The 222673-nt window shown below is 40.3% G+C and carries 251 protein-coding genes, 1 tRNA gene, 1 rRNA gene, 5 pseudogenes and 4 riboswitches (1 of these 262 cut by a window edge); of the genes and pseudogenes, 83 read left to right on the forward strand and 175 right to left on the reverse strand.

Features of this window, described 5'->3' with window-relative positions:
- The 5 genes from ACOT8F_RS09430 to ACOT8F_RS09450 all read right to left on the reverse strand — a co-directional run.
- Nucleotides 1-398: ribosomal RNA gene (locus ACOT8F_RS09430) — 16S ribosomal RNA — on the reverse strand; the annotation flags it as partial.
- A gap of 751 nt (nt 399-1149) precedes the next feature.
- Entirely contained in the window at nt 1150-1893 is a 744-nt protein-coding gene (locus tag ACOT8F_RS09435; RefSeq protein WP_421651510.1) for an ABC transporter ATP-binding protein, read from the reverse strand.
- A gap of 3 nt (nt 1894-1896) precedes the next feature.
- Nucleotides 1897-2895 (reverse strand): ABC transporter substrate-binding protein, encoded by a 999-nt coding sequence (locus ACOT8F_RS09440; protein ID WP_421651926.1) that lies wholly within the window; start codon nt 2893-2895, stop codon nt 1897-1899.
- 18 nt (nt 2896-2913) lie between these two features.
- Nucleotides 2914-3735, reverse strand: coding sequence for an ABC transporter permease (locus ACOT8F_RS09445; protein ID WP_421651512.1), 822 nt, complete (start codon nt 3733-3735; stop codon nt 2914-2916).
- Entirely contained in the window at nt 3707-4000 is a 294-nt protein-coding gene (locus ACOT8F_RS09450) for a thiamine-binding protein (protein WP_421651514.1), read from the reverse strand. The genes ACOT8F_RS09445 and ACOT8F_RS09450 overlap by 29 nt, the downstream gene beginning before the upstream one ends.
- Before the next feature lie 131 nt (nt 4001-4131).
- Nucleotides 4132-4240, reverse strand: a riboswitch (TPP riboswitch).
- 205 nt (nt 4241-4445) lie between these two features.
- Nucleotides 4446-4544: riboswitch (TPP riboswitch) on the forward strand.
- 97 nt (nt 4545-4641) lie between these two features.
- On the opposite strand from ACOT8F_RS09450, the gene thiT reads away from it, so the two are divergent.
- Nucleotides 4642-5211 (forward strand): energy-coupled thiamine transporter ThiT, encoded by a 570-nt coding sequence (thiT, locus tag ACOT8F_RS09455; RefSeq protein WP_421651515.1) that lies wholly within the window; start codon nt 4642-4644, stop codon nt 5209-5211.
- An 11-nt stretch (nt 5212-5222) separates the two neighbouring features.
- On the opposite strand, the gene ACOT8F_RS09460 is transcribed toward thiT, so the two are convergent.
- Together ACOT8F_RS09460 and ACOT8F_RS09465 are read right to left on the reverse strand one after the other, a co-directional pair.
- Entirely contained in the window at nt 5223-5837 is a 615-nt protein-coding gene (locus ACOT8F_RS09460; protein WP_421651517.1) for a class D sortase, read from the reverse strand.
- A 23-nt stretch (nt 5838-5860) separates the two neighbouring features.
- Entirely contained in the window at nt 5861-7036 is a 1176-nt protein-coding gene (locus tag ACOT8F_RS09465) for a processed acidic surface protein (protein ID WP_421651518.1), read from the reverse strand.
- Between the two features lie 289 nt (nt 7037-7325).
- Between ACOT8F_RS09465 and ACOT8F_RS09470 the strand changes: the two genes are divergently transcribed.
- Nucleotides 7326-7517: a hypothetical protein gene (locus ACOT8F_RS09470; RefSeq protein WP_421651519.1), complete on the forward strand. Its 192-nt coding sequence runs from the start codon at nt 7326-7328 to the stop codon at nt 7515-7517.
- Nucleotides 7518-7790: 273 nt separating this feature from the next.
- Here the strand turns inward: ACOT8F_RS09470 and ACOT8F_RS09475 are convergent, their stop codons facing one another.
- The 3 genes from ACOT8F_RS09475 to ACOT8F_RS09485 are packed head-to-tail and all read right to left on the reverse strand — an operon-like array spanning nt 7791 to nt 10154.
- Nucleotides 7791-8681, reverse strand: coding sequence for an NAD-dependent epimerase/dehydratase family protein (locus tag ACOT8F_RS09475; RefSeq protein ID WP_421651520.1), 891 nt, complete (start codon nt 8679-8681; stop codon nt 7791-7793).
- On the reverse strand, nt 8678-9211 hold the full coding sequence (locus ACOT8F_RS09480) for a GNAT family N-acetyltransferase (protein WP_421651521.1): 534 nt from the start codon (nt 9209-9211) through the stop codon (nt 8678-8680). Before ACOT8F_RS09480 ends, ACOT8F_RS09475 begins: the two co-directional genes overlap by 4 nt.
- Nucleotides 9212-9239: 28 nt before the next feature.
- Nucleotides 9240-10154, reverse strand: a complete 915-nt coding sequence (locus ACOT8F_RS09485) for a DMT family transporter (RefSeq protein ID WP_421651522.1) — start codon at nt 10152-10154, stop codon at nt 9240-9242.
- A gap of 168 nt (nt 10155-10322) precedes the next feature.
- On the opposite strand from ACOT8F_RS09485, the gene ACOT8F_RS09490 reads away from it, so the two are divergent.
- Nucleotides 10323-11948, forward strand: a complete 1626-nt coding sequence (locus tag ACOT8F_RS09490; protein WP_421651523.1) for an AMP-binding protein — start codon at nt 10323-10325, stop codon at nt 11946-11948.
- 71 nt (nt 11949-12019) lie between these two features.
- On the forward strand, nt 12020-12508 hold the full coding sequence (locus tag ACOT8F_RS09495) for a DinB family protein (RefSeq protein ID WP_421651524.1): 489 nt from the start codon (nt 12020-12022) through the stop codon (nt 12506-12508).
- A 151-nt stretch (nt 12509-12659) separates the two neighbouring features.
- On the opposite strand, the gene ACOT8F_RS09500 is transcribed toward ACOT8F_RS09495, so the two are convergent.
- A complete protein-coding gene (locus tag ACOT8F_RS09500) occupies nt 12660-13004 on the reverse strand; it encodes a hypothetical protein (protein WP_421651525.1) in 345 nt (114 codons plus the stop codon).
- A 529-nt stretch (nt 13005-13533) separates the two neighbouring features.
- Here ACOT8F_RS09500 and ACOT8F_RS09505 point away from each other — a divergent pair.
- Both ACOT8F_RS09505 and ACOT8F_RS09510 read left to right on the forward strand, forming a co-directional pair.
- A tRNA-Ala gene (locus tag ACOT8F_RS09505) sits at nt 13534-13604 on the forward strand.
- A gap of 569 nt (nt 13605-14173) precedes the next feature.
- Nucleotides 14174-15505, forward strand: coding sequence for a TIGR00366 family protein (locus ACOT8F_RS09510; protein ID WP_421651526.1), 1332 nt, complete (start codon nt 14174-14176; stop codon nt 15503-15505).
- 519 nt (nt 15506-16024) lie between these two features.
- On the opposite strand, the gene ACOT8F_RS09515 is transcribed toward ACOT8F_RS09510, so the two are convergent.
- The 7 genes and pseudogenes from ACOT8F_RS09515 to phaQ form a co-directional block, all read right to left on the reverse strand.
- The gene (locus ACOT8F_RS09515; protein ID WP_421651528.1) at nt 16025-17359 is read right to left on the reverse strand and encodes an MFS transporter; all 1335 of its coding nucleotides are present in this window, start codon (nt 17357-17359) and stop codon (nt 16025-16027) included.
- Between the two features lie 316 nt (nt 17360-17675).
- Nucleotides 17676-18987: pseudogene (locus tag ACOT8F_RS09520) on the reverse strand (IS91 family transposase).
- 350 nt (nt 18988-19337) lie between these two features.
- On the reverse strand, nt 19338-20846 hold the full coding sequence (scpC, locus tag ACOT8F_RS09525) for a succinyl-CoA:acetate CoA-transferase ScpC (protein WP_421651529.1): 1509 nt from the start codon (nt 20844-20846) through the stop codon (nt 19338-19340).
- A gap of 130 nt (nt 20847-20976) precedes the next feature.
- A complete protein-coding gene (locus tag ACOT8F_RS09530) occupies nt 20977-21621 on the reverse strand; it encodes a LytTR family DNA-binding domain-containing protein (protein WP_421651531.1) in 645 nt (214 codons plus the stop codon).
- Between the two features lie 322 nt (nt 21622-21943).
- The gene (gene fabG / locus ACOT8F_RS09535) at nt 21944-22678 is read right to left on the reverse strand and encodes a 3-oxoacyl-ACP reductase FabG (protein ID WP_421651532.1); all 735 of its coding nucleotides are present in this window, start codon (nt 22676-22678) and stop codon (nt 21944-21946) included.
- 92 nt (nt 22679-22770) lie between these two features.
- Nucleotides 22771-23277 (reverse strand): hypothetical protein, encoded by a 507-nt coding sequence (locus ACOT8F_RS09540; protein ID WP_421651533.1) that lies wholly within the window; start codon nt 23275-23277, stop codon nt 22771-22773.
- A gap of 67 nt (nt 23278-23344) precedes the next feature.
- The gene (gene phaQ, locus ACOT8F_RS09545) at nt 23345-23803 is read right to left on the reverse strand and encodes a poly-beta-hydroxybutyrate-responsive repressor (RefSeq protein WP_421651535.1); all 459 of its coding nucleotides are present in this window, start codon (nt 23801-23803) and stop codon (nt 23345-23347) included.
- Between the two features lie 187 nt (nt 23804-23990).
- On the opposite strand from phaQ, the gene ACOT8F_RS09550 reads away from it, so the two are divergent.
- The 5 genes from ACOT8F_RS09550 to phaC all read left to right on the forward strand — a co-directional run bounded on the left by ACOT8F_RS09550 (nt 23991) and on the right by phaC (nt 28773).
- A complete protein-coding gene (locus ACOT8F_RS09550) occupies nt 23991-24455 on the forward strand; it encodes a hypothetical protein (protein WP_421651536.1) in 465 nt (154 codons plus the stop codon).
- Nucleotides 24456-24515: 60 nt separating this feature from the next.
- A complete protein-coding gene (locus ACOT8F_RS09555) occupies nt 24516-25259 on the forward strand; it encodes a 3-oxoacyl-ACP reductase (protein ID WP_421651537.1) in 744 nt (247 codons plus the stop codon).
- A gap of 321 nt (nt 25260-25580) precedes the next feature.
- Nucleotides 25581-26768, forward strand: coding sequence for an acetyl-CoA C-acetyltransferase (locus ACOT8F_RS09560; RefSeq protein WP_421651538.1), 1188 nt, complete (start codon nt 25581-25583; stop codon nt 26766-26768).
- Between the two features lie 109 nt (nt 26769-26877).
- Nucleotides 26878-27621 (forward strand): 3-oxoacyl-ACP reductase, encoded by a 744-nt coding sequence (locus tag ACOT8F_RS09565; protein ID WP_421651540.1) that lies wholly within the window; start codon nt 26878-26880, stop codon nt 27619-27621.
- Nucleotides 27622-27726: 105 nt separating this feature from the next.
- Nucleotides 27727-28773: a class III poly(R)-hydroxyalkanoic acid synthase subunit PhaC gene (gene phaC, locus ACOT8F_RS09570; protein WP_421651928.1), complete on the forward strand. Its 1047-nt coding sequence runs from the start codon at nt 27727-27729 to the stop codon at nt 28771-28773.
- Nucleotides 28774-29150: 377 nt separating this feature from the next.
- On the opposite strand, the gene ACOT8F_RS09575 is transcribed toward phaC, so the two are convergent.
- The 3 genes and pseudogenes from ACOT8F_RS09575 to ACOT8F_RS09585 all read right to left on the reverse strand — a co-directional run bounded on the left by ACOT8F_RS09575 (nt 29151) and on the right by ACOT8F_RS09585 (nt 31818).
- Nucleotides 29151-29882, reverse strand: a complete 732-nt coding sequence (locus tag ACOT8F_RS09575) for an alpha/beta fold hydrolase (protein ID WP_421651541.1) — start codon at nt 29880-29882, stop codon at nt 29151-29153.
- A gap of 498 nt (nt 29883-30380) precedes the next feature.
- Nucleotides 30381-30503 (reverse strand): annotated as a pseudogene (locus ACOT8F_RS09580) (peptidoglycan-binding domain-containing protein); the annotation flags it as partial.
- 325 nt (nt 30504-30828) lie between these two features.
- On the reverse strand, nt 30829-31818 hold the full coding sequence (locus tag ACOT8F_RS09585) for a L,D-transpeptidase family protein (RefSeq protein ID WP_421651543.1): 990 nt from the start codon (nt 31816-31818) through the stop codon (nt 30829-30831).
- Nucleotides 31819-32099: 281 nt separating this feature from the next.
- Between ACOT8F_RS09585 and ACOT8F_RS09590 the strand changes: the two genes are divergently transcribed.
- Nucleotides 32100-32285, forward strand: a complete 186-nt coding sequence (locus tag ACOT8F_RS09590) for a hypothetical protein (protein WP_421651544.1) — start codon at nt 32100-32102, stop codon at nt 32283-32285.
- Nucleotides 32286-32494: 209 nt separating this feature from the next.
- Nucleotides 32495-33025 carry a YceI family protein gene (locus tag ACOT8F_RS09595; protein ID WP_421651546.1) on the forward strand — a complete coding sequence of 177 codons (531 nt, stop codon included), beginning with the start codon at nt 32495-32497 and terminating at the stop codon, nt 33023-33025.
- A 60-nt stretch (nt 33026-33085) separates the two neighbouring features.
- Here the strand turns inward: ACOT8F_RS09595 and ACOT8F_RS09600 are convergent, their stop codons facing one another.
- A complete protein-coding gene (locus ACOT8F_RS09600; protein ID WP_421651548.1) occupies nt 33086-33523 on the reverse strand; it encodes a DMT family transporter in 438 nt (145 codons plus the stop codon).
- Between the two features lie 227 nt (nt 33524-33750).
- On the opposite strand from ACOT8F_RS09600, the gene ACOT8F_RS09605 reads away from it, so the two are divergent.
- Entirely contained in the window at nt 33751-35097 is a 1347-nt protein-coding gene (locus ACOT8F_RS09605) for an amino acid permease (protein WP_421651549.1), read from the forward strand.
- Between the two features lie 38 nt (nt 35098-35135).
- Here the strand turns inward: ACOT8F_RS09605 and ACOT8F_RS09610 are convergent, their stop codons facing one another.
- From ACOT8F_RS09610 to ACOT8F_RS09625, 4 genes are all read right to left on the reverse strand, one after another.
- Entirely contained in the window at nt 35136-35720 is a 585-nt protein-coding gene (locus ACOT8F_RS09610; RefSeq protein WP_421651551.1) for a hypothetical protein, read from the reverse strand.
- 246 nt (nt 35721-35966) lie between these two features.
- Complete coding sequence (locus ACOT8F_RS09615) at nt 35967-36425, reverse strand: NAD(P)H-dependent oxidoreductase (RefSeq protein WP_421651552.1); 459 nt, start codon at nt 36423-36425, stop codon at nt 35967-35969.
- Between the two features lie 143 nt (nt 36426-36568).
- Nucleotides 36569-36913, reverse strand: coding sequence for a hypothetical protein (locus tag ACOT8F_RS09620; RefSeq protein WP_421651553.1), 345 nt, complete (start codon nt 36911-36913; stop codon nt 36569-36571).
- Between the two features lie 71 nt (nt 36914-36984).
- Nucleotides 36985-37092, reverse strand: a riboswitch (SAM riboswitch).
- Nucleotides 37093-37152: 60 nt separating this feature from the next.
- On the reverse strand, nt 37153-37368 hold the full coding sequence (locus ACOT8F_RS09625; protein WP_421651555.1) for a hypothetical protein: 216 nt from the start codon (nt 37366-37368) through the stop codon (nt 37153-37155).
- Nucleotides 37369-37991: 623 nt separating this feature from the next.
- On the opposite strand from ACOT8F_RS09625, the gene ACOT8F_RS09630 reads away from it, so the two are divergent.
- Both ACOT8F_RS09630 and ACOT8F_RS09635 read left to right on the forward strand, forming a co-directional pair.
- Nucleotides 37992-38213, forward strand: a complete 222-nt coding sequence (locus ACOT8F_RS09630) for a hypothetical protein (RefSeq protein WP_421651557.1) — start codon at nt 37992-37994, stop codon at nt 38211-38213.
- Between the two features lie 298 nt (nt 38214-38511).
- Nucleotides 38512-38730 carry a hypothetical protein gene (locus ACOT8F_RS09635; RefSeq protein ID WP_421651559.1) on the forward strand — a complete coding sequence of 73 codons (219 nt, stop codon included), beginning with the start codon at nt 38512-38514 and terminating at the stop codon, nt 38728-38730.
- Between the two features lie 5 nt (nt 38731-38735).
- Here the strand turns inward: ACOT8F_RS09635 and ACOT8F_RS09640 are convergent, their stop codons facing one another.
- From ACOT8F_RS09640 to ACOT8F_RS09665, 6 genes are all read right to left on the reverse strand, one after another.
- Complete coding sequence (locus tag ACOT8F_RS09640) at nt 38736-39350, reverse strand: FMN-binding negative transcriptional regulator (protein ID WP_421651560.1); 615 nt, start codon at nt 39348-39350, stop codon at nt 38736-38738.
- A gap of 20 nt (nt 39351-39370) precedes the next feature.
- Nucleotides 39371-40276 carry a GNAT family N-acetyltransferase gene (locus ACOT8F_RS09645; protein WP_421651562.1) on the reverse strand — a complete coding sequence of 302 codons (906 nt, stop codon included), beginning with the start codon at nt 40274-40276 and terminating at the stop codon, nt 39371-39373.
- A 252-nt stretch (nt 40277-40528) separates the two neighbouring features.
- Nucleotides 40529-41689, reverse strand: coding sequence for an MFS transporter (locus ACOT8F_RS09650; protein ID WP_421651564.1), 1161 nt, complete (start codon nt 41687-41689; stop codon nt 40529-40531).
- Between the two features lie 39 nt (nt 41690-41728).
- Nucleotides 41729-42631 carry an AEC family transporter gene (locus ACOT8F_RS09655; RefSeq protein WP_421651565.1) on the reverse strand — a complete coding sequence of 301 codons (903 nt, stop codon included), beginning with the start codon at nt 42629-42631 and terminating at the stop codon, nt 41729-41731.
- Nucleotides 42632-43002: 371 nt separating this feature from the next.
- Complete coding sequence (locus ACOT8F_RS09660; protein ID WP_421651566.1) at nt 43003-43269, reverse strand: hypothetical protein; 267 nt, start codon at nt 43267-43269, stop codon at nt 43003-43005.
- A gap of 82 nt (nt 43270-43351) precedes the next feature.
- Nucleotides 43352-44362, reverse strand: a complete 1011-nt coding sequence (locus tag ACOT8F_RS09665) for an LLM class flavin-dependent oxidoreductase (RefSeq protein WP_421651567.1) — start codon at nt 44360-44362, stop codon at nt 43352-43354.
- A 601-nt stretch (nt 44363-44963) separates the two neighbouring features.
- Here ACOT8F_RS09665 and ACOT8F_RS09670 point away from each other — a divergent pair.
- A complete protein-coding gene (locus tag ACOT8F_RS09670; RefSeq protein WP_421651568.1) occupies nt 44964-46526 on the forward strand; it encodes an APC family permease in 1563 nt (520 codons plus the stop codon).
- 117 nt (nt 46527-46643) lie between these two features.
- On the opposite strand, the pseudogene ACOT8F_RS09675 reads toward ACOT8F_RS09670, so the two are convergent.
- Nucleotides 46644-47140: pseudogene (locus tag ACOT8F_RS09675) on the reverse strand (oligopeptide/dipeptide ABC transporter ATP-binding protein); the annotation flags it as partial.
- A gap of 129 nt (nt 47141-47269) precedes the next feature.
- Between ACOT8F_RS09675 and ACOT8F_RS09680 the strand changes: the two are divergent.
- Nucleotides 47270-48112 carry an STAS domain-containing protein gene (locus ACOT8F_RS09680; protein ID WP_421651569.1) on the forward strand — a complete coding sequence of 281 codons (843 nt, stop codon included), beginning with the start codon at nt 47270-47272 and terminating at the stop codon, nt 48110-48112.
- A gap of 50 nt (nt 48113-48162) precedes the next feature.
- On the opposite strand, the gene ACOT8F_RS09685 is transcribed toward ACOT8F_RS09680, so the two are convergent.
- The 6 genes from ACOT8F_RS09685 to ACOT8F_RS09710 all read right to left on the reverse strand — a co-directional run bounded on the left by ACOT8F_RS09685 (nt 48163) and on the right by ACOT8F_RS09710 (nt 53960).
- Nucleotides 48163-48915 (reverse strand): sugar phosphate isomerase/epimerase family protein, encoded by a 753-nt coding sequence (locus ACOT8F_RS09685; protein WP_421651570.1) that lies wholly within the window; start codon nt 48913-48915, stop codon nt 48163-48165.
- Nucleotides 48912-49841 carry an SMP-30/gluconolactonase/LRE family protein gene (locus ACOT8F_RS09690; RefSeq protein WP_421651571.1) on the reverse strand — a complete coding sequence of 310 codons (930 nt, stop codon included), beginning with the start codon at nt 49839-49841 and terminating at the stop codon, nt 48912-48914. Before ACOT8F_RS09690 ends, ACOT8F_RS09685 begins: the two co-directional genes overlap by 4 nt.
- A 275-nt stretch (nt 49842-50116) precedes the next feature.
- The gene (locus tag ACOT8F_RS09695; protein ID WP_421651572.1) at nt 50117-51046 is read right to left on the reverse strand and encodes an alpha/beta hydrolase; all 930 of its coding nucleotides are present in this window, start codon (nt 51044-51046) and stop codon (nt 50117-50119) included.
- Between the two features lie 538 nt (nt 51047-51584).
- Nucleotides 51585-52628, reverse strand: a complete 1044-nt coding sequence (gene cobT / locus ACOT8F_RS09700) for a nicotinate-nucleotide--dimethylbenzimidazole phosphoribosyltransferase (protein ID WP_421651573.1) — start codon at nt 52626-52628, stop codon at nt 51585-51587.
- Between the two features lie 115 nt (nt 52629-52743).
- On the reverse strand, nt 52744-53409 hold the full coding sequence (locus tag ACOT8F_RS09705) for an SOS response-associated peptidase (RefSeq protein WP_421651575.1): 666 nt from the start codon (nt 53407-53409) through the stop codon (nt 52744-52746).
- 26 nt (nt 53410-53435) lie between these two features.
- Nucleotides 53436-53960, reverse strand: a complete 525-nt coding sequence (locus ACOT8F_RS09710) for a dihydrofolate reductase family protein (protein WP_421651576.1) — start codon at nt 53958-53960, stop codon at nt 53436-53438.
- A 418-nt stretch (nt 53961-54378) separates the two neighbouring features.
- Here ACOT8F_RS09710 and ACOT8F_RS09715 point away from each other — a divergent pair, with 418 nt between their 5' ends.
- Complete coding sequence (locus tag ACOT8F_RS09715) at nt 54379-54579, forward strand: cold-shock protein (RefSeq protein ID WP_421651577.1); 201 nt, start codon at nt 54379-54381, stop codon at nt 54577-54579.
- Nucleotides 54580-54712: 133 nt separating this feature from the next.
- Here ACOT8F_RS09715 and ACOT8F_RS09720 read toward each other — a convergent pair whose 3' ends face one another.
- The 4 genes from ACOT8F_RS09720 to ACOT8F_RS09735 form a co-directional block, all read right to left on the reverse strand.
- Complete coding sequence (locus ACOT8F_RS09720) at nt 54713-55234, reverse strand: hypothetical protein (RefSeq protein ID WP_421651579.1); 522 nt, start codon at nt 55232-55234, stop codon at nt 54713-54715.
- The gene (locus ACOT8F_RS09725; protein ID WP_421651580.1) at nt 55221-55787 is read right to left on the reverse strand and encodes a sigma-70 family RNA polymerase sigma factor; all 567 of its coding nucleotides are present in this window, start codon (nt 55785-55787) and stop codon (nt 55221-55223) included. The genes ACOT8F_RS09720 and ACOT8F_RS09725 overlap by 14 nt, the downstream gene beginning before the upstream one ends.
- A gap of 137 nt (nt 55788-55924) precedes the next feature.
- On the reverse strand, nt 55925-56242 hold the full coding sequence (locus tag ACOT8F_RS09730) for a hypothetical protein (protein WP_421651581.1): 318 nt from the start codon (nt 56240-56242) through the stop codon (nt 55925-55927).
- Between the two features lie 516 nt (nt 56243-56758).
- On the reverse strand, nt 56759-57913 hold the full coding sequence (locus ACOT8F_RS09735) for an FtsW/RodA/SpoVE family cell cycle protein (protein WP_421651583.1): 1155 nt from the start codon (nt 57911-57913) through the stop codon (nt 56759-56761).
- A gap of 358 nt (nt 57914-58271) precedes the next feature.
- On the opposite strand from ACOT8F_RS09735, the gene ACOT8F_RS09740 reads away from it, so the two are divergent.
- Complete coding sequence (locus ACOT8F_RS09740; RefSeq protein WP_421651584.1) at nt 58272-58700, forward strand: cell wall hydrolase; 429 nt, start codon at nt 58272-58274, stop codon at nt 58698-58700.
- A gap of 44 nt (nt 58701-58744) precedes the next feature.
- Here ACOT8F_RS09740 and nadE read toward each other — a convergent pair whose 3' ends face one another.
- The 7 genes from nadE to ACOT8F_RS09775 all read right to left on the reverse strand — a co-directional run bounded on the left by nadE (nt 58745) and on the right by ACOT8F_RS09775 (nt 65129).
- Entirely contained in the window at nt 58745-59566 is an 822-nt protein-coding gene (nadE, locus tag ACOT8F_RS09745; protein ID WP_421651586.1) for an NAD(+) synthase, read from the reverse strand.
- A 220-nt stretch (nt 59567-59786) separates the two neighbouring features.
- Entirely contained in the window at nt 59787-60401 is a 615-nt protein-coding gene (nadD, locus tag ACOT8F_RS09750) for a nicotinate (nicotinamide) nucleotide adenylyltransferase (protein ID WP_421651588.1), read from the reverse strand.
- 28 nt (nt 60402-60429) lie between these two features.
- Complete coding sequence (locus ACOT8F_RS09755; RefSeq protein ID WP_421651589.1) at nt 60430-61896, reverse strand: nicotinate phosphoribosyltransferase; 1467 nt, start codon at nt 61894-61896, stop codon at nt 60430-60432.
- A 29-nt stretch (nt 61897-61925) separates the two neighbouring features.
- Nucleotides 61926-62474: a cysteine hydrolase family protein gene (locus ACOT8F_RS09760; protein ID WP_421651590.1), complete on the reverse strand. Its 549-nt coding sequence runs from the start codon at nt 62472-62474 to the stop codon at nt 61926-61928.
- Nucleotides 62475-62509: 35 nt separating this feature from the next.
- The gene (locus ACOT8F_RS09765) at nt 62510-63283 is read right to left on the reverse strand and encodes an NUDIX domain-containing protein (RefSeq protein WP_421651591.1); all 774 of its coding nucleotides are present in this window, start codon (nt 63281-63283) and stop codon (nt 62510-62512) included.
- 166 nt (nt 63284-63449) lie between these two features.
- Nucleotides 63450-63881 (reverse strand): universal stress protein, encoded by a 432-nt coding sequence (locus tag ACOT8F_RS09770; RefSeq protein WP_421651592.1) that lies wholly within the window; start codon nt 63879-63881, stop codon nt 63450-63452.
- Between the two features lie 297 nt (nt 63882-64178).
- The gene (locus tag ACOT8F_RS09775; protein ID WP_421651593.1) at nt 64179-65129 is read right to left on the reverse strand and encodes a ring-cleaving dioxygenase; all 951 of its coding nucleotides are present in this window, start codon (nt 65127-65129) and stop codon (nt 64179-64181) included.
- Between the two features lie 216 nt (nt 65130-65345).
- Between ACOT8F_RS09775 and ACOT8F_RS09780 the strand changes: the two genes are divergently transcribed.
- Entirely contained in the window at nt 65346-66683 is a 1338-nt protein-coding gene (locus ACOT8F_RS09780; protein ID WP_421651595.1) for a sugar porter family MFS transporter, read from the forward strand.
- Nucleotides 66684-66744: 61 nt separating this feature from the next.
- Here the strand turns inward: ACOT8F_RS09780 and ACOT8F_RS09785 are convergent, their stop codons facing one another.
- From ACOT8F_RS09785 to ACOT8F_RS09805, 5 genes are all read right to left on the reverse strand, one after another.
- Nucleotides 66745-67380, reverse strand: a complete 636-nt coding sequence (locus tag ACOT8F_RS09785) for a GDSL-type esterase/lipase family protein (RefSeq protein ID WP_421651596.1) — start codon at nt 67378-67380, stop codon at nt 66745-66747.
- Nucleotides 67381-67683: 303 nt separating this feature from the next.
- Nucleotides 67684-67938, reverse strand: a complete 255-nt coding sequence (locus ACOT8F_RS09790) for a GlsB/YeaQ/YmgE family stress response membrane protein (RefSeq protein WP_421651929.1) — start codon at nt 67936-67938, stop codon at nt 67684-67686.
- A 19-nt stretch (nt 67939-67957) separates the two neighbouring features.
- Nucleotides 67958-68221, reverse strand: a complete 264-nt coding sequence (locus ACOT8F_RS09795; protein WP_421651597.1) for a GlsB/YeaQ/YmgE family stress response membrane protein — start codon at nt 68219-68221, stop codon at nt 67958-67960.
- Nucleotides 68222-68240: 19 nt separating this feature from the next.
- Nucleotides 68241-68504, reverse strand: a complete 264-nt coding sequence (locus ACOT8F_RS09800) for a GlsB/YeaQ/YmgE family stress response membrane protein (RefSeq protein WP_421651599.1) — start codon at nt 68502-68504, stop codon at nt 68241-68243.
- Between the two features lie 509 nt (nt 68505-69013).
- Nucleotides 69014-69649, reverse strand: coding sequence for an FMN-dependent NADH-azoreductase (locus tag ACOT8F_RS09805; protein WP_421651601.1), 636 nt, complete (start codon nt 69647-69649; stop codon nt 69014-69016).
- A gap of 328 nt (nt 69650-69977) precedes the next feature.
- Between ACOT8F_RS09805 and ACOT8F_RS09810 the strand changes: the two genes are divergently transcribed.
- Entirely contained in the window at nt 69978-70286 is a 309-nt protein-coding gene (locus tag ACOT8F_RS09810; protein ID WP_421651602.1) for a winged helix-turn-helix transcriptional regulator, read from the forward strand.
- Nucleotides 70287-70580: 294 nt separating this feature from the next.
- On the opposite strand, the gene ACOT8F_RS09815 is transcribed toward ACOT8F_RS09810, so the two are convergent.
- The 9 genes from ACOT8F_RS09815 to ACOT8F_RS09855 all read right to left on the reverse strand — a co-directional run bounded on the left by ACOT8F_RS09815 (nt 70581) and on the right by ACOT8F_RS09855 (nt 78065).
- Entirely contained in the window at nt 70581-71120 is a 540-nt protein-coding gene (locus ACOT8F_RS09815) for a GNAT family N-acetyltransferase (protein WP_421651603.1), read from the reverse strand.
- A 41-nt stretch (nt 71121-71161) separates the two neighbouring features.
- Nucleotides 71162-72352, reverse strand: a complete 1191-nt coding sequence (locus ACOT8F_RS09820) for a heparinase II/III domain-containing protein (RefSeq protein WP_421651604.1) — start codon at nt 72350-72352, stop codon at nt 71162-71164.
- Nucleotides 72330-73214, reverse strand: coding sequence for a heparinase II/III family protein (locus ACOT8F_RS09825; RefSeq protein WP_421651606.1), 885 nt, complete (start codon nt 73212-73214; stop codon nt 72330-72332). The genes ACOT8F_RS09820 and ACOT8F_RS09825 overlap by 23 nt, the downstream gene beginning before the upstream one ends.
- The gene (locus ACOT8F_RS09830) at nt 73207-73614 is read right to left on the reverse strand and encodes a PTS sugar transporter subunit IIA (protein WP_421651607.1); all 408 of its coding nucleotides are present in this window, start codon (nt 73612-73614) and stop codon (nt 73207-73209) included. Before ACOT8F_RS09830 ends, ACOT8F_RS09825 begins: the two co-directional genes overlap by 8 nt.
- Before the next feature lie 153 nt (nt 73615-73767).
- Nucleotides 73768-74367 carry a lysophospholipid acyltransferase family protein gene (locus ACOT8F_RS09835; RefSeq protein ID WP_421651608.1) on the reverse strand — a complete coding sequence of 200 codons (600 nt, stop codon included), beginning with the start codon at nt 74365-74367 and terminating at the stop codon, nt 73768-73770.
- Between the two features lie 467 nt (nt 74368-74834).
- Nucleotides 74835-75200: a hypothetical protein gene (locus tag ACOT8F_RS09840; protein WP_421651610.1), complete on the reverse strand. Its 366-nt coding sequence runs from the start codon at nt 75198-75200 to the stop codon at nt 74835-74837.
- A gap of 15 nt (nt 75201-75215) precedes the next feature.
- Nucleotides 75216-75743 (reverse strand): NAD(P)H-dependent oxidoreductase, encoded by a 528-nt coding sequence (locus tag ACOT8F_RS09845; protein ID WP_421651611.1) that lies wholly within the window; start codon nt 75741-75743, stop codon nt 75216-75218.
- A 32-nt stretch (nt 75744-75775) separates the two neighbouring features.
- Complete coding sequence (locus ACOT8F_RS09850) at nt 75776-77389, reverse strand: DHA2 family efflux MFS transporter permease subunit (protein WP_421651612.1); 1614 nt, start codon at nt 77387-77389, stop codon at nt 75776-75778.
- A 40-nt stretch (nt 77390-77429) separates the two neighbouring features.
- Nucleotides 77430-78065: an HlyD family secretion protein gene (locus ACOT8F_RS09855; protein WP_421651613.1), complete on the reverse strand. Its 636-nt coding sequence runs from the start codon at nt 78063-78065 to the stop codon at nt 77430-77432.
- 480 nt (nt 78066-78545) lie between these two features.
- Between ACOT8F_RS09855 and ACOT8F_RS09860 the strand changes: the two genes are divergently transcribed.
- From ACOT8F_RS09860 to ACOT8F_RS09870, 4 genes are all read left to right on the forward strand, one after another.
- Complete coding sequence (locus tag ACOT8F_RS09860) at nt 78546-78998, forward strand: MarR family winged helix-turn-helix transcriptional regulator (RefSeq protein WP_421651614.1); 453 nt, start codon at nt 78546-78548, stop codon at nt 78996-78998.
- 112 nt (nt 78999-79110) lie between these two features.
- On the forward strand, nt 79111-79977 hold the full coding sequence (locus ACOT8F_RS09865; protein WP_421651616.1) for an SPFH domain-containing protein: 867 nt from the start codon (nt 79111-79113) through the stop codon (nt 79975-79977).
- A gap of 12 nt (nt 79978-79989) precedes the next feature.
- Nucleotides 79990-80154: a type II toxin-antitoxin system antitoxin gene (locus ACOT8F_RS20965; RefSeq protein ID WP_489672227.1), complete on the forward strand. Its 165-nt coding sequence runs from the start codon at nt 79990-79992 to the stop codon at nt 80152-80154.
- Nucleotides 80135-80440, forward strand: a complete 306-nt coding sequence (locus tag ACOT8F_RS09870) for a hypothetical protein (protein ID WP_421651617.1) — start codon at nt 80135-80137, stop codon at nt 80438-80440. Before ACOT8F_RS20965 ends, ACOT8F_RS09870 begins: the two co-directional genes overlap by 20 nt.
- Nucleotides 80441-80969: 529 nt before the next feature.
- Here the strand turns inward: ACOT8F_RS09870 and ACOT8F_RS09875 are convergent.
- Nucleotides 80970-81554: a nuclease-related domain-containing protein gene (locus tag ACOT8F_RS09875; RefSeq protein WP_421651618.1), complete on the reverse strand. Its 585-nt coding sequence runs from the start codon at nt 81552-81554 to the stop codon at nt 80970-80972.
- Between the two features lie 254 nt (nt 81555-81808).
- Between ACOT8F_RS09875 and ACOT8F_RS09880 the strand changes: the two genes are divergently transcribed.
- The gene (locus ACOT8F_RS09880) at nt 81809-82258 is read left to right on the forward strand and encodes an OsmC family protein (RefSeq protein WP_421651619.1); all 450 of its coding nucleotides are present in this window, start codon (nt 81809-81811) and stop codon (nt 82256-82258) included.
- A 49-nt stretch (nt 82259-82307) separates the two neighbouring features.
- On the opposite strand, the gene ACOT8F_RS09885 is transcribed toward ACOT8F_RS09880, so the two are convergent.
- The 7 genes from ACOT8F_RS09885 to ACOT8F_RS09915 all read right to left on the reverse strand — a co-directional run bounded on the left by ACOT8F_RS09885 (nt 82308) and on the right by ACOT8F_RS09915 (nt 89085).
- Nucleotides 82308-82910, reverse strand: coding sequence for a response regulator transcription factor (locus ACOT8F_RS09885; RefSeq protein WP_421651620.1), 603 nt, complete (start codon nt 82908-82910; stop codon nt 82308-82310).
- The gene (locus ACOT8F_RS09890; protein ID WP_421651622.1) at nt 82907-84043 is read right to left on the reverse strand and encodes a sensor histidine kinase; all 1137 of its coding nucleotides are present in this window, start codon (nt 84041-84043) and stop codon (nt 82907-82909) included. Before ACOT8F_RS09890 ends, ACOT8F_RS09885 begins: the two co-directional genes overlap by 4 nt.
- Before the next feature lie 9 nt (nt 84044-84052).
- Nucleotides 84053-84790, reverse strand: coding sequence for an ABC transporter permease (locus ACOT8F_RS09895; protein ID WP_421651624.1), 738 nt, complete (start codon nt 84788-84790; stop codon nt 84053-84055).
- Nucleotides 84759-85688: an ABC transporter ATP-binding protein gene (locus tag ACOT8F_RS09900; protein ID WP_421651625.1), complete on the reverse strand. Its 930-nt coding sequence runs from the start codon at nt 85686-85688 to the stop codon at nt 84759-84761. Before ACOT8F_RS09900 ends, ACOT8F_RS09895 begins: the two co-directional genes overlap by 32 nt.
- A gap of 369 nt (nt 85689-86057) precedes the next feature.
- Entirely contained in the window at nt 86058-87575 is a 1518-nt protein-coding gene (locus ACOT8F_RS09905) for an MDR family MFS transporter (protein ID WP_421651626.1), read from the reverse strand.
- Between the two features lie 127 nt (nt 87576-87702).
- Complete coding sequence (locus tag ACOT8F_RS09910; RefSeq protein WP_421651628.1) at nt 87703-88449, reverse strand: hypothetical protein; 747 nt, start codon at nt 88447-88449, stop codon at nt 87703-87705.
- A 12-nt stretch (nt 88450-88461) separates the two neighbouring features.
- Nucleotides 88462-89085, reverse strand: a complete 624-nt coding sequence (locus ACOT8F_RS09915; RefSeq protein WP_421651629.1) for a YhbD family protein — start codon at nt 89083-89085, stop codon at nt 88462-88464.
- 184 nt (nt 89086-89269) lie between these two features.
- Between ACOT8F_RS09915 and ACOT8F_RS09920 the strand changes: the two genes are divergently transcribed.
- From ACOT8F_RS09920 to ACOT8F_RS09930, 3 genes are read left to right on the forward strand one after another with little or no spacing between them, the layout of a single operon-like run.
- Nucleotides 89270-89794: a DUF420 domain-containing protein gene (locus ACOT8F_RS09920; RefSeq protein ID WP_421651631.1), complete on the forward strand. Its 525-nt coding sequence runs from the start codon at nt 89270-89272 to the stop codon at nt 89792-89794.
- Nucleotides 89795-89813: 19 nt separating this feature from the next.
- Nucleotides 89814-90038 (forward strand): hypothetical protein, encoded by a 225-nt coding sequence (locus tag ACOT8F_RS09925; RefSeq protein WP_421651632.1) that lies wholly within the window; start codon nt 89814-89816, stop codon nt 90036-90038.
- Nucleotides 90014-90493 (forward strand): zinc-binding dehydrogenase, encoded by a 480-nt coding sequence (locus ACOT8F_RS09930; protein ID WP_421651930.1) that lies wholly within the window; start codon nt 90014-90016, stop codon nt 90491-90493. Before ACOT8F_RS09925 ends, ACOT8F_RS09930 begins: the two co-directional genes overlap by 25 nt.
- Here ACOT8F_RS09930 and ACOT8F_RS09935 read toward each other — a convergent pair.
- Nucleotides 90470-92014 (reverse strand): N-acetylmuramoyl-L-alanine amidase family protein, encoded by a 1545-nt coding sequence (locus tag ACOT8F_RS09935; protein WP_421651634.1) that lies wholly within the window; start codon nt 92012-92014, stop codon nt 90470-90472. The two genes, ACOT8F_RS09930 and ACOT8F_RS09935, sit on opposite strands and share 24 nt — an antisense overlap.
- 382 nt (nt 92015-92396) lie before the next feature.
- Complete coding sequence (locus ACOT8F_RS09940; RefSeq protein ID WP_421651635.1) at nt 92397-93302, reverse strand: SDR family oxidoreductase; 906 nt, start codon at nt 93300-93302, stop codon at nt 92397-92399.
- A gap of 121 nt (nt 93303-93423) precedes the next feature.
- Here ACOT8F_RS09940 and ACOT8F_RS09945 point away from each other — a divergent pair, with 121 nt between their 5' ends.
- Nucleotides 93424-94620, forward strand: coding sequence for an AI-2E family transporter (locus ACOT8F_RS09945; RefSeq protein ID WP_421651636.1), 1197 nt, complete (start codon nt 93424-93426; stop codon nt 94618-94620).
- A 28-nt stretch (nt 94621-94648) separates the two neighbouring features.
- On the opposite strand, the gene opuFB is transcribed toward ACOT8F_RS09945, so the two are convergent.
- The 3 genes from opuFB to ACOT8F_RS09960 all read right to left on the reverse strand — a co-directional run bounded on the left by opuFB (nt 94649) and on the right by ACOT8F_RS09960 (nt 97728).
- The gene (gene opuFB, locus ACOT8F_RS09950) at nt 94649-96166 is read right to left on the reverse strand and encodes an osmoprotectant update ABC transporter permease/substrate-binding subunit OpuFB (RefSeq protein WP_421651637.1); all 1518 of its coding nucleotides are present in this window, start codon (nt 96164-96166) and stop codon (nt 94649-94651) included.
- On the reverse strand, nt 96163-97131 hold the full coding sequence (locus ACOT8F_RS09955; RefSeq protein ID WP_421651638.1) for an ABC transporter ATP-binding protein: 969 nt from the start codon (nt 97129-97131) through the stop codon (nt 96163-96165). The genes opuFB and ACOT8F_RS09955 overlap by 4 nt, the downstream gene beginning before the upstream one ends.
- A gap of 162 nt (nt 97132-97293) precedes the next feature.
- Complete coding sequence (locus ACOT8F_RS09960) at nt 97294-97728, reverse strand: MarR family winged helix-turn-helix transcriptional regulator (protein WP_421651639.1); 435 nt, start codon at nt 97726-97728, stop codon at nt 97294-97296.
- Nucleotides 97729-97830: 102 nt separating this feature from the next.
- On the opposite strand from ACOT8F_RS09960, the gene ACOT8F_RS09965 reads away from it, so the two are divergent.
- A complete protein-coding gene (locus tag ACOT8F_RS09965) occupies nt 97831-98244 on the forward strand; it encodes an organic hydroperoxide resistance protein (protein ID WP_421651640.1) in 414 nt (137 codons plus the stop codon).
- A 62-nt stretch (nt 98245-98306) separates the two neighbouring features.
- Here the strand turns inward: ACOT8F_RS09965 and ACOT8F_RS09970 are convergent, their stop codons facing one another.
- Nucleotides 98307-98459, reverse strand: coding sequence for a lmo0937 family membrane protein (locus ACOT8F_RS09970; protein WP_421651641.1), 153 nt, complete (start codon nt 98457-98459; stop codon nt 98307-98309).
- 123 nt (nt 98460-98582) lie between these two features.
- Entirely contained in the window at nt 98583-98936 is a 354-nt protein-coding gene (locus ACOT8F_RS09975; protein WP_421651642.1) for a hypothetical protein, read from the reverse strand.
- Between the two features lie 401 nt (nt 98937-99337).
- On the opposite strand from ACOT8F_RS09975, the gene ACOT8F_RS09980 reads away from it, so the two are divergent.
- Nucleotides 99338-100519, forward strand: a complete 1182-nt coding sequence (locus tag ACOT8F_RS09980) for a glycosyl hydrolase family 18 protein (RefSeq protein WP_421651644.1) — start codon at nt 99338-99340, stop codon at nt 100517-100519.
- Nucleotides 100520-100858: 339 nt separating this feature from the next.
- On the opposite strand, the gene ACOT8F_RS09985 is transcribed toward ACOT8F_RS09980, so the two are convergent.
- On the reverse strand, nt 100859-102013 hold the full coding sequence (locus ACOT8F_RS09985; protein WP_421651646.1) for a glucosaminidase domain-containing protein: 1155 nt from the start codon (nt 102011-102013) through the stop codon (nt 100859-100861).
- Nucleotides 102014-102384: 371 nt separating this feature from the next.
- Here ACOT8F_RS09985 and ACOT8F_RS09990 point away from each other — a divergent pair, with 371 nt between their 5' ends.
- Nucleotides 102385-102678 carry a DUF3817 domain-containing protein gene (locus ACOT8F_RS09990; RefSeq protein WP_421651648.1) on the forward strand — a complete coding sequence of 98 codons (294 nt, stop codon included), beginning with the start codon at nt 102385-102387 and terminating at the stop codon, nt 102676-102678.
- A gap of 48 nt (nt 102679-102726) precedes the next feature.
- Here the strand turns inward: ACOT8F_RS09990 and sspJ are convergent, their stop codons facing one another.
- A complete protein-coding gene (gene sspJ / locus ACOT8F_RS09995; protein ID WP_421651649.1) occupies nt 102727-102891 on the reverse strand; it encodes a small acid-soluble spore protein SspJ in 165 nt (54 codons plus the stop codon).
- A 187-nt stretch (nt 102892-103078) separates the two neighbouring features.
- On the opposite strand from sspJ, the gene ACOT8F_RS10000 reads away from it, so the two are divergent.
- The 3 genes from ACOT8F_RS10000 (at nt 103079) to metE (ending at nt 107823) form a co-directional block, all read left to right on the forward strand.
- A complete protein-coding gene (locus tag ACOT8F_RS10000; RefSeq protein WP_421651651.1) occupies nt 103079-103510 on the forward strand; it encodes a MerR family transcriptional regulator in 432 nt (143 codons plus the stop codon).
- Nucleotide 103511: 1 nt separating this feature from the next.
- The gene (locus ACOT8F_RS10005) at nt 103512-104669 is read left to right on the forward strand and encodes an MFS transporter (RefSeq protein WP_421651653.1); all 1158 of its coding nucleotides are present in this window, start codon (nt 103512-103514) and stop codon (nt 104667-104669) included.
- A 193-nt stretch (nt 104670-104862) separates the two neighbouring features.
- A riboswitch (cobalamin riboswitch) is annotated at nt 104863-105090 on the forward strand.
- A 486-nt stretch (nt 105091-105576) separates the two neighbouring features.
- Entirely contained in the window at nt 105577-107823 is a 2247-nt protein-coding gene (gene metE / locus ACOT8F_RS10010; RefSeq protein WP_421651654.1) for a 5-methyltetrahydropteroyltriglutamate--homocysteine S-methyltransferase, read from the forward strand.
- Between the two features lie 26 nt (nt 107824-107849).
- Here the strand turns inward: metE and ACOT8F_RS10015 are convergent, their stop codons facing one another.
- Entirely contained in the window at nt 107850-108539 is a 690-nt protein-coding gene (locus ACOT8F_RS10015; protein WP_421651655.1) for a YetF domain-containing protein, read from the reverse strand.
- Nucleotides 108540-108708: 169 nt separating this feature from the next.
- Between ACOT8F_RS10015 and ACOT8F_RS10020 the strand changes: the two genes are divergently transcribed.
- A complete protein-coding gene (locus ACOT8F_RS10020; RefSeq protein ID WP_421651656.1) occupies nt 108709-109368 on the forward strand; it encodes a type 1 glutamine amidotransferase domain-containing protein in 660 nt (219 codons plus the stop codon).
- A 303-nt stretch (nt 109369-109671) separates the two neighbouring features.
- Here the strand turns inward: ACOT8F_RS10020 and ACOT8F_RS10025 are convergent, their stop codons facing one another.
- Nucleotides 109672-110013, reverse strand: coding sequence for a DUF3243 domain-containing protein (locus tag ACOT8F_RS10025; RefSeq protein ID WP_421651657.1), 342 nt, complete (start codon nt 110011-110013; stop codon nt 109672-109674).
- Nucleotides 110014-110263: 250 nt separating this feature from the next.
- Between ACOT8F_RS10025 and ACOT8F_RS10030 the strand changes: the two genes are divergently transcribed.
- Nucleotides 110264-111076, forward strand: coding sequence for a protein-glutamine gamma-glutamyltransferase (locus tag ACOT8F_RS10030; RefSeq protein WP_421651658.1), 813 nt, complete (start codon nt 110264-110266; stop codon nt 111074-111076).
- Between the two features lie 41 nt (nt 111077-111117).
- On the opposite strand, the gene ACOT8F_RS10035 is transcribed toward ACOT8F_RS10030, so the two are convergent.
- The 3 genes from ACOT8F_RS10035 to ACOT8F_RS10045 all read right to left on the reverse strand — a co-directional run bounded on the left by ACOT8F_RS10035 (nt 111118) and on the right by ACOT8F_RS10045 (nt 113302).
- Entirely contained in the window at nt 111118-111363 is a 246-nt protein-coding gene (locus ACOT8F_RS10035; RefSeq protein WP_421651660.1) for a hypothetical protein, read from the reverse strand.
- A 74-nt stretch (nt 111364-111437) separates the two neighbouring features.
- Nucleotides 111438-111827: a response regulator gene (locus tag ACOT8F_RS10040; RefSeq protein ID WP_421651662.1), complete on the reverse strand. Its 390-nt coding sequence runs from the start codon at nt 111825-111827 to the stop codon at nt 111438-111440.
- 140 nt (nt 111828-111967) lie between these two features.
- Nucleotides 111968-113302, reverse strand: coding sequence for a hemolysin family protein (locus tag ACOT8F_RS10045; protein ID WP_421651932.1), 1335 nt, complete (start codon nt 113300-113302; stop codon nt 111968-111970).
- Between the two features lie 383 nt (nt 113303-113685).
- Here ACOT8F_RS10045 and ACOT8F_RS10050 point away from each other — a divergent pair, with 383 nt between their 5' ends.
- Together ACOT8F_RS10050 and ACOT8F_RS10055 are read left to right on the forward strand one after the other, a co-directional pair.
- A complete protein-coding gene (locus ACOT8F_RS10050; RefSeq protein ID WP_421651663.1) occupies nt 113686-113931 on the forward strand; it encodes a protein mistic in 246 nt (81 codons plus the stop codon).
- Between the two features lie 7 nt (nt 113932-113938).
- Complete coding sequence (locus ACOT8F_RS10055) at nt 113939-114928, forward strand: potassium channel family protein (protein WP_421651665.1); 990 nt, start codon at nt 113939-113941, stop codon at nt 114926-114928.
- A gap of 47 nt (nt 114929-114975) precedes the next feature.
- On the opposite strand, the gene ACOT8F_RS10060 is transcribed toward ACOT8F_RS10055, so the two are convergent.
- Both ACOT8F_RS10060 and ACOT8F_RS10065 read right to left on the reverse strand, forming a co-directional pair.
- Complete coding sequence (locus ACOT8F_RS10060) at nt 114976-115383, reverse strand: YugN-like family protein (RefSeq protein ID WP_421651666.1); 408 nt, start codon at nt 115381-115383, stop codon at nt 114976-114978.
- A 355-nt stretch (nt 115384-115738) separates the two neighbouring features.
- Nucleotides 115739-117091, reverse strand: a complete 1353-nt coding sequence (locus ACOT8F_RS10065) for a glucose-6-phosphate isomerase (RefSeq protein WP_421651667.1) — start codon at nt 117089-117091, stop codon at nt 115739-115741.
- A gap of 218 nt (nt 117092-117309) precedes the next feature.
- Here ACOT8F_RS10065 and ACOT8F_RS10070 point away from each other — a divergent pair, with 218 nt between their 5' ends.
- Nucleotides 117310-117825, forward strand: coding sequence for a GNAT family N-acetyltransferase (locus ACOT8F_RS10070; RefSeq protein WP_421651668.1), 516 nt, complete (start codon nt 117310-117312; stop codon nt 117823-117825).
- Between the two features lie 222 nt (nt 117826-118047).
- On the opposite strand, the gene ACOT8F_RS10075 is transcribed toward ACOT8F_RS10070, so the two are convergent.
- Nucleotides 118048-119211: an iron-containing alcohol dehydrogenase gene (locus ACOT8F_RS10075; RefSeq protein ID WP_421651669.1), complete on the reverse strand. Its 1164-nt coding sequence runs from the start codon at nt 119209-119211 to the stop codon at nt 118048-118050.
- Between the two features lie 193 nt (nt 119212-119404).
- On the opposite strand from ACOT8F_RS10075, the gene ACOT8F_RS10080 reads away from it, so the two are divergent.
- A complete protein-coding gene (locus ACOT8F_RS10080) occupies nt 119405-119638 on the forward strand; it encodes a DUF378 domain-containing protein (RefSeq protein WP_421651670.1) in 234 nt (77 codons plus the stop codon).
- A 52-nt stretch (nt 119639-119690) separates the two neighbouring features.
- Here the strand turns inward: ACOT8F_RS10080 and yugI are convergent, their stop codons facing one another.
- The 4 genes from yugI to ACOT8F_RS10100 all read right to left on the reverse strand — a co-directional run bounded on the left by yugI (nt 119691) and on the right by ACOT8F_RS10100 (nt 122451).
- A complete protein-coding gene (yugI, locus tag ACOT8F_RS10085) occupies nt 119691-120074 on the reverse strand; it encodes a S1 domain-containing post-transcriptional regulator GSP13 (protein ID WP_421651672.1) in 384 nt (127 codons plus the stop codon).
- A 265-nt stretch (nt 120075-120339) separates the two neighbouring features.
- Entirely contained in the window at nt 120340-120582 is a 243-nt protein-coding gene (locus tag ACOT8F_RS10090) for a hypothetical protein (protein WP_421651673.1), read from the reverse strand.
- Between the two features lie 175 nt (nt 120583-120757).
- The gene (locus tag ACOT8F_RS10095) at nt 120758-121951 is read right to left on the reverse strand and encodes an aminotransferase (protein ID WP_421651675.1); all 1194 of its coding nucleotides are present in this window, start codon (nt 121949-121951) and stop codon (nt 120758-120760) included.
- Nucleotides 121951-122451 (reverse strand): Lrp/AsnC family transcriptional regulator, encoded by a 501-nt coding sequence (locus tag ACOT8F_RS10100; protein WP_421651677.1) that lies wholly within the window; start codon nt 122449-122451, stop codon nt 121951-121953. The genes ACOT8F_RS10095 and ACOT8F_RS10100 overlap by 1 nt, the downstream gene beginning before the upstream one ends.
- Before the next feature lie 376 nt (nt 122452-122827).
- Here ACOT8F_RS10100 and ACOT8F_RS10105 point away from each other — a divergent pair, with 376 nt between their 5' ends.
- Nucleotides 122828-123655 (forward strand): alpha/beta fold hydrolase, encoded by an 828-nt coding sequence (locus ACOT8F_RS10105; protein ID WP_421651678.1) that lies wholly within the window; start codon nt 122828-122830, stop codon nt 123653-123655.
- Nucleotides 123656-123720: 65 nt separating this feature from the next.
- On the opposite strand, the gene ACOT8F_RS10110 is transcribed toward ACOT8F_RS10105, so the two are convergent.
- Entirely contained in the window at nt 123721-123999 is a 279-nt protein-coding gene (locus ACOT8F_RS10110; RefSeq protein WP_421651679.1) for a DUF1871 family protein, read from the reverse strand.
- A gap of 229 nt (nt 124000-124228) precedes the next feature.
- On the opposite strand from ACOT8F_RS10110, the gene ACOT8F_RS10115 reads away from it, so the two are divergent.
- The 3 genes from ACOT8F_RS10115 to ACOT8F_RS10125 all read left to right on the forward strand — a co-directional run bounded on the left by ACOT8F_RS10115 (nt 124229) and on the right by ACOT8F_RS10125 (nt 127450).
- Nucleotides 124229-125401, forward strand: a complete 1173-nt coding sequence (locus ACOT8F_RS10115; RefSeq protein ID WP_421651680.1) for a MalY/PatB family protein — start codon at nt 124229-124231, stop codon at nt 125399-125401.
- A gap of 218 nt (nt 125402-125619) precedes the next feature.
- A complete protein-coding gene (locus ACOT8F_RS10120) occupies nt 125620-126915 on the forward strand; it encodes an ATP-binding protein (RefSeq protein WP_421651681.1) in 1296 nt (431 codons plus the stop codon).
- 205 nt (nt 126916-127120) lie between these two features.
- Nucleotides 127121-127450 carry a hypothetical protein gene (locus ACOT8F_RS10125; RefSeq protein ID WP_421651682.1) on the forward strand — a complete coding sequence of 110 codons (330 nt, stop codon included), beginning with the start codon at nt 127121-127123 and terminating at the stop codon, nt 127448-127450.
- 65 nt (nt 127451-127515) lie between these two features.
- On the opposite strand, the gene ACOT8F_RS10130 is transcribed toward ACOT8F_RS10125, so the two are convergent.
- A complete protein-coding gene (locus ACOT8F_RS10130) occupies nt 127516-128082 on the reverse strand; it encodes a superoxide dismutase family protein (RefSeq protein ID WP_421651683.1) in 567 nt (188 codons plus the stop codon).
- A gap of 103 nt (nt 128083-128185) precedes the next feature.
- Nucleotides 128186-128455, reverse strand: a complete 270-nt coding sequence (locus ACOT8F_RS10135) for a hypothetical protein (RefSeq protein ID WP_421651685.1) — start codon at nt 128453-128455, stop codon at nt 128186-128188.
- Between the two features lie 55 nt (nt 128456-128510).
- Between ACOT8F_RS10135 and kapB the strand changes: the two genes are divergently transcribed.
- On the forward strand, nt 128511-128906 hold the full coding sequence (kapB, locus tag ACOT8F_RS10140; protein ID WP_421651686.1) for a kinase-associated lipoprotein KapB: 396 nt from the start codon (nt 128511-128513) through the stop codon (nt 128904-128906).
- Nucleotides 128907-129121: 215 nt separating this feature from the next.
- On the opposite strand, the gene kapD is transcribed toward kapB, so the two are convergent.
- A complete protein-coding gene (gene kapD / locus ACOT8F_RS10145) occupies nt 129122-129745 on the reverse strand; it encodes a 3'-5' exonuclease KapD (RefSeq protein ID WP_421651687.1) in 624 nt (207 codons plus the stop codon).
- Between the two features lie 234 nt (nt 129746-129979).
- On the opposite strand from kapD, the gene ACOT8F_RS10150 reads away from it, so the two are divergent.
- A complete protein-coding gene (locus ACOT8F_RS10150) occupies nt 129980-131911 on the forward strand; it encodes a transglycosylase domain-containing protein (protein WP_421651688.1) in 1932 nt (643 codons plus the stop codon).
- A gap of 149 nt (nt 131912-132060) precedes the next feature.
- Nucleotides 132061-132468, forward strand: coding sequence for a thiol-disulfide oxidoreductase DCC family protein (locus tag ACOT8F_RS10155; protein WP_421651689.1), 408 nt, complete (start codon nt 132061-132063; stop codon nt 132466-132468).
- A gap of 217 nt (nt 132469-132685) precedes the next feature.
- Here the strand turns inward: ACOT8F_RS10155 and ACOT8F_RS10160 are convergent, their stop codons facing one another.
- On the reverse strand, nt 132686-133243 hold the full coding sequence (locus ACOT8F_RS10160) for a DUF5366 family protein (protein ID WP_421651690.1): 558 nt from the start codon (nt 133241-133243) through the stop codon (nt 132686-132688).
- Between the two features lie 268 nt (nt 133244-133511).
- On the opposite strand from ACOT8F_RS10160, the gene ACOT8F_RS10165 reads away from it, so the two are divergent.
- From ACOT8F_RS10165 to mnhG, 7 genes are read left to right on the forward strand one after another with little or no spacing between them, the layout of a single operon-like run.
- Nucleotides 133512-135917 (forward strand): Na+/H+ antiporter subunit A, encoded by a 2406-nt coding sequence (locus ACOT8F_RS10165; RefSeq protein ID WP_421651691.1) that lies wholly within the window; start codon nt 133512-133514, stop codon nt 135915-135917.
- A 5-nt stretch (nt 135918-135922) separates the two neighbouring features.
- Complete coding sequence (locus tag ACOT8F_RS10170; protein ID WP_421651934.1) at nt 135923-136351, forward strand: Na(+)/H(+) antiporter subunit B; 429 nt, start codon at nt 135923-135925, stop codon at nt 136349-136351.
- Complete coding sequence (locus ACOT8F_RS10175) at nt 136351-136692, forward strand: Na(+)/H(+) antiporter subunit C (RefSeq protein ID WP_421651692.1); 342 nt, start codon at nt 136351-136353, stop codon at nt 136690-136692. Before ACOT8F_RS10170 ends, ACOT8F_RS10175 begins: the two co-directional genes overlap by 1 nt.
- Entirely contained in the window at nt 136676-138163 is a 1488-nt protein-coding gene (locus ACOT8F_RS10180; RefSeq protein ID WP_421651693.1) for a Na+/H+ antiporter subunit D, read from the forward strand. Before ACOT8F_RS10175 ends, ACOT8F_RS10180 begins: the two co-directional genes overlap by 17 nt.
- Before the next feature lie 5 nt (nt 138164-138168).
- Complete coding sequence (locus ACOT8F_RS10185; RefSeq protein WP_421651694.1) at nt 138169-138645, forward strand: Na+/H+ antiporter subunit E; 477 nt, start codon at nt 138169-138171, stop codon at nt 138643-138645.
- Entirely contained in the window at nt 138646-138930 is a 285-nt protein-coding gene (locus tag ACOT8F_RS10190; protein ID WP_421651695.1) for a Na(+)/H(+) antiporter subunit F1, read from the forward strand.
- The gene (gene mnhG, locus ACOT8F_RS10195) at nt 138914-139270 is read left to right on the forward strand and encodes a monovalent cation/H(+) antiporter subunit G (protein ID WP_421651696.1); all 357 of its coding nucleotides are present in this window, start codon (nt 138914-138916) and stop codon (nt 139268-139270) included. The genes ACOT8F_RS10190 and mnhG overlap by 17 nt, the downstream gene beginning before the upstream one ends.
- A gap of 11 nt (nt 139271-139281) precedes the next feature.
- Here mnhG and ACOT8F_RS10200 read toward each other — a convergent pair whose 3' ends face one another.
- The 7 genes from ACOT8F_RS10200 to ACOT8F_RS10230 all read right to left on the reverse strand — a co-directional run bounded on the left by ACOT8F_RS10200 (nt 139282) and on the right by ACOT8F_RS10230 (nt 144918).
- Entirely contained in the window at nt 139282-139665 is a 384-nt protein-coding gene (locus ACOT8F_RS10200) for a hotdog fold thioesterase (RefSeq protein WP_421651697.1), read from the reverse strand.
- 301 nt (nt 139666-139966) lie between these two features.
- The gene (locus tag ACOT8F_RS10205) at nt 139967-140608 is read right to left on the reverse strand and encodes a response regulator transcription factor (RefSeq protein WP_421651698.1); all 642 of its coding nucleotides are present in this window, start codon (nt 140606-140608) and stop codon (nt 139967-139969) included.
- 80 nt (nt 140609-140688) lie between these two features.
- Nucleotides 140689-142947: a histidine kinase gene (locus ACOT8F_RS10210; protein WP_421651935.1), complete on the reverse strand. Its 2259-nt coding sequence runs from the start codon at nt 142945-142947 to the stop codon at nt 140689-140691.
- Nucleotides 142948-143024: 77 nt separating this feature from the next.
- Nucleotides 143025-143186: a competence pheromone ComX gene (comX, locus tag ACOT8F_RS10215; protein ID WP_421651699.1), complete on the reverse strand. Its 162-nt coding sequence runs from the start codon at nt 143184-143186 to the stop codon at nt 143025-143027.
- Nucleotides 143171-144088 (reverse strand): polyprenyl synthetase family protein, encoded by a 918-nt coding sequence (locus ACOT8F_RS10220; protein ID WP_421651701.1) that lies wholly within the window; start codon nt 144086-144088, stop codon nt 143171-143173. Before ACOT8F_RS10220 ends, comX begins: the two co-directional genes overlap by 16 nt.
- A gap of 217 nt (nt 144089-144305) precedes the next feature.
- On the reverse strand, nt 144306-144443 hold the full coding sequence (locus tag ACOT8F_RS10225) for a DegQ family regulator (RefSeq protein WP_421651702.1): 138 nt from the start codon (nt 144441-144443) through the stop codon (nt 144306-144308).
- Between the two features lie 241 nt (nt 144444-144684).
- Entirely contained in the window at nt 144685-144918 is a 234-nt protein-coding gene (locus ACOT8F_RS10230) for a hypothetical protein (protein WP_421651703.1), read from the reverse strand.
- Between the two features lie 188 nt (nt 144919-145106).
- On the opposite strand from ACOT8F_RS10230, the gene ACOT8F_RS10235 reads away from it, so the two are divergent.
- The gene (locus ACOT8F_RS10235) at nt 145107-145466 is read left to right on the forward strand and encodes a YuzC family spore coat inner layer protein (RefSeq protein ID WP_421651704.1); all 360 of its coding nucleotides are present in this window, start codon (nt 145107-145109) and stop codon (nt 145464-145466) included.
- Between the two features lie 75 nt (nt 145467-145541).
- Nucleotides 145542-146213 carry a TerC family protein gene (locus tag ACOT8F_RS10240; protein ID WP_421651706.1) on the forward strand — a complete coding sequence of 224 codons (672 nt, stop codon included), beginning with the start codon at nt 145542-145544 and terminating at the stop codon, nt 146211-146213.
- A 37-nt stretch (nt 146214-146250) separates the two neighbouring features.
- On the opposite strand, the pseudogene ACOT8F_RS10245 reads toward ACOT8F_RS10240, so the two are convergent.
- A pseudogene (locus tag ACOT8F_RS10245) lies at nt 146251-146580 on the reverse strand (nicotinate phosphoribosyltransferase); the annotation flags it as partial.
- Nucleotides 146581-147275: 695 nt separating this feature from the next.
- Here ACOT8F_RS10245 and hpaB point away from each other — a divergent pair.
- Nucleotides 147276-148727 carry a 4-hydroxyphenylacetate 3-monooxygenase, oxygenase component gene (hpaB, locus tag ACOT8F_RS10250; RefSeq protein WP_421651708.1) on the forward strand — a complete coding sequence of 484 codons (1452 nt, stop codon included), beginning with the start codon at nt 147276-147278 and terminating at the stop codon, nt 148725-148727.
- A 20-nt stretch (nt 148728-148747) separates the two neighbouring features.
- On the opposite strand, the gene ACOT8F_RS10255 is transcribed toward hpaB, so the two are convergent.
- Complete coding sequence (locus ACOT8F_RS10255; RefSeq protein ID WP_421651709.1) at nt 148748-148996, reverse strand: YueH family protein; 249 nt, start codon at nt 148994-148996, stop codon at nt 148748-148750.
- A 195-nt stretch (nt 148997-149191) separates the two neighbouring features.
- On the opposite strand from ACOT8F_RS10255, the gene ACOT8F_RS10260 reads away from it, so the two are divergent.
- Nucleotides 149192-149434 (forward strand): spore germination protein, encoded by a 243-nt coding sequence (locus ACOT8F_RS10260; protein WP_421651710.1) that lies wholly within the window; start codon nt 149192-149194, stop codon nt 149432-149434.
- A 39-nt stretch (nt 149435-149473) separates the two neighbouring features.
- Here the strand turns inward: ACOT8F_RS10260 and ACOT8F_RS10265 are convergent, their stop codons facing one another.
- Nucleotides 149474-149692, reverse strand: a complete 219-nt coding sequence (locus ACOT8F_RS10265) for a spore germination protein (RefSeq protein ID WP_421651711.1) — start codon at nt 149690-149692, stop codon at nt 149474-149476.
- 605 nt (nt 149693-150297) lie between these two features.
- On the opposite strand from ACOT8F_RS10265, the gene ACOT8F_RS10270 reads away from it, so the two are divergent.
- Genes ACOT8F_RS10270 through ACOT8F_RS10285 form a run of 4 tightly spaced genes read left to right on the forward strand, consistent with a single transcriptional unit; the run spans nt 150298 to nt 151808 of the window.
- The gene (locus ACOT8F_RS10270) at nt 150298-150540 is read left to right on the forward strand and encodes a spore germination protein (protein WP_421651712.1); all 243 of its coding nucleotides are present in this window, start codon (nt 150298-150300) and stop codon (nt 150538-150540) included.
- A 14-nt stretch (nt 150541-150554) separates the two neighbouring features.
- Complete coding sequence (locus ACOT8F_RS10275) at nt 150555-150797, forward strand: spore germination protein (RefSeq protein WP_421651713.1); 243 nt, start codon at nt 150555-150557, stop codon at nt 150795-150797.
- Nucleotides 150798-150821: 24 nt separating this feature from the next.
- Entirely contained in the window at nt 150822-151298 is a 477-nt protein-coding gene (locus ACOT8F_RS10280) for an Hsp20/alpha crystallin family protein (protein ID WP_421651715.1), read from the forward strand.
- A 54-nt stretch (nt 151299-151352) separates the two neighbouring features.
- Nucleotides 151353-151808, forward strand: a complete 456-nt coding sequence (locus ACOT8F_RS10285; protein ID WP_421651716.1) for a hypothetical protein — start codon at nt 151353-151355, stop codon at nt 151806-151808.
- A gap of 199 nt (nt 151809-152007) precedes the next feature.
- Here ACOT8F_RS10285 and ACOT8F_RS10290 read toward each other — a convergent pair whose 3' ends face one another.
- The 9 genes from ACOT8F_RS10290 to ACOT8F_RS10330 form a co-directional block, all read right to left on the reverse strand.
- Entirely contained in the window at nt 152008-153114 is a 1107-nt protein-coding gene (locus ACOT8F_RS10290; RefSeq protein WP_421651717.1) for an AI-2E family transporter, read from the reverse strand.
- Between the two features lie 140 nt (nt 153115-153254).
- Nucleotides 153255-154598, reverse strand: coding sequence for a hemolysin family protein (locus ACOT8F_RS10295; protein ID WP_421651719.1), 1344 nt, complete (start codon nt 154596-154598; stop codon nt 153255-153257).
- Between the two features lie 66 nt (nt 154599-154664).
- Nucleotides 154665-155348 carry a zinc metallopeptidase gene (locus ACOT8F_RS10300; RefSeq protein ID WP_421651720.1) on the reverse strand — a complete coding sequence of 228 codons (684 nt, stop codon included), beginning with the start codon at nt 155346-155348 and terminating at the stop codon, nt 154665-154667.
- A gap of 18 nt (nt 155349-155366) precedes the next feature.
- Nucleotides 155367-155789 (reverse strand): MerR family transcriptional regulator, encoded by a 423-nt coding sequence (locus ACOT8F_RS10305; protein ID WP_421651722.1) that lies wholly within the window; start codon nt 155787-155789, stop codon nt 155367-155369.
- A gap of 217 nt (nt 155790-156006) precedes the next feature.
- Nucleotides 156007-156240, reverse strand: a complete 234-nt coding sequence (locus ACOT8F_RS10310; RefSeq protein WP_421651724.1) for a YuzF family protein — start codon at nt 156238-156240, stop codon at nt 156007-156009.
- 400 nt (nt 156241-156640) lie between these two features.
- Nucleotides 156641-157171: an HD domain-containing protein gene (locus tag ACOT8F_RS10315; RefSeq protein WP_421651725.1), complete on the reverse strand. Its 531-nt coding sequence runs from the start codon at nt 157169-157171 to the stop codon at nt 156641-156643.
- A gap of 149 nt (nt 157172-157320) precedes the next feature.
- The gene (locus tag ACOT8F_RS10320; RefSeq protein ID WP_421651726.1) at nt 157321-158667 is read right to left on the reverse strand and encodes a sensor histidine kinase; all 1347 of its coding nucleotides are present in this window, start codon (nt 158665-158667) and stop codon (nt 157321-157323) included.
- Entirely contained in the window at nt 158657-159337 is a 681-nt protein-coding gene (locus ACOT8F_RS10325; RefSeq protein WP_421651727.1) for a response regulator transcription factor, read from the reverse strand. Before ACOT8F_RS10325 ends, ACOT8F_RS10320 begins: the two co-directional genes overlap by 11 nt.
- A 67-nt stretch (nt 159338-159404) precedes the next feature.
- Nucleotides 159405-159989, reverse strand: coding sequence for a hypothetical protein (locus ACOT8F_RS10330; RefSeq protein ID WP_421651729.1), 585 nt, complete (start codon nt 159987-159989; stop codon nt 159405-159407).
- 175 nt (nt 159990-160164) lie between these two features.
- Between ACOT8F_RS10330 and ACOT8F_RS10335 the strand changes: the two genes are divergently transcribed.
- Together ACOT8F_RS10335 and ald are read left to right on the forward strand one after the other, a co-directional pair.
- Nucleotides 160165-161433, forward strand: a complete 1269-nt coding sequence (locus ACOT8F_RS10335; RefSeq protein WP_421651936.1) for a PucR family transcriptional regulator — start codon at nt 160165-160167, stop codon at nt 161431-161433.
- 200 nt (nt 161434-161633) lie between these two features.
- Entirely contained in the window at nt 161634-162767 is a 1134-nt protein-coding gene (gene ald / locus ACOT8F_RS10340; RefSeq protein ID WP_421651731.1) for an alanine dehydrogenase, read from the forward strand.
- A gap of 44 nt (nt 162768-162811) precedes the next feature.
- Here the strand turns inward: ald and ACOT8F_RS10345 are convergent, their stop codons facing one another.
- The gene (locus ACOT8F_RS10345; protein ID WP_421651732.1) at nt 162812-163408 is read right to left on the reverse strand and encodes a sulfite oxidase-like oxidoreductase; all 597 of its coding nucleotides are present in this window, start codon (nt 163406-163408) and stop codon (nt 162812-162814) included.
- A gap of 108 nt (nt 163409-163516) precedes the next feature.
- Between ACOT8F_RS10345 and ACOT8F_RS10350 the strand changes: the two genes are divergently transcribed.
- Nucleotides 163517-164107: a biotin transporter BioY gene (locus ACOT8F_RS10350; RefSeq protein ID WP_421651733.1), complete on the forward strand. Its 591-nt coding sequence runs from the start codon at nt 163517-163519 to the stop codon at nt 164105-164107.
- Between the two features lie 238 nt (nt 164108-164345).
- On the forward strand, nt 164346-164501 hold the full coding sequence (locus ACOT8F_RS10355) for a hypothetical protein (protein WP_421651735.1): 156 nt from the start codon (nt 164346-164348) through the stop codon (nt 164499-164501).
- 490 nt (nt 164502-164991) lie between these two features.
- Here ACOT8F_RS10355 and ACOT8F_RS10360 read toward each other — a convergent pair whose 3' ends face one another.
- Together ACOT8F_RS10360 and ACOT8F_RS10365 are read right to left on the reverse strand one after the other, a co-directional pair.
- A complete protein-coding gene (locus ACOT8F_RS10360) occupies nt 164992-166491 on the reverse strand; it encodes a leucyl aminopeptidase (RefSeq protein ID WP_421651736.1) in 1500 nt (499 codons plus the stop codon).
- A gap of 11 nt (nt 166492-166502) precedes the next feature.
- Nucleotides 166503-166895: a DUF309 domain-containing protein gene (locus tag ACOT8F_RS10365; protein ID WP_421651738.1), complete on the reverse strand. Its 393-nt coding sequence runs from the start codon at nt 166893-166895 to the stop codon at nt 166503-166505.
- Nucleotides 166896-167258: 363 nt separating this feature from the next.
- Between ACOT8F_RS10365 and ACOT8F_RS10370 the strand changes: the two genes are divergently transcribed.
- The gene (locus tag ACOT8F_RS10370) at nt 167259-167738 is read left to right on the forward strand and encodes a divergent PAP2 family protein (protein ID WP_421651739.1); all 480 of its coding nucleotides are present in this window, start codon (nt 167259-167261) and stop codon (nt 167736-167738) included.
- A gap of 9 nt (nt 167739-167747) precedes the next feature.
- Nucleotides 167748-168512: a cobalamin-binding protein gene (locus ACOT8F_RS10375; protein ID WP_421651741.1), complete on the forward strand. Its 765-nt coding sequence runs from the start codon at nt 167748-167750 to the stop codon at nt 168510-168512.
- 49 nt (nt 168513-168561) lie between these two features.
- Here the strand turns inward: ACOT8F_RS10375 and ACOT8F_RS10380 are convergent, their stop codons facing one another.
- From ACOT8F_RS10380 to ACOT8F_RS10400, 5 genes are all read right to left on the reverse strand, one after another.
- Nucleotides 168562-169257 carry a 3D domain-containing protein gene (locus ACOT8F_RS10380; protein WP_421651743.1) on the reverse strand — a complete coding sequence of 232 codons (696 nt, stop codon included), beginning with the start codon at nt 169255-169257 and terminating at the stop codon, nt 168562-168564.
- 128 nt (nt 169258-169385) lie between these two features.
- Nucleotides 169386-169703 carry a YuiB family protein gene (locus ACOT8F_RS10385; protein ID WP_421651744.1) on the reverse strand — a complete coding sequence of 106 codons (318 nt, stop codon included), beginning with the start codon at nt 169701-169703 and terminating at the stop codon, nt 169386-169388.
- A 76-nt stretch (nt 169704-169779) separates the two neighbouring features.
- The gene (locus ACOT8F_RS10390) at nt 169780-169902 is read right to left on the reverse strand and encodes a YuiA family protein (protein WP_421651746.1); all 123 of its coding nucleotides are present in this window, start codon (nt 169900-169902) and stop codon (nt 169780-169782) included.
- Between the two features lie 148 nt (nt 169903-170050).
- On the reverse strand, nt 170051-170536 hold the full coding sequence (locus ACOT8F_RS10395; protein ID WP_421651747.1) for an NUDIX domain-containing protein: 486 nt from the start codon (nt 170534-170536) through the stop codon (nt 170051-170053).
- 114 nt (nt 170537-170650) lie between these two features.
- On the reverse strand, nt 170651-171880 hold the full coding sequence (locus tag ACOT8F_RS10400; protein ID WP_421651749.1) for an NAD(P)/FAD-dependent oxidoreductase: 1230 nt from the start codon (nt 171878-171880) through the stop codon (nt 170651-170653).
- Nucleotides 171881-172281: 401 nt separating this feature from the next.
- Between ACOT8F_RS10400 and yumC the strand changes: the two genes are divergently transcribed.
- A complete protein-coding gene (gene yumC, locus ACOT8F_RS10405; protein WP_421651750.1) occupies nt 172282-173280 on the forward strand; it encodes a ferredoxin--NADP reductase 2 in 999 nt (332 codons plus the stop codon).
- Nucleotides 173281-173637: 357 nt separating this feature from the next.
- Here yumC and ACOT8F_RS10410 read toward each other — a convergent pair.
- The 17 genes and pseudogenes from ACOT8F_RS10410 to ACOT8F_RS10490 all read right to left on the reverse strand — a co-directional run.
- Nucleotides 173638-173742, reverse strand: a pseudogene (locus tag ACOT8F_RS10410) (iron-sulfur cluster assembly accessory protein); the annotation flags it as partial.
- Between the two features lie 159 nt (nt 173743-173901).
- Nucleotides 173902-174099, reverse strand: coding sequence for a hypothetical protein (locus tag ACOT8F_RS10415; protein WP_421651751.1), 198 nt, complete (start codon nt 174097-174099; stop codon nt 173902-173904).
- A 109-nt stretch (nt 174100-174208) separates the two neighbouring features.
- Entirely contained in the window at nt 174209-174412 is a 204-nt protein-coding gene (locus tag ACOT8F_RS10420; protein ID WP_421651752.1) for a hypothetical protein, read from the reverse strand.
- 101 nt (nt 174413-174513) lie between these two features.
- Nucleotides 174514-174903: a phBC6A51 family helix-turn-helix protein gene (locus ACOT8F_RS10425; RefSeq protein ID WP_421651753.1), complete on the reverse strand. Its 390-nt coding sequence runs from the start codon at nt 174901-174903 to the stop codon at nt 174514-174516.
- A gap of 87 nt (nt 174904-174990) precedes the next feature.
- Nucleotides 174991-175623 carry a hypothetical protein gene (locus ACOT8F_RS10430; RefSeq protein ID WP_421651754.1) on the reverse strand — a complete coding sequence of 211 codons (633 nt, stop codon included), beginning with the start codon at nt 175621-175623 and terminating at the stop codon, nt 174991-174993.
- A gap of 61 nt (nt 175624-175684) precedes the next feature.
- Nucleotides 175685-176422, reverse strand: coding sequence for a hypothetical protein (locus tag ACOT8F_RS10435; RefSeq protein ID WP_421651755.1), 738 nt, complete (start codon nt 176420-176422; stop codon nt 175685-175687).
- A 29-nt stretch (nt 176423-176451) separates the two neighbouring features.
- A complete protein-coding gene (locus tag ACOT8F_RS10440) occupies nt 176452-176835 on the reverse strand; it encodes a hypothetical protein (protein WP_421651756.1) in 384 nt (127 codons plus the stop codon).
- Between the two features lie 129 nt (nt 176836-176964).
- Nucleotides 176965-177114, reverse strand: coding sequence for a hypothetical protein (locus tag ACOT8F_RS10445; protein WP_421651757.1), 150 nt, complete (start codon nt 177112-177114; stop codon nt 176965-176967).
- The gene (locus tag ACOT8F_RS10450) at nt 177111-177635 is read right to left on the reverse strand and encodes an HNH endonuclease (RefSeq protein ID WP_421651758.1); all 525 of its coding nucleotides are present in this window, start codon (nt 177633-177635) and stop codon (nt 177111-177113) included. The genes ACOT8F_RS10445 and ACOT8F_RS10450 overlap by 4 nt, the downstream gene beginning before the upstream one ends.
- Nucleotides 177636-178021: 386 nt before the next feature.
- Nucleotides 178022-178219 carry a helix-turn-helix transcriptional regulator gene (locus ACOT8F_RS10455; RefSeq protein ID WP_421651759.1) on the reverse strand — a complete coding sequence of 66 codons (198 nt, stop codon included), beginning with the start codon at nt 178217-178219 and terminating at the stop codon, nt 178022-178024.
- A 71-nt stretch (nt 178220-178290) separates the two neighbouring features.
- A complete protein-coding gene (locus tag ACOT8F_RS10460) occupies nt 178291-178851 on the reverse strand; it encodes a hypothetical protein (protein WP_421651760.1) in 561 nt (186 codons plus the stop codon).
- Nucleotides 178852-179370: 519 nt separating this feature from the next.
- Nucleotides 179371-179817: a hypothetical protein gene (locus ACOT8F_RS10465; protein WP_421651761.1), complete on the reverse strand. Its 447-nt coding sequence runs from the start codon at nt 179815-179817 to the stop codon at nt 179371-179373.
- Between the two features lie 432 nt (nt 179818-180249).
- Nucleotides 180250-180804, reverse strand: coding sequence for a hypothetical protein (locus ACOT8F_RS10470; protein WP_421651762.1), 555 nt, complete (start codon nt 180802-180804; stop codon nt 180250-180252).
- A 445-nt stretch (nt 180805-181249) separates the two neighbouring features.
- Complete coding sequence (locus ACOT8F_RS10475) at nt 181250-181537, reverse strand: heterocycloanthracin/sonorensin family bacteriocin (RefSeq protein ID WP_421651763.1); 288 nt, start codon at nt 181535-181537, stop codon at nt 181250-181252.
- Between the two features lie 395 nt (nt 181538-181932).
- Complete coding sequence (locus ACOT8F_RS10480; protein ID WP_421651764.1) at nt 181933-182604, reverse strand: replication-relaxation family protein; 672 nt, start codon at nt 182602-182604, stop codon at nt 181933-181935.
- Nucleotides 182588-183751 (reverse strand): FtsK/SpoIIIE domain-containing protein, encoded by a 1164-nt coding sequence (locus ACOT8F_RS10485; RefSeq protein WP_421651938.1) that lies wholly within the window; start codon nt 183749-183751, stop codon nt 182588-182590. Before ACOT8F_RS10485 ends, ACOT8F_RS10480 begins: the two co-directional genes overlap by 17 nt.
- 536 nt (nt 183752-184287) lie before the next feature.
- Nucleotides 184288-184488, reverse strand: a complete 201-nt coding sequence (locus tag ACOT8F_RS10490) for a helix-turn-helix transcriptional regulator (protein WP_421651765.1) — start codon at nt 184486-184488, stop codon at nt 184288-184290.
- A gap of 307 nt (nt 184489-184795) precedes the next feature.
- Between ACOT8F_RS10490 and ACOT8F_RS10495 the strand changes: the two genes are divergently transcribed.
- Together ACOT8F_RS10495 and ACOT8F_RS10500 are read left to right on the forward strand one after the other, a co-directional pair.
- Nucleotides 184796-185125, forward strand: coding sequence for a CotD family spore coat protein (locus ACOT8F_RS10495; protein WP_421651766.1), 330 nt, complete (start codon nt 184796-184798; stop codon nt 185123-185125).
- Between the two features lie 600 nt (nt 185126-185725).
- A complete protein-coding gene (locus ACOT8F_RS10500) occupies nt 185726-185893 on the forward strand; it encodes a hypothetical protein (RefSeq protein WP_421651767.1) in 168 nt (55 codons plus the stop codon).
- A 40-nt stretch (nt 185894-185933) separates the two neighbouring features.
- On the opposite strand, the gene ACOT8F_RS10505 is transcribed toward ACOT8F_RS10500, so the two are convergent.
- From ACOT8F_RS10505 to dapF, 6 genes are all read right to left on the reverse strand, one after another.
- The gene (locus ACOT8F_RS10505; RefSeq protein ID WP_421651768.1) at nt 185934-186119 is read right to left on the reverse strand and encodes a TM2 domain-containing protein; all 186 of its coding nucleotides are present in this window, start codon (nt 186117-186119) and stop codon (nt 185934-185936) included.
- Nucleotides 186120-186163: 44 nt separating this feature from the next.
- Complete coding sequence (locus ACOT8F_RS10510; RefSeq protein ID WP_421651769.1) at nt 186164-186802, reverse strand: hypothetical protein; 639 nt, start codon at nt 186800-186802, stop codon at nt 186164-186166.
- Nucleotides 186803-187419: 617 nt separating this feature from the next.
- A complete protein-coding gene (locus ACOT8F_RS10515; RefSeq protein WP_421651770.1) occupies nt 187420-188190 on the reverse strand; it encodes a helix-turn-helix domain-containing protein in 771 nt (256 codons plus the stop codon).
- A 141-nt stretch (nt 188191-188331) separates the two neighbouring features.
- Nucleotides 188332-189360: a tyrosine-type recombinase/integrase gene (locus ACOT8F_RS10520; RefSeq protein ID WP_421651771.1), complete on the reverse strand. Its 1029-nt coding sequence runs from the start codon at nt 189358-189360 to the stop codon at nt 188332-188334.
- A gap of 218 nt (nt 189361-189578) precedes the next feature.
- Complete coding sequence (locus ACOT8F_RS10525; protein WP_421651773.1) at nt 189579-189941, reverse strand: HesB/IscA family protein; 363 nt, start codon at nt 189939-189941, stop codon at nt 189579-189581.
- A 98-nt stretch (nt 189942-190039) separates the two neighbouring features.
- A complete protein-coding gene (dapF, locus tag ACOT8F_RS10530) occupies nt 190040-190900 on the reverse strand; it encodes a diaminopimelate epimerase (RefSeq protein WP_421651774.1) in 861 nt (286 codons plus the stop codon).
- A gap of 263 nt (nt 190901-191163) precedes the next feature.
- On the opposite strand from dapF, the gene ACOT8F_RS10535 reads away from it, so the two are divergent.
- The gene (locus ACOT8F_RS10535) at nt 191164-191853 is read left to right on the forward strand and encodes a DUF2225 domain-containing protein (protein ID WP_421651939.1); all 690 of its coding nucleotides are present in this window, start codon (nt 191164-191166) and stop codon (nt 191851-191853) included.
- A gap of 475 nt (nt 191854-192328) precedes the next feature.
- Here the strand turns inward: ACOT8F_RS10535 and ACOT8F_RS10540 are convergent, their stop codons facing one another.
- Complete coding sequence (locus ACOT8F_RS10540) at nt 192329-192565, reverse strand: YuzB family protein (protein ID WP_421651776.1); 237 nt, start codon at nt 192563-192565, stop codon at nt 192329-192331.
- A 295-nt stretch (nt 192566-192860) separates the two neighbouring features.
- Here ACOT8F_RS10540 and ACOT8F_RS10545 point away from each other — a divergent pair, with 295 nt between their 5' ends.
- On the forward strand, nt 192861-193928 hold the full coding sequence (locus ACOT8F_RS10545; RefSeq protein ID WP_421651778.1) for an NAD(P)/FAD-dependent oxidoreductase: 1068 nt from the start codon (nt 192861-192863) through the stop codon (nt 193926-193928).
- Nucleotides 193929-194207: 279 nt separating this feature from the next.
- Here ACOT8F_RS10545 and ACOT8F_RS10550 read toward each other — a convergent pair whose 3' ends face one another.
- On the reverse strand, nt 194208-194537 hold the full coding sequence (locus ACOT8F_RS10550; protein ID WP_421651779.1) for a YuzD family protein: 330 nt from the start codon (nt 194535-194537) through the stop codon (nt 194208-194210).
- A 225-nt stretch (nt 194538-194762) separates the two neighbouring features.
- Here ACOT8F_RS10550 and ACOT8F_RS10555 point away from each other — a divergent pair, with 225 nt between their 5' ends.
- A complete protein-coding gene (locus ACOT8F_RS10555; RefSeq protein WP_421651940.1) occupies nt 194763-194984 on the forward strand; it encodes a NifU family protein in 222 nt (73 codons plus the stop codon).
- Nucleotides 194985-195045: 61 nt separating this feature from the next.
- Here ACOT8F_RS10555 and ACOT8F_RS10560 read toward each other — a convergent pair whose 3' ends face one another.
- The 6 genes from ACOT8F_RS10560 to yutH form a co-directional block, all read right to left on the reverse strand.
- Nucleotides 195046-197037 carry a S9 family peptidase gene (locus tag ACOT8F_RS10560; protein WP_421651780.1) on the reverse strand — a complete coding sequence of 664 codons (1992 nt, stop codon included), beginning with the start codon at nt 197035-197037 and terminating at the stop codon, nt 195046-195048.
- A 113-nt stretch (nt 197038-197150) separates the two neighbouring features.
- Entirely contained in the window at nt 197151-198071 is a 921-nt protein-coding gene (gene thrB / locus ACOT8F_RS10565) for a homoserine kinase (protein WP_421651781.1), read from the reverse strand.
- Nucleotides 198068-199129, reverse strand: coding sequence for a threonine synthase (gene thrC, locus ACOT8F_RS10570; protein ID WP_421651782.1), 1062 nt, complete (start codon nt 199127-199129; stop codon nt 198068-198070). The genes thrB and thrC overlap by 4 nt, the downstream gene beginning before the upstream one ends.
- On the reverse strand, nt 199130-200425 hold the full coding sequence (locus tag ACOT8F_RS10575) for a homoserine dehydrogenase (protein WP_421651783.1): 1296 nt from the start codon (nt 200423-200425) through the stop codon (nt 199130-199132). It lies immediately after the preceding gene.
- A 267-nt stretch (nt 200426-200692) separates the two neighbouring features.
- The gene (locus tag ACOT8F_RS10580; protein ID WP_421651784.1) at nt 200693-201676 is read right to left on the reverse strand and encodes a 2-hydroxyacid dehydrogenase; all 984 of its coding nucleotides are present in this window, start codon (nt 201674-201676) and stop codon (nt 200693-200695) included.
- 56 nt (nt 201677-201732) lie between these two features.
- A complete protein-coding gene (gene yutH / locus ACOT8F_RS10585; protein WP_421651786.1) occupies nt 201733-202728 on the reverse strand; it encodes a spore coat putative kinase YutH in 996 nt (331 codons plus the stop codon).
- 147 nt (nt 202729-202875) lie between these two features.
- On the opposite strand from yutH, the gene ACOT8F_RS10590 reads away from it, so the two are divergent.
- Complete coding sequence (locus ACOT8F_RS10590; protein WP_421651788.1) at nt 202876-203376, forward strand: phosphatidylglycerophosphatase A family protein; 501 nt, start codon at nt 202876-202878, stop codon at nt 203374-203376.
- Between the two features lie 66 nt (nt 203377-203442).
- Here ACOT8F_RS10590 and ACOT8F_RS10595 read toward each other — a convergent pair whose 3' ends face one another.
- The 4 genes from ACOT8F_RS10595 to ACOT8F_RS10610 form a co-directional block, all read right to left on the reverse strand.
- Nucleotides 203443-204213 (reverse strand): TIGR01457 family HAD-type hydrolase, encoded by a 771-nt coding sequence (locus ACOT8F_RS10595; RefSeq protein WP_421651789.1) that lies wholly within the window; start codon nt 204211-204213, stop codon nt 203443-203445.
- 80 nt (nt 204214-204293) lie between these two features.
- Complete coding sequence (locus ACOT8F_RS10600; RefSeq protein ID WP_421651790.1) at nt 204294-204731, reverse strand: DUF86 domain-containing protein; 438 nt, start codon at nt 204729-204731, stop codon at nt 204294-204296.
- Nucleotides 204732-204750: 19 nt separating this feature from the next.
- Entirely contained in the window at nt 204751-205521 is a 771-nt protein-coding gene (locus tag ACOT8F_RS10605; RefSeq protein ID WP_421651792.1) for an EAL domain-containing protein, read from the reverse strand.
- A 194-nt stretch (nt 205522-205715) separates the two neighbouring features.
- A complete protein-coding gene (locus tag ACOT8F_RS10610) occupies nt 205716-206057 on the reverse strand; it encodes a hypothetical protein (protein ID WP_421651793.1) in 342 nt (113 codons plus the stop codon).
- 314 nt (nt 206058-206371) lie between these two features.
- On the opposite strand from ACOT8F_RS10610, the gene ACOT8F_RS10615 reads away from it, so the two are divergent.
- Together ACOT8F_RS10615 and ACOT8F_RS10620 are read left to right on the forward strand one after the other, a co-directional pair.
- Complete coding sequence (locus tag ACOT8F_RS10615) at nt 206372-206635, forward strand: DUF3055 domain-containing protein (RefSeq protein ID WP_421651795.1); 264 nt, start codon at nt 206372-206374, stop codon at nt 206633-206635.
- A 184-nt stretch (nt 206636-206819) separates the two neighbouring features.
- Nucleotides 206820-207062: a cytosolic protein gene (locus ACOT8F_RS10620; protein WP_421651941.1), complete on the forward strand. Its 243-nt coding sequence runs from the start codon at nt 206820-206822 to the stop codon at nt 207060-207062.
- A gap of 32 nt (nt 207063-207094) precedes the next feature.
- Here ACOT8F_RS10620 and ACOT8F_RS10625 read toward each other — a convergent pair whose 3' ends face one another.
- Nucleotides 207095-207382, reverse strand: a complete 288-nt coding sequence (locus ACOT8F_RS10625; RefSeq protein WP_421651796.1) for a YutD family protein — start codon at nt 207380-207382, stop codon at nt 207095-207097.
- A gap of 116 nt (nt 207383-207498) precedes the next feature.
- Between ACOT8F_RS10625 and ACOT8F_RS10630 the strand changes: the two genes are divergently transcribed.
- Nucleotides 207499-208179, forward strand: coding sequence for a YhcN/YlaJ family sporulation lipoprotein (locus ACOT8F_RS10630; protein WP_421651797.1), 681 nt, complete (start codon nt 207499-207501; stop codon nt 208177-208179).
- A 44-nt stretch (nt 208180-208223) separates the two neighbouring features.
- Here ACOT8F_RS10630 and lipA read toward each other — a convergent pair whose 3' ends face one another.
- Entirely contained in the window at nt 208224-209120 is an 897-nt protein-coding gene (gene lipA, locus ACOT8F_RS10635) for a lipoyl synthase (protein ID WP_421651798.1), read from the reverse strand.
- 237 nt (nt 209121-209357) lie between these two features.
- On the opposite strand from lipA, the gene ACOT8F_RS10640 reads away from it, so the two are divergent.
- Nucleotides 209358-210353: a M23 family metallopeptidase gene (locus ACOT8F_RS10640; protein ID WP_421651800.1), complete on the forward strand. Its 996-nt coding sequence runs from the start codon at nt 209358-209360 to the stop codon at nt 210351-210353.
- 17 nt (nt 210354-210370) lie between these two features.
- On the opposite strand, the gene yunB is transcribed toward ACOT8F_RS10640, so the two are convergent.
- From yunB to ACOT8F_RS10665, 5 genes are all read right to left on the reverse strand, one after another.
- Entirely contained in the window at nt 210371-211126 is a 756-nt protein-coding gene (yunB, locus tag ACOT8F_RS10645) for a sporulation protein YunB (RefSeq protein ID WP_421651801.1), read from the reverse strand.
- 77 nt (nt 211127-211203) lie between these two features.
- Complete coding sequence (locus ACOT8F_RS10650) at nt 211204-211506, reverse strand: YunC family protein (protein ID WP_421651802.1); 303 nt, start codon at nt 211504-211506, stop codon at nt 211204-211206.
- A 78-nt stretch (nt 211507-211584) separates the two neighbouring features.
- Nucleotides 211585-212985: a bifunctional metallophosphatase/5'-nucleotidase gene (locus tag ACOT8F_RS10655; RefSeq protein ID WP_421651804.1), complete on the reverse strand. Its 1401-nt coding sequence runs from the start codon at nt 212983-212985 to the stop codon at nt 211585-211587.
- Nucleotides 212986-213025: 40 nt separating this feature from the next.
- Nucleotides 213026-213847 carry a sulfite exporter TauE/SafE family protein gene (locus tag ACOT8F_RS10660; RefSeq protein ID WP_421651806.1) on the reverse strand — a complete coding sequence of 274 codons (822 nt, stop codon included), beginning with the start codon at nt 213845-213847 and terminating at the stop codon, nt 213026-213028.
- Between the two features lie 19 nt (nt 213848-213866).
- Complete coding sequence (locus ACOT8F_RS10665) at nt 213867-214718, reverse strand: DUF72 domain-containing protein (protein ID WP_421651807.1); 852 nt, start codon at nt 214716-214718, stop codon at nt 213867-213869.
- A 490-nt stretch (nt 214719-215208) separates the two neighbouring features.
- Between ACOT8F_RS10665 and ACOT8F_RS10670 the strand changes: the two genes are divergently transcribed.
- A complete protein-coding gene (locus ACOT8F_RS10670; RefSeq protein WP_421651809.1) occupies nt 215209-215877 on the forward strand; it encodes a VC0807 family protein in 669 nt (222 codons plus the stop codon).
- Nucleotides 215878-216291: 414 nt separating this feature from the next.
- Here the strand turns inward: ACOT8F_RS10670 and sufB are convergent, their stop codons facing one another.
- The 8 genes from sufB to ACOT8F_RS10710 all read right to left on the reverse strand — a co-directional run.
- Complete coding sequence (sufB, locus tag ACOT8F_RS10675; RefSeq protein WP_421651810.1) at nt 216292-217689, reverse strand: Fe-S cluster assembly protein SufB; 1398 nt, start codon at nt 217687-217689, stop codon at nt 216292-216294.
- A gap of 14 nt (nt 217690-217703) precedes the next feature.
- Nucleotides 217704-218147, reverse strand: a complete 444-nt coding sequence (sufU, locus tag ACOT8F_RS10680) for a Fe-S cluster assembly sulfur transfer protein SufU (RefSeq protein ID WP_421651811.1) — start codon at nt 218145-218147, stop codon at nt 217704-217706.
- Nucleotides 218137-219357: a cysteine desulfurase gene (locus ACOT8F_RS10685; RefSeq protein WP_421651813.1), complete on the reverse strand. Its 1221-nt coding sequence runs from the start codon at nt 219355-219357 to the stop codon at nt 218137-218139. Before ACOT8F_RS10685 ends, sufU begins: the two co-directional genes overlap by 11 nt.
- Complete coding sequence (gene sufD / locus ACOT8F_RS10690; RefSeq protein ID WP_421651815.1) at nt 219357-220661, reverse strand: Fe-S cluster assembly protein SufD; 1305 nt, start codon at nt 220659-220661, stop codon at nt 219357-219359. The genes ACOT8F_RS10685 and sufD overlap by 1 nt, the downstream gene beginning before the upstream one ends.
- 18 nt (nt 220662-220679) lie before the next feature.
- Nucleotides 220680-221465, reverse strand: a complete 786-nt coding sequence (sufC, locus tag ACOT8F_RS10695; protein WP_421651816.1) for a Fe-S cluster assembly ATPase SufC — start codon at nt 221463-221465, stop codon at nt 220680-220682.
- Between the two features lie 221 nt (nt 221466-221686).
- Nucleotides 221687-221827 carry a YuzK family famiily protein gene (locus ACOT8F_RS10700; protein ID WP_421651817.1) on the reverse strand — a complete coding sequence of 47 codons (141 nt, stop codon included), beginning with the start codon at nt 221825-221827 and terminating at the stop codon, nt 221687-221689.
- Between the two features lie 246 nt (nt 221828-222073).
- Entirely contained in the window at nt 222074-222433 is a 360-nt protein-coding gene (locus ACOT8F_RS10705; protein WP_421651942.1) for a carboxymuconolactone decarboxylase family protein, read from the reverse strand.
- 108 nt (nt 222434-222541) lie between these two features.
- A protein-coding gene (locus tag ACOT8F_RS10710) for an HPr family phosphocarrier protein (RefSeq protein WP_421651819.1) crosses the window boundary here: on the reverse strand, nt 222542-222673 show its 3' portion. It continues 162 nt past the right edge of the window; the window shows 132 of its 294 coding nt (coding positions 163-294); the start codon falls outside the window, past its right edge; its stop codon occupies nt 222542-222544.

A 222673-nucleotide genomic window follows, 5' to 3' on the forward strand; every position in this document is an offset into this window, starting at 1 on the left:
ACGCGGCGTTGCTCCGTCAGACTTTCGTCCATTGCGGAAGATTCCCTACTGCTGCCTCCCGTAGGAGTCTGGGCCGTGTCTCAGTCCCAGTGTGGCCGATCACCCTCTCAGGTCGGCTACGCATCGTCGCCTTGGTGAGCCGTTACCTCACCAACTAGCTAATGCGCCGCGGGCCCATCTGTAAGTGACAGCATAACCGTCTTTCAGCTCCGGACCATGAGGTCCGAAGGGTTATCCGGTATTAGCCCCGGTTTCCCGGAGTTATCCCAGTCTTACAGGCAGGTTGCCCACGTGTTACTCACCCGTCCGCCGCTGATCTCCGAAGAGATCCGCTCGACTTGCATGTATTAGGCACGCCGCCAGCGTTCGTCCTGAGCCAGGATCAAACTCTCCAATAAAGTGTTTGATTAGCTCTTAAAATAAAACTTGAATTAACGTTGGCATTTCGTTCTGTTTAGTTTTCAAAGATCATTTTCTTGCATTTAACTTCGCGTCTTTTTTGTGACAATCGCTCAAAAGCGACCTCTTTAATATATCAAGTTTCCAAATGCTTGTCAACACTATTTTTTTCGATATTTTGAGGTGCTGTTTATCAGCGACGAACATTAATATATCATGCATTATTAATCTTTACAAGTGGTTTTGTTAAGAAAAAATTTAAAACTTTACTTCTATTTCAATTCATTTACAATCTGAAACATTTAAATATTAATCACTGGCTGCAAGAAGACAACATCGAATGCTAACTATTGTATATCACATGCTTGAACTGTTAACAGCGCTGTTTGGACAGCAAGAGGCGGGATGCGCTCGGTAGAACCCGAGTTGCGCCAGCAGAACCTGTTATTTGGACAGTAAGCAGCTTTTCCCTGTCATTTTAGTCTTATCAGCACTATAAATCTTACCTTTTAAAATAGAGTTTTCAAATCGGGATGCACTTTCAAAAACATGAACAAATTCTCTAATGCAACTTAAATCACGTCCCTAATTAGACTGGAAGTATTTTCGTCCTATGCTTTGTGCCCCGAAAAATACATTCACTAAACGATAAAAAAGCCGGCTCCCCATCTTCATAGAAGGAACCGGCCTGATCATGGTTATCATCTTCAGTCGGGTTTTTAAAAGGAGGACTGCTGCAAAGAAAGTCTTTCATTTTAGAATCTTAATCATATCTCTCTTAAGTTCAGCAAATTCCGCTTCACCCGTTATTTCCACACTTCTTGGCCTTGAAAAGGGAACCGTCAGTTCCTTCATCACTTTCCCGGGTCTTGCTGACATAATATATACTCTGTCAGATAGAAAGATCGCTTCATCAATATCATGCGTAATAAACAAAACGGTAAGCTTTAGAGATGAGCAAATATCCATAAGCCACTGCTGAAGCTCAAGTCTAGTAATAGCATCAAGCTTTCCGAAGGGCTCATCTAATAAGAGCAGATCCTTTTTATTAAGCAAGGTTCTTAAAAAACTGGCTCTTTGCCTCATACCGCCTGAGAGCATAAACGGATAGTGGTTTTCAAATCCTTTAAGCCCAAATGTTTTAAAAAGAGGAATAGCCTGCTTTTTGGCTTGTTTCTTGCTCTCTCCTTTTATCTCAAGCGGGAGTGCCGCATTTTCCAATACAGTTCTCCAGGGAAGCAAGACATCTGATTGAGGCATGTAGGCAGAATATCCAATTTCACCGATTATTTCTCTTCCTCCATACATCACTCTGCCTTTAGAAGGCTTCTTAATGCCTGCAATAATATCAAGGAGCGTGCTTTTTCCGCATCCGCTGGGGCCTAAAATACTGATAAACTCTCCTTTTTCAATCGTTAAGCTAATATTATCAAGTGTTAAAAGAGGGTCTTTCTGATTATGAAATGTCTTTGACAGCTCTTCAACTTTCAGCATTTTTTACTCATTCCTTTTTGGAAGAAAGTCATTCGTATACGCTTCAGATGGTATGATATTTTTATTAATTAATTTGCGCGCATACATCCAATCAGCATAACGCTTCCAAACCTCTTCCTTCTGATAACCCCATTGATCTGCTTTTCCCTGGTACTGCTTACTTATCCATCCCTGGCTCTTTTTAACTAAATCGGCGTTAATGTCCGGTACCTGTTTAATTAAAATATCAGCAGCACCTTTTGGGTCTTTAATAGCATCTTCATATCCAAGGGAAGTCGCTTTCATAAATTTCGATACAGTATCCTTATTCTGCTTGATTTCCTTTTCGCTCGTTGAAATCACCGGAGTGTAATAATTTAATGCAGGATCCAGATCTTTCAAATAAATATAATTCAGCTTGATTCCTTGTCTTTCTGCCTCTACTCCATCCCAGCCATAATAAATCCATTCAATATCAGCATCTCTTCCAATGGACTTAAAGAAATCAGTTGCACCAAGGGTAACATTTTTCACTTTTGAAAAATCACCATTGTTTTTCTGCATTACAGCTTTTAGAACGGCCTCTTCTGTAGGAGCTCCCCATCCCCCGTAACGTTTTCCTTCAAAATCTTTAGGTGACAGAATATGATCTTTTTTTAATGAAGCAAAAGCAGATGTATTTTCCTGAATGATAGCTCCTAATGAAACAAGCGGTATACCATTTGATCTTGCTTGTGTTATGTTTTCCTGATAACTGATCCCGAAATCTGCTTTACCGGAGGCTACTACTTGATCTGCACTGACCCCTTCCCCCGGTTCTGCAATTTCAACATCAAGCCCTTCATTTTTATAATAGCCTTTTTCTTTCGCTACATAGATACCCGTATGATTCGTATTCGGAAACCAATCGAGCATAATTTTCACTTTCTTAAGCGGCTTTTGATCTGTCTTCTCTGCCCCGCTGCATCCTGCTGATAGTAACAGAATTAGAGCACTTAACATTAAATAAAGTCCTTTTTTCATCATGTTTCTCCTCATATATTATTTTTCGAATTTCTGCTGCTCATATCGCCATGGCATACAAATGCGGGCAAGGATTTCAATCAGTGCAAATACCGCCAGACTTAACAAGACAATGATTAGGATTGTTGCAAATACTTTTTCAGTCAGAAAAGATTGGCTCGATCTTGTAAGTACTATACCAAGTCCTCTATCTGAACCAAGCCATTCTCCAATAACAGCTCCCATGACACTGTACGTGCCAGCAATTTTCAATCCGGAAAAAAAGAATGGCAATGCAGATGGGAACTTCACTTTTAAGAAGGTTTGCCGCTTTGTTGCTCCGAAGGTTTTCATAAGCTTAAGCATATCTCTGTCCACAAGGCGGTACCCATCTGCGAGATTAATAGCTATCGGAAAAAAGCAAACGAGAGCAACAACCAATACTTTGGGTAAAAGCCCAAATCCAAACCAGATAATAAAGAGCGGTGCCAAAGCAATGATAGGAATGGTCTGAGAAATGATCAGCAAAGGATAGATGGCTTTTCTGATCCAGTCTGAAAGATCAATGATTGTACCGAATAAGACCCCCGCAACAATAGAGATAACCAGCCCTAAAATGGCTTCTGATACGGTCTGAATAATATGAGAAGGCAGTGTTGAACTCATTGTGAACAGCGCCTTTATTACCTCTGTTGGCGCTGGCAAGATCCATTTATCAATCCCGCTGAATCTCACTGCAAGCTCCCAGAATAAAAGCAGAAGCAATATAGCGATACCAGGAAGTGCTGTTTCAATTAATCTTTTCAAAACATCCGCTATAGAGGCAGAAGGTTTAAGCGCGGTATTTTTTAAGCTTTTCATCAATCGTCACTCCTTCAACAGGACGATAGTGGATCTTCATGTGTGTCATGACTTCAAAAGCCCCTGCTTTAATACAAGCATCCTGTGCTCTTTTAACGATATCGAGCAATTCATCCAGCTCACCCTCCATCACTGTTTCCATTGCGCCAACCTCATATTTCACACCTGATTGCTGAACGATCTCAATAGCTTTGTCTACAATTTCGTAAGTATTGCCGCCATCTGATTTTGGCAGCACCTGAAAAGCCAAATTTACTGAAGCCATGTAACTTCCCCCTATACTCTTAAAATGTGATCAATAAACAGATAAAAGCTTAGAATGCAAAAATGAAAATGCAAACACAAAAAAGACTGCCACTAGGGCAGCCTTATGCTCGTCTAAAGTATAAAGGAAAGAATCCTTCCTCTTGGCTCCCTACGCTGGCATTATCCAGATCAGGTTTAACGGGTCGACGCTAAAAATCGTCCTCTCAGCCAAGTTTACTCAGCTCCCCGAGACATTTTCAATTTTCATATTGGCTCTTTCCATAGAATTCTTTGCCATTTAGGTCTTTGAAGCTAAGAAAGCAGCCAATAATTTATTAAATATAAGATCAATCAAAACATATCAGCAATTCAGCATTTTGTAAAGAAAGAATTAATTTCCTTTACAAATAGGGTTGTCGAAATTTGTTTTATATTGTATTATTACTTTATTCATAATTTAATGAATCGACCACAAGGGGAGCCATTCGGCTGAGATTGAACGCAGTTCTGACCCTTTGAACCTGTTAGTTAACGCTTTTGTAGGGATGTGGCACTGAACTTATTTTACCTCTCATTAAAGCAGTGCGTGGAAACGAACGACAGAGTTCCCCGCATTGCTTTTTTCATTTCCTTTTTGGTCGGTCTATAAGAGGTGTTTTAATGAATCAGCGGCTTGTTTTTTTGGTTGAAACAGCTATTTTTGCAGCAATTGCCCTGCTGCTTGATTATGTATCAAATATATTCGGGAGACTTCCTCAAGGCGGATCCCTTTCACTTGCTATGATTCCGATTTTTATTATGGCTTTTAGATGGGGACTTAAAGGGGGACTGCTTACAGGGTTCTTAACAGGGCTTCTTCAGATAGTCCTTGGCCTTGCGGTGATTGTCCACTGGGCACAATATTTGCTCGATTATCCTTTAGCATACGCACTTCTTGGCGCAAGCGGCCTTTTTTCCCGTTGGGTGCTTCGTGCTTCTGGCAGCAGACAAAAAGGAGCGGTTATTCTTTCGGTTTTAGCAGCAACTTTTATAGGAAGTTTACTTAGGCTTGCTTCCCATGTTCTTTCGGGAATTATTTTCTTCGCTTCAAGCACTCCTAAAGGAACGCCTGTATTTCTATATTCGGTCGTCTATAACAGCTCCTACATGATTCCATCATGGATTGTCAGCAGCATTGTGATCATTATGGTTTTGATCTCTGCGCCAACCTTATTAAACAGAAAAAAGTGAATCCTTATGATTCACTTTTTAATTTGGCTTTTTATTAAATCAGCTACAAGCACATAGCGTTTTGGCGCAGAGCCCACAAAACGAAATGGGTAGCATGTAGAGACTGTGAGAGTTGCTCGAGGCTTTGGAACAATAACTGTCCGGTCATCAGCATCGACAATCCTTACTTTTCGGATTTTGTAAGTGAACTTGCCTGCACTCGTTTCCACAACCAGCAGATCCTTTTTGCCTACCTCTCCCAGCCTTCTAAACACAGTATCTCTGTGTCCTGCCAGAACAGAATTATCCTTTTCACCCGGAAGTACGGAGCCCGCATAATGCCCGACTCCTCTTTCAAGCTCATCTTCATCTGTTCCATGATAGATTGGAAGGGAAGCATTAAGCTTAGGAATCTGCAAGACGCCCATGTTTTCACCCATTTTGGGCCGGACGCTGTATAGTACATTTTCTGGTTTTTTGGATGGAGCAGGCTTCGGTTTTTCTATTGCTGTGGCTGAGATTGGCTTCTCTGTTTTAAATAAAAAATACCCATAGGCAAGTTTAAATCCATTGGTTGTTGTCAAATAGATTCCGCCAACAAGCAGTACAGCGATGGCAAAAAGAAGAAGCATCGGCTTCTTCTTCATTTTTTGCTTACCCGCTCTAGCTCTCATTGGTATTTCGCTTTGACTCTTCTTGCAAGCAGGAATGCGCCGGCAAGCAGAAGAATACCTGCTCCCATCATTTCAGCATAGTTTCCTGCTGTTTTAGGAAGCTTTGCGCCTTTAACTGTTTTGGCAACTGGTTTAGATAATACTGGTTTTTTCTCTTCTTTTTTAGCAATCACTGCCGTTTTTTCAAGGCCTTTACCGGTTTCTTTAACAATCTTTGAGCCGGCCATTTCTGGTGTAATCACAAGATCCATCAGCAATTCGCCTTTATCGCTATACAATTCAACCAAAAGGTTTGCTCCATTTAGATCTTTTACATTCATTAATGATTGCAGAGAAAGTTCATTCTTTTCTCCATTTTTCGTTAAATAAAACTTTGGTTTAAGTTTAAACAGGTCAAGACCTTCGCTGTAGATCGAAAGCAGTTCTGCAATATCTTTAGCAGAAAGCTGATCAACACTCGTAAAGTTTGAAAAATGCATCATTCTTTCCCCAAGGCTTTTTAGCTTATCAGAAGCAGAAGGATCATTCTTGATCACTGAGCTCATATACTCAGACAATCTTTCGGCTTCTTTTTGAGTAATGCCGAGACTAGCAAGGGCATTCTCCATTTCTTTCTGCATTTTTGCAGAACGCTGTGTATAATAATCAAGTGTCTGATCCAAGTCTTCTATATATTTATAGTTTTTAATAGAATCTTTATGTGCAGTCATCAATTTATCGAATTCCGCTTTCGTCAACTCATAGCCAGCAAGCAAGTCATTTAGATTGCTGCTTGTGATCGGTGTTAATTCATTATCAAGATAATAAGATAGATCTGAATCTAAGTCATTGATAAAGGTATAAACATCCTGAATTTTTTCGCCCTTCTCAAGCTCTCCGTTTTCAACAAGCAAATCAATTGCTTTTTGTTCTGTTAGATCATAATCCTTTAAAAGTGCTGCAAGTGTCTCATCTGTAACTGGTTCACCCAGTTCATCTTTTAGCTCCTGAATACTGTTAAAATCATTAAGCGTCAGGTCGCTGTAACTGAGGTAATCCTCCAAGTCAGATTTGCTCATCCCTATTTCAGTAAGGTATGCTGTCAAATCTGTCTCTTTGACTGCTGCAAATGCAGGCGTAGAAGCAAAAACCATAAATAGTAATGCTAAACATGCTGTGAAAAGCTTTTTCAAATCAATTAACCCCCATTAATTTCAAATCTAGACAATTATACCGATTAAATCCTCGTAAATATAGCATTGTAATTCATCTTTTTTTTCTATATAATTATCCAATTTTTTAAAAATTACTATTTTCGCAGACTAACTGGCAGGTAAATTCAATAAAAAAGATGGAAAGCAACAAAGTTTATGAAAAGAGCCTTAAAAATTTTACTCATATTAGTAGAGTAAGCTGAATCTAATAGAATATGGCCGCACTGCTCTAAGTATAAAAAGATCTTTACTAATGGAGGAAAAATAGATGCACCTGACTGTAATCATGATGCTCGGAAGCTATATACTCTCTCTTTTTCACTTTTTGTATAGCTACAAAGAGGCGATCCGCATCAGCCAGGAAGAAGGCAAGGTTAATGGGTGGCCACTTGTATTTTGTCTGCCTCTTGCTGTCATTTTTGCATACTTTGCCGGGGTTTATTATGAAAAGCTTTTTTAATAGATTTATAAAATGAAGAATATTGCATTATAAATTCAGCAGTAATTTCTATAAAGGAAAAGAGAGGCTGCGGATTTATGAGGACATTTGTAAGGGCTGGATAAAAACTGTTTTCAATAGTACACATTCCTGTTTTCAATCTTATTTGACCCGAGCGGCACATTTAATCAAACGAGTAATAGAAAAAGCAGAAGTAACTAAAAGAAAGAGAACGGATCGATCATTAGGCGGATCCATTCTTTTACTCCTTTCTGAAGCTGATCTTTTGTTCTATTATTCCTTATGAGCATAATAGTCTGAGAGGTTTTCTAAAAAAGGATAAAGCTTTTTAAACATATAGCCTGTATTTTGTGCTTTTTCAGGAGAAATAGCAAGAGAGTCTCCCATACTGTATGGAGAGAGATTTTCAGAAGAAATTTCTGTCGTCAAATTGGCTTTCTTTCCGGTTGCTTTTTCCATGAGCTGTATTAGCTCTTTTAAAGAAATACTTTCCTCAAACGCTGCATTATAACTACCTTCCAATTTGTTAGCTCCAGCGTGATAAAGCATGCCGGCTGCATCATCTGAAGAGATAAAGCTGTATCTTAGGTCCGGGTTATGTATCCCTATCGTTTCTTCATTTTTCAGCTTTTTGATATGCCCCTGAAATCGTCTGGTATAATCATCCTCACCTATTACAAGTGAAAAGCGGAGAGCTGCAACTGGAATATCTGCATACTGAAAAAGATACGCTTCCGCTAATCGTTTTGCTTCTTGATAGCCTTTAAGACCAAAATACTGTTCTCTAGGTTTTATTAAATGAATGGAATACGCCTCCGGCTGAAAGGATAATTCTTTTAATTCTGTTCCAAAATCGTAAACAGCCATTGTGGAAGTAAAAACATACTGGCCAATTTTTCCTTTCAGCGCTTCAAATGCTGCTTTTGCTTCTAGCGGTGAATAGCAGGTCTGATCAAAAACGACATCATAATACCCACTTTCAAACACCTTTTTATAAGAGGCTAAGTCACTTCTGTCAAGTTCGATTCTTTCCACATTGCTGCCAAAAGGATCCGCTGTCTTTCCTCTAGTTGAAATGGTTACATCGATATTATTCTCTAATAAACGGTTTACAAGCTTTTTTCCAAAAAATTGTGTTCCGCCAAGTACCAGCACCTTTTTCATTGTTTCCCGCCTTCTTTTATTTTTTCTTTTATATGGCTGAGATTTTTCCATCCGTAAGCAAGCTCTGCATGGATATTGCCGCTGATTTCATAGTTGTCTTTTGCGACAAGCTCGGGACTGAAAGCCTCATAGAACTTCCTCGAAGGATTCTCCTCAAGGACCCAAAGCATGATGGAAGAAACACCTTTTTGTTCAAGATCCTCTATCATTCTCTGAAACAGTTCTCTTCCTATACCCTGCCGCTGTACATGCTTCAGCAAATAGATGGCATAAAGCTCGCTATCATAACCAAATTCCCCTGTCTTTTCTTTTCCATAACTAGCAAACCCGACTATATTATGCGAAGAATCGGCTGCTACCAAAAGCTGATCATGATCAGCCTGCTCCCATAAGCGTTCGCGATCCTCATATTTCAAAGCATTTAAATATCCTTGATCAACAATTCCTTCATATGTAGTTCTCCAGCTGTCCACATGTGCTTTTGCAACTTGTTTAATATCATGGGTGGTTGCCTTCCGAATTTTATACATGAAGTTCCTCCCTCATTTCGTATGAGATTTAGTCAATTAAACTGGCTTCCTGAGCAGTTTCTCTTTGCTTATTTGGCCTATTGCCCAGCAAAAACCATAGAATACCTGTCATTATGATGGAACCGCCTATTATTTGAGTCAGGGTGATTATTTCCTGAAGAAAAATACAAGCCAGGATAACAGCACCAACCGGTTCAAATAAAATGGCGACAGAGATTGTATTCGTGCTGATCCACTTCAGTGCCCAGTTAAAAAGAGAATGGCCTAAAAGATTCGGGAATACCGCGAGCAGAACAAAGTAAAACCAGTCTGTCCTTTCAGCAGGAACAAGCGGGTAAGAAAACAGCAGGCAATAAATAAGAAGAGTTGCTGCACTTATGCCATATACCAATCCTGAATAGAGAGTTAGATTATGACGCTTTCTGACCTCCTGTCCAAAAAGGAGATAGGCAGTAACCATGAGGCACGCTGCGAGAGCGAGCATATCTCCAAAAAGGGCTTCACCGCTAACTTTCAAATCGCCCCAGCTGATGATCATACTTCCAATGATCGTAAGGATCGAACTAAGAATACCTCCTGCTGAAAGCTTTTCTTTAAAAAAGAAATATGTCCCGATAAAAGCAAACAGAGGCTGAAGTGTGACGAGAACGACAGAGCTTGCAACGGATGTGTATTGCAAAGACTCAAACCAGAGAATAAAATGAACGGCTAATAAAACGCCGGCTAAAATTGTGAACAGCCAATCCTTTTTCGTTAAAAGCTTGATTTCTTTTATACTTTTCAATAGAAAGAGGGGCATCAAAATAAGAACAGAAAGAAACATACGGTAAAAAGCGGTAACAGGTGCTGGAGATGATGATAGCTTTACAAAAATAGCGGAAGCTGACACAGATAAAACTCCGATAATAAGTGCGGCATATGGATAGAAATGATTGCGGTTCAAAAAATCAGCTCCTTTTCTGAGATGCTATTTCTTTTAGAATAGGGTTTCTAGCTTGTTTCATTTAAAGATAATTCCATTTTTCAAAGTTTTGTCGATAAAAAATTTTTATAATTTTCTGTCAATATAGTATGATGAAAGCGTATTCTTTAATGGGACAAGGAGGACTTTATGAAGCCACTCATTCAATTACCTATTGGCGAGCTGTTAAAAAATTCTGCGGAAAAGTTTACAAAACGCGAAGCAATGGTTTATTCAAAAGAAAACATCCGTTATACCTACGAAGAATTTTACGAGGAAACGGGCAGGATTGCAAAGGCTCTGATGGCACTTGGAATAAAAAAAGGTGAACATGTTGCCATTTGGGCAACCAATATTCCCGAATGGCCCCTTCTTCAATTTGCAACTGCCAGAATCGGAGCGGTCCTGGTTACAGTCAATACAAGTTATCAAAGCTCAGAGCTTCACTATTTGCTTCAGCAATCAGACGCGACCACACTTTTTTTAATTGATGGTTTCAAAGAATCTTCCTATACAAGAATTGTTCAGTCCATTTTATGTGATTCAGAACAGCGTAAGGCATTACCGATGCTTAAAACAATTATTTACATAGGAGAAAACACCGTTCCAGAGGGAATGACCAGCTGGAAGGAAATGATGATGGGAGCTGGAACAGCAACGGATGAAGAGCTTAAAAACCGTGAAAGCGATCTGAACCAGCATGAAGTGATCAATATGCAATACACTTCAGGGACAACCGGTTTTCCTAAAGGCGTTATGCTCTCTCATCATAATATCATCAATAACGCTTATCTTGTAGCACAAGCAATGAACATAACACATGAAGACAAACTTGTTATTCCCGTTCCGTTCTTCCATTGCTTCGGTTGTGTGATGGGATCTCTTGCCTGCGTAACTGTCGGAGCAACTATGCTCCCAATAGTAGAATTTCAGCCCAAAACTGTTCTCCAAACAATTGAAAAGGAAAAAGCAACAGCATTGCATGGTGTTCCGACCATGTATATAGCTGAATTAATGGAGGAAAACTTCTCATCTTATGACCTGTCTTCTCTCAGAAGAGGCATTATGTCCGGATCTCCGTGTCCGACAGAGGTCATGAAGAAGGTCATGCATCAGATGGGAATGGAGGAAATAACCATTGCTTACGGCCAAACAGAAGCCTCACCGGTCATCACACAAACACGGATCAATGATTCTATTGAACGGCGGGTTGGTACAGTCGGGAAAGCGCAGCCACATGCAGAGGTAAAAATCATTGATCCTGTAACCGGTAAAGAAGTTTCAGCAAACGAACAGGGAGAATTATGCGCCAGAGGATTTTTAGTAATGAAAGGGTATTATAAAATGCCCGAAGCAACAAAGGGAGCAATTGATTCGGATGGCTGGCTGCATACTGGAGATTTAGCTTCTATGGATAAAGATGGTTATATCCGTATTACCGGACGCCTTAAAGATATGATCATTCGCGGCGGGGAAAATGTCTATCCAAGAGAAATTGAAGAATTTTTATATTCTCATGACGATATCATTGACGTGCAAGTTATTGGTATTCCTGATGCAAAATACGGCGAACGGGTTGCAGCCTGCATCAAAGTGAAGGAAGGGAAACAACTCACCTTGGAAAATGTGCGGGAATTTTGCAAGGATAAAATTGCTTTTCATAAAATTCCGGATTACTGTTTCTTTATGAAAGAGTATCCGATGACGGCTTCTGGAAAAATCCAGAAATATAAGCTCCGCCAGCAAGCAGAAAGATGGGTGTCCGAAAAAGTGTAAGAAGGTAAGCGGTTGCGGAAAGCGACTTATAAAACTTGGTTTGCTATGATAGCTCTAAAGGAGTGATAAACATGTTTGAACATATGAAAGAAGTTCGAGGGGAACTATTAAATGAAGTAGAGAGTGTCTCAGAAGAAGAATTTCACCAAAAACCTGAAGAGGGTCAATGGAGCATTGGACAACTAGTCGATCACCTTCAAAAAATTGAAAATGTAATGACAGAAACATTTAAAAGAATCGCACCTTCTGCAGAGGACAAAAAAGTGGAAGAAAAAAATCTTGTGGCTGTAACAGATCGATCATATAAAAAGGATGCTCCCGATAGTGTCGCGCCAGGAGAAGAACCTATTAATCGCGAAGAGGTTATCATGGCTTTAACGGAAGCCCGCAGAGATCTTATGGCATACGTGGATATGCTGGATTATGATTTATCCGCTAAATCTCTTAAACATCCAGTAATGGGTGAGCTATCTGTCAAACAATGGGTAGAGTTTATCGGTTACCATGAAGAACGTCATCTTAATCAATTGAGAGAAATTAAACAAGCAGTGCTAAGCTAAGAGGCTCAGGCCTCTTTTTTTTCTTTCTCGTTCATCTGTAAAATCATTGCCATCTCATTTATCCAAGAAGCCTTTATTAGGTTTTATCTAAGGCTGTTTAACGTCAGGATTCACGCTAAAAAATATTGAAAACCCGTTCCAAGAAATACATTTAATGAATTAACTCTACTGTTCCGGAAAATCTGTTCACTGAAAAGATAGCTTTGTCATCATCAGCTGACTTTGTTTCATCACTGCTCTCAAGCCACTTGGCAATGCAGACATATTTTTCTTTAACCTGAGCTTGAAATGATACACCAACTCCATCTTTCCCCTCATTTTTGAGTTTCTCTGCAACAAGGAGTAAAGCTTCTTCTCTGGAAACCGCTTTATCCGCCAAAACTTCCTTTTGAAGCTGGGACGGGATAACACTAGCCTTGATGACATGTTCTACATACCCATTGTATAAAAGTAAACAGCCTATCCCTGTCAGCACTGCTCTTTTTGCCCACTTCACGCTGTCATCCTCCTGTGATTTTCCTACTGGTAATATCGTCATATTCCCTTTAGTTTTTATAGATTTTCAAAAATTATCCTTTATTTTTGGCTGGAATTTTCATCATTGAACTTTTACAAAGTGCAGTTTCCGCAAAGATTGTTGCTATTCGTATGGTCTTAGAATATAAAGATGAACCTCATGGCATCTTTTCTTAAAATTCGAAGATGTATTCTTGCTCTATTTTCACTTAAACGGATGAAAAAACAACAAAGTTTAAGAAAGACTGTTTTCGCAGAGATTGTTGTTTTTCGTACATGCTTTTACCAGCATCTTTTCTCATACCAATGGTTTCGAGTACTAAATATAGGGTCATGAGCAACATATTTTAAGAAAAGAGTCTTTAAAAAAGGGCTTTCAAAAAACTCACTTGAATGTATTGACTTTATTCTAAAATTATATATTATATTAAATATGTCTTATAAATGGGGGCTTAGCTCAGTTTGGAGAGCGTTTGGCTGGCAGTTTTGAGCTGGTCAGTATAACTCGTGGGGCTATGGTATAATGGGATTACGCTTGACTGGCAGTCAAGTAATGCGAGTTCGATTCTCGCTAGCTCCATACCAAATTTCAAATAAAATGCACAAGGCTCAGTTCGTGAGCTTTAACAACCTCTTGAGAGAACTTTGTACAGGGTTATTTCTGTAAAAGTTATCTTAGGAGGTTTTTTAATTGTTAATCGAGATGGTACAGAAGGATTTTCTGGCAGAGAAAAAGTTTGAGGGGCTTACACTCAAATAAGTATTGATGGTTACGTCAATTTATTCAAACAGTGGAATGAGCGGCTCTCTCAAGAGGAAATTGAACGTACTCAGGAGCTGATCCTAGAGTTATGAAAAGCTTTTATGAATTACAAAAAAAGGCTTCTTAAAAGTTTGCAGAACTTATGAGAGACCTCTAATATTTAAAATCAGCACCAAATGGGTATTGTGAAAACCCTCACTCCAATCTTAAGGAAATCCATGATTTAAATGGTTAAAAAACAGGGAAATATGATTATTCCTGTTTTTTTATTTATTTAAGTGAAACGCTTAATATTCACAATTTCACAAAAAATATGTATAATTTTGTTATAAAAGAATGCTAGATTATTTAAGAGGGTTAACCAAACACAATTATAGGAGGGAAAAATGAAAGCGATTTCTAGATTTTTTACGGCTCTTGTACAACGGTTCTTACCGGATCCCTTTGTATTCGCTTTAATACTTACTCTTTTTTTATTTGTTTCAGGCATTCTATTTACGTCCCATGGACCGGTTGACATGATGCAATATTGGGGACAAGGATTTTGGAATCTTTTGGCATTTGCCATGCAGATGAGCCTAGTCTTAGTAACAGGGCATGCCCTTGCCAGCTCCCCGCTTGTAAAAGGATGGCTCGTTAAACTTGCGGGTGTTGCCAAAACGCCTGCGCAAGGAGTCATACTTGTAACTGTAGGTTCAGGAATTGCGTGCTTTATTAACTGGGGTTTTGGATTAATCGTTGGTGCATTGTTTGCTAAAGAAGTAGCTAAGAAAATAACAGGGTCTGATTATCGATTCTTGATTGCATGCGCTTATATCGGCTTTCTTACATGGCATGGAGGACTTTCTGGCTCTATCCCGCTTGTCGCAGCTACACCTGGTAACCCGATGGAAAAAACAGCTGGTTTGATTCCGCTGACACAAACCATTTTTACTGGTTATAACCTTTTCATTACACTTGCTTTGCTGATTGTCCTCCCAATTATGACAAGACTTATGATGCCGACAGGAAAAGATGTCATTGGTATTGATCCAAATGTTTTAGCTGAAGATGAAACAGCCGCAGCAATCATAGTGGCACCAGCAACTGTAAAAAAAACATTTGCAATTCATATGGAAAACAGCCGGCTCCTTAGTATTGCTATTTCTTTGCTTGGTTACGCATATTTAGCCTATTTTATAGCAACAAATGGTTTTAAAATCGACATTAATACGGTAAACTTATTTTTCTTTACAACAGGTCTCCTTCTTCATGGTACACCACTATCCTATATGAACGCTGTTGCGAATGCAGCGAAAGGAACGGCGGGCATTTTAATTCAATTCCCGTTTTATGCCGGCATACAAGGCATGATGGAAATGTCGGGACTTGGAGGCGCTATTACAAATGCATTTATCTCGATCTCGACACCCGAAACCTTTCCATTCCTTGCATTTTTGAGCTCAGGTATCGTGAATTTCTTTGTTCCTTCGGGAGGAGGACATTGGGTTGTACAGGGACCCTTTATTATGCCTGCCGCTCACCAACTTGGAGTTGACCAGGGTATTGCTGCTATGGCCATTGCCTATGGGGAGGCCTGGATGAACATGGCACAGCCGTTTTGGGCTTTACCTGCTTTGGCTATTGCTGGACTGGGGGTGCGTGATATTATGGGATACTGTGTCACAACATTATTGGTCTCTGGTGTAATCTTTGCGATAGGTTTGTCATTTTTTTAATGGCAATTCTAATTTTAAAAAGGAACAAATCATTTTAATTCCGTGCTGTATTGGATATCGAATGCTATTATTCTGGCTGGTTTACTAGAAGCCTCAGGTGCTCTCCTTAGGGGGAATGAATGCTTTTTAGGCAGCCTCACTGGTGAGAATCCTTGAAAAAGAATGTTTTAAGGAAAAAAAGAGTTCCGTTTGATATTCCGAGTCCTAAATAAAGACCAACCCGCATTTTTAAAAATGCGGGGTTTTTTGCATGAGCAAATTAACTTTGGATCTTAGATTGAGTGATAATTTTCCCGATTTCATTCCATATATCTCTGATTTTACTGGTATGGTATTTTCTAAATATTGTCGATAAGAAAAGCGCAAGCGCCTTGAACAGCCCCGACACCTCGAGGGGCTAGGCGCTGGAGCTGGATCCGAACTGCCCCTCAGCAGTCGAGCTGACTAGGTAAAGATTTATACTTTCTTATACAGTGAAAAAAACCCCTGCTTTGCCGGCAGGGGTTTTACTTTTCAAATTTACATGGCATTTCCTGAGATATCTTTCCCTTTCTGCAGAAGCTCTCCTTCAATCTTGGATGACTTTGATGATTCTCCCATTCGCCAGTAAGTAATAAAACTAATGGCGATGCAAAGGGCAACATACACATAAAAAAGCCATTCTAATTTTATGCTTTTGAGCCATAAAGCAATAAATTCAGCCGTGCCCCCAAAAATAGCAACGGTGACGCCATAAGGAAATCCGACACCCAGTGCCCTGATTTCTGTTGGGAAGAGCTCTGCTTTAACGATGGCATTTATGGAAGTGTAGCCTGTGACGATCACAAGGCCTGCCATCATGAGAAGAAACGCTCCTACAGGGTTCGGTGTTTTCTCCATCATGAAAAATAAAGGCACCGTGAGCACTGTACCAAGAATTCCGAATCCGATCAGCAGAGGACGCCGGCCAATTCGGTCAGACAGCATGCCGGCGAGGGGCTGAAGCACAATAAAAACAAGCAGTGCAGCAAAGTTAATCCAGGTTACAGTACCTTTAGGGATCCCAACCGTGTTAATCATAAACTTCTGCAGATAGGTCGTATACGTATAAAATGCGACTGTTCCTCCAAGCGTTAGTCCGACTACTGTCATAACGGCTTTTGGGTGTTTCATTAAAGCGCGGAATGTCCCGGCGCTGGCACGGTTTTCTGCTGCCACTTTTTTAAATTGATCAGACTCGTCCATCGTGCGGCGCAGCCATAGGACAGCTAATGCCCCCAATGCCCCGATGATAAAGGGAATCCGCCATCCCCATGAACTCATCTCAGCATCACTCAAGGACTGCTGCAGAATAATCTGCACTCCCAGTGCAACGAGCTGCCCCGCTACAAGAGTTACATACTGAAAACTGGAGTAAAAACCTCTTCGGCCGCTTATGGCCATCTCGGATAAATAGGTTGCTGATGTTCCATATTCCCCTCCTAATGAAATACCTTGAAGCAGGCGGGCAATAACAAGAATAATAGGAGCCATAATGCCGATTGTTTCAAAGCCTGGCGTACAGGCTATAATCAGAGAACCTCCTGCCATAATGCTGATCGAAAGGGTTAACGCAGCCCTTCGTCCATAGCGGTCAGCATATCTGCCCAACAAAAGACTTCCAATCGGGCGCATTAAAAAGCCCACTGCAAAAATGGCTGCTGTATTTAGCAGCTGGCTTGTTGAGTCGCCTTCTGGAAAGAATTCTGCGGAGAAATAGACAGCAAAGGCGGAATAAACATACCAGTCATACCACTCAATCAAATTGCCTACTGATCCTTTAAATATGTTTCCTGTGATCCGGCGCGTGCCTGCCCGATCTTTCGAAAGGTCCATCTCTTCTCCCCCTTATACGTTTGTGTTATGCGCTTTCATAATACCATACCAAGAATGGAAAAGGATTTTGAAAGTTTTACATCCCAATATGTATTTAAATTTATACTGAAACAAAAAAGGACCGGGCGGTTTTTGCCCGGTTTTTCTTAATCAGAGTACATCCGAAATTTTGTACTCCTTGCCATGTACTCCTTTATAATATTCAGGATACATTTGTCCACCACATTTTTCGCATGAAAACATCGGCGGTGTCATAGGATCCCCATCATCCATTAAATCAAAGTCTCTAACCACACTAAATGGAATATCCTCTTTCTCATGACACGCCAAACAAACAAAGCTGACGCTCTGTTTGCTTAACAGGTAGTTGGACGGAGTTGGAGATGCCATCTTCTTTTTCTTCCCTTTTTTCTTCTTTTTTGGTACTGGTGAAATGGTGAATCACCCTTTCTAAATAAGCTCTGCTCGTTTGACAGAGAGCTGCCTTGACTTCAAGTTTCCCATCCTCAAGGCAGACTTCTCCCTTGTACTCATAATAACACTCACACTTCTGGCAAACGAAAGGGTCTTTCTCTCCACTAGATATCATCCGTTCCCTCCACGTCTGCCGACGCAGTGTTTTCTTTACTTTCACGATCCAGCGCTTCGCTTTCTTTTGCCATTCGCACAATACTTTTTTACTAAAGTTCTTTGATCTTCTTGAATACATCCCATAGTGGCGGATGGTCTTGAACTGTTCATCTGGTATATGGCGAATAAGCCTGGAGATAAATTCTTCGACGCTTACCGTTTCCCATTTTTCTTTCCCGTCTGTTTTATCCAGATAGGTAAAGGTCACGTTTTGACCGTCATATGCCTCGATCCGGTTCAGTCCAATGGCGGGTCGACGAATATAACGTCCAATATAACGCAGCTGTTCTTTCACATTCCCTTTTTGTTTCGGGGCATGCACATAGAAGCCTTCCCCATTATTTTGAAAAGCCCTCTGTAAACGTGCCTGGATCCTCTTCTTTTCTTTCCCGGATACACCCTTGCGAATCAATTTTAATACCACCGTCTGCCATTGCTTCCTGAGCATTTCAAACGGCAGGAAGTCATATTGTTTCCACTCGCCTTTCTTCGTCAGGCTGCCCATTGTGAGCAGCATATGTACATGAGGATTAAAATTCACCCTGGAACCAAAAGTGTGAAGACCTGAGATGATACCCGGGGTGACCTTTGCTTTTTTCTCAAAGAATCCGCTAATCAGCCGGGCTGCCTCGTCCATCAGATCCTTTAGCAAGTGCCGATGAAGCAGGAACACATCACGCAGCCCTTCATCAATTGTGAAGATGACATGACGATGATTCCTGCAGGACATCCTCTGTAAGCAGACGGCTCCATTCTTCACTTTCTCCTACAGAACAAGTTGTACAAAATCGCCCTTTGCATCGATAAGGCACTCGGCGAACGTCATGGCAGCCTTCACAAACAAATAGCTTGAACCCATTTGCAGGATTTCCGCAGCCTTGGAATTTTTCGACTTCCTTTAAAACAATGGGACGGATTTTTCCTCGGTGTTTTTGAACGAATTGATCCCAATGACGTTTTTCATCAAAAAAGATACGTTTTAAAATATTTGTCTCCATAAATTAAAAATACCACAGTACCAAGTACTGTGGAACGACGTAAATTTTATACTTTCTTATCTTTCAAGAAAAGCGCAAGCGCCTTGAACAGCCTAAGGCAAGCATAAGCCGTTCATCCGGAGAAAGGTGGTCTTTCCTTTCTCTAGATGAACGGCTTATGACCTAAAGACTCGGGCTAGGCTGCTTGCGCTGGACATATTAACCCCTAGAAACCGAGCTCATTCAGTAGAGATTTATACTTTCTTATCCAGTAAGAAAAGGCAACGCCCAGAGGGCTAGTTGCCTTTGTTTAAAAGAGTTCAAGTACACTTACATTTGAGGTAAAGCTTTATTTCCTTTGTTAGATTCATTTACACCAGGACAGCTTCAAGCATCGTTCCATTTTTCGAAAAATTCGTATGCCATGAAAAAGCTTTTTCCAAAACATGAGGGGTTTGTCCGCCTCTAGTAAGAGCTTCCCGATAATATTCGCGAAGTTGACCGCGATAGGTTGGATGAGCACATCGTTCGATAATCAGTTCCACGCGCTGCCTTGGTGCCAGACCGCGCAAATCTGCATATCCTTGTTCTGTTACAATGACATCTACATCATGTTCTGTGTGGTCTACGTGAGAAACAAAAGGAACAATGCTTGATATATTACCGTCTTTCGCGATTGATTTTGTTACAAAAATCGCTAGACGGGCATTCCGTGCAAAATCACCGGATCCCCCAATTCCGTTCATCATTTTCGTGCCTAGTACATGGGTTGAATTTACATTCCCATAAATATCTAATTCCAATGCTGTGTTAATTGAAATCAACCCAAGCCGGCGGATGATTTCAGGGTGATTTGAAATTTCCTGCGGCCTCATAATCAAGCGGTCGCGGTATTTATCAAAATTTGCGAAAACTTCCTTCATTTTTGAATCTGAAAGAGTAATAGAACAGCATGAGGCGAATCGAACCTTTTCCGCATCCATTAGATCAAAAACCGCATCCTGCAATACTTCCGAATATACCTCTAAATCCTTAAACTCCGAAGCTAACATGCCATGAAGAACGGCATTTGCAACAGAACCGATTCCTGACTGCAGCGGGGCAAGACGTTCTGTTAGCCGTCCAGCTTCTACTTCTTTACGCAGAAACTCGATTAAATGCTCTGCCATAATGACCGTTTCCTGATCTGGCGGTATTATAGTTGACGGTGAATCCAGCTGGTTGGTGAACACGATGCCTTTTACCTTTTCAACATCAATTGGTATTCCTAAAGTACCGATTCGATCATCCGTATTTTTAAGGGGAATGGGATCCCTCTCTCCCTGTTTCCCTGGATCATATAAATCATGCAATCCTTCTAACTCTAAGGACTGGGCTGTATTGATTTCAATAATAATGGACTTTGCATGCTTGGCAAAGGTTAACGAATTGCCGATAGAAGTTGTCGGGATAATCATTCCATCTCCTGTTATTGCAACCGCTTCCAATATTGCCATATCAATAGGCTCCAAAACATTTGCTCTCACTAATTCAGCAGTGTGGGACAAATGTTGATCCACGAATAAAAAATCCCCTTGGTTTATACCCTTTCGCATAGTAGGATCTGCTTGGAAAGGAAGCCTCTTACCGAGAATACCAGCTTCAGCAAACAATTTATCAATATCAGAACCTAATGAGGCTCCTGTATAGACATTTACCTTGAATGATTCTTGCTGGGCACGTTGGACCAGAGCACATGGTACCGCTTTTACATCCCCTGCACGTGTAAATCCGCTTAACCCCAAAGTCATTCCATCTTGAATCCAAGATGCTGCTTCCTCAGGAGTAACGACCCGGTTATGCAGACGAGGGTCTCTAATCCGTTCAAAGCTATTCTCCATAAACTCATCCCCCACTTCATTATAATGAGTTTATTGTACCTTTTATTAGGAATAGGATAGGAGCTATCGGAGTAAATCACGAAAAATTCAGACTAAGCAGCAAATTCACAGCTTTAAACAGAATATTTTTTCAAAATCCTAGCAGTTTTCGAAAATAGCTAGAGTAGGATTGGCTGACGGGTACTCTGTCACCATTATCCATCGAAAGTAAAAACGTTGAATGTGTATCAGGGTAAATCTCTTTAATATGATTAACATTCACAATAAAAGAGCGATGACAACGTATAAAATTTTCCTTTGGAAGAAGGTACTCAAATTCTTGGAGCGAGTATTTATGGGTGCCAGAGTATCCTTCGGTATATACACTGGTTTTTTTATCTTTTGCTTCTAAATACACCACTTGTGAAAAAGGAATAGGAATCCATCCATCATAGGTTTTCATAGTCACGACTGATTTTCCATCCGTTAAAGCAGGAAAAATAGCGGTAACGCATCCCTCAAGTCTTCCTTTGTGAAGAAATGGCACTGCCATCCCATGATAAGGAATTCCAAACACGTCACGGTTAATAAATTCAGAGACTTTTTGTTTGGTGCTTAAGGCTTTATACGCTATTGTTCCTTCCTTTAAAGAATCTCCCGGACGGATTTTTAAATCAATTCGTTTACTCGGCCGATAATAGATATATTCCTTTTTATTTGAAACAGCGATCGAAATTTCATCCGAAAACAATTCACTTATAACGTCTAAAAGGGAAACTACTGTTATACTTTCCATCTTTCGCACCTTTCATGATGTAAAGTCTTGTAATCCAGTATTATTTTACATCCTTTTCGGTGCAGTTTCTATGGTTGGAAATGTTTTTTATAGGCTCTTTTCTTAAACTTTGTTGCTAATAACTCTTAATTTAAGTTCTGAAATCTTCATTTCATCAAAAATTTTAAGAAAAGATGCCCCGAAGCCAGTCTATAAACGTGATTTGCGCTCGTACGAATAACAACAATCTTTGCGAAAACAGCCTTTATAAAAAATGAGCCTAAATCAAACATTCACCCTAAACGCAAAAAGCAGGAATCATTTACATGGTTCCTGCAATTTTCTAAATAACTAATCCGCCATCAACACTCAAAATTGCTCCATTTATGTAATTCGCATCATCTGAAGCAAGAAACAAATAGGCCGATGCTATATCTTCTGGTTGGCCAATTTTTTTAAGCGGTGTCTTTTCTTTCATCATATCAAGGATCTTTTTTGGTACTTCCGATATCATCCCTGTTTCAATAAAACCGGGGGCTACTGCATTGACCCGAATTCCTTTCGGTCCCAGCTCTTTTGCCCAACTCTTAGTAAGGCCAATCACTCCTGCTTTAGTAGCAGCATAATTGGTTTGACCAATATTTCCATATAAACCGACGATAGAAGAAGCGTTGAGAATCACTCCAGATCCCTGATCTAACATAACTGGGATCACAGCCTTCGTACATTTAAAGACACCTGATAAGTTTACAGAAATCACCTTTTCCCAAGCGGTTTCATCCATTTTTGATAGTAACCCGTCAATCGTAATGCCTGCATTGTTAATCAATATATCTATTCTGCCAAAAGTATCTAGCGTTGAATTGATCATCTCTTCTATCTGGGCAGTATCTGTGACATCGACTTTAAAAAAGGTGGCCCTATCTTCACCAAACTCTTCTAGTATAGCCAGACCAGCAGACTGGTCGTAATCACATATGACCACCTTGGCACCTTCTTGAAGGAATTTTTTTGCCGTTTCTTTCCCGATCCCCTTTGCTCCACCCGTAATTAAAGCTACTTTGTCGGCTAATTTCAAAAATCTCACCTCTTATTTTTCTATTTACTAATCTTATATTTATGTTTTTCAAAAAAAAGAACAGCGAAAATTCGCTGTTCTGCTTATACAAATTAAAATGACATTTTTGTGCTGGATCCAACTAAATCAAAAAATCCTTTTTGTGTTGTTTTCATTAGGTTTAAAAAATCTTCACGAACTTTTTGTTGCTGTTCAATTCCCTTTTTGATCGATTCTTGGAAGTACTCCTGTGAATCATTTAAGGTATTTAAACCTTCTTTATATGGTGTTACTGTTAGTTGTTGAATGCGGTTTGTTACTTCATCAAAGTGCTCGTTCCACTGTTCAAAAAATTGGCTTGCCTCTTCGCCATAAACTGTTTGTATGTTTTTCTTACCAACTTCGCGCAGTTCTTCAACTAATTTTTTCTGTTCTTGTTCAATTCGACTCATATCTTCAGATATTTTTACCAATGATTCTTTTTGACGTCCAAATGCTTGAACAGTAAGACTTTCTACTTCTTTTTGAGAAGCATAGATCCTATTCAAACTGTTTGCCCAACTGTTAAAAAGAGAGTCACCCAAATTTTTAGCAGCCTGCATGTTGTTGTTTTCTTCCATTGAAAAAACCTCCTAATAAAACTTTATTATGATTGCAGTAATACTGCAGAATCACTGTTATTGAACATTACTTTTCTTCTTTATCATCATTCTGTGTGAAGGATTTAGGCAGGAACATATCCATATACATCGTAAAAAAGCGATTAATGATTGATTGGTACTGTTCTAACGAATCTGAGCAGGTTTTTAAGTAGGCCTCGCCAACTTCGGTTAAGGAATAAATCCGCTTTGCAGGTCCTCCTGTTGAGATATCCCATTCAGACTTTACCATGTTGTCTTTTTCTAATTGTCTTAGTGTTCGATATACATTTCCTTGGTCAACAGATGAGAAACCAAATCGAGTCAATTCTTGAATCAATTTATAACCATGTAAATTCCAGCCGCGGAGACTTAACAGAAGCACGGGTATCATTAAGTTTTTCGGCATATTGGTCATCACTTTCTCATCTTTGGCAGTTGAGACTTTAGGATCCTTCTCATCTTTGGAGGCAGGGACTTTAGGAGCTTTTTCGTTATTTATTGTCATTGTATCACCCATTCACTCTTTTAAATAGTCTCTATGTGTAATTTACACCTATTTAATAAAATTGTCAAACGTCTCTTTTAAAATTTGAAATATTTCCTCTTTACTTTATTTGATATTAATTAGTATCATAAAGTTGTAGTTTAGATCACTACAAAAAATAAGCGTCATGAGAGGAGAGAACAAACAAATGAATCAGCAAAAAAACCTTAATCCATTTGAAATTTGGAAGGACTTTTATAACCAGTCCAGTACTCTAATTGATGAAAACATGAAAGATGAGTCGGTTTCTAAAGTGATGGGACAAGTCTTGGAGATGAATCTTCTATTCAAGAAAATGTTAAATGAAACAACAGATCGTTATTTGGAACATATGAATATCCCCACTCGAAATGACCTGTCAAACATCTCTTCTCTAATCGTTAATGTTGACTCAAAAGTGGATGATTTAGAAGAGTTAATGGAAGACACCAAATCCAATCAAGTCAACCAAGTAGAACTGAAACGAGAAATGACCGATATAAAAAACAAAATGAAGAATCTAGACACTAAACTGAGAGAAATCCTTACCCTTTTAAAAACAGAAAAAATAGAAAAAATAGAAAAAATAGAAAAAATAGAAAACAATAAAGAAACAGCAGGAAAATCTAAATAGTCGGTAAAGCTTGTCTAACATTTATTTTTCACATACAAACATAGTGGGGAGCAAGCCAAAATGACAGATTTAAACAACAAAGTAGCCATCGTCACAGGGGGCGGAAAAGGAATCGGCGCAGCGATTTCAATGGAGTTAGCAAGGAATGGTGTAAAAGTTGTTATTAATTATAACACCAGCATAGGATCGGCAGAAAAGCTTATCATGGATATTAAAGAAATCGGCGGAGATGCTTATGCCGTGCAGGCAGATGTTTCAAATTTAGAGGAGTCTAAAAAATTAGTAGAAGAAGCGATTGATCATTTCGGCAGAATAGATATCCTAGTAAATAATGCAGGAATTACAAGAGACAGCACCTTCAAAAAACTCAGTGAAGAAGACTGGAGAACCGTCATTGACGTGAATTTAACCAGCGTTTACAATACGACATCCGCTGCCTTGTCTTACCTTCTTGAATCAGATGCAGGACGAATCATCAACATTTCCTCTATTATCGGACAGGCTGGAGGCTTTGGGCAAACAAACTATGCTGCAGCAAAAGCAGGAATGATTGGTTACACAAAATCGCTTGCACTTGAGCTTGCCAAAAGCAATGTAACCGTAAACGCGATTTGCCCTGGATTTATTGACACAGAGATGGTTCAAGAAATTCCGGAAAATGTCCGGGAAAAAATTGTTGCCAAGATTCCACAGCGACGTTTTGGCCAGCCGGATGAAATTGCACGCGGAATCATTTATCTATGCAAAGATGGTGAATATATCACAGGTCAGCAGTTAAATATTAACGGCGGATTATACATGTAGTCTAATCGTTCCCATCGATTTCAAATGATGCCAGAAGAGTTCTAAACTTACTATTCCCTCTTAATAAGGCAACAAAACCAAATTTTTAATATGTTAACCATATAACCTTTACAATTTTTTAAAATAAAAAATATCTTTATATATCCTGATAAGGTTGGTTTATGACTGCTGAGATTTTACTTCGGTGAAGAATTGATTAGATTACTAAATTGTATTTTAAATACATACTTTCTAAGTCATTTGCAAGTCTCATTGACTTAGAGTTTTCAAGCAATGTAATTAAAACGACAGCCACAAAATGGTTAAGGGAGAGATTTGGATATGAATCAAACAGAAGTTGTTATTATTAGTGCTGTGAGAACTGCAATTGGAAGCTTTGGAGGCGGTTTGCAAAATGTCTCTGCTCCTGCGTTAGGTGGAATCGTTATCAAAGGAGCACTTGAAAAAGCAGGGATAGAAGCAAATCAAGTAGATGAAGTCATTATGGGAAATGTCTTACAAGCCGGACTTGGACAAAATCCAGCAAGACAAGCTGCCCTTGCTGCTGGCTTGCCTCAAGAGGTATCTGCTATGACTATTAATAAGGTATGCGGGTCAGGGCTGAAAGCGGTTCATTTGGCAGCACAAGCTATTCTTGCTGGGGATGCAGAAGTGGTGGTTGCAGGTGGAATGGAAAATATGAGCCAGGCTCCTTACTTGTTAAAAGAAGCTCGTAATGGATTTAAGATGGGAGATAAAAAATTAGTAGATAGCATGATTCAAGATGGATTATGGTGTGCCTTCAATGATTATCACATGGGAGTAACGGCTGAAAATCTAAGTGAAAAATATAGCGTTTCACGTGAAGAACAAGATGAGTTCTCTGCTTGGAGTCAGCAAAAGGCTCAAACAGCAATTGAATCGAATCGCTTTTCTGATGAAATTGTCCCTGTTGAAGTCCCAGGCCGAAAAGGACAAGTAACAGTATTCGCTCAAGACGAGTTTCCTCGGTTTGGTACTACGGCAGAAGGATTAGGAAAACTTCGCCCGGCATTTAAAAAGGATGGATCTGTAACAGCTGGTAATGCTTCAGGAATTAACGATGGTGCTGCAGCATTTGTCGTAATGAGCCGTAAAAAGGCAGTTGAATTAGGAATAAAACCATTAGTAACAATAAAAGCGAATGCGAGTGCAGGTGTAGATCCTAGTATTATGGGAATCGGCCCTGTCCGAGCAGTAAAAAAAGCTCTTGAAAAAGCATCTATACAATTAGAAGATATTGATTTAATTGAAGCGAACGAAGCATTTGCTGCTCAATCTATTGCTGTAGATCGTGAACTCCATTTTAATAAAGAAAAATTAAATGTAAATGGCGGTGCTATTGCGTTAGGACATCCAATTGGTGCCAGCGGTGCTCGCATTTTAGTAACTCTTATTCACGAAATGCAAAAACGTAATAGCCAAACAGGATTAGCAACACTTTGTATTGGCGGAGGACAAGGGGTAGCAACAATCGTAGAGCGCGGCTAAACTAACCTGAGAAAGATGTGTCGAACACAGCCTAGAAATAACTAAGCAGTCGGTAAAGCTTGTCTAACATTTATTTTTCACATACAAACATAGTGGGGAGCAAGCCAAAATGACAGATTTAAACAACAAAGTAGCCATCGTCACAGGGGGCGGAAAAGGAATCGGCGCAGCGATTTCAATGGAGTTAGCAAGGAATGGGGTAAAAGTTGTTATTAATTATAACACCAGCATAGGATCGGCAGAAAAGCTTATCATGGATATTAAAGAAATCGGCGGAGATGCTTATGCCGTGCAGGCAGATGTTTCAAATTTAGAGGAGTCTAAAAAATTAACAGAAGAAGCGATTGATCATTTCGGCAGAATAGATATCCTAGTAAATAATGCAGGAATTACAAGAGACAGCACCTTCAAAAAACTCAGTGAAGAAGACTGGAGAACCGTCATTGACGTGAATTTAACCAGCGTTTACAATACGACATCCGCTGCCCTGTCTTACCTTCTTGAATCAGATGCAGGACGAATCATCAACATTTCCTCTATTATCGGACAGGCTGGAGGCTTTGGGCAAACAAACTATTCTGCAGCAAAAGCAGGAATGATTGGTTACACAAAATCGCTTGCACTTGAGCTTGCCAAAAGCAATGTAACCGTTAATGCGATTTGCCCTGGATTTATTGACACAGAGATGGTTCAAGAAATTCCGGAAAATGTCCGGGAAAAAATTGTTGCTAAAATTCCACAGCGACGTTTTGGCCAGCCGGATGAAATTGCACGCGGAATCATTTATCTATGCAAAGATGGTGAATATATCACAGGTCAGCAGTTAAATATTAACGGCGGATTATACATGTAGTCTATCTTTTTATCAATTGAATATACTTTACAATTCTGACTGCTATGAAAGGTGTGAGTCACAATGATCAGCACGGCTTCAAAAGAATGGAAACAGTTTTCAGAAATGATGCCAGATGAGTTCAAACATTATTATTCCCGCTTAAAAAGAGCAACCGAAGTGTTAACAAAAGATTCCGAGCCTGAAGTGGGCCCAACACCAAAAGAAGTCATTTGGACAAAAAACAAAGCAACGTTATACCGATACACATCCGATCAGCCGAAAAAGCATAAAGTTCCTCTCCTTTTGGTTTATGCTCTTATTAATAAACCCTATATCTTAGATTTAACAAGAGGAAACAGTTTTGTTGAATATATGGTTAATCGCGGTTTTGACGTGTATCTCCTTGACTGGGGTACACCAGGTTACGAAGATAAAAATATGAAACTGGATGACTACATTATGGACTACATTCCGCGTGCCGTTCGTAAAGTATTGCGTTCATCTAAGGCGGCTGAAGTTTCAATCCTTGGTTACTGCATGGGCGGAACAATGACATCCGTTTTTGCTGCTCTTCATCCTGAATTGCCGGTTCGCAACTTTGTTTTTATGACAAGCCCATTTGATTTTAAAGAAACAGGCTTATATGGTTCTTTCCTTGATGGTCGATATTTCGACATCGACAAAGTCGTCGATACATTGGGTCTTATTCCACCCGAGATGATCGATTTCGGAAACAAAATGTTAAAACCTGCAACCAATTTTTATGGACCTTATGTTAGTCTTGTTGATCGCGCAGACAACGAAGATTTTATAAAAAACTGGAAACTTATGCAAAAATGGGTAGGAGATGGCGTTCCCTTCCCCGGTGAAGCCTATCGTCAGTGGATCAGGGATTTCTACCAACAAAACAAGCTTATTAAAGGGGAACTCGTCATTCGCGGCCGTAAGGTTAATTTAAAAAACATTACCGCAAATGTTCTCAACTTATCAGGTGAAAGAGACCATATTGCACAACCGCATCAAGTAGAAGCGTTAATGAACGCCATATCCAGCAAAGATAAAAGGTACGTTACTCTGCCTACAGGTCATGTGTCTATCACATTTGGACCTAAAGCCGTAAAACAAACCTATCCAACCATTGGCGACTGGTTGGAAGAACGTTCAAATTAAACTGTTAGCTCAGAAGAAAGAGTAGCCGTCGCTTCTTTCTACTGTTCTCGGAAACGCCCTCTCTTGGGCGTTTTTTTTATTTCTGGATATGAAAGTACTATGGGGTGATTTGTCCAGCTCCAGTGCCTAGCCCGAGTCTTTAGGTCATAAGCCGTTCATCCAGAGAAAGGAAAGACCGCCTTTCTCCGGATGACCGTCTTGCCTTAGGCTGTTCAAGGCGCTTGCGCTTTTCTTATTTGTCATTTTTATATTTTAAATTGTTTGTTAGCGCTTTCAATATCAGGTAACAGATATCCTTGTAACATGCAGCGAGTCGAGATATTAGAAAAGTGCTCACTTTAGAATTGTCGTTTGTTTTTAAATAAAAGAACTTCATTTCATGCACAGGTATCTATAAAATCCGTAACATGCCGGTTGAAAAGATCCTTCTTTTCGATGTTACTTAAGTGTCCAGTGTTTTTCAATAGGACGGTTTTTGAGTGCCTTATAAAAGGCTTCATAAGATATAAGTTATAGGAAGGCGTGACTTTGTCATGTGTACTTCCGATTAGAAGAACAGGTTTTCTTATGGTAGGAAGGACGGAAAAATAATTGAGCCCGACTGGAGCTTTCGCTGATTCAATGTATGTGTCTCGAATATAAAATGCATTTCTTGCTTCCTCTTTATAGACTTTATCATATAGACCCCTCATCACAATATGTTCAACCAGCTCTTGGTTGCCTTTCCGAAGAAGCTCATATGATTGATTGATAATATTATTGGCGAATATAGATGGTATATACGAGGTTGTGTTAGCCAGGATTAACCCCTTTACCATATCTGGACGCTGCTTGTATAGTTCCTGAGCCACAATTCCACCCAATGACAATCCACAAATGAAAGCTGATGGGATATTTAGGTTTTCCAACAGCTTTATGATGTCCAATGCGAAATTCTTAACAGTAAGGTCCTCATTGATTACCGTTTCCCCATGACCTCTCATGTCTGGGATAATTAACCTATACCTATTTGCTAAATCATGTTGTGGCAGCCAAGCTTCCTTCTTACTGCCAAGTCCGTGTATGAGAACAACTGGAGTCCCTGTACCAAGATCGTTGTATGATAACATGATCAACTACCTCTCTATTATTCCCCCATTGATCAAACCCCATAAAATTATTAATTACATACCTTTTTTCAATGCTGGACGTTGTAATATTGACAGTATGAACAAAAGTAAGTGCTATTAAACATTCCGATTGTTCAAGACATTTTTGCCAACATTAACTCGTTTGTTTTTAGAGGGAACTTAAAAATCAAAATGCAAACCAAATGTTTTCAGGGGTGGCAGGAGTTTATTAAAAAGATTCAAAGAGAAGCAACAATTAGATTTTTATTATTATATGCTTCCATTTTATTTATGAGACAAAATGAGATGATGAAAGATACTCTCCTTTTGCCTTTTTTAGAATGCAAAAATGGATCAAATTGTTGATCTGTTGAAAAAGGTATCTATTCTTAGGGTCAATTAGGAAAAACTTCAGCTCTCAAAACGAACTTTTATTCAAAAAGGGCAGAAAAATTATTGCTGTCAACAAAGGATCCTGGAGATTATTTTTTAAACAAACTATTTCAACAGTACATTTTTCACTGCTGGCCCCACAATTCCATCAACAGCCAGACCCTTTGCTTTTTGAATTTGTTTCACTGCTTCTTCTGTTGCCGGTCCAAAAATTCCATCTGTCCCTTTTGTGGAAAAACCTTAGCGGTCAGTTTCTGCTACTGCCTTCCCCCTTTCAAGTCCTTCCTCATAATTGCATGAATATACATAATCCTTTCATGTATTAAAATACATTAATTCGCATTAGTATACACTATTAAGAACACTTAGATTGCCTTCTAAGCGGTTTTTATAGAAAATCCAGTGGAGCCCATTGGCAAAAAAATTATGTATGACCGAGGGGTTAAAGGAGTCGGCAAAATAATTTAAATCCTTCGAGTAAACTTGGGCAATTTTTGTAAGGAGTTCTTCTTTTCACACGAAGACCCCTGCCTTGAGCGGGGGTCTTCATCATTTATTTTAAGATAGCTTTTTTTGTTTCAGGGCCAACTGCTCCATCAACTGTAAGATGCTTTGCTTTCTGAAAGCTTTTTACTGCTTTTTCAGTTTTTGCCCCGAATATTCCATCAGTGCCCTTCGTATCATACCCTAGAGCTGTAAGCTTTTGCTGAAGCTCTTTTACTGCAGGGCCTTTGCTGCCCTTTTTCAGTGTTCCGCTGCTTGCAAGTGAAGATCCTCCAGGGGATGGCTTTTCAGGACTTGCTGCGTTAAGTGCCTTCCATGTTGCAGAACTGACAATTCCATCCGAAACCAGACCGCGGCTTTTTTGAAAATTGCGGACGGCTTTTTCTGTCGCGGAACCGAAAATACCATCAATTTTGCCAGTGCTAAATCCAAGACTTGTTAATTTCCGCTGTAAATCCGCGACTGAATTGCCTCTGCTGCCCCTTTTCAACATTTCACCGCTTGAACTTGAGTCTCCGCCCGTTTTTACATTATATCCATTAGACTTTGCAATCGAATCAAACGATTTGGAAGAAGTCGTTATGATAACTGGCGTGTTGAGGGGAACTTGATTATAGAGCCACTCCACTTCGTTATCATACATTCTCACACATCCGCTGCTTACATATCCGCCAATTGAACTTGGATTATTGTTTCCATGGATGCCATAGGTTGTACCCCATGTACCTCGGGCATTCAGCCCCATCCATCTGTTCCCGAGAGGATTACGGGGATCACCGCCTGGAATGTGCTCCTTGTAATAAGGTCTGTTTACGATTTTTTGTACAATTTTAAATTTACCTTCCGGTGTCAGTGACTGGTTTCTTCCTGTACCAACCTTGAAGACTCTTTTTTGCTGGCTGTTTTCGTAATAAGCAAGCTTGTTTACTGCCTTATTAATAACGATAAACTTGCCGGATGCTGCTGACGCCCCGTGTACTCCTGTCCAGAAGAGCAGAAGGAAAATACTGCTGAAAAGGATAAGACATTTCTTTAACAAAAACCTCAACCCCCGTTTAGATGTTTTTCAAACATTTATATGTATGCAATTACCGAAGAAACGATTTCCATTTGCACCAAATAATTAGATGGAATTGGTTAAAAATGATTTTCTTTAAAATTTACCGTCGTTATTTGTTAAAAAAGGAAGTTTCAAAAGAAATTTGCTGATAAAAGAGGATAAATTTTGGAGTGGTTTTAGCAGGAAAATAGCATGCTTTCTAAAATAATAAGCACAAAGGCACGTTTTCCTGAAAAAAATGAAAAAGGTGGTTGAGGAATATGAGTACAGAGTTCACTTTACAGCAAATTGCCGAAGGTATCCCAAAATCAGTTTTAAATGCTTCCGATAGAGATCTAGAAGGGTTTCAAAAGATTATCGAAGAAACAATCAAACTAAGAGAAGGCCATAAAAATTTGCAAAAAATGATTAAAAGCTATTCTACTTCTGTGATTCAGCGTTCTTAATAGACTATTAGCTGTAAACCTGTTTTTTACAGACTTCCACTTTGCTTGTGCATTCTTCTCCTTCATTTAAAACGCAGACCTAAATTCTTAATGCCTATCTTTTCACAAAAATCAAACTATTTGTTATGATCAAACTGCAAGACAGATTAATTTTTAGGTTCAGTTAAAACTAAAATAACCGGTTTGCTTACTTAAAAGGAGGAGAAGAAATGACTGCACTTAAATTGGATAAGGTACATAGCGATGTCAACTTCCAGATCAAACATATGATGGTTTCAAAATCAAAAGGTTCTTTTACAAACTTTGATGTTGAGTTTAATGGCGATTTAAACAATCTTGAGGCATCTGATGTAAAAGTAACCATTGATGCAGCCTCTATTAACACAGGCAATGCAGACCGTGACGGTCATTTGAAATCTGGAGATTTCTTTGAAACTGAGAAATATCCTAATATGACATTTGTGAGCAAATCCATTAGAAAATTAACAGATGAGGAATACGAAGTTACAGGTGACTTTACAATAAAAGACGTCACAAAAACAGAAACACTTAAAGCGGAATACAACGGAACATCCAAAAACCCTATGGATGGCAGCACGGTTACCGGCTTTGATGTAGAAGGAAAAATAAATCGTGAAGATTACAACCTGACATGGAACGCAGCTCTGGAAACAGGTGGTGTTCTAGTAGGGAAGGAAGTTAAATTTACTTGTAACTTTGAGTTTGTTGTAGAGGAATAGAATTCAATATATAAAGAAGCGCTTCCCTTTGAAGGGAGCGCTTCTTTTAAATTATATTCGCTATCTTTTGTTGAATAAATAGAGAGCCACTGCGATCAGTAAAAGTGCGGTAATCCGCTTCCAGTCAATTAAAATCTGCTTGCCCCCAAAAACGTTAAAGTGATCAATCAGGGTGCTTGCTACCATCTGTCCTGCTATAGAAGCCAATAAAGCAGAACCGACACCAATTTTCGGAACAACAAGTACCATCGTAAAGACATAAACAGCCCCAAGCAAACCGCCCAGCAGCTGCCATTTCGGCACAGTCAGAACCGACATAATGCTATTTCCTTTGCCCATAAAAATAGTGGATAAAAGCAGAACCAAAGTGCCAATAGCAAAAGAAACAAAAGCCCCTTCGACAGAACCTATTTTTTTCCCAAGAGCACCATTAACCCCAGCCTGAAGGGACATCAATACTCCCGCAACAACCGTTAACACTACAAATAACCAGTTCATTTTGTTCCTCCCGCTATTAAACTATCAATAATAACCTGAATTATATTTTACAACTATTTTGGATTTAAATGGACGAATTTGCTTCAAGCATAAACTTCCATTGACTGTATAAGATAGAACTATTATACTATCAAAGTATTGATCACTTAACTGCACAAAAGCATAAAAGCGTTCAAGTAAAAAAGACTCAGCAATTATTTTCTTTTATTCAGGAAGGCAGGAAAAGCATGGAACAAGAACAAAAGCTAAAAAAAGGGCTTTTACCGAGGCATGTCCAATTTATTGCCCTCGCAGGTATGATAGGAACAGGAATTTTCAAAGGCAGTTCTGATACACTTAGTCTTGCTGGACCAAGTGTGATCTTTGCATACTTAATGGGAGGGCTGCTTCTCTTTATCGTAATGGCCGCTCTTGCAGAAATGGCTATTGTTTACCCGAATATCAACGTGCAGAATCTGATTTCGAAGGCATTCGGCACGCAGGTTTCCTTTATTGTCGGATGGCTCTATTGGATTAATTGGCTGATTGTAACCATCGTAGAACTGCTTGCAGCAGGAAGCTTTCTTCAATTTTGGTTTAACGGAGCTCCGCTTTGGCTCTTAACGTTAATTTGTACTATTTTTATCATTGGTATTAATTTGATTCAAGTAAAATATTATGGTGAATTTGAGTTCTATTTTGCGGGCATTAAAATTATTACGCTGACTGTCTTTATCATTTTAGGCTTGTGCATTCTTTTCGGCATAATTCCAAGTCCAATCCATGAACCTTTTTCCAACTATACAGCCCATGGAGGATTCTTTCCTAATGGAGCTGGAGGTATGCTCAGTGCTTTTCTGGTTGTTACGTTCTCCTACGGGGGAGCAGAACTGATCGGAGTTGCTGTAACGGAGACGAAGGATGCAAAAAAAGTCTTGCCGAAAGTCATTAAAGGCACAGTGATCAGAGTTATTCTTTTCTATATACTGCCTATCTTCATCATTTGCGGCCTTATTCCATGGGATAAAGTTTCAGGACAGGATAGCCCCTTTGTTCAGGTTTTTACCATTACAGGACTGCCAGGTGCTGCCCAAATTATGAACTTTGTATTATTAACAGCCGTTTTGTCAGCTGCTAATTCAGGAATCTTTGCAACTTCCAGAACACTTTATTCAATGGCAAACAATGCGGAAGCTCCTAAAAAACTTGCTAAAGTGACAAAACTAGGAATTCCTGTCAACGGAATTTTATTAACAGCTGTTTGTCTGACAATTGGCGTTTTTCTTGCTTATAAAACACCAGGCGAAGTCATCAGCTATTTAATGACAATTCCAGGTTTTACCATTATTTTATTATGGATAAGCATTTGTCTTGCCCAGCTTAAGCTTAGAAAAAACTATTCGGAAGAACCTTTTTTTAAAGTAAAATGGGCACCCTACACAACAATTGCTGCAAGCCTCGCACTCTTCATTATCTTTATTTCTTTTGTTTTTAATAAAGATAATCTCATTGGAACAACCGTATGTCTGATTATTTTGGCTGTGCTGATTTCCTTTTCTTTCTTGTACCGGAAAAAGAATAACAGCCTTTCATAGAAAAAAGGAGCTGACTCTGATCAGCTCCTTTTTTGCGTTTATATTTTAAAATAAGGACTGTTCAGTCCTCTTATAAACATGCCGTAATCAATCACTACTATGTCATTTTCTTCTGATAAGGCGACGTTTGCCAGCCGCAAATCGATCGGGATAATTCCGTTCATTAAGAATTTTACTTCCAGCTCAACTAATGTCCTTACATGCAAAAGTGTAAGCGGGACTTTGCGGCACATCTTTTTCATGATAATCCAGCCATGACCTGATTCTATAACCTTACAGAGATTCGGCTTAACATGCCTATTGCAGCTTTTATATATTTGAGCTTCTGTTTCATTACTTTTATAACCCCACTCAGAAAGCGCTACTTTCAGGACAGTCCCATTATTCAAGTCATATACAATACGGTTGAAACCATTTCCAATAACAGGATATTCCAGTTTCAATACTTGTTTGGAAACTTGAAGCTTTTGATGAATAAGCCGATGCTGTCCCATTTGTGCAATCCAGGCGTGAATCGAGCTGATTTGTTTAGTCGTAAGAATCCTGCTCTGATCATTTTGCTGCTTCGGGCTGTTTTGCTGAATTCGTCTTCTGTATTCCTCTTCTTCATTCACAGGGTACATTCCAGACGTCCCTCGCCTTCTGCCATTAAATACTATAGTATATTTTTGTTTTGGGAAGTTGGCAGGGCTGATCCTAGACCATACTGGAGGCTTGCTTGCCAGGTAGATACAAGTATCAGTGAAAAAAATCGATTTCAATAAAATTTCCTTGTCTCTATAACGAAATAAAGCTGACTCGCAAATACGGCTAAAGAACGGAATATCGCAAGTCAGCCGCTTCAAAAAGCTGATATCATTACTTCCCCTTTATTCAGGAATGCTCTTCAGCTTCTTGGCAATCTCAATAAATTGTTTCAGCTGGTTGCTGATTCTTTCTTCAAGGTCTGCTTCATTGATCGGCTCAAGCGGGCTGGTTTTATCAATCTGTGGATCTGTCAGGTATACGCCTCTCAAAATGGTTTGGGCATGCAGTGCTGCAAGCAATGGCTTAAAGGAATAGTCAATTGCAAGCAAGTGTGCCTGGCTGCCTCCGATCATTAATGGTTTTTCTTTAAGGGCATCCCGGGGCAAGAGATCAAGCAAGGTTTTTAATACGCCGGAATAGGCCGCTTTGTAGACTGGTGAAGCAATGATTACACCATCTGCCTTTTGGATGCTTTCAGCAATTTCCCTTACAGTTGGATGATCGTATTCTGCCTGAACCAGCACCTTCGGATCCACATCAAGAACTGAAATTCCTCTCACTGTATGGCCATCGCGTTCCAATTTATTCTTTAAATGATTTAATACAATTGTTGACCTGGATTCAAAATAGAAGGGCTTCCTGAAATAGTAACAATTTCACTCATCTGCCTCTTCCCCTTTTGCGAAATTAGCATTTCTTGGTATAGCTGCCTTATGACAGTAAGCTAATTGGTGAACGATCCTTTGGCTGAAGTAATCTTCTGAGAAATGTCTATGCGCTGATTTTTCAATTCAATTGCTTTTTCTTGAAGCTTTTCTTTTTCATAACGGTCAAGCTGCTGTCTTAATTGACCATAAATAGCCAGCAATTGTTCATTAATCTGATCAAATCTCTTCCATAATTTCTGTTCATGTTGCTCTTCCAATTCTTTGATGACGAACTGATCTGCCAGATAAAGCTTTTCTAAAATCTCTTCCTGCCACTTTTCATCCCCTGTATTTTTAGCATGTAAGTACAGATCCAGATAATCATTTGTCCAAGCTTCTTTCGTTTGTCTGAAGTTTTTCACTGTATTGACCTCCTATGAATATAAGAAAAAACCTCTTCATAAGAAGAGGTTTTCTATTCAGAAAGGTCCTCCCCTTATCTTCCAGAGCATGCGCTCTGATGGATTTAGCACCATTCAGTCTTAAGACTGTGGTTGCTGAGGCTTCATAGGGCCAGTCCCTCCGCCTCTCTGGATAAGAGATTTTAACGTTTTTAAGTTATATGAAATTTTACGCAGTTTATTCCAAGATGTCAATACATTTATGCCATTTTTTCTTTCATTTCCCTCATCATGTTCATCATCATCGTTGTCATTTCATCTGATTCCTGCATTTTTTTCATCATCATGTCCATGTCCATTTCACTCATCATGTCCATTTCTTTCATCTTTTCCATCATCATGCTCATCGTTCTCATTTTGCCGAGCATGTCTTCCATCATTGTCATCATCATCATATTCATCATCATTTTGTCCATGTTCATCTTCCTCTCAAAAAGTGATCAGAATCGTCCATTTACAAGGTTCCCTTAATAGGGAATTTTAAACATATGAGGTGAGCAGCTTCTTCATTCAATGCTTGCTGAAAGGGAAGAAATGAAGACTTTATAAACGGAGATTTTTTCATCTGCAATGGTGATGCTGTTCCTTACTGTTCAACGAAGTTCAATGCAAGTTCTTTTATAGAAGGTCCTTCTCATGAACTGAAAGTGAATGGGCTGGCAATGCAAGCAAAGGTCTTAGCTCCTGCTGCCACTGAAACAAAGATTGCCCAGCATTCAATTTTAGATATGGATGATTTTTAATACGGGGTTGCTGAAGTACCATACTGCAAAAGAAATGCTTAAGTCATGCTTGATCTTCATGATAGTGAAAAGGTTGTTGGGATTGTCGACGTGGAAACCTATGAATTCCAATTGAAAAATCCTATTTATCCTAATGTAACAAGGTCAGTTACAAGAGAGTAGGACAAACAGACCTGTAGCATAGATAGTTAGCTGCAGGAATTTTCTTTTTAAAAAAATTTCCCGTTTCCGGTATATTTCTCCTAAAAGAGGGTATTAATCCATGGAAGAATTAAACGTTGAGGGAGAATAGGAAAATGAGTATAGCGATTATTCAAGTGAAAGAACCGCTTACGGAAGAAAAGATTAATATGATAGAGTCCAGGCTTTCTCAGACAAATGGAATTGAAAGAGCGTTAATAGATGTGAAAACAGGCAGTATCCGAGTTGAATATGACGGGCTGAAAATTGTACCTGAACTCATGATGGAAGCATTAAGCAAGCACGGGCTGGAATCGGAGGAACTTCAAAACGTTTAAGGCTCTACACTTAAATTTTGTTGCATTTTTCTCTATATAAGACAATTCCGAACAAGTAGCGAGCCGCGAATTGTAAGAAAAGATGCCGCGAAACTAATTTTATACTTTTTATAATCACATATGAATAGCAGCAATATTTTGTGAAAACAAGCCATGTATAACCAAAGTGCCGCCTTTAAAAGGCGGCCGTTTTTATTTGAAAGATCTTCCCTTTAGCTGCTCTAATTCTGGTTTTTCAGTATATCTTTCCTTAAATGATTCATACTAGAAACCAGAATAGGAAAGGAGTGTTCCTCCAATGAATTTTCAGGAAGATGAAGTTCAGTTAGACGAACATGGTAATTACATTGTTCCTCCAGCTAAAATGAAAGAAGTACTTGATTATGTTACCCAGTTAAATAACAAAGTAGATGAAATGCGAGTCAGCATGGAGGAAAAAATTTCTTATTTGGAAAATGGTACTGACTGGCAGACGATAAGCAGAAAAGCTTTAATGAAAAGGAATTACCGGAAATAAGGAGGTCAAACACCTTTCGCATTTTTTTCCATCAATTCAGCAATTGCTCTGCTGTTCTCGCTTCCGATCTCTTTCAAATGCCTGGCCACTGCCAATTGACGATCAGCAGAATGATTTTGACTCAGCTTCCACTTGCCTTCCATCCGGTCAATTTTAAGAATAAAACCTGTTATTCCCTTCATCATACCATCTAAATAATGAGAAGGAAGATTTTCCATTTTATACGGACTGCTGGCATCTTCGTATTTTGACACGAGCATTGTTAAGCTTTTTTTGAGTTCTTCAGGATCTGTTATAAGCACTATTTTTCCATACACGTGAATACTGACATAATTCCAAGTGGGCACTGCTTTATGCGTTTCATACCAGGATGGGGAAATGTAGGAATGCGGTCCTTGAAAAAGAGCCAGAACCGTTTTATCCAGAATCCCTCTCCACTGGTCATTCGCTTTAGCAAAGTGACCATATAGACACCCGTTTTCTCTATCCAGAATGAGAGGGAGATGAGTCGCCACAGGTTCATCTTCAAAATTAGAAATAAGTGCTGCAAATCCATTTTGTTCCATAAATTCGTAAATAACATCTGCCTTCTCTATTTCAAAATCCTTCGGTATATACACTGTTATCCCCCATTTATCACTTATTCAAATACCATGAACGCTTGTTTCAACGGTGTCCCATTTGGCGCTGCAGCTTCTTTAAACTCAGCTTTTTCCAGCAAATGGATCAGGAGTTCGTTTGAACTCGGCAAATTATAGGTTGTTTTATGATAGGATATTCCAGGCGGAAAAACCTCATTCAGCAAGTTCAATAGGATTTCCTGTTTATTATCCTCTGTTTCACTTACTTTGCATTGGTATAATACCACTGCCGAAAGCTTCCCATCTTCATTAAACCTTCTTTGATAAATGGCATATCCAATTTCCTTCTGTAAATCATTCTTCACGATAACCGATTCTCCGCTGCACAAAAAATTCCAGCGTGTTTGCCATGGAACCTCTGAATCATAAAAGGACAGCTGTCCCGCTTCATGTGGTATGCCATAGTGTTTAGAGAAGACTTTAGAGGCCTTGAACACATTATCCGGCATAGCACCTTTATGTTCAAAAAATAAAAGTGTATCTTGAAATTTATAACCGCAGCGCTCATAAAGGCGGATGGCCTTTTTATTAACACTGAATGCTTCAAGACTTGCTGAATCCACCCCTTCTTTTTTATAAAGCTCGAGGGTTTTGTTAACGAGCACTCTTCCTACTCCAAGGCTGCGGTAATTCACCGCTACACTTGTTCCTCCATTCCATGCTCTCTTTTTTCCATTTATCCTCTTTATTGCATTTAAAATAATTCCCACTGGTTCGCCTTGATCAAAGGCCACAAAGGAATAATCAGGAGATAATCCCATTTGACCCATCCTGCTGATCAGCTGATCTGCACTTAATTCGATGGGTGTGTAATAATCTCTAAATCCCTTATTCCAAGCTTCTAATGCTTCTGCAATCGTACAATGGCTGAATGGCTTTATTTCAACTGTTTGAAGTGTTTCCATCGTTCTTCCCCCATGGTTATGACAGATTTTCATTACCTATTCGACAAGGCTCTTTTCTTAAACTTTGTTGTTTTTTCATGCAATTAAGTGAATATAGATCATGAATACACCTGCGTATTTTAAGAAAAGATGACACAAAGCTAATCTTTATACGTGTTTTAAGACCATACGTTCAGCAACAATGTTTGGCACAGCCTTCGACAAAGAACAGAGAAAATCCTTACACATACAAGATGCTTTTAAAAAATTTCTTTACATTCCTTCTTTCACTTCCTTCTTCGTAAACAGAATAAAGAAGAACATATAAAGAGAAACAATGGCGAGGAAAATGGTAACCAGCTCAATAGCTAAATGATCCATAATTCCCCCTGTAATGAGCGGAAGAATGATACCTCCTATTCCCCCTGCTGCAATAAGGATACTCGTATTACGATCTGTACTGCCTTTTAACATCTCAGTTGCATAGACAAGGGAAATTCCAAAAATACCTGCCATTAAAAGACCCGTTAACCCAATGATCAAATAACCCGCCCATAAATTGGTAACAAACGATAAACTAGCCATAAATATGGCGGCACCGATGCAGCAGACAGCCAAATACACGGAATAAGTAAACCTTTCAGCGAGATGACCGGAAAACAGCCGGCCTATAACCATAGCCGTCCAGAAAAATGTCACACTGAAGGTTGCCAGAAAAGGAGCTGAGCCGAGCTTTTGGATAAGAATAGAAGGCAGAAAGTTCATAATACTGACTTCCATACCGACATAAAAAAGAAAAAAAAGTACGAAACCTGGCAAATAGGCTGTTTTTCCGTAGTGAATAGGCTGTCTTTCTGGCTGTTCTTTCTTTTCTTCTGCATTCTCTGAAACAACACCTTGTAAAGAAAGCTTCAGCCAGAATATCACGAGCAGTAACGAATAGATGAATAAAATCATAAAGGAGTATCTCCAGTAGCCGGTTGCCGCAAGCCAGCCAGAGCAGAGCGGCATCACAAGGGCTCCTATTCCAAAAAAGACCTCAAGTCTGCTGAATACGACTGCCTTTTTGGATTTCACGGCATCGATAATATAGGATCCTATAAGAGGTTCTGTAAATCCCGCTCCCATCCCTGTCAGCATGGCAAGAACAAGGCATATTTCCCAAGGCAGCAATAGGCTGAATCCAAGCTGAGAAATGCCTATAGCAAGCAGAGCCAATAGAATCAGCTTTTTTCGTTCCACTTTTTTAACAAGTATTGATGCTGACATGACCCCAATAAAAAAGCCAAACGACTGCACCGCGATGATTAATCCTCCCGCAGAATAACTTTTCTTATAATAATGAAGAAATTCTGTCAGCACGGAACCAAGAATAATATTGGCAAGTCCTATAAGAAGATAAGTAAAACAACTGATCCAGATTAAACGCTTCAAATTCAAAATCCCCTTTATGGTATGTATTCCTTTTCCCATCTACAAAATCAGCGAGATTACAATTGGGAGTGCGATCAGGCTAAGCAACGTGCTTAACAAGGTTGCACTTGATACAAAATCAGGCTTGGTATTAAATTGGAGAGCATACATCGTTGTATTAGCCGCTGTCGGCATTGCTGCGGTAATGACCATAATTTGTTTAATCATGTGATCTACAGGCAGAAACAAAGCAATAACAAAGGCGATCATCGGTGAAATAGCCAGTTTAATCACAAGTGAATAAGCAATCCGTTCTTTTTCAAGCTTCTTCAGAGAAATATCAGCCAGCTGCATACCAAGGATGATCATAACGGTTGGAATTGTGGCATCTGCAACCATACTGATCGCCGTATAAAAATCAGTTCCAATTTTCACAGAAAAAAGCTGACACAAGAGGCCGAGAATTGCCCCATAAACAATTGGCATTTTCAGTACCTCTTTCAAAGGAGATATTCTATTATCCTCATCAAGACTGCCTTTTGCAGCAAAGTACAAACCAACTGTGCACATGATCAGCTGCTGAATGACCATTAATATAACGGCATAATTCAAGCCAGCCTTGCCGAAAACAAACAGAACGACAGGAGTTCCATAGTTTCCGTTATTCATAAATGACGAGGAAAGGATCGAGCTGCAAATGCTGGAGGAGTCCCATCCCCTAAAAAATCCGATCCCGTAATTGATCAGAATCAGGAAGAAGCAAAGAAGAATCAAAAACACTCCAAAATAAACATAATTCCATGAAAGGCTGTTCTGATTAAAGGTCCGGAAAGCGAGAACGGGTGTCATTAAAAAAAGCGCCATTTTTGAAAGACTCTTAATATCAAAGTCCATCAATTTTTTACCAGCGAAACCTAAAAGAAAGATACAGAAAATTGGTAGAACAACAAGGACAAATTGCATAAAACCGGGTCACCTTCAAAGTATAGAGTAAACACCATAACAAATCTGGCATTTCCATTTAAGTATATAGAAAAAATCTCCATTTGTTCATTGTTGCGGTCTTAAATTCAGTCTTTTGGAAATGAAAGGATATTTCCTGGTTCTTGTCGAAGGTTCTTTTAATGAAGGCTGTTTTCGCAAATATTGCCGCTATTCGTATGGACTAAAGAACACGCATAAAGATTAGCTTCGTGGCATCTTTTCTTAAAATTTGCAGGCCGGGTTTATAAAAATGGATGGACGACTATGGTCTCCAAGAAATATCTGAATACAGGTGAATAATGAAAGAAGAAGGTGAATCATGGGATTCATCTACTTCTTTCATTCGTTTTTCATTCCCCGGAGCTATTTAGCCATGATCTCTTTTTGTAATAGACAATAGAATATGCAGAATGATGAAAATGAATCAGCTTGAAAACACCATTCGGTTCTTCATTTAAAATAGTATAATCTTTCCCATTGTAAGAGACTGTATCTCCGTATTGAGGCCGCTGTTCTTTTTCCTCTCGTTTAAAAATAGGAGTAATAGGTGTTTTAGCATAGGCATACCTTCTTACCTTTCGTGATTTTATGCCTGCTAAATACCCTTTTTGATCCATCTTCACACTTTTCCCTGTAAATAGGTGAAAAAACAGGCCATCCAATTGGACGGCCTGTTTTTGCGCTGCTTCTTTTCTTTTATTACTGAATAAACTCTCCTACTATTTCATATGAACGGAGGCGGGCTTTGTGATCAAATATTTGAGCATTGACCATCATTTCATTAGCCTGTGTATCGTTTAAAAATAATTGGAGCTTCTCTTTTATCGTTTCAGGACTTCCAACAATGGAAGATCCGATTCGCTGCTCAAGAAGGCTTTTTTCATATTCGCTTGCCATATCGTTAATATTGTCAACTGGCGGCTGAAGCGGTCCTGGATTATTGCGAAGCAATTGCAGGAATTGCTGCTGCATGGATGTTGCAAGTCTGCCTGCTTCTTCATCCGTTTCAGCTGCAATAACGTTTACTCCTACCATAGCATATGGCTCGTCAAGAACTTGTGAAGGACGGAAATGCTGATGATACAGCTGCAGGGCAGGAATCGTATTTTCAGGAGAAAAATGGCTTGCAAAAGCAAATGGCAGTCCCAGTTTTCCAGCCAATTGAGCACTGTAGCCGCTTGAACCGAGCAGCCAGATCGGAATGTTCAGCCCTTCTCCTGGAATGGCTCTGACATGCCGTTCAACAGATGGTTTAAAATATGTCCGGAGTTCTTCCAGCTGATCAGGAAAATCTTCCCCGTCACTTCTGCGTTCCCTGCGCAATGCATAAGCTGTCAGCTGATCAGTACCTGGTGCCCTGCCAAGTCCAAGATCAATTCTTCCAGGAAATAATGACTCAAGTGTTCCGAATTGTTCTGCAATAACGAGCGGTGCATGGTTTGGCAGCATGATGCCTCCAGAACCAACCCTGATTGTTGATGTACCAGCAGCAACATGGCCAATAACCACAGACGTTGCTGAGCTTGCTATTCCAGGCATATTATGATGCTCTGCCAGCCAATAACGGTTATATCCCCATTTTTCAGCGTGCTGAGCAAGATCTAATGTATTTTTCAAACTTTCTGAAGCTGTCCCGTTTTCAACAATCGGAGACAAATCGAGTACGGAAAAAGCAATATCCTTCAGTTGTTTTCCTGATTGATTAGCCATTCTTTCAACTTCTTTCTGCTTAAATGTATATACAACTATAGTTTATCAATTGTTCTTGCTTACCCAAAATATTATGATTCAAAAACAAATTGAAGATTCTTATAAGTGTCTGCCAAGATTATTGAATTGGACTAATATATAGAGAAAAGGTGAGTCTTTATGAATGGCGTCCCAACAGTAACTGGGCTTAATCTTATTAGCCCAGCGAAGGATGACCCTGCTTTCTTGAACTTTACATCCCTAAGCAGGTTATGTTAACATGGAAAACGTTTTTGACAAGAATGCCCTCTTCCAAAATTAATAAAACAGACATTGGAACTTGTCAAAAAACTTAAATTTTATCAAAAGATATATTTTTTTGGAAAAGGATATATATCTTTTGATAGAAACGGATAAGTTAAGTGGGAATGCTGCCATTATTCTAATTGAACGATTTCTTTTAGAAAACAAGCGGGAATTCCCATACATAATTTTACTCAACAAACAATAATAATTCATGCGAAACCAAGAGCTTGAAAATTTCCATTAGGAGGAGGATGCAGGCTTAACCCTCTTCATGTGAGGAGTACACATTGTTGGGTTACATTTAAGGAGGAACTACATGTCTAATAATCAAGGCAAGTTTAAGAAAACCATTTCGCTTTTGGATTTAACACTGATTGGACTTGGGGCCATTTTTGGATCAGCCTGGCTCTTTGCGGTGAGTAATGTTGCATCACAAGCTGGTCCAGCAGGAAGCTTTTCATGGATTATCGGCGGGGTTATTATTCTTTTAATCGGGCTGGTTTATGCTGAGTTGGGGGCTGCTCTTCCAAGAACAGGCGGAATCATCCGTTATCCGGTCTATTCCCATGGGCCATTGGTTGGTTATTTGATTTCATTTATCACGATCGTAGCATACACGAGTTTGATCTCTATTGAGGTAACTGCGGTTCGACAATATGTTGCGTTCTGGATCCCGGGCTTAACTATTAAAGGATCTGAATCTCCCACAATTTTGGGCTGGATGCTCCAATTTATTATGCTGGCGCTTTTCTTCCTTTTAAACTACTGGAGTGTAAAGGCATTTGCCAAATCGAACATCATTATCTCCATCTTTAAATATGTTGTACCGGTCATTGTTATCGTTGTACTAGCATTTCATTTCAAAGCACCAAATTTCTCTGTGGCTGGATTTGCCCCTTCAGGATTTGATGGAATTCAGGCAGCCATATCAACTGGCGGAGTCATGTTTGCTTATCTTGGACTTCATCCTATCGTATCGGTAGCGAGCGAGGTTAAAAATCCGCAGCGGAACATTCCGATCGCGCTGATTTTATGTATTGTTCTATCAGCTTTGATTTATACAGCTTTGCAGGTATTGTTCATCGGGGCCATCCCAACGGATATGCTTAGTGGAGGCTGGGGAGGAATTCAAGATAAGTTTCCATTGCCGTTTAAGGATATTGCTGTTCTGCTCGGTCTTGGCTGGCTTGCAACCTTTGTTGTTTTCGATGCCATCGTTTCCCCAGGAGGAAACGGAAATATCTTCATGAACACGACTGCACGTCTTGTGTATGCATGGTCCAGAAATGGCACATTGTTCAATATTTTTTCGAAGGTTGATAAAAAAACCGGTATCCCCCGTTCCTCTTTATGGCTATCCTTTGGATTGTCTGTATTTTGGACACTGCCGTTTCCCTCATGGAACGCTTTAGTGCAGGTTTGTTCTGTAGCACTAATTCTGTCCTATGCTATTGCGCCGATTTCGTCCGCAGCATTCAGGGTCAATGCGAAGCATTTGGAAAAACCGTTTAAGCTTAAAGGAATGAGCATTATTGCCCCGCTTTCCTTTATCTTTGCATCTTACATTGTTTACTGGTCAGGCTGGAAAACCATTTCATGGCTGCTTGGCTCTCAGCTCATTATGTTCTTGATTTATTTAGCATTTGCTAAATTTGTACCTAAAAAAGATGTAAGTCTTGCCCAGCAGCTAAAAAGCGCCTGGTGGCTTGTTGCTTACTATATCATCTTGCTTGTCATTTCGTATCTTGGTGCCTTTGGAGGAGGATTAAAAATTTTGGATACTCCGGTTGATCTAATTGTAATCGCCGTTGCATCCATTGCCATCTTCTACTGGGCGAAGCATACAGGCTTGCCGAAGGCTATGATTGATAATGACTGAACATGATCACGAGGAAGAGCCTGCAGGTAAAGGCACTGCAGCTGCTGAAATTCAATAAATTCATATAAAAAAGGGGCTGACTCATCGCAAGTGAACTTTTGGCGTCGGCCCCTTTTTTCAAATCGAACGAATCAAACAATGACAGGCAGCAAAATGGCCATTGCCAATATCCCTGAACTCATGTGTTTTCTCTGCACATAAATCAGTCGCTGCCGGACAGCGTGTCCGGAATTTACAGCCTGATGGGGGATCTACAGGACTTGGAATGTCACCTTTTAGAATAATGCGCTCTCTTTTCACTCTTGGATCTGGAATCGGCACCGCTGTAGAAGCGCTTTTGTATAGGATAGCGAATTATCAAATAGTTCTTCCTTTTCTGCCACTTCAACGATATTTCCAAGATACATAATAGCGATTTTCGTGCATAGATGCTCTACAACGCTAAAATCATGAGAAATAAATAGGTAGGACAAACCGTGCTTTTTCCTAAGATCACTGAAAAGATTGATAATCTGTGCTTGGATTGAAACATCCAATGCGGCTACCGGTTCATCCATGACAATAAACTCTGGATTTAATGCCATTGCACGGGCAATAACAATTCTTTGGCGCTGACGTCTTATTTTCGAAATATAAACATATTTTAGTCAAATCTAACTGCTAAGAATCTGGTAAAATAAAAATAATTAGTTGTAATATTAATATGTGCAAATAGTTAGGATTTTTCCGAGGAGGAAAAGAAAGTGGAGATTAATCTTGTCTTGCGCAATTTTTTAGTAGATAATGCAGACCGCCTTACAGAAGAATGGTACGCTACATTAGAAGAAAAAGACCCTTCATCTGTATACGCTTCAACTGATCTGGAAGCCGTTGCAGCATTAAAGGCTCAAAATAATGAGTTTCATTTATTTGCAGCTGATATATTAGTAGAAGATGAAGAAACGTTTATGGACCGCTTTAATGTGTGGGTTAACAAAATCGCCCATGACAGTGCTCATCTTAAGACACCAACCCACCAAATCATCAGAGAATTTACAAGAACGCGGAGTCAGTATTTTGATTACATACACAAATTTTACGAACTTCATAAAGATAAAGTTGCTCCAATGCAGCTAATAGACTGGAAAAATAAATTTATTCAGGTCATTGATGCAGCCATTCTGAATTTCGTAGAAGAAGCTCATAAAAATTCAGCCATTCAATTAAAGGCCCAGCAGGAAATGATTTATGAATTGAGCTCACCTGTTATTACATTAGCTAATAATCAGGCTCTGCTTCCTCTAGTAGGAGATATCGATACATCAAGAGCAAAAATCATTCTTGAAAATACACTTGAGCAGTGCGCTGCCAAAAAAGTGCATCACCTTTATATCGATCTTTCAGGAGTCGTTATCATTGATACAATGGTCGCCCACCAAATTTTCCAATTGATCAGCACATTGAACCTTATCGGTGTCAAATCAACCCTATCAGGTATCAGGCCTGAAATAGCGATGACAGCACTTCAGCTTGGCCTTTCATTTGATAAAACCCATGTAGTTTCGACCCTTTCACAGGCTTTGGAGAAAAATAAATCCATACATTAATACAAGGTGTCCGGAGAAATGGACACCTTTTTATTAGGAACTAGTTTTCTTTATCGCACGAGCTGATTTTTCAAGTACTCAATACTTGCTTGAATACTTTCCAAAGGAGATCCGTCACATTCATCCTGCTCAATGACCCACCATTCAACGCCCGCTTCCTCTTCAAGGTCAATAACAGGCTTAAATTCAATTGACCCTTTGCCAAGGGGTGCAAAGGTTCTTGCGCTATCTTTCGTCATATCCTTCAGATGAATGAGAGGCGTTCTCCCCTTATAGCTTTGTATCCATTCTACCGGATCCTTCCCTGCATAAGTAATCCAATACACATCTGGTTCCGCCTTCACATATTCCTGACTTGTTTCCTGAAGGAGAATATCAAATCCTGTCCTGTTTCCAAATAACTTCAGTTCAAAGTCATGATTATGGTAGCAAAGCGTAATCCCCTCTTCTCTGCATCTTTTTCCCATTTTATTCAGCTTCTCTGCAAGTTCCGTATATTCTTCCTCCCGTTCCATCCGATCCAACGGATAAGCAACGATTAAATAACGACTGCCAAGTGTTTTTTGAGCTTTCAGATTTTCTTCAAAATTCTCCTCTAGCGGCCTAAGCGGAAAATGACTGCCTGAAGCCCGCAGTCCAAGCCGGTCCAATTCTTTTTTCAGCACTGCCGGATCCATTCCGTAAAACCCTGCAAATTCTACGCCTTCAAATCCGAGCCCTGCTACTTTTTCAAGTGTGCCGATAAAGTCTTTTTCGCACTCTTCTCTCAGGGTATACATTTGAACAGAAATAGGCTTTTTCATTTTAAGTCAGCTCCTTGAAAATCAGATTTTTTTGATTGCTCATTTTGATCTCCCAGCTTGAAAAAGTTTGCTTTTAGCCCTCTCGTTTCTGTTTTAATCTTGAACACACTTCCAGCAAGCGGCTGTGAGACAAGAGCTTCCTCATCCAGGTTTTCGCGCCCGGTTGTAATATACAATTCATCCAGGTCTTTGCCTCCAAACGTACAACAAGTGACCTGTGACACAGGGAGCGGAAAAGATTCAATCATTTTTCCGGTTTCAGGATTCCAGCGGCCTACCTGATTCCCGTTATAATGTGCGATCCAAAGCATCCCTTCCTCATCAATCGTCATCCCATCAGGGAATCCCTCTTCGTCCGGTACATGGATCACTGTCCGCTTATTGGAAACTTCTCCAGCCTCCAAGTCAAAGTCATAAGCTGCAACCGACTGAGTCGGTGTATCAATAAAGTAAAAAGTTGTATTTTCTTTATTCCAGGCAAGGCCGTTTGAAATACCTAAATTAGTTTCGATTTTTCTTATTTTCAGATTGTGATCAAGGCAATAAAGGGATCCGGTATTGCCTTCGCCATCTTTATCCATCGTTCCAGCCCAGAATCTTCCCATTGCATCACACTTACCATCATTAAAGCGGTTTTCTTTTATATGCTCTTCTGGATCCTTCAAGAAAGTAAGCTCTTCCGTATCCAGGTTAAGCAAGTGAAAACCATTTTCCATAGCTAATGCAACCTCCTTCTCACCTGCAGGTGCAACAGTTCCGACAAACTGGCCAATATGTATTGTCCTGTCACTATTTTTTTCAGGATCATATACATGAAGATCTTTTCCTTTGATATCGACCCAATAAAGGACTTTGTTAATGTGATCCCAGCACGGGCCTTCAGCTAGGACAGCGTTTGCATGAATAACTAATTCAGGTTTTTTCATATTTCTTCCCCTCTCACGTTCAGCAATAGAGTACTATTCCCTTTTTGGCAAAAATTCAAATCTATTAAATTACCTTACTAGCCGCCATAATAATTCATACTTCTTGTCTATTAATGATATTCTCTTAAAATTCTCTTATTCCTTTTCACTCTTACATAAAACTTCGAACAGAAAACAGAGATTTGCAGTCGTTTTTTGTTACTTTTAGGGATTTCCTATGGTCACAGCACATTTACAGTTAAGATCCAGCAAAAAAGCCCGATTAAGGGGATTCCTCAATCCAGGCTTTTCAAAAACGCAATAACTCTTGCTTCGTATTCGTCTTTATTTAACCGATATGCTTCGATATGCCCGCCTGTTTCAGGCTGCCAAAGATCAATATCATCACAGATTTCTTTCATTCTTTCACTCTCTCTGCAGGAAATAGCAGGATCATTTAACGCATGGATAATGAGAATTTTTTTATCTTTAACTGTTCTCATCACTTCAATTGGCTTTACCTTATGAGGCTGAAAACCGAGGAAATTCAATTTTGTTATATATGTAGACAGCTGACCGACAATTCTCGGAAGCTTTGTCCAATATTCAAAGGAATCCAGCACATACGTATCAAGACTGGCAAATGGGCTGTCAGCGATAATGCCCTTAATATCCTTGCTTGCTCCTCCAACCAGCAGTGAGGTGCTTGCCCCCATTGACCAGCCAATGAGCACAAGATCCTTCATCTTCTTTGATGTTTTAACAAAATCAATGGCCCCAAGCAAGTCCAATTGTTCCTTAAGAGCCATTGTGGTCACATTGCCTTCAGACTCTCCAGCATTGCGAAAATCATAAAGCAGCACATTGTAACCCTGGCTTTGAAACACCTTAACCAAATCAAAAACCGGAAATGGCATATTGTAGCGGTTAAGCCCGTAGGCATGTGAAAAGATGATCACCTTATCACTGTTTACTGCAGGCATCCACCAGCCCTTTAATGTTAATCCATCCGTACTCTTAAATTGAACCTCTTCACTTTTAATCCCGTAATCCGCAGGGTTTTTAAATAATGCAATTTTAGGAGGATGCATGGCCCTCCAAATAATATAAGAACTTAAACCATAAAAAGCATTTGCAGCAACAATACCAAGACCCGACCAAACAAAAGCAGCTTTTCTCCAGCGATTAGGCTTTTGTTTATTCGAAAGTAAAATATTTGTTTCCAAAACTCTAAATCCTTTCTGCATGCATGAAGCATCACTTGTTGTTAATTGGTATGGCTCGAATGTACAGTGTGATCTCTAGAAAAATAAGAAAAGAGCGATACATGCTGTATCGGCTCGTAAGCTTGGTGACTTTAGTTGGACGTTTGTTAATTCGTGAGAGTGCTCTTAAACTTACATGTGCACTCTTAAATTTCTGTGAGCGCTCTTAAACTTCCGTGGGCGCTCTTAAATTTACATGAACGCTCTTATATTTCTGTGAGAGCTCTTAAATTTCCGCGGGCGCTCTTTAACTTTCGTGGGCGCTCTTAAACTTCCGTGGGCGCTCTTAAACTTCCATGGGCGCTCTTAAACTTCCGTGGGCGCTCTTAAACTTTCAATTCACGTTTATAAAACAGCTAATCAGCCATAAAATATTGCTTTAGGATCAATATTATACCATTATCCCCAGTTCTTTTTAACCTTTTTTTGTCTTAATAGAGAGTTTTTTAGCGAAATACGGCAGATTAGTGAATAAAAAAATCCGCTTAAAAAGCGGATTTTAGTTCTTTCCTGATATGCCTGCATTTTCAAAAGTAGCCATTTCCGCGATCATCAACGATGCTGCATGTAAAATAGGATATGCCAGTGCCGCCCCGCTTCCTTCACCGAGTCTTAAATTCAGATCGAGTATAGGAGCTTTCCCCAATTCCTCCACTGCATGAGCATGTCCAAGTTCAGCTGATTGATGGCCGACAATCATATAATCCGAAGCATTCGGTTCAATTCTTTGTGCGATAAGGGCAGCAGTTGTGCTGATAAATCCATCTACAAGAATTGGAATTTTGTATGCTGCAGCGGCCAGCATAGCCCCTGCCATCCCTGCAATCTCAAATCCGCCAAGCTTGGCTAAAATATCAAGCGGATCATTTCGGTCAGGATTTCTTGCTTCGATGGCCATTTTGACTACTTTTTGTTTATGAATCATCTGGTCTGTTTGGATACCTGTTCCCTTGCCAACAAGCGCTTCTATTTCTTTTCCGCTTAAAACAGCAAGGATTGCACTGCTTGAAGTAGTATTGCCGATTCCCATTTCTCCTGGAATCAGGCATTTGGTTCCTTGATGGATCATTTTTTCTGCTTCTTCGTATCCAGAGAGCAATGCCTCTTCCGCCTCGCTTTTAGACATCGCATCCTCTTTTAGAAAATTTCTTGTTCCTTTACGGACTTTGCGATTAATCAGAGATTCTGAAGGTATATCGGATACAGATCCTACATCGACAATGTTAAATAACGCACCTATTTGCCTGCTGAAAACATTGATAGCTGCTCCTCCGTTTAGAAAGTTAAGAATCATCTGTCCTGTGACCTCTTGTGGAAAAGCGGACACCCCTTCTTCTACGATTCCGTGATCACCAGCGAAAACAAGGACGCCTGGAGGAGTCACTGAAGGAAAAGTTTCAGATGTTATTTCTGCCAGCTGAATTGCAAGCTCTTCAAGTCTACCCAGACTTCCCGGCGGTTTGGTCAAAGTATCAATATAAGCTGCTGCTTTTTTTCCTGCCACTTTGTCAGCAGAGCTGATTTCTTTAAATTCAAGCTTCATCAAAATCTCTCCAATTTCTCTTTAGATACTTCCACTTTCTCATATTCCAATACATTTCATCAATTCTTTTTTAAACAAAAATTGAAATGATAAACTTCAAAAAGACGTTTTTTCCTTACTTGCTATTCAAAGGGGAAAGAACCTCTGCCGTTTCATTTTTCGGCGAATTGATAAGAGTAGACACTGCCATCATATCCATTTGATCTGCAGAATAAGGACTCATTAAATCTTTTAAGCTGGAAAGGTCCGTATCATGACTTAACCACTTATCCTGATCTTCATCAGATAAAATAACTGGCATTCTATCATGCACCTTTTCAGCGATCGTATTAGGTTCACATGTCAAGATAGTGCAGGAGTAGATAACCGCTTCTTCCGATTGCCACCTGTCATATAAACCGGCAAACACAAAGGGTTCATGATTCTTCATAAAGAAATGATAGGGCTGTTTTTTTGTTCCTTCATGCTTCCATTCATAATAACCTGAGCATGGAATAAGACAGCGCTTGGACTGAAGCGGTTTTTTAAAGCTTGCTTTTTCATGGGCTGTTTCTGATCTCGCATTGATCATTTTATAACCAATTTTCATGTCCTTGCTCCATGGAGGAATAAGTCCCCAGCGGAACTGCTTTCCTGTTCTCTTTTCATCTTCTAAAGTGATAGCAAGTATTTGCTGTGATGGAGCAATATTGTATCTTGGCAGTATTTCTCCATCATATTTAAAGTGGAATGTTTCCTGAAGTACTGCTAAATCATCAAATAGCGAATATCTCCCGCACATACTTGTGACTCCTTTCAAGTGTCTATTTATTCTTTCACTTTATAACGAACCTCTGCAAATTGTCCAAACTGCCGAATCCCCTGCAGAATCAAATTAAATTGAGGATTGTTTTCTTTAAACAAAGGAATACCTGACCCTAATATGTGTGGAGTAATCGTAATGATAAATTCATCAATTAGCTTTTCCTTCATAAAAGAATCAAGCAAATCCGAACCGCCCACCATCCATATTTTCGAACCTTCCTGCTCTTTCAATTTCGTTACAAATGCTAAAACGTCATCATTGACAAATTCCGCATGTTCATCAGAACCTTGTGTTGAAGAAGAGAAAACATAACACTTTCTGTCCGAATGCGGAAAAGTTTCTGTCACTGACCTTACATAATCATACGTTTTCTTTCCCATAATCATTGTATCAATAGCCTGGTACATATCAGAATAGCCATTGTCCCCTTCTCCTTCAGTTTCAAACAGCCAGTTTAAATCCCCATCTTCCTTTGCAATAAACCCATCTAAACTTACAGCGATAAATAAGACAATTTCTCGAGCCATCGTGCATCTCCTTTTCTTCATTAAGCACTTTTTTAATAGCAGTATGGTAACTCCAGTATAACTCCCTGCCTTCCTTATTCGGAATAGATCAGCACCATGCCCTTTTTGTCCTTTCACTAGAAGAAGGAAACCATAATAACGATTGAAAAAAAAGACGAATATCGTGAGGAGTATGACATATAGCACCTGTTTAACCTCTCAAATTTCCCGTTTTTTCTGACTATTTATAGTTAATATTAACTGTTTATTGGATAAAACATCCCTTTTTTTGAGGATGGCTTGCAATCCCTGCCTATTTCTGTTATCTTTAATAAGAATTATTTTTGTTCGTGTTAAGAGGGATTTATACGTCTCTACTTTAATGATTGAGCAAGGATAGTAATACAATGTGTGGTAAGCGCACAAGGAGGCAACACAAATGGAACAAGGTAAAGTAAAATGGTTTAACGCAGAAAAAGGTTTTGGTTTCATCGAACGCGAAGATGGAGACGACGTTTTCGTTCATTTCTCCGCTATTCAAGGCGAAGGCTTCAAATCTCTTGACGAAGGTCAAGAAGTATCTTTTGAAGTTGAACAAGGTCAACGCGGACCTCAAGCAACTAACGTACAAAAATTATAATTCTTAACTGACTAGAACCACCATATATATTTCAGACTCTGCTTCTTTAGAGTCTGTTTTTTTTGTGAAGGGAAAGAATTACATTGCATGATGAAATTCTTTCCCTTTTTACTTAGAATCACCGAAAACAGCCTTACTTCGTTTCCTTTATTAAATAAAATTCATCCGTTAAATAGATTAGCCTCATCTCCTGCTTTCCTTTACGAAAAATAGATTGTGCTCCCATCCGGTCCTTTTTGGACTCCTTCCAGCCCTTTGCGTTTAGTTCCTTTAAGTAATCTTTCGGTATTCCTTGCTCTTCCCTGATTCCAGGGAGTTCATATTTCAAGACGTTTTTTTTGTATGATATTTCTTTTGCTGCAGAAGGAACTGGAAATGTTTCATCAATGAGAGAGCTGTGAAATTGACCTGCCCTTGAAAAACCAGCAGGTAAATGAACTGACAATGGCGTTTGTATAAGAAGCAAAAACATGAACGCTAAAAGCACTACAGGTGTTAAGATGACTGCGGCAGTCTTGCCAAAACGATTTTTCTTTTTTTTTCGATTGCCTGTTCTCACTTCTTCTAAAACGTTTCTTTGGCTGCTTTTAGTGAATTCCAGTCTACCAATTTTTGTCTCAGACAATAAAGCCTTAAACTGGTTATGATCCTTCATGGTCAAAAACCTCCTTTGCAAGCATGTTTCCTAAACGTTTTTTCGCTCTCGACAGGCGCGATTGAAGTGTACTCCGGGGAATATTTAAAATGCGGGATATTTCATCTGTTTTCATATCCTGAAAATAAAACATGATCAAAACTTCCCGGTACTTAACGGGCAGCCGATAAACTGCCTCTCTTAGGCATATGGCAGCCTCTGATTCAAGCAAACTGCTCTCCACAGCCCCGCTCTTACTCTCCCGCTCTATGCAATAATCGATAAGGAAAATTCGTTTCACATATGCGCTTTTCAAGTAGTCCTTGCACTTATTAATCGCAATACGGTAAAGCCATGTCTTAATGGATGACTGTTTTTTAAAGGAGGAAATTTCTTCGTAAACGGCGATAAACACATCCTGCACTATGTCATTCGCTGCCTCCTCATTCTTCACATAACTGTAGGAAAGCCGCAGCAGCTCTGTTCCATATGTATCCATCAATTCTTCAAGAATGAATTCTTCCTTCGATTGAAATTCCTCATGAAGCACATTCTTAAGCACTTTGTCTGGCATCACTTTTCTCCCCCCCATTTCATATTAGACGACTTCTAGAGGAAGATTCACTCATTTTTTTCCATTGTTTCTTAAACTAAAAAAAAACCCGCTTTTTTTAACGGGGTTCCTTGTATTCGTTGTCCAGAGCGTACCGGCTATCCTGCTGAAGCTTGGCATCCAAGCGCTTGCTTCTGTATCAACCAGCTGAGATTATATTCCTTTAAGCTTTCAAGCAGCGCTATTTCTACGTCAGAAGCCATTTGGCTCCCATCACCGCAAATATATAGATGAGCTCCATTGTGAAGAAGCAATTGAGATGCATCCTGCTTCATCAGATGCTGAACATGGGTTTTCGGCTTGTCTTTTATTCTTGAAAAAGCTGTGTGAAGGGTCACATGCCCTTCCTTTTCGGCTTGCTCCAGCTCTTCCCGGTACAAAAAGTCTGTGTCTGGCGTCCTGCAGCCAAAATACAAAATTCAAAAAGGCTCTTTTCTTAAACTTTGTTGTTTTTTTCATTCATTTAAGTGAATATAGAGCGAGAATACAGTTGCAAATTTTAAGAAAAGATGCCACGAAGCTAATCTTTATGCGGTTCTAAGACTAGCAACAATCTTTCCGAAAACAGCCTTCAAAAAAAGGATGCCTCCAATTGTAAAATAGAGGTTATAATTAAAGGGGATTAACACTACAACGTTGGAGATATCATTTTTCAAATTATCGTTTTTTTTCTTGTTTATTATGGTGATTTTTTTGATTGTGAATTGCATCAGGACCCAAAGTGTACGGAAAAAGCAGCTTAAGACGATTGAAGACAAGGTGGATCAATTAAATAGAAAGCTGGATGGCAAAGATAGGACCTGATACGGTCCTATTTTTTAACAAATAAATAAGAAAAGCTTGAAAATAAGAAGGGTGAACAGCACACAAGCTGCTGCTATCAGTCCTCTTAATCTGGATTTTAAGGTTTTTGTCTGATTTCTTGTATACATTTAGCCCTCCCTGGAGAACATGTAATCCCGTTTTTTTAGTGATGCGTTCAGCACTAAGCCCAATCCAATCAATGTAGCCATGACTGAACTGCCGCCATAACTCATTAGAGGAAGCGGAATTCCGGTGATGGGAATCAGCCCGCTGACCATCCCAATATTTTGGAATGAATGAAACGTAATAAGACTCATCATTCCAATACAGTTAAAGTATTCAAAGTTGCCTCTTTTATTAAGCAGAGCAATGGTTCCAATGCGATAAACGATCAAAAAGTAAAGAGATACAATAATGCTTGATCCTAAAAATCCGAAATCTTCTCCAACAATCGTAAAGATAAAATCTGATTGTGCTTCAGGAAGATAAACGCTCGTATGCCCAAATCCTGCTCCATACATATTCCCTGAGCCAATACCTAAAATGGATTGGCTCAGCTGATAGCCGATCCCCTGACCATTTCCAAATGGGTCAAGCCAGGAATAGATCCGATCCAATTGGTATTGCCCCATTATCTTTAAGAGGATTTGAGGGTCAAAAATAAAAAGACCAACAATTGTTCCAAGTCCCATTACACCGATTAAGGCAATCCCAGAAATAATTTTCCAGTTAACCCCTGATACAAAAAGAATACCAAGTGTAATGACCATCATAACCACGGATGTTCCGAAATCCTGTTTAAGAGTTAGCCCAATCGGTACGATCGCAACCAAAGCGATTTTAAAGAATAACCGAACGTCATTCCTCATTATCCCAGCCTCGAACTTTTCCAAATGCTCTGAGACCACTTTAGACAGCATCATAATCATAAATATTTTCATATATTCAGAGGGCTGCACGGAGCCGATCCCAGGCAAAACAAACCATGATTTCGCTCCATTACGAATAGGAGCGATGGACTCAGGAGCCACCAGCACTCCAATAAGCAGCAAAATGCCAAATCCATAAAGAGGAATACTCAGTCTCTTTAACTGGTCAAAATCAAAGAGAAAAATAACGAGTACAATGAATGTACCTAACACAAACCATAATATTTGCTTTGCGAAAAAATCCTCATGGTACTGCCCGAATTTTTGGGCACTATTAATGCAAATACAGCTTGAGATCATTAATAAAAAGATAAAAAACGCTAAAGGGCTGTCAAAATAATTTTTCTTCTGCATACTCATCACCTTGCTATATTTAAGTGCGGATCGCCAGTTTGATCATAATCCTTTTTTTCCATCTCTTTATTATAGTCCTATTCAACTATAATAAAAGATTATTAAAAACAAATGAGAAAAAAGATTTTTTTAATTGGCTGTGTCCTGAAAGATTGCTGGTATTCGTAACAGTATAGTACACGCATAGAGACTAGCTTCGCGGCCTCTCCTCTTAAAATTCGCAGGCGATTTAAGGGGTGAAATAGGATGAATTTAACGATTCATCAACATTCTGGAAAACGAACAAAAACAGCCAGGAAGCACATGAGCCAGCCTCTCTAAAAATATGATAAAAGGGAAAGGCATAGGAGGTGAAGGTGTGGCAGTTGTGAAAGCTACGGCAAAGGATATTAACTTAATGGCAAGATTGCTTAGGGCTGAAGGGGAAGGGGAAGGTCCGCTTGGCATGCTGCTGATCGGAAATGTTGGCGTTAACAGGGTTCGTGCAAATTGTTCCGATTTTAAAGGGATTCGAACAATCCCCCAAATGATTTTTCAAGAACATGCGTTTGAGGCCGTCACTCATGGTTACTTTTATCAAAGACCGAGAGAAAAGGAAAGGCGGCTCGCGAGAAGAACGGTCAATGGTGAGCGTTTCTGGCCGGCAAAGTTCAGCTTATGGTATTTCAGGCCACCGGGGGATTGCCCGTCTACTTGGTATGACCAGCCGTTTGTGGCCCGCTATAAACTGCATTGTTTTTATGAACCAACAGCTCAAACGTGCCAGAATGTGTATAACACTTTTTAAATCTAAAAAGAAGCGCAGAATATATGTCTGCGCTTCCTTTCATCTTATTCCTTCCACCATGTATCATAAAGCGTTGCCGGCATCTGCCGTTTGTGCTCGCTCATTAGATAGCGCTTTTCAATCTTCTCAGCTGCCTCTATTGATACTTCTTTGCCTTCCAGGTAGTCATCGAGCTCATCATATGTAATGCCAAGCTCTGTTTCATCTGCCTGCTGCGGCTTATCGTCAAGCAAATCAGCAGTTGGTGCTTTTTTATAAAGGCTTTCCGGGCAGCCAAGTTCTTTCAGCAAGGCTTTACCCTGACGTTTGGACAATCCATGAAGAGGAAGGAGATCTGCCCCGCCGTCGCCATATTTTGTATAGAATCCTGTGACAGCTTCAGCCGCATGGTCTGTACCAGCAACAAGCAAGCCATGCTGCCCGCCAAGAGCATATTGGACAGCCATCCGGACTCTCGCTTTTACATTTCCTTTATGATAATCTGCAAGTTTTTCTCCATTTATTTGATTAAATGTTTCAGTAAAGCTTTCTACTGTATTTGCAATGTTAAAGGTTACCACTTTATCAGGCTTCATGAAATCAAATACGAGCTCTGCATCATGCTCGTCCTTTTGGGTCTTGTAAGGCAATCGGACTGCCAGGAAGGACGCATTTTTCCCGTCTTCGCGAAGCTCTTCTACTGCCATCTGGCACAGTTTTCCTGCAAGAGTTGAGTCTTGTCCAAGGCTGATCCCAAGAACAAAGCCTTTTGCATTTGTTTTATGGAGATATTCCTTCAGAAAGTCCACTCTTTTTCGAATTTCATTGGCAGGCTCTATTTGAGGCTGCACATCCAGCGCTATAATAATTTTTTCCTGTAAACTCACGAAAACGTCCTCCTTACTATTTTTAAAAGATGACTCTTTTTTTAAGGCTCTTTTCTTAAACTTTGTTGCTTTTTTATCCATATAAAATATACATCTGCGAATTTTAAGAAAAGCTGCCACGAAGCCTGCCTTCTAGCGTTATCTAAATAAATACGAATAGCAACTGCCTTTGTGAAAACAGCATTTCTTAAACTTTGTTCATTTAAACGAAAATAGAGCCTTAAAGATAAATACCATGTTCCTTTATATAAGCATAGCATTTATCAGGAAGCAGATACCTTGGCTCCCCGCCTAAAGAAAATTCATCCCTGATATAGGTGCTGCTTATTTCCATCGCCAATCCTTTATCAATTAAATGGAATCTTGTTCCATCATCATGATTTCTGAGCAGAGCTGAGCCTGAGATAGTTTTTAACATATCTATACCATTTCTCGCCATGATGATAAACTTGTTATTTGAAATCAGCTCATCCGCATACTTCCATTTCCCTTCCGCAATATCTTTGAGAAGGTCCGCCCCCATAATAAAATAAATTTCATCGTTAGGATAAAGAGAATGAAAATGCTCCATCGTATGGTACGTATAAATATTCCAGCTTTCCTGTTTCATTTCATAATCATCCAGAATAAACTTTTCGTTGTTTTCCATTGCCATAGCAAGCATAGCAAGGCGATGCTCATCAGATATGTGAAGCAATTTATCCTTTCTTTTGCTTGAACATGGCAAAAAGATCACTTTATCGAGTTTTGCTCTGTGTGCAACCGTACTCGCTGTCCATAAATGCACATTTGTCACAGGATCAAAAGAACTCCCATAAATCCCTATTCTGGCCATCCCGTTATCCCCTTATCCTTCAATATTTTTACTCTGTCCTCATCGCAGCGGTCTTTTCTTTTACTTCCTCAATGTTTTTCATTTTCTTTTCCCAGCATTCAGGGCTCAGGTCAACCGGATAATTTTCCGGGTTAAGAGATCTTATATACTCATCCCACAGTACTGTCAAATTCTCCTTTACACTGCTGCGTATAGCGGAAAGTTCGGGGAGTTCATATACAAGGCTGCCATTAGCGAAAATTTCTTTATGAAGGTCCCTTGCTTCAAAATTCGTTACAAATTTACTGATATACGTATGAACTGGGTGGAACATTTTAATGCGTTCTTCTTCAGACGGGTTTTCGTGATCAAGTGCAATATAATCTCCTTCTGACTTGTGATTCATGCGATTGATGATCCGGTACACTTTTTTCTTTCCGGGAGTTGTGACCTTTTCAGGATTCCCGCTGATTTTTATTGTATCAGCCATTTCACCGTTTTCATCTTCTATGCTGACCAGTTTATAAACGGCTCCAAGCGCTGGCTGATCATAGGCTGTGATGAGCTTTGTTCCAATACCCCAGGCATCAATTTTTGCCCCTTGAGACTGCAGGTTCATAATGGTTTCTTCATCAAGATCATTGGAAGCAATAATCTCTGTATCTTTAAATCCTGCGTCATCCAGCATCTTGCGGGCCTTTTTTGAAAGATAGGCAAGATCTCCGCTGTCCAGTCTGATGCCTTTAAAGACAATTTTGTCTCCAAGCTCCTTTGCCACCTTTATGGCATTAGGAATGCCTGACTTTAACGTGTCGTATGTATCAACAAGAAACACACATACCTTGTGACGGCGGGCGTATTTATGAAAAGCGGTATATTCATCTCTGTATGCTTGAACCAATGCATGAGCATGTGTGCCTGATACAGGAATACCAAACAGCTTTCCTGCCCTTACATTAGAAGTGGCATCAAATCCGCCAATATATGCTGCTCTTGTTCCCCATATTGCCGCATCCATTTCATGTGCACGTCGGGTTCCGAACTCCATAATCGTTGCATCTCTTGCAACGAGCTTCATTCTGGCTGCCTTTGTTGCGATCAGTGTCTGATAGTTCACGATGTTTAAGAGCGCTGTTTCAATCAGCTGCGCCTCAGCAAGCGGTGCCTCCACACGTAAGATCGGCTCGTTACCGAAAACAAGCTCTCCTTCTTCCATAGACCTTACATTCCCCGTAAAACGCAATTCTTGCAAATAAGCAAGGAAGTCCTCTTCATACCCTTGCTCCCTCAAATAGGCGATATCACTTTCCGAGAAATGAAAGTTCTTAAGATAATCAACTATTCTCTCCAGCCCTGCAAAAACACCAAAACCATTTCCAAAAGGCAGCTTGCGGAAAAAGACTTCAAAAACAGCCTTTTGGTTGTGTACGCCATCCTCCCAATAGGTTTCTGCCATATTGATTTGATATAAGTCAGTATGAAGGGCTAAGCTATCATCCTGATAAAAAGTTGACATGTCATTTCCTCCTAAGCAAGCTTGTAAACCTATCTGATTTCTGCGTTGAGACTGTTTTTAAAATGGCTTAATGCCCATCTATGCCCCTCAGCATTAAAGCTTGCAACAGTATTTTGATGAACCACAATATTAAATCCTTTATTATAGGCGTCTACCGCAGTATGAAGCACACATATATCTGTGCAAACTCCTGTAAGGTGAATTTCAGTTATTCCCCTTTCACGGAGCTTTATCTCTAAATCTGTTCCTGCAAATGCGCTGTATCTCGTTTTATCTATCCAATGGACGTTGTCTGCTGCACGGAAGTTATCATAGACCTCAGAGAGTTCTCCAAATAATCCCCTGCCTTCTGTCCCCTTAATATTGTGCGGAGGGTACAAAATGCTTTCTGGATGAAAAGGGTCGTCTGCATGATGAAAATCGACTGCGAAGACAACATAATCCCCATTTTCAATAAAATGCCTTGTCAGCTGCACAAGATCTTTTTCAATCGTCTGTCCAGGTTTTCCGCATGTTAAAGCCCCATCATCTGCCACAAAGTCATTTGTGTAATCAATACTGACCAATGCTCGTTTCATCCTTTTGCTTCCTCCCCTTCAGTTAAAAAATCCCCTTAATATCTCGCAGTGTAAATAGGCTTAATGACGTCCATATCCTCAAAAACATACAGCTGTGTCGGTTTCTTGGAAGTCCTGTTCGTTGTTTTGCCTTGAGCTTCCTTTATAAAAGGCAGAGATTTGATTTTTCTTGCAAACGACTGACTGCTTTTAATAGCAGAATCATTTGTTACCGTCAAAAGCAGGGCCTGCAGTTCAGAATAAGTAAATTCCTTTGGCAGAAAATTCTTAGCTGCGGTTGTCTGCAATAAATCTGTTTTGATTTCTGTTATAGCATCTTTTATTAATCTTTCGTGATCAAATGCAAGCGGAAGCGATTCAAGCTCATGCAGCCCGAACAGCTGAACATCCTCTGCATCATCCTCTGCCTTCCGGTTGGAGAGAAGTGTCTCATTCACGATAGCATAGTGCGCGTTTGAAATAATCCAGCCTCTCGGGTCACGGCCGGGCTGATCATATGTACCGTAATGCTTTAAATGAATGCCTTTAACACCTGTTTCTTCTTCAAGCTCTCTGCTTGCAGCTTCAAAGGCAGTTTCATCTGGCTGAACAAAGCCGCCAGGCAATGCCCACTTTCCTGCTTCAATATTTGGTTCCCCCTCCGCATTTAACAGGCTTCGATTAATCAGCATCAAGTGAATGGCTACTAGAGGAGGCTTGTGCTCTCTTCGTTCGTATAATATCGTAAAGACAGCAATGTCTGACGTATACCCGTCTGGTGTCCTGTACTTCTTAGAATCGTACTGTTTTAAAGCTTCTTCATTGGACAATTCTTCACCCCCCTTTTTATTAATTAACAATTTGTTAATTAAATTATAACGAATGGTTTTAATCTGTCAATTAATACCCTTCCTGCAGAAAAAAATAACCAAGCATGCAAAAAACCATCCTATTTAAGAGAATGGTTTTTTGTCATCCTATTAGCTGATCTTTTATCTACTTGATAATGAGAACAGGACAGCTTGAAAGCTGCAGAACACTGTGGCTGACGCTTCCTAGAAACAGTTCTTTGATTCCGCCAAGCCCTCTGCTCCCCATAATAATCAGTTCGATTCCGTTCATAATGGCATAACGTGCAATCTCTTCTCCTGGCGTGCCTTGAAGGACGGCTGCATTTGTTACATTATTCGGCAGATCCCGCCGCAGCTGCTCATTAATATGCTTCATTAAAATCGTTGCATCTTCAAACTCTTCTTCTGCAATGCCGTAATTTGACGATGAGGTAATATTCGAGGTCGGATTGATTACCAAAATGACTTCAACTTCAGAACTTATATCTTCTTTCGCTAAAGCAATTGCCTCTTTGTACGCTTTATTGCTCAAATCGGACCCATCATACGCCACAAGCATTTTCCGGTATAAATTCATTTCGTGTACCCCTCCTGTCTCTTTCTTCTTTCTATTATAACGCGATAGAGCCTTTTAGAGAGAATGTGGTCTATTTATTTGGGAAGGGCTTGACATAAGTTGGTTATCATTTGAGGAGGGGCGCTTGTAAATTGGGCCGTGGGTGCTCTTAATTTTTGATATCCGCTCTTATAGCTTTGTGTGCGTTCATAAATTTTTATGGCTGCTCTTAAATGTTAGGGAAATTCATTAAAAAAGATGGAAAGGCAACAGTTTAAGAAAAGATGGAAAGGCAACAGTTTAAGAAAAGAGCCTTTCTTAAAAATCCAGTGGCTTCAATTTAGCTTCAATCTCTTCGCGCTTCGGTTCCAAAAATGGAGGCAAGGCAAGAGAGATTCCTAGTTCTTCTTCTCTTTCATCTGCAGAAAAGCCGGGTCCATCTGTTGAAAGTTCAAACAAAATACCATTGCGGTCACGGAAATACAGCGCTTTAAAATAATATCTCTCAACTATGCCGGAATTGGCATATCCGCAGGACAGAATCTTCTGGTGCCATTCTTCCAGTTCGGTTTTATCCGCAACTCTCAGTGCAACATGATGCACTCCTCCTCTGCCGATTCTTCCCCTTGGCAATTCGGAGTTTTGAATGACATGGATTTCACTTCCTGCTCCGCCATCAGCGACTTCAAAAACGAAAAGTTCAGATTGATCGTCCAGCTTGTATGAGGATTTTTTCCTAAATCCCAAGACTTCTTCAAGCACCCGCACAGTAGGTTCCGATTTATTCACTGTTAATTGGACTGGTCCAAGTCCAAGAATGGCATAATCTAATGGAATTCCTGGAGATTCCCATGGGTTGCCAGGTTCAGTTTCCTTCTCTGCGATAAGAAAAACTTTGAGCCCCTCAGGATCCATAAACGGGAGAGCTTTTCTTCCGTCAAGAATCCGAATCGGCTCTGTTTCTATTTCAAACTCTTCCAAACGTTTCTCCCAAAAATACAAGGCAGCTAAGCTCTTTACCCTAAGTGAAACTGCTGAAATGCTCCCTGCTCCTTTATGCGTACGGGCAGCATTTGGAATCTCAAAAAAAGTCAGCTCACTTCCCGGAGAGGCCGCTTTATCTCCATAGAATAAGTGATAAACACTTGTATCATCTTGATTGACTGTTTTTTTCACTAATCTCATCCCGAGAATACTTGTAAAAAAATCATAATTTTTCTTGGCATTGGCAGTTAATGCGGAAACATGGTGGAGTCCTTTGATTGCCATGTTTATCCCCCTTTTTATAATCTCGAAATTAAATATCTTGATTTAAAGATAATTTGTTTCATATATTTTGTCAACAGCGAAAACGTTAAAAAAAGTTTTTTCTTTCGTGAGTTTAGGGGAAATTTCACAGGGTATTCAATTAAACAAGGCATTTTTTTAGCATTGGTAACATTATCTAGTTCTTTTGCAAGCTACATTCATTAAGGAGGCTATCATATGCAAGGAAAGACGAATAAAGCACTGATTTATTTTTTCGGTGCACTGGGAGGCATGCTGTACGGTTATGATACCGGTGTCATTTCTGGAGCACTGCTGTTTATTAAAAATGACATTCCTCTCTCAGATTTTCTGCAAGGTGTGGTTGTAAGCTCCCTGTTAGTCGGTGCGATTGTTGGCGCAGGCTTTAGCGGAACACTATCCGATAAAATAGGAAGAAGAAAAGTGGTCCAGATGATTGCCATTATTTTTGCAATCGGTGCGATCGGTGCTGCTTTGTCAGCCAACGCCGGTATGCTCATATTGTTTAGGATCATTATCGGGTTGGCCGTTGGCGGCTCCACTGCGCTTGTACCAGTTTATTTATCAGAAATGGCTCCAACCCAAATTCGCGGTGCTTTAGCATCCCTTAATCAATTAATGATAACGATTGGAATACTGATTGCATATATAATTAACTTCGCTTTTTCAGCATCAGAAGGCTGGCGCTGGATGCTTGGACTTGCAGCGATCCCTGCTGTTATCATGCTGATCGGTGTTATTTTTATGCCTGAAAGCCCGCGCTGGCTTATTAAGAAGAACCACGAGCATGAAGCAAGAAAGGTCATGCAGTTCACGCGAAGCGAAAATGAAATTGAGTCTGAAATTAATGAGATTAAGAAAACAGAAAAGAATGAAGAAAGTTCAAGCAGTATTCTTTCTTCCAGCTGGATGCGCCCTATGCTTATTGCAGGGATCGGACTTGCCATTTTCCAGCAGGTAATCGGTATCAACGCCATCATTTATTACGCTCCGACGATCTTTACCAAAGCCGGTATGGAAGCGTCCTCATCTATTCTCGGAACTGTAGGAATTGGAGCGGTAAATGTGTTAATGACACTTGTCGCCATAGCAGCTATTGACAAGATCGGCCGCAAAAAACTCTTGTTTATAGGAAACGCGGGAATGGTTCTTAGTCTTTTAGCTCTTGCTTCGATTATTAGCTTTGCAGGGCTGACTCAAGCTACAGCATGGTATACCGTGATTTTATTAGGCTTATTCATCGTCTTTTTCGCTGCAACATGGGGTCCTGCCGTATGGGTTATGCTTCCTGAACTGTTCCCTTTAAAAGCACGCGGAGCAGGCACAGGCCTTACAACACTTTGCCTTTCTGCTGCCAATCTTGTGGTCGCATTGCTGTTTCCTATCCTGCTTGGAGCAATCGGACCAGCATATATCTTTCTTATCTTTTCCGTAATCGGAGTATTCGCCTTTCTTTTCGTCTACAAATACGTCCCTGAAACAAAAGGAAGAAGCCTGGAAGACATTGAAAATGATTTAAGGAAAAAGATTTCGTAATTAATCTTTCTTCAAATGACAAAAACAAAAAGCTGCGTTCGGGAAGTTCCCGCGCAGCCCTTTATTTTGCCATTATATGGTCATATCCAAGCTCAGCTAGTTTTTCTGCAATAACTTTATATCCTTTATCGTTAGGATGGACTCTGTCAGAAGACAAGTATTGATCTTCATGGTGTTTAAATGCAGAATAAATATCTGCAATTCTGATATGCTGTCCAAGGTTAAAGCTTTGTATAACTGAATTGAATTTTTTTACCCATTTTTCAGCAAGCGGGATTTCAGGAAAGGGATCATGTAAATTGCACAGCCGTATAATAAAGGTATCTCCATTTTTTTTTTCATTGATTAAACGGAGTATTGAAGCCAGATTTTGATGGCATGTTTCTAGAGCCTTCATAAAAATCTTTTCATTCTGATGCTTTTGAAAGTCCCTTGTTGCGTTAATTAGGTCATTTCCGCCTGAAGTAATGGTTATTATTTCAGCTGCCTTTATCCTCTTTTTAATACATTCATTATCCAGCTCATTTAATACATCCTCTGTAGTAAAACCTGAATGGGCAAAAACGAAAATGGCTGCCTTACCCTGCAAAGCCTTTTCAGACATTCTAGCGTATCTCGCAACAAATGCAGGAGCGAGAAAAGAAGAGCCTCTTCCAACTGTTAAGGAATCTCCTAACGCAACGTATTGAAAAACCAATAAAACCAGCCTCCCTGAAAAACCTGGATGCCTTATGTTTATGCCCAGAAAGGTAAAACGGGTACTCTTCACGGCTGATGAACAAAAGGCGCAGGCGCCCTGGTTAGCCCCGACAAGCGCTGGAGGGCCTGGCTGTGAAGTCGTTCTTTGACTTCATTGACAGGACCGAAGCGACCTCAGATCGGGCTGGGCGCTGGAGCTGGATTTCAATACACTTGTTGAAAGTTATCAACAAGGTGAAAATTTTATAATTTCCTTAACAACAAAAAAATCCTCCTTTCCTGTTGGAAAGGAGGATTTTATTTATGCTCTGCGTCTTGTCGATCTCATAATCAAGCTGACGATGAACACAAAGATGATCGCTCCAATTAGAGCTGGAATAATAGCGATACCTGCTAAGGATGGACCAAAGCTTCCAAATGCTGCTCCGCCGATCCATGCACCAATGATTCCTGCAATGATGTTGCCGATAAATCCGCCCGGCACATCTTTGCCAAGAATAAGTCCTGCCAGCCAGCCGATAATGCCGCCAACGATTAAGTATAGAATAAATCCCATCATTACTTACCTCCAATACTTAGTGACTTCTTGCTCCTTTTCTCATAGAACGTAAAATCAGACTTAAGATGAAAACAAAGATGATCGCTCCAATTAAGGCAGGGATAATCGCAATTCCGCCTAATGATGGACCAAAGCTTCCAAATGCTGCTCCGCCAATCCATGCACCGATAATTCCCGCAATAACATTCCCAATAATCCCGCCTGGTACATCTTTTCCTAAAATAAGTCCTGCCAGCCACCCAATGATGCCGCCAACAATTAAATATAAAATGAATCCCATAATAAGTTACCTCCTCGTTTTAGTGATTTCTTGAAGTTCTTCTCATAGAACGTAAAATCAAGCTTAGAATGAACACGAAAATGATCGCTCCAATTAAGGCAGGAATAATGGCAATGCCGCCTAACGATGGACCAAAGCTTCCAAATGCTGCTCCGCCAATCCACGCACCGATAATTCCGGCAATGATATTTCCGAGGATACCGCCTGGTACATCTTTACCAAGAATAAGTCCTGCAAGCCAGCCGATAATACCGCCAACGATTAAAAATAAAATAAATCCCATATCCATTCACCTATCCTTTTTTATATTTTTTGTCTAACTGCTAGTTATATTCCCCCTTTTTTGAAAAGCAAACTCCCATAAAAAAGTCAATTTAAAATATTTTAGGTTTATTTAGGGCTTTTAGTCCTCTTAAAATCACACTTTAAAGCACATAATAAAGAAATTTTCGCTAAGATTTAGGAAAATTCTCTGATTGACAAAACTGTTTTCGGAAAAATTGCTGCTATTCGTATGGCTTAAAGAACGCGTACAAAGATTAGCTTTTCTTAAATTTGCAGATATGCCTATACTTTAATTTTACTTATTTAACAGCAAAGTTTAAGAAAGGCTGTTTTCGCATAGATTGTTGCTTTTCGTAAATGTCTTTATCATGCATTTAGCTTGCTTCGTGGCATCTTTTCTAAAAAGTTCCTGCCAAAGCAGTGGTCTTTCAAAAGGAATTTAGGACAAATTAAAAAGAGCCCTAACAAAAAACTCCCGTCGATTGACGGGAGTTTGCTGAAAAGTTATTAGAATTTAGCCGCAAGATCCTTAGCGCGGGAAATAGCTTCTTGTTTGATTTCTTCTGCTTTGTCAGGGAATTGATTGTGGCCTTCCACAAACAATCCTTCAAATTCATTAATGCCGAAGAATTGCATGATTGTGCTGATATAGCGATGGCCCATTTCCATTTGAGCTGCCGGGCCTTCTGAGTAGATGCCGCCTCTCGCTTGGATATGAAGAGCTTTTTTATCAGGAAGCAAACCAACAGGGCCTTGTTCTGTATATTTGAATGTTTTGCCTGCAACACAGAGAGAATCAATATATGCTTTCATTACTGGAGGGAAAGAAAAGTTCCACATTGGTGTAACAAATACATATTTGTCAGCTGCAACAAATTGGTCTGTCAATTCTGCAAGACGGCTTACTTTAGCCCTTTCCACATCGGAAAGCTGATTGAATTCTGAACCGGTTTGAAGTTTGCCCCAGCCGCTGAATACATCTGCATCGATATGAGGGATATTTGTTCTGTAAAGATCGATATGTACTACCTCATCGTTCGGATTTGCTTCTCTGTATGCTTTAACGAACTCACTGCCTACTGCAAGGCTGTATGAAGTTGTCTCATCATGCGGATGTGCTGTAATATAAAGTACTGTTGCCATAATTGGTTACCTTCCTTTTCATCATTTTTTTTGCTTACAAAAATTTAACTGCATATTTGGCATACAATTATAAAATTCCTGATGCCTTAAAGCCCACTAAAAGCTTTCCCTGAATGCTTTGTTTCAATCGGGGTAAAAACTGGGTGAGTTTCTGCCTGTAACAGGAAAATTACTTTTAGTGCCGACAGCAATTTTTTAAACAAAGTTACTTTACGTAAGTAAGTTTATAATAGTAAATTTATTACGTCAAGTATGTTGTTTACACTAGATAACAATTTAATTAATAGTAACTTTAGGGTATAATGTACTGAAAGGTGAGGTGAATCGTATGAACAGCCCTGCATTATGCACGAAAGTCGAAAAAGGAATGAAAATCATCAGCCAAAGATGGACCAGTCTGATTATTTATCAGCTTTTAAACGGCCCGCATCGTTTTTGCGAAATAGAGGCAGCATTGCCGATAAGCGGCAGAGTTCTTTCAGAACGGTTTAAGGAATTAGAACAGGAAGGAATAGTTAATCGGGAGGTTTTTCCGGAAACACCTGTCCGTATTGCCTATTCTTTAACTGAAAAAGGGAGAGCATTAGAGCCTATTATGAGAGAAATAGAAAAATGGTCACACACCTGGATTGATTAAGAAAAAATTGGCAAATTCAGAATACGCATTGAATACTTCTCGGCATCTTTTCTTAAGTCTTTCCGGTTGGTTAGCGGCAAATTTGAAAGCAGCAGCATATGGGAAAAGTGCCCTTAAGAATGTGCCATATTCAAACTTCCTAGAGCACAATCCCCGGTATAATAGAGGTTCTTCGACTTTAAACCCTTAAATTTCTTCCCATTCCTTTATATCCTGGGCATAAAAAAGCAAACGACTTTATGAAGACCGTTTGCTTTTTTCGTTCCTTATTCTTAAGCTTCTTTATTCAGCTGCCTATTCTTGAAGCATCAGGAGTTCAGATGCTCTCGGACCTTCAATACTGTATATGGATAAGTGTTTATTCCACCTGAAAATGTTTTTTTCATACTTCATTCCCATTCGCTCTGCTACCTTAATGGAAGGAATATTTCGTGGATCGATGAGAGATATAATTTTTGGGAAATCCAAGTGCAAAATCCCCAGATCTCTGCAGGCCAGCGCAGCCTCTGTTGCATATCCCCTGCCCCATACAGTTTTTTTAAAGAGATAGCCGATTTCCATTTCCACTTTATCTTTAATTTTTTGCGGGACAATACCGCATTGCCCGTAAAATTCTCCCGTCTCCTTATCTTCCGCAATCCAAAGACCAATATCAAATTTTCTATAATTCTCTTCTGTCCAATAAATCCATTCTTTCGTGTCCTCATCATTTTTCGTTGAAGGATAATACTTCATTGTTTCTTTATCAGAAAATATTTCCTTTAAATGATCAAAATCACTTTTTGTCATTTGCCTAAGAATTAGACGCTCTGTAACAGCCACTATACATTTCATAGCTACTCTCCAATCATCAGGTTGCCTTCATAGTTTTGGAATCAGGTTTTCAGCCGTACGGTTTCCCATATCCCTTCTATTTCCTTTAAAACAATCGCTTTTCCGTATACAGGAATGATTTTGTTCACAAGAAACAGGTAGCTTTCCTTATAATTTTCATTGTGAAAAAGAATGACAATCCATTTCGTCATGTCTTGAGTCAATTGATAAATGGACACTGTCTGCTCATCTAGCGGATGCTCTTGGCCAATTTGATAAATTTCAGCTCTTTCAGCATCTATACCTTGCTCTCCCAACTTTCTGCCCGCTGCAATTGTGACGGTTACACTCTCATCCACAAAATCATGTTGTGACAAAACAGTCATGGAGTTTGTCAGCTGATTATACTTTTTGGATAGGTAATCACTTTTTATTTTCAAATTGCAGCAGGGCGAGTGGAGCATGTTCAGCTCAACGCCCTTTTTTTGAGCTGCTGCCCATTGACCGTTTAATTGTAACCCCACTCCCTCATCGTAATGGAAAAATTTCTTCATCTGATGACTGCCTTCCATAATCAAATGATCCGCTATGACCCAGATGGACGGTTCAATATAGACTAATTTTCTTATGCAAGTATACGGACGATTGCGGCTGTCTTTAGCCATAAAAGCCGTTTCGACGTAAGAAATGCCGTCTTTAAAAATAGAATAGTTATGCAGGGGAAGCGCCGCTTTGCTGTATTCCCATGATTTCAGGCCTGCAGTAAAAGGCTCATCATCTATCACTATCGTATTATGGGCAGGAGCACTTTTCAAATAGATACGAAAATAATCGTCCTCTTTGTATGTATACCGGCCTGGATCAACTAAAAAAGGAACCCCATAAACTGACAAGCTAAAGTGACCCAAGTCAGCATGACCATGCCCGCTTCCTAATGTGCCATTATGAATGAAGCAGAAACCTGCATCCTTGCTCCAATCTGAGCGCATATAAATATTGCCTGTATGGTTAAAGTCCCTATTCTTTGGAGTTGGTTCCCTGCTCTGAATCATAGTGTACGCTTCTATTCCCCTTATGCCAAACATACAGCTGGAATGGAGATCTGCCGCTTGATAGCCTGCCCATTTCAGCTCTTTATCTTCAAATAATACAGCCCCTTTCACAAGCACATCTCTTATATCTGTTTCATCACTGTCAGATTGTGTGGTCTGACACCGGTTTGGCTGTGAACTATAAAGAACGGCTCTGGACATGCCTGAAAGAATTCTCTTCATATTCAGCTTGTGATCTAAAGAGAGCTGTTTTAGATAATGCTGTACTTGCATACAGGAAATAAGAACCTTGCACATGATACAGCGGAGACTGTTCCCAGTGCATATCGTCATCCATTATCTGAAGTCTCAGCTGTTCTTCAAGTGTTTGAAAAGCCCATGTGAGAAGATCAGCCTCCTTCTCATCCTCTCCAAACCAAATTAAATATGAGATCATCCCAGTCGTCTGAAGAACTCCCCAATTGCTCAATGTATATTTAGCCGTATATCTTCCCTTAAGAGAAAGCACCTGGTCTCTCAAAGAGGATAATATGATTTCCCTTTCCTCGAATGTGATGAAATTCAGTGAAATGAGATGAAGCATCCCTTTTACCCAGCTCGCACATCTTATTCCTGTATCAATTGTTCTCCAAGCCTTTGAAGACTCTTGATCAGAAACAGGATTATGATCTATCCAATGTAAAATAAGTTCTTTCCATTTTATAAGATAAGTATCATTTCTGCTGATATAATAGGCAATAATTAAATCAAAGAGGTATTCATGCCGGTTAAGCATGAAAGTCCATTCTTCATCTCCATTTGCTGAAAGCTGCCAATTCAGTACTTCCATCCGATAGGGGATAGCTGTCTGCTCCATATCCCATTTTTGCTGAAACCAAAACACATGATCCAGCAGCAAATTGGCGTTCCTGACAGCAGCATTGCACTCAGCAGGGAAAAATGACAGGCTGTGGCTAATGACACGATCCATGTCCAGTTCTTTCACATATTTTTTGATTTCTTCTGTTCCCAATTTCCCATCTCCTTCATGCCAAAGCTGAAAAACTGAAGTGGCCTTACTCATTTTGATCAGGCAGTATAAGAAGACAATTGGATCCTTCCAATTTGATCAACCTATCAAGCCCAGCTGAAACCTCTGAAGACTTTTCATATAAAAACAAAAGGGACAATTCAAGCAATGTATGCAGTGATGCTCCAGAAATTAAAGAGTGATGATGCGATTTTAATTCTTTTACTTTCCGGGCCGCGATTTGCTGCGGTGCTCCGCCAGTAAAATCGGCATAAATGAGCAGACCAGTCTGGTGATTGAGAATTTCCTCTAATTTTTTTTCGAAAAGTGAGAGCTCGTCTAGTTTTGAAAACGCAAGAACTTCAATGCTATCTGTCTTACCGATCAGCATGCTGAGTGCGGACTTGACTCCTTCCGGAAAGCTGCCGTGACCGATAAGTAAAATCTTGGCCATTTTAAACCACCCTAACTGAGTGAATATTCTTACTATTATCTTCTTTGCGCCTCATCATAAAAAGTACCTTCAATAAAAAACCGATATCGAATGATAATTCGACATCGGTTTTAGGAATTCCTATTATATTGCCAACAACCCCAGAGGGCGCTTTTAATTTTTGGCATTAATTTCAGTCTGCAGCTTTTTAAACTGTTCATTCATCTCATCCATCATGATTTCCACTTGCATTTTCTTCGGTTCGTCTTCTCTGATTCTTATAGGTTCACCAAATATAATACGCGGTTTTTTTCTTGAGAACAGCTCTTTAAAATTTGCAGGTCCAGCATAGGCAGCAGGTACTAGAGGTGCACCAGCGCTGACTGCGATCGATACAGCTCCCTTTTTCAGCGGAACTTCTTCAGAGGTTCTAGTACCGCTTGGAAAAATACCGATAACCTGTCCATCCTTTAAAAGCTTTCGCGGCCTTTTAATAGAGCTTGGTCCTGGATTTTCACGATCGACTGGAAAAGCATTCAGATGTTCCATTAGCCATTTAGTAAACGCGGATTGGAATAGCTCTTTTTTGGCCATATAATTGACCTTGATCGGCAAGATGGAAATACCAAGCCATAAAACATCCACCCATCCTGAATGGGTACATGCCAAAACATACCCTTCTTCTACCGGTAATTTATGTTTATCATAAACTTTTATTCTGCCAAAAAGGCTCAGCAAAAATTTTAGTAAATAGCCCGCAAAATAATAAACCAAGTCCACCATTCCTTTTTTAATATACTGACGGTTCCTTTTGATTTTTCAGCATCCTTCACATACGTCAAATTGAATACAATCATTTCATATTATCATTGGACAGCTCAAATCCGTCAATCATTTTTCGGTCCATCTTTTTTTTATTAGAAAAATTGATTTTCTATATTATATCACCAACTGATAGTAGTTGGTACTAAAAATCATTCATTTTTCATCGCAGAAAAAATTTTTTCTTAAAATAAGCATAGTACTTTTGATGAAAAACAACAAATTTTAAGAAAGGCTGTTTTCGAAGAGATTGTTGTTTTTCGTACATGCTTTTATCACGCATTTAGACTAGCATCGGGGCATCTTTTCTTAAAGTTTTTGCTCTGCCAATGGTTTTCGAGGCCTAAATATAGGGTCATGAGCAACAAAGTTTAAGAAAAGAGCCTAAAAGAAAAACCAGCCAATTTTGGCTGGTTTTCTTATTGATCCTTTTTATCGTTAATGGATTTTAATGCATTGCGATAAAATTCGTCACCTGCTTTAGGTTCTTTCTCAGCAGCAGTCTCTGTTTTTTTTATTTTTTGAAGAGCATTACGATAGGAATCATCATCGATTTTTGAACGGGACTTTCGTTTCTCCATTCTGGAATGAGGTGCTTCTTCAGTTCTTTCCACTTCGGCAGCCGGAGCAGTTTCATGGCTTGGGTCCGGGTCCATTATCAAATCTTTGCTCTCCACTTTTTCTGCACCCGCCGATTTTCTGGCAGATGCAGATTGAATGTTCATGGAAACCAAGACCGCTATTATAACGACTGCTATAATGGCACAGCTTATAATAATCAGCATCTTAGCATCTCCCTCTTATGCCTTTTTGAGGTTTTGTGTAACTGTTGAAACACGGGCACCAAGCGCTCTGCCCAATTGCAATCCGTTCTCAGAAATAAATTCTTTGCTGTCAACGGGGCACGTAACACCTACTCCATAATAGGAGCCATACAAGGCATTTTCAGGAATGTTTCCAGGAAGCCCTACAATAATCATGCCCTGATGAAGCATAGGCGTAATCATGTTCAGCATTGCTGTTTCCAATCCGCCATGTGTAGTAGCTGTTGTACAGAAAACAGCTCCGACTTTATCAACTAGTTTACCTTCAGCCCATAGATAGCCAAGCTGGTCAATCCAGGCTTTTAATCCAGAGCTGATGGTGCCAAAGTGGCCTGGTCCTCCCCAAATGATTGCGTCCATTTCGGGCAGTATGCGGATATCAGCATTATCTACATGATCAATGTAAACCTCTGCTCCTTCAACGGATTGAGCTCCTTCAGCAATGGACTGAGCAAGAAACTTCGTATGCTCTCCCTCAGAATCATAAACGACATAAATTTTCATGGTGCCTTTCCCCCTATCAATAAGCGTTAGTGTTATGCCTTTTCAACAGCAGATTTTGGTGCTGGAAGCATGCGTACTTCTTTGCGGGATTCTTTCTTAATGGCATGATTTTTGTCTTTTCGCACATCACGAAGGAACAAGCTTAATAGAAAGCCCAGGATAATTAGACCAGAAGCCCAGAAGAAGGCATCATCTAGCCCCAAGACATTGGATTGCAGCTGAGCCTGGCCAGAGATCATCGCCAATGCCTGTGTTTTCGCTTGTTCAAGCGGTATATGCATAGACTGGGAAATACTTTGCACCATCTGCTGAAACTGCTGCATAAAGTTAGGATCTGAAGAGTCAGCCTGATTAGCCATATTGGCGTAATGGAAAGAAGTACGGTTTGTATAGATTGTTGTAATCAAGCTCGTTCCAAGTGACCCTACAACTTGACGAAGGGTGTTGGACATAGCTGTTCCATGGCCATTTAAATGACGAGGCAATTGATTCATACCTGCTGTCATAACGGGCATCATCAATAGTGACATACCAAAGGTCCTAACCATATATAAAACCAAAATATATTCGTAAGAGCTGCTTACTGTCAAGGTTGTAAATTCATACGTAGTAATAAATGTAATCAATAAACCTACAATCGCAAGAGGTCTAGGTCCCAGTTTATCAAACAGGATTCCTGAGATTGGCGACATGACAAGCATAACAAGCGCACCAGGAAGCATGAGCAAACCGGATTCCAGCGGAGTAAATCCGCGCAGATTCTGCAAGTAAATCGGCAGCAGGAACATACCTGTATACAATGCAAAGGTCACAATCGAGCTGATGACGTTTGCCAGTGAGAACATATCATATTTAAATACCCTGAAATCTAGCATTGGTTTGCTGGATCTTAATTGCTGCAGGATAAAGATAATAATGGCTGCTGTTCCAATGATAATTGTTGAAAGTACTACTGCATCTGTCCAGCCGTTTTTACCCGCTTCACTCACACCGTATAGCAAGAAACCTACCCCAATAAAGGAAGCAATCGTACCGAAAATGTCCAATTTGATTTTCTTAGGTTCAAATAGATTTTTCAGTGTGAAAATGGCAAGTATGATTACAGCAACTCCAAAGGGGACCATTCCGTAAAACATTAAGCGCCAATTATAATTCTGGATGATCCACCCAGAAAGTGTTGGTCCTGCTGCTGGAGCAAACATCATCGCAAGACCGAAAATACCCATACCTTTCCCGCGAATTTCTGGAGGGAATATATATAGGATCATGGTCATAACAAGAGGCTGAAGGACACCACCGCCTATACCCTGTATCAGGCGGCCAATCAGCATCGTTGAAAAGTTGGGTGCTGCTCCGCAGATAAATGTTCCCAGCGTAAAGCAGGACATCGCTACGATAAACAGAGCCTTTGCACCAAATCGCTCAATCAGAAAAGCTGATAAAGGAATCAGCATCCCGTTTACAAGCAGGAAGCCTGTAGAGAGCCATTGAATGGTTGTTGCAGTTACCCCGAATTCGTTCATTAAATGCGGCATTGCTACATTTAAAAGAGTCTGGTTCAAAATAGCGAGGAAAAGACCAAGCATTAAGATAACCAAAAGAGGAATATGCTGTCTCACGCCATTATTTTGTACATCTGAAGCCATCCAGAAACCTCCTTTCTATAATTACCATTGAATACCTGGATTATTTTGTAATGCTGATTTCCGCATTCATACCAGGCAAAACTTTATCAGACGGGTTTTTAATTGAAATTTTAACCGGTACTTTTTGAGTTACCTTTGTATAGTTACCGCTAGTATTTTGCTGAGGCATCAAAGAGAATACAGATGTTGTCGCATATCCGATTTCATCAATATTGCCTTCAAATGTTGTTTTGCTGTCACCATCAACAGTAATGTCAACTTTGTCGCCATTTTCGATATCTTTAATGTCGTTTTCTTTAATGTTAGCTGTTACGTATAGATTGTTCATATCGATTGTTTGAGCAAGAACCTGTCCTGCTTGAACCATTTGATCCTGGTTCACACTGTTTTTAACAATTGTGCCGGCTTTAGTTGCTTTAATCGGAGTTTCTGTTTTCCCATCAGAAATTTTACCGATTTCTTGATCAGCTTTAACTGCGTCGCCTTCTTTTACATTCCACTGAGTGATTTTACCAGCTGCAGGTGTTGCAATTTGCATCATGTCTCCAGCAACGTGTGCTTCATCGGTTTTCAGGTAAGTCTGGTTTTGATAGTAGAAGTAAGCTCCTCCTGCTACAATCGCAAGAATAACCACCACTCCTATAATGTTCGAAATAATTAAACGTCCTCTACTCATCTTAATAAATCTCCCTTCATTATTAACGGATTGATTATTTTAGCTAACACTTTATATAAAGAAAACGAGAGCAAAAATAATTATCACTCTGGTTGAGTGATAGATTAAGGTTTACATGCTGATACTCCTGATAAACACCTCTCTTTTGCTTCTCCCCCTCTATATTTATTATTTAAACAAGTTAAATATTAACCTATATAAGTATTTTTTTCAACCATTAAATATTATTTTTTTATTAAAAATTTGCCAGCTTTCTTTCAGAATAATCTGCTAAATAGTTCTTTTTAATTTAATCGTGAAATTATCAAATAATAAGTTACAATGGAATAGGTAATAAGGATCGGTTCAAAAACGATAAGTCAAAACATGAACTACACAAACATTTAAATAGAGGTAACTTCCTTAACAATGAAAGAAGAGGATCTATTTTACATTGTAACTGACACGAACATTAAAATGGTTTAGAGAGGAAGAATACGCGTGATTCAAGACGAAATGGAGTTCATGGAAAATTTACAAATGGTCATCTCCTCGATCCGCAAAAAGCTGAAGCCTGTTATTCAGCAGAAGATGGCCCCTTATGGCATTACTTTGCCTCAATTCAACATTATGATGGCTTTGCATAAGGAAGGTGCAACCAGGGTCACACAAGTCGCGGACTTTATGAATGTGAAGCCAAGTGCAATAACGGTCATTATGGATAGGCTGATTGAACGGAATGTAGTGAAACGCTACCAGTCAAAAGAAGACCGCAGAGTGGTGATGATGGAGCTGACATCAGAAGGCTGCAGGCTGCTCAAAGAAATGAAAATAACCTATAAAGAAGTGATGAGCAAATATATTGCTCACTTTACTCTTGCAGAAATGACGTACATGCTTGAAATGTTCGAAAAGTTTGATGAAATTATTTCCGAGGAAAATACTGCTGAGTAATTGGCCTGCTGTTTGTACAGCGGGTTTTTTTATTAGGATTTTTTAGCAGATAATATGATATTGAAGTGATATCATATTTATATAAATTATGGAAAATACAGGAGGATTTGTGATGAAAGAAAAACAGGCTTGGAAGATAAATGGCTTTATCGGCATTTTAGCAATCTTAGTGCTTGCCGGTATCGGGTTTCCTCTTATTTTAACTGGAGGAGGGAGCTCAAATGGCAGTCTTCTGGCAGGTGGCATTGTTCTTCTCATTGCTGCTGCTCTAGGTCTTTCTGGTCTTTCCATTGTGCAGCCAAACGATGCCAAAGTATTGACTTTCTTCGGTACTTATATTGGTGTTATAAGGGAGCCTGGCTTTTGGGTAAGCATCCCTCTTACAAACAAAAATACTGTATCGCTTCGTGTGGTGAACTTTAATAGTGATAAGCTTAAAGTGAATGATCTCGAAGGAAATCCAATTGAAATTGCAGCAGTCATCGAGTACCGTGTACTTGATTCTGCAAAAGCGATGTTTGACGTAGCCGATTATGAGGAATTCGTTAAGCTGCAGAGCGAAACAGGAATCAGGCATATCGCTACCCAATATCCCTACGACAATTTTCAAGAAGATGATTCAATGAGCTTAAGAAAAAACAGCGATGAGGTTGCGGATCAACTTGCCATTGATCTTCAGCACCGGCTGAGAGTTTCCGGCGTAGAAATAATAGAAGCAAGAATAATGCATCTTGCCTATTCCTCCGAAATCGCAGCCGCCATGCTCCAGCGCCAGCAGGCATCAGCCGTCCTATCTGCAAGAAAGGTAATCGTCGATGGCGCAGTTGGGCTTGTTAAATCAGCCATTCATCAGCTTGCTGAGGAAGGCGTTGTGGAGCTGGACGAGGAGAAAAAAGCACAAATGGTCAATAACCTGATGGTTGCGCTAGTCTCTGAAAAAGGAACACAGCCGATTATCAATTCAGGCAGCATTTACTAGGATTGTGATAAAATAAAACGGAAAAATTTCCCATTGCGGATAGATCCTAAGCTATACGAGATTCTGGAGAAATGGGCAAATGATGAACTCAGAAGCGTTAACGCTCAGATAGAAGTACTTTTAAAAGAGGCAGCCAAAAAAGCAGGGCGCTATGAGAATGAGAAGAAAAATAATTAATTTTGATACTCTCTTATTGCTTAAGCAGAAGGAGGGCAGCCAATTTATCAGCGGGGCTAACTCCCTGCTTGTAATTTGCCCTCGTATCAGCGGACTTTCCGCTTTTATCAGCGCTAATCGGCTTTTTATCAGCGGATCCGGGCCGAATATCAGCGCAGATAGCTGTTTTATCGGCGGATCCCCTCTTGTTATCGATTTTTCTTCCTTATTAAAGGTTTTTTTACAATATGCCTGCAGCTTTCCCGTTATTTTGTATTTTACAGGCAGGAGGAGGGTCCACCGATGATGATCTGCTCCCCCGTATCGGCGGACTTTCCGCTTTTATCAGCGCCAATCGGCTTTTTATCAGCGGATCGGGCCGAATATCAGCGCAGATAGCTGTTTTATCGGCGGATCCCCTCTTAATGAGGATTTTATTTTCTTCTCAATTCTCTAGAACTCCTCAAAATTTAAATAATAGACTCTCGTCTTGTTGGCACCAGAAAAGGGGATTTTCATTCCGATCAAAAGCCTTTTAGCTGCGGAGGGAGATGAAATGTATAAGTAATCCCTTAGCTCTCTATTTGAAATTTGCGTGGAAATGAGCAAGGCATAATCCCTTAAGGCCTGAATATGATTTTCCTTTGAATATTCCCTGCACTTAGCACAAAACCAGCTGCCGCTCTGCCACTTTAAAATAAACCTGCATTTAGGACAGATTGCCCCTCGAATGATTTCATCCTTTCTTATTTTATAGCGCTCTAATAGGTCTTCATTTAGGTCAACGTGCTGCTTCTTTAATAATCGGATCAATCTTTTCCATTCTTTTTCATCAATTAAACTGCCTTTACGGATTCCTCGATATGCTGAATTTTAGTTAACAGGTTTTCACTGCGGATAATTTTTTTGCTAAGGTTTTTGTTATTAGGAGATGTGCGGATAATGCTCTGAGAATTGGTTATGACAATGATGGACTCAATCGGGATGAAAGGAAGCTTATTTTTCAGCAGCCAGTTTTTCAGCTGATGTTCTTGACGATTAACTTGGATTAATGGATCCGGAAAAGCTGTCTCTTTCTCTTCAATAGTTCGGATAAGTTGATTAAAAACCGGGTCAAAGTAGAGAGTTCCGGCCAAATTTTTTACTTCAATGATTAAAGCATAGTGTCTAGTGAGAAATAAAGTATCTATCTGGAAATATCGGGATTCATCCTTTAACCGAAGGTCATGAAAAATGGAAACTTCTTTGCCTTCAAAAAAAGAAAAGTAGTAGTCCAGGGATTTTTCTCCGCTAAATCCTGCTTTTCTTTTTGCAAGCTCTTCCATTATAATCAAACTCTTTGGGTGTCCTTGTGGAAGCCTTTGTATTAGTGCTTCTAATTTTAGTATTGAGCGGGGTACTTTTCTTTCTTTTTCTATCATATTTAACCTCCATTTTGCTGTAGGAATTACTTCTCTTTTAAAGATGTCATTGCCAATGCCGAATGACAAATCTTAATAATTCCAATTTCCCCGCTGAAATTGCTTTATTTATTATTTATCAAGCGAATGTATCTCTTCTATTCCTAATCAAATTTTGATTTTTGCATTTCCTCTAAACAACTTAGTAAGCACCCTTATGGAACATCACCCCTTTTTCTGCTACTCTATAGGAATCATAGAAGGAGGCATCCGATATGGCTGAACATCACTTTCACTTAAAAGCCCAGTGGCCAGGCTTGCGGAATGGCACTGGTAAAATAGAAGCAGGCAGCCTTAAAACCGAAATCTCCATTCCTAAAGTAATGGACGGTCCCGGTGTTGGAACAAATCCTGATGAAATGCTTCTTGGAGCAGCCGCTACCTGTTATATCATTACTCTTGCGGCAATGATGGAGCGAAGTAAACTGGACAAGGAAGATTTGACGATGGAATCAGAAGGTATTGTTGAAGTGGTGAACGGAGTCATTACTTACAAAACGATCATTCATCGTCCGAGAATTATCCTGAAAAATTCTGCATCAGAGAAAGATGAATTTCTTGCAAGGAAGCTTGCTGAAAAAGCTGAGGACTCCTGCATGATTACTAGAGCAGTAAAAGGAAATGTTGAAATTGCTCTTGAGGCTGAAATTATTAAAGGGAGTTAGTTTCAATCCAAATGAAAACCGCCTCGCTGTAAAAGCGAAGCGGTTTTTTTTACATCCAGCCTTTTTCTTCTGCTATTCTAACGGCATCGATCCTGTTTTTCGCCTGCAGCTTGGCAAATATCTCGGATAAATAGTTCCGGATCGTTCCAGATGATAAAAACAATGTAGAAGAAATTTCTTTAATGCTCTTCCCATCGGCAACGAGCCGGATAATTTCTTTTTCGCGGTCTGTCAGAGGATTGGTTTTTTCCAGAGCTCCAAAGATCAATTCAGGAGCAATTTGCCGTTTCCCTTTCATCACATTACGAATCGCTTCGGCCAATTCTTCACTAGGACCGTCCTTTAATAAATAGCCGGATACACCAGCATTGACTGAGCGTTCGAAATAGCCAGGCCGCGCAAAGGTTGTCAGAATAATGACCTTGCAGGCTGAATTTGCATCTCTTAATTGTTCAGCAACTTCAAGTCCTGTCTTTTCCGGCATTTCAATATCCAGCAGGCATACATCAGGCTGAAGCTTGCTGATCAGCGCAAGGGCTTCTTTACCGTCAGCCGCCTGCCCCGCTATTTCAATGTCTTCTTCGAGTCCTAATAATACCCCAAGTGCCCCTCTTAGCAGCGTTTGGTCTTCTGCAATGATAACACGTATCATAATTGGACAGCTTCCTTACCCGGCGTCAATACGGCGGGAACATTTATAGTCAGTTCTGAACCGCTTTTCCCATTAAAAGAAAGGCTTCCGTTAACCAATGCCAGCCTTTCCTTCAATCCCTTTAATCCATTTCCTTGCTGCTTTTCTATATCAAAGCCGATACCGTCATCCCATATTTCCATCGTTACACCGCCTTTTCCGTCCGCAATCCTCACTTCGCATTGGGTAGCCTGACTGTGCTTCACTATATTTGTCACTGCTTCGCGCAAGCACAAACTGATCATATTTTGAGCTAAAGTCGTCACATTTTTTACGTCACATTTATTTCGGCATGAAAATTGGATCCCTGCAGCTTTAAGAATTTTTTCAACCTGAATCAGTTCTTCTGAAATGGTATAGACTCTTAAATCAGAAACAAGCTCCCTCACTTGCTTTAAAGCCGAACGGGAGGCCGTTTCAATTTCCTTTGCTTCCTTAATAGCATGCTCCGGGTTTTTCACTGCAAGCTTTGATACGAGCTGGCTTTTCAACGTTATAAGTGAAAGTGTATGACCAAGCGTATCATGCAGATCGCGTGCAATCCTCATTCGTTCTTCCCTTTTCACCAGCTCACTGATTTTTTCGTTTGCCTGATCCAGCTGTTTTTCTAAATCGATTTTCCGGTTTATTGATCGGGTGCCAAACGGCATGACGATCATGACGCATATAAATGGAAGGAAGAAAGCAAAATCCTGGGGGAGCAGCTCAAAAAAATGAAACCCCAATGGAACAAGCACGACTGTAACTAGGCCAGCTATTGCCCAGCTGAACTCCCTCTTCTTCTTATACCAGCCCGCAAAAAAAGAAGAGAAAAATCCCAAAAAAGCATTGTAAGGGGTGTAAACCATACCAAGGACCATTACAATGGCCAGCTGCAGGAAAAACCACCATGTAAAACTCTTTTTTCCTGAAGATGAGTATAGCTGTCTGTAAGTGACCATAAACAAGGCGATCAATCCAAACCCAATGATAGCTTTTATTCCTTTAAAGGAGGTCATGGAATAGATAGGCATAACAAGATAAATTAAGAAGATATATGGCATACTGCCGTATTTTGCTGGAAAAACTGCAAACCTCTTTTTGCTGCTCCCCATTTATTTAACTCACGCCGCTTCCTGTTTTTTTCTGATATAGCTTGATAGTATCACAAATAAAACGGCATATGCGGCAAGAAGGAAAAGATTGGATAGGTCAGGGTATTTTTGCGCAGCCAACTGCCATGCCCCGTTTGCGAAGCTATAAGATGGAAGCCACCTGCCAATTTGCTGCATCAAGGAAGGAAGAATATCAAACGGCATCCACAATCCGCCTGTAACTGCCATTCCCATATAAAGCAAATTGCTGACCCCGATCGCCGTATCGACCCTTTTCATTGTTCCGATCAGTGTACCCAATGCCATAAAGGTAAAGGATGCAAACAAGATCCAGAGACCGCTCAGCAGCCAGATATGCACCGGCATTGTTACCCCATTGATTAGAGCGCCGGCACAAAAAATGACGGTAATGGATAAAGCATGAATGACAGATTGAGCAACCATCTTCGCTAGAAAGTAAAGACTGCCAGGGAGCGGTGTAACAAGCATAAATAATGACCAGCCTTGCGTACGCTCTTGAACTGTTCTGATACCCAGTGTCATAATCCCTGATCCCATAACGCTGAATGCGGCCATGGACATCAGGTAGTGAGCCTGCCATTCTTTCATATTTGGCGCATCTGTATTTACGACTCTAGTAAAAATTGTATAAAACAGGATAGGCATCAGCAATGAGGAACCAACATAATACCGGTTTCTTAACAGCCTCTTAATTTCAGCCTTGCATTGCATTAGAAATGCGTTCATTTTCTATCCCTCTTTCATTCTCATTTAAAAGCTGCTCAAATGCTTCTTCCAGCCTTCCATGATCAATCATAATTTCCTTTGCTTTAATGCCGTGTTTAAAGATAAAATCCAGAACCCCATCCGTATCTTCGGTTTCAGCATAATAACGATCCCCTTTCTTGTAAACTGCTGTTGTAAATGGCAATGCCCTTAGACTTACTGCAGCTTTTTTATCATCTGAAATAAAGGAAACTGATTTTTTCGAAAGCAAAGATTTGATTTCTGCCGGGGTCCCTTCTGCAGCAATGCTTCCTTTTTTAAATAAGATGATCCGGTCTGACATATCGTCCGCTTCCTGCAAATAGTGAGTAGTAAAAATAACCGTCTTGCCTTCTGTTGAAAGCCTCTTAATCTTCTCCCAAAATACCCGCCTTGATGTGGTATCCATCCCTACAGTCGGTTCATCCAAAAACAGCAAATCCGGATCTCCTGCCATAGCCAGTGCAAAATTAAGCCTTCTCTTTTGGCCCCCTGACAGTTTATCAGTCTTTCTCTTCGTTTCTTTTTCTAGCATGGAAAGCTCTAACAATTCCTTTTTAGATAAGGGCTCCGGATAATAACTGCGAAACAAATCGATTACTTCTTCTACTGTTAAGCCATCAAGAACACTTACTTCCTGAAGCATCGCTCCGATTCGTTTTTTAATACTCTGTTCTTTCGGGTGCTTGCCGAAGAGAGCAACCTCTCCTTCTGAACTGTCCAGCAGCCCTAGCATCATCAATATCGTCGTTGTTTTTCCAGCTCCGTTCGGTCCAAGAATAGATACAACTTCTCCCTGCTTGATGGAAAAAGATACATTCCGCACAGCACTGTATTGCTTAAATGTTTTGGATACGTTTTTTAGCTCCACTGCATTCAACGCTTCCACCTCCAGATTTTCTACTTTCATCATACTCACCGGACCAACGCAGTATCAGTAGCATTTATCATCAGATTGACATGACAAATATCATTTATTTTTCTATAAATTGCCGTCTTATCTGAATCATGAATCCAAAACAAAAGGCGCAGGCGCCCTGGTTAGCCCCGACAAGCGCTGGAGGGCCTGGCTGTGAAGTCGTTCTTTGACTTCATTGACAGGACCGAAGCGACCTCGAGGGGCTGGGCGCTGGAGCTGGATTTCAATACACTTGTTGAAAGTTATCAACAAGGTGAAAATTTTATAATTTCCTTAACAATAAAAAAAGACAGCCGCAGGTAAATACTGAGGCTGCCTTCTTTCATTTTTTTAAGCTGTTTCTGTCACTTTTTCTTTCTTAATAACCAACCGCTCTTTTCCCATTAAGAAAACAAATAAAAACGCAAGTCCGGCAGGCAAAAGAGCCCACATGAATGTATGAACGATTGAATTTGAAAGACCATCAATAATCGGATTTAAAATTTGAGGAGGCAGTTTTTCCCGGACGCCTGCTGACAGTATTTGTCTCGCATCTCCTCCATGCTGTCCTGCCATTCCGCCCATTCCTTTAAAAGCTTCTTTCAGCTGAGCAGCAAAGTCATTTTTCTGAATGGTACCGAACATGGTAATTCCTACAGTCATGCCGAGTGAACGAATAAAGTTGCTCGTTGATGAGGCAGATCCCCTCTGGTACATTTCGAATCCATGAATGGCTGCCATTCCGAGAACCGAGAAGGAAAATCCCACACCGCATCCGACAATGATCATATAAAAGGTTAATAATACCCTGCTTGTTTCTGGTGTGAGAGTAGTAAGCAGCAGGAAGCCTGCTAATAAAATAATTCCCGAAAAAAACATGATGTTTCTGTAGCTCATTTTTGCAGAAAGGAATCCGCCTATCTGTGCCGTAACAACAGATCCTAGCATCATCGGCAGAAGAATGAGGCCTGAATTGGTCGCAGTCCCTCCGTATACTCCTTGAATGAAAATCGGAATATAAACCGTTGCCGACATGAAAGCTGCTCCGTAAAACAAACCAACAATTGTACTGCCTGCAAATAGCCTGTTTTTAAACATTTTAAAAGATATAATCGGATCGGAAGCCTTCGTTTCTGCATATAGAAAAATCAAAAATAAGAGAACAAATCCCCCAAACAGACTGAGAATAACGCTTGAATTCCATGCGTACTTTTCACCGCCAAGCTCCAGAGCAAACATGAGACACACAACCGCTCCGATTAGGGTTGTAGCGCCCCACCAGTCAATGCGCTGTTTTTGGTGAATTTTCGATTCTTTATAAAACATCATAACAAAAATAAGTGAAATAATTCCAAGAGGAAGATTAATATAAAATACCCAATGCCAGCTGATATTGTCTGTAATATACGCACCAAGAAGAGGTCCAAAAATGCTGGATAAGCCAAAAACCGCTCCAAACAGGCCTCCCATTTTCCCTCTTTTTTCTGGCGGGAAAATATCAAATACAATGGTAAATGCAATTGGAACGAGTGCACCGCCGCCAATTCCCTGAATAGCTCTGTAAATACTTAATTCCAGAATGCTGTGGGCTGTTCCGCATAAGGCAGAACCAATCATAAATAAAATTAATCCAAAAATAAAAAATCGCTTTCTCCCATACATATCGGACAGCTTTCCGAAAATCGGCATGCCTGCCATTTCAGCTACCATATAAGCAGAGACGACCCAAACAAAATTCTCAAGGCCTCCAAGGTCACCGACAATTGTACCCATAGCGGTTACAACAATGGTATTATCCATAGAAGCCATCAGGATTCCAAGAAGCAATCCAGCGACAACAAATCCCATATTAGCCTGTGTTCTAGGCATAAACTGATGACACATCCTTCTTCGTTCTATTTGAATACCTTCTATAAGATTCCTTTTTTAGGGTGAATATACCTGAATGATAACATCCTCATCTCCTAAACAAAAACATTGTTATAGCAACTTCTCATTATTCTGCTTGTTTTCTTGTTTCCCTGACAATGGCATCAGCGCTTTCTTCAAAATGATCTGTGTATTCCACAAGCTCAATTTCACAGCCTGTTCCAATATATACTTTCTGCCCTCTTACAACTTTTGCTTTTGTATACTCCAGATGAATGGTATCTCCCTCGATTGTGTCAGCAGTGAGCGTTCCTTCCAGAAATTCAGCGGGAAGAAATAGTGCTTTTAGAATTTTTTTCAGAGAAGAACCGCGTCCTCTTTTTACGACAATCGTTTCCCCGCCGATTTCTTTTGCCTTGCTTCGCCAATGAAGCTGCATATCAATATTCTCTGCATTCAAAAGCCCGCCAATTTGGAAGTTGCCTCGTGATTTGAATTCCTCTGCATTGCAATCCTTGCCAACTTCTATCGAACCTTTCACATTTAATTTTTCTGTGGAAAGACTGCCCTTAAAGGCGGAGGTACCTTCAACTTTCATTTCTTTTATTTGTCCGCTTCCATTCACATTCATTTTCCCAAACACTTCAAACTCTTCTGAAATTAAATTGCCTTCTATATCCGTTTTACCGCTCACTTTTCCTCTTTTCGAAAGAACATTGCCTTTCGTTTCAGCACTTCCGCTGATTTTAAAAAAGTCACATTCCACATCAGTTGTCAGTATGCCAACACCGCTAATGAGGACATCTTTAAAGCTTCCGCCTGCAACTTGCATATTTCCTGAAATTTTTAAATCGTATTTTTCCATGCTCTTCATCCTTGGTTCCTCCTAAAAAAGTCTTCCCTTTAATTCTTCAATACATTGGGTTAGGTTCATCCTGAAACATTGCTTTGCATCTGATTCGTGATATAAGGTGCTATTTGAGGAAACGAGCATACAGAAGGTCACTCCCATTTTCCGAAGTAAAACGATGTCGAGGATCTGCCTGCTGCTTTCTTTATCATGCTGATCCATCACCTTCAGAATGCTCTTTCCATCCTCTACAGTGATGTCCCCCGTTTGCAAACCTTTATCAAGTAAAAAGAGTTTGAAAATATCATCAAACGAATAAGAGTCCATTGGTACAAGGCATTCTGCAAAAACTGCCAGCGCGGTTTCTGATATGAGTTTTCTGTTAATCAGTTCACTCTTGGTTAATATTATTTCTGAAGGGCTTGGAGATAATAAATCGGCAATAGAATCAAGTGATAAATCATCTTTTAAGCTTTGAATTTTATTAACCCGTGATAACATTTGCTCTTTCGGGAAAAAAGTTTCCTGGCCCGTAAAAGTTGATTTTCTTATAAACCAGTCCTCTGGAATGAGCTCTTTTCGCTTCCATCTGTATAGCTGGCCATACGAAATTCCAGTTGATTCCAGCAGGTCTTTCTTTGAGATTAAATCCTCTTCCATCGAAACTTCACCTCTCTATCCAATAATGTAACATAACACTGTTACGCTCGAAAAGAAAAATTTCTGCTTCAAATTCAAAACTTCTGTGAAACTTCCTGATTTTACTGTTTGTCCAGGAAAATTTATAATAAGATTTAAGAAGAATTTCGTTTACTACAGTTTATTGAAAATAAAGGAGCATACTATGAAGCAAAGAAATTACACCCCTATTATTGTGATATTAACCGTCCTGATCAACTTGATCGTGGCAGTCCTCTATTTTATGCCTAAAAATCATGGGCTGAATAACATGGATTTAACCTTTTTGCCGTTTTTTAATGCCATTATGAACAGTTTTACCTTTATCTTTTTACTTGCAGCGCTTTATTCCATACTCGCTCAAAAGAATATTAAACGTCATAGAGGCTACATATTTGCAGCATTTACAACAACCGCCCTGTTTCTCATTTCCTATGTAACATATCATGCCATGGCACCAAACACTCATTATGGCGGTTCTGGAATTTCCGTACCGATTTATTATTTTATCCTGATTACTCATATTGTTCTTTCAGCAGCGATTGTTCCGCTTGCATTAATCACCCTTTCAAGAGGCTTGAATATGCAGGTTGCTAAGCATAAACGCATTGCCCGCTGGACAATGCCGCTTTGGCTATATGTAAGTTTAACTGGAGTCATCGTTTATCTCATGATTTCTCCGTACTATTAAAAAAGTAAGGATGGCATATTTGAGCTATGCTCCGAAAAAGATGCTTCTCACTCTAAATTTCAGCTGCAGGACCCTTGATTTGGCAGGAACTTTAAGAAAAGATGCCCTGAAGCAAGTTACAATGCGTGATGAAAGCATTTACGAACAGCAACATTCTCTGCGAAAACAGCCAAAAGAAACAATCATGAGTATGTCAAATCACTTGGTGCCGATCACGTTATTGATTATCATGAACAAAACGTAAAAGAGGAAGTCATGCGTTTAACAAACGGACGCGGAGTGGATGCTGTTTTAGATACTGTCAGCAGACAAAATGCTACAGATTCTCTTGAGATGCTTGCCTTTATGGGACACATCGCATATATTGCCGGTACACCTGATTTTACAAAAATCCCTTCCTGTACGAAGGTTGTTTCCTATCAAGAAATTGCTTTAGCACCAGCTCACACTGCAGAAGATAAAGAAGCACAAAGTGATTTAGGAAAAATTGGAGATAAAATGCTCGAGCTTGTAAAACAAAACAAGCTTCGTCCGATGGTTGCGGTTGCGGAAACCGTTTCTCTTGCCGAGGTCCCTGAAGCCTTGCAGCGTTTTTCTGAAAGACATGTTAAAGGAAAAATCGTAGCTAAAATAAATTTAAGAAAAAAAGGAGCTGTTTGGAACAGCTCCTTTTTGTTATCTATTAAAATACGCTTTTAATCCCTGAACAATACCATTTGAAGCTTTATCCTGATAGTCGGCCGTTGTAATTAGCCTTTCTTCCAGCGCATTCGAAAGAAATCCGAGTTCAATTAAAATAGATGGATATCTATTATCTCTTAATACTTGCAGGTTTTTGTAGCTTACTTTCCTGTCTGGAAGCTTCACAGCTGAAAGTACGCTCTGATGCACCTTTGATGCCAGAAGGCTGTCTTTTGCGAAGGTGTAGTAAAATGTTGAAATTCCAGTTGCTGCTGGACCGCCGGAATCATAGTGAATACTAATAAATGCACCGGCTTTGCTCTTGTTGCTTAGTGCAGCTCTTTCGCTTAAAGTAGGATAGGTATCTGAATTACGGGTATAGATGACATTTGCCCCTTCATTTTGGAGCTTTTTTACTACTAGTTGAGAGGTTATCAGTGTTAGAGACTTTTCATATGTATATCTGCCTCTTGTCCCTGTGTCATATCCTCCGTGTCCAGCATCAATGACTATTGTTTTTCCGGCAAGCACCCCGCTTGGTGCAGGAGCCGGTGTGCCTGGCAATGGTGCAGTGCCGCCGCTTGAAACGAGCCAGCTTGCAATCCAGCCATATTTCCCATCAGGCAATTTCACTTTAAACCAATCACTGCTTGACCCATAAGTTTGCAGAGTTGTACCTGCCATCAGTGTACTGATTACAGGTGAAGCTGTCCCAGGGCCTGAACGAATATTAGAGTCCGTCTTTAATATTACTGAGGCTGGTACAGCAGTACCTGTATTTCCAGATCCAGCTGATGTGCCTGTTGAAGGCACTGATGGAACAGAAGCACTGCCCAGGTATTGCGATGCTGCCCACCCGGTTAGTCCCTTGCTGTTTTTCACATTGGACCAGGTCCCCTGTGTTTTCAATACGGAGACAATTTCATTTTTTTTCAGTGCAGTAAGCACTTTTCCGCTTGCCGAAGCTGTTGCACGAAGATTTAACGTTGTTGCAGTGACCTTTTTTTGCACAGTCGCTGCTGGTGCCGGCGGCGGTAACTGAGAAACTGCAGCGGAAGTAAGATATTTAGCATTTACCCAGCCTGTTTTATCGCTTGCTGACACTTGAGACCATCCGTTTTGCGTTTTCACAATGGTTACAACCGCATTTTTTTTCAAAGACATTACGACTTTGCCTGATGTGCTTGGGGTGGAACGAACATTCAAAGAGGAAGCATTCACTTTAGCTGTTTTTAAAGCAGCCGCTGTGACCTGTTTAATGGATAAATAAGAAGCATTTACCCAGCCTGTTTTATTTCCAGATTGAATCTTCGCCCAGCCTGACTTTTGATCGAGAACAGTGACAGTCTGGTTCTTTTTCACCTGCGTTATGATGCTTGCTTTCAAAGAAGCTGAAGATCTTACATTTAACACAGTCGCTTTCACAATACCTTGTCCGGCAGCAGCATTCGCCGAGGTGGTTCCTGGGGAAAAGGATCCGAAGACCATAACAATAAGCAGTCCTGCTATCAATAATCCCTTTCTTATGCTTGTCTTCATGCTGTAACTCCTCTCAATATTAAAAACTCACTTTTACTATCGACAGTCTACGAAAATACCGTTAGGATCTAAAGTCCTATTTTATTGGTATTAATAGGATAACGAATGATATATTTCTCCATAAATCTAGTTTTTTCCTCCTTTTTCTGCCTCAAAAAAATAAAAATTTGTCCTAATCTGAATAAATAAAAGCTGGATTCACATAGATTGCTGCTATTCGTATTGGTTTAAAACACGCATGAAGATAGGCTTCGTGGCATCTTTTCTTAAAATTCGCAAATGTATACTTGTTCAGAAATCCTTTATTTAGACGAGAAAACAACAAAGTTTAAGAAAAGAGAATAAATAAAAAAGGAGTGAAGGTTTCCCTTCTCTCCCAGCATTAAGAATCTGTTATTGTCCCCCCGTTTACATGCAAAACCTGCCCTGTCACATATGCTGAGTCATCTGAAGCAAGATAAATATAAGTTGGAGCGAGTTCAAACGGCTGACCGGGTCTTTTCATAGGGGTGTCCCTGCCAAATTGGCTCACATACGGAGCCTGATAACTCGACACTATTAACGGGGTCCATATAGGACCTGGTGCAACAGCGTTAACCCTTATTCCTTTATCCACTAGCTGGGAAGACAGGGAACGGGTAAACGTCACAAGAGCTCCCTTTGTTGAAGAATAATCCAGGAGCAAAGCATTCCCTTTGTAAGCAGTGACTGAAGTTGTGCTGATAATAGAGCTTCCCCGTTTGAGATGCGGCAGTGCAGCTTTCACCATATAAAACATCGGAAAGACATTCGTTTGAAAGGTTGTTTCAAGCTGTTCCTTTGTAATATCCATGATTGAAACTTGAGGGTATTGAACAGCTTGATTCATTACTAGAATATCAAGCTTGCCAAAGTGTTCGATGGTCTCCTCAATTAACTCCTGGGAAGTGTTTTCATTCCGCAAATCGCCAGGGACTGTCAGGCACTTTACCCCGTATTGCTCCACTTTCTCCTTCGTGGCATTTGCATCTTCCTGTTCATAAAGGTAGGCAATGACTACATTTGCTCCTTCCTTTGCAAATCCAATCGCGACAGCTCTTCCAATCCCGCTGTCCCCTCCGGTTATGATGGCACTCTTGTCTTTTAGTTTTCCGCTTCCCTTGTATGAAGGATTGTCTGAGATTGGCGGAGGAACCATCTGATATTCAAGGCCAGGCTGCACATTCTGGTGCTGGGGCGGAAATGTCAAAGGAAGCTCTTTGCATTTTTTTTCATAACCATAGTACGGATACATCGGATAGGAATTCATTTTTATTCCCCCATTTTTTCCATTTCTAATAAAATGGATCTTGTACCTTTTACATAAACTGAAGCAAGCGGAAATTATGATATAATGCTTTCAATACTACTCTTATAAGGAGTCAAACGACGTGCAAAAATCACGAAAATCAATCATTCATTTCCTTGGAGGAAGAAAAACGCTTTACGTCTTCCTGCTGCTTATTCTGATTGCTGTTACGATATGGCTTTACGATCACGTTTCCTTCATTTTTCTCCCTCTTGTCAAACTTGTGGAAACAGTCGGCTTTCCAGTAGTTTTAGCCGTGGTCGGCTATTATTTATTTAAACCGGTTGTTTCGCTATTGATTCGATTTGGACTAAATAAGATAGCAGCGATCTTTGTTCTTTTTCTTATTTTGCTTGGTTTAGGCGTTGTGCTTGTTATGTCCGTGATGCCGTTTTTAATTGAACAGGCCAAGAGCCTTATCCATTCTTTCCCTGAATATCTTAAAAAAGTGACACACGATATAGACAGCAGGCTGCATCAATCCATCTTTTCTACATACTATGAAAAATTGAAAAGTGAAAACATCGACCTTCTCAATTCAGTAGGAAGCGGCACATCAAAGGTTGCTTCTGAGACGATCACAAGTTTTTCCAAAATCGTCACAACAGTTACGAATGTGGCCATAGGGCTTATTACGACCCCCATCCTGCTTTTTTATCTGCTGAAGGATGGCGAAAAACTGCCTAAAGCATTTATCAAAATTGCCCCTCCGAAATTTCGTGAAAGCATAAAAACCGTTTTCAGCAATATTAATATCGCACTCAGAGGGTATATTCAAGGGCAAATCCTGGTCAGTTTAACCATCGGCATATTGCTTTACATCGGCTTTTTGCTCATTGGAATTCCTTATCCGATTGTGCTTGCTGCGATAGCGAGTGTAACAAATGTAGTCCCTTACCTTGGGCCTGCCATTGCGATTACACCGGCCATTATTATTGCGCTTGTCACTTCACCATTAATGCTTCTGAAACTTCTTGTGGTATGGACGGTTATTCAATTGTTTGAAACAAAGCTGATCTCACCGCAGATAATGGGGAAATCCTTGAGAATTCATCCAGTCACGATCATCTTTGTCCTTCTTACGTCAGGGCATTTGTTTGGTGTGGTAGGAGTCATTTTAGGAATACCGGGCTATGCAATCTTGAGGGCTATTGTCGTTGAATTTTTTCAATGGTATAAAATACGATATAATGAATTTTATGCAGAGCCTGGAGAACGGTATGATACAAATCCGGTTTATGAAGCGCAATCTTCTTCCATACATGAAGAAAAGGACTGACAGCTGTCAGTCCTTTTTTAAAGGGCATTCATTTCAATAACCCGTTCTTTTTCAAATAATCCTTCGCGGTCTCTTCTGCCGTTTTTCCTTCAACGTTTACCTGATAATTCATTTCACGCATTTCATCATCCGTTATTTTTCCTGCTAGCTTGTCTAATGTCTTCTCAAGCTCAGGATGCTTTTTAAGTGTTTCTTGCTTCATCAAAGGAGCTCCTTGATAGGGAGGGAATAGATGCTTGTCATCTTCAAGAGCAACCAACTTATATTGTTTAAGCTCACTATCAGTGGAGTAGGCATCAATTAAGTTGATTTCCCCTGCTTTCACTGCATTGTATCTTAGTTTTGGCTCCATTGTCTTTACACTTGGAAAATTAATTCCGTACAGCTTTTGAATGCCCTTGTATCCATCAGCTCGGTCCGAGAATTCAAGCGTGAAGCCAACTTTCATGTTTTGCTGAACCGGTTTCAGATCGGAAATGGTCTTTAAATTATATTGATCTGCCGTTTCTTTAGGAACGGCAAGTGTGTATGTATTGTTGTACTGCATTGGTTCAAGCATCACCATATTAAACTTTTTCAGCATGCCTGCCTTTGTTTGATCATAAACCTCTTTACGGTCTGTGCTGACCGCGTCCTCTTTTAAAAAGGTGGACAAGGCTGTGCCTGTAAACTCGGGATAGATATCAATGTCTCCGGATTGAAGAGCATTAAATACAAAGGATGTTTTTCCAAGACTAGGCTTAACTTCTACCTTCAAGTCTGTATCCTTCTCTATGAGCAGCTTGTACATATTGATCAAAATTTCCGGTTCAGATCCGAGTTTTCCTGCAACAACAATATCCTTCTTGCCGGTTCCAAATGCAAATGGAATGGCTATCGCAAGCACTAGAACCAATCCCGCGATCCAAACAGGCTTCATGGAACGTTTTCGAGCCGCATACTCAACGTACCTGAGAATAGCGTCAAAAATGATGGCGAGAAGAGCAGCAGGAATTGCACCAAGTAGGATAAGGTAATTATCATTACGATCAATACCAAGCAGAATCAGTTTACCCAACCCGCCAGCACCGATCAAGGCAGCAAGCGTTGTGGTTCCAACAATCAGCACCATTGCAGTACGGACTCCGGCCATCATTACAGGAAGTGCAAGCGGAAGCTCTACCTTTAAAAGGCGCTTTCTGCTGTTCATCCCCATGCCTCTTGCAGCTTCTAAAAGGGACGGGTCCACTTCCTTGATTCCGGTATACGTATTCCGTAAGATCGGCAGCAAGGCATAAATAACGAGTGCGATAATAGCAGGGACGATTCCGATCCCAACAAGCGGAATCAGCAATCCAAGCAACGCCAGCGACGGGATGGTCTGAAGGACCGCTGTCACCCCAATAACCGGCTCAGCAATCCTTTGGTTTTTTGTAAGAAGAATCCCAAGTGGAATCGTAATGATAACAGCAATAATAAGAGCTAAAAAAGAAATCTGAATATGCTCAAATAAAGCACCAATCAATTCACTCTGTCTTTCCTGGAACGTTTGAATCAATCCATTCATCGGGCAGCCCTCATTTCAGCAAGATGCTTCACGATTGTCTGGCTCGTCAAAACACCAATCGCTATTCCATCCTTTTCAACAGCAATAGCATCACTTTCTGCAAGCTGACGAATCACTTCATCAAGAGAAGTTTCTGCTGAAACGACAGATGAATATCCGGAAGCAGGATCAATTGGGTTTAGCTTGCTTTCAAGATCCTTTACTAAAATATCCTCATTATTAAAAGCAGACAGGGTATGTATAGACCGATTTCCGATGAATTCCTTTACGAAATCATCAGCAGGGTTCTTCAGCAAATTCTCGGGTGTATCTGCTTGCACCAATATACCGTCCCGCATAATGCCGATTCGGTCACCGAGGGCAAGTGCCTCCTGCATATCATGTGTAACAAAGACAATCGTTTTTTGAATCCTTTTCTGTAAATCGGCGATATCCATTTGCAATTTTTCACGGCTGATGGGGTCAAGAGCACTAAAGGGTTCATCCATTAAGATAATATCAGGATCAGCTGCAAGGGCTCTAATAACGCCGATTCGCTGCTGCTGTCCCCCTGAAAGCTCATTTGGTTTTCTTTTCTTAAACGTTTTTGGATCCATCCCTACCATCTCAAGCAGCTCATCAACCCGTCTGCTTACTTTTTCTTTATTCCATTTTCTCAATTCTGGGACAATCGAAATATTCTCTTCAATTGTCATATGAGGAAAAAGGGCAATTTGCTGCAGCACGTAACCAATGTTCCAGCGAAGCTCATGTATGTCATATTCGTGGATGTTCTTCCCTTGTATGTATATACTTCCTTCAGTTGAATCAATCAAGCGGTTAATCATTTTCATCGTGGTCGTTTTGCCGCAGCCGCTTGGACCGATAAACACAAAAAATTCTCCCTTTTTTATCTCAACATCCAGAGAATGTACAGCTTTTATTCCATCCTTGTATTCTTTTGTTACCTTTTCAAACCGGATCATATCGTTCTCCTTTTTCAGCCTCAATTTCGTGAGCACTTCTGGATATAAAAGCAAATTATCTATATACGTATACCCAAATTCAATTCCTCTTTAAACAAGAAAATAGTTTTAGCACGTTCTTCTATGCGGATGGATTTTCGATGCAGAAAAAGAATCTTTTGGTTATTTTTGATGCAGCTTTCCAAGCAGGCTGCGGATCTTTTTGTTCAGGTCCTTATATTCTTCAATGGGCAATCCCGCTCCTTCGAAAATATTCAGCGGAATTTCACTCGCTTTATCCTTTAAAGCAAGGCCTTTTTCGGTCACTTGAACATGAACAATCCTCTCGTCATCCATCGATCTTTTTCTCGAAACGATTCCGCGTTCCTCCAGTCTTTTTAATAATGGAGTAAGCGTTCCAGAATCCAAGTACAGCTCCTTCCCTAATTGTTTCACAGACAGTGTTTCTTTTTCCCATAGAACAAGCAGGACGAGGTACTGCGGATAAGTGATATCCAGCTCTTTCAATAATGGATGGTACAGCTTGATCATTTCCCGGGAACAAGCATATATGGAAAAACATAATTGGTTATCTAGCAGAAGGACATTTTCTTTCATAAGATCACCTCTAACTCAAAATATTTGACAGTTTCAGTATAAAGGCGTTATATTGATTACGCAAAAATTAATTGTACACAATTTAATGGAGGGTTATTTATTATGAAACCTGTTTATACAGCAACAGCAACTGCTATCGGCGGACGTGGAGGAAAAGTTCAATCTTCCGATAACATATTGGATTTATCAATAGAAATGCCAAAAGCTTTAGGAGGAGCAGGAAAAGAAGGAACGAACCCGGAGCAATTGTTTGCAGCCGGATATGCCGCTTGCTTTGACAGTGCGTTAAATCTTGTTGCAAGAACAAAAAGAATCAAAATCGGCCAAACAGCTGTCACTGCACATGTAACCATTAATAAAGATACGGATGGATTTGCTTTAAGTGCGGTACTTGAAGTAAACATTCCTGAAGTCAGCAAAGAAGAAGCAGAGAGTCTAGTTGAACAAGCTCATCAAGTTTGCCCGTACTCTAGAGCTACAAGAGGCAATATGGATGTAGAACTGAAAGTCGTTTAATAAGCAAAATAAGCGGGAAGGCTGCGCCCTCCCGCTTATTTTCCATTCCTTCGCTGACTCCGTCAGCCGCGTCTTCTTCCTCTTCCCTGAACCAATTTAACAATAAAAATGATCACAGCAACTAAAAGGACGATGTGAATTAATCCGCCTGCCACTTTAAAAATAAGACCCAATATCCAAATAATAAGAAGAATCCAGATTAATGTCCAAAGCATGATTTATCCTCCTTTGACTTAACATGTTATCTGTTCATTAACTTTAATTTACCCTTAATTCTTCCTTGTTACACTCTAAACGTTTCAGCTGAAGAAAAGCCCTTATTAAAGGGCTTTTACATTTTATTTTGACTCATCTTTTTTATCATCATGGTACTGAACGGCATACTGCGATCCTTCATCAACCATTTTGTTGTCTTCGATGTCATGAGGATCAGGATTCCCGGCTTTTTCAATCGGAAAGGCTTCCTTTGAAGGATTCGTATCATTTTCAGTGCTTGTTAAAGCTGCTTTGCTGTTGCCCTCTTTAGCCTCTTCAATGTTTTCTTTAGAAAACATTGAAACACATTTCGCATATACATCTTTCACACTTTGCCCTATTTTATCTCTTTTTGTTTTATCCTTTAGCAAATAAGTTGCCGCAGCACTTACTGTAGCTACACCGACACCTGATAAAATTAATCCATTTCTTTTCAATGTTCAATCTCTCCCTTCACTTTTAAAAATCTGCTGTTAGAGTCTCTTTTACCCTGAAGAGTGTCTTTTAAACGTAAAGGATTTTAAGAATTTAGCTTCGTCAGCCTATTTCCGGAGGAAAATTTTTAAATAAGAAGACTTCAAAGCCCGAAATATGGGGATTTTTCCTAAAAGAAATTTTTCATCAAGGTTCTTTTCTTAAACTTTGTTGCTCCTCACTCCAAATTTCTTTTAAACGACCCTTTAATTGGCAAAAACTTTAAGAAAAGATGCCCCGAAGCAAGTCAAAATGTTAGAACTTTTACGAATAGAAAAGATGTCTTATAAATACTTTTTCCCTATTATAACCATTCATATTCTGGTCACTCCTGAGAAAGGATAAGGAAAAAAGGAGTGATTACATGAAAAAATTGTCTTGTATCATGCTTATTATTTCCTTCCTTCTTACAGGCTGCGGAGGGAGCATGGGGAAAGCTGGAAAAGATCCTGGCCAGGGTTCAAATAATCAGGCCGGCGGGGTTAATCCCCATCCTCGTGTAAATCAGATCAGCACGAAAACAAAAAAACCTTCTGAGGTTAATCCAACAGATACCGAATACAAAAAACAAAAGATTGAAACCATTGGTTTTCTTGAACCAGTCGATCCAACTAAAGCCGTTACAGAAATTAAAAATACCGGGAAGCTGCTTTCTTATACAGCTTTTTTCAGCTACCGTGCAAAAAAAGATGGCAGTCTTATCCCGCTTAATGATGCAGCACCGCTCGCAGCAGCAAGAAAAACAGGCACTGCCCCGATGATGGTACTGACAAACTTTACAGAAAGCAATTTTTCGCCAGATGTTGCTCATTCTATTTTTACTAATAAAGCTGTTTCTGACAAACTGATCAAAAATGTCCTAATTGCTATGCAGACAAAAGGATATAAAGCGCTCAATATCGATTTTGAACATATCAAACAAGAAGATAGAGAATTATACAATGGCTTCTTAGAAACGATGATTCCAAAGCTTCATGATAAAGGATATCTTGTGTCAACAGCCCTTGCACCTAAAACAAGTGACAAGCAAGCAGGGCCCTGGCATGGAGCCCATGATTATAAAAAGCACGGCGAGCTCGCTGACTTTGTTATTCTGATGACATATGAGTGGGGCTGGTCAGGCGGTCCTCCAATGGCTGTATCACCTATTCTTCAAGTTAGGAAAGTTGTGGATTATGCACTGTCCGTTATTCCGAAAGAAAAAATTGTCATGGGGGCTCCTCTTTACGGGTATGACTGGACTCTTCCCTATAAGAAAGGAAACCCATCAGCCAAACGGATCGCACCGGAAGAAGCTGAAAGTCTGGCTTACAAAAAAGGGGCAGAAATTAAATTTGATAATAAAACCCAGTCTCCTTATTACTACTACAAGGATGCGGCGGGGAAAAGCCACGTTGTCTGGTTTGAGAATCAGCAGAGCGCGCAGGCTAAATTTGAACAGCTGAAGGATTTCAAACTTCGCGGCATCGCTTATTGGGTGCTCGGAGAACCATTTCCTGAAAATTGGTCCTTGTTAAAAGAACAATTTCAAATCCGGCATCATTAAAAAAAGGCTGTTTTCGCAGAGATTGTTGTTTTTCGTACATGCTTCACGCATTTAGACTAGCATCGGAGCATCTTTTCTAAAAGTTTTTGCCATCCCAATAGGTTTCTAGGACTATATATAGGGTCATGAGCAACAAAGTTTAAGAAAAGAGCCTTAAAAAAAGCGCAAGCGCCTTGAACTTGGCGCTGAAGCTAGATTCAGTGTGCATGGTATTTTAGGGTCAGTTCTTTTCTTAATAGCTGTTTTTCGGGGCATCTTTTCTTAAAGTTCTTGCCATACCAAAAGTTTTGAGGACTAAATAAAGGGGCATGAGCAGCAAAGTTTAAGAAAAGAGCCTTTTTAATTGATATATTCCATCGTCGATTTATCTAGAGTAATGGTATTTCCTCCGCCAAGGTCGAGATTTCTTCCTTTTATATTAAAGACTCTGTAAAGATTTCCTTTAACAAGTGTTTTGATCGGATCACCTTGAGGATTATAGAGATCTGTTTGGGCGGCAAGTTTTATATATCCAAGAAAATAAACTGGACGCATTATTTTGGGTACATAATAGCCCCCGCCAACATAATAATTGCTGTCATCATAGCTATACACTCTTAATGCTTCTCCTGGCATAACCTTTCGGCTGATTTTTCCAAATGGTCCATACATATATGTATCGGAGTTTTTTATGAGAATTCTTCCAATATAGATCGACATGGTACTGCTTTCCGCTTTAACCGTATAGCCTCCGCCAAGGTCATATCCGTTTCCTCTTACCCCAAATACCCGAAAAGTGCTCCCGTTTTTCAGCATTTTATAAATAGTTCCATCAGGTGCGAGCATTTCAGTATCCTTTTTAATCGTTAGCTTGCCAACTGGAAGAGAATGTCCTGATGGAAGCATCGTATTCGGTATGGTGAGCGTTACTTTTCCGATAGAATCATAGATGGACTGGACTCGTTCGCCGTAGCCCTTTCCAGGTACAGCCCATTTTCCATTAAGGTCTGCCCAATAGTTGGCAACACCCCGATTTACCAGATAAAATCTTGGATCAGCAAGCTCTGTTGCAAGCGGCAAGGTTGAACTGTACGCTTTTAAATGCTGAATATGAGCTCTGACCCCTTCTTCAGGTGTGGCAAAAAACGCTCCCTTTACACCGCCTCCTGTCGTTCCAATGCCGGCATAATTATTCTGTTCAGGAATAACATCACCTCCAAAATTAAAAAATCCTGTTTCATGAATGGCCTGGGCAAAAGCAACATCTCCTTTTATCCCTTCAAGATTTCCAATCTGCAAATAATATTCAGCAAGCTGGTAAATGCTTGTCCCAGGTGAAAGTTTTGGTGAAGGATTATTCATCAAAACATAATCACCTAACTGCTGTGCTGTAAGTGTAGATGTTCCATTAATAGTCATATCTTCAGCTTTAGCGGATTTCATCATTCCTCCATTTGCCATTATTATCGCAAAAACAAGCAATACTGTGAACATGTACCTAAAGTCTTTCCTCACTCCATCTGCTCCTTTTTTCCATAAAAATAAACAACAAGGCATATTATACCAAAGAAATAGACTAGTAGTTTAGAATTATGGAAAATATAGAAGCATTTAACAAAAATGAAATATTTCGTTTTTGAACTACCCGCCACTTATCAATCTTACGGTATGTTTGAAGTGGGGGATTCTTAATTAGGCGCCACGAAGTTAGTCTATATACGTGTTCTAAGATATTACGAATAGCAACAAATATACGAAAAGAGCCTCATAAATTTTGGACAACTTTATGAACTTTTCAGGTTGATAGAAATGATTGTACCTATACTTGTATATAATATAAAAAAGAGCAAACAAAATAATGAATAATGACTCATTGGAGGTCAAGCATGCTTTATTACCCTGTTGAAAGACTAAAGCTGATTGGAACGATTGAAGGAATTTCTTTCCTCGTTCTGCTCGGTATTGCAATGCCGCTCAAATACATAGCCCACTTTCCGGCAGCCGTTACAATAGCCGGCTCCCTTCATGGATTATTTTTCGTTTTGTTTCTTCTGGCCGTTGCCAATGTTACCATTAAACATCGATGGCCGCTTTTAGCCGCTGCAGGAGCAGTTCTTGCATCCGTAATTCCCTTTGGCACATTTGTTTTAAATTCAAAGCTCAGCAAAGAACATCCATAACGGCAGGCAAAAAGTGCGGTCCCTATACGGGCCGCACTTTTTTACTGATTACATTTGAGAAGAGCCAGAGTCATCATTCTTCTTGTTTTGAACTGCCTCTTGAAGAGGGTCACCTTGCAAAGCCTGCTCTGCTTCCTGAAGTGAAGACTGAAGAGCATCATTGTTCTCTGGTTTCGCTTTAGAATCTTTATTATCTTTTCCGAACAATTTCATTTCTTTCACCCCTTCCATTTCGTCTTCTTTCCTACACTTGTAATATGAGAAAGAAGCATGACAAATATACATCCTAATTTTTTAGTGCGGGTTTGAGTAAAATAAGAAATCTCCTGTTTTATGGATATTGACAAAATCTAACGTTAACGTTAAGGTTAAATTAGAGAGTATTATGAGGTGATTTGCTGTGAGTTTATTAAAAATAGATGATGTAGCGAAAGAAACTGGATTAACAAAAAGAGCCATCCGTTATTATGAACAAATTGGACTTATTCATACTCCAGAACGGTCAGAGGGCGGCACAAGACTTTATTCCGGAGAAGACATTGACCGTTTAAAAAAAGTCATACTTGCAAAAGAAATATTGGGCTTCTCCCTTCAAGAGCTACAGCAGTTTTTAGACCTGCATGACACTGTTGACTACTACCAAAATTCAACTGAAAAACCCGGCTCCCTTTCTATCACTGAAAAGTCAGAGTTAAAAAAGATTTATCTGGGCATTGAGACACAGATAGGGATGATTGATCATAAAATCACTAAAATGCTTCATTTCAAAGAGGATCTGCAGTCACTATCAAGCCGGGTGCAGCAATATATTATAGAAGAGGAGAAAGATTAAAATGGAACAAAACCAGACACTTGCCAGATACATTACAGTTTTTGCAACGTTTTTAGCATTCATGGGCATAGGTGTAGTGGATCCGATTCTTCCTGCGATAGCTGAACAAATCGGCGCTAAACATTGGCAGGTAGAAATGCTGTTTACAGCTTACATCCTGACAATGGCCATCATGATGATTCCTGCAGGAATTTTCGCAAGCCGTTATGGTGATAAACGCATGATGACTATCGGCCTTGCGATTGTAACGGTATTTGCCCTTATTTGCGGTTTTTCAAATGGAATCACTGAACTGTCTTTATTCCGTGCTGGATGGGGACTCGGGAATTCCATGTTCTTTGCAACAGCCATGACTCTTCTGATCACTTTAACTCCACAGGCACATGTTGCTGTTGGAATGTATGAAGCGGCAATCGGCCTTGGTATGGCAGGAGGTCCACTTGTGGGCGGTGTTCTTGGGGGAAGCTCATGGAGATATCCGTTTATAGCAACAAGTGCTTTAATTTTTCTAGCCTTCATACTGGTCCTTTTCTTTATTAAAGACCCTGGAAAAAGCAAACCTCGAAAAGCAGCCGGTTTAAAGGAAATGGGCAAGCTGTTTGCGTTTAAACCTTTTTTAAAAACAGCACTCGGGGGCATGTTTTATTATTACGGTTTCTTCGTTGTACTAGCTTATTCTCCACTAGTTGTAAGCTTAAGCACAATTCAAATTGGTTTAGTATTTTTCGGGTGGGGCTTATGTCTTGCTTATGGTTCTGCTATTCTTTCGCATCAGCTTGAAAAGAAATGGACGGCCAAGCAAATTTTGCCTTTCAGTTTGGCAGCCTTTATCCTTTTCCTTGTATTCATGTTCTTCATTCCATCTACTCCTGTAATGGTTGTCCTGATTATTCTTTCCGGTCTTGCATCCGGTTTAAATAACGCCTTGTTCACAAGCCATGTAATGGAAGCTCCTTTTGAAAGAAGCATCACTTCAGGCGGATATAACTTCCTCCGCTGGCTTGGAGCAGCCATCGCTCCTGTTCTTTCAGGGGTTATTGGACAATCTGTTTCTTCAAAAGCGCCATTTCTTATGGCAGCTGTTCTTTCTGTTGTTGCCTTTTTCATGATTCGATCAACAGTTAAAGAACCAGCCGATCAAGAAATTATTCAACAGTAAAAGGAAAGGGGACTTGATTTTAAAATCAAGTCTCCTATTAATGATTAGGCCGTGATTTTCCCGCATCAATAAAAATCCACGAATAGCTTTAACTTAGTTTTTATTATTTTGCCCTTCATCAAAATTCCGAATATTCATATAAAAAGTTGCCTGAAATAAGATTATATGCTATAACATTAACTAACAATTTCAAATTGCCAGAGGAAAGTCAGGTGCCGGCAATGCCGGCTTAAAAGGGAATCCGTTTAAAATCCGGAGCTGTCCCCGCAACTGTAAGTGCAAATGAATCAAACAATGCAAATCTTTTTATCTTTGGATGAGAAGCTTTTGAAAGTAAGCCACTGTGAAATTTTTTTCACGGGAAGGTATTTGAGGAAGATGAAGCACAAGCCAGGAGACCTGCCTGCTTTCCCGCCAAGTTTTCAGATCTTCGGGGGGTGAGATGCGAAAGCGGTCATGAGGTTTAGCTTTTTCAAGGCATTTCTTTGCCTTTTTACTTTTGATCGTTTAGCACACTTCGTTTCGGAAGTGTGCTTTTTATTTTGTCTATAAAGGCTGTTTTCACAAATGATTGCTGCTATTCATCTAAGTTCCGAAGACGCATTGGGATTAGCTTCGGGGCATCTATTCTTTAAGTTGCTGCCTTATCCAGGGCCTTATGAAAGAAATTTAGAGTGTGCAGCAACAAAGTTTAAGAAAGGCTGTTTTCGCAGAGATTGTTGCTATTCGTAAAAGCTGATATCACGCATTTAGTCTAGCTTCGGGGCATCTATTCTTAAAATTCTTGCCTTATAGATATGGTTTGTGGACTAAATATAGGGTCATGAGCAACAAAGTTTAAGAAAAGAGACTTAAGAAAAAGGCCTATATAAAATGACTACTTGATAATATGAAGGAGTTTTGCAAATTGAAAATTATTAGCAGTAATCAAGGCTATCCAAGACTTTGGGCTACAAGAGAATGGAAAAAATGCTTGGAGGCGTTTTGGAAGAATGAATTGTCTGAAATAAAATTCAGAGAAAAAATGAAGGAGCTCCGTCTCGCTAATATTATGAAGCAAAAAGAAGCTGGAATCTCTCTTGTTCCGTCAGGAGATTTCACTTTTTATGATCAAATGCTGGATACTGCCTTTATGTTCAATATCATTCCAAAAAGACATAGGCTTACCGATCATTCCAGCCTTAAAAATTATTTTTCAATGGCAAGAGGAAGTGAACAGGCAACAGCGTGTGCGATGACGAAATGGTTTGACACGAATTATCATTACCTTGTACCGGAATGGGAGGATACTCACCCTGAGCTTGTTTACAATAAACCGCTCTATGACTTTCTTGAAGCAAAGGAAATAACAAATGCAAAGCCAGTTATGATCGGACCCTATACTTTTATCAAGCTTTCTAAAGGTGTTTCATCGCTTGAAGTAGCTTTGAATCATTTACTTCCCCTTTATAACCAGTGCATACATGAGCTGGAAGAACACGGCGCAGACGTGATCCAGCTTGACGAGCCAGCATTTGTGCTGGACGATGCCGAAAAGGATTATCCTTCCATTCACCGATTTTATGCTGAACTGACCCGTTCTCTTAAATCCATTGGCATAATGGTGCAAACCTATTTTGAAGAACCGTCATCTTATCAAGATTTCATCACCCTTCCTGTGCAGGGGTATGGTCTTGATTTTACAAGAGGCAGCACTGTCGATTTGATTAAAAAACACGGATTTCCAGCCGATAAATGGCTCGGAGCTGGATTGATTGACGGCAGGAATATATGGCGGATAAAAGGAAAGGAATCACTGGACCTTCTTTATTTCATCACTTCTGAAATAAAGCCAAAGGAACTCTGGATTCAGCCTTCCTGCAGTCTTATTCATGTTCCCGAATCACTCACGCACGAAGAAAATCTGCCAGTTGGCTTAAAAGAAAATCTTTCTTTTGCTGAAGAAAAATTAAAAGAGTGTGCTGCGCTTGCGGAATCTGAAAATAATCCCTCTCTGAAAATAGAGATTCTAGAGTGGGATACTTTATCTGACAAATTGAATATTTACAGACAGAAAAGCAGCGATCATCCTGAATCGCTCCTGCCTGCAAGAAGAATGGCTCCATTTTCCGAAAGAGCAAAAGCGCAAGATCAAAAGCTTGCCCTGCCGATCCTTCCGACTACAACCATTGGAAGCTTTCCTCAAACTAAAAAAGTCAGAAACATGCGCCGCCAATTTCGAAAAAATGAAATAACCAAAGAAGAGTATGATGCTTTTATTAGGGAAGAGACGGCCAGATGGATTGCCACTCAGGAAGAACTTGGTCTTGATGTACTCGTGCATGGTGAATTTGAGAGAAATGATATGGTAGAGTTCTTTGGGGAAAGCCTGAGCGGCTTTGCCTTCACTTCTTTTGGATGGGTCCAATCCTATGGCTCCCGCGGGGTAAAGCCTCCTATTATTTATGGAAACGCAGAGTGGGCAGAACCGATGACAGTGGATATTCTTAGCTTTGCAAGCTCTCTTACAGATAAGACTGTAAAGGGAATGCTTACAGGTCCCGTTACCATCCTTAATTGGTCATTTCTAAGAACCGATTTAGCAAACGAGGAGCTCCTGCAGCAAATCGGACTTGCCATTGAAAAAGAAGTCATGGCTCTTGAACAAGCAGGCATCGGTATTATCCAAATCGATGAACCTGCTTTTAGAGAGGGTCTTCCACTAAAAAAACATAAGCAGGAGGCATATTTAAAGAACGCCGTAAATGCTTTTAGACTTACTCATTCTAAGGTGCAGAACACTACGCAAATTCATACACATATGTGCTATAGCGAGTTTAACGAAATTATTGAAGCAATTTCTGAAATGGATGCTGATGTCATCTCAATTGAAGCATCAAGGGGAGGAGGAGAAATATTAAAAGCTTTTCATGATTTTCATTACAGCAAGGATATAGGACTAGGAGTATATGACATTCATAGTCCGAGAATTCCTTCCGTACAGGAAATGACAGCTGTGATAAAAAACTGCCTGAAGGTTTTGCCGGCAGAACGGTTTTGGGTGAACCCTGACTGCGGTTTAAAGACTAGAACAGAAGAAGAAGTGATCCGCTCACTGAAACATATGACAGAGGCTGCCCAGTCAGTCAGAGATGAGCTGGCACTTAAGCTATGATCCAAAGGGCTGGCTTCCCATGGAAGTCAGCTTTTCTTTTCATGCTTCTGTATATACAAACCGCCATCTTCTTGGATTTCAGCATAAAACACATCTGAATAATGGAGGATTCCATTTTTCAAAAGCTGTTTTTGGAGCCATTCTTCTGTGACAGAGGTTTCCTTTAAATTCTTCCTGACAAGTTTTCCATCTGATATAAGCTCTGCCGGGAGAAACTTTCTTTTAACCGTCACGTTTACATCTTGTTTTGAAGCATTCTCATGCTCTATTTTTTTTAATACACTCAGCATCCCATTCGGTTCAAGAATTGCGTAGTCGACATGCTGCATAGCAAAAATGCCTTTATCTCTTAAAAGCATGGTTAAATCGTCAACATTCATGCGGTTGGAATGGAGGGCTTTTTCAACCAATTTTCCATTTTTAATAATAATGGTGGGCTCTCCATCAAGAATAATTCTTGCCTTTGCGGACTTTAACGATAGAAACTCTACACCTATAGCAAGCAGTGTCCAAAGCAAGAGCCCCATCACTCCATCTAAAATGCGGATGTCTCTGTGAACGACCATATCCCCTGCAATATTTCCAAGGGCAATGCCTGTAATGTAAGTAAACATGGTCATCTGGCTTAGCTGCTTTTTGCCAAGGATTCTGGTTAACAGAAGCAATATAAAAAAACCAAGCAGCGTTCTTACGAGAGTTGTAATAAGATGTTCCATCAGGTTCCTCTTTTTTATCAGATTATTGACTTTAGTTTTTTCAAGCAGTTCCCTTCTCATTCAGGTTGTCGAAAATGCTTATCTTAAAATTAATTATGCAATAGAAGTTTACTTTTTGAGAAAAAGGCTAAAAGCTAATATAACGTTAAAGAAATAGGAGGCATCACTCTTGAAAAAAGTCTTAATGGTATTAACCAATGCAAGTAAGATTGATGAAAAGCATGAAACAGGCCTTTGGCTTTCAGAATTTGCAGAGCCTTATAATGAATTCAAAAAAAGAGGTTTTGCAGTAACGGCTGCAAGCCCTGAAGGCGGAAAAATCCCTATTGATCAAAACAGTGTGGAGGATAATATTCCAGATGATTTTGATGAAGCTATTGGTGTTCTGCAAAATACAGAGGTTCTTTCCACGATAAATGTGAATGATTTTAATGGCATATTCCTGCCAGGTGGACATGGTACCATGTTCGACTTACCGGACAATCAGCCGCTGAAAAATGCATTAAAGCATTTCGCTGAGAACAATAAAGTGATTGGAGCTGTCTGCCATGGACCAGCTGGCTTTGTGAATACGAAGCTATCAAATGGAAAATGGCTTGTAGACGGTGTAAATATGACGGGATTTACGAACGAAGAAGAGCAGCAAACAGGGCTTGCTCCGATGATGCCGTTTTTGCTTGAATCCCTTTTAAGAGCGCAGGGAGCGAAATTTGAAGGGGCTGCAGCCTATTCAGATCATGTCGTAGCAGACGGACGCTTTATAACAGGGCAAAACCCGCAATCCAGCCAATCAGCTGCAGAGTCTTTTGCTGATGCTTTAAACGGCTAATGCAAATAATTTTAAGAAGGAGGAAAGCTTTTATTGGTTTCCTCCCTCTTTTTTTTATCTGTCTTTTATTTTTTCCCCAGATCGTCCTGTTTTCGCATAATTTGTAGCTGATCATCTAATCTAGAAGAGAAAGCAACAATGTTTAAGAATGAGCCTTCATTAAATACAACGAAGGGAAAAATATTTTGGATCACTTTTTTGAAATTTTTTTGTTTTTTTTGTAGTTCTTATTTAACAGAACATCTGCTGAATGTGAGGAAAACGCACAAAAAAAGAACGCCTCAATGAAGCGCCCTTAACTATTTATTCAGATGTTACCATATTAATAAGCATATGGGCCAAGTGATGCTGCTGTTCTTGATCACCGGCTTTCCAAAGCTCCTTCAGTACATATTCTTCCCGATTTTTCGGTTCAATGTTTTCAGCGAGATACCCTGCAATTTTTTCAGCAGTCATGGCAAGCTGCTCATTGCCTAATCCGAGTTTTTTTCCCACTTCAATCTTTCCCGCTAGATATTTTTTAAAATGCTCAAAGCTGGAAAGTATTTCATCCGCTTTTTCATGATCTATCCGATTCAGCACATCATCTACTTCAAGAGGGTTTACTTTGCCTTGACGATTCACCATATGTTTTTCTTCACTCATCTTCTTCATTCCTCCTACAAATCGTTCTTTTCCTTAGTATGTTAATAGCCTAAAAAAACATCCCTTAAACTCATAATTAAGCTCCAGAGAAGCCCAGAAAATAAATCTTTTCTTAACGTTTGCTGCTTTTTCATCCTTAAATGCGGATTAAAACCAGGGATTAGTATCACTTCTTTCATAATAAGCATATCGTAATGAAGGAAACGCTTAGGCAAATGCCTATCCACTTATTTTGGGAGGCGGGCAAGTCATGATATTGATTAACAAAGTGCTGCAAAGTTATGACCAGATTAAATCTGCAGCAAATACAAATCTTCAACGGGAAACTCTCAGAAAGATGAACCAGTATGAAGAATTATATTCTTATGATTCTATAGAGCAGCTCATTTTTGAACTCGACATGAGGGAGCGAATCGTCCGTGCTGCAAAGGACCTTTTCAAAAGCGGCATTCAATTTGAGATCTTTGAAAATTCTGTTTCCAATAAAAAATATTGGACCACAACTCCTCAAGGGGCATTTGTTTTAAAAAGAGGGTTCCTCCCTTCCCAGGGTATTCGTGACATTTTCAAGAACGGATCCTTATACGCTTTTGAGTGTGCAACCGCTATGGTCATTATTTTTTACAAGGCTGCTCTTGATAGCATTGACGAGTCACAATTTAACAGGCTTTTTGAAGGGCTTGTGCTTTATGACTGGCATAGTGATGATGATTTAGGCATCCACACCTCCAGAGGCAATAACTTCCTCCCTGGAGATGTCCTCTATTTCAACAATCCGGATTTTAATCCAGAGACACCTCAATGGCGCGGAGAAAATGTGATTGATCTCAGCGGCGGCCAATATTACGGGCATGGGATCGGCATTCGGAATGCTCAAGGAATTATTAAACAACTGAATTCATTAAGAAGGCCTCATGCAACTCAAACAGCGTATTTATTTTCACAAGTAACAAAACCAGATTATAAATACCTATCTTATTTTCAAAAAATAAATAGACGGTTGGTTTTCCTTGAAAAAAGTGCAGTCGTCTCAAAAATCGGTTCAAATACGGCTGTGTATTAGTCCAATTCTCCAGAGTGCTGAAACAAAAAAAACCTCTTCGCTCATTGCGAAGAGGTAAATATTTTGCGTTTTTTATACCAGCTTTCTCTGCCAAAGTGCTTGTTAGCCAGCCACTCCATGGCTTCCAGATCTCCCTTTGTAACAACTGGATCCCGTTCATCCCATTTGACATTTCGAACAAAAAAGTAATTTTTTATGGGACAAAGCAAGGCTTTAGAATGGGGAAACGTTGAAAAAACAAATTCTACTCTACCCCTTTTTTTATAGGAGAAATCAATGATTTCCATAATCATCACCACTTACAGTTTAATAGATTCTAAGGAAAATACAAGTAATAATGGGCTAATTATGATTGAGGAAATCATTCTTTATATTCAACTGGTATAAGAATTTGTCCATGCCAGTTTTTTTGCAAAAGGGTTTGAAGAATCAGCTTGGATAGCATGCTTGGCTGATACGGTTTAACCAAATAATCATTCGCTCCAAGTGCCATTCCCTTTTCCTTTTCATCCAGAGCTGAGGAAATAAAGATGGGGAGCTGTGAAAAAGCCATGTCTTCTTTTAATTGAGTCAGCAGATCCCAGCCGCTAAAAGCTGGGTCATCGAGCATAATATCCAGTACCACTGCTTCGGGATGCTCTTCTTGAATCTGTTCAAGAGCTGCTTTTCCGCTAGTATAAATTTTTACGCCAAATTGGCTCTCCTCAAGCTCAGTCTTCAGTAAATTGGCTAGATTCAGATCATCTTTCACAATGATGACATTCGTTCTTTTTCCGGAGAATGCATCTTCCTTTTCCTCTTTATCTGAATCATTTGAGCTTAGGACAAGCGGAAACTTTGCTGTAAATGCACTGCCTTCTCCAAGCTTTGAAACAGCAAAAAAAGCGAAAGCTATGAGCCTTCGCTTTCTTCAATGGCTGGTTTAACAGGTTCCCTTTTAATGATTTCGATTGATCTGATGTGATGCCCTTCAATATCCATAATCTTAAACTGACAGCCTTCTTGGATAATGCTTTCCCCTTTTTTGATATCAAGGTTTTGAGAAAGAATCCAACCTCCGATGGTATCCATATCTTCTGATTCAATTTCAAGATTTAAGATATCATTGATTTCATCGATTAGTGCTTTCCCATCTACCATATATCTCCAATCCGTCATTTTTTGTATGTACGGAAGCTCATCTGTATCAAACTCATCTTGAATTTCTCCTACAATTTCTTCAAGAATGTCTTCTACTGTTACAAGACCTGCTGTGCCGCCATATTCATCTACAAGGATCGCTATATGAATCCTTTCCTTTTGCATTCTGATCAGCAGATCATGAATGTAGACTGTTTCAATAACCATAATAACAGGCCTCATCAGTTCTGTTATATCTACAATTCCTTTAAGATCCTTGTTTTCATAGAGAGCTTGAAATACTTCTTTTACGTTGACGACCCCGATGATATTATCCTTATCTCCATCCTGAACTGGATAACGGGTGTAACGCTCATTTTTCATAACGTTTAGATTTTCATCAAGGGTATCTTCCAGAGCAACAGTAACCATCTCTGTCCTTGGTACCATAATTTCTTTCGCCAGCCTGTTGTCGAATTCGAATATTTTATTCACATACCGATACTCCGCCTGATTGATCTCGCCTTTTTCATAGCTTTCTGAAAGGATGATGCGAAGCTCCTCTTCACTATGGGCAACATCACTTTCTGATGCTGGCTCGAGTCCCACCATTTTTACGATAAGCCTAGCCGACCCGTTCAGAATTTTAATAAAAGGGTATGCAATCATGTGGAACCAGATCAGGGAAGGCGTAAGTGCCAAACTGATTGCTTCTGCTTTCTGGATGGAAATGGTTTTTGGAGCCAATTCTCCAATAACCACATTTAGATACGTAATAATTAAAAATGAAAGGACGAAGGAGATAATAGCTGTCAGGGATTCGTTGATACCAAGCTTAATTATCAAAGGATGCAGGACAACCTGTACGGTCGGCTCCCCTAGCCAGCCAAGCCCAAGAGCTGTAATGGTGATACCGAGCTGGCACGCTGACAGATATTCATCCAGGTTCGTTACGACCTTTCTTGCACCGGCCGCCTTGCCATTTCCTTCTTCCGCAAGCTGATCCAGCCTTGACTTGCGGACCTTCACAATGGCAAATTCAATGGAAACAAAGTAGGCGGTAAGCGCGATTAATAAAAAAACCATAAAGGCATTAAATATGATCAATGATTGTCCTTCTTCCATAAGAAGAAGGGTCACCTCCTTATCGGAAGCTAGTTCCGGGATACCTGATAAACGATTCATATAATGTTAATAATTGCCGCATGAAAATCAAAATACCTTATTAGGGTTTCTAAGGACTCTCTATTCTTTTTACTTTGACGTCCAATGATAAACCTTATTAGCCTATATTTCAGTTCTTTTTTAGAATTTGTTCTTTTTCAATGCACTTTAAGAAAAACAACCGGGTTATAGATACACACAGTTTTTGCAATGTGCTTCTATCTCTCCCCCGTATAATTTTTCCTTTTTTGCAAAAAAGAGCAAATACCGCCATACGTATTGGCACATACTAGGTAAAAGCAAAGGAACCTTTGGCGGGTGAAGAAATGAAAGTTTCAAAAGAAGAAAAAGATGCATTAAGCACAGCCATTGATAAGATGAACGATGGTTTGGATGTGTTTATTCAGCTTTACAATGATTCAGAGGAAGACTTGCCGCCTGTAGATTTTTCAGAAGAGACGATTAAGCTGATTGAAAAGGCGATCGCTTCTATCGGCAGGGAAAAAGTTTCTGAGAAAATCAATACAATTGTAAAAGAATTGCTTTCCTTCTTTGGAGAACAAAAGGACTGAATGGCAGATGAAACCAAACAAGCTTTTTTACATGTGGCTAAAGCTCCCCATATTTATTCGCATTGCCTTCTTAGTCGTATTTATTATACTCCTATTTGGTTATCTGATCACAATCGCGGAGCCTGAGAAATTCCCTTCGCTATTTGATGGGATTTGGTGGGCCGTTGTCACAATCTCTACAGTCGGTTTTGGCGATCTCGTCCCTGTCACTGTTGCAGGCAGAATAGTCGGGATCATACTCATCCTATTAGGAGCTGGTTTTTTGACTGCTTATTTTGCCAATTTATCTGCTGCTGCCATTCAGAGGCAGCACTTATATACAAGAGGACAGCTGTCTTGCAAGAGCGAAGGACATCTCATTGTGATTGGCTGGAATGCCAAAGCGAGAGAAATGATTAACACTATGAAAAAAATGAAGCCTGACAAAAAGGTTGTTCTCATTGACCAAAGTTTATTTGAAGCACCTCTGCAGGAAAACATTCATTTTATTAAAGGTAATCCTGCAGAGGATGCAGTGCTTATCAAAGCAAACATTGATCGGGCTGAAGGCGTCATCATTACCGCAGATCAGCATAAAACTGAAACAGATTCGGACATGCAATCAGTTTTGATCCTTTTGGCTGTTAAAGGGTTGAATCCTGATTTATATACCATAGTAGAAATATTAAATGAACAGTATATAAACAATGCTAAACGAGCTGGAGCCGATGAAATTATTCGCACTTTTGAAGTCACAAGCCACCTTATGATGAACAGCCTTTTTTCAAAAGAGGGTCTTGCCGATATTTTTGAAAAACTCAACCCTGCCACAGGGAATCATATTGAAATTATCTCCTCAAAGGAGATATCCGGTTGGACATTCATGGAAGCTAGTGCCCATTTTCTCAGACAGGAAAAAATTCTGCTTGGCGTAAAAAAAGGAAATGAATCAATTCTGAATCCATCTCCAGACTATCGATTTATTGAAAACGAAAAACTAATTTTATTTGTTCATTAATAAATGTACTTTTCTTAAATTATGTGCTGCTTCATAGTAAAACAAACTCAATCAACAAGCAAAACCTTTTCCAATTCATCTACAAGCTCTCTGCCGATGGAATGGTACTTTTCTGGAATGGTGGAATCCTTGTCGTGCGGCTCTGCAAATTGATTGAACGTGGCACTGACATTTCCAATGTTCGAATGATCATCTAATCCTTTTTTGTATTGATGGGAAAGCATAAAAGGGGTTCCAAGCCTCACAGTAGTATGCGGAGTATCAAGTTCTCCATCTACTGCTGTAAAAGGAAGACGTAAATATTGAAAACCATCTTCATCATCTATTTTGTAATCGAAAGACCCTTTATCGTACTCCCAGTTTCCGCCAATGATATAATCTAGCGGCTGCAGCTCTTCTTCCAGAAAATGCAATTTGAATGTTCTGTTTTCGAGCCTTGACGGCACCTCTAACACAGCATAACCCCCTTTTTCTTCTAGGATGTCCACCTCATAGAAATTAACGATAAAAAATGCCTGGCAAATTTGCCAGGGGCTTTCTTCAAATTTTTTTAGAAATAGAGTACAATGGAATTATTAATTTTTTCTTATTCAGCATAGAAAGAAGTTTTATTTTGAAGAAACTAGCCCTTCTATTTGCCTCCATTATTATTGCAAGCTCTATCGGGCAACAAATAAGTGGGGGATATAGGGATCCTGGTAAAAACCGCATTAAATATTATCGATCAAGGGAGCATCATGGATGATAATCCGGCTTCATAAAAGGGTTCGGCCTGCATTTTTAAAAATGCAGGCCGAAACTATTTTATCCTTATTTGTTTAAGCGTTTTTCAAGTTCTGCTTTCTTTTCTTCAAATCCAGGCTTTCCTAATAAAGCAAACATGTTCACTTTATAAGCTTCAACACCTGGCTGGTCAAATGGATTTACACCAAGTAAATAGCCGCTCATTGCACAGGCTTTTTCAAAGAAATAAACCAAATAGCCGAATGTATATTCATTTTGATCTGGAATAGTTACGGTAAGATTTGGTACCCCGCCGTCTGTATGAGCAAGAAGGGTCCCTTGGAATGCCTTTTTATTAACAAAATCGACGTTTTTGCCTGCAAGATAGTTTAATCCGTCCAGATCATTTTGCTCTTCTTCGATGATGATTTCATGTCTTGAATGTTCAACAGAAATAACAGTTTCAAATAAGTCACGCCGGCCTTCTTGAATATATTGTCCTAGTGAGTGCAAATCTGTCGAGAAGTTTGCTGAAGAAGGGAAAATACCTTTCTGATCTTTCCCTTCACTTTCACCAAATAGCTGCTTCCACCATTCAGAGAAATATTGCAGTCCAGGTTCATAATTGATCAGCATTTCAATTGTTTTCCCTTTGTTATACAGGGCTTTTCGTACAACAGCATATTGATACGCAGGATTGGCCTCAAGATCAGGGTTTGCAAAGTCTTTGCTTGCCTCTGCAGCACCTTTCATCATTTCCTCTATATTGGCTCCTGAAACGGCAATTGGGAGAAGCCCTACAGCAGTCAACACTGAATAACGGCCGCCTATATCATCAGGGATAATAAAGCTTTCATAACCTTCTTCATCAGCTACTGTTTTCAGTGCACCGCGTGCTTTATCCGTTGTGGCATAAATACGCCCCTTCGCTTCATCCTTTCCATATTTTTCCAATAATAACTTGCGAAAAATTCGGAAAGCAAGGGCTGGTTCAGTTGTTGTTCCTGATTTTGAAATAACATTGATGGAGAAATCTTTGTTTTTCAGAAGGTCCATAAGGTCCTTCATATAAGTGGAGCTGATATTATTTCCGGCAAAGATGACTTGAGGAGTTTTGCGGTCTTCTTTTGTAAGGATATTGTAGAATGAATGATTTAAAAATTCAATCGCAGCCCGTGCACCAAGATAAGAACCACCGATGCCAATAACAAGAAGAATATCTGAATCAGATTTAATCTTCTCTGAGCATTTTTGAATGCGGGAAAATTCCTCTTTATCATAAGCAGACGGAAGATCCACCCATCCTAAAAAGTCATTTCCTGCACCAGTTTTTTCATGGATAGTATGATGTGCAGCTTTTACAAAGTCACTCAGGTATGTAATTTCATGCTGGCCAAAAAAGGATAGCGCATTGGAATAATCAAAACGGATATGAGTCATAACGTTTTTCCTCCAAATCATCTTATTTTTCCTGCCACTTTCACTTTACCCAATGTCCATTCTTAAATCAAGCAGCTTGGAAACCCATTTAAAAAGTTTGTTTTGAAACAAACCATGAGAATAAAAATTCTTTACGAAAACAGCATTTAACAAATAATTGAAAACTGTTACATTTATATAAAGAAGATGAAATATTACCTGCTAAACCGGAGGGAAAGATGAAAATCAGCATCCGCCAAGCAACACCTGCCGATTCATATGCCATATTAAAATACACTAAAAAAATACTTGATGAAACACCCTATATGATTTCAACCTCAAAGGAATATTTGAATTCCATAGAAGATGAAGAATTCTGGACAAGGCAGACTTATGAGGATGGAGGAATTATTTTACTGGCTTTCTCCGGAAGAAGCCTTGTCGGCCTTTTAAGCGTTAACCGCCATCGCCGCATTCGCAAGCGGCATACATGCTCGTTTGGTATTTCAGTGAAGAAAAGCCATCATGGCAAAGGGATTGGTTCTCTGCTTATGAATGAGATGATCAGCTGGGCAGAGAAACAGCCAGGTCTTGAAAAGATCAATCTTGAAGTCTTTTCAAACAATATTATTGCACGGCGTCTTTATCAAAAGCTTGGTTTTCGGGAAGAAGGAAGACTGCTGAAGGATATTAAGTATGTTGACGGTACATATGCCGACTTAATTAACATGGGAATGTTTTTAAAGAAGGACTAGCTGGATGGCAGGCTTTTCCACCACTTATAAGTAAAGGCTGTTTTTGCAAAGATTGTTGCTATTCGTATAGTCTTAGACCACGCATAGTGATTCGCTTCGTTGCCTCTTTTCTTAAAAATTTGCAACTGTATTTTTGGTCAATGTTCACTTAGAAAAGAGCCTTAGTAAAAAAAGCCGCTAAAATGAAATCATTAAGCGGCTGTAATCCGGTCTATTCAGCTATTATAGAGATGCTTGAAGGATATCAACAACATCCTGTTTTTGCAATTTCTTGAAGTTGCCAAATTCTCCGTTAGCCATTGCTTTGTCTGCCATCAAGTCAATGTTTTCTTCGGTGATGTCATAGTCAGCTAGACGTGAAGGAGCTCCAAGGCTGCTCCAGAATTCACGAAGTTTTTCAATGCCCTCAAGAGCTACTTCGCGATCAGATTTCCCTTCTTCGCTTACTTCGAATACACGGACAGCAAGCTGTTTAAATCGGTCAACATTTACATCAAGATTATGCTCCATCCAGTTCGGGAACAGAATTGCCAAGCCGCCTGCATGAGGGATATCATATACAGCTGAAACAGCATGTTCGATATTATGAGTAGCCCAGTCACCTCTTGCACCCATTTGCAGAATTCCGTTTAATGCAATTGTTCCGCTGTATAGAATGGTTTCACGGAGCTCGTAGTTTTCAAGATCTTCGATTAGCTTTGGAGCTGTTTCGACTACTGTTTTCAATACAGATTCACACATACGGTCCTGCAAAAGAGCATTAGGCGTATTGCGGAAATAGGATTCAAATACATGAGACATCATGTCAACCATGCCATAAATCGTTTGGTCCTTCGGTACAGTAAACGTATTTTCCGGATCAAGAATAGAGAATTTAGGGAATGTTAGAGGGCTTCCCCATCCGTATTTTTCTTGCGTTTCCCAGTTAGTGATAACAGAGCCGGAGTTCATTTCTGAACCTGTTGCTGCAAGAGTCAGTACAGTTCCGAAAGGAAGGGCATCTGACGGCATGTGTTTTTTTGTTACAATATCCCAAGCGTCTCCATCATATTTCGCACCTGCTGCAATGGCTTTTGTACAGTCAATAACACTGCCGCCGCCAACTGCAAGGATGAAATCAATATTTTCATTTTTACAGATTTCCACGCCTTTTTTAACAGTGGTCAAACGCGGATTAGGCTCAATACCGGATAGCTCAGAAACCTCTAACCCGATCTCTTCTAAAAGAGAGATTACTTGGTCATAAAGGCCGTTTCGCTTAATGCTTCCGCCGCCGTAAGTAATGAGCACTTTCTTGCCGTATTGCGGCACTTCATTTTTAATCTCTTTTACCTGACCTTTACCAAAAATAAGCTTTGTAGGGTTTTTGTATGTAAAGTTTTCCATTATTATTAATCGCCTCCTATAGTGTATTATGACTCCTTCATCTTTTTGTTGTAAAGAAATGCGCTCTCATAATATGTACCATTATCACCCGATATATTTTTTAAAGCCCCGGCTCAATACATGAGCCTATGCATAATTTTTTTGAAACTCCGCACGATATGAATGTATCAACATATCGAAGGAGGTTACAAAGATGAGCGCATTACAGCGTATTGCACTAGTACTTACTATAATTGGAGCTATCAACTGGGGCCTAATCGGTTTCTTCCGCTTTGACCTTATTGCTGCAATTTTCGGCGGACAAGCTGCACCGCTTTCCCGGATCATTTATGGTCTTGTGGGAATTGCCGGTCTGATCAACCTTGCTATCCTTTTCAAGCCAGCAGAAGAACTTGGCCGTACCGAACCAAAACCCGAAACTCGATAAAAAATCGTTTTCAACAAAAAAAAGGCATCGGTTACCCGATGCCTTTTTGGTATTATTTTTTAGATTGTTCAATCCACTCTTGAAGCTTATCCTTAAGTGTATTGAAGCCTTCTTGAGGAGCTGAAGAAGTTTTTACTGTTGTAGTAGCTTGTCTTTTTTTCGGTGCTTTTTTAGGCTCCGGACGTTCTGGCGCTTCTTGGGTTGCACGAATGGAAAGACTCATTTTTCCAGCTGCTTCGTCGATCGAAAGAAGTTTTACTTGAACTTCATCTCCAACCTTCAAATGCTCATTGATGTCTTTTACAAAACCGTGCTGAATTTCAGAAATATGAACCAGCCCTTGAGTTTCCTCATCTAGTGCAACGAAAGCTCCGTATGGCTGAATACCGGTAACTTTTCCTGTATAAACATTTCCTGTTTCGAATTTCGTAGTCATGAAAACACTCCTATTTAGTTAATAATTCTCGTTTATATACGCAATATAAAATGATATCACAACTTTGGAATTTAATCAAAGAAAATTAAAAAATGATTTTTGCCAAAAGTCATCTAAAGTCATCACTTTAGAAAAGGATAAAGAGGCTAGCTTGAAAGCTTATCATTCATAAAACTGGAAATTTTGTGAAAGCTGTTAAGTTTTAAGTTATAAACTCATATTTAGTATCAGCTGATCTTACAGGAAAGGTCAAGTACATGGCATGCTAAAGCCAAAGCAGTGTAATGGCAAGTCCTGCTAAAAAACAGCCCAGCATCAAGATGTCTGGTATAAAATGCCCAAAGTGAAAAACCTTCAAATAAAGACTGCCAATCATACTCCCGATTGCAACCACCCCGCCTGCTAAAAAGGCCAAAGCGATCGACTGATAATTTTTGTTGCCTATAGATAGAGCAGCTGAATCCAAATGAGATTTAGAAGGCAAAAAAAATAATAAAAAAAGATTCATTTGGAGGTTTCGATCCTAAATGAAGGGGGAATACAATAAGCAACAAAGGCTTTCTAGTATTCCCCCCTTTTTATTGAGGACAAAGCTTACGCTGCTTTGTCCCTTTTTTTATTTTATTACAGAAGCAGATGCATTCTTTTTCTAAATTTATCTTTGATGAAAAAGAAAAGAGCCTTTATTGATTCACGGCCCTTGCCCTCATATTTTTTCTCCGCTTAACAAAAGCATCCATCCGGTTCAGCGCTTCCTGCAGCTGGCTCATGGATGAGGCATACGAACAGCGTACATAGCCTTCACCTGATTCACCAAATACATTCCCTGGCACGACAGCTACCTTTTCCTCAATTAACAGCTCTTCTGCAAATTCCTCAGAAGACAATCCGGTATATTTTATTGAAGGAAACGCATAAAAGGCACCTCCTGGCATATGGCATGGCAAACCAATCTCATTCAGAGACTTTACAAAATAATTTCGCCTCCGTTTATAATCCTTCTTCATTTCTTCTGTTTCTTCATTTCCATTTCGAATTGCTTCAAGAGCTGCGTATTGAGACATAGTAGGAGCACACATCATCGCATATTGATGAATTTTCAGCATGTGCTCAAGGAAGCCTGCAGGAGCTGCTGCATAGCCGATTCTCCATCCAGTCATGGCAAACCCTTTTGAAAATCCTGATATTAAAATGGTCCTTTCCCTCATGCTCTCAATCGCGCCAAGACTCGTGTATTCCTGATCATATGTAAGCTCTGCATAGATTTCATCTGATATCGCAATTAAATCATGCTTTTGAATGACTTTAGAAATTGCTTCAAGCTCCTGTTTAGAAATAACTGATCCTGTCGGATTGCTCGGGGAGCAGATCACAATGGCTTTTGTTTTTCTTGTAACAGCCTTCTCGATCAGTTCAGCAGTCAGCCGAAATCCGCTGCTTTCTGTAACAGACAATGGCACAGGCTTTCCTCCTGCCAAGGCGGCAAGAGGGCCATATGCCACAAATGCAGGCTCTGCAATTAATACCTCATCCCCTGGATTGATGATGGCTCTGAGGGCAAGATCAAGCGCCTGGCTTGCACCGACAGTAACCAGGATCTCCTCGTCTGGAGAATAAGAAAGGTGAAATTTCTTAGCAAGGTAATGGCTGATCTCCTCTCTTAGTTCCATCAGGCCGGCATTCGCCGTATAAGCGGTATAGCCTCTTTCTAAAGACAATATGCAGGCCTCACGCACATTCCAGGAAGTCACAAAATCCGGTTCACCGACGCCAAGTGAAATAACCCCATCCATGCTTGCAGCAAGATCGAAAAATTTCCGTATACCTGATGGTTTTAGAGAGGATACTGTATGAGATATGTACCTGGAACAATCCATTATGGGGTCACCAGCATGCGTTTGTCCTCTTCCTCAGGACCAAATAGTTTCCCGTCATGCTTATATTTTTTCAGGATAAAATGGGTCGTCGTGGATAATACCGAATCAAGTGTTGAAAGCTTTTCTGAAACAAAATGAGCAACTTCCGACATAGAACGCCCCTGGATTACAACGGAAAGATCATAAGCTCCAGACATCAAGTAAACAGATTCAACTTCTTTAAAGCGGTAAATTCGTTCCGCAATCTCGTCAAAGCCTACACCTCTTTTTGGAGTAACCTTTACATCTATCATTGCCGTTACCGTTTCATGGCCCTCTACCTTGCGCCAGTCAATGGTTGCGGAATAATCAACAATAATCTTTTCTTTTTCAAGTTTTTCTAAGATGGCTACCGTTTCTTCAAGCGGGATATCAGCCATTTTGGCTAGTGCCTCTGTTGATAAGCGGCTGTTAGTTTTTAGGATTTCCAGCAGTTCTGTTTCTTTACTATTCAATTTCAAGGTAATCCCTCCCATTTTTTCTTGTTCCAATAGTGGTTTTACGGATTGGAGCCTTTTCATTTTGGGTGTTTTCACAAAGATTGCTGCTATTCGTATGGTCTTAAAAACGTCTATATTCATTTAAATGGATGGAAAAAACGTTTAAGAAAAGAGCCTTAATCTTTGACAATTATATCACGCTTTACAGGAATAAGTACTGAATTTTCAGTTTTTTAAACTGGATTTTCGGGTAGATTTTACATGAGTGATTTTGTTTTTTAGGGTAAAAATATTGAAAAATATCTTAATTTGACTGTTTCTGACGGGCAGTTTTTCATATCACGGACGAATAGATGTCAATAAGATAATTGAATTCCGATTGCTGGAGTGATTTAGGATGCAAAATGACGTATACCAATCAACAGTAAACATTCAAGGCATTAAAATTCATTATGAACTGTATGAAAAAGATCCTTCAAAGCCGACCATGGTATTAATTCATGGATTTCTTTCATCCACCTTCAGCTACCGCAGACTCATTCCTTTGCTGAAGGAGGATTATCGGCTCATCGCAATTGATCTTCCTCCCTTTGGAAAAACCGAAAAATCTCGAACCTTTGTCCATTCGTATCGGAACATGGCCAGAATTGTCATAGAACTCCTTGAGAAGCTGCAGGTTCGTAATGCGATACTTGTCGGACATTCAATGGGTGGCCAAATTTCTCTTTATGCTACAAAGGAACGGCCGGACATGTTTCAAAGAGTTGTCTTGTTGTGCAGTTCCAGTTATATGAAGAGATTGCAGCCATATCTGGTATTCGGCTCCTATGTTCCCTATTTTTATTTATGCATCAAGCATTGGCTTACAAGCCAGGGAGTATGGAAAAATCTTTGCAATGTCGTCTATGACCGCTCTTTGATTGATCAGGAAATGATCGATGGCTATCTTCAGCCTTTTATGGATGACAGCATTTTTATGGCTCTGGCAAGGATGATTAGAGACAGAGAAGGCGATCTATCACAAGAAGAATTGAAAAAAATCGAAGTACCCGCTCTTCTCATATGGGGAGAGGAAGATAAAATCGTACCTGTTGAAATCGGAAGACGGCTAAGCCAGGATTTGCCAAATGCAGCATTCTTCAGTTTGAAGCAAACAGGCCATCTTGTACCTGAAGAAAGACCGATGCATGTAACGGAAAAAATCGTTGATTTCTGTCACGCCTAAATGCATAAAAAAACGTAAAAAGTCTGCACTCCAAAAGGAATGCAGACTTTTTTACGGCAAGTATTCTATAATTCGCAGGAAGCCTGATTTTTGATAATCAGCAATTTATTGGCCATTACCTGGCATTCCTTCTTAGGAATCCATTCTTCAAAAGAAAATTCATATATTTTTTGGATTTTCTCTGCAAGCGGTCCAGGATGATCCATCACATGAACAGCCCCAATCACATCAACTGCTTCTGTATCATATGACCCTTCGCCATATTCTAGCGGATCCCACTGCAGGAGTAATTCCATCATTTGCTCATTCGCAGCTTGTGTTTCCATTTCCATCACCTGTTTCATCTTTTTGCAAGGCTCCTTAAACTTTGCTGCTTATTCCTCTAAATTCCTTTTACATAGCCCCTGATTTCGCAGGAACTTTAAATAAAAGATGCCCCGAAGCCAGTCTGATTGCGTGATAAAAGTTTTTACGGATAGCGGCAATCTATGCGAAAACAGCCTTTTTGCAAATTTATTTTAGCACATGTACGATTGATATAAAGTGTAAGCTATTAGGTGAGGTGACGCAACAATGGAAATTTTTGAGAAGCTCATTACGAGGACGGAAACCAGTTCCGTCAAGTGGGATCGTACAAAGGAAGTATTCGGCACAAACGATGTACTGCCCATGTGGGTAGCAGATATGGACTTTGAAGCGCCAAAGGAAGTTACTGAGGCACTTCTTGAAAGAGTCAGACACGGGGTTTTTGGTTATACTTTTCCCCGGCTTGATACGAAAGAGGCCATAATGAAATGGGTGAAAAGAAAACATCACTGGGAAATCTCAAGCGAGGCAGACATTTTATTCAGCCCAGGTGTTGTGACAGCACTTAGCACGGCCATTCAAGCATTAACAAATAAAGGAGATAAGGTCCTGCTTCAATCTCCTGTTTATACTCCTTTCTTTAGCATGATTGAAAAAAATGGCCGGAAAGTTGAAAATAGTCCTCTTTACCTTCATGATAACCGCTACCAAATAGATTTTCGGGACCTCGAACAAAAGCTATCAATGCCGGACGTTAAAATGATGCTGTTATGTAATCCTCACAATCCAAGCGGCAGAGCCTGGACGAAAGAAGAGCTTCAAAAAATTGGGGATCTGTGCATTAAATATGAAGTGATCATTGTTTCAGATGAAATTCATTCAGATTTAATGCTTAGGGGAAAGATCCATGTTCCGTTTGCTTCTTTGGGGAATTCCTTTTCAAACCAGTGCATTACCTGCATTGCGCCAAGTAAAACCTTCAATCTTGCAGGGCTTCAGGCTTCTGCCATTATCGCGGAAAATAAAGAATTAAGGGAAAAAATCACAACCGTTCAGCAGCAGCAGGGGATAGGCGGATTAAATGCATTGGGAATTACTGCAATGAAGGCTGCCTACGAACAAGGGGATCAATGGCTGGAACAGCTTCTCCTTTATTTAGAGGAAAATGCGGATATTCTCACATCATTCATTGAAGCAAGATTGCCCAATGTAAAAGTGATTCGCCCTGATGCTTCCTATCTTATCTGGCTTGACTGCCGGGAATTGAACTTAACTGAACAAGAACTTACCCGTAAACTTCTTTATGATGGGAAAATCGCACTGGAGCCAGGTTCAAAATATGGACATGGCGGACATGGGTTCATCAGAATGAATATTGGCTGTCCAAAAAGCACATTAAATGAGGGGCTTCTTCGATTAGAAAAAGCTTTAAATTCTTGAATATCTAACACTATATCGCCAGCTCTCTTCTTCACTTTATTTCTAGAAGGGAGCTGTTTTTACTATTCTTTATACACACTTTGATACTAATTTCTCTTGCGAATGCCAATTATCTTACGAATTTTCCTTTTCTCATCCAATATTCTATAAATTCTGATATTTGTGTTTTCAAACGTGGTATAATGGTGCCATCATATAGGGGATATGGGTGAAAAAAGATGGATTTTGTAAAAGAATTAATCTTGCATATAACATTCATTCTTTTTCCGGCTTTTTTGTATCAGACTGTTTGGCTTAGCAAACCTATGAAATCTAGCCCTATCCTTAATAAGTGGCTTGTTTTGATTCTTTCAGGCCTCTCTTCTATCCTTTGCGCACTCTACCCCCTTTATCTTTGGGGAATGGTAACGACCGATTACCAGTTAATTCCGCTTTTTACGGCAACCCTGTACGCAGGTCCTGTTGCCGGTATAGCTGTGCTTGTTATTCTGCTTGTTTACCTGCTTTTTTTCAGCGGGGGCGACTGCTTTTTGATCACCGTCCTTTCTATGCCGCTCTATCTGCTTCTCCCTATCTTTCTTTCTGGCAATTGGGGGAGGCTGAAATATTCAAGCAAGCTTCTTCTTACGATTTTAATGGGAACAGTAAAGGTTCTGGTCTTTCACATCATTTTGTTTTTTACTGGTTTTGCAGGTTTAGCACAAATCAATTTTTCAGAGCATTACTGGATTATTTTCTTTGAAGAATGGTCACTGTTCGTCTTTGGGCTATTGATTATGGTTTATGCAATTGAATACATAAGTCAGAACGCACTATACAGACTCAGAATTATAAAGTCAGAGAAGCTTGCAATTGCAAGCGAACTGGCAGCAAGTGTCGCCCATGAAGTCAGAAATCCGTTAACGGTTGTAAGAGGATTTATCCAGCTGATGGGTCAGGAAGCAAAAGAAATCAATCCAAAAAACATTGAGTATACAGATCTGGTCCTTTCAGAGCTTGATAGAGCCCAGGAAATTATTACTGACTATTTGAACCTTGCCAGGCAGCAATATTTTGAAAAAGAAAAGCTGAACTTGACTGAACTGCTTGTGGAAGTCAGCAAAATTATGACTTCCTATGCCAACTATAAGGCAGTCACAATAGAAACACACATTGCAGAAAATCTTTATGTAGAGGGAGATGCTTCCCGCCTTAAACAGGTTTTTCTCAATCTTGTTAAAAATGCAATTGAGGCAGTATCACTTTCCGAGGGTCTAGTCCTGATAAAAGCTTATGCTTCCCGTGAATTTATTCGGGTAAGAATCATTGATAATGGAATTGGCATGTCCAGTGAACAGATAGCGAGACTAGGTGAGCCTTATTTTACATTAAAAGAAAAAGGGACTGGACTCGGCCTTACCGTTACTTTTTCCATCATTGAACAGCATGAAGGAACGATCCGCTATCAAAGCGAACTGAACAAGGGCACATCTACTACAGTCTCTATTCCTATTTACAGCAAAGCAAAAGATTGACATCTTTTCCCAGAGCTTATGAGATTGCCGGAGTCGTTTCTAATTTGTTAAAATAATGTCGAACTGGCCAACTGGAGATAAATGATGAAACCTATTATCATGCACACTCTTTTTGCCCTGACTAACAATTTCTGCGAAAACAGCCTTTATTTAAGCCTGTGTATACTTTGCTTCAAAATACAGCAAAAAAAGTGAGAGGATTATAATGAAAAAGCAGCTGAAAATTAGTATTTTTCCTATTCTGCTTGCTTTGGCGATAGCTCTCTTTATCCCGGAACATATAAGCAGCGGTATAGAACATATGAAAAACCCTGAAATGAGATATGAAGCTTTAAACGCGGAAGATATGATTAAAAACCTGGAGTTTACTCCATTGCAGCGGTTTTTGACGCTGAATGAGCATGTGGTAAATGTCCAAGCTATAAAAAAGAATAAACAAAAATGCTACCAGACAACTGTTCAATTTTATACTTTTTACGGTATTCCGCTTGATAAAGAAGAAGCAGGCTGCGGCAGAATTATTGATTCAGATTAATCCATCGTCTCTAATGAATATATCAATAATATGTAAGAGGGTGTTCTCTATTAGAGAGCGCCCTCTTATTCCTTCTTCATTTCAACTTCTCTTTTATCCTGCCGCTGGGCTTCCTTTTCAGTGATGACACCGCAAGCAATTCTCGGACCGGAATTTCCAGCAGGCTGCGTCATTCCGTCATCCTTTTTTTCATTAATAATCAATGATGTCCCCCCTTTGAAAAGAAGGGTATTTTTGGAGCCTTTTTTCAACGTCATTTTAGGACCGAAGATTTCTGCCTGTATCATCCCTTTGTCGTCTGCAACGAGATTCTGCAAGTCACCTAAATGCGCTCCTTTTGGATTAAGCAGGCCATGATCCTTTTTATCTGGATTATAGTGCTCGCCTGCAGTCTTAAAGTCAGGGGCTTCGCATAAAGGTTTTTCATGAACATGGAGACCATATTCACCAGCTGGCAATCCTTCAAGCATCACTACAAATTTCACCCCTTCTGGCTGCTCTGACATGGTGATAGTGCCTAGAGAATCTCCATCAGTATTAAACATCTCAGTACTCATTCTTGTAGGCGATGTTGTGCTGCAGCCCCCAAGTACGGCTGCTATACATGCGATGGGGAGAAGTTTTTTTATCATATTATCCTCCGAAAGATCAGTCTACTTCTGATTTTTCTCTATTCCTCAGAGGATTATGCACAGGATCAGATTTCTATTGAAAAAGCCCTGAAGCTGAACCTCTTCAGTGCTCATCTTGTTTGCGGGATTCCTTTTTCAGATTAACTTGATGGTACAGCCACTCCGTTTTTTTCTGTTCCTTCTTTGACTGGCGCTGTATCAGCCGAAAGGCGGCAAATGCGGAAAGCACAAAAAGAACAGTGGTAATCACTGCTGGGATATACTCCCTTTTATCTTCGGGGAAATACAGAAGCATGGCCAATATCCAAGCGGACATGTATTCATCATTCCTTTCCGGCAGCTTGTCCAAAATCTTCGCATAAAAATGACACAAGCTGATTCTTCCTGTTAAAATAAATAAAAATACACGGTCAATAAAGGAGATTAAAATGGAAAGCAAGATAAAAATCGGGGATCTTGTTACTGGAATCTACAAAACAGGAAAGTATATCGGCATCATTACGGCAGAAAAGCCGATGCATTATCTTATGCAGGTGAAAGCTGTATTAAAGCATCCTGCACAAGGAGATCTGCATTCACCTAAAGAAGCAGAAGTACCCTTATTTCATGAGAGAAGAGCTCTCTCTTACAACGAACAAACGAATGTACCGAAAAATATGATTAAACCGTTTGATGGGGTTGTCCCTGATTATAAGGAATCCTTGAAGCAGTCTCTTCATAAGCTAACAGAGTCTTTATCAGCCGATTCAAGTCCATGGGCGAAACGGTCTCTTGAAAATCTGGATCAGCTTCAAAAAGAATATTTTCCTCCCGAAGAGAATTAAGTTTTTTCTAAAAGCTGTTCGCATAGATTGTTGCTTTTCGTATGTGTTTAGATCAAGGAATGAAGAGACTTTCGTGGCATCTTTTCTTAAATTCCTCAGATAGTATCTTCTTCTGAATTCTTTTATTTAGATGAAAAAGCGACAAAGTTTTATTTAGCAAAACTGCTGACATGACCATAAAGAATAAGCCAAATCACTTGATTTGTGGTTTGGCTCTATGTTGCAAACTTATTTAATACCTTTGAAAAATCGATCCTGTCCCCAATTGTGGTAGGGGTGGGCTTTGCAAGATAACGTTTATCCTTCTCAACAAGATTGTAAATATGGAACGTTGTCAGTGCATCATCCAATGCTCTGTGATGCTTTCCTGTCCCTTTGTTGCCATATTCCTCAACCGCTTTCCACAAACCGGTTTGGTTTCGGTCTCCGAAAAACTTTTTATATTCCATAGACAAATCCAAAAACTGGCCTCTAAACGGAAATGTCACATTATTCTTTTCGCAGTTCAGCCGAAGTACTCTCATATCCATATTGCCCCAGGTTACGATCTTTCCCGGTACTCCCTTTTCAATATCGCCAAGTATGGCAATTAGCTCTTCAAACCTCATTCCGCCGTCTACCTGACTTTGGCTGATGCCAAGAAAAGTTTTGCAGCGGTCTGTCAAAACTTTATGGGTAACCGGAACAACATAGGAGGAAAATTGATGCTGGATCTCACCATTTTGTACAAGGATGAGTCCAACCTCAATGATTTCCGGATAAAAATCTTTAGGTGTTGTTTTTCCCTCAGGCATTGTGAATTCGAAATCCACAAATACCAGCGGAGACTCAGTCTTCATGTTTACCCTCCTTCCTCTTCCTTTTTATTACATTATATCATTTGACTTACATATTTAACTGTATTTTTTTGAAAATTAATCACTCTGTCTGCGTCCATTTTTTTGAATAAGCCTTTGCCTATTAAACAAACCCTTTTTACCGTGATGTTTGTCTCTATTTTTTCTCGTATACAGGCAGGGTGCATTGCTTAGAAAGATCATTTAAGAAATTAGGCTCACAAAATCTTCTATACTATGGAAAACAATGTTAGGATATTACTAGATAAATACCTATTTAGAAAGTGTGGGACAACCTTGCGAGCGTTCTTCGGCTGGATAGCCATTCTTATTATGATGCCATTGTTTTTCTTTCTGCTTCTCGGCTCTGGCAGTCAGGTCCACAGCATGAAATCACTTCCGGTCATGCTGGATAAAAAAATTCCTTTGAAAACAGTCCCCCTTGTTCAAAACAGTTATATACTGGACAGGGATGGAGATATTGTTTCGGAAATTTCAACGGAAAATCAAAAAAGAATTTTCACTTCATTGCAGGATATTCCTGATGCCGCTAAGCAAATTTTCATTGTATCAGAGGACCAGAATTTTTATTCACATATGGGATTTGATATTAGCGGAGTGGCTAGAGCATTATTTGTGAATTTTAAAAACCGCTCTCTTGATCAGGGCGGCAGTACAATAACCCAGCAGCTTGCAAGAAACCTCTTTCTCACTCAGGATCGCACCTATAATCGGAAAGTGAGCGAGCTTCTTTATTCTTATCAGCTAGAACGGAAGCTGGATAAAAATGAAATTCTTGAGTATTATTTGAACACCATATATTTTCAAAACAATATTTATGGAATTGGGACAGCCGCACAATATTATTTCAGCAAGCCGCTGAAGGCTTTAAATCTCGGCGAGATCGCTTATCTTTGTGCCATTCCGAATAATCCTGCCCTATATAATCCGCTGAAAAATCCAAAAGCAACAAAAAAGCGCCAGGAAAGACTTTTAAGAGCCCTTTTAAAGGCTGAAAAAATAAAGAAAACAGAATTTCAGAAGGCATTGGCGGAGCCGATTTCACTTGATTTGAAAAAATCCAAGGATCTTTATCCTGATTATGTGACATATGTCCGTGCCGAGCTGAAGGAACTGATCTCTGAAAAGGAAGGCTATCAAAGAAGAATCCTTTCTGCTGATCAGAAAATTGCGGCTGGACAAGAAAAACTTCTTTCAAAAAGAACAGATGAGGTACTTGGAAAAGGCGTAAAAATTGAAACTTTTCTCGATCCCGCTCTTCAGGATAAAATCATTCAGGAAATTTCAAAAAATGTGCCCGAAAAAGATGTGCAGGCTTCCGCTGTAGTGATCAACCATATGACTCATGGGGTAGCAGCCATAAGCGGCGGGAAAAATTATCAAAAGCTTGGCTTCCATCGCGGCTTTCAAGCATACCGCCAGCCTGGTTCATCTATAAAGCCTCTTCTTGACTATGTTCCATATATCGAAAAAACAGGTGCTGGACCAAGCAGTCTTATTAATGCGGATGCCTTTTGCAAAGATAATTTTTGTCCCAAAAATTACACAGGGAAAAGTTACGGTATGGTGACCTTAAAAAAAGCCTTCCAGCAGTCCTATAACACTCCGGCTGTCAGAATGCTTGATCAAGTCGGAACGAAAACAGCTTTCAGCTATCTTGAGCCATTCCATTTTTCAATGCTTCCTAAAGAAAGCAAAAGGCTTCAATCCGCTATCGGCGGAATGGATTATGGTTTTTCACCTCTTGAAATGACAAGTGCTTACACGGCATTCGCTACAAACGGCACTTTTTATCCAAATCATGCCATAGCAAAAGTGACAGATTTAAAAGGGAAACTCCTCTATCAATGGGACCAGAACGGAGAAAAAGTTTGGAAACCAGAGACAAACATTAAAATGAAAGAACTCCTGGCATCTGTAATAAAAAATGGGACAGGAAAAAAAGCAAACCACCACATTACCGAATATGAAGGCGGAAAAACTGGCACAACCAATAATTACAACGATCTCTGGTTTATCGGAATAAGCGGCCAATACACTGCTGGAGTATGGATCGGAAAAGACACAAATGGTTCAATCGGGCCAATCTACAAAAGAGGAGCCCCTCTCCTAATCTGGAAAAACATACTGAAACCTGCTTCGTATTAGCAAATCGGAAGCGCCTGGTCAGCCCCGACAAGCGCTGGAGGAAAAATCCAGAAAGTCCAATCTTAGATTTTTCGGATTTTTCTGAAGCGACCTCGAGGGTCTAGGCGCTGCACATTAAAGAAAATTTCCCAATTAAAGGATCGATGCTTATGAAAAAGTCTTCAAAACCTATTCTGCTGTTTGACGGTGTATGCAATTTTTGCGACAGTACGGTACAGCTTATCCTGAAATATGATAACAAAGAAGAATTTCAGTTCGCGGCTCTACAGTCAGACGCTGGGCAGCATCTCTTAAAAGAACATAAGCTTCCTCTTAAAAATTTCGATTCTCTTGTAGTTATTGAGGAGAACTGCTGTTATCTGAAATCATCTGCTGCTCTAAGGATCATTAAAAACCTATCGGGCTTCTGGAAGCTTCTTTACGTTTTTATCATTATTCCAAGACCGATACGTGATTTCTTTTATGGAATAATTGCGAAAAACCGGTACAAATGGTTTGGTCAAAAAGAAAGCTGCCGGATCCCTTCCCCAGAGGAAAGAAAAAGATTTTTGGATTAGGCTATGTTAATGAATGGTGTTGATTTTAAGCACCTGTTGATTGGAACGGATACAGGAGACCCCACAGGAGCCTTGCTGTGAGGAGGCTTCCGAGCCGCCCGCGGAAAGCGTACGCCTGCTAGCTGCAATCAACAGACAAATTTAACAGAGCTATGGATTAAAAAATGGCACCCTGCTAAAAAAGCAAGGTGCCATTTTTTTGCTGGAGAAACAGCCCCTATAAAGGCAAACTCGAAATAAAACTGTTATAGAGTCTGACTAGCAGGAAAAAGAGCCCAAGAATGAAGATGATCCAAAATAACAAGTGAAATAAAACAAGTCCGATAAGGGAAATTGAAGAAAGCATAGAACTGGTTTGGTACACAAGAAACACGAAATAACAAAAAGAGGCTAAGAGAAAAACAGCAGCAATCAGCCAGCCAAATTGAATAAGCAAGAGAGACAAAGCTCCTCCCACCAGAAAAAAAGCAGAGCCTGCCCTAATTTTAGTGAGTGTCTTTCCTTCTGAATCTTTTGAGAAAAAAAGCAATGTTAGCTCTGTTACGGTGTTGGCTATTAACTTCAAAGCAGAAAGAATCATAAAAAAAATGAGTGCAAACAGTACAAACAAGGCAATCCGTATCTCACTCTCAGATACTATTCCAAGCATCCCATTGTAGATACCGAAGTTTTTTAAAAGCTCTGTTGCGTAAATGACCGCAGCGATTGACATAGAAGTACTGAAAAGCAAAATTGAAATAAGCGGAAAATATCCGGTGAAGTAGGTATTTTTCATGAGGTTTTCCCTTCTTTTAACATTCCTTCCTCATTATGAAGCAAGGTCATTTTCCTCCGCAAGAAAAACTTTTAGCAGACAGAAATTTAACCCAAAGTACTGATTGATTTTTCCAATCAGAGGATAATAAGGAGGAATCCATGCAAGCTGCAGCAGAGTACGTTATAATAAATTCAGGGTCACATGACCATGAATTTCAACAACAAACTATTTAACCGGAAAATGAGGTTACTAATAAAAATCTATTCTACATAAAAGGAGGTTCGATATGACCTTATTGCACTTTTCCATTCTCTTTCCTTTTCTTTTTGCCATTCTCGTTCCGGCTCTATACAGAAAACTGCGCTTTATTCCCACCGGATGGTTCGTTCTCCCTGTTCCTGCCCTTCTTTTTATCTATTTTTTAACGAATATAGGGACAACAATGAATGACGGTACAATATCCTCAACTATCAGCTGGATTCCGTCACTTGGCATTCAATTTACGGTATATCTCGATGGTCTGAGCCTTTTGTTTTCCCTTTTGATCAGCGGAATTGGAGCTCTCGTCATCCTTTATTCCATTTACTATTTAAATGGAGAAAATGAAAAACTTAACAATTTCTATGTATTTCTTCTATTGTTTATGGGCTCCATGCTTGGAATTGTTCTATCAGACAATATGATCATTATGTATACATTCTGGGAGCTTACCAGTGTTTCCTCCTTCCTTCTGATCGGTTATTGGCATCACCGAAAAAAATCCAGGGAAGGTGCACAAAAATCGATGATTCTGACCATTTTCGGCGGTCTGTGCATGCTTGGAGGAATTCTTCTTCTTAATCAGATTACCCATTCATTCAGCATTCGTGAAGCCATCAGCCAGTCTGCGGAGATTATGAATGATCCTTTTATGGCAGGAGCTTTAATTTTGTTTCTTTTAGGCGCCTTTACGAAGTCAGCTCAATTTCCTTTCTACATTTGGCTTCCTGATGCAATGGAAGCGCCGACCCCTGTCAGTGCCTATCTCCATTCAGCAACAATGGTAAAAGCAGGTCTATATCTCGTTGCCAGATTTACGCCCGTTTTCGGTATGGCACCTGAATGGTTTTGGATCGTCTCGCTTACAGGACTATTTACAATGTTCTGGGGTTCTTTCCATGCCATCAAACAATCTGATTTAAAAAGCATCCTGGCCTTTTCAACAGTAAGCCAGCTGGGATTAATCATGTCTCTTCTCGGTGTCGGTTCAGCAGCACTCCAATTTGATTCAATAGATGATAATTTATATATCGCATCCATTGTTGCTGCCATCTTTCATTTGATTAATCATGCTACCTTTAAAGGCAGTCTTTTTATGGCTGCAGGAATTGTTGATCATGAAACAGGCACAAGGGATATTCGAAAGCTTGGTGGATTGATGAGCTTTATGCCCGTTACTTTTACCATTTCGATGATTGGTGCATTTTCAATGGCAGGCATTCCGCCTTTCAACGGTTTTTTAAGTAAAGAGATGTTTTTTTCAGGAATGCTCAGTGTATTAAAATTGAATTTCCTTCAGGCCGAGAGCTGGTCCATTCTCTTCCCTGCGATTGCCTGGATTGGAAGCATATTCACTTTTCTGTACAGCATGATTGTCGTGTTTAAAACCTTTACAGGAAAATTTCAGCCGCAAAAGCTTAAGAAAAAGCCGCATGAAGCACCAGCTGGAATGCTTATATCCCCTGTCATTCTTGGTACGTTAGTTGTCTTGCTTGGTTTATTCCCTGGTTTAATAGCCAAATCCATCATCGAACCGGCAGCAGGTGCTATTTTTCCTAAGCTGCAGGCTCATACTGGAGCCTTTCCAGTCCACATCTCCATTTGGCACGGTTTTACGGTAGAACTGTTAATAACTGCCGGAGTTATCATTTTAGGGATTTTAGGATACATCACCTTGCGGAAATGGCAGGCTGTTTACAAGCTTTTCCCTGAAAAGCTAACACTCAATAAAGCATACGAAAAGATCCTTCATGCTGCAGGTAAAGGTTCCAACAAGCTGACAAATTTCTATATGACAGGGTTTCTACGGGATTACTTAGCTTATACCTTTGCCTTCTTAATTGTACTGGCTGGAGGGACGATAATTTATAAATGTGCATTTTCTTTCTATCCGAAGGACTCTGCCCCAATCGGTATTTATGAGGTAATCCTTGCTCTTGTAATGGCTGCAGGATCCATTTCCATCCTGTTTGCCAAATCACGCTTGACCGCCATTATTGCACTTGGTGCTGTCGGGTATACAGTAGCACTGTTTTTTGTTTTCTTCAGGGCACCAGATCTTGCCTTAACACAGCTGATTATTGAAACAGTATATGTCGCTCTTTTTTTGCTTTGTTTTTACTACCTTCCAAAGCTTCAAAAAAGGAGCAAATCTGTTGGATTTAAAGCAAGAAACCTGGTTATTTCAATAGGAGTTGGCGCTCTTGTAACGGTAATCGCCCTTTCTGCAAACAGCCAGCGGTCCGGAGAGACCATTTCAGATTATTTTCTTAAAAACAGCTATACTCTTGCCGGCGGGAAAAATGTCGTAAACGTTATACTGGTAGACTTTAGGGGCTTTGACACGATGTTTGAAATTACAGTCCTTGGAATAGCAGCCCTTGGCATTTTCAGTATGATTAAACTTAGGAAAGCAAAGGAGGAAGATCGTTGAAACGGATCAATCATAAAACAAACGACGTGATCCTCCAGACAGTAACGCAAACTGTATTGTTTATAACCATCATCTATTCCTTTCACCTCTTTTTTTCTGGGCATTATACTCCAGGAGGAGGATTTATCGCAGGGCTGATGACCTCTTCTGCCCTTGTCCTGTTATTGCTTGCATATGATGTGAAAACCGTAGTTACTATTATTCCGATTAACTACTTGCATGTTGCTGCAGCAGGCCTTTTAACGGCAATCCTTACAGGAATGGGCTCCTTTTTGTATGGTGTGCCCTTTCTTAAGCATTGGCACGGGGCCGTTCATCTTCCCTTTTTTGGAGAAATTGAACTGGCAACAGCCACTTTATTCGACTTTGGTGTCTACCTTGTTGTAGTTGGAGTTACTATGACCATTATTCAGACGATTGGAGAGACGGGATAATGGAAATCTTAATGTGTTTTGTCTGCGGTATTTTGTTCATGACCGCTACTTATTTGCTGTTATCAAAAAGCCTGCTAAGAATTATCATTGGAACGGCGCTTTTGAGTCATGGGGTACACCTTCTGATTTTAACAATGGGGGGACTAAAAAAAGGAAACGCTCCTTTATTAGGTGAACAGGCAAGCAGCTATGCAGATCCCCTCCCGCAAGCCTTGATTTTAACTGCCATTGTTATCAGCTTTGGCGTTACTTCTTTTTTGCTTGTTCTTGCTTACCGGACTTATCAGGAGCTTGGTACAGATAATCTTGACCATATGAGAGGAAATGATCAGCATGAATAATAATTTCATAATGGTTCCTCTGCTGATCCCGCTTGTCACAGCGATCCTGCTGATTTTCTTTAACAAACACGTCTTTTTGCAAAGATGGATCAGTGCTGCTGCTTCTTTACTGTCCATTATGATTTCTCTCATGCTTGTTGGGACCGTTCATCTGCATGGTATTCAAACAGTAGATGTCGGAGGCTGGAAAGCACCTTATGGCATTGTTTTTGTTGCTGATATGTATGCAAGCCTTCTTGTTCTGACAACTAACCTGATTAGCTTTGCAGCCATCCTCTACTCATTCAAATCAATTGGGAGAGACAGGGAAGTGTTTTACTATTACCCGGGAGTTCACTTTCTTATCGCGGGTGTTACAGGAGCATTCATGACAGGGGATATTTTTAACCTATTCGTATTTTTTGAAGTATTGCTGATGGCGTCCTATTTATTGATTGTACTCGGTGGTACAAAAATCCAGCTGAGAGAGTCTATTAAATATATCGTTATTAATGTGTTTGCATCGGCCATATTCGTTATTACTGTAGCTTATCTTTACGCTGTGACTGGAACGCTGAACATGGCAGACTTGAGTGTAAAGCTTGCCGAAAATGGACAGAGCGGATTATTAACGGTCATTGCCATCCTATTCCTGATCGTTTTCGGAATGAAAGGAGCCATTTTTCCTTTTTATTTCTGGATGCCAGGTTCCTATCAGGCACCCCCAACAGCCGTTACTGCCCTGTTTGGTGCTCTGCTTACAAAGGTTGGGGTTTATTCAATTACTAGAGTTTTCACCCTTATCTTTATCCACGACACAGGAGTTACCCATGAGGTTTTGGCCTGGCTTTCAGCATTGACCGTATTATTCGGCATCATCGGGTCGCTGTCGTACTGGGATATCAGAAAAATAGTCATCTATAACATCATCACAGCAGCAGGTGTTATTCTTTTCGGAGTGGCAGCTTTTACTTCCGCCTCTATAGAAGGATCCATCTATTATTTACTTCATGACATGCTTATTAAAGGAACATTATTTTTACTGGCAGGAACGATTGCAGCTGCAGCCGGAACGAGCAACATAAAAAAAATGGGCGGGCTTATCCGGCATTATCCCTTCCTTGGCTGGCTGTTTTTCATTGCAGCTTTATCACTTGCAGGGATTCCTCCGCTTAGCGGCTTTATTGGAAAACTAAAAATTGTTCAAGGGGGATTTGAAGCAGGCGAATTCGTTATTAGCATTCTTGTCCTTCTATCAAGTCTGCTTGTTCTGCAATCTATGATAAGGATTTTTATCCACGCATTTTGGGGAGAAGAAAAGCCTTTAGATGTAAAGATCTCCTTAAAAGGATTACTCTTTCCTATTGTTTTTCTTGTTGCTGTTTCTGTTGCTTACGGCTTGGGAATAGAGTTTGTATCTCCTTATGTAACGCAGGCTTCAGACACACTTATAGATCCTTCCATTTATATTAAAGCAGTATTGAAGGAGTAGATTCTATGGCGGTCCAAATACTACTGAATTTTTTCATTGCGCTCATCTGGTTGTTTTTGCAATCAGATTTCCATGTGATGACCTTTTTCACAGGCTATTTTCTCGGTCTCATTTTAATTTTCGGATTCAGAAGATTTTTCAGTACCCGTTTTTATTTTTATAATGTGTGCGCCATATTCAGGCTGCTGACCATCTTTAATAAAGAATTAATTCTCGCTAATTTGTCAGTGTTAAAAGTCGTTTTATCTCCAAAGATGAAAATGAGTCCTGGCATCTTTGCCTACGAAACTAATCTGAAAAAGGCTTGGGAAATAACCATTCTCGCTAATTTAATCACACTAACGCCTGGAACACTTGTAGTAGAAATTTCAGACGACAACCGGATTCTTTATATTCATGCTATGGATATCGGGGATGCGGAACAGGCAAAAGCGGATATCCGGAATTCTTTTGAGAAAGCCATCAGGGAGGTGAGCCAGTAAATGTTTGACTTTGTTATGAAACTGTCTCTTTTGATTATTGCCTTTTCTACAGCAATGTACTTTTACCGGCTTGTAAAAGGCCCTAGTGAGCCTGATAGAATCATTGCTCTTGAAGCGATTGGGATTACCTTAATCGGAATAACAGCCGTATTCTCAATTATTCTAAGCACGGACGCCTTTTTGGAAATTATCCTGCTCCTTGGAGTACTCTCTTTTATTGGAACAGTGGCCTTTTCGAAATTTTTGGAGAAAGGGGAAATTGTTGAAAATGACCGAGATCAGTAAATTTATCATCGGCTTTCTCATTCTTCAGGGTGCACTTCTGAATTTGATTGCTGCAATAGGTGTCATCCGTCTGCCTGACCCTTATACAAGAAACCATGCTGCTTCAAAAAGCTCTACGCTAGGAATCCTAAGTCTTTTGCTTGGTGTCTTTCTGTATTTTTGGATCATAAAGGGCGAAATTAACTCAAAAGTGATTCTTGGTATTATCTTTGTTTTTATTACAGCTCCTGTAGCAGGACATCTGATCATGAGAGCTGCCTATCACATTAACATTCCGCTTTGGAAGCACAGTGTACAGGATGATTTAAAAAAAGTTAAAAAAAATGAGGGCCGGGATTAAATCCCGCCCTCTTATTTCTTTTTAAGAACCGCCATCGTGCACCTTGAGAGACAGATCAGCTTTTCTTCTTCATCTACTATTTTAATCTCCCAAACCATTGTGGTTTTTCCCACGTGGGTTGGAACGGCATGTGCTGTAACAACGCCTTCTTTTTTCGAGCGAATGTGATTCGCGTTAATTTCAAGTCCGACACAAATTTCTGTTTCCTTGTCAATAAAATGGAAAGATCCGATGCTTGCAGCGGTTTCAGCCAGCGCTACCGACGCACCTCCGTGGAGAATGCCAAATGGCTGATGTGTTCTTTTATCAACTGGCATGGTCGCAATCACGCCTTTATCCGAAATTTCCTGAATTTCAATCCCGAGCGCACTGATTAATGTGTTTTTCGTTTCCAAAAAAAAAGCCCCCTTAGTGACCGCAGCCTACTCTTTTTTCAGAACCGTTACAACAAACAAAAAATACAAACCAATCAATACTAATATAGGTAATACTGCCATGATGTCCATCCTATCCCCCTGTACAAAACGCTTTCGGCGTTATCCGTACGTAAATTTAATTTCCATATTAAAGGATGAATATCACGCTAGTATTGATATTTTGTATGGATTTTGTAAAGGTTCTAATTCAGAGTATTCGTGCTGTAATGACAAAAATCCTTCAAATGCTTGCACAAAAAAAACAATAGATTAGCTTTCACTAATCTATTGTTCCTTCTGATTTAGCAATCAGAACAGCTTCAGTTCTTGATCCAACATTCAATTTATTAAAAATAGCCGTTAAACTATACTCGATCGAACGCTTGCTAAGATGGAGTTTGTCTGCAATCTCTTGATTAGTGAGACCTTTTTCGACCTCTTGAAGAATGGATTTTTCTCTCGCACTTAAATGCTCATGCTCAATTTCCTGGTTGCTTGTATTCCCTTTCTGCTGAGAAAGAATATTGCGGAAGTAATCATAATTCAGGACAATCTCATTATTTAGTGAGGATCGGATATAAGCCAGAATCTTTTCCTTTGGCTCAGTTTTGCTGATGGCCCCATGGATGCCCATCCGAATCGCCTCATCAAAATAATCCTCTACATCATAGCCAGTGTATAAAATCACTTTACATTGATCTGTTTTTTGAATGATGCCTTTTGATAATTCCATGCCGTTAATATCGCCAAGATTCATATCCATCAAGATGACATCAAATGGTGTAAAATCTGTTTTTTCCAGCTTTTCTATAGTAAATGGCGGATTCAAAAAATCCACTTTTACTTCTGGATCCGTCTCAAGAATTGCTCTTGTGCCTTCTCTGACTGCTGGATGATCATCCACCACCAAAATTTGTATCATATCCCCCTCACCTCTCTCTATACAGTTAGTTCTATTTTATAAAAAAGACTTGGCTAAAGCCAAGTCTTTTATTACAAATTTTAAATTTCTACTACTGCTTTAAACCCATTTCCGGTGGAAGTTTCGATAGTTAATGTTCCTTTTAAGGCTTTAACACGCTCACTAATTCCGGAAAGACCCATGCTGACAGGCCTATAAGGAATGTCCTCCCGATCGTAGCCGACTCCATTGTCCTCGTAATGAAGAACAATTTTATCCTTGATGCTGACAAGCATGATCAGTACATTTGTAGCCTGTGAATGCTTGTTCGCATTGGTGAGAAGCTCCTGAACAATCCTGTATAAATTAAGCTGGGTATCAATATCAACATTCGCTTGAAAATTCCCCGTATTGAGCCGGATATCGAATTTTACATTTTCCTGAACCTGTGAGACCAATTTGTTCAATGCTTTCACAAGCCCAAGATCGTACAGCAATTGCGGCCGCAATTCCTGGCACGTTTCTCTGGTAGTTTTAATGATCTTTGTCATGTTTTCGTTCATGACGTTCAGTTCATCTTTCAACTCAACCGGAGACTTTTCCATATCAGCAATAGCCAGTTCGCACTGACGCTTTAAGGAAATCAAATCCTGCAGCACTGAATCATGAAGATCTTTCGCGAGATTCGATCGTTGCTTCTCTTCAATAGAGAACAGCAATTTAGTGAGCCAGGCAGGATTTGTTCCTTTCTGCTCAATCGTTTCCAAATGATCCAGCAGCTGCTCGATTTTTAGGAAGTTTTCCAATGAGACATTAGTGTAAAACGAAAGTGTTTTCAGCCATGAACTTTCGTCTCTAGTTAATCTTGGAGTATTTAAAACAGATAAGCAGAGCAATACGAAAATACGATTGTCTGTTTCACCAACATTGATTAAAAAGCCTCGATCAACTTCATGAATTTTCCCAATCTCAGATAATACCTTACTAATTTCCTTCTCATAAGGCACATAGTCTGCTTCTAGAGCATCAATGTCTACTGAAATAACTGTTCCTTCTTTACTAATTTCAATAAAATAAGCTCGATTTACTAACACAACTTCAGTGATGGTTTTTTTGAGTTCATTTATTACTTGATCTAACTTTGTTGCTTTCCGGATTGAATTTGTATATTTAAATATACTATCTTGATAGTTGTACTTTTCTGAGAACCTTTTCAAACGAAGTCTGTAGTCTAAAATTTCTTTAAGATAAAATACCCCAAGCATTACAATATAAATAAAAATAAACAATTTTACTGTATAAAATGTTTGGTCAGAATCATTTTCTTTTAAAAATAACATAATAGCAACACTAACTAAAGTAGGAATTATGCCTAATAAGGCATAATAACGAAGCCTTCCAAGTAAAAACTCAATATCATAAATTTTAGTCGCTAGAAATTGATAAACAAGAGAAAACGGGATTAAAAGTAAAAAAGAAGCTAAAAAAACTGGAGAAAAAATATATTTATTAAAAATTACATACGGAAGAATATACAATAATACAAAGGGAGAAAAAGCGACTATGTTAGTAATTATTAAGATTTTAACGAAATATTCTTGAGCAGAATATTTCACCTTTTTTAACCCTACAAATTTTAGGATAAATGTTAAGCCGATAAGTAGAGTGAAAGATGCTAGATTAACAGATTTATAAAAATTATAATTTATAAAGGTAAAAAACTTCGTTATTTCAATTACAATATTTATAATCAGAACTATATAGCAAAAAATAACAAATTTATAACTAAATAATTTTTTTCCAAGTTCCAGGAAATACTGATAAATAAAATGCATATAAAACGTTGGAACCAATAAAAACAAGGAGAGATTGATATATCTCATCACCTCATCTCCCCTTGAAGAACCACTAGCACTCACATAGGATACTCCAATAGTAAGTATGAACATATTCAATATAAATGCTGATGGCAAGTTGAGTTTTTTATTTGTTTTATAAACAAAGTAAAAACAAAACAAACATAACAGATAAAGAATAAAAGGGATAATTAATAGAAATAAACCTTGATAAGTTAAGAGAGACTCTTCGACGGGTAATTTCTCTACCTTATTATTACTAATGTGTCGTACCTCTAAGGTTTTAACTTGTTCTAAAAGCCCGTAATTGGTCGATGGGAAATGCAACGAAGGAGAATTCCCATTAATTTCAAGTATTTCGTCACCTTTTTTGATATTTTCATTAGCCGCCCATGCGTTTGGGTCTACTTCTGATACAATCAGCTTATTGTTTGCATCAAAAATTACATTTGCTCCTACATATGGAGCGTTTATGCTAAGAAGAATCATATAGGTAGTAATCATGATACTCAATATAACTGCCACTAAGTAAATCTTGTTGGAATTTCGCTTCATATAATTACCCTTTCATTCTTTACTGCTTACCACCAATATGTTGCTACAGTTTTTCCTGTATTCAATACTCCTTGTACCAATCCAATAACATCATCAACATGGTCTAGGCCTAAAATACTTGCATGACCACTAACCACTTTTTCCAATACATCTGGGTTTTCTACTAAATAGTTTACGATTTCTTGCATGTTTTTTCATCTCCTTTTTCCTTTTTTATGATCAAATGAGACTTTAGAATCTCAATTTGATTCTGTTCAATTGGCAGCTGATCTAAGATGCTTGAAGCCTTTTGAATGGACACCTGCTTCATCACGTTCAAATAGTGAATGACACCTGACTGAAAGAGCTTACCTTTGTAGTTTTCAAGGGTGCCATACTCTTCTTTAAATGTTTTTTTACTGCGGAAGAATTCAAGCAACTCTGAAGCATGAGTGTTGAAATTTCTTTTTAAATATAATAGGGCAAGAGTATTTTTTTCTGCCCGTAGATCACTTTTTTCTTGGTTGAACAGTCCTCTGAAATCATTTTCCGCCTGTGCTGCAATACCAATTTGATAAGCATAGCTTTCAATTTCGGGTATGTATGCTTCACTTCCGTAATATGCTCCAGCAGTGCTGGCCATGGCAATTAATGACCCTGACTTTTTTCTCATCATTTCCAGGCATTTGTCTTCGCTGTCTGCTGAGTTGGACAGGTCTTCATGCTGCCCCTCCATTGCCTGAAGGGAATATTTGCTGACAAGATTTAAGAGTTCTTGCCCATTGTTCAATTCGAGAATCATTTTCTGGCTCACTGTATATAGAAGCGTAGCTGCGTTCAGCGCAATGGAAGGATGGATTTGCATCCATGGTTCTTTTTCATTATCAAGATCTTCAAGGTCATCAAGGATGTCAAAGGATAACGCAAGCAGTTCTATTGCGGCTGCCAGCTTAATAAGCAAATCATCCTTAGCCCCAAAGATGCGCCCATGAACATAAGCTAATTGACCGAAATAGGCTTGGTCTTTTGTGTTCAGAAACGGAAGAATGATTTCAAATAATTCCTTATTTTGGACATAAGAGGTAATTGAATCAAGCAAAAACTGCTTCATCGTCCCTAAATTTAAGTGTAAATGGTCACTTATAGCAATCACCCTTTCTTGATTAATATTACTATATATGTGTTTCTATTAATAGTTTAACTGTTGAATTTTACATATATATAAAGTTTTTGTCATTTTTAGGCAACAAAAAAACCGAAAGATACAATTCGGTTCTTTTTGTTCATTATTATGTGCCAAAGGAAAAGGTCAGGCTAAATGCCTGACCTCATGAAACCTTTATAATATATTTATTGTATTTATCAATACTGTTATTAATTGAGCGCAGCGACTGTTTCGTTTCCTGGATCTCTTTTTCAATGTTTTTAAGAAACTGGGTCAATTCTTCAATCTTTTGCTGTTGCAACGCTTCCACACTCCTTTAATAAGATCAATAAATTGTATGGCTAATGACATAGGCTGACCTTATCTCTCTTATTTAAATCTTAAAGGATTGTGGATAAATTTTCACCGAAAATAAGGCGAAATTCTCAGTGCGTCATACCGCAACGAACGCAATAGTCCAAAATATACATTTTAAAAGAAATTTAACCCAGATCGATTTCCCTAAAAAACGACAAGGTTTGATACTAATAGAACCTAATAGCTCATTTTTGAAAGCTCATACATAATTTTTCTTTAAATAAGCTGTCTGCTTCTTTTAGAGCTATCCCGATTACTTTTTCCCGATAATCCTTATTTCCACGGTATTCAATGGTATAATCCTCAACCCCTTTTGATGAAAAAAGACATTCCACTTTAGCGAAACACTCCCCAACTTGGACCGAAAAAACCGCAACCAGATTTTCTCCCAGTTCAAAAACCTGCGGCTCCGCAACCATTGCATCATACCTCCTAAATAATAAGTTGAAGAAGTATTCGGCAAAGAAAGGCAATCCTCCTTCTTAGCTGCTTCAATACTTAGGGGTTAACGTTCTTTCTTTTTCATATAGTTTACAAAGTCTGTTTTTTTAAGTGCTGATTTTCAACGCAACACTTTTATAAAGATTATGGAGGGGGCAGAAAGACTTTGGACATTTATAACGGCCGCAAGTACCCGCACCATCATCCTTCTCATACATATGCTTCACCTTTTCGGGTTCCTGCCACACCTTATCCGCCTGTTGACGCTTCACGATTTATGCAGTCTGCAAGCGGAATGGCGGTTCTGCTATCCGATGCTGCCATCCTTAGCAGGAACATTAGCCAGTCTGCGCAATTTGCAAAACAGTTAATGATATATGCACAGAATGCAAAAACGGATCTTGTGAAAAGCATGATTAAGAAGGCTGGCATTGCCAGTTCGTTTGATGTGCAATACAGTCCAGATGGATTACGGGTGCTCTTTGCCTCAGAATGCTGCAGGCTTACCGCAGTATACAGGTGGTAAGATGGACTTCTTAGCGCACCACATGCTTTGCATAAATTGCTTCTTCTTTAGCGAAACTATAAAAGAGGTGATCCCATGAATCCCATAGACTTTATTGCGGGCGTTTTCTCCATCGTGATTATTGACCTGGTTCTTGCTGGAGACAATGCCATTTTAATTGGGATGGCCGCCAGAAATATACCAAACGGGAAAAGAAAAAGAGTCATTTTGTACGGAACTATAGGGGCCGTTGTAATTCGAGTATGCTCAACCTTTGCTTTCGTTTATCTTCTTAAAATCCCGGGTTTGCTTTTTGCTGGTGGCCTGATTTTGGCCTGGATTTCCTATAAGCTGCTAATAGATGAAAATAACCCTTCCATTAAAAGCTCCCGCAATGTTTTTGCAGCAGTGCGCACCATTATTATTGCGGACGCTATTATGGGTCTCGACAATGTCCTGGCTGTAGCCGGAGCTGCTCACGGAAGCTACCTGCTGGTCGCGATTGGCTTAACGATTTCCATTCCCATTATGGTTTGGGGAAGTACCTTTATTCTAAAACTAATGGATCGCTTTCCGGCCATTATTTTTATTGGAGCTGCAATATTAGCTTGGACGTCAGCCAAAATGATTGTGAAAGAACCCTTTATGCAGCCGTACTTTCAAGAAGATTGGTTTACATACAGTTTTGAAGTCCTTTTTATCGCATTGGTGATTTTTTTAGGTTTTATGAGCAGGCGCACGAGGAGAAAAGAACATTACGCCAGGTAGGCTGGCTAAATCTAAAAACAAGTGATTGTAAATCATAATCATTTAAAAAAGCCGGATCTCCTTTCGGTTTGACCGTCCCAGTAAAACGGAGGCTTCGAAGGAACGCTAAAAAATCCTCTTTGAATCCAAGCTCTTCTTTTAAATAAACAAGATCTTTCTCAGCAAAATGGAACTCCGTTAAATAGCTAAGCATTTTTTCAAGACCTGCAAAAATAGCATATCCATTGCCGAAAGGGGGCTTTCTGAAGTAAAGCTCAAAAACAGCTTTCCGGTTATGAATGCCGTCCCGCCAATACGTTTCAACCATATTTATCTGATATAAGTCAGTATGTAATGCTAGTCCATCATTATCGAAAAGAGACTGCACGCTGTTCTCACTCCTCTTTGAACGCTGTTTTCACAACGATTACTGCTATTTGTATAGGTTTATTACACGTATGAATACAAGCTTCGCGGCATCTTTTCTTAAAATTTTAAGTTGTATTTTGGTTTGGAATTCATTTATTTCGAGGAAAACACCAAAGTTTAAGAAAAGAGCCTTTAATAAAGAGATTTTTCTTATTCTGTCCAATGAGAGTGCGTGCAAATATAAGAGTGCGGAAAAAGTTTTGAGAAGAAGATGAGGAGGGAGGATGAAAAGGTAAACGAAGATTTTAAAACTACCGAAACATATACATAATCAGTTTAACCCACCCAAAAAAGGCAATCCACAGCGGAATGCTCAAGACAGCTGCCCATATAATTCCTTTAAAGAAATTCCCCTCTCTCATAAAAGCACTCCTTTCTTTCTTTGCTAACCATTCTCTCCGCTTTTGGAAATGTTATTCTTTAAGTCTAGTCCAATTGTCTTTCTCTACGGTTTTAATAGCCAATATAAATCTTCATCTAAAAGCTTTTCTATATGAATCACGTCTTACAATTATGTATTCTTTCATCTGTACCTTTATGCCTTTTTCCGCAGGTCCCAGTAATTCCAGCCGGTTCAAAGAAAGGCAGGCTCACTGCGCAGAAGGTTTGTGCATATATTGCTACTAACATTTTTAACTTCAGGGAGTGAGTTGTTTGTCCGCCATTTCAGGTAAAGAGTATGTGGAACGGATTGATGCCCTTCATCCGGAAATTTGGATAAAGGGAGATAAGATAAATGAACGGTTATCCAGCCATCCTGCCTATAAAGGTGCTATCAAAACTAAGGCAAGTCTTTACGATTTGCAGCTGCACCCAGAAAAAATCGAAAAAATGACTTATATTTCCCCTCTTACAAACAACAGAGTCGGCCTATCTTATCTCAGGCCGGAAACGAAAGAGGATCTTGAAAAAAGAAGGTTCATGATGACCGAATGGGCGCTTGCCACAAATGGAATGATGGGAAGAACCCCTGATTATATGAATACAGCACTCATGTCAATCTCCGCATCATCATCAATCTTAAAAGAACAAGATCCCGATTTTGCGAAAAACCTGTCCTCTTTTTATGAAACTGCAAGAGAAAACGACCTGTCCTTTACACACAGCTTTATTAATCCGCAAGTAAACCGCTCTTCCGCCTATCAAGAGGATGCCTTTCAGCCCATTGCTGCTAAAATTATCAAGAAAACCTCTGAGGGCCTGATTATTGATGGTGCCCGCTTGCTTGCTACAGAAGGCGGGATGACCGATGAAGTCCTAATTTTCCCTTCTGCTGGCAAGTTTACAGATGAAGAGTATGCCTATGCGTTCAGCATACCAAGCAATACGAAAGGGTTATCTTTTATCTGCAGAGAATCGTTTCATCAAGGTGATTCCATCTTTAATTACCCGCTGTCTTCCCGATTCGATGAAATGGATACCCTGCTTGTTTTTGACAATGTGCTCGTCCCTTGGGAAAGAGTATTTTTCTATCATAGACAGGATTTATCAAACAAACTGTTTCAAAATAGCTGCTTCATCTCTCAAGCTCTTCATCAAGTGGTCAACAGACAAACCGTTAAAAGCCAGTTTATTCTTGGAACGGCTCAGCTGCTTGTGCAAGCGTTAAATACCAGCGAATATCAGCATATTCAGTCTATAATAAGCGAAGTGATTATAGGTGTTGAAACGATGCAAGCACTGCTTGAACGTTCGGAAAGGAATGCAGAACTTGATGAATGGGGAACCATGCGGCCAAGTGTTCATCCTTTGTATTCCGCTGTCTGTCTCTTTCCAAAGCTTTATCCGCGTTTCAGCGAAATCCTGCAGCTGATTGGAGCTGGCGGTTTTGTGAGTCTGCCGTCAGAAGAAGACTTTTCATCCAATATATCTGAGAAGCTAAATCATTATCTTCAATCTGCTGCCTTTAATGCTGAGGACAGAACGAAAATTTTCAGGCTGGCATGGGATGCAACGATGAGTGCCTTTGGTACAAGGCAGACTCAGTACGAACGTTTTTTCTTCGGTGACCCTATTCGATTGGCATCCAACCTATATTGGAATTATCCGAGAGGTGAATATATAGAAAGAGTTAAAAGCTTTCTAACGATTGAAGAGCCCTTTTAAAAAATTTAAGGCCCTGTAGATTACATTTCAGTAACCCAGTAAATCGCTTTATCTGCTAAAAGCTTTGCTGTATCTGAGCTGGTGTGCTTGTTTAAGGAATGCAGCAATTTTTCTTTTGCTTCTTTTTTATCATCGCTGTAGGCGATCGAAAAATACCACTCAATATCAGGTACAGCAATAAGGCTTTTTTCCTCTTTTTTATTTTCATAAATGTAGACATTTTCGATAAATTGCACATTATTTTCATTAGAGGCTTTTCGGATTTTCATAAGAAAACTCACCCTCCCAATTATCAGCTTCGACAATATTCAACATTAATAAGTCCATCATACTGTTTTTGTAAGTAGTTTAAAATAGAAAATTTCAGAAGCCTTACTGACGGAAGCCGACAAAGTTAATTGCCATTTAGCTGCACTGAATCTGAATGACAGATTGGATGTCAGAAAAAAGAAAGGAAGGGTAGAATGCCTTCACAAATTAATATTATTAACTTTAAGGTGAATTCCCTAAGCAACAATGCCAATATTGATTTCGGAAATATTTCTCAAAACAGCCATACTGCGAACTCGAAAAATATTGGTCTTAATCTGGCATTCGGGGATTGTTCAGTAAACTTTTCTATCATGAATAATACTTACATTGACCCTGATAAAAGCGATCAGGATCAGATCGAAAATCCATCTGCTCCTGTTACAAAGCAATATTAATCTGAATGCCTCCTGAGAGACAATCTCACGAGGTATTTTTTAAGCATTCGATGTTTGGCTCTGTGAACTTATACTGCTATTTTTACTATAAGTATGGTTTTTTTCATTCACCATTCTTACCCGGTCCCCAGAAACACTTGATCCAGATCCAAAATAAAATCTTTCTGAAACTTTCGGAGAAATGGCAAATGCATCACCGATCGTTAACGCCCCATATCTTAATCTATCAATTTTACCCGGTCCAGTAATAGCTGGCATATCCCTGCCTCCTGTTTTCGCCAAGATTGTTGACTTGCAAACGGCCTCAGTTCTTAAAAGAAAGGCTCAATTAAAGCTTTATGTTGATTTTTACACCTTGTTGATTGGTGCGGGTGCTGAGACTCCTGCTTAGAAAAGCGTGTCAAGGGAGACCCCGCAGGAGCAAAGCAACGAGAAGGCTCTAAGGTAAGCCCGCTAAATCTTTAGTGCCTGCTAGCTGCAATCAACAGCCAAGTTTAACACCAAAAGAAAAAGAGCCTTTCTAAAATAGGTTATGACCAACAGAATCACATAGTGCCTATTTATTAGGCTCTTTTCTTAAACTTTGTTGCTCATGCCCCTATATTAGTCCTCGAAACCATTGGGGTGGAAAAAACTTCAAGAAAAATGCCCCGATGCTAGTCTAAATGCGTGAAGAAAAACAACAATGTCTGCGAAAATAGCCATTTATTAAGAACGATTAGGCTAATCTTTGCATACGATAACCCAGATGCGAAAATTGGGATATTTGTCTAGTACATTTTTCAATGTTTATCAGCAATGCCTGAAAAATGGAAAGAGTCAGGTTTTAAAAGAAAACAGCTACAAGAAGAGGGTGAAGGAATATGCCGACCGTCATTAACCTATTCAGCATCAGAGTTAACAGCATTTCCAATAATGGCTCTGTAAACATTGGCGAAGCAATGCATAACAGCCATGTTTCAAGTTCAAAGACAACCGGCAGCAACAGTTCTTATGGAGACCTTTCACCGACCGAAGCCCTTATGGAAAATGTATATATTGATCCAGACCAAAACGACCAAGCCAATATTGCCAACCTTGATGAGGTAGTGACAACACAAACATAAAGGGGAAGTTCTAAATGCCTTATCAAATTAATGTATTTAATATAAAAATAAATTCCATTAATCAAAACGGCAGTGTCGATTTTGGGAACACCTCTCATAATTCCCACACAGCCAATACGAAAATTACAGGAGTGAATGCTTCATTAGGAGACCTTTCACCAAGCTTTTCAAACATGGGAAATGGATATTTGGATCCGGATATCAGTGATCAGGATCAAATTCTAAATCCTTCTTATCCAGTTGTTCCACAGTTATAACTTTTTATGGGAGGGGGAAGAACTTTGGATGTAGAAAAGATTAAAAAATGGCTCGCCTTAACAGAAAAGTACCATCAGAATGATTTTTGGGATTCCATTTTCGATGAAAACGAAATGATGAGAAGCCAGGAAACCTCTCAAAAAAGAACGGATGCAGCTCCATTTCCAAAGTATGACATTTTCCATGGAGAAACAGCAGTCGTCGTTATTGTGGAGCTTCCCGGCATAAAAAAAGAAAACTTGGTAACGGCTTTAGATCCTTCTGGAACGATATTAAAAATAAAAGGAATGATGTACCCTCCTTTTTCTTTTCAGACAATTGTCTCATCTGAAAGATATTATGGAGAATTCAAACGCTCCATAAAGCTTCCCTTTCCAGCTGTAAAGGAATCTGTACAAAGCTTTATTCAAGACGGCCTTTTGCAAATTACGTATACAAAGCGCTTGGAAGAGCCCGCTCTGAGCATGGAAAATGATGATATGAATATTAACCCCAATTAACCGCATAGACTATACTATTTCAGACTACATTCTATAGCCTGTGTGGGATCGGCGATGATTTTTAAAAAGAAGAACAAAAACAAGTCCGAAACAAAAAAGCTTGAGGAGCATATCTCTAATCTTGAGAAAACCGTTCAAAGCCTTGAAAAGCAGCTTACTCTTTTCATAAAGCATCAGGAAACAGCTAAACAGAAACAGCTGCCCCCGCCTATCCAAAAAGAAGTTCATAATATACTCCACAAAGAAACGAAGCATGAAACATTGCCTATGCTTTACGTTGAAAAGATTCATATTGAAACCCTTCATATGAAAGAGGTAGATCTCTCGAATAATCTTGGCCAGCTAGGTGTAAAAGAGTTAACAGGACAGCTGTTTATCGGAACAACCTATGGCAAAGAAGCAGATGTAAAAGATAAGAACGTCTCTGGGGAAAAAGAGGAAGAACCTGAAGGCCCAAAAATCAATTTAAAAAGCAAGACAGAAAAAGGCCGCGATTCAAATGAAACGTGACCTTTTTTCTTTTCTGCATTTAAAAGGTTCTTTTCTTAAACTTTGTTGCTCATGACCCTATATTTAGTCCTCGAAACCATTGGGATGGCAAAAACTTTAAGAAAAGATGCCCCGATGCTAGTCTAAATGCGTGATAAAAGCATGTACGAAAAACAACAATCTCTGCGAAAACAGTCATTTAAAAGACAATGGCATTGCCTTATTTCTTTTCCTTTTTTTCATTCTGATATCTCATCCGCAAACGTACAAGTCTGACAACATTCAGAACCACAGCTTTAAGGACCGCATATGCAGGCACGGCTAAAATCATTCCAAGAATGCCTCCAAAGCTTCCTGCTCCGATTAAAAGAAGGATGATGGTTAAAGGATGTGTATTGAGCCGTTTTCCGATGATCAGTGGTGACACAAGATTTCCATCGATTTGCTGAACAACGGTCACTACAACAGCTGCTAAGAGGGCTTTCGTCGGGGATTCAAGAAATCCGATAATGACTGCAGGCGCTGCACCAATAAATGGCCCCAAATAAGGAATGATATTAGCCACAGCCACTACAATACCAAGAATCAGCGCGTAGTTCAGACCGATAATAGAGAAACCGATAAAACAGCCGACTCCGACAAATATACAGACAATCAGCTGACCTTGGATGTAGGCAGCAAGCGTCATGTACAAATCAGAGAAAATTTTCAAACCCTCTTTACGATAAACAATAGGAAGCACTTTAACAGCCATGCCGGGAAACTTATGACCATCCTTCAGCATATAAAACAAAATAAACGGCACTGTGATGACTGTTAACGTAATGTTCGTGACGACTCCAAGCACCTGCGAGAGACTGGAAGTGATGTTTTGAGGAAGAGATGTTGAAAAATTCGTTAAAGCCTGCTTGATCTTTTCCATTGAAACATAGTCCTGAGTCATAATCCATGTAAACCATTTGGAGTGGGAGGCACCTTCAATATATTGGCTGATTTGGGCTGTATAAGCTGGAACGCTTGTAAATAAATCCCTTGCCTGCTGGGAGAGCGGCGGGCCGATCAGGGCAAACAGGAGAACGAACAGACCTATAAAAACAAGGTATATAATTAGAATAGCAAGCGTTCTTGGAATTCTGTTTTTTTCAAGAAACCCGACAACAGGGCTAAAAATGAAGAAGAGAATTCCTGCAGCTAGCATCGGCAAAAATAAAGTTGTTGTAAAAGAAACGATTGGCTGAAACAAAAAAGAAACCTTTGTACAGACAAAAATGATCAGCAATAGCAATAAAATCTCTAGTGTCCAGAATTGAAGCTTTGATTTAAGCAACCCGCTTTCCTCCCATAAACCGATGTATTCATTATTTTCAACCTACTATCAGCAGGCAGGCGCTGTCAATGCTTTCTCCAATTAATTTAGGAAAACTTTTAAAAAACAGAGCCAAAAACTCTTAAAAAAAAGACCACACTTTAAACAGTATGTTCTCTTGCTTCTTCAGAAGTTCCAGGTAGTCCTTCCACTTTCTTAATATCTATTGAGCGGATTAAATGCCCTTCTGTTTCTACAACGGTAAATTGATGGCCTTCATATAAAAATCCCTGCCCAGGCTGAATATCAATATTTCGGGACAAAATCCATCCGCCGACCGTATCAATTTCTTCTTCGTCTATATCGAGATGAAAAAGGCTGTTGATTTGGTCAAGCAATACCTTCCCATCAACCAGGTAATGGGCTTCACCTTTTTTCTGAATTTCAGAAACCTCATCCTGGTCAAATTCGTCACGGATTTCCCCAACAATCTCTTCCAGGATATCCTCGACTGTTACAAGTCCTGCCGTTCCGCCATATTCGTCCACAAGTATGGCCATATGGACCCTCTCTTTTTGCATTTTAATTAGCAGATCATGAATCGGAATCGAATCGATTACTTGAATAACCGGTCTAATATATTTTTCAAGGGAAACGTTTTTTCTTTCCTCTTCGGATAAATAGAACAAGTCGGTGAAAATCTCTTTAATGTTGATCATACCGAGTATGTGGTCTTTGTCTCCGTTAACAACCGGGTAGCGGGTGTATTTTTCGGTATTCATTGTTTCAAGATTTTCCCGAAACTCTTTTTCAATAGAAACAGTAGCAATTTCGGTCCGCGGCACCATAATTTCCTTAGCAACTCTGTCGTCAAATTCAAAAATTCGATTCACATATCTGAATTCAGATTGATTGATTTCTCCGCTCTGGTAGCTTTCCGTTAAAATAATTCTTAACTCTTCTTCAGAGTGGGCAAGCTCGCTTCCAGAAACAGGCTTCAAGCCAAAGATTCCGGCAAACAGACGGGCGGAGTTGTTCAAAACCCATATAAACGGGAACATCACCTTGTAAAAAAACATTAACGGCTTTGAAAACGCCATTGTCACAGATTCAGCTTTTTGAATGGCAAGCGTTTTTGGCGCAAGCTCTCCAATAACAACATGCAAGAATGTTATGACTGCAAAAGCAATAATAAAGGAGAGAATGCCAGCAAGTGATTCATTAATATGCAGACTTACAAAAACAGGATGAAGCAATCGCTCAACAGCCGGTTCTCCTAGCCACCCAAGCCCAAGGGCTGTAATCGTGATCCCGAGCTGGCAGGCTGATAAATATTCATCCAGATTGCTTGTTACGGTTTTTGCCGCAAAAGCCTTTGTATTTCCTTCTGCAATCAGCTGATCCAAACGTGAACTACGGACTTTTACAATTGCAAATTCCGTTGCTACAAAAAAAGCGGTTATGGCGATTAAAAACGCCACTAATAACAAGTTAACTATATCCAAAGTATCCTTGCCCCAAAGGAGCAAGGAATCACCTCCCAATTTTCATCTTCTATTGATAATGAAACATTAATCCTCTTCACGGCCTTGCAGGAAGATCATAATAAAGTTAAACAATTCTAAGACAGAGATTAAGGCTGCCGCTACATAAGTCAGGGCGGCTGCACCGAGAACTTTATTTACTCCTCTTTCTTCATTGTTGCGGATTAATCCTTCTGTAATCATTTGCTTTTTAGCTCTTGAACTCGCATTAAATTCAACCGGAAGCGTTACTACCTGGAAAAGCACAGCTGCTGAAAAGAATATGATGCCGAGTCCAATCAGCGGAGTCTGGCGCAGGAAAATTCCTCCCATTAATAATAAGGGAGATATTCCTGAAGTAAAGTTTACAACAGGCACCATTTTATGTCTGAAAGTCAGGGCTCCATATGACTGTTTATGCTGAATAGCATGACCGACTTCATGAGCTGCCACAGATACAGACGAAATGGAGCTGCCGTAGTAAACTGGTTCAGATAAACGGACGACCCTTGAAGTTGGATCATAATGATCGGTCAATGTACCAGGAACCGGTTCAACAGGAACATCGTATAGTCCATTTTGGTCAAGAATGCGTCTTGCAGTCTGTGCACCTGTCTGGCCGGATGAAGCTGGCACCTCAGACCATTTTCTAAAATTCCCCTTTACTTTGAACTGGGCCCAAAGGGACAAGCCAAAAGCCAATATTACAAATAGATACACTGGGGTAAACATACTCCTGTTTTTCCTCCTTTAGAATAACAGAATCGCTAGTGTTTGCAGCAAAGCTGCTTTTTCAGGCGAAAGCATTTTTGAAATCCTAATTTTATCTTCTTTATTAAGACGATCGAAGAGCGGTTTAAGTTCCGAAATTTCACTTTCCAATTGTTTCATGTGTGTGGCTAGTATTTCCGCCTGTTTCAAATATATTTCTTGTTCTTTTTGATCCTTCAGACTGCTCCTTTTTAATTCAAGCCGTTCTTTTATATCATTCAGGCACATATTTAACCCTTTGCACTTCTCAATAAAATGAATATCCTGAAGCGCAATCTCCGAGTAAAGCCGATAGTTGGAGTTTGGCGTTTTTTCTGCATGAAGAAGACCAAGCTGTGTGTAATAATCAATTGTTCGTTTTGAGACATTAGCAAGCTTAGCTATTTCGCCAATTCGGTACATAACCCCATCGAGCCCATCACCCCTAAATTAGTTATTAAGATAATATTATCAAACAAAAACCATACAGTCAAACGTTATGGTGTGGAATTTACAGCGAATCAGCTTGTCCGTTTTAAGGTTATCCTTTTTCTCTTCATCTCCGTTTACTAAACGTCTTATACCCTTTTTCGAAGGGGAAAAACGGCAAGAGCCGCTTTCCTTGTGCGACTCATAAGACTTAATCTTTATCAGGCATAATAGAAACAATTTTTTGCAATCGGACAAAAAAGGTTGTTCCATTTACTTGAATAACAGCATGATCAGGCTTCACATCTGTCAGTTTCCCTCTTAATGTGTCTCTGACCGTTTGAACGACGAGTGTTTTGCCAATTACACTCTGAAGAGTCTGATAGACATAGGGCTCAACGATCGTAACCATTTGGGGTGTCTGGGATTGCTGATAGTCGGGCATGGGGGTTTACTCCCTTCCAGAAAACTCCTTTAACTATATGAGTGAGAAAAGGCGTTTATCACAGCCGTCTGAAAATTCGTTTTTTCGAACAAACGCACTTAGGCAAAGTGTATATATGAAAGCTGTTTTCGCATAGATTGCTGCTATTCGTATAGGTTTAGAACACGGATGAAGAAATGCTTAGTGGTATCTTTTCTTAAAATTCTTGCCTAATCGATGGTTTGTTGAACTAAAAATAGGGTGATGAGCAACAAAGTTTAAGAAAAGAGCCTTTCTTAAAATTCGCAGCCGTATATTGGTCCGCTATCATCTAAAATATCTGAGAAAGAAACAATGTTTAAGAAAAGAGCCGATAAGGATATAAATAAATACAATCCAGCTGTCGCGGATTGTATGGCAGTTACAACGTATTTTCTACGGTACTCATGTAATCATCAATTTTTTTGTCCAATTCTTTAACCATTCGAATCGCTTTTTCCTCTGAGATGACCCGACGATGATGATTCCCGTCCGGTTCTTCATCCAGTTCATCTGCTTGCTTCACGATTTCCTGCAAAGGGGTTAGCTTCAAGTTTTCCTGCGGGAGATAAGAATCCGTATGCAGAAGAATAGCCACAGCAATTTCTTTAGCTGCTACACGGTCTTCTCCCATTTCAATCAGCAGGCGGTGGGCACGCTCAGCACCCTTTATGGCATGAATATCGTTTTGGCGGTACAGCTTATAATCCCATTTTCCGTCTGTATACCACTCATAATGCCCAATATCATGAAGGAGCGCTGCTTTTGCTGCAAGATCAGGATTAACGCCCTTCTCTGCCGCAAGCTTAAAGGCATAATAAGCAACTGCAACAGCATGCGCCGTTCCTGAACGGTGTAAATATTTTACTGTTGATGGGTGTGTAAAGAGATCCAACAAGGTGATTTTCCTCATGGAAACCCTCCTCTGTCTATCAAGTTTTGCTTAATACCGTATCATATTTGCTCAAAACCATGCAATTCGGCTGTTCTATTTTATGACAATAATCAGAAAAGGCTTAGTCACCTGTCCTATTCCCCGTTTATTCCCCTTTAAACACATTCCTAGGCTTCGTTTGACAGAGGAAAAATCAGGATAAAGCTTACACCATTTTCTTCATTTTTTGCGTAGACTTCTGCCTGATGAAGATCAGTAATCCGCTTTATAATTGCCAGCCCAAGTCCAAAATTCCCTTTTTTCCCTTTAATATAAGGCTGGAACAAGGAAGGCAATAGCTCTTCTTCAATATGCTCACCGTCGTTAAAACAGCGGATAAAGGCTTTGCCATCCTGAATTTCAGTAGAAATGACAATTTCTGATTTTGCGTATTTCAAAGCATTATCCAGAAGGTTTTCAAATAATACGGTAAGCTGCTCAGAGTCTCCCTCAACCTTTACTTCCTCAATGGCCGATTTTACTTTGATATTTTTATTCGTGGCCTTAAGGCGTACCATGACATCTTCCATGATATCATTCAAAAAGACTGTTTCCAGACTCCTTGTAAGCTGAGAGAGATAATCAAGTTTTGTTAAATATAACAGCCCTTTAATTTTTTGTCCGAGTTTATCCGCTTCCTGCTCAATGACCTCAGCCGTACCAAGAGGAGATCCTGTTGGATGGACTCCCTCTTTTAATGCTTCCGCATAACTTCTGATCACCATTATCGGCGTTTTCAGATCATGTGAAACATGCTGAAGCATCGTTTGCTGAAATTCATCCTGTTTTTTCAGCTGAACTCTCATTTCTTCAATCGATTCAGCAAGCTTCCCGATTTCGTCTCCTCTATTTAAAAGAAGCGACGTATTCAGCCTTCTTCCGGCAATCATTTTTACATGGCGATTGATTTTTTCCAGTGGCTTGATCAGCATTTTTGAAAAGATAAAAGAGAGAATGATTGCTCCGATAATAATAAAGGCAAAAATCATAAAAATTTTAACAAGCAGCGTTTTAACAAGTTCTTTTCTGTAAGTGTCCCATAGATAAGAGATTTGATACCAGTCATTTCCATATTTATCTTTAACTGGCCTGATTACATAAAGGAGCTCCTGATTTCCAACTGTTGTATGGTACCTTTGTTCATTAGCAGTCTGAAGTTTGGCCTGTTTGTAAAGAAGCTGAACGATTCGGAAAGGAAGCTTACCTCCGTCGAAGCTTATATCTTGGCCGTCAACAGTGATAAACACATCTTGAACAGAACGGATTTCCTGCTGATTCGGCTGCTGATCAAGCTCTTTTATATTATAATTTCCTGCTGTTTGCGAAAGCTGAGATTCTTCAATTGTTTTAAACATCTCGCTTGTAAAAAAGGATTGAAGGGTAGTTGGAATAACAAGAAAAAAGACGATCCCCATAAAGACGACCAGCCCTGTAAACAAAAGGGAAATCTGAACGAAAAGCGGCCTATTTTTCAAAGTGTTTTACCGTCCTGTACCCGTAGCCGTAAATGGTTTCCAAATGAAGCTCAGGGCACTTTTTCCTGACTCTCCTGACAAGGTCATCCACCACTCTGTCAGAGCCAAAATAATCTTCTCCCCATACGTGAAATAATATCTGTTCTCTGCTTAAGGCCTGTCCCATGTGCTTTAGTAAGTATAGGAGCAGGTCGTATTCTTTTGAGGTTAGCGGAATCTGTTTATGATCTTTCATAACGGTTCTTTCCTTATCTTCTATTGTATAAGGACCGTATTGCATAATAGTTTGTTCATTTTCGACGCGCTCATAAACACGCTTCAGAATTTTTTTTGAGCGGATGACCAGTTCCTTAGGCAAAAAAGGTTTGGCAAGATAATCATCGCTTCCGAGTTCCAGACCGATAATCCGGTCAAGATCTTCATCCCTGGCACTAATATAAATAACAGGTGTATTTTCATTTACTTTTTTTATCTGTTTCAATAGCTCGTACCCATCCATATCAGGCAGCATGATATCGAGTATCCATAAATGCGGCGGCTCATGAATCTCCTGAAGAGCGGAACTTCCATTCAGAAAGCTTTTTACCTCCCAGCCCTCCTGCTTCAGATAGGTTGAAAGCAGTGTATTTAAATTCGTTTCATCTTCTACTAAATGAACCTGATATGTCATTTGCAGCCCCTCCTCCATAAACGAAAGGGACGCTTAGGAAACGTCCCTTACTAGCTTTCCCATATTCTTATTGAACATTGCCTTTAGGGGTCTTGTCCATATCTTTTATGCGGTCTTCCATCTTTTTATTGCGGTTTTGCAATTCATCAAGCGCCTTGTTCAATTGTTTTTTGATTTCAGCTTTATCTTTTGATTTAACAGCTTCTTTGAATTTTTTCATTTCCTCACGCTTTTGCATTTTATTTTCATGGCGCTTTTCTTTCCATTTAGCCATTTTTTCTTTCATTTCAGCTTCCGTCATCTTGCCGTTTTCCCCTTTTTTATGCCACTTCTCCAGCTTATCTTTTCTTGCCTCTTTATGTTTCTCAAACATCGGCTTTAATTGCATGCGCAGATCTTCCTGTTTTTTAATGGCCTGGTTCCATTCAGCCTGCTTCTCAGGCGTATAGGTTTTAACCAGTTTCAGCAGCTCTGCTTTCATTTCAGCATGTTTTTTTGCAAAATCCTCTTTATTCAGTTGCGGTGCCTGTTCAGCTTTTTTCTCATTTTGCACAGCAGGTGCAGGAGAAGCAGATGAGCTTGCAGCATTTGCAACACCCGGAATGATCAAACTTAAAGCGGTACCCGCTATGAGCCATTTTCTTTTTAACAAGTGAACGTCCTCCTTTGATCTTTGTTGGTACACTATTATTTTACCCATAGAATATGTCATAAACTTCGCAGGACTATGTGAAATTGTGTGAATAGGAAAAGCTCTTTTTATGAAGTTTGCACAATTATACCGAATTCTCTTCCAGTGCCTTTTTCAGATCTGCTTCTCTCATGATATGATGAAGTATAACACTGCAAGGTGGGGAGTAGTTATGAGTACATTTTCAAAGGATCCCTTCAAGTATCATTTTGAAAAGCTTGAGGATGTGGCTGATCGCATCAGCGAGGTGCTTTCATGTCCTATTACAATAGAAGATGTTAATCATCGGCTTCTGGCATACAGTTCACATGATGATTGTACAGACCAGGCCAGAATATCAACCATAATAGGCCGTCGTGTACCTGAAAAAGTGATTAACAGCCTTTGGAAGGATGGCACCATTCCAAAGCTTATGGAACAGGATGAACCCGTCCGTGTCGGTCACATCGATCAAGTCGGGCTCGGAAACAGAGTTGCCATATCTATTCGGAAGGATCAAGAGGTTCTCGGATTTATATGGGCCCTTGAAATAAATAAATCACTGGATGCGGAAGAACTGCAGCTTTTAAAAAAGGCAGCGCAGGCCGTTAAAAATAAGATTTTGAATTTACAGGTTCGCAAAATTAAAAAGGATGAGCGAAACCAGGAGTTTTTTTGGAAGCTCCTAACAGGCCATCTTGAATCGCAGCAGGAAATCAAAGAAAGCTTTGAACAATTTCATGTGAAAGAGCCTGCACTCTTTACTATTATTCTTTTTCAATTCCCTGAGAAAATAAAGGATACAGAAGAAAAACAAATCAATTATCTGCTGCAAACAACACAGCAGGTGCATATTCTTTTATCAACAATTGATTATGACAAGCTGATTATCTTGGTAGATTTAAAGGGTGAACAGCCTTTAGCAAAATTAAAGGAATTTTCTTCTGCTGTCATCAGCCAGCTGCAGGAACGTTTTTTCATAAAAGGCGCATCTGCTGCAATCGGAGGCATTTATACCAATCCGGTCCTAGTAGCCAAAAGCTACAGGGAAGCCCTTTCGACCTTTAAGATTAAAGAGCGCTTTCCGAATGAGACAAACGGGCTCATTCACTTTTCGGAGCTTGGAATATACCAATATCTTGACCTGCTTCACAAGCAAAGGCAGGAAGATGAATACGTCAACTGGCAGCTGATGAGGCTGAAAGAATATGACTTGGATCATCACACAAATTTAGTAGAAACACTTGAAGTTCTACTGGATCATGACAGCAATGTCCATTCAGCAGCTAAAGCATTGAATGTTCACGTCAATACATTGAATTACCGAATGAAGCGCATAGGGGAAATAGCGGAAATCAACTTGAAAAACACCAATGAAAAACTCACGATTTATCTGGATTTAAAGCTTTATAAACTCTCTTTGTGAAATTTCACAAAGAGATGTAAACCCTTTCTCTATTTACTACAAAGAAATATCTCTGTCAGGGGATTATACTGAAATTACAGCTTAAGCCTGTTTAAACAGGCTTTTTATTTTCAATTTTATGAATGAACACTTCATAGGCTTTTTTATTTTAAACAACAGCTTTGAACTCATGAAAGCCATTTATTAAGGAGGAAATTTAAATGATTATTGGTGTGCCTAGAGAGATTAAAAATAACGAAAACCGCGTTGCATTAGCTCCAGCAGGTGTGACACAACTGCTTGCAGCAGGACATCGTATACTTATAGAAATTGATGCAGGAGCAGGAAGCGGATTTTCTAATGAAGCTTATGAAGAAGCTGGTGCTGAAATCGTAATGGAAGCATCCAAGGTATGGGCTGATTCTGAGATGATTATGAAAGTAAAAGAACCTCTTGAATCCGAATATGTTTACTTCCGTGACGGCCTGATCCTGTTTACTTACTTGCATTTGGCTGCAGAACCTGCGCTTACAAAAGCATTAAAAGAATCCGGAGTTACTGCGATTGCATACGAAACCGTTTCACCAGGCAAGACATTACCGCTTCTTACTCCAATGAGTGAAGTTGCAGGCCGCATGTCTGCTCAAATCGGTGCTCAGTTCCTTGAAAAACCTAAAGGCGGAAAAGGCATTCTGCTTGCAGGCGTACCAGGCGTCAGCCGCGGAAAAGTAACGATCATCGGCGGCGGTGCAGTTGGAACAAATGCAGCTAAAATGGCAATCGGTCTTGGAGCAGATGTAACGATTATCGATTTAAGCGCTGACCGTCTTCGTGAATTGGATGACATTTTCGGCAACCAAATCAAAACACTTATGTCTAATCCAGTAAACATCGCAAACGCTGTTACAGATGCAGATCTTCTCATATGTGCCGTTCTGATCCCGGGAGCAAAAGCACCGACTCTTGTAACAGAAGAAATGGTGAAATCCATGAAGGAGGGTTCCGTAATCGTTGACGTAGCCATTGACCAGGGCGGAATTGTTGAAACAGTTGACCATATTACAACTCATGACAACCCTACTTACGAAAGATACGGCGTCCTTCATTATGCTGTTGCTAATATGCCGGGAGCTGTTCCAAGAACATCTACTATTGCATTAACAAACGTAACAGTTCCTTACGCGTTGCAAATTGCCAATAAAGGTGTCTACAAAGCGATCTTAGAAAATGCAGCTCTTAAATCAGGTGTAAACGTAGCTAAAGGCGAAATCACATACGAAGCTGTTGCGCGAGATCTTGGATACACTTATGCAGCCGCTGAAGCAGTACTTGAAAAAGAATTTAGCGTGAACTGATTTGAATAGTAAAAGGAGACTCTTTCCCGAGTCTCCTTTTTTCTTTAATCAAATGAAAATCTCTCTTCTTTCCATGGATCTCCATTCATATGATATCCATTTTTCTCCCAAAACCCAGGATGATTATTCGAAAGGAATTGGATCCCTCTAAGCCACTTGGCGCTTTTCCAGAAATACAAATGCGGCATAACGGCTCTTAATGGATATCCGTGTTCAGGCGTCAGCCTTTCCCCGTCATGTGTGTGTGCGAGAAGGCTTGTTTCCGCAAGAAAATCTTCAATCGATACATTGCTTGTCCAGCCCTCTTCAGCATGTAAAAGGACATATTTTGCTTCTGGCATTATGCCGATTCCTTTAACGATGTCTTTTGTCTTTACCCCGGACCAGCCATTATCAAGTCTCGACCAGCCTGTAACGCAATGGATATCATTCGTTACACTAGACTGAGGGTAATGTAATAAATCGTCAAAGGTAAGCAGCTTGGGATTTTTAACTAAACCGTATAATTGAAGGTTCCATTTAGAAAGATCCGGGTAATGCGGAACATTTCCGGCATGAAGGACTGGGAATTTTGTTGTTGCATTCTGGTTTGGAGGAATACGGCCTCCCTTGTGAGGCTCTTTTGCTTTTCCAAAATACATGATTTTCGTCCCCTTTTTATTGTTAACCTATATAAATATTAAGTTGACAATATTCTTTTCGTCTATTATTCTGAGTACAAAAGACTCTTTTTATGCTGGAGGAATACGATGAATAGCAGGTTTCGAGTTTATGATTTAGCTTTAGCGGGAATGTTTGCTGCTCTAATGGCAATAGGAGCGAATCTCACATCCTGGCTGCCATTTCTTCAAGTAGCCGGAGTTCCTCTCTCTATGGCTCCATTTTTTTGTATTTTAGCCGGTTTGCTTCTTGGAAGCCGGATGGGTGCCATCTCAATGATCGTTTATGCATTAGTCGGTGCAGCTGGTGCACCAGTTTTCGCCCAATTTTCAGGCGGTTTTAATGTTTTAATCGGTTCTACCGGCGGTTTCATTTTATCATACATAGTCGCTGCCTACCTTGCAGGGAAAATCATGGAATCCAGAAAAAATCCTTCTTTCCCGGTTTTCCTTGCAGCATCCTTTGCAGGTATAATTGCCATTTATGTTGTCGGTACCACTTATATGTATTTTGCCGTAAATTATATGTTAAATACAAAAATGAGTTATGCCGGTGCCTGGAAAATCATGACCTGGTTTATGCTTAAAGACATTGCTTTTACCATTATAGGGGCTCTAATTGCCCCGCGTATCTACTATGCTGTTCAAAAATCAACACAGCATAGGCGCAGAGCAGCCTAAAAACAGAACATTGAATGTATGAAACAGCAAGCATTTAGATGCTTGCTGTTTTTTTGTGCATATCCTATTCTATTAAATTTTATGAACGATTTTCTAACAAGTTGAAAAAAAACTGCATATTATAGTATACTAACAAGTCTATCCAGCCGATAATAAATTTGTACAGCTGGATTCAGCTGCATCTTCTGCCTTAGCGTGAGCAGATTAGCTATCATTAGAGAGAGGAGAAGGGAATAATATGAAAGTAACCTTTGGACGTTATTTCTTTTCAGAACTAGAGAGAGAAATGCATGAAAGAGAATTGCTGAAAAGAGAGCCGCAAATGGCCGACAGCATCTTGGAAATGGATGATCAGGAACTTCTAAATAGATTGAAGTATGAAGCAAAAGCTTAAGCGCCTTGTTAAGCCCCGACAAGCATAAGACGGTCAGCCGGAGGAAAGCAGGTTTTCTTTTCTTTGGATGAGCGGCTTATGACCTCAGAACGGGCTAGGCGCTGCAGCTGAATGTATCAATAGCTGAAGCGCCTATTCAGCCTTAGAAAAATAAGGGGTATTAGCAGCAGCATTAGGTTTTTTTATTCTAGAGGCAGATAACGACCTTAGATTGGATAAAAATCTTTAGTTGAAGCGCCTTTTATCAAGATTTATATGCAAAGATCCTCTTTTAATAGAGGATCTTTGTTTTTATGAGCGGATATGCCAACTTAAGAGCGCTCATCCCAATTTAAGAGCGCTTATGTAATTTTATTAGTATTTATCTCTTTATAAAGGCGAATTCCCTAACCAATGCGCCACTACCAAATCCCTTAAACACCCTTCATCAATTAAATCAATCCCATACTATATAAAGACCGCCATATCCTGGCAGCCTTTTTGCTTCATTTTACTTTTCAGCTGGCACAAACCGTTCTACAAACGTAGCAAGTGTTCTTGCCATAATTCCTGTTGCACCGGAAGGCCCGAGATTTGTTTCCTTGGAAGAAGTAGCAGTTCCGGCGATATCAAGGTGAACCCATGGTGTCTCTTCTGCAAACTCTCTCAAGAACGCTCCTGCCATGATGGCATGGCCTTCACGGCCTGGAGAATTGTTCAGATCCGCCATTTTGCTGTTTCGCACCTTTTTGATGTCTTTTTCAGTAATAGGAAGACGCCACATTGGCTCACCGCATTCTTCAGATGCTTCCAGAACTTGCTGATAAAGGCTGTCATCATTACTCATGGCTCCAGTCATTTCAGTTCCAAGTGCCACAATAACCCCGCCTGTAAGGGTAGCAATGTCAACTAAAACGTTTGCACCATGCTGCTTTGCATAAGTAATCCCATCCGCCAGCACAAGCCGTCCTTCTGCGTCTGTATTCAGAATTTCGATTGTTTTGCCGTTCATGGAAACAATGATGTCATCCGGTTTCATAGCATTGCCGCTGATCATATTATCAGTAGAAGGGATTACCGCTACAACATTCTGTTCAGGCTTTAACTCACCAATCATCTCCATAGCACCAAGAACAGCTGCAGCACCGCCCATATCCGTTTTCATCCCAACAATAGCATCTTTGGGCTTAATAGAATATCCGCCAGTATCAAAAGTGATGCCTTTTCCGACTAAGCCGATGGCATCCTCCCATTTTTCTTTTCCCTGGTATTTTAAAACGATCATTTTGGGAGGCAGCTCCGACCCTTGATTCACTGCCAGCATGCCGCCCATTCCGAGCTTTTCCATATCTTCTTTTTCAAGAACCTCGCACTCAAATCCATACTGATCAGCCAATTTAACCGAGTAATTTGCAAGCTCTGACGCAGTAAGAATATTTCCGGGCATATTAACTAGTGTACGGGCTGAATTGGTTCCCTTGCCATAAACTGCACCTACCCTTAAGGCTGCCAGTAAATCTGCACGATCTGCTTCTGAAATAACGGTGATCTGCTCAATCAGTTTTTCCGGTTCATTTGATTTATGTTTGTAATCCTGAATTTTATAAGTTGAAAGAGACAATGCTTCTCCAATTGCATGACCTATTTCAAGCACATCCGTTTCCTCAGTGATAAAAGTATCCGCTGCAATGGCTGCGCTTTGAATTTTTGAGCTAAGAATCGTTTTAAAGAGCTTTCCAAACACTTCTCTAGCTGTTTCAAAAGTAAACTCTTTTTCCTTGCCAAGACCTGCAATATAGATTCTTTTCGTACTCATTCGGCCTAGCGGATAAATTTTAGCAATGGCCCCTTTCTGAGGAGAAATATCTCCTTCCGTAACCAGATCGGAAATCTGGCCTTCCAGCTGTTCATCCAGAATAGAAAGAATACCTTTCAGATGATTGTTTTTTTGAAATAATCCGATAATAATCGTTTCTTCTGTCCAGTTTAAGATTGATTCTGCATGAAACATTTTGTATCCTCCTAAGGTTTTTCGTTATTTTCTTCAAGGTTAAGATAAAAAGAAGGCAATTGAGGCAATTCATTTACACAATCATAAGGTAACTGCTCAATATCATGTGGTATAATTGATAAGCAATTTTCAATAAAAGAATGGACCCTTTCCAGGTCTACTCCCCAAAATGCCGGGCGATATCGTTGTATGTATTTTTTTCCAGCATTCATCATCAAGCGGGCTCCGCTGACATTTCCATATTCATAATGGTAAATCGCAACCGACATTTGCAAGAGGCCTTTAAGGAAAAGATTCGACTTATCTGTCATCCATATCTCTTCTAAAAGATCATGACAAGTATAATAATCACCTTCATTAAAATGCACAAAAAACTGATAATATTCTTCAGGATAATCATTCATGAAAGAATACCCCGCTTTCATGATAATATTGTATCAGAGCATTTAACATTTTCATACGTTTACAGATTGCTGTTCGTATCGGTTTAACACTTATAAATATAAGCCTCACGGCATCTTTTTTAAAATTAGATTTATTTAAAAGGCTGTTTTCGCAGAGATTGTTGTTTGTACATGCTTTTTCACGCATTTAGACTAGCATCGGGGCATTTATTCTTAAAGTTTTTGCCATCCCAATGGTTTTGAGGACTAAATATAGGGTCATGAGCAACAAAGTTTAAGAAAAGAGCCATTTAAAAACAGCAGCTTTTAAGAAAGAGCCTAAATAAAAGTACCATTGTCATTGAAAGGACGGGTTTCATCAGAATGGAGATCCTTTTTAATTTCCCGCTTATCGCGGCCTTATTCGCTATCTTTTTTGCACAATTTGTAAAAGTGCCGATCCATTTTATTGCGATCAGGGAATTGGACTGGTCGCTTATAACAAGTACAGGAGGCATGCCAAGCTCCCATTCAGCAGCTGTTACTGCTCTGGCGACAGCCGTCGGGCTTGAGGAAGGGTTTCATTCCTCAATCTTTGCCGTTGCAGCAATCCTTGCTGTCATTACAATGTTTGATGCTACAGGAGTCAGAAGGGCTGCTGGGGAACAGGCTACAGTACTGAATAAGCTTGTGGTGGATTTCAACAGATTCGTCACAGAAGCAAAAGACTGGCCTCAGGCCCAGGAAAAAGAAAAAATAAAAAAGTTGAAGGAATTGCTTGGCCACAAGCCAATTGAAGTCTTTTTTGGCGGACTTACCGGGATCTTGATGACCCTTCTGCTTTATTATCTTTTCATGATGTAGGTGATAGAAATGAGAATTGTTTCAATCTGCCCCAGCAATACGGAATTGGCTTCCTGCCTCGGCTTGACTGGGCAGCTGGTTGGTGTTGATGACTTTTCTGACTGGCCTGAAGAAATAGCTTCCCTGCCAAAAGTGGGTCCGGATCTGTCCATTGATATGGATAAGGTGGAAGAGCTGAAACCAGATCTTATCCTCGCTTCTCTAAGTGTTCCTGGCATGGAAAAAAATATTGAAGAACTAGAAAAGCGTAACCTTCCCTATGTCGTATATAATCCGCAGTCGTTGGACGATATCGCTAATGATCTTCTTCATTTGGGGGAGATAACAGGAATACCTGAAAAAGCGGCTGAATATGTCCAGAATTATCGGAACAGGCTGTCCGCCTTCAAAGAAGCCGCATCCAATCGGAAAAAGAAGCCGCGCATCTACTTTGAATGGTGGCCAAACCCGATCTTTACCCCTGGACGTGTTAACTGGCTGACAGAGATCAGCAAGCTTGCTGGAGCCTCAAACATCTTTGAAGATGTGGATCTTGCAAGCGTGCAGACAGATTGGGAAGATGTATTAAAACGCGACCCGGACTATATCTTCCTGGCATGGGTTGGAGTTAAACAAAGCAGAATGAAAATAGAGCATGTGCTAAAGCGTGCAAATGCTGAGAAGGCAAAAGCTGTCAAAGAAAAACAGATTCATTTACTGGAGGAAGCATTGTATTGCAGGCCTTCTCCAAGACTTCTTGAAGGCTTGGAAAAATTAGCTCAGATCTTGAAATAAACAGCTGACTCTGGAATTTGGAACCAAGCAAAAAACCCGGTTTCCCGGGTCAGCTCTTTGTTTTGGATTTCATATATTTTTGACGGAATACCTGCATCGATTGGTTTTCATTAAGATGAGATAATTCCTCTTCCGATAATTCCCCTGTTCCTTTTTTTACCACATATACGTCCAGTGTTTTCTTGCCCCAATTTTTATATACATCATCTACTGTATCATAATAAAGATCCAATTCGTTTCCTTTAATAGCCTCGCCTTTATCCGCTACAACCCCGTAACCGTATCCAGGGATAAATAGGATGGTTCCAAGCGGGAATACCTTAAGATCTGCCGCAACCGTCGAATAGAGGTCACGCTTTACTTTCACACCAGAAAAAGTGATGCCATACTGAGGATTATTTGCGTACTTCCCTGTTGATTCATAGCCTGCTGTATATCCAGTGGCCGTCACTGTTTTTTTTGGATATTTGTCCCATTCGAAAGCTGTTTCAAGCGAAAGATTTTTATCGATTTTTTCTTCTGCAGCTGAAATAGATGTATGTATAGGTGATTCCTTATTCAGCACTTTAAAGGTAAAGCCAAGAAAATTATAGGCATTCTCTCCATCCCCTGAAGCCTGCCCTTCTATCCAGCTTGATAAATCCTGTGCTCTAACACCTGTTATGGCTCCAGCGGTCACCGTTAAAGCTGCTAAAAATAAAACAAACATCGAAACTCTGCGAACAAAGCTTTGGAATTTTTTCATATCTTTATCATTCTCTCCTCTCAACAAGACTATTCTTTTCCACATATGGAATAAAATATTCGCTGAAGAGAAGAAGAGGATCATTTTAAACCCTATAAAAAAGAAAAAACCCCCATCAATTTGGAAGGTTAAAACATCTGATATCCTCTTTTTCTTAATGACTTAATCGTGATTCCTGCTAATATTGCACCAAGAAGCCCGCTTGAAAGAATCATCATATCAGCCGGTGCAAGCAAAGAAACTTTATGCCCGAGAGAAACAAACGACTCTACGGGTGCTGTAAAATACCGGCTTACCTGAATCTGCTGAATGATAAAAATACAAACAACCGGATAAACAATGGCCATAACCCATGACATTCTGAGAAGCATATTCAGCAAGAAACCGATTCCAAAAAATAATACAAAAAACAAGACCATTGAGATGATTACAACCGCTATATTCATGCTTAAGCACCCCTTCATTACCCATCTTAAGTTTACTGAAAGGGTGCTAAGCTAGTCAATCTGATTTTGGAAATTTTTACGCTTTCTTTCCAGTTCCCTGACAGCAATCGCATGTCTCAGATCCTCCAAGCAATAGCTGAAAATAGCCTTTTCCGGAACAGTATGGACAAACCTTTTTTTCTGCCTTTGTCGTATTCATGAAAGTCTCCCCTTTTGTTTTTATTGACTATTAAGATAACAGGTATTCTGTCAAGAATAAAGGGAGAAAAACTCACAAATCTTCTTATGTAAGCGAGTACATTAAGCTTTTTCTCGTCCATTCTCTTATTTTCTTATTATTTTGAATATTATAAAAATAGATGATAAGCGGTATATCCAAACTGATCTCCAGGATCAAATTCTTTATACGTTCTAAAAGCTGGCTGCACTTCTTTTTGCAGAAAAGAAAGCAGCAGCAATGAAGCATCTGGATCCTTTTTCAGTGTTTCCGGGTGTATAAATGCCGCCTCAAACAGCTCCTTCTCCTGAGCCATCACTTCTGTTTGGGGGGCTTTCAGTTTAAATATGATCATGTTGTCACTGATTTTTTCTTTAATGACACCGGAGCGGATACCGATAACACCCTCCAGTTCAGCCATAACTCCCGATTCTTCTTTTATTTCTCTAACAATCGCCTGATCAATCGTTTCATTATGATTCACAAAGCCTGCAGGAAGAGACCATTTGCCTTTAAGACCTCCATATTTCTTTTTGACAACAAGCCAATTTCCTTCAGCATCAGTCACAAGTCCCGCTACTGCAATCCATACTTTTCCCCTTTTTTCTTCACTCATGTATATTCCTGCCTCCCTAATGAATCAGCTGCTTTATAATCTCAATTTAAAAGGTTATATAAAAAAGGCAAAAGCCTGAATGCTTTTGCCTTTTTCCTATTTTATCATTTAAAATTAAAAGAATTTGAATTTACCTTTTTTCAGAACCATTCCAGGACCGCCAACCATGAATAATGCACGGTTATCGATCATTTTCTTCATAAAGGATGCTTTTGTGCCGTACAATTTTTTACCGAATGCTACACCAACGGCATTGCTTTCACCAAGTGAAGCAACTGTACCTTTGATGTCCGGTTTGAATTGTTCTAGCTGTCCTTGCTGGCGGATCAATGCTGCCAGGTTTTTCGCGCAAGTTTCACCCTGCTGCATAGCAATCTGTGCAGTCGGAGGGAATGGACGGTTGATTTCTTCGTTGATGATTAAAGAGCAATCACCAATGATGAAGACTTCGTCATGACCAGGAGCGCGAAGCTCTGGAGAAACTTTTACACGGCCGCGCATATTTTCAAAGCCTGCTTCTTCTACAACGCTGTTACCGCGGACACCTGCTGCCCAAACAACAGTATCAGCTTTAATTTCTTCCATTTGCTCATCTTTTGCAACGATGATGCCTTCTTCAGTACATTCTTTAATAGCTGTACCGATTTTGAATTCTACTCCTCTTTGCTCAAGGAAGTTCACTGCGTACTCAATCAATTCCGGATCAAAGCCTGGAAGTGCTGTTGGTGCTGCTTCCACACAGATAATGCGGACATCTTTTTGGTCAATATCGTACTCGCGGCAAAGTTCTGGAACACGTTCAGCAAGTTCTCCAAGGAATTCAATACCTGTAAATCCGGCACCGCCTACAACGATAGATAAACGTTCTTTTCGTTTTACTTCTTCCGTGTTGTATGTTGCAAATTGAAGTTCGATATGCTCGCGCAATTGACGTGCTGCATTAATATTTGTGATGCCAAACGCGTATTCTTTCAAGCCTTTGATGCCGAAAGTTTCCGGGTGAGATCCGAGTGCAACAACAAGATAGTCATACTCAAGCTCGCCATCTTCAAGAATAACTTTTTTTGCTTCTTTGTTAATTGCTGTAACAGATCCTTTTACAAAGTTAACGCGTCCAGAGTTAATAACGTCTTTTACCATGTAACGGGCTTTGTCATGATGAATCGTACCAGCAGAAGCTTCATGAAGCCATGTTGTTTCATAGTGGTAATCATTTTTGTTCACAAGTGTGATTTCTGCATCGTTCACACCCAAATGCTTCTGAAGACGTGTAACTGTCATCAATCCGCCGTAACCTGCACCTAAAATAAGAACTTTTGGCTTTCTCAAATGAATCACATCCATTTAACAGATTTGTTGTAGGGTATAAAAATAGCTAATGTTATCTTCTGCCCTTTTTCAACATATTATTTCTTTTTTTGCAATAAAGATTGTGAAAACCTTCACTTACTTTTCCGCAAAAGGCCAAAATGGTAGGAAAATACTTCACATAAAATTAACAATAATGTCTATATATAATCATATTCTTTTCGACATATATTTTCAAGCTATAAATTATTCCTAATAAGAGGTAAGAAAATTCCAAAAATATTGTAGAATTCTGTATAATTGATTATGATTATATTTAACGTATTACCGCATTGCTTTAATGAGGTGCACTTTTCCATAATGTTAATACATTTTGCACACCCGAAATATGATATTATGTTATTCATTAAGAATATTTTTTGCTGGGGGGACTTTATGTGAAGGAAGATACAAAGATTTATGACATTACCATTATCGGAGGCGGGCCAGTCGGCTTATTCACAGCTTTTTACGGCGGTATGAGACAGGCTAGCGTAAAAATAATTGAAAGCTTGCCTCAGCTTGGCGGACAGCTATCTGCCCTCTATCCTGAGAAGTACATATATGATGTTGCCGGATTTCCGAAAATCCGTGCTCAGGAACTTGTCAATAATCTAAAACAGCAAATGGCTCAGTTTGAACCTGCTGTTTGTCTGGAACAGGCTGTTGAAGGTGTCGAAAAGCAGGCTGACGGAGTATTCAAGCTGACGACAAACAGTGAAATTCATTATTCTAAAACGCTGATTATTACAGCTGGAAACGGTGCGTTCCAGCCTCGTAAAATGGAACTTGAAGACGCTGCTAAATATGAGAAAAAAAATCTCCACTATTTTGTAGAAGATATGAACTACTTCTCAGGAAAACGCGTTATGCTTTGCGGTGGCGGGGACTCTGCTGTTGACTGGGCTCTCATGCTTGAACCTGTAGCTGAAAAAGTGATCCTTGTTCATCGCCGTGACAAATTCCGTGCGCATGAACATAGTGTTGAGCTTCTGAAAAATTCGAAAGTAGAAATTAAAACTCCTTATGTTCCTACTGAACTGCACGGCGAAGATCATATCGAGCAAATCGTTCTTGAAGAAGTAAAAGGTGATCACAAAGAAATCATTGATGTAGATGAACTGATTGTCAACTACGGTTTTGTATCTTCCCTTGGCCCGATCAAAAACTGGGATCTTGAAATTGAGAAAAACTCTATTCTGGTTAATAGTAAAATGGAAACTAATATCGAAGGCATTTATGCTGCAGGAGATATTTGCACATATGAAGGAAAAGTTAACCTGATTGCAAGCGGATTTGGTGAAGCTCCAACTGCTGTTAATAACGCAAAAGCTTACATGGATCCAAAAGCGCGCGTTCAGCCGCTGCACAGTACAAGCTTATTTGAAGGAAAATAAATAAGTTTAAGCCGCTCTCAACTGAGCGGCTTTTCTTTTATGGCTCTATAATATTTGTTGGGGATGATTCCTGCTTTCGTCCGCCGATAAAAATGGAAATGCCGCTGATATTTCAGCTCAGCCCGCTGATTCAGAGAAACAGCCTTTAATTAAAAGGCAGTTTTCGCAGAGATTGTTGCTATTCGTAAAAGCTGTTATCACGCATTTAGTCTTGCTTCGGGGCATCTTTTCTTCTTGCCTTATAAATGGTTTGTTGGACTAAATATAGGGTCATGAGCAACAAAGTTTAAGAAAAGAGCCAAATAAAAAAAGCCAGCCAAAAAAAGCTGACTTTCAAAAAATAGATTCGAATTCAAATTAGCACTCTTCAGGAGTACCAGCGTTAACTGCCGTTCTGAAAGATGAACCGCAGCCGCATGAAGCGATGGCATTAGGATTATCAATCGTAAATCCCCCGGACACCCTAACGGTCAGTTTGACGGTAGATAAATCCGGTCACATCAACGTTTGCGCCGCTAGTGCGACGATTGTTTTTATCGGTATGGGTTGTTATCAACGCTACTGCATAGCGATGGATTACGTTATCTCTATCATACCCAAACCGGACAAGCCATACAAGCGTTATTTTCGGATTGTGAACGTTCCATAATGCCAGCGGCCGTCCTTAATATCCGGCAGTATTCCGTTTATGTATTCGACCAGGGCCGGCGGTAGCTTATCTCCGTCGATCTCATCGATGGTAAAGCGCCAGATCCCGCCTTGCTTCCAGTCCATGATGTGTATTTCGGTATTCCCTGTTGGCGTCGATTTCGTTAGCATTATCCGATATCGCGGCTTATTCATCGCGATCACCTCACGATTATTATAACCGAAAACAAAACGTACGTTCCTATAAATTACAAATAAAAAGCACCCATATTAGGATGCTTCAGTCGTTAGTCATGTAAACGATCAGCTTTTCTTGCCATTCGTTATTTTCTAAGTAATGATTAAAACGGAAATATTCAAACTTGTACACATCTTCTTGAAAATATAAATAGTCCGTTTTTTCTACAGCCGCGATTACGCCGGCAACATCGTTTGACTCCATTTCACAAACAGTGTCCACATCGTTAAAATACTTAATCTTCATAATATCACCTCTCTTAATACTTCGACAAGTTCCATTATTTTCCTCCTCGTTCAAACAAAAAAAAAGGCGGAGCCAGCCGTAGCCAACTCCGCCAATCTTTATTAATTCAATTCGAAATCTTTCGCCGCAGCATCAATCTCCGCGTCAATCGCGTCATAATCGATCCCTGACCGCTCGACTTCCGGCTTGATAACCTCGACCTTATCCGTCAGCATGCCGTTAGCTTGCAAGATTAGCTTCGCCGCGGCCGCATTGCCGGACTTGATCGCATGGTCAGCAAGCGCGTCCATGATTTCCGGTAGCCGGTCCTGCGTGTTCCGGACGATTTCCTGCTTCAACTCCTGCTGAAATAACGGATCCTTGCGCCAGCGATAGAGCGTTTGACGAGTGACCCCGCATTCCTGGGCGATCTCCTCCTGCTTTAGTCCGCCGCGCTTAACCTGCGCCAGATACTTGACCGCAATGTGCTGTTCTGCCGTTAAAGTTGCCATTACGCTATTCCTCCTCCGATTCTATACATTTTCATCGCCAATTTATCCGCAATTTTATCGATGTCTGCCTCTTCGCGAACGATAATGTTATCCGCGAGTTTGGCTATATGAACGCTGCCACCTGCGCCAGTCTTCAAAGCGTCGTTCACCTGCCGAGTTAGCACGCGCTCCACACGATTGCATGTTAGTCATACGGTACGTCTTTATCTCGCGAACATTCGGCAAGTCTACATTATCAACCGAACGCCCGACCTTTTGCGCTATATCGATGACCGATTGGCGGCTTTCCTTTTTAAGCGCATGATAATCGGCAAGTAGTCCGAGGTATGCTTTTTTAGCTTCCGCTATTTTTTCGAGCAGCACCGGCAACTCCTGGTCATACTTTTCTAGCGCTTCGGACTTCGCCAATTCGAGGGCCTCTTTTCTTAGTACGGCCGTCTCTTCCGTAAATGCCAGGCGAGCCAGCTTTTCGTTGATCGTGGTTAGCATGCCGTCTGTCTCCGCGATTTGCAGGCGGATAGATGCTTCCTCGCTAAGTGCTTTTTCCGAAATATCCGTTACAGATGCGGCTTGATGATCAGCTAGGTTGCTGTCTAGTTCGGCTAGTTTCGATTGTAGTTCCAATTGTTTTTCGAGTAGCTGCTGGCGTGCTTCCATTTCCTGCTGATGTAATGCCTTGAATTCCGCTATTACCGTGTTTTTTGTACGTTGCTTTGCCATTTTAAAATTCCCCCGTTTTTTTAGTTTTTTTAATGTAAAAAGACGCCGAAATGGCGCCCTATTATTGTTGAGTTTCTTCTTCTTTTGTTCTATAAAGTTCTGGCGTGTTTGCATATGAAGCGACTTTTTGTCCGAGATTTGCTCTGAGTGATTGGATTTCAACGCTATCTGCCAAAAAGAGGTTTCTAACGTACTGATTTTCCGCGAGTTGATAAATCTCTGCAGCTTTCCTTTGCTCATCTGTAACGGCTTTGCTGCGTACTGTAGTTAATACAGATTGAAGATCGCTTTTGAATTTGCCAGTATTTGGCCCCGATGTTCCGTCTAGGACAGATTTAGCGATTTCTGGGAAGCTTTCTAATAGTTGTTTCGCCATATACGGATTTTCCTGCTCGCCTACGAAATCCTGCAGCTTTTTTATAGCGTTTGTTGGGTTTGTTTCGAGTAGGACATCAAGTTTCAAGTTCGATAAGTTACGCTCGAACTCTTTGAGATCCATTCCTAACGGTTTCACTGGATCCTCATTTATAACTTGCTTAGCTGCAGTTCTAGCGCTGATAAGGCTGCTTTTTCTTTCTTGGTTCATCGTTCTGGCATTCTTAATAAATGCATCCCCGAATTCTCTTTGAATCTCTTCTCTTCTGCGTTGTTTACCTTTATCAGAAAGGTCTTGATCCATTTCTAATTTTCTTATTTCTTCCCGATATAGCTGGTTCGTTGTGCCAACAAGTCCAGTAGTTGATCCCGAAATCTCTTGTGCCTTTTCGTAATGTGCAATCATCTCTTTAAATTTGCTCATTGTTTAAATCCCCTTTTATAGTTAGTTTTTTATAAATCAGCGACAATGTCGCCCCTTCTCCGCAATGCGTCCTCTACCAACTCGTAGCAACCCGGCTTTATCGGCTTTTTACAAAACAGCAGCTTTGCGTTCGTAAACTTCGATAATTTCCGATTTAGCTCGTCTTTATTAAGAAAGTGCTGGCATGATCCCGTCAAAACGGCGAGCGTATAGGTGTTTGGCAGTTCGGATAAAATCTGCTTCATCCCGTATAAATAGCCTTGTCGCTTCGAATTGATTTCCGAAGGCAAGAACAGCGAATAGATGCGTTTCAATTCAGATTCGCAGTAAACCTCGGCGCCAAGCCCATATTCTCCCGCCGATTCCTCAATCCGGACGTAAACTCGCGCGACTTGTTCAATCGGAGTTTTCATTCGCCTTTCTCCTCCTTTAGCCTTGCGAACACGAACGCGGTCCAATTTTTCTCCTTACACCCCATAGGAGACTTTGCCGCCAGATATTTCCGCTGCTTTCGCTGGCTTAACTTCGAAAATGCTACGTCTTTAGGCTTGCGTCTTCCCATGCGTACCTCCTTCCGTTAATACAAAAAGCCCTGCAGCAAGCCATCGATCCGCGTCGTAAATCAAGGCGATTGGATCCAGACCGCTTTTCAGGGCGTGCTCTGCGTATATTCCATTCGATATATAAATCATGCTCCGGCTCCGACCTCGGCTTCGTACTGCTGCCGTAATACTTCGTCGAGTTGTTCCGGTGTTCCGATGTTTCGCTGGCTGAATTCGTCCAGGAACGCTGCGTAAAGTTCGTCGGTGAACGTTTCCGATTCGAGGTAGAATTGATAGACCGGTTTATGGTTTTTAGACGAATTACAGCTTCGGCATGCCTGAACAACATTTGCTCGGGCGTTTGGACCTCCGAGTTTCATCGGTGTTACGTGATCGACGGTCGAGTTAAATCCGGAAATTTCATTCCCGCAATAAATGCAGCGCTTTTTCGCTTTTACTTCCGCAAACTCTGCCTTTAATAGCACGTTCATTACTCCGTACTCATCAGCTTTTTTCCGAGAATTGTCAATCCGAATCCTGAGATTCTTTTTATATTTGGCGTAATGACACTGATTGCACATATTCATATAGCCGGATCGATTACGTTTCTCTTTCTTCATCGCATTTAATGGCTTCCATTTATCGCAATTTCGGCAGTAAAGTTCATTCATCGCGCCACACCGCCCCGTAAACCGTCCAGCTTCTCGTTCATGCCTCTTAATATCTCTAAAATATCGTCCATTTCGCGCATAGTCTCTTCTCTCATCGCTCACTCACTCGCTCTCTCAGTTAATTAATTATTTTTTTATTTCGTCCTTAATTTGTTGTAGTACCTCGTGCATTTCCGCATGGACCTTTACGCCAGATACTTGTAGTTTACAAAGACCGTCTAGGTATGCTAGTAAAACCGTAACTCTCTCGCTCAATTCACTCACCTCGCTCTTGTCTTATTTCGCACCTTCGCCGTAGCATCATCGGAGCACTTGACGGCTCTAATTTTTAGTGTTATGATATAATTGGATAATTATAGATTCATTTAATATTAATGTGAAAAAAATTAAGTGAACTTCTTATAACGCTCGATCGCGGTTAGAAGATCGTCTGTTAACTCGAACTTCTGGGATAGTTTGAATCTTACCTTCTCGCCCATATTTCTGCGATTGGTTTCGATGGCCGCTATTGTCCCTTCTGCTACTCCGATAATTTTCGAAAACTCCGGCTGTGAATAACCATAGTAATGTCTAATCGCCTTCATCGTTTTACCATCCATAGCAATTCCCTCCCTTTCTTACAAATACTTAAATAAAATGGGCTATCTGCCCTATACTACATAATGGCTTTTTTCTGCGCTAAATAGCGTGAATCCGACCTTTTTCTATGAATTTTCACCTCACAAGCCGACAAATTATTCCCAGGATATTTTTGAACATCGCAAACATGTCTTCGGCCGTCGTGCGCATAAAAAGCACCGTTGCATTCCTTGCAAACTCGTATTCTATTAGTGTCTAATTTTCGGATTGCACTCCGAACTTCCCTGAACGTCCGCTTTTTCTTCGGTTGTTTTTCGTTCCACGGCGATTCATCCGCATATTTGTTCACATAATAGTCCTCTTCGGTCTTCACTTTTTCGATTAACGCTGTGAACTCCTCAACAGATTCCGCTTTATCTTCCGAGAAGAATATTTCCTCAATCGGATCCCTTACGCTGATCGCTTTCTCTTCGACTGTGAACGGCGGCAATGTATCCTCGTCGCTATCGAGCGTTACTATCGCTAATTCTTTGGCGGCCCTTTTCCGAGCGTCCCTGGTGCGTTTCAGCACGTTATAAACGGGATATTCCTCTTCACGCTCAGCAACCTGGTCAATAGCGAGTAGCCAGTCCGTCATTATGTCATGGACGCAATAAAACGTACCACTCTTTTTCTTAACGAAGGGATGCCGCATTATCTTATTGAAAAGATTTATCCTAAGGCGCCAGTCACTAAAAAAATATTGGACTAGAACCTTCCGAACTTCGAAATCTGAATCGTTATGGGCTTTGATAAACTGATGTACTTCGAAAATGGCTTCTTTCTTCTTTTGATAAGAACATGGTTTTCCCCTTTCGACGCTTTTATTTTTACCTTTTTGGATCCCTAGCTCTGCCGGCTGGTCTTGGTGTTGGTCCCCCTTTCTTTTATTCTTTTATAAGACCATCGATAAATGGATTAGCGCCTATTATTAAGGCAATTCTTTCGATAGAAAGGATTGCCGATAATATGAACGTTAGTGAATATTATCGTTATCTCTTTAACTCCGTTTCTTTAGCGCGCTATTATTTTAAGTCTCGTTATAAGTCTCGTTAGTACTTCTAGTTAACACATAAACGTAAAGGACGTTACCCTTGCTCGTTAGGTGTAACCGTCCCTAATTATTAGCGTAACCTCTCTCGGCCCTCCATTTTTTCATTCGGTCAACTGCCGCCGTCTTCCGGACTTCCCATCGTTTTATCGACGTCTGATAATTGGCGAAGGCATCCGGAAACTCTTCGAAAAAGGCCTTCTCACTTAACGGAACCATCGGCACGTAATAACCCTTTTCGGGAAAATCGATCAGGCCGACCGCCTTTAAATCGTCCAGATGCTTACTCGTAGTGTCCGGAACCTTTCCGTATTTGACCGCCAGGGTATCGAGTGCCGGGAATGCGCAGCCGATGTCCGGGTTATAAAGGTCGATGATTAGTGCGTAGAGGAACATTTTGTCTGCGCTCATGCGTTCATGGTGAATGTAGTGGCGGGCGTCGCTTGGAAGCGGAATGAAGAATTTTTCGTTATTGCCGGGGTTGCGTTTGTCGAAAATTTGCTGATTAGCCAACGTTATCTCCTCCTTTTATTTTTGACCGCTTAAAAAAGCCGTCACTTATAATACCCGTGTACTTGTCAATTTCGCGTGAGATTTCCCCAACTTTTTCCGAAAAAAAATTCCTCTACTACTTCTTGTGAGTTAAGTTGCTGTTTTCGCGCAGTTTTTCCGAAAGTTCTTCATAAATTAGTTAGACTAAAATTTTTAAATGGCGCAGTTTTTCCGAAAATAAAAAAAGACCGTACCTGGCCCGCCTCTTGCCGCTACGATCTTCGTTATATGCTGACAATGGTTGTAGCCATCATCCTCCTGCTCCTTTGTTGAAGTTTTAGATATTTCAACCGACTTTTCGTTTGCGAACTCACTAGTTACAAATCCCTTTCAGTTGAATGTATAGAAAAGACCCGAGGTTTTAGCAGCCCTCGGGTCTTTTTATTTCTTTTCTTATTCACCATATAATTCATAACCGCTTCCGCTGGCGTAATAGCTGCTGCTATCGTCTGAGTAACTATTGTTATAATTGTCATAAGAGCTGTAATCATCATACGAAGTATCTAACGTTGAATAGTCATCGTAGGAGTTGTAATCATCATAAGTAGAATAATCATCGTAAGTAGAATAATCGTCATAAGAAGAGCTGTCATAAGAAGAATCGTAGTTTGAGTAGCTGCTTAAAGAAGAATCGTAGTTTGAGTAGCTGCTTAAAGAAGAATCGTAGTTTGAGTAGCTGCTTAAAGAAGAATCATAGCTGGATGAATAGCTTGGCGTATAAGAATTATAATCGTATCTTTTGTATCCAGCCTCTCCCGTATAGGGATTGGTATTTCCGTATGTACTCCAGTTGTTGTAGAAGTTTCCATCAGGATCACTTCTGTAATGCCCGCTTACATATGTTCCATTTGATTTCATATATCCATTGACCCAAGTGGCAGCGAATGCCTTTTCCGAAAACACTGAAAAAGACAGTAAAGCCAAAATCAAAACCAATCCCTTCTTCATTTTTGTCCTCCTTTGCCATTTAATTTTTTTCCACTTTAAATATTAATGAAAAGAAGAGAAGTTGTATAGGTCTTTTTTGTCAGGGAATGTGAGCCAATAGACCTATTGTTGGGCTTTTTGTTCTGATACCTCTTTACAAGGGGTTCACGTAATAGTGATGAAAAAGATTTTGTACTAAGTTTTTAAATCTCCTTAATTATCCTCCCTTAACGCCATTCAATACCACTCGCTCTCGTCCTTTTTAATTAGGCTCTGTTAAAGAATGTTGTTGATTTTCTTATTGCACTAACTGGCAGTTTAGTGAAAGAAGGAATTCCTTATCGTTACGATTGTGTACTATATTTTATGTACTATTTCCAATATGATTTAGCAAAAAAGAAGTGCCCATACGGCAGATGATGCGGGGCACTTCTTTTCATAAAAAACAATTTTTTGTTGAAATTTACTAACCTCCAAAACAGCTAAAACAACTAAAACCGCCGCAACGCATGCCGCCACACATCATGCCGCCACCACACATCATGCCACCGCAACGCATTCCACCACACATCATGCCACCGCAACGCATTCCACCACACATCATGCCGCCGCAACGCATACCGCCGCACATCATGCCACCGCAACGCATACCTCCAAACATTCGCGGGTCTTGGAGAGAATCCATATGAATTAACTCACCAACTTGGAAATTATCCATTCCCAAAGTTTGAAGTTCATTTTGATAATTGAGCATTTTTACCTCCACCTTTTATTCAATAATTAGTTTAAACTGACATCTATCAAGAGATTTGAATAAAGAAATTTTGTCAGTTTTGTGTAAATAAAGAGATACTACGTGTACTCTCTTCAATAATATATGCTTCTTTTAGGTCGCTGTTACTGATTTAAAAGCCTATTTCACGTTAAAAGTATCATAGTACCCCCGTCAACCTTATTATTGTTGTGAACTAAAAGTGGACTACTTACCCTTGTTTGTATCGGAGTAAGATTGTGAAGTATTACACTTAAACTATCTGGGTGCTTTAGCCAAACAAGACATACTCAAAAGACCGAATTAAATTGGTCTTTTTTTTGGTTAAAAATCAACAATATTCTTTAACACAGCCTTTAATTAACAGAGCCTTTTATTTACCGCAGATCCATTTTGATACCGCCAGCACCCGCAGCTCTTCGTACTTCCGGCTTCCGCTGCTCCCCGGCCTTCACGACTAACTCGTCAATGGATCCCGTTTCTACTATATTAATATGGAGCGATCGAACTCCGTATATATGTGGCGTGATAATCAATAGAACCGGCAGGATCGGCGCTCTTCCCTCCGGCTGCCAGCTTTCGGCTTTCCATAACTCCGATAGTACGTAAGATTCGTAGCGCGCTATTTTCTCCGCCATCACGGCCTCCGAATATAGTGAGCGCTGGACTTCGATCCAGAATACGCCGCCCCGCCAGATTGCGAAAATGTCCGGCTCTGCGAAATGAGTCTTCGGGCCTAACTTTGGCTCCACTCGGAAGATCTTCGGCTTCTTATAGCGAATCATTTGCCGGTAGACCTGGACGAGTTCGAGAAAGTGCGGAATCTTGGCGCTATCCTTCTTTAGCGACTTGTCGGCAGGCATATATACGAAGGGAACGAATTTGTTGCTGCGCTCGATCAGTCTGTCCCGATGCAGGCGTTTAAGGACGGAATTGGCGCCGTTCTCTGGACTCTTTACTCCGCTAAAGTGAATATCAGCGATATCATCACGGCTCATTACTCGAAACCGCGCCAGATCGTCTATGATAGCTTTATCGCGAGCTCTCATTTTTAATGGCCTCCTCGTCGATAGTATTGAATATGGTGGGCAGTTGTGCCGGAGTCTGTACTTCCTCAATAGGCGCAGATGTCTGCGTAGCTGGCGCAACCTTAAACGGTTCCAGCAACCGCTTAGTTTCCTCTTCATCCACGAATGGCGCCTTAAACTCCGTCAATTTCTCGGCCGCAAGGATCATCCGGCCCTTTTCGTTGATTTCAATATCCTGCGCACCTGGCACGCCGGCTATCTCCGCATTCTTGGCGTTTGACTGGCGTCCGCTTATCCTGACCGTAAGATTATTCTTTAATCGGCCGTCCATCACCTTATAATCCGGACGCTGCATCGAAAGGACGAGGTAAACGTCTAGGCTCCGACCGATAGAACTTATATCCTCAATAATCGCTATCAGCGCCTTTTCCTGGCGTATGAGCGCGACTTCATCGATCACGACCACGATCATCGGCAGCTTCATCGGCAGGTCCTTAACGTGGAGGACTTCGTGCTTATCGAGCAGCTCTCCTCGCCTGGCTAATTCCGCTTTCACGTTCCGCAAAGCCGCGCCGAGCGATACCGCATCCATACAGACATCGGAGACAGTCTCTAGCCGGCGAAATAAGCCCATTTCGGCCCTTTTTAGGTCGCCCAGTACCATACGTATGTCCGCAGGTTTAAACGCCAAAATCCACGTAATTAGCACGGCGCGAAGAAGGCTAGACTTGCCACTGCCAGTCTCTCCGCTGATGAGTAAATGCGGATGTTTCGCCATATCGAAGGCCAACGCCCGCCCGTTCAAGTCTCGGCCGCAGATGACCGGCAGCCGCATGCCCGCGATTACCTCCCGATAGTCCTCGAAATTATAACGAATCAGAGCCGGCAATCCTTCGAAATAAACCGTCAGAGTAAAGCGTTTAGTCCGGCCGGCAAGCTCGACCTGCTCTCCGAAAAGTTGATGAAATACGAATTCAGCATCGGATAACTCCTCCGGATTGAATCCGTTGGGTATCGTGAAAACATAGCGAAGATAATTTGCAGCAATATTGACGTCATGGATCCGCGGATACTGCTTGCGATCGCCATGTTTCAGATAAATGCCGCCAGCTTCGAATGCTTTCATCAAACGGCCACGCGCTTTCATTTTAAGATAGTGCGTCATCATCGATTTCAACGCGCTCACCTCCACGATATGAACGGGCTGCTGTACATCAGATAAAGGAAACCTCCGAAAGCTGCAACGGGTAAGGCAACCCGCAGGACAGCTCCGACTCCGTCCGCAATATCGTATAAGCCCATTCGAACCAGGAAACTCTCGGCATTTACCGCGATTAGGACGACTCCTGCGGCTATTAGGGCGACCGGATCCAGCAGCGCGCCAGGACTTGCCGTTATTAGACCGAGTGTTCGGCGCTCGGGATTCCTTCGACCGTATTGCCCGCGCAGAAAGTCGCCTACGCTCATTCGTTCCACTTCGATCCTCTTCATTCTCTAAACACTTCCTTAGTAGCCCGCCATTTCAACGCTGACAGACCGATTAATTAGTAGCGGTACTTTTCCGTTAGTTAGTAAAAACTGCGGTAGGCTTTTCGCTGCTACTTAGTAGATGATATGTAACTGATGAGAAGAAATTGCCTGGCCGGTTAATTTTATTGCTTGACCGGTTTATTTTTGGCAAATAAAAAAGGCCCTAATAGGACCTTACCGAATAATCCCGAAAATATCGTTGACAGTTCGATCCAGCTTCTCGGAAATTTTGATCGCTATTTCTAACGTTGGCTGGACGGAATTCTTTTCATAGCGATTATATTGCTGCGGACTTAAATCAAGCAATCGGGAAAATTCAGTCTGTTTCAAACGGAGATCGTGTCTTATATCGAAAAGTTTATTCCGGACTGGCATACCGATGTCACCTCGGTATGTAATTTCGATATTAGGACTTAATATCCTTTTTATTGGAAACCGCCTTTTTTATCTTTTCGATAGGCTCTGTTAAACGATAATGTTGATAATTCATCAAAAAGAAAAAGGACCCGTTTGAGGTCCTTTTGTAGATTTCATCTTCAACTCAAGCACCCGTTACTTGAATAAGTAAACTTGGTTTTCTAACGAATATTATCTTCGTACTGCGATTTAGGGCAAACAACTAGTACACAATACCTAAATCTACATAGACTAGGGATGAAAAACCAAATAAGGAGGTCATTAAATGTCAGGTCATTTATATGGTGGGGGAATTGGCTATGGTTTACCTGGCCACGGAGGATGTCCGCCTCAATACTGTCCACCTCAAGCGTTTCCTGCTCAGTACGATCCGTCACAAGTTTCACCTACAAAACAATATGTTAAAACAAATCTGTTCAATACTGTAGTAAATAATATTCACCCTTCTCACACCACTACAGTCAACAAGCACATGACCACTCATCAACACCATTTTCCACACACCGAATCCTGCGTAAATGAATGCTGCGAACAGCATATAATGTGCGGAGTACCGGTTAATCCTTGTTGTCCGTCTAGACCATACGGATTTTAACTTCTAAAAGCCCCCTATTCGGGGGTTTTGCATTTATTCTAAATTATTTTCAACTACGCAGTTTGGGTCAAATACAGCATAAAAGAGAGATGAAAATCCATCTCGCTTTTTCAACTATCATGCTTCGTTTGTTGAATAAGAAAATCTACAACATTCTTTAACAGAGCCTTTCGATAAAAGAAATGAGTTCTTTATATCTGTCATAATGAGATCCAAGGGCATAACGTACTTTATTATTTTCAAATGAATAGCTCTCACATTTAAATAAAGTCCCTTCGTTAAATGAAACCTCTAATGAAACTTTTCTATGATTTATACTATCGCGCAAGGATACTAGTTCTATAAACTCTTTTATTGATTTAATATCACTATAAGAAAAGAAACTAATATTTATATCGATAGGAAAGTCGTAATATTTCCAGTCTTCCGTACAAATCCATTTTATAATCCCCCTTTACAATTTTTACCTTAATTATACATTCTTTACTATTTTTTAAAAAGGATTTTAGGTATGTAAAAAGAATAAGACATTAGTACTACTAGTATACGGAGGAGATAATCGTGGCAAATTACGAATCAATTAAATTTGGAGATTTCAGGATGCAACTATTCTATAAAGATAACGAGGTTACATCAATTGCTCATTGCGGCAAGGTAACCGTAAATCAAACGGGCGCAAACCGGGACGAAACGATAGCAAAGACGATTTTAACTATGAACAAGATTTATAATACTAAGATCTATCAAATTAATCCGAGGATAAACTGACGTATTAACGCCCGGCTGGCCTGGCCGGGCTAGTTGTTTTTCATATACATATAGTTATATCGATGGTTGAATTCTTTTCGCTCATAAAGATAAGCCCGAGCAAATTAAAAAAAGATATGATTAACGGAATTGCTGTCAAGCTAAACAGCTGGAACATTACGCCTGAACTCGTATGTCCTAAATAAAACTTATGCGCGCCAATTCCTCCGAAAAATAAACACAACAAGATAGATTCCTTTATTTTTCACTCCCGAACACTCCCTTATATCGCTATTTTAACGGTAATGTAACATCGTAATCTTTCTTAGCAAAGTTCTCGTCGAACGCTTCCCAATTTAGGCGGATGCTCTTGATATTGCGGACGTCCTCTTTAGAAGTGAATCGGAACATCACGTCGCCGTCTTTCTTCGCCTTGCCGACGATTTCTCCGCCAACGTCTGCGGATCCAATTATGTCAGCGTCAATCTGAGTACCATCTTCGAGGACTAGTTTTGCCTGACTCGGCCAGGTCGTGAATTTCTTGGCGGAAGTATTTTCTAGTGTAAACCAGACGAAGATTCCCTGGTTCTTTCCGTCGACTTGCGAGTTATATTTCGGATTAACCTTCTCGAGATCCTGCGCAACTGATACGCCGTTTATCTTCGTTACTAATCCTTTGAAATCGTCCTTCCACTCGGCGCCGCGATATTTCTTGAAGCCGCCCTCTTCGACTGTGCCTTTCGAATCTGGTGCGACTTCTTTCGCTGCTGGCTCCGCTTTCGGTTTGGCCTCCGCCTTGGTTGCAGGCTTTGCTTCTGGCGCTTTGGCCTCCGTTTTAGTCTCCGCCTTTACTGGCGCCGCCTCTTCTTTCGCTCCACAACCGGACAACATTGCGATACACACTGCCGCAGAAAAAACAATACGTTTCATTTTCATGCTCCCCTCGTCCACCTTCTTATTCACCATAATTATATATGGTAATTTTTTACATTACTACTATGTAATTTTGCTCGACAATGTAAACGGGTATTTCCCTTTACAACTTAAACCCCTGAGTTTAATTTTTTGTGCGGATTGTTCTATCACCTAGTTTCGGTTTCTGGCAAAGGGCCCCTGGGGGTTCGGAAATATCCGGGAAATAACGCTGTATATCGTTGTATGCTTTATTCATAAGATGCTTTATCTAGTTAACATAATAGTAGCTAGAGGAAGTTACGCTATCTCCGAACCCTTGTGGCTGTAAGCTTCGCGGACTGCCCGAATTTATACGATTATGCAGAATCTATGCAGCGCCATTTCATGCGGGTTTGAGCGCCATTGCTACCGGTCAAGACTGCATAAACTACCGGCTATTTCCCGAGGCTAACACCGTGAAAATTTCGGAGGGTACGTCCGCCAGGCGGCGCTTGTTGACCGTTTGTAACGCTATGTATATCCGTAATCCTAACGTAGCCTAACGTTATCATCTATACGCAAACAGGCGATAGAGCGCGCTATCACTCGATAATGCGTTAATACAGCGAAGTGATACCAAAGTAATGCGCCTGTTACATAAGCGCAGGCAGGCCGCCCATCTCCGCCATATCTGCGTAGAATAATTCGTCCAGCTTACGGTTAACCACGCCATAGTAATAAGCGATAGCCTTACGGACGCGGCCGCCCTTTACCTTGCGGACTGTCTGCCGGAAAGCATCGCAGGCCAGTTGCGCAATGGTATCCGGAGAATGATCGATATAGCGAGTCTGCAACGTTGTCATGCGCCAATATTCCTCGATAATGTCCGCCTTGTTATAAAAGCATGCGACAAGATCCCGGAAACTGGCCGGCACTCTATTCGAAGTATATTCCGCAGATGCGGCAGAGTCGGCGCTTTCTACGTTCTTTTTATTATGTAGTGGTTGTTTTAAAGAGGGCTTGTTTTCTTGGCGTGACATCGGCGGCTCCTCTTGTGTGACAGCGACGACGGGCGGTAGTATAACGATAGCATTGGACGATTGCTGCATATCGGATGCACGCTTGGTTTCATATTGGCGTATAATACCTAAATCCTCTAAACGCTGACATACTCGAATAATTGTGCGCCGACATTTACCGATTAGCTTACCGATGTTTGATTTCGCAAGGAAGCTGACGCCGGTATATTTCGCTGAGTGACGATGCAGGACGTCTAGGATCCGCAGCATGGTTTCCGATAGCAGGTCCGCATGCTTTTCTTTGTGTGAGCGGACGGCCTCGTTTAATTGCTTTACGTTTGTAAAGGTCGATAAATTATCGTATGCTTCTACGCCGGCAATTAGCGTTATTTTATTTTTCCCCATTACTCTATCTCTCCCGGTTTAGAGAGCGCATAACACCGTTTTTATGCATACTCGAATAAGCGTTGACGTGAACGCTTTTTTATGTATATAGGTCATGGCGTTTAGACTATTCCCGTAGTCTGCGCTCTTTTTTTTGTCTTTTTATCGCGTTCTCTTTAATCGCATCACTGGCGAATATTGATCGTGACTCTTCCTCATCTCCGAAATATCCATCTGTATATAGCGCCTCATCGTTCTTATATCCGACCATCCCCCGATTTTCTGTAATGTGAACGGATCGCAGCCGTTAAGAATCATATTTTTCGCCCATGTATGGCGGTAGACGTGCGCTGTTAGCTTCTTCGCTTCAATGCCGGCCTTCTCTGCGTAATATTTAAGCCGTTTATTAAAGTGATTCGGCCCGATTGGATCGCCGTAGCTGGATAAGAAAAGCCGGTCCGTTTTGAAATGCCGAGAATTCTCTTCATATAGCCGGAGAATTAGCTTCATAACGTGCGTTGACATCGGCACCAGGCGAGAATTTCGATTCTTACTTTGACTAGACTTTACCGTAGTAAAGCGCGTATTAAAGTCGATATCAGCCATCCGAAGCCCTAGCAATTCGTTAATTCGGAGGCCGGTATCCAGTAGCGCATTTATGCCGACATAATCCCGATAGCCTACGAAGTCCTTTAGATTAGGCTCCCGCAATATCGCTTTCACTTCGACATCGGTAAAGCAGTTAGTCAGATCGATGTCTTGCCGCAGAAGCCGGATCTTATCCATCGGATTGATTTCGAGTAAATCTTCGCCTTGCAAGTAATTAAAGGCAGAACGCAGACTCCGGAGATTAATATTTATCGTTGTATCCGATAGCCCGATTTCTTGATTATCAGCGTTAATGAATTTATGGCCGGTATATTTCCGCTTGTCGTACTTCATCCAATTAATGTAGTTCCGAATCATATCCGTTTCTACTTCGTCAAGATTCTCAACCTCCGGATAATTCTCGGCCAGCCACTCGGTAAAATAACGCCACATTTTCGCATAGTCCAATAGCGTCCTTTCCCGGAGCCCTTCCGACCGCTTACCGGACAAAACGATGTCGATAGCATTCTGAAACGTCAATCGCGGATATGACTTCGATGGATTTACTATTTTCGATACTCGTTTACGCTTATTTAACGACAAAAAAGCGACCTCCCTAACGATGGATTTCGTACCCATCACTAAGAAGATCGCGTGATTAACAACCGTATTGGCCCCGAAATGGGGTTGTTTTCATACCGATAAGTTACCGCTAAATGCCGATTTTACGGCGGTAAAAACAATCATCGCATTCAGTTTCCGATTAGATTTCCGTACCACATCTCGGAAGATAAAATCGGCTGAAAACGTTGATATACCGCTTAGCACTCTTCAGGAGTACCAGCGTTAACTGCCGTTCTGAAAGATGAACCGCAGCCGCATGAAGCGATGGCATTAGGATTATCAATCGTAAATCCCCCGCCCATCATGCTTTGCTTAAAATCGATAACAGTTCCTTTTAATGCAGGCGCACTTTCTTTATCAACCAGAACAGTTAATCCGTGCAGTTCAAGCTCTGTGTCGCCTTCTTGTTTTTCATGGTCAAAGCCCATGCCGTAGGACAGACCGCTGCAGCCGCCGCCTTTTATTCCTACACGAAGAAAAGCATCTTCTTCTTCATTTTGCTTCATCATATCTTTTATTTGAAACGCAGCAGCTTCCGTAATAATTAAAATTTCACTCACTTAAAACACTCCTTCATGTTAGCTTTTTTAAACAGTGTAAAAGCAACATTATGTTCTTAGTATACTTCACTTGAGGTGAACTCTCAAACAGGAGCATTTCACCTGTTATAATAGTAAATTCCCTCACAAATGGTTTCAGCAGGACCTTTCATTAATACAGATCCTTCCTCTGTCCAGTTAATGACTAAATCGCCGCCGGCTAAGTGGACTGTTGTATCTTTTCCTCTTTTTGAGTAGCCGTTTAAAACAGATGAAACGACTGCTGCACATGCACCTGTTCCGCATGCCTGAGTCACACCTGATCCTCTCTCCCATACACGGAAGTGCATTTCGTCTTCTTTTACGACTTGCACAAACTCCACATTGATTCCTTCTGGGAATCTGGCATCTTTTTCAACAATCGGTCCAAGAGTCGTGACAGGGGCTTCTTCAATATTTTCCTTATAAAAGATAATATGAGGGTTTCCCATGGAAAGTGCAGTGGCCTGATATTCTGTGCCATCAAAAATCATTTTTTCAGCAATCGTCTGGCTTTCCTGATTGCCTTCCATTGGAAGTTCACTTTTTAAAAGCCTCGGCATTCCCATATCAACTGTTACTTCTCTCACATAACCATCTTCCACATGGACCTCTGCCTCAACGAGTCCTGAAAGTGTTTCAATCTGAAACTTTTTCTCATATACCATCTGGTGGCTATAAACATATTTGGCCACACAGCGAAGGCCGTTACCACAGTTTTTTCCTTCTGAACCATCACTGTTAAAAATGCGCATCTTAACAGGGGCTTTTTCAGATGGGCATATAAGAATCAGGCCGTCTGAGCCGATCCCTGTATAAATGTTTGAGACTTCTTTTGCAAGACGAGGCAGCTCTGCTTCTTCTATATTTTCTTCAAAAAGATTAACATATATATAGTTATTTCCTAATCCATGCATTTTGGTGAAATGTAAGGAATTCATAGTATCCTCCGAAATTTCTTTTTCTTAAGTATAAATAGTAACCAGATTGTTCACAATAGAAATATCCCCCGTTTGAATATATCAGTAAAGGCTTCTTACAGACTTGTAAGAAGCCTTTATTGTGGATTTTTTTAAGTTAAATAGTTCTTTTAACTCACGATAAGTAGTATAATTGGACTACATTCCATATTCATTTTATTAGTAATGTATAGAAAAAAGCCTAAGTAATACTGTGACTACTATTTTAAGGGGGCAAAAATGTGATGGAACCAGAATATCTCTATAATAAACATGTTCATTGCCAGGTTTGCAATCATGACTTTACCACTAAAAAACTCCGTTCCAAGTTCATCCGTGCTGTCCAGCATGACACTGATTTTTGTTCCTATTACGCCTCTGAAAAACATAATCCGCTTTTTTACTATATTACTGTATGCCCTGAATGCGGCTTCTCATTTTCTGACGAATTTTCAGCCTGTTTTCCTCCAAGAACTCTTCAAACAATAGAAGAAAAGATCTGGAAAAACTGGGGCAAGCTCAATTACTGCGGAGAAAGAAATATAAGAGAAGTTTTGAATACATATAAGCTGGCCATTTACTGCGCGCAGTTAAAGCAGGAAAAACATGTCGCAGCAGCAGGAATTTATTTACGTCTTGCCTGGCTTTACAGAACGGAAGAACCATCACATGAAATCCGATTTATGCAGCTTGCTCTAGAAGAGTATATTCATTCATACTCCAAAGAAGATTTTATGGGATCTATGCTGACAGAAACAAAAATCCTTTATTTAATTGGAGAATTAAACAGGCGTCTCGGCAATATCAGCCAGGCAACCCTTTATTTTTCAAGAATCATTGAAAAACAAAAAGAAACACTGGAAAAAGGAATCATTCAAATGGCAAAAGACCGCTGGTATGAAATCAGACAGGAAAAAAGACAAACAGCGAATTAACAAGAAAAGCGGAAGCGCCTGGTCAGCCCCGACAAGCACTGGAAGCAAAATCCGAAAAGTCCGGTTTTGACTTTTTGGATTTTCCTGAAGTGACCTCGAGGGGCTAGGCGCTGCAGCCGGACAATGAAAAGCGGAAGCGCCTGGTCAGCCCCGACAAGCACTGGAAGCAAAATCCGAAAAGTCCGGTTTTGACTTTTTGGATTTTCCTGAAGTGACCTCGAGGGGCTAGGCGCTGCAGCTGGACAATGAAAAGCGGAAGCGCCTGGTTAGCCCCGACAAGCACTGGAAGCAAAATCCGAAAAGTCTGGTTTTGACTTTTTGGATTTTCCTGAAGTGACCTCGAGGGGCTGGGCGCTGCAGCTGGACAATGAAAAGCGGAAGCGCCAGGTCAGCCCCGACAAGCACTTCCTAATTTTACAGACAAAAATACAAGAAACGAGCACATCAAAGGTGCTCGTTTTTTTATAAAACAGAATCAGAACATAGGGTTCTCTTCCAGGTATTGATATATATTTTCCACCAGCTCATCATGCGTTTCGCCGGCAACTACTTCTCCATTCACGAGTGCATAAAGCGATTCAAAGCATTTGCCGCAGTAGCCTAGACACCCATATTCAATGATGTCAAGATTAGGATCCCTTTCAAGGATCTCAAGGGCTTTTTGCGATCCGTTTGCCAGGTTGCTTATGCAAAATTCGATAATTGGCTTCACAAATTTTCACCTCTCTAATTGCAATTTTATCCTACTCTCTTTTGGATAGCCCAGTCAACCGATTTAAACTTTGTTTTGCCCCTTAAGAATAAATTTTGTTACAATTAAGGAGCCTATGTAATAAAAGCGTTTTACTATATAAAACTTTATCGTGGAATGATCGGGATTTTTTGACATGATATTGTGATTTGCATGTAATTTCGATATACTTTTTTATGGAATTTGTAAAGGTTTTGTCAAATTATCAGTTTTAAATATAATTTTGCGGTTTACGTAAAAAAAGGGGAATCCGTATATGAAAAATTTAGTGATTCTTGGCGGCGGTTACGGTGGTATGAGACTTCTTCAAAAACTGCTTCCAAATCATCTTCCTGAGGATGTTCAAATAACTCTTGTTGATAAAAATCCATACCATTGTCTGAAAACGGAATATTATGCTCTTGCAGCAGGAACCATTTCCGATCATCATGTCCGGGTGGAGTTTCCAGAGCATGACCGGCTTCAGCACAAGTATGGCAGCGTGGACTCTGTGGATCTTGAAAAAAAAGAGGTCCGGTTTATTAATGACGAGATTCTGCCGTACGATGAACTGATCATTGGTCTTGGCTGCGAGGACAAGTACCATAGTGTGCCAGGTGCAGTGGAATATACTTACAGCATTCAAACAATTGATGAGTCCCGGAAGACATCCCAAAAGCTGAACAACCTAAGTGCAGGAGCTAAAGTGGTTATCGTCGGAGCAGGCTTAAGCGGGGTTGAGCTTGCAAGCGAGCTGCGGGAAAGCAGAAAAGACCTTCAAATCATCCTTATGGACCGCGGAAATCTGATACTCTCCATGTTCCCTCAAAGATTAAGCAAATATGTACAAAGCTGGTTCGAAGAACATAATGTAGAAATTATTAATTCTTCCAATGTAACTAGAGTGGAACCAGGTGTGGTTTACAATCATGAAGATGCCATCACAGCCGATGCAATCGTTTGGACTGCTGGCATCCAGCCGAATAAGGTTGTAAGGGATCTTCCAGTTGAAAAAGATCCTCAGGGTAGAGTGATTTTGACCGTTCATCATCATCTTCCAAATGACCAAAATGTATTTGTTGTTGGAGATTGTGCAAGCCTTCCGCATGCGCCAAGTGCTCAGCTTGCAGAAGCTCAAGCAGAACAAATTGTTCAAGTACTGACAAAAAGGTGGAAAAATGAACCTCTTCCTGAATCCTTCCCTCCTTTCAAACTAAAAGGGGTACTTGGTTCACTTGGAAGGAAACACGGTTTTGGCCTATTGGCAGACACCCCGCTGATGGGACGGGTTCCAAGGCTTCTGAAATCCGGTATTCTTTGGATGTACAAGTATCATAATGGATGATTTTTCCAACAAAAAGGACAGGCTCTGCTCGGGAGACCTGCCTTTTTTTATTTAGGCTGTATTCGCAAAGATTGTTGCTATTCGTATATGTAAACAACACGCATAAAGACAAGCTTCGTGGCATCTTTTCTAAAAATTCACAGTTGCATTATATATTGCATGCTTTCATTAAATTGCATGAATGTATCAAGCTATCACGCCTCCCTCCTGTTTCAATTTATCAGCTTTTAGAAGAGAGCATCCTGTCATACCTTGCCCTTTGAGACAGCTGAAAACAAATCAGCCTTCAGCAGGCAGATAACCGTACTTTTCAAGCTCTGAGTAAACAGCTTTTAAGCGAGGATTTCCTTCGCCAACGACAGTATTTTCAATCACCACAAGCGGATAAAAATACTCATCGTTCAGTACTTTCTCCACATAAATTTTCTTCTCTTCCTCAAAGGGCGGCTCATGAATATTTATATAGCTGATTGTAAAAGGCTGATTGGGATATTTTCTTGTTACAGCTGCTTCCAGCCATTCATATGTTTCTTTGGATGAGGGCATGTTCACACAGCTTGGGCATAGAACTTCCGCTCCATAAACACAAATCTCAACTTGCTTTTTCATCAGTATTCCCCCTTGTTTGATTTTATTTTATTTCATTTTCACAAGCCTTTCCATCTATATTTCACTATAGGAAAATATCCATTTTTCTTCTTTCTGAAATATGTTACAATGATTTGGATAAAGCGTTATGAATCGATTAAGCATGACATTAGATTTATAAGACCCACTTGAATATAATGGTATCATAGGAAGGAGTCGATCAGCGTGGAAGAAACTCAAACACAAATGATGGAACAAGTTCAGGAAGTTCTGGATAAGCTTCGCCCATTCCTGCTTCGCGATGGCGGAGACTGCGAATTGGTTGATGTAGAAGATGGTATTGTTAAGCTTCGTCTGCTTGGCGCTTGCGGCAGCTGCCCAAGTTCTACCATTACTTTAAAAGCAGGTATTGAACGTGCTCTTCTTGAGGAAGTACCTGGAGTTATGGAAGTAGAGCAAGTATTCTAATAAATAGATACTAAAGCCCGATGGATCCCATCGGGCTTTTCTTTTATTTTGTGAATTTACTTTAATGTTTTCCCAAATGCTGAGCAAACCAGCTTTGAATGAAACCTAGCCGTTCTACGCGCAGCTTCGGGTGGCCGTTCCTTGAAAGATCATGGTTGCTGTCTGGGAAGCGGATAAATTGTGTTTCTTTTTCCAGCCGTTTTAGTGAAATAAAAAGCTGCTCTGCTTGTTCAATCGGACAGCGGTAATCTTTTTCGCTATGTAAAATTAAAAGCGGTGTATTAACGTTTTTCACATACTTTAGCGGTGAATGCTCCCACAGCTTTTCAGGATTTTCAAACAGGCTTGAACCAACTTCCCATTCTGTGAAGTAGTATCCAATATCACTCACCCCGTAAAAGCTGAGCCAGTTAGATATGCAGCGCTGGGTAACGGCTGCTTTAAACCGGTCCGTGTGGCCGACGATCCAATTGGTCATGAATCCTCCGTAGCTTCCTCCTGTTACTCCAAGTCTCTCTTCATCAATAAACGGGAATTCTTTTAAAGCATAATCGACTGCAGTCATTAAATCCCGATAATCGTCCCCGCCATAGTCCCCTCTGACCAAATTAGCGAACTGCTGCCCATACCCTTGACTCCCCCTTGGATTGACATATAGAACAGCATAGCCAGCAGAAGCAAGCACTTGAAATTCGTGGACATACGTATTTGCATACATCTTATGGGGACCTCCGTGAATTTCGAGAAGAAGAGGATATTTCCTTCCTGCTTCGTACCCAAATGGCTTCATAAACCAACCATGTATTTCAAGGCCATCTTCTGCCTTAAAGCTTATTATTTCCGGTTTAATGATCGCTGTTTCTTCAATATATTGCTTATTGGCATCAGTCAGCCTGCGGCTTTCACCGGTTTTGTAATCTAAATAATAAAGCTCACCTGGTGCATCAGGCGTGCTGATTCCAACAACGGAAGAATGGTCAGAAGGATTCAGGGAAAGTGCAAACACATGTTCATTTTCAGACCTTACCGGAAAAACCGATCCATCTGGAGAACCATAATAAACAGCAGTGCTTCCCTGTTCACTTGCGATAAAATAAAATCCCTCGGAATCTTCCGTCCATTGAATGCCAGGAAAAACATTGCCGAACAGGACATCTCCTGCTGCAGAATCGCTTATATGCACATCCCAGCCTTCTGTCAAACAGGAAAACTCACCCGATTCCATATGATAAAGCCACAATTTACTGCTCGAAGCACTAAGGTACTCTTTTTCATTTCCAAGGGAAGCAAGATATTTGCCATCAGGCGAAAAAGCGAGATTTCCAAAAAAACCTCTTTCCTGCGTCAATTTTACTGGCTTCAAATCATTCAAATCCATAAGAAAAATATCAGATATCAAGGATAGATCCGGGTTTTCAGACTGATCTGAGGTAAATGCTATTTTTTGTCCATCTGGATGATAAGCAGGATCTGCTGCTCCTTCTTTTTCATTTGTGAGCTGACGAATTTCTTCTGTCTGCAGATTCACGATAAAAACCTGGGACTTCCGGTCTTTTAAAAACCCGCCTGCATCAGATTTGTAGCCCATATTCCTTACAATGAGAGCTTCTGGACCGTTATTGTTTTCTTTCTTTTCCTGAATGCTTTCGTTTTTGGACAGAGAAACAGAAAACAATAGGTGTACTCCGTCAGGAGACCAGACTGGTCCTGAAACACGATGAGGCGAGTGCGTCAGTCTCTTTGCTTCCCCTCCCGCCAGATTCATGACATAAAGCTCAAATTCACCTGAACGGTTCGATAGAAAAGCAATTTTGCTTCCGTCTGGAGACCATCTTGGCGAATGGTCCCGATGCTCTCCAAAGGTCCACTGGCTGCTTTTATTCATGGAAAAATCATAATAGTACAGATGTGAAGTATAGGAATGCGTTTCTTTATTTATGGAGGTTTGGACGTAAACAGCACCTTTCCCATCTGGAGAGAGCCTTGGGTCTGTTAGTGATTTTAAACAATATAAATCCTCCGCTTTTACACGTTTTTTTGTATGTGTCTTCATCGTTAATTCCCTTTCTATGTAAAACTGTTTCTTAGTCTATTTCGATATCCTAAATAATTTTCCTGCGGGAAAAAGAAAAAGCAAACCCCAAAGGTCTGCTCATTGCATATGAATTAGTTTGCTGCGATATGTTTTGTATAGCTCACTGTGCTGCCATGATTCGGTATATCTAGATGGACAACATGGCATGCTTGAAATTCTTTTTTCAAACTTGCTTCAAGGCCTTTTCCCTGTCCTTTTTCAATAAATGAAATAATGGCGGGTCCGGCACCGCTTATCGCTGAACCATAGGCGCCAAGATCCTTGGCAATCCTTGCAGCATCTTTATATTCCGGAATAAGAACATCTCTATAAGATTGATGAAAAAGATCCTTTTGCATCATTTTTCCGGCAAGCTCCCAATTTCCTTTCATGATAGCTGCAACAAGAAGATTACTGACAGCACTTGCTTCAACAGCTTTCTTAAACGGCAGGACGCTTGGCAGGACCTCTCTCGCATCCTTAGTAAATACTTTGTAAGGCGGAATGATCATAACCGCATCTACGTTTACTTCAGAAACATGCACGATTTCTGTTTCTTCCTCCTGATGAAGGCCAATAATAAGCCCACCATATACAGAGGCTCCGACGTTATCCGGATGGTCTTCCAGTAGGCTCGCTATCCTTGTTTTATCTTTTTTGTTTAACTGAAGGCCGCATAATTCATTTGCCAGTTCAATTCCCGCTACTATAGCGGCAGCACTGCTTCCAAGCCCTCTGGCAATGGGAATATCACTCCATACTTTCACATGGCAGGGAGGGATTTCTTTTCCGAAAGTGTCTGCTGCTTTTTCTGCCGCAAGATAAATCAGATTTTCTTTGCCTTCAGAAAGGCCTTCTGTCTCTTTGCTCTCAGCTTCAAATTTCCACTGCTTTGATAAAACTGCCGAAAGACGAAGGCTGCATCCCAGGGCCAGGCCCACAGAATCAAAACCCGGTCCCAGATTTGCCGTGCTGCCAGGTACAGAGATAAGAAGCATGTCGCTTTCCATCATACCATCTGAACCCCTTCAAGATGCTTGAGGACAATGTGTTCGTCATTTGGAAGGACCAGCGGCTTGATTTCAGCAATATTTATTGCAACATTGGGATCTTTGAGGCCATTTCCAGTCAAAACTGCTACTACCTTGCTTTGCGGTTTTATTTCACCTGTTCTCAACTGCTTGATGATACCGGCAATGGAAGCACAAGAAGCCGGTTCAGCAAAAACGCCCTCTTCCCTTGCAAGAAGCTGATAAGCTTCAAGAATTTCATCATCAGTTACTTCATCAATTTTACCGCCCGATTCATCTGCAGCTTTTACAGCTTTCTCCCAGCTTGCAGGGTTTCCGATTCTGATGGCAGTTGCAATGGTTTCCGGATTTTCAATGATTCTATTCCGGACAATGGCTGCAGCCCCCTCCGCTTCAAAACCCCTCATTTCCGGAAGACCTGTGCCATTTATTTGATCGTATTCCAAAAATCCCTTCCAATAGGCTGTAATATTGCCTGCATTCCCGAGCGGTATAGCTAGAACGTCAGGCGCCTGTCCCAGCTGCTCGCAAACTTCAAAGGCACCCGTTTTTTGGCCTTCGATCCTGTAAGGATTCACAGAGTTTACAAGTGTAATAGGAAGCTTCTCACAAATGCTGCGGACCATTTTAAGCGCATCATCGAAATTCCCTTCGATAGAGTAAATGTCAGCACCGTACATGACAGCCTGTGCAAGCTTCCCTAGAGCAATTTTCCCTTCTGGTATTACAACTGCACATCGCATGCCGGCGCGGGCTGCATAAGCTGCTGCAGACGCTGAGGTATTGCCAGTAGATGCACACATAACAGTCGTGCTGCCTTCTTCCTTTGCCTTTGCCACTGCCATGACCATGCCTCTGTCTTTAAATGAACCTGTCGGATTAGTACCTTCTGTTTTAACAAATAGCTCCACACCTAGCCGATCGGATAATCTTGGAAGAAAAACAAGCGGTGTGTTTCCTTCATGAAGTGTGAGCAATGGTGTCTTTTCCGTTACCGGCAAAAAGTTTTTGTATTTAACAAGCAATCCGTTCCAGCTCATTTAATATCCGTTCCCTTCTACTCTGTAGGTGCTTTTCAACTGCTCGACAACCTCCAGATTGTTCAGCTGTTCTAAAATTTCCGCAAAATCCTTTTGAGAAGCACGATGAGTCACAATGACGATTTCAGCAAGCCCCTTTTCCTTTAAAGGCAGCTGGAGAATTTTTTCGAAGCTGACCGATCTTTCGGAAAACAGTGAAGTGATTTTAGCAAATGAACCAACCTCATCTTTTACATGAATACGAAGAAATTGCTGTGCAAAGGTTTCTTCCGGATGCTTCAGCTGTTTATCAAATTGGGGTGCAACAGCACTGCGTCCATTAACTCCAAGACGCATATTTTTCAAAACACCAACAAGGTCAGAGACAACAGCTGTTGCTGTTGGCAGGCTTCCTGCACCAGGTCCGTAAAACATTGTTTCTCCAACTGCTTCACCATAGACGTATACAGCATTGTATTCATCGCTGACTGAAGCGAGCGGGTGATAATCAGGAAGAAGGGTCGGCTCCACACTTACTTCAATTCTTCCATTCTCGCGCTGGGCAATCCCAATCAGCTTCATTGTATAACCGAGTCTTTTGCTGTAGCTGATGTCATCATCTGTCACAGCCGAAATGCCTTTCACTTTTACATCATCCAAATCAACATTCATTGAAAATCCAAGCCTTGCCATGATGGCCATTTTTCTTGCTGCATCAAGCCCTTCAACATCGGCTGTCGGGTCGCTCTCTGCGTATCCAAGCTCCTGCGCTTCTTTGAGAACCTCTGAATAAGCACTTCCATGCTTGCTCATTTTTGTTAAAATGAAGTTGGTTGTGCCGTTGACAATCCCCATCATTTTCGTAATCCGGTCAGATGCAAGACCGTCTACTAAGCTTCTCAAAATAGGAATTCCGCCTGCAACACTGGCTTCATAGAATAGGTCACAGCCATTTTCAGTTGCTGCCGCCAGCAGCTCTGATCCGTATAAAGCCATTAAATCTTTATTAGCCGTCACAACATGTTTTTTCTCTTTAACCGCTTCAAGGAGGTATTCCTTTGTCTGCTCAATACCGCCCATTACCTCTATAATAACGTCAATGTCCTTATCATGAATAACTTCGTAAGGGCTAGTTGTGAGAAGGTCCTGGCCTACAGCAACCTGTCTTTCTTTTTCCTTCTCTCTAACCAGCACCTTTTTCACTTCAACCGGACATCCAACGAGATGAACCAATTTATCCTGGTGTTCTTTAATAATCGTTACAACACCACTTCCTACTGTACCGAGTCCAAGCAGCCCAACTTGAATAGCTTCCAATCTCTTCACCCCTTACGTCTTTTCTGTGCGGACATTTGTATCTTACTGATAGACATTATGAATATATTAGCATTATAAAACTGGGTAATTTATTTTACAAGGCGGAATTTTCAGTATTATTAAATTGTAAACGCTTTATCCATTGCCTTGTCTGATGTCAAAATATTTTTCCTCCTGTTCAGTTAAAACGTATTTCACCCATTCCTGATCCTGAAATACCGGCCATACTATTAAGCATCTAAATAAGAAGGCTGACTTGCAATGAAGTCAGCGCTTTCCTGCTTTCAGTTGAACTTGTGTGTAAGGCTTATCTCCCTTTAATACTAAGGCAATGTTTTTGCAGCACAGATCCATCATCTTCCTTCGTGTTTCCCCTGTTGCACTCCCGATATGAGGAAGTGCTGTAACACTCTGGAGCTTCAGAAGCGGATGATCTGCCTCAATCGGTTCTTTTACGAAAACATCAAGCCCTGCACCAGCAATCATTCCCTCTTCAAGCGCCCTTAGCAGGTCACCCTCTATAACAACTGCTCCTCTGGAAACGTTAACAAAAATGGCTGTTCTTTTCATTTGTTTAAAACGATCATACGTAAATAATTCCTTCGTTTGTTCGGTCAGCGGAGTCAGACAAACAACGAAATCGGATTGTGCAAGCAAGTCTTCAAGGTCCAAGTATTCTGCGTGAACTGCCTGTTCGGCCTCCTCATTACGGGAACGATTGTGATAGAGCACTTTCATATCAAAACCCTTTGCTCGCTTTGCAACAGCAGACCCTATTTTCCCCATCCCTACTATGCCGATGGTTTTATGATGAAGATCAATACCCGCAAGCTGCAGGGGACTCCATCCTTTCCATTTGCCTTCTTTTATGTAGTCCGCTGCTTCGACAACCCTTCTCGCAGCTGCCATAAGCAAAGCAAAAGCTAAATCTGCTGTAGTGTCTGTAAGTACATCTGGCGTATTGCAAACAATGATATCTTTGCTGCTGGCATATTTCAGGTCGATATTATCGTACCCGACAGCTAAATTCGAAATGACTTTCAGGTTTTCAGCAGCATTTAGCAGTTCTTGATCCACTTGATCAGATAGCATAGTTAAAAGCGCATCAGCTTGTTTAGCTTTTTCAAGCAATACATTTCTTGGGCATGGTTCTTCTTCTTTCTCCCACATTTCTACAATTGCTATTTCACTAAGCTGCTTTACCTGTTCATCAGGCAATGATCTTGTTATATACACGAATGGTTTTTTCAAGCCTCTCACCTCAAAGTTTTTTCCTCCATCATATCATAGAGAGGTGAGTGGTTATTTTAAAGCCAATGGACAGCTGGGAGACTGATTTTACGTGTTCTCATGGAGAGCATGGATGAATAGGATTTTAAAAATGATTCATAATCTGCTGAACGATCCAGCAGCTCATTCAGCTTTCTTTCATACAGGGGTTTTCCGGAATCTGCCGAAAGATAATAATCCTCAATACATTCGAAATAATGAAGAGGGAATAAAAGCCTTGAGAATATGAGCCGCCAAGAGAAAGAGGACAAGGGGGTGGTGCGGTCGTAGTCCTCAATGAATGAATACCCTGTTTCCCTATGCTGTTCGGGCAGGCAGAGAAATTCATTTCGGATATATTCGGCCACATCCCGGGTCGCGTGGTCAAAAACCCACTCTGTCGGAAGCTTCATAAAAACCTGATTTTCCCATGTGGCAGAGTGAAACCTTTGATGACAAATGGTCGCAGAATCAATTGGCTTAGGCTCATCGTCCAATTCAGTATCAACTAAATACTGAATACCATTTTCCGCTAAACCGAGATAATAAGGAAAGGATTCGATAAAGAGCTTTTCAAACTGGTCAAGAGGATGGGCCTGCACTTTTCCTCTCCAAAAAGCCTCCAGCTGATCAAGCCTCTTTTCCCAAAGCGTCTTCCACTGGCCGATCCGGTTCGATTTTGTAAGCTGATAAGGAAAGCTTCTTCCTTTCTGATGAAATTGGGCAAGCTCCCTTCCTGCAGAAATACTGCTCCTGTTTCCCACCTGCTCACATTTTAAAACGGCATATTTTCTGCCGTCTTTCTCAGCCGTAAGCGCCCCTTGCTTTGTTGGCAAAAATACAGCCGTGTATGGTTCCCTTTTTTCCTGTAAATACTGACTCATAGAATGAAGTTCAAATAGCTCATCTTCATCTATATGTGATACTGGAACAATCAGGCAAAGCGTCTGGTGAACACGAAATGCATCGTAATTTTTTATTTTAAAAAATTCAGATGCATGGAGTCCATAGCTCTCTTTCAGCATTGTCTTCATCAAATTTCTCCCCCGTATCCATATGTTATATATGCTATCGTAGTCATAAAAAAAGGGGATTATGCCTCTAAAAAGTTTTCTTTCCCAGATTTATAACACCTGTGAATTCCCTTTTGAATAAAATAGGAAAAAAGATTGGGTGATGGAATGGAACAAGATAAAAAAATGGATACCGTTGAACGTGCGGCAAGAGACAAACTTGCCGAGCGCGGGGTGAAGCCAAAACATATAGCAGAGCTCGTTCTCTTTTTGCAAAAGAAATACCACCCAAATTTGCAGCTTGATGAGTGCCTTTCCAATGTGGAAAGGGTACTGTCTAAAAGAGAAGTTCAAAATGCCATTTTGACTGGAATTCATTTAGATACGGCTGCAGAAAAGGGGCTGCTGGATGAACCGCTCCAATCAATCATTGCAACAGATGAAAGCTTATATGGCGTGGATGAAATTATGGCCTTTTCAATCGTAAATATTTATGGTTCCATCGGCTTTACCAATTATGGATATATCGATAAAGAAAAACCAGGTATCCTGAGTTATTTAAATGATAAATCAACAGGAATGTGCCATACGTTTTTAGATGATATTGTAGGAGCCATAGCTGCTGCTGCATCAAGCAGGCTAGCTCACAGAGCGAGAAATGCTGAATAGCTGGCGGAAGGCCAATATGAAGTAAAAAGAAGAGGACGCTCAATTAGAGCGGTCCTCTTCTTTCCATTAGATATATTCAATCCATTCAGCAAGCGAGTTTACAGCATATGTGGGCTGATCCTTATATTGCAGCAGATGAGTACTAGAGGTCACACCTGTGTGAACAATAAGGGTATCAAGCCCTGATCTGATCCCAGCCATAATGTCTGTATCATAATTGTCACCAATCATCAGGGTTTCCTCTTTATTTGTACCAAGCACTTTCAGGGCCTGTTCCATAATGATCGGTTCAGGTTTTCCGATAAATATCGGTTCAACCTTCGTACTGACCGTAATGACAGATGTCAGGGATCCATTTCCAGGCAGAAGGCCCCGTTCAGTCGGAATCGCAATATCTCCATTTGTTGAAATGAACGTTGCACCATTTCGAACGCCAAGACAGGCTATCGCCAGTTTTTCGTAGGATATTTCCCGGTCAATACCTACGATAACGAAGTCAGGCTGTTCTTCCGTTAACGTAAACCCTTTATCCTGCACCGCTTTTAAAATTCCCTCCTCCCCAATCACATAGACGGAGAAACCCTGTTTTTTCTCATATATGTAATTAGCTGTGGCCTGCGAAGTGGTAAACACTTGTTCTGGCTTTGCAGGAATATCAAAGCCGTTCAATTTCTCTGCCACCTGTTCTGGTGTTCTTGAAGAATTGTTGGTTACAAAAAGATAAGGGAGGCCTTTCTTATTAAGGGCATGAATAAAATCCCCAGCTTCCTCAATCTTTTCCGTTCCTTTATACATTGTTCCGTCAAGATCAATTAGAAACCCTTTATAGCTTTTCATGTCAACACTCCTGGCTGATATTTTCGGTGAAAAATAAAAATAGCGCTACCGTCCCCGGTTAGCGTTTTGCAATAAAATCTTCAGCGCCTGAAGGCAGAAACAGGGCCGAGTTCGTTCTCAAGATAAGCCCTTACCTTTACAGGGAAAGCCTGAAGAACACCGAACTGTTCATCCATAGCTTGCTTCAAATCCCCGTGCTGAATTCCCAAATATTCCTGAACGAGCTGTTTTCGGAATGAAAGTATTTCCTTCAGGCCTTTGGCATCCTCTTCATTTATCACTTTTTCATCCAATAGTATATCAATAATATCCTCATAACTTCCAGGATCACGCATGATAAAACCATCAATCATGTCATTTCCGACATCGATGATTGTTTCAATTGTCATGTGTCCCATTCTTTCGAGAGCGAGCTTTTCCAGCACAGAATGAAAACTGTTATGAGCAGTGTAATTTGTTAAAATATCCTCGAGGTATTGCAAAAGCTGTTCAATTTTCTCTCTGTCAACAAAATACATCGTTTCCTTCAGCTCCTGTTCATAGCGTTATGCGTGCTTCTTCCAGGGACCCCGGACGAGCATAATAATAGCCCTGAACCAGGTCCACCTGGTTGCGTGATAGTACTTCTGCCTCTTCTCTTTTCTCAATGCCTTCAGCTACAACGAGGGAACCTGTCTCTCTCGCGATAAGCAAAAGTCCTTTAAGCATGGATTCCTTCACACTGTTTGTGTCAATATCCTGAATGACGGATCTGTCAATTTTAATAATATCAGGAAGAATTTCGCTGATCGTATGAAGACTTGCATATCCTGCACCCGTATCATCCACTGCAATACGAAAGCCTTTTTCTCTTAACGACTTAATATTATCCTTAAAAAAACGAAGGCCTTCTATAGAATCACGCTCCGTTATTTCAAAAATCATACTTGAAGGCAAAATGTCCGGATGATCCTTCAGCACTTTTTCAATTCCTTTTATAAACCGCTGATTACCAAGAGTAAGAGGTGTAAAATTAATAAAAATTTCCTGTCTGCATCCTGTTTCTTGAACTAATCGAAACGCTTTCTCAAGTATGAGCATCTCCAAATCGTACACCATGTTCGTCTGCCGTGCAACAGAAAATAAATGCAGCGGACTTTCAAGTGCTGTATCCATAGGACCGCGGGTCAGGATTTCCCAAGCCTTTACTTCACTTGTTGATAAATTGATGATTGGCTGAGCTAAAAGGGTTATTTTCTGCTTTTGAATAATCTCTCTCATTTCAAGCAGGCTTTCAATATATTTTGACTGGACCCTTTTTTCAGCCATAGCAATTGCCTGCTGATGTGCCTTATAGATAGCATCCTGTGTGGAACCATCCCGTTTTTCTACAAACATTTACCCGATTTCAAATGTAAAATCATAAAAAGGATATTTAAGGGCCATCCATTTTTCCACTTTCGGCATAACTTGTCTAATAAAATTTTCTATATGCACGACACTTTGCTTTGAATCGCTTATTTTCAAAAAGACGGAAATTCCATCCGTATAATAGTCATGAACAACCAGGACATCCTGCTTGTATTCCGAAGCTTCGAGTTTTTCTTTAAAGCCAATTTCAATTCTTGAAGACAATTTTGAAATTGAGCAGGCTCCAGCTGCTGAGTCAAATCCTTCATACTTAAAAGATTCGCTACAACAACCGCTACTTTTTTCCCATTTGAAACAGCAGAATATACACCTTCCAAAACGGGGTTGCGGAGGACAAACTGTGGGGGATAATAACGCAAATGCTTCGTTGGCAAAAGAAGTTTACTCCATTTTCTTAACCTTTTGCTGTGCAATGTCCATAAACCGCTTGTCATCTTCTCAACCCTTCTGGCTAATACCTTATAAGTACTACTATCTTATCACAAAACACGAATATTCGACTTTTTTCTTGTAAACATTTCACTTTAAAGCCAAATTTATGAATAAACCCCAAATAAGTCTTCAAATATATTTTTAAAAGGATTGCGAATAGTTGATTTCCGTCTCAGGATGCTCGCACCTGCTGCTCCAATCAACCTAAACAGGTATTGTTCAAAGAACCGTTTTAAAAACAATAAATATGGCTGTTAATTGATCCTATAAACCGTGGTATGCTTAAGAAAAAAATGGAAATAAGGAGATGATTCGAATGGAACGGTTCTTTTTGTATGATGAGGTTGCAGAAACTAAAACACGCTATGTAAGCTTTATGGGAGAAAACAGGAGATTCGATCTTGCCATTTTGCAGACTGACCGGTACTATGGCAAATCCATTATCCTCGATATTCAAAGCAATCGTTTTGCGATTATTGGAGATGATGATTTACAAACAGATGGCTACCTTGAAGCAGAATTCAATCTGACTTCTGTGGAAGCAGAAGAGCTTCGTGATTTTCTTTATGAAGCCGTATAGGCGGACGGCTGTTTTCAAAGGAAAAGCGCAAAGTTTAAGGAAATAGCCTGGAATAAAAAAAGCCTTCTGGCCTAAAAATAAACTATGGCGATCTACTACCAGCCAGAAAAGCTGAAGCCCGAAGGTGATTCATTTGAAGGACAAAAAGGAAGAAAAGTACACCGATTTTTCAAACGTTGAGAATATGCATCATTACGTAACACCCGAGATTACACCAGAAGGCCCGTACGGAGCTCCAAGAGGGAAGGATGAGCCAGTTGTCAATAAAACCTCGCCATGGGAAGAAGGCCAGCGTTATTATAGTGCCTTTAACTACGAATACAAGTCTTTGCATCAGAATTTAGAAAGAAAGCATCCAGGAGCCCATCCGACACATGACGATCCTGAAAAAAGCGATGAGCCTCCCTATCATCCAGGAGCTAAGTGAAAAACACAAAATAAAAATGCCGATAGCAGCTGCTATACGGCATTTTTATTTTTTATTTTCTTTAATACGAAATAAGCACAGCCAAAATTACAATATTCATATATGTATTCATCAAGTGTACTGATTTTTGTATCGTAAGTAGCCTTTTGATTATCATTGCTAAAAAATCCTTTAAGGCGAAGCTGATTGTATCCCCAGTCTCCAACGATATAATCATATTTGTTTAATATGTCAGAATATCTTGCTTTAAAGGCTTCTTCATTAAATCCGTTCCTGACATCATTCACAACCTCGAAGCAATGGTTTTGTACACTAATCATCCTTTTCACCCCTTTTACACCCATTATACCTAATAATATCCGATTTCCTATTCTCCATCAATTGCTAAGTTACAAAAGAACGATGCTGGTCATTCTATCAATGAGGAGGCAGAGAAATGATGAAATTTAAAAATATGATGATTTTGCTGATAAGCTTTATTGCATTGGCCGCTTGCCAAATGCAGCATGATGCTGGAGAGCGCGAGATGCTTCACAAAAGCGGTAATACAATAAATGTTTCTGACAGAACGGATATGTATAACGAAAAAGGTCTTCCGAATGAAAAAGAAGGCAAAATGACAAACTTCGGGTATGTCAGGCAAACCAAAAAGGAAATAACCAGAAACGGAAAATCAGCAGAAGTTCATGCGATCAACAGAGAACAGGTTGCCCATATTATCTCCAGCATGGCTGTTCAGCTTCCCAATGTAAATGATGCAGCTACACTCGTCACGGATGAGGAAGTGATGATTGCTTACCAGACTGATACAAAAAACAGGTCTCAAACAGCCGATCAAGTGAAAAGAACAGCTCTGTCTGTCATTCCTTCCTACTTTCATATTTATGTGGCGGACAACCCTGTTATCATTAAACAGCTTGAAGCGTACAGCCGCATGGATACAAATACGAAAAACATGGATGGCATCACAGAAGTGACAATTCGGGAAATGCTGAAATATCCTCAAGGAAAACGGATAGGCTGCGGACAAAATCCCAATAATGAAGGACCAGGGGAAATGAATCAGGATGTAAACAGAAATAAAACAGAAAATCCTAAAGGGCTGGAAATGGATTAACTGGTTTGCGTAAATGAAAAGACCGCCAAAAGGGCGGTCTCTCATTAGGCATTAGCTTGTTTTTGTTTGGCTGCTTCATTTACCTGCTCATCCGCATGGTAGGAAGAGCGCACAAGAGGTCCTGCTTCACAGTGACTGAAGCCTTTGCTCATAGCAATTTCTTTCAGTTCTGCGAACTCATCAGGGTGGTAGTATTTTTGAACAGTTAAATGCTTCTTCGTAGGCTGCAAATATTGACCGATTGTCATGATGTCAACGTGATTTGCTCTTAGATCATCCATTGTTTCAATAATTTCTTCTTTCGTTTCGCCAAGACCGATCATTAGAGAACTCTTTGTAGGAATATCAGGCTGCATTTCTTTTGAACGGCGCAAAAATTCAAGTGAACGTTCATAAGTCGCACGTGCGCGGACTCTTGGAGTAAGGCGGCGAACGGTTTCGATGTTATGGTTCAATATATCAGGCCGAGTGTCCATTAGAGTTTTCAGGTTTTCGTAAACTCCGCCCATATCAGATGGAAGAACTTCTATAGTAGTAAAAGGGCTTTTTCTTCTGATTGCTGTGACTGTTTCTGCAAAAACAGCTGAACCTCCGTCTTTCAAGTCGTCTCTTGCAACGGCTGTAATAACAGCGTGCTTCAGATTCATAAGAGCAACAGAATCGGCTACGCGTTCCGGCTCTTGCAAATCAAGCTCAGTAGGAAGGCCTGTTTTTACTGCGCAAAAACGGCATGCACGGGTACAAACAGATCCAAGAATCATAAATGTAGCTGTTCTTCTGACTGCCCAGCACTCATGAATGTTCGGGCATTTTGCTTCTTCACAAACGGTATGAAGATTTTTTTCCCTCATCATTTTTTTCAAGTCTGTGTAGTTCTCGTTCGTATTAAGCTTTATCTTCAGCCATTCCGGCTTGCGCAAATATTCTTCTTTTTTTGCCAACAAGATCATCTCCATTATGTAGTCTGTTGATCGTTATATTAAAGCAGATGGAAACGTATCCACTTCATCCAAAATCAGCACCTGCATAAAGCAATGTACACTAGTCACTTTAACATATGGAAGGAAGCTAGGACAAGGGGAAGCAATCCGGGATTTACTAACATTTTCTAAACATGAAACAGAGACCAGGGCACCAAACTATAGATATGCATTTTTATCTGAAAGGAGCTTCCAGAGATGAGAAATGCCTTTATCCTTATTGCTCTTTTTACACTTCTCCTTCCCTGCTCCGTTTCGGCTCTCAGCCTGGATGACGGACAGATGAATATAGAACGGAAGAAGCTGTACAAGCTAGTGGAAACGAAAACGAAAGTCCCTTGGTATCTCCTTGGTGCAGTCGATCAGTTTGAAAAAAATGTGCGCCGTTCAAGAAAAGATCTCCCTAAACAAACCGGCCTGACAGGTTTATATATACCATCCGATTTGTGGAGCGGACCTCTAAATCCGAAAGAATTTGATGATAATCCTGCTACAATCCGGATGTTTGGAGGAATTGGCCAGGACGGAAATGGAGACGGTATCGCTGATCAAAAAAATGACCTGGACTCCCTTTACACCTTTGCCAAATTCCTTTCTTCCTATGGACACGGAATGGATAACCTTAAAATCGGATTATGGGATTATTACCAAAGAGACAAATCTGAAGGGATTATTATGGGTCACATGAAGCTGATTAAAAAGCTAAAGCGATTTGATTTAAATGAACGAGCGTTCCCCGTCGCTCTTGGGTCAGATTACAGCTATCGCAGCACTTGGGGCGATGCACGGGGATGGGGCGGAAGAAGAATTCATGAAGGAACGGACATTTTTGCCCATTACGGCGTGTCTGTCCGTTCTACCTGCTACGGCATAATTGAAATGAAGGGCTGGAACCGTTTTGGCGGCTGGCGGGTAGGAATACGCGATTTCAATAATACGTATCATTATTATGCGCATTTAAATGGGTTTGCAAAAGGATTGGAAGAGGGACAAATCGTGAAGCCGGGACAAGTGATCGGTTCAGTAGGAAGCTCAGGCTATGGGCCACCGGGAACAGCCGGAAAATTCCCTCCTCATCTTCATTACGGAATGTACAAGGACAACGGGAAAACAGAATGGTCATTTGATCCTTACCCGCATTTAAGAATGTGGGAGGGTACTGAAAGAAAAGCTCTTAAAAAACGTAAAAGCTGATGGGATTCCATCAGCTTTTATTTTGAGCTTCCCGGGAGTTCCAGAGCAGGAGAGCCTCCGTCGCCTCCATTAAAATATTCCGGTACATCGCCCTGGACAGCTTTCAAAATGACAGGAACATTGGTTGTGACAGTAAATGCTTTTGTCGCAAATGGGATAACCACTTCCACATCCACTTTGACACTTATGGAAATTTCAAAAAGAGCATTGTTAATTCCATATTGTTTCACATTTGTTTTTACATCAGGAAACACGTCGCCTTTTACAAAGAAACGGACAGGCACCATCGGTCCAAGCCCTCCAAGAAGCGCATTGTTTGTTGCCTGGCCAATTGGTATGTATGAAATAATGCCATCGCTTTTACTTGTATATTCCAGATCGTTTATCTTTTTGTTCTCAAGTGCTGCCATATTCCCTTTTTCAGCTTCTCTTAAATATTTTTGGATATTTCCTGTGATGCCTGTCATCATTTTCACAACATATTGAGAGTCAAAACTCGTATCGGTCACTTTGCCTGATTTATCTCTTTTCATTACAATTAAATTCTTGGTATCAACGTTTTTTTCCATTTCATCCTGTATAGCATTGTTGATCACAAGACTTGCAATTCTTTTTGTTTCGATTTCCGCAATCCGGATGAGGGTGGGGCTAATTTCTTTATTAATAATATAGATTCCTGCAGCAGTAGAAAAAAGGAACAGGACAAAAGATAAAAGAAGCACATACCGAAAAGGCAAAGGTCCTTTTCGCTTCAAGCGGCGAAATTTAGCCAAAATAACTCCCTCCTTTACAAGCTATATTTATGCTTAAAAGAAGGGAATTACTCACTAATTTTAGCTGAAGCCTATGATCAGCACATTTTTTCAAGCGCATCTCTTCCTGTCATACCAACTGAAATACCAAGCTTCTCAGCTTCTGCTGTAATTGATTCGAGCGGTGCCTCTAAAAGTTCTTCAATTGTTCTGACAGAAACGGCACGTCCTGCAACGATTTTTCTTTCCTTCAGTCTGTCATTTAATAAACCAACATCCAGTGCGCCGCATGCAATATATCCTTTATCATTAGAGATGGTCATAAAATTCGTTTTTGGCAGCTGTACGGATACAGCAGTAAACATGCTGCCTTTAATGACAACGGGCTTCATGGTAATCATTAGGGCACAACTCCTTCCTTTTACACTCTATGAGAGCAAAGGAAGGATTTATGAGAGATGTTTTGGTTCAAAATATGTTCAATACTCTGGAGACGCTATTTTTTTCAGTTTCCAGGCAAGCAAGTCCCTTAAGAATTCTGGCATATAAAAAATTTTCTTTTCCGCATGGCTGATTTCAGGATACAGAGGCCCTAGAGTATACATATCAACCGTTGCTACTGTATACGTTTTTTCAAGATCCAAAAGCTCTCCGCCCGCATGGATTGATGTCACATGCCTTTTTCCGTCTTCAAGAGTTTTAGTTGAAACCTCAATTCCATCAAAAATCATTTTCCCCATAATTTTGCCTCTAAAGCCAAGTCCTTTCAGCTTCAGTTCTTCCATTTCCCTTGTGACAGCCTGTGAAATGACTTCCTTTATGACCTCACCCTTTAAATAAACCTTGCAAGGATTAATGGGATGAGGACATATTCTATGAAGATCTCCAATCGTTACTTCACCTTCTGGAAGCGGTTCGAGCAGCATGCCCGCGTTAACCATTGACACTTCCCCGTCACACCATTCCCTTAGAGCCTGGGCCAATAGGCTTCCAAAAGGCGAATCGTTGAACCAATCCAGTTCTAGCTCTTCCTTAACAAACGCGACAGGCTGTGAAAGTTTTTCCTTTACCCCTGCTTGAGCAATAGCTAATTCTTTGACTGTTTTTTCGCATTCAGGCTCTTTTTCTATCGAATAAACGGATGCTTTTTCCTTCACTGCTTTTTTCTTAACAGAATCAAAGCCAAGCTCAACGTAACCGACATGAGTTCCATACTTGCCTGCTCCGCAAAGAAGCGTCTCATTCACCCGCTTCCCCTCCTCAAGCAGATGATGGGTGTGCGACCCAAGAACAAGATTTATTTCCGGAAATTGTTCAGCAATTACTTCATCGTCTGTTATGCCCAAGTGAGACAGCAAAATGATATAATCTGCTTTTTCCCTCACTTCTGAAATGGTCTCTTTCAGACTTTCAAATGGATCCTTCAGCTTCCATCCCAATAAATCATAAAAAGTCTGATAAAAAACCGTTACACCAAGCAGGGCAATGGTCATCCCGTTTTCAAGCTCGACATACTCATATGGCCTTACCCACTCAGGTCTGGTTCCGTTTTTTTTATAGAGATTTGATAAAATAACAGGAAATTCAGCCTCCTCATAAAGCGTGTCAAGAGCTTCATGGGGAAGGGTAATCCCTTCATTGTTCCCTATCGTCGCACCATCAAATTGAAGCTTGTTCAAACATTCAATATTAAATTTTCCGAGTGTGGCCTCCGTCATAGGATGAAACCTGTCCACATGGTCCCCTATGTCCAAAAGAAGATACTGCTCACCCGAACGGTTATGTTCGTATTTCTTTCTATTTAAAAATCCGGCAATTTTTGGCCAATTTTCAAAATGGCTATGCAAATCATTGACATGGTAGATATGAAGCTTGTCCATTTAACGATTCTCTCCTTACATCTCTAAAAACCCGGCAAGATCAGCTGACGCCTTGATAAATCAGTCTGATTCCTACGATAATCAATACAATCCGCAATAGATTTACAATTGTTTTGCTTTCCAGTCTCATATTTAACAGGGCGCCTGCTTTTCCTCCATACCAAGCTCCCGGGATTAACACAAGGGCATAAAGCCAGTTGACGTTTCCGAAAAAGACGTGTGTAATTGAGCTCGTGATGGAAGACAAAAAAATGATAAGCATCGAAGTAGCCACTGCCACATGCGGAGGAAACAAAAAAAAGATGATCATCACAGGCACCATGAGTGAACCTCCGCCAATACCAAAAAGCCCTCCAAAAAATCCGGCTAAAAAAGCAATGAGAATGCCTAATACAGGCTGAAATGAATAAGTATAAACCATTCCTTTTACATCTGTAAACGTTCTTGTAAAACCCTTTTTACCGGATTGATCAAGTGGTTTAATTTTATCCTTTAAAATAAGCACGATTGAAACAAAAATCATAAAAATTCCGAACCATAACGAAAACGACGCTAAATTAAAAATTTTGTTAACCCATGCCCCTAATATACTTCCTGGTCCGCTGCCAATAAAAAAAATCAGGCCGCTTTTATAATCCACAATTTTCTTTTTCATATAGGTAAGAGTTGAAGAAAGGCCAGTGAAAATAATGACGATTAAGGACGTTCCAACGGCTATGTGCGGATTAATGCCTGATAGTAAACCAGTACCCGCTGAAAGAAACAGTAAAGCCGGAACGATGATAATTCCCCCGCCTAGTCCGACAAGGCTTCCAATCGTACCGGCAAGGAATCCTATCAGAATAAGCAATATCCATTCCATTAAAATACCCCTCTACCTGTTAACTGAATAAATCAAGCTGGTGCGGTGCCAGTCCTTCATAGCTGATATCCATAAGATCAAGCAGCATTTTAGCATTTTCCGCGGCATCCCCACCGGAATTATTATTAAAAACCAGATAAATATCCTTGCATGATTTTTCAAGAGTTTTGAGCTTTTCCTGCCACTCCATAAGCTCCTGTTTATTATATTTATAAAGATAGCGGACTTCCCGCCATTCTTTTCCCTTTACGGGCTTTTTCCACCCGTGAATGTTTCGGCCATGCATCCTGACCAGGGTTTTATTTGAATCAGTCGGTATTAGGACTTCAGGAATGGAGCCTTCACCTGCCTGAGGCTCATCGCAAATGCTGTGAATCCAATTTTCTTCCTTCATAAAGGTCAGCGTCTTTTCATAATATGTACCCTCAAACCAGGATCTATTTCGAAATTCAAGTGCGCATGGAGTGCCGTTCATTTGTTCTTTGCACCATCTTAAATAATCAACATTTTCTTTCGTACAATCAAACCATGGCGGGAATTGAAACAATACCATAGCAAGCTTTTCAGCTTCTTGGAAAGACGTAAGAGACTTCTTGAACGCTTCAAACATCTCTTCCTTGCTTTCAAAAGGGATTTCCCCCCGCTGATGTCCTGTCATTCCCTGATAGGCTTTCACAATAAATTGAAAGTTGTGAGGAGTATCCTTAACCCACTTTTTCATATTTTTCTCAGGCTGTACGGCATAAAAACTCGCATCCACTTCCACAGTCGGAAAATGGCCGCTATATTCCTTTAATTTATCAGAAGCCGGGATACCATCAGGGTAGATGCTGCAGTGGTCTCCCCAGCCTGTAACACCTATATATATCATGGCATTCACCCCTATTTTCATTCTATCATATTTTATATTTACCCAGTTTTATGAGAAAAGAGGTCGCTTCTTTAGCGGGCGCCTGAATACTGAAAAATGGACAATTCCTCATAATAAAGTCTGGTATTAAGGCTCTTTTTAAACATTTCCCCCTAAATTAAATGAATTTTATACACCTGATAATTTTAAGAAAGGCTCTTTTCTTAAACTTTGTTGCTCATGACCCTATATTTAGTCCTCGCAACCTTTGGGATGGCAAGCAAAAACTTTAAGAAAAGATGCCCCGATGCTAGTCTAAATGTGTGATAAAAGCATGTACGAAAAACAACAATCTCTGCGAAAACAGCCTTAAGAAAAGATGCCACAAAGCTTATCTTCATGTATACATATACGAATAGCAACAAGCTTTGCGAAAACAGCCTGCTTAAAAGAAAACACATTGTATATATGTAATTTATGTTATCATGGACATGTTGGAGGAGGTATGTAAATGAAAAAGTCTCTCATGATCGGAGACATCTTATTTTATCTTGCTTTACCCTATTTCATCTGGAAATTCGGACAAGCTCCGCTTGGCAGCTATTACGCCATGCTGCTGTCAACGGCTCCAGGACTTGTCTACACAGTATACCGTTTTTTTGCGGACAAACAGTTTAATGTGACAGGGCTGTTCATTATGACAAGCATGTCCATTACAACAATTGTAGACTTGATTTCACAAAATGCCCAGCGCATGCAATGGAACAATGTTTATCTTGCTTTTGGATTTGGCCTATTCTGGCTCATGACTATGCTTATTAGAAAGCCGTTCGCCCTTTATCTTATGGCGGATATTGCTGCATTGCAAGGATATGAACGCGAAAAAAGCAGGGAAGTATACAAATCTAAAAAATTGCTCCCTCTATTTTATATCGTCAGCTTCCTTTTTGCGGCCCGGAGCTTGATCAGCGGAGGGTTAAGAGCTTATCTTATTCAGACATTCGGGATTTCCCATTATGATAAAATTCTTTTTTACATGAAAATTTACGGCTGGGGATTTTCAGCATTAATGGCCGTAGCATTTGTCTATGTTGGCCTGAAAATCAGCGAACAGATGGAAAAGGAACAGCCGAAGGAAAAGGAAGAACTTGAAGGAAATGAAAGCAGCTCGCCGGTATGATGGCGAGCTGTTTTTTTTAGGTTATTTATTTTAGGTGTTGGTGTTGATTGGTGTTTGGGGTCTGTCCCCATTATTTGGTGGCTCCTGTCCCCTTTTGCGTTAATACATAAAGGGACAGGGAGAGGGGTTCTTAGAGCCTTTATTTACAATAGCTTGTGCTGAATAGGGACACAGCTTTAACTTATTAGAGACATGGGGGTCAGGTGTCTGCTTTCCTGAATCTGTCCCCTGTTCCGTTAATTAGCTGAAGGACAGAGACACGGCATCTATAAATGCTGATATATATAGGATTCTCATTAATGGGGACATAGCTTTATTACGGTAATAGATCAGGGGACAGGAGCCCCTAGTTTATTGGGGACAGACCAGACAAAAAAACTGACCCAAAAAAACCCGGGTCAGCCTGCATTTATATTAACCAATAGCACCTTCCATTTCAAACTTAATCAATCGGTTCATTTCAACGGCATATTCCATTGGAAGCTCTTTCGTAAATGGCTCGATGAAGCCCATTACGATCATTTCAGTCGCTTCTTCTTGGGAAATACCGCGGCTCATGAGATAAAATAATTGTTCTTCAGATACTTTAGAAACTTTCGCTTCATGCTCCAATGAAATATTGTCGTTCAGGATTTCATTGTAAGGAATCGTATCAGAAGTTGATTTGTTATCCATGATCAATGTATCGCACTCAATGTTGGAGCGGGCGTTTTCAGCTTTGCGTCCAAAGTGAACGATACCGCGGTATGTTACTTTACCGCCTTGTTTTGAGATGGATTTTGACACGATGGTTGAAGACGTATTAGGCGCCAAGTGGATCATTTTTGCTCCGGCATCCTGATGCTGACCTTTTCCTGCCATAGCAATGGAAAGAGTCATTCCGCGAGCTCCCTCACCTTTAAGGATAACAGCTGGATATTTCATCGTCAGCTTGGAGCCGATATTTCCGTCGATCCATTCCATTGTTGCGTTTTCTTCAGCTACAGCACGCTTTGTTACGAGATTGAACACGTTATTCGCCCAGTTTTGAATCGTTGTATAACGGCAGTAGCCGCCTTTTTTAACGATAATTTCTACAACCGCACTGTGAAGAGAGTTTGTTGTATAAACTGGAGCTGTACAGCCTTCAACGTAATGAACGGAAGCCTCTTCGTCAACAATAATTAGGGTACGTTCAAATTGGCCCATATTTTCAGAGTTGATTCTGAAATATGCTTGAAGCGGAGTATCTACTTTAACGCCTTTTGGTACATAGATAAAGGATCCGCCTGACCATACTGCAGAATTCAATGCAGCAAATTTGTTGTCAGTTGGAGGGATCACTTTACCCCAGTGCTCGCGGAAAATATCTTCATTTTCTTTCAGAGCGCTGTCTGTATCTTTGAAGACGATCCCCATTTCTTCAAGATCTTCTTTCATATTGTGATAAACAACTTCTGATTCATACTGTGCAGAAACACCTGCAAGGTATTTTTGTTCTGCTTCAGGGATACCAAGTTTATCGAAAGTCTGCTTGATTTCTTCTGGTACTTCATCCCATGAACGTTCAGATTTCTCAGACGGTTTTACGTAGTACGTAATTTCATCAAAGTTCAGTGCAGCCAAGTCACCGCCCCATTGCGGCATTGGCATTTTGTAAAAATGCTCCAATGATTTCAGACGGAAATCCAGCATCCATTCTGGCTCTTTTTTCATGCGGGAAATTTCTTCTACGATTTCCTTAGTCAAGCCGCGCTGCGAACGGAAGATGGAGACGTCTCTGTCAGAAAAGCCATATTTGTAATCGCCGATTTCAGGCATTTTTTTAGCCATTCGTCTTCACTCCTTCAATTAGTTTCTTCCTGGCTGCGGATGCCTTTTTCCATGGCCTTCCACGCCAGCGTTGCACATTTAATACGGGCCGGGAATTTGGAAACACCTTGCAATGCTTCAATATCTCCAAGGTCGATTGAATCATCGTAGTCTTTTCCCTGCATCATATTTGAAAAGCTTTTTGAAAGTTTAAGTGCTGTTTCAATATCCTGGCCTTTGATTGCCTGTGTCATCATGGAGGCGGAAGCCATCGAAATAGAGCAGCCTTCCCCATCAAATTTTGCATCTGTAACTTTTCCATCGTTCACTTGAAGTGTTAAATGGATGCGGTCTCCGCAGGTTGGGTTGTTCATATCAATTGTCAGGCTGTCCTCTAGTGAACCCTTATTTCTGGGGTTCTTGTAATGATCCATGATAACTTGACGATAAAGACTGTCAAGACTCCCATTAAAAGACATTTGTGAAGTACTCCTTTGTTCTGATTAAAGCATCAGCAAGTTTATCGACCTCTTCTTCTGTATTATACAGGTAAAAGCTCGCTCTTGCAGTTGCAGACACTTTTAACCATTTCATTAGCGGCTGGGCACAATGATGTCCTGCGCGTACTGCGATGCCTTCTGCATCAAGTACTGTCGCTACATCATGAGGGTGGACATCCTCCAGGTTAAACGTTAAGATGCCAGCACGTTCTTTCGGCCCGTAAATCGTCAGACCTTCTGTACCAGACAGTTTATCAAGAGCATATTCAGCAAGTGAATGCTCGTGTTTATAAATATTTTCAAGACCGATATCTTCCAGAAAATCAATGGCAGCTCCAAGTCCGATAGCGCCTGCAATGATTGGAGTTCCTGCTTCGAATTTCCACGGAAGCTCTTTCCATGTTGACTCATAAAGGTCAACAAAGTCGATCATCTCTCCGCCAAATTCAGCAGGCTCCATATTTTCAAGTAATGCTTTTTTGCCGTATAAAACGCCTACTCCAGTCGGTCCGCACATTTTATGGGCAGAAAAAGCAAAGAAATCACAATCAAGGTCCTGTACATCCACTTTCATGTGAGGTGTACTTTGCGCACCGTCAACGACCATTACTGCTCCGCTCTGGTGGGCGATTTTAGCAATTTCTTTCACTGGATTGATCGTACCAAGGACATTCGATACTTGCATAACAGCTACAATTTTCGTGTTAGAGGTTACCGTTGCTTCTACATCCGCAAGAGAGATTGTGCCATCTTCCTGCAATGGAATGTATTTCAGCGTAGCTCCTGTTGCTTTTGCAGCCTGCTGCCAAGGAATGATATTGGCATGGTGCTCCATATAAGTGATGACAATTTCATCACCTTGTTTAAGGCTGGCACGGCCATAGCTTGATGCAACAAAGTTCAATGCTGTTGTAGCTCCGCGGGTAAAAATAACTTCTTCAATAGAAGAGGCATTGATAAACTTGCGGACTTTTTCCCTTGCCCCTTCATATTGATCAGTAGCCCTAGTGCCAAGAGTATGAACGCCTCTATGCACATTTGAATTGTATTCTTTATAGTAAGTTGAAACTGCTTCAATAACAGGAAACGGTTTTTGGGAAGTGGCCGAGCTATCTAAATAAACAAGGTCTTTTCCGTTAACCTGCTGGTCTAAAATCGGGAACAGTTGCCGGATTTCCTTGATATTCATTACTTAACTTTCCTTTCAATTACACTTATCAGCTGCTTTTTAACCCCTTCAATAGGAAGCTGCTTCACAACTGGAGCAAGGAACCCGAATATTACAAGGCGTTCTGCTTCTGCCTTGGAAATTCCTCGGCTCATTAGATAATAAAGCTGAACTGGGTCAACGCGTCCAACAGATGCCGCATGCCCTGCTGTTACATCATCTTCATCAATCAAAAGAATCGGATTTGCATCTCCGCGGGCTTTTTCACTAAGCATCAAAACGCGTGACTCCTGCTCGGCATTTGATTTGGAAGCCCCAAATTCAATTTTGCCGATTCCGTTAAAGATGGAAGTAGCACTGTCTTTGTTAACGCCATGCTTCAGAATATATCCTTCTGAATGCTTGCCGAAATGGACTATTTTCGTTGTGAAGTTTTGGGTTTGCTCCCCCCTGCCGACAACAACGGTTTTTGTATCTCCAAATGACCCGTCTCCAACGAGATTCGTCACATTTTCAGAAACAGTATTTCCATCATTCATTAGTCCAAGAGCCCATTCAATGCGGGCATCACGGCCTGCAACTCCGCGGCGGTTAACATACGTTGTAATTCCTTTAGACAGGTTATCCACAGCGCCATAAGCAACCTTCGCATTTGTATTAGCAAAAACCTCCGTAACAATATTAAAAACCGCACCTTCAGCTTCATTTAAAGAAATGTAGTTTTCAACATATGTGACAGAACTGCTCTCTTCAGCAACAACTAGAACATGGTTGAACATAGACAGAGATGGCGTTTCATGAACAAAAACAGCCTGAAGCGGGTTTTCCAGCTCCACATTTTTTGGTACATAAACAAATGTCCCGCCATTCATTAAAGCAGCGTGAAGAGCTGTCAATTTATGCTCATCTGCTTTAACTCCATCTGTCATATAGTATTTCTTCAGAAGGTTGCTGTGCTTGCGGGCAGCTGTATGAATATCTGTGAAAATTACACCTTTTGCCTTCGCTTCCTCAGAAAGAGTAAGGTAGGCCGGTGTATTATCACGCTGAATGTATAAGTTGTTGTTTTCATTTTCCGTATCAATCAATGCTTTAATCGCATCTTCAAGCTCATTCAAGGATTGATATGGCTCACTTTTAACGCTGAGCTGATCAAATTCCGTGAAATTCCAATGGCTGATCTTGGTTTTATCCGGTCTTGGCAATGACAAATCTTCAGCTTTTTCAAGTGATTGCAAGCGAAGGTTTTTCAGCCATTCCGGTTCGCCAAGCTCTTTGGAAAAGCTTGAGATGGTATCTCTGTCATACTTGATTTTCGTTTCCAAAGTGAGTCCCCCTAACGCTTACGCTTCTTGTCCAACTGTTTCGTCTTCTATGCCAAGTTCTTGTTTAATCCAATCATAGCCTTCAGATTCCAGACGCTGAGAAAGTTCCGGACCGCCTGATTTTACAATGCGGCCTTGCATCATAACATGCACTTTATCTGGAGTGATGTAATTTAGTAGGCGCTGATAGTGAGTGATGATTAAGCAGCCGAAATCTTCGCTGCGCATTTCGTTGATTCCTTTGGAAACAACTTTTAAAGCATCTATATCAAGTCCTGAGTCGATTTCATCCAAAATGGCAATTTTAGGCTGGATCATCATTAACTGAAGGATCTCGTTGCGTTTTTTCTCACCGCCTGAGAAGCCTTCATTTAAGTAACGCTGAGCCATATCAGGATCCATTTCAAGGAATTCCATTTTTTGATCCATTTGACGAATGAATTTCATTAGAGAAATTTCTTCGCCTTCTTCGCGGCGTGCATTGATCGATGAACGCAGGAAGTCTGCATTCGTTACACCGCTGATCTCACTTGGATATTGCATCGCAAGAAAAAGACCTGCGCGAGCGCGCTCATCAACTTCCATTTCAAGAACATCTTTACCATCAAGTGTGATGCTGCCTTGTGTTACTTCATATTTAGGATGGCCCATAATCGCTGAAGACAAAGTGGATTTACCTGTTCCATTTGGTCCCATGATTGCATGAAACTCACCGCTGTTTATTTCAAGATTTACACCCTTGAGTATCTCTTTCCCGTCAATCGCAACGTGTAGATCTTTAATGATAAGAGTTGAACCCGCCATAAAAAATACCTCCATGATCTATAAAATTTGCCAAGATCTCATTCTCAATTTATTCTCATTCTAATCTTATAACAAATTAAATCTGAATACAACATTTTCACCAGGTTCTATTCAGGAGTCTCTTTTATAGTATCATCTATTTTTGAATTTGAATTCTTTGCATGCCAAACGGAAAAGAACCGGCCAATAGGTCGGTTCTTCAGGTGTTGATCCATTATCTATTATCGGTGTACTTTGCGCTCAATTTCTGCAAGTACTTGCTGGCTTTTTTCAAAATCTGCTTGTCTTTCGCGCTCGACTTTTAAGCGACTATCAAGCTTTCTGCTGTATTCTGCGTAACCGATCCCGTGAGCTTGCTGCATCGCTTTTTCCATCTCTTGAGTGTAATCAAGGTCGAGCTTCTCTTGGTCAGAAATAGTGAATCAACCCTTTCGAATTTTTAGAGCACAATTTTAATCCTATCAGATCGTGAAAATAATTCAAACTTGATATAAACTGATTTTCACTAATCACTGCTCTTATTCCCCCAGCTGATCTTCCAGAAAACCTGAAATTCAAAATTCCGCAGATATGCTTCCATTTTGGCCACTTTTTCAATTTTCTAAAGACTATTGCCTTAATTGATTTAATTCTGTTATACATTCCTGAACAAGCGTTACAGACTGACTCATGGCAGCTCCGCCGCCGAATGCAGCTGATACGCCGACAGTTTCAAGTATTTCTTTTTCTGTTGCTCCGTTATCAAGACACCCTTTTGTATGGTAAATAATGCAATATTCATCCTGAGAGAAAATGCTGATTCCAAGAGCAATCAGCTGTTTTTGTTTCTGGGATAGCTCCCCTTCATTAAAGCAAGCTTCTGTAAAAGCATTATAATGGTGGGCAAGATCAGGCATTTTTTCTGTAAACATTCCAAGGCCTTTTTTATATCCAAGCAGCACAGCTTCCGTTGTATTGCGGGGCTCCATATGTTCCACAGTTATTCATCTCCATTTTCCGCAGAATGTCTTCCATAGTATGCAGAAATGGAAACCCCTCTATTCCTAGAAAAATTTCAGCATATCTAAAGGAACGTTTTATGATGGTACTGCTGCCGTCTCATAAAAGCTTCCTGAGAGCAGCAATTCAAGGTCCTTCAGCGCCTTTTCTGCATCTGGGCCGGATGCTCTCAAAACCGCCTTGCAGCTTCCTGTCAAACTTGCAGCCAG

It is taken from the genome of Chryseobacillus diguaensis (assembly GCF_049220665.1).
In the GTDB taxonomy this organism is placed as follows: domain Bacteria; phylum Bacillota; class Bacilli; order Bacillales; family Bacillaceae; genus Metabacillus_B.

What these genes read in the sequence shown, in the direction of transcription:
- ACOT8F_RS10500 (WP_421651767.1), top strand. Translation starts at nt 185,726, where the DNA reads ATGCAACTATTCTATAAAGATAACGAGGTTACATCAATTGCTCATTGC.
- ACOT8F_RS09445 (WP_421651512.1), bottom strand. Translation starts at nt 3,735, where the DNA reads ATGAAAAGCTTAAAAAATACCGCGCTTAAACCTTCTGCCTCTATAGCG.
- ACOT8F_RS10185 (WP_421651694.1), top strand. Translation starts at nt 138,169, where the DNA reads ATGGCGGTCCAAATACTACTGAATTTTTTCATTGCGCTCATCTGGTTG.
- ACOT8F_RS10445 (WP_421651757.1), bottom strand. Translation starts at nt 177,114, where the DNA reads ATGATTTATATATCGAATGGAATATACGCAGAGCACGCCCTGAAAAGC.
- phaC (WP_421651928.1), top strand. Translation starts at nt 27,727, where the DNA reads ATGATGCCAGATGAGTTCAAACATTATTATTCCCGCTTAAAAAGAGCA.
- ACOT8F_RS09435 (WP_421651510.1), bottom strand. Translation starts at nt 1,893, where the DNA reads ATGCTGAAAGTTGAAGAGCTGTCAAAGACATTTCATAATCAGAAAGAC.
- ACOT8F_RS10305 (WP_421651722.1), bottom strand. Translation starts at nt 155,789, where the DNA reads ATGTACCGAATTGGCGAAATAGCTAAGCTTGCTAATGTCTCAAAACGA.
- ACOT8F_RS09670 (WP_421651568.1), top strand. Translation starts at nt 44,964, where the DNA reads ATGTCTAATAATCAAGGCAAGTTTAAGAAAACCATTTCGCTTTTGGAT.
- mnhG (WP_421651696.1), top strand. Translation starts at nt 138,914, where the DNA reads ATGACCGAGATCAGTAAATTTATCATCGGCTTTCTCATTCTTCAGGGT.
- ACOT8F_RS09555 (WP_421651537.1), top strand. Translation starts at nt 24,516, where the DNA reads ATGACAGATTTAAACAACAAAGTAGCCATCGTCACAGGGGGCGGAAAA.
- ACOT8F_RS09590 (WP_421651544.1), top strand. Translation starts at nt 32,100, where the DNA reads ATGAGTACAGAGTTCACTTTACAGCAAATTGCCGAAGGTATCCCAAAA.
- ACOT8F_RS10070 (WP_421651668.1), top strand. Translation starts at nt 117,310, where the DNA reads ATGAAAATCAGCATCCGCCAAGCAACACCTGCCGATTCATATGCCATA.
- scpC (WP_421651529.1), bottom strand. Translation starts at nt 20,846, where the DNA reads ATGGAGAATAGCTTTGAACGGATTAGAGACCCTCGTCTGCATAACCGG.
- ACOT8F_RS10355 (WP_421651735.1), top strand. Translation starts at nt 164,346, where the DNA reads ATGAAAGTAACCTTTGGACGTTATTTCTTTTCAGAACTAGAGAGAGAA.
- ACOT8F_RS10420 (WP_421651752.1), bottom strand. Translation starts at nt 174,412, where the DNA reads ATGAAGATTAAGTATTTTAACGATGTGGACACTGTTTGTGAAATGGAG.
- ACOT8F_RS10350 (WP_421651733.1), top strand. Translation starts at nt 163,517, where the DNA reads ATGAATAGCAGGTTTCGAGTTTATGATTTAGCTTTAGCGGGAATGTTT.
- ACOT8F_RS09720 (WP_421651579.1), bottom strand. Translation starts at nt 55,234, where the DNA reads ATGAAGGATCATAACCAGTTTAAGGCTTTATTGTCTGAGACAAAAATT.
- ACOT8F_RS10640 (WP_421651800.1), top strand. Translation starts at nt 209,358, where the DNA reads ATGAGAAATGCCTTTATCCTTATTGCTCTTTTTACACTTCTCCTTCCC.
- ACOT8F_RS10205 (WP_421651698.1), bottom strand. Translation starts at nt 140,608, where the DNA reads ATGATACAAATTTTGGTGGTGGATGATCATCCAGCAGTCAGAGAAGGC.
- ACOT8F_RS10395 (WP_421651747.1), bottom strand. Translation starts at nt 170,536, where the DNA reads ATGAGTGAAGAAAAAAGGGGAAAAGTATGGATTGCAGTAGCGGGACTT.
- ACOT8F_RS10590 (WP_421651788.1), top strand. Translation starts at nt 202,876, where the DNA reads ATGGAACAAGATAAAAAAATGGATACCGTTGAACGTGCGGCAAGAGAC.
- ACOT8F_RS09515 (WP_421651528.1), bottom strand. Translation starts at nt 17,359, where the DNA reads ATGGACCTTTCGAAAGATCGGGCAGGCACGCGCCGGATCACAGGAAAC.
- ACOT8F_RS10035 (WP_421651660.1), bottom strand. Translation starts at nt 111,363, where the DNA reads ATGGAAATCATTGATTTCTCCTATAAAAAAAGGGGTAGAGTAGAATTT.
- ACOT8F_RS10545 (WP_421651778.1), top strand. Translation starts at nt 192,861, where the DNA reads ATGAAAAATTTAGTGATTCTTGGCGGCGGTTACGGTGGTATGAGACTT.
- ACOT8F_RS10025 (WP_421651657.1), bottom strand. Translation starts at nt 110,013, where the DNA reads ATGAGTGAAGAAAAACATATGGTGAATCGTCAAGGCAAAGTAAACCCT.
- ACOT8F_RS10490 (WP_421651765.1), bottom strand. Translation starts at nt 184,488, where the DNA reads ATGCCAGTCCGGAATAAACTTTTCGATATAAGACACGATCTCCGTTTG.
- ACOT8F_RS09910 (WP_421651628.1), bottom strand. Translation starts at nt 88,449, where the DNA reads ATGAAGAGCATGGAAAAATACGATTTAAAAATTTCAGGAAATATGCAA.
- ACOT8F_RS10080 (WP_421651670.1), top strand. Translation starts at nt 119,405, where the DNA reads ATGAGCGCATTACAGCGTATTGCACTAGTACTTACTATAATTGGAGCT.
- ACOT8F_RS10220 (WP_421651701.1), bottom strand. Translation starts at nt 144,088, where the DNA reads ATGAAGCAGTTTTTGCTTGATTCAATTACCTCTTATGTCCAAAATAAG.
- ACOT8F_RS09805 (WP_421651601.1), bottom strand. Translation starts at nt 69,649, where the DNA reads ATGGCAACAGTACTTTATATTACAGCACATCCGCATGATGAGACAACT.
- ACOT8F_RS10380 (WP_421651743.1), bottom strand. Translation starts at nt 169,257, where the DNA reads ATGAAAAAATTCCAAAGCTTTGTTCGCAGAGTTTCGATGTTTGTTTTA.
- ACOT8F_RS10015 (WP_421651655.1), bottom strand. Translation starts at nt 108,539, where the DNA reads ATGGAACATCTTATTACAACTCTCGTAAGAACGCTGCTTGGTTTTTTT.
- sufC (WP_421651816.1), bottom strand. Translation starts at nt 221,465, where the DNA reads ATGGCGGGTTCAACTCTTATCATTAAAGATCTACACGTTGCGATTGAC.
- ACOT8F_RS09865 (WP_421651616.1), top strand. Translation starts at nt 79,111, where the DNA reads ATGAAAGAAAAACAGGCTTGGAAGATAAATGGCTTTATCGGCATTTTA.
- ACOT8F_RS09450 (WP_421651514.1), bottom strand. Translation starts at nt 4,000, where the DNA reads ATGGCTTCAGTAAATTTGGCTTTTCAGGTGCTGCCAAAATCAGATGGC.
- ACOT8F_RS10685 (WP_421651813.1), bottom strand. Translation starts at nt 219,357, where the DNA reads ATGAATATCAAGGAAATCCGGCAACTGTTCCCGATTTTAGACCAGCAG.
- ACOT8F_RS10065 (WP_421651667.1), bottom strand. Translation starts at nt 117,091, where the DNA reads ATGACTCATATCCGTTTTGATTATTCCAATGCGCTATCCTTTTTTGGC.
- ACOT8F_RS10670 (WP_421651809.1), top strand. Translation starts at nt 215,209, where the DNA reads ATGAAAAAGTCTCTCATGATCGGAGACATCTTATTTTATCTTGCTTTA.
- ACOT8F_RS09870 (WP_421651617.1), top strand. Translation starts at nt 80,135, where the DNA reads ATGAGAAGAAAAATAATTAATTTTGATACTCTCTTATTGCTTAAGCAG.
- sufU (WP_421651811.1), bottom strand. Translation starts at nt 218,147, where the DNA reads ATGTCTTTTAATGGGAGTCTTGACAGTCTTTATCGTCAAGTTATCATG.
- ACOT8F_RS10435 (WP_421651755.1), bottom strand. Translation starts at nt 176,422, where the DNA reads ATGAGCAAATTTAAAGAGATGATTGCACATTACGAAAAGGCACAAGAG.
- ACOT8F_RS09820 (WP_421651604.1), bottom strand. Translation starts at nt 72,352, where the DNA reads ATGTCCAGAGCCGTTCTTTATAGTTCACAGCCAAACCGGTGTCAGACC.
- ACOT8F_RS10345 (WP_421651732.1), bottom strand. Translation starts at nt 163,408, where the DNA reads ATGTATTTTGGAAAAGCAAAAGAGCCTCACAAGGGAGGCCGTATTCCT.
- kapB (WP_421651686.1), top strand. Translation starts at nt 128,511, where the DNA reads ATGGAAAGCAAGATAAAAATCGGGGATCTTGTTACTGGAATCTACAAA.
- ACOT8F_RS09530 (WP_421651531.1), bottom strand. Translation starts at nt 21,621, where the DNA reads ATGGAAAGTATAACAGTAGTTTCCCTTTTAGACGTTATAAGTGAATTG.
- ACOT8F_RS09460 (WP_421651517.1), bottom strand. Translation starts at nt 5,837, where the DNA reads ATGAAGAAGAAGCCGATGCTTCTTCTTTTTGCCATCGCTGTACTGCTT.
- ACOT8F_RS10275 (WP_421651713.1), top strand. Translation starts at nt 150,555, where the DNA reads ATGCCTTATCAAATTAATGTATTTAATATAAAAATAAATTCCATTAAT.
- ACOT8F_RS10310 (WP_421651724.1), bottom strand. Translation starts at nt 156,240, where the DNA reads ATGCCCGACTATCAGCAATCCCAGACACCCCAAATGGTTACGATCGTT.
- ACOT8F_RS10655 (WP_421651804.1), bottom strand. Translation starts at nt 212,985, where the DNA reads ATGGACAAGCTTCATATCTACCATGTCAATGATTTGCATAGCCATTTT.
- ACOT8F_RS09875 (WP_421651618.1), bottom strand. Translation starts at nt 81,554, where the DNA reads ATGATAGAAAAAGAAAGAAAAGTACCCCGCTCAATACTAAAATTAGAA.
- ACOT8F_RS09775 (WP_421651593.1), bottom strand. Translation starts at nt 65,129, where the DNA reads ATGGCAATCAAAGGACTCCACCATGTTTCCGCATTAACTGCCAATGCC.
- ACOT8F_RS09495 (WP_421651524.1), top strand. Translation starts at nt 12,020, where the DNA reads ATGTTTGAACATATGAAAGAAGTTCGAGGGGAACTATTAAATGAAGTA.
- ACOT8F_RS09990 (WP_421651648.1), top strand. Translation starts at nt 102,385, where the DNA reads ATGCTTTATTACCCTGTTGAAAGACTAAAGCTGATTGGAACGATTGAA.
- ACOT8F_RS09475 (WP_421651520.1), bottom strand. Translation starts at nt 8,681, where the DNA reads ATGAAAAAGGTGCTGGTACTTGGCGGAACACAATTTTTTGGAAAAAAG.
- ACOT8F_RS10090 (WP_421651673.1), bottom strand. Translation starts at nt 120,582, where the DNA reads ATGAATCTTTTTTTATTATTTTTTTTGCCTTCTAAATCTCATTTGGAT.
- ACOT8F_RS09810 (WP_421651602.1), top strand. Translation starts at nt 69,978, where the DNA reads ATGAACAGCCCTGCATTATGCACGAAAGTCGAAAAAGGAATGAAAATC.
- ACOT8F_RS10375 (WP_421651741.1), top strand. Translation starts at nt 167,748, where the DNA reads ATGAGAATTGTTTCAATCTGCCCCAGCAATACGGAATTGGCTTCCTGC.
- ACOT8F_RS10260 (WP_421651710.1), top strand. Translation starts at nt 149,192, where the DNA reads ATGCCTTCACAAATTAATATTATTAACTTTAAGGTGAATTCCCTAAGC.
- ACOT8F_RS10415 (WP_421651751.1), bottom strand. Translation starts at nt 174,099, where the DNA reads ATGCTAACGAAATCGACGCCAACAGGGAATACCGAAATACACATCATG.
- ACOT8F_RS10665 (WP_421651807.1), bottom strand. Translation starts at nt 214,718, where the DNA reads ATGATATATATAGGTGTTACAGGCTGGGGAGACCACTGCAGCATCTAC.
- ACOT8F_RS09770 (WP_421651592.1), bottom strand. Translation starts at nt 63,881, where the DNA reads ATGAATTTATACCGGAAAATGCTTGTGGCGTATGATGGGTCCGATTTG.
- ACOT8F_RS10360 (WP_421651736.1), bottom strand. Translation starts at nt 166,491, where the DNA reads ATGTTTCATGCAGAATCAATCTTAAACTGGACAGAAGAAACGATTATT.
- ACOT8F_RS09935 (WP_421651634.1), bottom strand. Translation starts at nt 92,014, where the DNA reads ATGAAGACAAGCATAAGAAAGGGATTATTGATAGCAGGACTGCTTATT.
- ACOT8F_RS09540 (WP_421651533.1), bottom strand. Translation starts at nt 23,277, where the DNA reads ATGGAAGAAAACAACAACATGCAGGCTGCTAAAAATTTGGGTGACTCT.
- ACOT8F_RS10630 (WP_421651797.1), top strand. Translation starts at nt 207,499, where the DNA reads ATGATGAAATTTAAAAATATGATGATTTTGCTGATAAGCTTTATTGCA.
- ACOT8F_RS10155 (WP_421651689.1), top strand. Translation starts at nt 132,061, where the DNA reads ATGAAAAAGTCTTCAAAACCTATTCTGCTGTTTGACGGTGTATGCAAT.
- ACOT8F_RS10425 (WP_421651753.1), bottom strand. Translation starts at nt 174,903, where the DNA reads ATGGCAACTTTAACGGCAGAACAGCACATTGCGGTCAAGTATCTGGCG.
- ACOT8F_RS09725 (WP_421651580.1), bottom strand. Translation starts at nt 55,787, where the DNA reads ATGCCAGACAAAGTGCTTAAGAATGTGCTTCATGAGGAATTTCAATCG.
- ACOT8F_RS10370 (WP_421651739.1), top strand. Translation starts at nt 167,259, where the DNA reads ATGGAGATCCTTTTTAATTTCCCGCTTATCGCGGCCTTATTCGCTATC.
- ACOT8F_RS09560 (WP_421651538.1), top strand. Translation starts at nt 25,581, where the DNA reads ATGAATCAAACAGAAGTTGTTATTATTAGTGCTGTGAGAACTGCAATT.
- ACOT8F_RS10365 (WP_421651738.1), bottom strand. Translation starts at nt 166,895, where the DNA reads ATGAATGATTATCCTGAAGAATATTATCAGTTTTTTGTGCATTTTAAT.
- ACOT8F_RS10030 (WP_421651658.1), top strand. Translation starts at nt 110,264, where the DNA reads ATGATATTGATTAACAAAGTGCTGCAAAGTTATGACCAGATTAAATCT.
- ACOT8F_RS09970 (WP_421651641.1), bottom strand. Translation starts at nt 98,459, where the DNA reads ATGCTTTGGACATTAATCTGGATTCTTCTTATTATTTGGATATTGGGT.
- sspJ (WP_421651649.1), bottom strand. Translation starts at nt 102,891, where the DNA reads ATGAAATTGTTCGGAAAAGATAATAAAGATTCTAAAGCGAAACCAGAG.
- ACOT8F_RS09550 (WP_421651536.1), top strand. Translation starts at nt 23,991, where the DNA reads ATGAATCAGCAAAAAAACCTTAATCCATTTGAAATTTGGAAGGACTTT.
- ACOT8F_RS10615 (WP_421651795.1), top strand. Translation starts at nt 206,372, where the DNA reads ATGGAACGGTTCTTTTTGTATGATGAGGTTGCAGAAACTAAAACACGC.
- ACOT8F_RS09645 (WP_421651562.1), bottom strand. Translation starts at nt 40,276, where the DNA reads ATGGAAACACTTCAAACAGTTGAAATAAAGCCATTCAGCCATTGTACG.
- thrC (WP_421651782.1), bottom strand. Translation starts at nt 199,129, where the DNA reads ATGAGCTGGAACGGATTGCTTGTTAAATACAAAAACTTTTTGCCGGTA.
- ACOT8F_RS09795 (WP_421651597.1), bottom strand. Translation starts at nt 68,221, where the DNA reads ATGGGATTCATTTTATATTTAATTGTTGGCGGCATCATTGGGTGGCTG.
- ACOT8F_RS09705 (WP_421651575.1), bottom strand. Translation starts at nt 53,409, where the DNA reads ATGTGCGGGAGATATTCGCTATTTGATGATTTAGCAGTACTTCAGGAA.
- ACOT8F_RS10485 (WP_421651938.1), bottom strand. Translation starts at nt 183,751, where the DNA reads ATGATGACGCACTATCTTAAAATGAAAGCGCGTGGCCGTTTGATGAAA.
- ACOT8F_RS10165 (WP_421651691.1), top strand. Translation starts at nt 133,512, where the DNA reads ATGACCTTATTGCACTTTTCCATTCTCTTTCCTTTTCTTTTTGCCATT.
- ACOT8F_RS10150 (WP_421651688.1), top strand. Translation starts at nt 129,980, where the DNA reads ATGGAAAACAATGTTAGGATATTACTAGATAAATACCTATTTAGAAAG.
- ACOT8F_RS10050 (WP_421651663.1), top strand. Translation starts at nt 113,686, where the DNA reads ATGAAAGTTTCAAAAGAAGAAAAAGATGCATTAAGCACAGCCATTGAT.
- ald (WP_421651731.1), top strand. Translation starts at nt 161,634, where the DNA reads ATGATTATTGGTGTGCCTAGAGAGATTAAAAATAACGAAAACCGCGTT.
- ACOT8F_RS10555 (WP_421651940.1), top strand. Translation starts at nt 194,763, where the DNA reads ATGATGGAACAAGTTCAGGAAGTTCTGGATAAGCTTCGCCCATTCCTG.
- ACOT8F_RS09960 (WP_421651639.1), bottom strand. Translation starts at nt 97,728, where the DNA reads ATGAAAGAAAATGTCCTTCTGCTAGATAACCAATTATGTTTTTCCATA.
- ACOT8F_RS09955 (WP_421651638.1), bottom strand. Translation starts at nt 97,131, where the DNA reads ATGATCCGGTTTGAAAAGGTAACAAAAGAATACAAGGATGGAATAAAA.
- ACOT8F_RS09855 (WP_421651613.1), bottom strand. Translation starts at nt 78,065, where the DNA reads ATGAGTAGAGGACGTTTAATTATTTCGAACATTATAGGAGTGGTGGTT.
- ACOT8F_RS10130 (WP_421651683.1), bottom strand. Translation starts at nt 128,082, where the DNA reads ATGATAAAAAAACTTCTCCCCATCGCATGTATAGCAGCCGTACTTGGG.
- ACOT8F_RS10650 (WP_421651802.1), bottom strand. Translation starts at nt 211,506, where the DNA reads ATGATTACCATGAAGCCCGTTGTCATTAAAGGCAGCATGTTTACTGCT.
- opuFB (WP_421651637.1), bottom strand. Translation starts at nt 96,166, where the DNA reads ATGAATGGATTGATTCAAACGTTCCAGGAAAGACAGAGTGAATTGATT.
- ACOT8F_RS10175 (WP_421651692.1), top strand. Translation starts at nt 136,351, where the DNA reads ATGGAAATCTTAATGTGTTTTGTCTGCGGTATTTTGTTCATGACCGCT.
- ACOT8F_RS10180 (WP_421651693.1), top strand. Translation starts at nt 136,676, where the DNA reads ATGATCAGCATGAATAATAATTTCATAATGGTTCCTCTGCTGATCCCG.
- ACOT8F_RS10125 (WP_421651682.1), top strand. Translation starts at nt 127,121, where the DNA reads ATGAAAAAGCAGCTGAAAATTAGTATTTTTCCTATTCTGCTTGCTTTG.
- ACOT8F_RS10390 (WP_421651746.1), bottom strand. Translation starts at nt 169,902, where the DNA reads ATGAATACGACAAAGGCAGAAAAAAAGGTTTGTCCATACTGTTCCGGA.
- ACOT8F_RS09690 (WP_421651571.1), bottom strand. Translation starts at nt 49,841, where the DNA reads ATGAAAAAACCTGAATTAGTTATTCATGCAAACGCTGTCCTAGCTGAA.
- ACOT8F_RS09665 (WP_421651567.1), bottom strand. Translation starts at nt 44,362, where the DNA reads ATGGCTAATCAATCAGGAAAACAACTGAAGGATATTGCTTTTTCCGTA.
- ACOT8F_RS10240 (WP_421651706.1), top strand. Translation starts at nt 145,542, where the DNA reads ATGAATCCCATAGACTTTATTGCGGGCGTTTTCTCCATCGTGATTATT.
- ACOT8F_RS09800 (WP_421651599.1), bottom strand. Translation starts at nt 68,504, where the DNA reads ATGGGATTTATTTTATTTTTAATCGTTGGCGGTATTATCGGCTGGCTT.
- ACOT8F_RS09755 (WP_421651589.1), bottom strand. Translation starts at nt 61,896, where the DNA reads ATGTCAACTTTTTATCAGGATGATAGCTTAGCCCTTCATACTGACTTA.
- comX (WP_421651699.1), bottom strand. Translation starts at nt 143,186, where the DNA reads ATGCAAGAAATCGTAAACTATTTAGTAGAAAACCCAGATGTATTGGAA.
- ACOT8F_RS10300 (WP_421651720.1), bottom strand. Translation starts at nt 155,348, where the DNA reads ATGTTTACCCCAGTGTATCTATTTGTAATATTGGCTTTTGGCTTGTCC.
- ACOT8F_RS09905 (WP_421651626.1), bottom strand. Translation starts at nt 87,575, where the DNA reads ATGCCTAGAACACAGGCTAATATGGGATTTGTTGTCGCTGGATTGCTT.
- ACOT8F_RS10400 (WP_421651749.1), bottom strand. Translation starts at nt 171,880, where the DNA reads ATGGATGTGATTCATTTGAGAAAGCCAAAAGTTCTTATTTTAGGTGCA.
- ACOT8F_RS09510 (WP_421651526.1), top strand. Translation starts at nt 14,174, where the DNA reads ATGAAAGCGATTTCTAGATTTTTTACGGCTCTTGTACAACGGTTCTTA.
- ACOT8F_RS09790 (WP_421651929.1), bottom strand. Translation starts at nt 67,938, where the DNA reads ATGGGATTTATTCTATACTTAATCGTTGGCGGCATTATCGGCTGGCTG.
- ACOT8F_RS09565 (WP_421651540.1), top strand. Translation starts at nt 26,878, where the DNA reads ATGACAGATTTAAACAACAAAGTAGCCATCGTCACAGGGGGCGGAAAA.
- ACOT8F_RS10005 (WP_421651653.1), top strand. Translation starts at nt 103,512, where the DNA reads ATGGAACAAAACCAGACACTTGCCAGATACATTACAGTTTTTGCAACG.
- ACOT8F_RS10660 (WP_421651806.1), bottom strand. Translation starts at nt 213,847, where the DNA reads ATGGAATGGATATTGCTTATTCTGATAGGATTCCTTGCCGGTACGATT.
- ACOT8F_RS10075 (WP_421651669.1), bottom strand. Translation starts at nt 119,211, where the DNA reads ATGGAAAACTTTACATACAAAAACCCTACAAAGCTTATTTTTGGTAAA.
- ACOT8F_RS09845 (WP_421651611.1), bottom strand. Translation starts at nt 75,743, where the DNA reads ATGAAAATTTATGTCGTTTATGATTCTGAGGGAGAGCATACGAAGTTT.
- yugI (WP_421651672.1), bottom strand. Translation starts at nt 120,074, where the DNA reads ATGACTACGAAATTCGAAACAGGAAATGTTTATACAGGAAAAGTTACC.
- ACOT8F_RS09440 (WP_421651926.1), bottom strand. Translation starts at nt 2,895, where the DNA reads ATGAAAAAAGGACTTTATTTAATGTTAAGTGCTCTAATTCTGTTACTA.
- ACOT8F_RS10600 (WP_421651790.1), bottom strand. Translation starts at nt 204,731, where the DNA reads ATGTATTTTGTTGACAGAGAGAAAATTGAACAGCTTTTGCAATACCTC.
- ACOT8F_RS09850 (WP_421651612.1), bottom strand. Translation starts at nt 77,389, where the DNA reads ATGGCTTCAGATGTACAAAATAATGGCGTGAGACAGCATATTCCTCTT.
- ACOT8F_RS09840 (WP_421651610.1), bottom strand. Translation starts at nt 75,200, where the DNA reads ATGCTGATTATTATAAGCTGTGCCATTATAGCAGTCGTTATAATAGCG.
- ACOT8F_RS10595 (WP_421651789.1), bottom strand. Translation starts at nt 204,213, where the DNA reads ATGAAAAGCTATAAAGGGTTTCTAATTGATCTTGACGGAACAATGTAT.
- ACOT8F_RS09595 (WP_421651546.1), top strand. Translation starts at nt 32,495, where the DNA reads ATGACTGCACTTAAATTGGATAAGGTACATAGCGATGTCAACTTCCAG.
- ACOT8F_RS10440 (WP_421651756.1), bottom strand. Translation starts at nt 176,835, where the DNA reads ATGAAAACTCCGATTGAACAAGTCGCGCGAGTTTACGTCCGGATTGAG.
- ACOT8F_RS09625 (WP_421651555.1), bottom strand. Translation starts at nt 37,368, where the DNA reads ATGGACAAAATGATGATGAATATGATGATGATGACAATGATGGAAGAC.
- ACOT8F_RS09490 (WP_421651523.1), top strand. Translation starts at nt 10,323, where the DNA reads ATGAAGCCACTCATTCAATTACCTATTGGCGAGCTGTTAAAAAATTCT.
- ACOT8F_RS10550 (WP_421651779.1), bottom strand. Translation starts at nt 194,537, where the DNA reads ATGAAAAAGCAAGTTGAGATTTGTGTTTATGGAGCGGAAGTTCTATGC.
- ACOT8F_RS10700 (WP_421651817.1), bottom strand. Translation starts at nt 221,827, where the DNA reads ATGCAGCAAGCTCACGGGATCGGTTACGCAGAATACAGCAGAAAGCTT.
- nadD (WP_421651588.1), bottom strand. Translation starts at nt 60,401, where the DNA reads ATGGCCAGAATAGGGATTTATGGGAGTTCTTTTGATCCTGTGACAAAT.
- ACOT8F_RS10055 (WP_421651665.1), top strand. Translation starts at nt 113,939, where the DNA reads ATGAAACCAAACAAGCTTTTTTACATGTGGCTAAAGCTCCCCATATTT.
- ACOT8F_RS10325 (WP_421651727.1), bottom strand. Translation starts at nt 159,337, where the DNA reads ATGACATATCAGGTTCATTTAGTAGAAGATGAAACGAATTTAAATACA.
- ACOT8F_RS10115 (WP_421651680.1), top strand. Translation starts at nt 124,229, where the DNA reads ATGGAAATTTTTGAGAAGCTCATTACGAGGACGGAAACCAGTTCCGTC.
- ACOT8F_RS09710 (WP_421651576.1), bottom strand. Translation starts at nt 53,960, where the DNA reads ATGGCTCGAGAAATTGTCTTATTTATCGCTGTAAGTTTAGATGGGTTT.
- ACOT8F_RS10475 (WP_421651763.1), bottom strand. Translation starts at nt 181,537, where the DNA reads ATGCTCAATTATCAAAATGAACTTCAAACTTTGGGAATGGATAATTTC.
- thrB (WP_421651781.1), bottom strand. Translation starts at nt 198,071, where the DNA reads ATGATGGAAAGCGACATGCTTCTTATCTCTGTACCTGGCAGCACGGCA.
- ACOT8F_RS10605 (WP_421651792.1), bottom strand. Translation starts at nt 205,521, where the DNA reads ATGGCTGAAAAAAGGGTCCAGTCAAAATATATTGAAAGCCTGCTTGAA.
- ACOT8F_RS09915 (WP_421651629.1), bottom strand. Translation starts at nt 89,085, where the DNA reads ATGGAAGAGGATTTAATCTCAAAGAAAGACCTGCTGGAATCAACTGGA.
- ACOT8F_RS09600 (WP_421651548.1), bottom strand. Translation starts at nt 33,523, where the DNA reads ATGAACTGGTTATTTGTAGTGTTAACGGTTGTTGCGGGAGTATTGATG.
- ACOT8F_RS09890 (WP_421651622.1), bottom strand. Translation starts at nt 84,043, where the DNA reads ATGGGGAGCAGCAAAAAGAGGTTTGCAGTTTTTCCAGCAAAATACGGC.
- ACOT8F_RS09880 (WP_421651619.1), top strand. Translation starts at nt 81,809, where the DNA reads ATGGCTGAACATCACTTTCACTTAAAAGCCCAGTGGCCAGGCTTGCGG.
- ACOT8F_RS10270 (WP_421651712.1), top strand. Translation starts at nt 150,298, where the DNA reads ATGCCGACCGTCATTAACCTATTCAGCATCAGAGTTAACAGCATTTCC.
- ACOT8F_RS09635 (WP_421651559.1), top strand. Translation starts at nt 38,512, where the DNA reads ATGAATTTTCAGGAAGATGAAGTTCAGTTAGACGAACATGGTAATTAC.
- ACOT8F_RS10455 (WP_421651759.1), bottom strand. Translation starts at nt 178,219, where the DNA reads ATGAAGGCGATTAGACATTACTATGGTTATTCACAGCCGGAGTTTTCG.
- ACOT8F_RS10385 (WP_421651744.1), bottom strand. Translation starts at nt 169,703, where the DNA reads ATGAATATAGCGGTTGTAATCATCTCAATGGTCTTGTTTTTTGTATTA.
- ACOT8F_RS10255 (WP_421651709.1), bottom strand. Translation starts at nt 148,996, where the DNA reads ATGAAAATCCGAAAAGCCTCTAATGAAAATAATGTGCAATTTATCGAA.
- ACOT8F_RS09575 (WP_421651541.1), bottom strand. Translation starts at nt 29,882, where the DNA reads ATGTTATCATACAACGATCTTGGTACAGGGACTCCAGTTGTTCTCATA.
- ACOT8F_RS10120 (WP_421651681.1), top strand. Translation starts at nt 125,620, where the DNA reads ATGGATTTTGTAAAAGAATTAATCTTGCATATAACATTCATTCTTTTT.
- ACOT8F_RS09610 (WP_421651551.1), bottom strand. Translation starts at nt 35,720, where the DNA reads ATGTACCCTGTGAATGAAGAAGAGGAATACAGAAGACGAATTCAGCAA.
- ACOT8F_RS10705 (WP_421651942.1), bottom strand. Translation starts at nt 222,433, where the DNA reads ATGGAGCCCCGCAATACAACGGAAGCTGTGCTGCTTGGATATAAAAAA.
- ACOT8F_RS10480 (WP_421651764.1), bottom strand. Translation starts at nt 182,604, where the DNA reads ATGAGAGCTCGCGATAAAGCTATCATAGACGATCTGGCGCGGTTTCGA.
- ACOT8F_RS10160 (WP_421651690.1), bottom strand. Translation starts at nt 133,243, where the DNA reads ATGAAAAATACCTACTTCACCGGATATTTTCCGCTTATTTCAATTTTG.
- phaQ (WP_421651535.1), bottom strand. Translation starts at nt 23,803, where the DNA reads ATGACAATAAATAACGAAAAAGCTCCTAAAGTCCCTGCCTCCAAAGAT.
- ACOT8F_RS10510 (WP_421651769.1), bottom strand. Translation starts at nt 186,802, where the DNA reads ATGAAACGTATTGTTTTTTCTGCGGCAGTGTGTATCGCAATGTTGTCC.
- ACOT8F_RS10430 (WP_421651754.1), bottom strand. Translation starts at nt 175,623, where the DNA reads ATGGCAAAGCAACGTACAAAAAACACGGTAATAGCGGAATTCAAGGCA.
- ACOT8F_RS09885 (WP_421651620.1), bottom strand. Translation starts at nt 82,910, where the DNA reads ATGATACGTGTTATCATTGCAGAAGACCAAACGCTGCTAAGAGGGGCA.
- ACOT8F_RS10620 (WP_421651941.1), top strand. Translation starts at nt 206,820, where the DNA reads ATGCATCATTACGTAACACCCGAGATTACACCAGAAGGCCCGTACGGA.
- ACOT8F_RS10625 (WP_421651796.1), bottom strand. Translation starts at nt 207,382, where the DNA reads ATGATTAGTGTACAAAACCATTGCTTCGAGGTTGTGAATGATGTCAGG.
- ACOT8F_RS09470 (WP_421651519.1), top strand. Translation starts at nt 7,326, where the DNA reads ATGCACCTGACTGTAATCATGATGCTCGGAAGCTATATACTCTCTCTT.
- ACOT8F_RS09815 (WP_421651603.1), bottom strand. Translation starts at nt 71,120, where the DNA reads ATGAAATGTATAGTGGCTGTTACAGAGCGTCTAATTCTTAGGCAAATG.
- ACOT8F_RS09920 (WP_421651631.1), top strand. Translation starts at nt 89,270, where the DNA reads ATGAAGCAAAGAAATTACACCCCTATTATTGTGATATTAACCGTCCTG.
- yutH (WP_421651786.1), bottom strand. Translation starts at nt 202,728, where the DNA reads ATGAAGACAATGCTGAAAGAGAGCTATGGACTCCATGCATCTGAATTT.
- ACOT8F_RS09980 (WP_421651644.1), top strand. Translation starts at nt 99,338, where the DNA reads ATGAAAAAATTGTCTTGTATCATGCTTATTATTTCCTTCCTTCTTACA.
- ACOT8F_RS09780 (WP_421651595.1), top strand. Translation starts at nt 65,346, where the DNA reads ATGCAAGGAAAGACGAATAAAGCACTGATTTATTTTTTCGGTGCACTG.
- ACOT8F_RS09940 (WP_421651635.1), bottom strand. Translation starts at nt 93,302, where the DNA reads ATGAATTCCTATCCGATGTATCCGTACTATGGTTATGAAAAAAAATGC.
- thiT (WP_421651515.1), top strand. Translation starts at nt 4,642, where the DNA reads ATGAATCAGCGGCTTGTTTTTTTGGTTGAAACAGCTATTTTTGCAGCA.
- ACOT8F_RS09895 (WP_421651624.1), bottom strand. Translation starts at nt 84,790, where the DNA reads ATGAACGCATTTCTAATGCAATGCAAGGCTGAAATTAAGAGGCTGTTA.
- ACOT8F_RS09825 (WP_421651606.1), bottom strand. Translation starts at nt 73,214, where the DNA reads ATGAGTAAGGCCACTTCAGTTTTTCAGCTTTGGCATGAAGGAGATGGG.
- ACOT8F_RS10335 (WP_421651936.1), top strand. Translation starts at nt 160,165, where the DNA reads ATGATGAAGTATAACACTGCAAGGTGGGGAGTAGTTATGAGTACATTT.
- dapF (WP_421651774.1), bottom strand. Translation starts at nt 190,900, where the DNA reads ATGAATTCCTTACATTTCACCAAAATGCATGGATTAGGAAATAACTAT.
- ACOT8F_RS09655 (WP_421651565.1), bottom strand. Translation starts at nt 42,631, where the DNA reads ATGCAATTTGTCCTTGTTGTTCTACCAATTTTCTGTATCTTTCTTTTA.
- ACOT8F_RS10110 (WP_421651679.1), bottom strand. Translation starts at nt 123,999, where the DNA reads ATGAAACAGGTGATGGAAATGGAAACACAAGCTGCGAATGAGCAAATG.
- ACOT8F_RS10560 (WP_421651780.1), bottom strand. Translation starts at nt 197,037, where the DNA reads ATGAAGACACATACAAAAAAACGTGTAAAAGCGGAGGATTTATATTGT.
- ACOT8F_RS10210 (WP_421651935.1), bottom strand. Translation starts at nt 142,947, where the DNA reads ATGATTACTACCTATATGATTCTTCTTAGCATAAACGCTCCATATGTA.
- ACOT8F_RS10265 (WP_421651711.1), bottom strand. Translation starts at nt 149,692, where the DNA reads ATGCCAGCTATTACTGGACCGGGTAAAATTGATAGATTAAGATATGGG.
- ACOT8F_RS09630 (WP_421651557.1), top strand. Translation starts at nt 37,992, where the DNA reads ATGAGTATAGCGATTATTCAAGTGAAAGAACCGCTTACGGAAGAAAAG.
- cobT (WP_421651573.1), bottom strand. Translation starts at nt 52,628, where the DNA reads ATGAAGCTTGAATTTAAAGAAATCAGCTCTGCTGACAAAGTGGCAGGA.
- ACOT8F_RS09605 (WP_421651549.1), top strand. Translation starts at nt 33,751, where the DNA reads ATGGAACAAGAACAAAAGCTAAAAAAAGGGCTTTTACCGAGGCATGTC.
- ACOT8F_RS10470 (WP_421651762.1), bottom strand. Translation starts at nt 180,804, where the DNA reads ATGAAGAAGGGATTGGTTTTGATTTTGGCTTTACTGTCTTTTTCAGTG.
- ACOT8F_RS09685 (WP_421651570.1), bottom strand. Translation starts at nt 48,915, where the DNA reads ATGAAAAAGCCTATTTCTGTTCAAATGTATACCCTGAGAGAAGAGTGC.
- ACOT8F_RS10495 (WP_421651766.1), top strand. Translation starts at nt 184,796, where the DNA reads ATGTCAGGTCATTTATATGGTGGGGGAATTGGCTATGGTTTACCTGGC.
- ACOT8F_RS10535 (WP_421651939.1), top strand. Translation starts at nt 191,164, where the DNA reads ATGGAACCAGAATATCTCTATAATAAACATGTTCATTGCCAGGTTTGC.
- ACOT8F_RS10095 (WP_421651675.1), bottom strand. Translation starts at nt 121,951, where the DNA reads ATGGATTGTTCCAGGTACATATCTCATACAGTATCCTCTCTAAAACCA.
- ACOT8F_RS09715 (WP_421651577.1), top strand. Translation starts at nt 54,379, where the DNA reads ATGGAACAAGGTAAAGTAAAATGGTTTAACGCAGAAAAAGGTTTTGGT.
- ACOT8F_RS10190 (WP_421651695.1), top strand. Translation starts at nt 138,646, where the DNA reads ATGTTTGACTTTGTTATGAAACTGTCTCTTTTGATTATTGCCTTTTCT.
- ACOT8F_RS10105 (WP_421651678.1), top strand. Translation starts at nt 122,828, where the DNA reads ATGCAAAATGACGTATACCAATCAACAGTAAACATTCAAGGCATTAAA.
- ACOT8F_RS10610 (WP_421651793.1), bottom strand. Translation starts at nt 206,057, where the DNA reads ATGACAAGCGGTTTATGGACATTGCACAGCAAAAGGTTAAGAAAATGG.
- ACOT8F_RS10315 (WP_421651725.1), bottom strand. Translation starts at nt 157,171, where the DNA reads ATGAGGAAAATCACCTTGTTGGATCTCTTTACACACCCATCAACAGTA.
- ACOT8F_RS10230 (WP_421651703.1), bottom strand. Translation starts at nt 144,918, where the DNA reads ATGGTTGCGGAGCCGCAGGTTTTTGAACTGGGAGAAAATCTGGTTGCG.
- ACOT8F_RS09965 (WP_421651640.1), top strand. Translation starts at nt 97,831, where the DNA reads ATGAAACCTGTTTATACAGCAACAGCAACTGCTATCGGCGGACGTGGA.
- ACOT8F_RS09735 (WP_421651583.1), bottom strand. Translation starts at nt 57,913, where the DNA reads ATGCAGAAGAAAAATTATTTTGACAGCCCTTTAGCGTTTTTTATCTTT.
- ACOT8F_RS10515 (WP_421651770.1), bottom strand. Translation starts at nt 188,190, where the DNA reads ATGGGGAAAAATAAAATAACGCTAATTGCCGGCGTAGAAGCATACGAT.
- sufB (WP_421651810.1), bottom strand. Translation starts at nt 217,689, where the DNA reads ATGGCTAAAAAAATGCCTGAAATCGGCGATTACAAATATGGCTTTTCT.
- ACOT8F_RS09480 (WP_421651521.1), bottom strand. Translation starts at nt 9,211, where the DNA reads ATGTATAAAATTCGGAAGGCAACCACCCATGATATTAAACAAGTTGCA.
- ACOT8F_RS09830 (WP_421651607.1), bottom strand. Translation starts at nt 73,614, where the DNA reads ATGGCCAAGATTTTACTTATCGGTCACGGCAGCTTTCCGGAAGGAGTC.
- ACOT8F_RS10450 (WP_421651758.1), bottom strand. Translation starts at nt 177,635, where the DNA reads ATGAATGAACTTTACTGCCGAAATTGCGATAAATGGAAGCCATTAAAT.
- ACOT8F_RS09660 (WP_421651566.1), bottom strand. Translation starts at nt 43,269, where the DNA reads ATGGATCAAAAAGGGTATTTAGCAGGCATAAAATCACGAAAGGTAAGA.
- kapD (WP_421651687.1), bottom strand. Translation starts at nt 129,745, where the DNA reads ATGAAGACTGAGTCTCCGCTGGTATTTGTGGATTTCGAATTCACAATG.
- ACOT8F_RS10285 (WP_421651716.1), top strand. Translation starts at nt 151,353, where the DNA reads ATGATTTTTAAAAAGAAGAACAAAAACAAGTCCGAAACAAAAAAGCTT.
- ACOT8F_RS10460 (WP_421651760.1), bottom strand. Translation starts at nt 178,851, where the DNA reads ATGACGGACTGGCTACTCGCTATTGACCAGGTTGCTGAGCGTGAAGAG.
- ACOT8F_RS09760 (WP_421651590.1), bottom strand. Translation starts at nt 62,474, where the DNA reads ATGAAACGAGCATTGGTCAGTATTGATTACACAAATGACTTTGTGGCA.